Raw genomic sequence first — 230,686 nt, forward strand, 5'->3', positions numbered from 1 at the left:
GAACTTAATCCAAGGGTTACCAGCAACTTGAGACTGTGTTTCAGAGAACTTAATCCAAGGGTTACCAGCAACTTGAGACTGTGTATCAGAGAACTTAATCCAAGGGTTACCAGCAACTTGAGACTGTGTTTCAGAGAACTTAATCCAAGGGTTACCGGCAACTTGAGATTGTGTATCAGAGAACTTAATCCAAGGGTTACCAGCAACTTGAGACTGTGTTTCAGAGAACTTAATCCAAGGGTTACCAGCAACTTGAGACTGTGTATCAGAGAACTTAATCCAAGGGTTACCGGCAACTTGAGATTGTGTATCAGAGAACTTAATCCAAGGGTTACCAGCAACTTGAGATTGTGTTTCAGAGAACTTAATCCAAGGGTTACCAGCAGTTGTGTTTGATGATGTATTAACATTTACTTCCGTTGTAATATTAGCAGCAGAAGTTGAAGTTAGAAGTGCAGCTATGATAATTCCGTTAATCATTGTATTAATCTCTCAGTTCAGGGTTAATAAAAAAGTTTTTTATTTGACGTCTGAACTGCTAGCTGCACTTGTTGTGCCAATGTTAACTGCTGAGGCGTTTTTCCTCTTGTTTGTCGAAATTTATATTTAGTAGTTTAGTAAAATCATTTTCTGGAACTGGCTTACTGAAAATGTATCCTTGGATTTCTTCACATTTTAATGCTTTTAATATATTGAGTTGAGCATCATCCTCTACGCCTTCTCCAACCACAGACAAGCCCATGTTATGAGCGATAGTGATAATACTATCAACCATCTTAAGATCCCTATCTGACTTGCTGATATCGTCTACAAATGATTTATCTATTTTTAAACAGTGGATAGGGAATCGTTTTAAATAGGATAATGATGAGTAACCGGTACCAAAATCATCAAGCGCAAGGGTTACGCCCATCTTCGCAAGCTGGTTCATTACCTTGATAGCATTTTCTGGATTTTTAATAATGGTGCTTTCAGTTATTTCAAGCTCTAAATGACAAGCAGGTAACTTTGTAAGCTGTAAGACGCTGGAGATACGTTGTTGTAAATCTGGAAGGGCAAACTGTCTAGATGATAAGTTAATCGCAACACGACCGTTAAAGATGCCTTGTTCACGCCATTTCTGCGCAGCAAAGCAAGCCTTTCGTAAAACTAAATCGCCGATTTCAACAATAAGGCCATTTTCTTCTGCCAAAGGAATAAATTCATTTGGACCGATAATACCATGATCTGGATGGACTAATCTTACCAAAGCTTCCATGCCAACGAGGTTATCCTCTTTTAAATCCACTTTAGGTTGATAGTAAACTTCAAATAAATCTTCTTTTAAACCTTCTCGGATTAAATTTTCAATCTCAAGTTGGCGTAGTGCATTTTGATTTAAGGATTCTGAATAGAATTGATAGCGATTTCCGCCACCAGCCTTAGCGTGATACATAGCAATGTCAGCTTTACGCAGTAAGGCCTGTTCGTTTTGCTCATCTTCAGGATAAAGTACGATACCGATACTGAGGCCAACAACTAAAGATTCGTTGTCGATTTTAAATTCTTCTTTCAGTGCATCGATTATTCGTGAGGCAATTGCCGCACATGAACCGATATCAGGGTTTTGATCAACTAAAATAGCAAATTCATCACCACCTAAACGATATAGGCTGACATGTTTAGGGACATTGTTTTGAATGCGTTTGGCAACATCGACTAATAACTCATCGCCTATTTGATGACCTAGAGAGTCATTGATACGTTTAAAATTATCTAAATCTAAAACCATCAAAGTATGATGAATATCTTTTTTGACTAGATTATTAAGTGTTACTTGCAAACTTGAGCGGTTGGGTAAACCGGTTAAAATATCGCTGTTGGTGAGCTTTCTAAGCTCTTCTTCTTGTTGCTTACGACGTGTGATATCGGAGAATACTCCAACGTAATGGGTGGTTTCACCTTGTTGGTTATATATCGCATCAACTGTTAGCTCCATTAAGAAGTGACTGCCATCACCTTTGTTGGCTTCAAGTTCATTGCTCCAACACCCTTGTTGGGACAATGAAGCATGAATTTGATTTGAGTAGGATTCAGGGTATCGCCCAAAGGAAAATAATTGACCAATAAATTCTTCTCGTGACTGGCTGGTTAATTCACAGCAAGCATCATTCACTTCAACAAAGCGGTACTTTTCATCAAGAATAAACATACCTTCTGATATGTTTTCAATTGCGCGCTCAAATAAACGTAGCTGTTCTTCAGTTTGCTTGAGGTTATTAATATTTTTAATAGTACCTGTCATACGCACAGGGTTTTCTTTGTCATCCCTTTCTACAATTTTGGCTCTATCCAGGATCCACATCCAAAGGTCTTCACGACTCTTAACTCGGTAGGCGACTTCGAAATGATCTGTTAACCCCTTAAAGTGGTCATTAAGTGCAGTCTTGACTCGATTTTGATCTAAAGGGTGGATATTACTTTCTTCACCAGGTTTTCCTGAACGCTGACCATCTTGTGGAAATTCAAGGGTCCCCCAAATATTTGAACGGTATATTTCTCCAGTTTCAATATCCCAATCCCACATTTCATCGCCACTTCCCCAAAGTGATAACTTTAATCTCTCCTCACTTAGGGCAATTTGTTTTTGAGTAAGTCTACGACGCAGTAGAATTTTTATAATAATGAAAAGCAAAATGAAGGAAATTAATGTATATGTAAGCTTAGCTTCAAAAGAATAATACCAAGGAGGAGTAATAGTTATTTGAATTGACTTAGTTTCACCCTGTCTATTTGATAGATTATTTACTGCATATACTTGAAAGTTGTAAGTTCCAGATGATAAATTAGTGTATGTAGCAGAATTTATATCTTTTGAAGGTAGCCAGTTATCATCTAAACCATCCATTTTGTAGTAGAAAGTAAAGTCTTCAAGTGACTTTCCTGGAGAGATAAAAGAAAAAGTAAAAGGGTATTCAGAAAACTTCAAAGTAATATTATCTTGTATGTTTATTGGTTTTTGTAAAATACCATTTCCTACTTCTGCTGATACATTAAATAATTGAAAATCAACTAGTGCTACATTGCTTGATGCTATGCTAACTGTTTCTTGATATATTTCAGAAGGATTTATGATGCTAATTCCGTCAGCTCCACTGAATAATGTGTTCTCACCTACAATAATGGAGCCTTGGGAGTTGTAATCACTTTGTGCTCCATGTCTTGTAGTTATGGTAATGTTTTTTCCACTGACTTTATTGGTAATATTTACTTCATTCGCTGATGATGAAACAATAAAATTATTGAGATTTTCAATAGAATAAATAAGTTTATTGTTTTTAAATACCTCAGTTAAAGATAAGTCAGAAGTAGAGAGACTCAAGAGAGAATTTCGAGTTCCAAAAATTAAAGTATCACCATCCAAGTCAAGGCTTGTAACCATACTCTTATCATAAACTTTGATTGGGGTTTGTTTTCTAACTTTGAATAACCCACCTTGTGAGGCAATCCAAAAAGTCCCATTCTTTTCCGCTATATCAAAAATGGGATAGCGTTCACCAGTCTCAACTACTCTAGTTTGTATACCTTCCTTATTATAGATGTATATTTTCCCATCAATGGTTGAAGCAAATAATTCATTATTCTCTATACTACTAGTGATAAAAGTATATTGGTTTTCTGAAACTTTTACTTCTTCATTGTTTAACAGGTTTACTTTGTATAATCCATTAATACTTCCAATATATAAATCATTGTTTAATATGGTTATTGATTTTGGCCCTAAAGAATTGGACAAGTTTATAGAATTGATATGGTTTAACTTTTTGTCTAATACTTTTATTTCAGAGGAGTCGACGGCAATAAAAAAGTTTGAATCATTTTCAACTATTGACCAAATATTATCAGTTACTAGCTTTGAACTTTTTATTAGATTTCGGTTTCTATCAACTTTTATAAGGCCAAGGTTAACATCAGCAATAAAAGTAGTGGATTTTGTCTCCTTTATTAAGGGCCTTTTTATTGACCCTTCTATAGGTATGAATCCTATATTTATAATTTTTTTATTATGTGTGATTTTTACAATGTTTGAACCAACAATAGAAGTTATTTCATTTCCATTTTTAGACTTTTCTAAATATGTAAGCTGTAAATTAGAAAACATTTGCTTTTTATTATTTTTATAGCTGTATACACCTGTAGGAGTTGAGACCACTAATTCATCCATCAAATCAGTTATATCATTAGAGTTGACTTCTATAACAGATAATTCGCTGTTAATTAGTTTAAAAACATTCCCATCATAATTCCGTATGTAAATAGTGTTTTCTATTTCTACAACCCTTTTTACCTCTTGTAAAACTTCACTTTCAAATCCCCAAATAACTCTTGTTAATTCATCATTTAAAATTAAAATTTTATTATTAAAACCAACTACAACGCCTTGTGATATTCTTGATATATGCCAGATAGGAGAAGTTATTTGTTTTCCTTCTATAATTATTGGCTCAAAAACCTCAGAATTTTTGTCGAAAATAGCTAAACCTTTATCTGTGCCAACAACTAGTTGTTCGTGACTGTCAATAAATAATGTTTTGATAAATGAACTGGGTAAATTTGAAGTGCTATCTTCTGCATAAAAATGTCTAAAACTTTTTCCATCAAAACGGTTTAAGCCGTTAACAGTTCCTAACCATACATAGCCTTCACTATCTTCTACAATGCTAGTGATTGTCGACTGAGAAAGTCCATCGTCTACATTGTAATTTTCGGTATTAAGCAGTAATTCATAATTTTCAGCAGAATCAGCAAAAGCGAAACCCGTTAAAGCATGGGCTAGGAGAAATGTACAAATCAAGAACCGACTTATCATCTGCATAAAAAGTATACTTTTATCTTCTGTAATCTAGAATTATTCAAGGTAATACTCCACTTTTTCAGAAAGTTAATACTTTGTCAAAAATTGGTAAGAATAAAAATAATATAATTAAATTCTCTGTATTAATTTTAAACAAACAATAGCTTGCAATGATTAAAAATCGAACTTAATCATCTTTGATAGTCGAAATTAGTAGCTTTTTACACTGTAAAAATCGTTATCGATGATAGTTTTATAAAATCTGTAAATGTTTTTTAACGTCATCATTTTTTCTTAGAATTCAAATTTATCCGCATTTTGTTTAAAGCCTTTTAAGTCAGTAATGACATGCGCGGTAGGCATTGGCTCTAATTGGTTATGTTGCTCTCCAGCATTAAACATCACTAATCGGTCACTGTGTTTACTGCGCATATTGCTGACAATAAATTTAATAAGGTCGGCACGAGTAAATTGTTTGATTTCTTCAACGACTCTTTCACGCTGTTTGAAATCATAATCTCGGTTGCCAAGACAAACCCAATAGCGCTGGCTTCGGCTCTTAAGGTTGGCGTCTTTTTCTAAAATTTGATTTATTAAGCCAAGTTTGGTCGCTTCCCATTGTTCTTTAGTGATTTGCATGACGGCATAATTAAAGTCAGCAATAAACTCATCAATGGCTTCGAGTAACTTGCGAGGTCCGGTGGTTGGTGATTGTATGTAGAAAATCATCCCTGGGTGGCGATTGAGTGGCAGATATCCCGTTCCGACCATATAACCAAGCTGTTTTTCTGTCCTTAGCTCATGGAAAAAAGTAGACGACATTGTGTGGTTTAGCAAGCTAAATAGGCCAACAGTATGAGCTGTTGTTTGATTTGATTGATAATAAACGATGATTGCACTGTCTTGATGTTCAACTGATAGTTCACGCATTAGCGTGCCTCTGCTGGTGAGGTTAATCAACTCTCGGCTTGATTCTGCACTCGGTTTGGTGACAAGAGATAATACCAATTTTAATCGCTTCGCAAGCTGCTGAGTTTCACTGACAAGCCAATCACCGTACACTAATCCTTCTACATATATTTTCTCGTAAAAGGCGCTCACGTGATTATGTAGTTCATCTAAAGTGACATCCTCTAGCATTTCTGCCATTTTGGCTGGCTCATAAGAACGTTTTTGAAGTGTAACTGTTAAGCTGGTAAATAATTGTGCGATAGGTTTTGCTTGAGCGACGTTTGTCCAGCTTCTGAGTAATTGCTTTTTAATCAGTTTAAAGCGTTCTTGGGTAAAGTTTCTTTCACGCGCTTTTTCAATCACTAAAGCAAGTAAGGTTTCTTGGTTACCGGTAAATCCCGTTAAATGCAGAGTGATCCCACCTTGATGGGGATATATATTGTAATTAAGTCCAGCCACTTCCGCTTGATAAGTCGATTCAGTTAAGTAATCTAAAAGCATTTCGACATATAAACGAGTTAACGCTGCATGCTTCGGCGTTGGGCTGGCATTTTCAGAATCCAGTGACAGATATAAATGACCCTTTGGGACATTAAACTCATCATCTTTACGATGCCAAATGCGATAACCTTCATCTTCTGCAACCACAATCGGTACGTCGCTTTTACTTGGCTCTATTCGTGACTTAGGATTATTGACAATAAAAGGGTTTTTAGTGGGAAGCGCTAATTCCTTTCTCGGTTTCGCTTGTAACCAATGCTCAATTTTATCCGCTGGGATAGCTTCGGTTGAGTAAGGTGTAAAATACCATTTAGCTTGCTGGTTAGTACTGACTTCTCTTGAAACGAGCTGAGTACGCATATTAGTAGGTGATAACAAGTCTAATAAGCTTAATGATTCTTTAGCATCTAAGCCGTCCATTCGATAATCACCAAACACTATGTCTTCAACTTTATAGTGCTGCATATTAATACTGAGGTGACTGGCTAAATCGAGGATCTTGATTTGTTCTTGGAATTTAAATGCGGTGGTTAATAAGCTTGAACGCTCATCATAACGCCAAGACTCAATGCCTGATTCGCGGATCAATTGAATATATTCAAATGTACATTCAATAATCGTATCGAGTTGCTGCAGGCCTTTTTCAGTTAGCTGAATACTAATACTGTAGTCTTTAAAGTTGTAGCCGTTAACACCGCCTCCAGCTGACAGATTATTTGCAAAACCTTGCTCTTTTAAGTAGGACAGTAAACTGCCAGGGCTTTCATTGCCTAATAAATGACTAATAAAAGTCAGCGGTTTACGTTGATAAAAAGGCTCGATAGATGGAAGAGCAAAACTAATATTTAATCTTTTTTGGTCTTTTACTGGCGAAATATTAATGTGCTTAAGTTTCGCGTCTTCATTAAGGTAGGGGGTATCAGGGTAACTTGATTGTGCCTTTCTATTTTGTACTCCACTAAAAAAGTGCTGGGCTAATTTAGCTTGTTCATCCAAGGAAAGCGGTGACACTACACACAGAGTCATAATATTTGCGCTATATTTTGACTGATAAAACTCAACTAACTCTTGCCTAATATCCGCCTCATCACCTGCAAGCGTTTGTAAATTACCTACCGAAAATTTACTGAAAGGGTGCGCAGGGTTCACAGACTCTTTTTGGACTTGATATACCCGTCGTATATCATCTTTTAGCTTTAGGCTATATTCTGAATCAATAGCGTGCCTTTCTCTATCAACCAGCTCTAAATCGAACTTCGGTGCGATAAAAAATTGGCTGAACCTGTCTAAAGACTCTTCGAAATGTTCTGCATCAATACTGTAAAAAAAGTTTGTTTGTTCAGTGCCTGTCCATGCATTGTTTGAACCACCATGTTGATTGATGAATTGGTGATATTCGCCTGAATCAGGAAACTTTTCTGTGCCTAAAAACAGCATATGTTCTAAAAAGTGTGCCATACCTGGACGAGATGTTGGGTCGTCAAAATGGCCAACAGACACTGTCATTGACGCAGCCGCCTGAGTCGCTGTTTTATCTTTAACGAGTAAGACCCGTAATGCGTTATCAAGCACAATATGTCGGTATTGGCGATGGTCATTTGGGCTGGTAACAATAGTATTTTGTGTGTTTAGTGCTGTGTCTGGTTTTATGGTCAAGATAATGCTCCAGATAAGAAGGCTTGTTATATATTGTTCTCGTTGGCGACTTTTAGCAAATATCTAATGAAAATATCGACTAAAGACTAATTAATTTTAGTTGATTGTTACTTTGTAGATGGGATATTTAAGGCTACAATTGGAAAACAAACACAATAATAAATGAGTAGCGATAATGAGCAGCAATAGAAGTATGCAGCTATTTTTGATGCGACATGGTGAAGCAGGCTTTGATGCACCATCGGATAGAGAAAGAATGCTATCGCAATTAGGGCGCACTCAGTCTAACGCAATGGCGAACTGGCTGACAGAAAAGGTCAGTAGTGTCGACTTAGTGATTGTGAGCCCTTATTTAAGAGCACAACAAACGTGGCAAGAAGTGGCTAAACACCTGCCAGAGCCAAGTAAATGGTTAGTATTAGATGATATTACTCCGTCTGGAAGCCCGCAAATTGCAGTTGATGCCATTTTGGCATATGCCGAACATTATCAAGCACGTAAAGTGCTAGTGATTGCTCACATGCCAATTCTTGGTTATATGGTCAGTGAGTTAGTAGCAGGAATGGAGCCGCCTATTTTTGCGACATCAGCAATTGCATCCATTGAGCGAAATGAACATGGTGGGCATTTTGATTTAATGCAAACTCCAGCTCAAATGAGTGCTTAAATCTGATTTAGCACTTTTCATGACAACATGAGCTTTATTGGTTGATAACGTTATTAGTAGATGAGTTTATTAGATAGCGAAGTGCTTAGATGTTGAAACAACTAAGCACTCATTTGTGAGTCTCTACTAAAGTAAATTGCTGAGATTTCCTACTATGAGATCTCTTACTAGTAGCTAGTAGCGATTTGCTAAAGTTATCTAGTCAAAGTGCTGTCTTTAATTATCTGCGGTGAGCGTGTTCGCCAATATCAATGAGTATTAATAATGCAGCATCAGCGCCCCATTCTTTAGGAGCATGGTGAAACGCTTTAACCTTTGGGTGTTGAGCCAGCCACATGGGTAGTTGTTGCTTTAATATCCCAGAACCATAGCCATGCATTACACAACAGCAAAGAATATGTTGCTTAACGCATGCCTGCAGCAAAGCGGCTAATTCAAGTTTAGCTTCGGCTTGGCGCATACCATGTAAATCAAGCAATAAGTCAGGTTGATAATCTCCACGACGTAATCGCTTCAATTCAATTTTTTCTACGCCTTCGTTTAACCAGCGCATTGGCCCTTCAACAGGTAAAATTGGCTGATAGTTATCCGAAAAATAGCTATCAGCATAAACCTGCTGTTCTTTTACTTCGACTTGTTGTTTGGATTTGACCGACTGCTTAAAGTGGTGTTTATCTTGATTTAGTGGTTTAACGCCGCCAAATTGCTCTGAAAACAACGCAAAGTCAGGATTATTTTCTTTATTCATGGCGCTATTGTATTGAATTCTAGGTCATCTTAATAGACTTCAGTTACAATGGTCAGGAACAATTTTTCAGGAGTTATGTTTTGGATAAAATCTTTGTAGATGAAGCTGTCACCGAATTAAGAACCGTTGGCGATATGTTGCGTTGGGCTGTGAGCCGTTTTAACGATGCTAACATTTATTATGGGCACGGCACTGATAACGCTTGGGATGAAGCTATTTCTTTGGTTTTCCATGCTTTACATCTTCCTGAAGAAATCGGTCAGCAAGTAGTTAACTCTAATCTGACTAGCAGTGAAAAACACAAAATTGTTGAATTAATTATTCGCCGCGTACGTGAGCGTTTGCCGGTTCCTTATTTGACCAATAAAGCGCGATTTGCAGATTTAGAGTTTTATGTCGATGAACGTGTACTTGTGCCACGCTCACCTATTGCTGAAATGATCAATAATGGTTTCAGCCCGTGGTTGTATAACAAACCAGTCTCTCGTGTAATGGATTTATGTACAGGCAGTGGTTGTATTGCTATTGCATGTGCTTATGCCTTTGAAGATGCGGAAGTTGATGCTTTAGATATTAGCGAAGATGCTTTAGAAGTGGCGCAAATCAACATCGAGTCTTTGAATGTACTGGACCGTGTTTTCCCAATTCAATCAGATATTTTCTCAGCTATTGAGAAAGGACCACATTACGATTTGATCGTATCGAACCCGCCATACGTAGATGAAGAAGACATTGGCGATATGCCAGATGAATATCATCATGAACCAGCCATAGGTTTAGCATCTGGTCGCGACGGTTTAGATTTAACCAAGCGTATTCTTGCCAATGCTGCAGATTACCTGACTCCAGACGGCTTGTTAGTCGTGGAAGTGGGCAACTCTATGGTGCACTTAAACGAGCAGTTCCCAGATGTTCCGTTCACTTGGGTAGAGTTTGAACATGGCGGTGACGGTGTGTTTGTACTTACTTATGATCAGCTAGTTGAAAATGAATCACTTTTCGCCATCTATAAAGATAGTGAATAATAACGATTAGAAAATATATCACCTTGAGGTAATGAGATAGCATGTCGGGAAATAGCATAGGTCAGAATTTTGTCGTAACGACTTTCGGTGAAAGTCACGGTGTTGCATTAGGTTGTATTATTGATGGTTGCCCACCAGGTCTTGAGCTGACGGTTGAAGACATGCAACACGATTTAGACCGCCGCCGTCCAGGCACTTCTCGTTACACTACTGCGCGTCGTGAGCCTGATGAGGTGCGTATTTTATCGGGTGTTTTCGAAGATAAAACAACCGGTACATCCATTGGTTTATTAATTGAAAACACCGATCAACGCAGTCAAGATTATTCAAACATCAAAGACTTATTCCGCCCAGGTCATGCAGATTACACCTATCAGCAAAAATATGGTCTACGTGATTACCGTGGTGGTGGCCGCTCTTCAGCCCGTGAAACCGCGATGCGCGTAGCAGCTGGCGCGGTTGCTAAAAAATACCTAAAACAAGTTCATGGGATCGACATAAACGGTTACATGTCTCAACTTGGCCCTATCTGCGCCGAATCAGTTGACTTAAATGAAGTAGAGCAAAATGCTTTCTTCTTTCCTGATGCCTCTAAATTAGAGCAACTTGATGAGTACATGCGTGATTTAAAAAAATCAGGCGACTCTGTCGGGGCTAAAATTACTGTTGCTGCAACAGGGGTTCCTGTTGGCTTAGGTGAACCGGTATTTGACCGACTTGATGCAGATATTGCTCATGCCTTAATGGGTATCAATGCCGTTAAAGGTGTTGAAATCGGCGATGGATTTGGCGTTGTAACGCAAAAAGGCTCAGAAGGGCGCGATTTAATGTCTCCAGCTGGCTTTGAGTCAAATCATGCTGGCGGCGTTTTAGGTGGTATTTCTTCTGGTCAACCTATTGTTGCTCATATTGCGCTTAAACCGACATCAAGTATTTCAGTGCCAGGACAAAGCATGACGGCACAAGGCACGACTGCTGATGTGGTGACTAAAGGTCGTCATGACCCTTGTGTCGGCATTCGAGCAGTACCTATTGCTGAAGCGATGTTAGCGATTGTTCTTATGGATCACTTGCTTCGTCATCGCGCTCAAAATCAGGATGTGGTTTCCCAAACCCCTGTTATCGGTATGAAATAAATGCCTAATGCGTCATCTGCTGAGCCCAACGTTCGTTGGCTCAGCGCTTGTTACTTTTTCTTTTTTTCAATTCTTGGCTTAATGGTTCCATATCTCGGTGTCTTTTTTGATAACCGAGGCTTTAATGCACAAGAAATTGGTTTTCTCATGGCAATTCTCATGGGAACCCGCATTATCGCTCCCAATGTTTGGGCCATGGTCGCTGACAGAACAGGCATGCGTTCTGAGCTGGTTAAATTTGGCTCAGCTGCTGCAGCGATAACCTATATCAGCTTTTTCTTTGATGGCAACTTAACCTACCTTGCGTTAAGTCTGATGGTTTATACCTTTTTCTGGAATGCGATTCTTGCTCAGCTCGAAGTGATTACATTAGAAAGTTTAGGTGATGAGTCACATCGTTACGGTGCTATAAGAAGTTGGGGCAGTGTTGGTTATATCTGTTTAGTGATTGCAGCGGGTTTTGCTATTAGCGAGTACGGCGCTGAAATTGTTCCCTCTATTGGCATGGTGCTGTTTATTGGCATGTTCTTATGCGCATTAGCTTTACCTAATAATAGAGCCTCACTCGGTGATGCTAGTACTAGACCACCTTTAACCTTAACATCGCCTATTATTTGGTTTTTAATCTCAGCGATATTATTGCAAATGAGTGTTGGCCCTTTTTATGGCTTCTTCGTTTTATACCTAAAGCAAGCTGGCTATTCGGAAGGGGTCGCAGGTTTATTTGTGGCTTTTGGTGTGGTTGTTGAAATTTTAATGTTTATGCTAGCGCCAAAACTATTAGGTCGCTTTGGCGTAAAATTGTTACTGATAGTCAGCATTGCGTTCACAGTATTAAGGTGGGTGTTATTAGCTTATGGGGTCGATAATATCTTCCTATTATCTGTCAGTCAGGCGTTGCATGCATTCACGTTCGGACTCACACATGCTGCATCGATTCAGTTTATTCATCGTAACTTTGATATTGCCCATCGCAGCAAAGGCCAAGCATTATATGCCAGCTTAAGCTTTGGTTTGGGTGGCGCAATTGGTATATGGATAAGCGGAAACATCTGGGGGGATGGTTCAGGCTCTAGTCAGACTTGGTTATTTGCCTCCTTTTGTGCCTTATTATCATTATTAGCTGCAGTGGTGATAAAAGAGCCAAAAGCTCTTAGTAAGCGTGCTGGCTAATTTTTAGATTGAGATTTGAATATCAAAGTAGACAAATAGAGGATTGATAGCAGTGAAGCGTTTTCGATTAGGTTTGATCATTAATCCACTAGCTGGACTAGGCGGCAGTGTAGGACTCAAAGGCTCTGACAATGTGGCTCAAATGGCCATAGAAAAAGGCGCAGAGCCAAAAGCGGGCTTAAGAATGCAGCAAGCGTTAGCTGTAATTGAGCCGTTTAAAGATCAAATAGATATCATTACTGCATCTGGTGATATGGGGCAAAACCTCGCCACTGAAATGGGATTCAGCGTTACCTGTGTTCACTCTTATCAAGCGAACGACGCGACTCAGCATTCTACTGGCTCTACTGATTCCACTCATTCCAAGATTACAGAGCAATCATCCACAGCTCATGATACACAGCAGACTGTGAAAGCACTCATGAATGAATCTTTAGATTTATTATTATTTGCAGGCGGAGATGGTACTGCCCGTGATATTTACGCAGTGGTCGATGACTCATTACCTGCACAGTTGCCAGTGCTGGGTGTGCCAGCTGGAGTCAAAATTCATTCGGGAGTTTATGCAATAACTCCTCATGCTGCCGGCGTTGTGGTTAGTATGTTGCTCAAACGAGAGTTAGTGAGCTTAATGACAGCAGATGTCATGGACATTGACGAGCAAGCGTTCAGGCAAGGCACAGTCAGAGCAAAACGCTTTGGTGAAATGTTAGTGCCAGCTGAGCCGCGTTATATTCAAGCAGTTAAAATGGGCGGTAAAGAGGTTGATGAATTAGTGTTGACCGACATAGCTGCGGATGTCATCAATCAAATGGAAGATGAGTTATATATTATCGGCAGTGGTTCAACGGTTGCTGCTGTGATGGAAGAATTACACCTTGATAATACCTTACTCGGTGTCGATGTGATTAAAGACCAAGAGGTCATTGCAGCAGATGTGACAGCAAATCAATTGCTCACATTGACTGCAGATAAGCCAACAAAATTAGTGATTACCTTAATAGGCGGGCAGGGACATATTCTTGGTCGTGGAAATCAGCAGCTATCGCCAGAGCTGATTAAAAGAGTCGGAAAAGATAATATTATTATCCTAGCGACAAAAACAAAGCTAAAAGCACTTGAAGGCAGGCCATTAATTGTGGATAGTGGCGACCCTGAATTAGATAGTGCGCTTACTGGTTATTATAAAATTACCACTGGATACCACGATTACGTGATGTACCAAGTTGCCAACCCAGATTTATCGGAGAGTTAAACCATGTTAGAGAAGTATGATGCAGCGTTAGAAGGTTGGATTGAACATACTGTTGCCAATGGGGATGATGACGCGCTATTTGCTAGCGGTTACTTACAAGGCCATATTGCAGTGGTTTTTTCTCAGCTTGAGCAAGAACAACTTAGTGGTATTGACGCTTTAGATGAAAAAATGGTTGATTGTTTGGCGCTGGCTAATGATGAATTAGAGTCTGCTGACTTTGCTTTAGTACAATCCGCTTGGCAACAGCTACGTAAAATTATCAGTGAGATTCAATAAGCAAAGTTAATCATTGAACTGCTGCCAGTGTTTAAATAAGTGTTCAAATAGCGTTAGAAAGAAATGTAAAATGACTGAATTAAGTAATAACTCTTCTCAGCAAGCAACAAGTAACAGTGCATCGATAGGGCTTGTTAACCCTAAAACGCCGGTGAATGTAGGCGGTATCATGCGCGCCGCAGGTTGCTATCAAGCACAATCTGTATTTTATACGGGCAATCGATACGAGTTAGCTGCACGTTCTGGTGAAGCACAATATGATGTTGATACTAAAAATGCCGCTAAAACGATTCCGCTAACAAGGGTTGAATCACTGCTTGAGCAAGTACCTGAAGGCGCTAAAATTGTTTGTGTCGACTTAGTTGTGGGTGCTACGCCCTTGCCGTTATTTGAACACCCAGCAGATGCGTTTTATATCTTTGGTCCTGAAGATGGCACCATTCCGCAGCAAATCATTGATGCTGCAGACGAGGTGGTTTATGTGCCAACGGTGGGATGTATGAATTTAGCCGCTTCAGTCAATGTTTTGTTATATGACCGTTTATCGAAAAGTACTCAAATAGCGGCTGATGATGAATTAATCCGTGAAAGTCGAGACAATAATAATCGCACCAAAGTCAAAACTTGGCTTAAGTAAACGATTACTCACTTCTCATATTTAGTTAAAAATTGGTCAAGTAATACTTGGCCATTTTTTTGTGCTAACTCAGCTTGTAAGCATTGATATATTGCCGTTTCGTGGTCAGCGATTAAATCAAATATTACTTGGTTTTCTGTGCAGTCATCTGCCCATTGACGATATTCGATTTCATAAGGTTCAACCCATTTCACTAATGTTTGTAGTAATTCATGCCATTCAAGTTTCATCCACTTTTGCGCATCACCATTGCCTTTCTGGGTCATTTGTTCTACAGGATAACTAAAGCGTTCAGATTGTTTTAACAGGTGCGATAATAAGTGTTCTCCTGTTAAGGTTTCTACTTGTACTAGCTTTTGCCACAATGAATGACGCTGCTTATCCTCCTCAATATTCATTAGCAGAGTAAAAAAGGCGATGCCGTACAACTCGCCTAAATAAGCTTGGTGGATCCTTTGGTTCATAACGCTTCCTATAGCAACTTCAGAATATTGAGGTTAAAGGAGTCTTTATCGTTTACTGACTAAACCCCTCAAAACTCCTTAAAAAAACTGGAAAATTAAACCATCAAGGATTTACCTTTGAGTAATTTCCTTAACCACATACGGTTAGGGTTTAGCATCGCGAACATGTCGTAACTTATCGGTGATGTTTGCTCGCATAGTATTGAGGCCAGAGCTTCAGCAGCCAAAGGCCCTGAACTTAACCCTCTAGAACCTAGGCCGCCCAACACATATAAGCCCTGGTATGACGGGGCAGTTCTATGGCGCCAAAATTTTCTGCTCGCCACAGTCAGTTGGTGTTCGGCTAACGGCTCTGTATTGTACTGCTCAAAAATAGCATCGATATTTGGCGCTAATCCCATCATAGGACAGTGATCTCGAGTTACCATACGAACGCCAACTCTAGCGTTTGCATCAGAGACATCAACATCATTGACCCAATCTCTATCGGGAAAGCTATGATGCATTTTTTGCGCGTTCTCGAGTTGTTCATTTGGACAATACTCAAGACTATCTGGGGATTTGACATAACTTGCGCCGACACAGTGATGCTGTTGATTCTCAGGTGTCAGGTAACCGTGAGCGCAAATGACAGTATTCAAATCAGCCAACTTTCCTTTTGATGGGATATGACTTACTTGACCACGAAACCCAGTCACTTGCAGTGAGCTAGTTTGCGTAAATTCAGTTAATTGAGCACCGGATGCGACCACCACTGTTTGATGAGTAAATTGCTGCTTGGTTAATTCACCTTGCCCACTAGTGGTTAACTGCCAAAAAGAACTTGGCTGTTTTTTAGTGGGCTCCTCACCTTTGCTTAACTCAAGCTGAGTTAGTGCAGAAACTTGATGATTAAGCTTTACGATAACCTTGTTGCCTTTGCTTGTAGCAATTGTTTGGGCTTGTTTAATGGCGGCGTTGGCGAATTCATGGGGGCAGATCCAGCCAGCTAACGGATAGAAAAATGCGGCTTTATCAATCTGAATATTGGCTAATGTATTCGCTTCATCAGGTTTGACTGGGTAGGCGACTTCGCTGGGCCAATGTTGACCATGAATGATTTTATTTAATCTTGCGTCGCTGCGGTCATCAAAGCCAGTTTGCAAAACTCCACAAAACTGATGGCCAACATGGTGCCCCGCGTCGGTGAGCTCTTGTAAACGGCGACGACTATATAAAAATGCTTGCTGAAAATATTGGCTCATCAAGTTGTTATCTGGAGTCAGCAAAGGGTAAATTGCCCCTTGTTTATTACCTGAAGCGCCATCTGCTATGTGCTCATCTTTACAATAAATAGTGACACTTTTACCTTTCTCAGCAAGTGACAAGGCAAGGTGAGCAGCTGCAATACCGCCGCCAATAACTGCAACTGAGCTGGTGGGAGCATCATTGATATGAGTACTAGCACTAGCACTATCTCTCTCACTATGACTAGCATCGCCACTCATATCAGTTTTAATTTCAGTATTAGGTAAACAGTAGGCATATTCACTTAATAAAGATTGGCGCAGCGCATTACGTTCACACAAGGCAATGTCATCGGGGGCCTGATTTAAATCAATGAAGCTTGTGCTTAAATCGCCTTTAACTCCTTTAGCGCCTTGAGCTGATGTAAGTTTAAAACCAGTAAGCCTGGCAAAATTCGATAGCTTGGTGGGGTGTTCAAGTTCACTAAAAGCATAAATCGCAGCATTATCTTGGCTAATTCTGCCCATCTGCCAACAGAGTTTTTCTGTTAGGTGTTGATCTAAATACTCAGGATTTGTCGTATGAGGTAAGCAATGCCAAAAGTTGATTAGAGATTGCTGGCTAAAAGGGATACCTTGAACAGTTTTGAGCATATCACCAAAGTGAAGATCAATAATAAATTGACCTTGGCTGAAACTAAGTCGTTGGCAGCCTGCAATATTGGCAATACAAGATGCTTTTAATTGCTGAGCAAAAGTATACCAAGGATGCTTTGGGGCATTTATTTCACTATTAGCATTTTCAATTAATTGGAATAGTTCTTCAGCATTTAGACTATGGGCATCAAATACACTTAAATGAATCGATTGATTAAATCGTTGAGATAATTGCCACAGCAGCATGATTTCCATGCCAATCCCAAGACCGATTTGACCAATGCATAAGGTTTTGTGAGAGTTTGGCGTATCTAACAAGACAGTTTCATAATAATGCCTTATGCTTGCTGCATAATCAGGGGTTTGACAGTAACTACTTGGAAAATTAGTCGATATTGTTGCACAATCTCGGGTAACTATAGGGAAGTCAGTGGTTAATTTGGTCAAAGCTCATACTCAAAATTGGTTCTATTGAGATTATTTTACCTATGTTTGTTGAAAGCTGACCACTTTATTCGTCTAAAGCGGATATCATTGCGGCAGCAAAATTAGGTACTGACACGTACAAAATGGATAGCAAAAAATGAAAAGAGTCGTAATAACAGGTTTAGGTGTTGTTTCAAGCATCGGTAATAACAAGCAAGAAGTGACAGATTCACTCAAAGCTGGACGTAGTGGTATTACCCATTCTGACCAATTCGAAGAAATGAAATTACGCAGCCATGTGTGGGGCGAGATTAAATTAAATCCAGCAGATCACATTGATCGTAAAGCGCTACGTTTTATGGGCGATGCTGCCGCTTATGCATACATTGCTATGCAAGAAGCTATCAGCGATGCAAACTTAACTGAAGAGCAATATTCTCACCATCGTGTGGGTTTAGTTGTAGGCACAGGTGGTGCATCTTCTAAAAACCAAGTTGAAGCAGCTGATAAGCTACGTGAAAAAGGCGTTAAACGTGTAGGTCCATACATTGTACCTCGCATCATGGCCAGCACGGCAAGTGCATGTTTAGCTACGCCATTCAAAATTAAAGGTATGAACTATTCAATTAGTTCAGCTTGTGCAACCTCTGCTCACTGTATTGGCCATGCGGCTGAACTTATCCAAATGGGTAAGCAAGATATGGTATTTGCTGGTGGTGCTGAAGAATTAGATTGGACCCTCACCATGGGCTTTGATGCAATGGGCGCACTATCAACTAAGTACAATGAAACACCTGAAAAGGCTTCTCGTACTTATGATGCTGATCGTGATGGCTTTGTTATCTCTGGCGGCGGCGGAATCGTTGTAGTTGAAGAGTTAGAGCATGCATTAGCGCGTGGTGCAAAGATTTACGCCGAAATTATCGGTTACGGTGCATCTTCTGACGGTTACGATATGGTTGCTCCATCAGGAGAAGGTGCTGTGCGTTGTATGCAAATGGCGCTGGCTGACGTTGATACACCAATTGATTATGTTAACACTCACGGTACATCAACACCTGTGGGTGATGTTCGTGAACTGGAAGCGTTACATGAAGTATTCCAAGACAATATCCCGCCAGTGGCTTCTACTAAGTCAATGACAGGTCATGCTTTGGGCGCTGCCGGTGTTCATGAAGCGATTTACAGCATGATCATGATGGAAAGCAGCTTTATTGCGCCAAGTATCAATATCGATACGCCGGATGAAAAAGCGGCTGGTATTCCTCTAGTGACTGAATACCGTGATGCTGAATTGACCACAGTAATGAGTAACAGCTTTGGATTTGGTGGCACTAACGCAACGTTAGTGATGCGCAAATTTAAATAGTCATCATTTTTGAATGACAGCTTTTCTTAAAGCTAAAAGCTCAACTTGATTAAAGCCTTTAACGGAAACGTTGAAGGCTTTTTTGTTATTAAATGCACTGAATCGCAACTCAACAAACTGTCAGGTAAAAAAAGAATTCATTATTTCGTTTTTGTAGGTAACGACTGTTTCTCATTACTTGATAGAATAAGCTAATTGTGTCGTTTTATGATGGTAACCCCAAGTATGAAGATTGTTGCTGACGAGAATATGCCGTATGTCGAAGCCTTATTCGGCGAGTTAGGTGAAATTACCCGAGTAAATGGCCGCCAGTTAACGCCTGAGCAGTTAATTGATGTTGACGTTTTATTAGTGCGTTCAGTGACCAAGGTGAACCAAGCGTTATTAGCTCAAGCGAACAAACTTAAATTTGTTGGCAGTGCCACCATAGGCACTGACCATATCGACTTGGATTATTTACAGCAGCAAAGTATCCCTTTTACTAATGCGCCAGGTTGTAACGCAACCGCAGTGGGTGAATTTGCCTTTATAGCAATGCTTGAGTTAGCGAAACGATTTAAGCAGCCACTACAAAACAGAGTGGTTGGTATTGTTGGTGCTGGCAATACAGGTTCAGCTCTTGAACATTGCCTAAAAGCTTACGGCATGAAGGTACTGCTGTGCGACCCTGTATTGGCTAAACAAGACGGAAAAGCCAATGCATCTCGTGAGTTTGTTTCCCTTGATACCATCATTGAGCAAGCTGATATCATTAGTTTACATGTGCCGATTACCCGTACTGGTGAAGATAAAACTTGGTACATGTTTGATGAAGCCAAACTAAACCAACTTAAACCCAATACTTGGTTGCTGAATTGTTGTCGCGGCGAAGTGATCGATAATCGCGCGTTGATAAAAGTGAAGCAACAAAGAGATGATTTAAAGTTAGTGCTAGATGTTTGGGAAGGGGAACCGAATCCAATGCCTGAACTCGTGCCTTTAGTTGAATTCGCGACGCCACATATTGCTGGCTACAGCCTCGAAGGTAAAGCGCGTGGAACGCATATGTTGTTTCAAAAGCTGTGCGATATTTTGGAGGTTGAAGTCGATAAAAGTGTCACCAACTTGTTACCGGCTTTCAATATTACTCAGCTGAATATTAATAGTGAACTTTCAGAAGTTCAGCTTCTCAACATCGCTAGATTAGTCTACAACCTCAGTGATGATGACTATTTGTTTAGAAATAGCTTCCTTAATAACCATGGGTTTGACCATATGAGAAAAAATCACACTCATAGACGTGAATTTAGTGCATTGTCGCTAGTCAACACGGGGCAATCTGAGGTAGATTGGCTATATAAATTAGGTTTTTCAGGAGTCGAGCGTTAATTATGTCACAAGAATTTAATGTTGTTGTTTTAGGTGCGTCGGGCGCAGTGGGTCAAACTATGATTGAGATCCTCGAAGAGCGAAAATTCCCAGTCGCGAACTTATACCCATTAGCAAGTAGCCGCAGTGCCGGTGAAACCGTTAGCTTTAATGGAAAACAAGTAGAAATTCTTGACGTGGACACGTTCGATTGGAGCCAAGCTCAAATTGGCTTCTTCTCTGCTGGTGGCGATGTTTCAGCTAAGTGGGCTCCAATAGCTGCAGAACATGGTTGTGTTGTGATTGATAACACCTCTCACTTCCGCTACGACATTGATGTTCCACTTGTTGTACCTGAAGTTAATCCGCAAGCTATTGCAGATTTTCGTAACCGTAATATTATTGCGAACCCTAACTGTTCGACGATTCAAATGTTAGTGGCGCTAAAACCTATTTACGATGCATTTGGTATTTCACGTATTAACGTTGCTACTTACCAGTCTGTATCAGGTTCTGGTAAGCAAGCCATTGATGAACTTGCTGGCCAAACGTCAAAATTACTTCAAGGCTTACCTGCTGAAAACAAAGTTTATCCAAAACAAATCGCATTTAACGTTTTACCGCAAATCGATGTGTTTATGGAAAACGGCTACACCAAAGAAGAAATGAAAATGGTGTGGGAAACACAGAAGATTTTTGGCGATCACGATATTGTGGTTAACCCAACAGCTGTGCGTGTTCCAGTATTCTACGGTCATTCAGAAGCAGTACATTTAGAAACTCGTCAGCCTGTTGAAGCCGAAGAAGTAAAAGCGGTGTTACGTGACGCAGAAGGTATTGTGCTATTCGAAAGCGATGAAGATTATCCAACAGTGGTGACTGACTCAGCGGGTACTGACCCAGTGTTTGTTGGCCGCGTAAGAAAAGATATTTCTCACGATTACGGTATAAATTTATGGGTTACGGCCGATAACATCCGTAAAGGTGCTGCTTTAAACAGTGTTCAAATAGCTGAAGTTCTTGTTAGAGATTACTATTAATCTACTATGAATAGAGCTATTTAGACTAAAAAGCCTGCAGCCTGCAGGCTTTTTTCGTTTTACCGCTGTCAGCAGTAGCAGGGTGACTAAATCTGGTTTATAGTCTTAATTAATAAAAATAAATGACCTAAAGCCAGTTGTCATGAAGACAACTCGATCGCGCTCAAAGGGAAAGATTGATGATTTTTCGTACTTCTTATTTTGTTGGCATTATGGCCTGTGCAATGGCCGTTGTTTCTGCTTCTCATTTTATCGAGCCTGCTCATGCAGAAACGCTCAGAATTACTGGCCCAAATGGTGAAGTGAGCACTGCTGCAACTCGTCAATACGGCCCTACAACTTCTGCTGATACCTTTTGGAGCATTGCTCAGAAAGTCAGACCAAATCAAGACATCTCAGTTTATCAAGTTATGGCAGCGCTATTTGATGCCAACCCTCATGCCTTTAGTAGTGATAATTACAACTCCTTAGAACGTGGTATGACATTATTAGTGCCCACTGCAGATGTTATGGCTCAAATTAGTCGTAGTGAAGCAAAAACTCGCGCAGAAAATAACGACAAACGCCTTCCTAATGCTAACAAGCACACTGTAACAACTCCTGCCATTCCTAGTGATAATAATCAGCCTACGACTTCTCAACCTTCAGCTCAAAAGCCTTCAGCGCAGAAACCATTGCAAATCGTGGCTGATCCTAAGCAACCCACAATTGAAGAGCTTGCTAAACAAGCTGCAGAGCAAAGCAAACCTCAGATAGATGAATTAACGGTTAAGTTAGAAGAAGCTCAATCCAAAGCATTATCGCTGACAGATGAACTCGCGCGTTCAGAAGATATGTTGATGGTAAAAGATGCTGATAACGCCGCATTAAAAGCTAAGATTCAAGAGCTCACCTTGCAACTATCTGCTATGCAAGAAGACTTTCAGTTACTGACAGAAAAATATCAAGAATTAGAAACAGCACATCAACAGTTAGTTGAGCAAAATAACCAGCCTGAAGTAGTGGAAGAACCTACCGATTTCTGGCGTTCAATTTCCGACAATATGCTGGTGTTAGCATTAGTTGCAGCACTGCCATTAATCATTATTTTCTTACTTATATTTTGGCTAATGCGTCGTAAGAGTAAAGCTTCCGAAGCTAGCGAGGCAGAAGCCGCCACCGAAGACATTGCGCAACCACTGACTCAGCCAGAAGCAGAAGTTGATGATGTTGAAAACTTAGCCATACATTTAGATGAAGACGAAGCAGCATCAGAAAGCATTGATGATTTGATGGAATTAGAAACGGCTGCAACAGAAGAGCTAAGTCTAGATGATGCATCTGACGCTGATATGTACATCACCGAAGATGCTGAAACGGCTGAAGAAGCTGAAGGAACATCATTAGATGATCTTTGGGCTGAAGCGATGGAAGAGCAAGAAGAAGATCTTCAACCTCTTGAAGCCGATGAAGATGATCTTGATAGTCTGCTAGAAGGCTTAGATTCGCCAATTGAACCAGAATCAAGCGAAGACATTGCAGTAGAAGATTTTGCCGCAGAGGAAGTGACTAGTAATGATAGTGTCGCTGATGAAGATGATTTAGATAATCTATTAGCGGGCTTTGATGAGCCAGAATCAAGCAATGATTCAGCCGAGACTGTTCCAGATGCACAAGATGATATCGATAACTTGCTAGCGGGCTTTGATGAGCCAGAATCAAGCAATGATTCAACCGAGACTGTTCCAGATGCACAAGATGATATCGACAGCTTATTATCCGATTTTGATGCTCCTGAGAATGCTAATTCTGAATCACCTGAACCTAAACCTCAGGATGATATCGACAGCTTGTTAGCTGATTTTGATTTACCCGCTGAGACAGCAACTGAAGCAGAAGCTGAGTCAAACCAAGAGTCTTCAGAGCAAACGGAAGTTGCCGCTGAAGATGATTTAGATGCGCTATTAGCCTCTATTGATGCGCCAGCTGAAGAAGAGCATGACTTTACTGCAGAAATTGCAGCTGAATTAGAAAATGACGTATCACTTAGCCTCGATGAAACAGCGAATATTGATGAGTTGATTGCTGAGGTCGACCCTGAAAAAGAGTTTGCCCCTCTTTCAAATGAAGGACTTGATGTTGAACAAGCTTTAAATGCCGAGCTTGAAGAAATCGAATCGGAACTTTCAATAGAATCAGACAACGACGATATTGATTCACTTTTATCTGAGCTAGAATCTGAAGCGCAGCAAGAGCCTGAATTAGACTCTTTATCAGAGCCTATATCAGAACCTATATCAGAACCTATATCAGAGCCTAGCCAAGAAATTAATGACATTATTGCAGATATTGAAGCGACTGAACCTCAACACGCTGCAGAAAATAACATTGCGGCAGAGACAGAGGTAGAAGCTGAGACAGCTTTAGAAAAAGCAGAGCCGGATTTTGATGAATTATTAGCTGACTTAGATGTAAACAATCAGCAAGAAACTGCTATTGATTCATCAGCCAATCAAGAAGAAATTGAGGCTAACGATAACAGCACTGAGCTTAAATTCGCTCCCGGTGATGAGTCTGCATTAAATATCCAAGATGATTTACAGACAGCAACTGACACAAATGAAGACCCACTTGTTGCTGAGCTTATGGCTGCTGAGCAAGAAGATGAGTTATCGCAGCAAAGTCACAATGAGCAAGATTCGGATATTGACGAGTTAGATGCGCTTTTAGCTGATTTTGATGTCGATAAGATTGCAGACGAAGAAGTACCATTATTCTCAAATGATGATGCTAATTCAGAGCAAGAGTTAGAAACTGTTTCAGAGCAAGACTTTGATGCGATGTTATCTGAACTTTCAGTGACTGACAGTGAGCCTGAGGCTAGTGTAGCTGGAAACGAGCTTAATGTCGAAGAACAACCAGACACAGAAGTAGTTGCTAAAGAATCAGGTTTCTTTGATGATTTAAAATCCAAGAAAACAGAGTCACCAGGCTTAGACTGGGAAGCTGATTTATTCCAACAAGCATCAAATCATCCAGCCTCTGAGCAACCAGAAGATGTTAGTGATGACGATGATAGTTATCAATTAGTCGACGATAACTTAACGGTCGATGAAGCGTTAGCCGCGTTGGATGCACAAGAAAACCTTAAAGCAGAAACTACAGACTCAGCAAACAAAGCACAACCGGCTGAGCCTTCAGAAGCGATGCTTAATACCTTTGAGCAAGAAAATGGCTTTATTGATATCGACAAGTTACTTAATGATGCCGATGAAGATGTTGAGATAAGCGATCAATATAAAGATGTCGATGTCGATATGGGCGAGGTTAATGCGCTTATTGGTAATGCTGAAATGATTGACGTTGATGATGAAGAGAACTCAGTTAACGCCAAATTAGACTTAGCCCGTGCTTACATCGAAATTGAGGATGAAGATGCAGCTAAAGCGATTTTAAAAGAAGTTCAAATTGACGGTAATGAACGCCAGCAAACAGAAGCAGGAAAATTACTCAAAGATATGAGCTAGAAAACGCCAATATCGCTTGTTAACTAAGCAAGATAAATGAACAAACGGCGCAGCATGCATGCGCCGTTTTTTTTGTGCTAAAATGCGCGCTCTTTAAATTTGAGGGTTATTTCAATGCGAGTGGCGTTAGGTGTCGAATATGATGGTAGTCAGTACTTTGGTTGGCAACGACAGAAAGAAGTTGTTTCTGTGCAAGCCAGAATCGAAGCCGCTTTATCATCAATAGCCAATGAACCAATTGAGATAATTTGTGCTGGTAGAACCGACTCTGGCGTTCACGGCACAGGGCAAGTAGTGCATTTTGATACTCAATCTACACGCCAAATGTCAGCATGGACTTTAGGCGTTAACGCCAAACTTCCTGACGATATTGCAATACGCTGGGCTAAAGAAGTGGATGATACTTTCCATGCTCGATTCTCTGCTACAGCACGCCGATACCGTTATATCATCGATAACAGTGAGTTTAGACCTGGTATTCTGCGCAATGGTTTAAGCCATTATCACTACCAACTTGATCATCAATTAATGCATCAAGGTGCCCAGTTGTTTGTCGGTGAACACGACTTTACCAGTTTCAGGGCGTTGCAATGCCAAGCCCATAGTCCAGTGAGAACCATTGAGTTTGTGAATGTTACTCGTCAAGGGCGATTCATTATGATTGATATTAAAGCCAATGCTTTTTTACATCATATGGTGCGTAACATTGTTGGAACCTTGATTGAAATTGGTCAATCAAACCAAAAAGTTGAATGGGTTAACGAGCTGCTCGCGTTAAAAGACCGTAAGTATGCTGCGCCTACTTCAAAGCCTAATGGCCTTTATTTAGTCGATGTGACATACCCAGAGCATTATGAGCTACCCAAACCGCCAATGGGCCCATTGTTTATGTTGGATTAATTTAGCCAAGTGATTAAGGCTAAAGCAGAATATGACTTGTTGAGTTAAGGAAAAACATGAGTTCAGTAAGCGGCAGTGCAAATAATGATAGTCAGGCTATCAAGGATCCAGATAGCGATGCGAGCTTGTTACAGTGGCTGGATTATCTACTTTCTATTCATCCTACTGAAATTGAAATGGGCTTAACTCGTGTCACAGAAGTCGCAAAACGTTTAGAAGTATTAAATCCAGACTCAACGGTTGTTACCGTTGCAGGCACAAATGGTAAAGGCACCACCTGCGCCATGATTGAATCTGTATTACTACAAGCAGGTAAAACGGTTGGAGTATACAGCTCTCCGCATTTAGAGCACTTTAATGAGCGAGTCCGTTTAAATCATCAAGATGTCTCTGACCAGCAACTCATCTGTGCATTTCAAGCAATTGAACATGCAAGAACACAAAGTGGACTCGCAGAAATATCCTTGAGCTTTTTTGAGTATGCCACCCTGGCTGGTTTATATATTTTTAAGCAACAAAAGCCAGATGTTATTTTACTTGAAGTCGGCTTAGGTGGCCGTTTAGATGCCACCAATATCATTGATGCAGATGTTACTGTCATTACCTCAATTGATATTGACCATCAAGAATACCTTGGCGATACCCGAGAGCTTGTTGGACGTGAGAAAGCTGGAATATTTAGATCTAACCGCCTAGCAGTCATTGGCGAGCCTGATTTGCCAAGCACTGTCCTTGAATATGCTGCTGAAATTAATGCTAAGGTTTATCAAGTTAACCAAGACTTTAGCTACCATCTTAATGGCGATACATGGCAATTTAGTGGCCGTGATACTGCGTTTAACAAATTAGTGTTACCTAAGTTGCCCCTTGCCAATGCAGTTACAGCAATCGCAGTGATAGAGCAAACATGGCCATCAATTAGCGCTGAACAGATTACTAAAGGGATTGCTACGGCGAGCCTCTCAGGCCGATTAGAGCAAGTGCTTGATAAGCCTGTTGTGCTAGTTGATGTTGCTCATAATCCCCACGCTGCAAAATATTTAGCATCGCAATTACACCAGTACAAGCCTACTCGCATTATCGCGTTGTGTGGCATGTTAAAAGATAAAGATGCCTCAGCAGTGCTAGCACAGCTTACTGACACTGTTGATGAATGGTATTTTACTAGTCTAGATGTAGAGCGCGGTTTAGATGCACAAACATTAGCAAGTCAGCTTGCTAACAGTGGAACCAACAAAGCGAAGTCATCACAGTTTGATTCAATCGAACAAGCTTGGCAGGGCATTAACGCAAATATAAACCCAGATGATGTGGTAATTGTTTTTGGCTCATTTTACACTGTGGCTGGCTTTAGCAAAATTTTAGAAAGGGAATAAACAATTGTCTGCTCAATTTCAAAATAGATTAGTAGGAACAGTGGTTATCGTGGCACTTGGGGTGATTTTTTTACCTGATTTGCTGGATGGCAAAAAGCAACGAGAAATCGAAGAGTTTACTGAAATCCCTCTGCGACCTGTTATCAATGAGCAAACAAGCGATGTTATTGGCGAAGGCTATACACCTGAAACGTTTGAAGTAGAAGAAATCGCTAAAACTCAAGATTTAGGTGGTTCAGAAGAGGCCTCTAATAAAGAAGCTGACTCTGCAAATGAAAACAATGCAACTAAAGCTAAAGATACTAAAGCTAAAGAAACTGCTCCAAAACAAGTTGCTAAAACGACCCCTGTAGTTAAAAAAGTTGAACCTATTAAAGCGGGTTACACTTTGCAGCTTGGTGGCTTTAACAATGCCAAAAATGTAGAAGAGTTAGTTAAAAAGCTCAGACAAAATGGATTCACTGCTTATACCTTGCCAGCAAAACCTATTGATGGCTCATTAACTAAGGTGTTTGTCGGTCCAGAGCTTTCGGCTGACAAGCTCAAAACATACCAGGCAAAAATCAAAAAACTTAATGGTCTTCAAGGTAAGATTGTTCAATACAATCCACTAGAAAACTAACTATTCACTATTGTTTGGTACAGCGCAAAGTCAATTTATATAGCAGTTGATGAGAAAGTTTTCTGTCTCTGTTAGAATCGCGCCGTCTTAACATCTATACCGGATCCCCATCTCAATGGTTTGGATTGATTACGCTATTCTCATCGTCATCGGCTTATCAACTGTCATCAGTTTGATCCGCGGATTTGCCAAAGAAGCCATGTCTTTAGTGGTTTGGTTTGCCGCCTTCTTTATTGCCAGCCAATTTTATCAAGATTTAGCCGTACATTTAACGCAAATGAACGACGAAATGACCCGCAATGGTGTTGCCATCGCCGTGTTATTTATCGCCACGCTTATCTTGGGCGCATTAGTAAACTATTTATTAGGCCAACTGGTTTCAAAAACCGGTTTGTCAGGCACTGACCGAGTCTTAGGCTTGTGTTTTGGTGCGTTGCGCGGGGCATTAATTGTCAGCGCTATCTTATTTTTTCTGGATGCTTTTACCGGTTCGCCAAGTCAAGACTGGTGGAAAGAGTCAGAACTTGTACCCCAATTTGGAATTGTTATTCAGTGGTTTTTTGACTACTTGGAAAACACATCCAGCTTTGTACCCAAAATATAAATATAAAACATCTTACAATGAGGAAGCTTACCCATGTGTGGTATCGTCGGAATAGTTGGTCAGTCATCGGTTAATCAAACCATTTATGACGCATTGACCGTGCTTCAGCACCGTGGTCAAGATGCAGCAGGTATTGTGACTGTTGACAAGAACGCGTTTCGTTTACGTAAGGCAAATGGACTAGTTAAAGACGTTTTCGAAGTTAAACATATGCAGCGCCTGCAAGGTAAAGCAGGTATTGGACACGTGCGTTACCCAACAGCAGGTAGTTCAAGTGCTTCTGAAGCACAGCCATTTTATGTTAACTCACCATTCGGTATTTCATTAGCGCACAACGGCAACTTAACCAACACGGTTGAGCTTGCTGAAAGCCTAGTGAAAAAGCGCCGTCATGTTAATACCACCTCAGATTCTGAAGTGTTACTTAACTTGTTAGCTGATGAGCTTCAAGAAACTCGCAGCTTAACCTTAAGTGCTGATGAAGTGTTTGATGCAGTTGCTAAAGTACACGCCCAAACCCGTGGCGCTTACGCAGTAGCGGCTATGATCATCGGCCAAGGTTTAGTGGCATTTCGCGACCCATTCGGTATTCGTCCTTTAGTACTTGGTAAGCATGAAACACCAACAGGTACTGAGTACATGGTTGCATCAGAAAGTGTTGCACTTGATGCCGTAGGTTTTGAAGTGATGCGTGATGTAGCCCCAGGTGAAGCGATTTACATCTCATTAGACGGTCAGCTATTTACTCGCCAATGTGCGATTGAACCAAGCTATGCACCATGTATTTTCGAATTTGTTTATTTTGCGCGTCCAGATTCAGCGATGGACAAAATTTCGGTTTACGGCAGCCGCGTGAACATGGGCGCAAAACTAGGCGCAAAAATTCAAAAAGAATGGGAAGATCATGACATTGATGTGGTTATCCCAATTCCTGAAACATCATGTGATATCGCATTAGAAATTGCTCGCTGTATGGATCTTCCTTACCGCCAAGGTTTCGTGAAAAACCGTTACATTGGCCGTACTTTCATCATGCCAGGTCAGCAAGAGCGTAAGAAGTCAGTACGTCGTAAATTGAACGCGATTAATACTGAGTTCAAAGGTAAAAACGTATTGTTAGTTGATGATTCAATTGTTCGTGGTACCACGTCTGAGCAGATCATCGAAATGGCTCGTGAAGCAGGCGCAAAGAAAGTTTACTTTGCATCAGCAGCACCAGAAATTCGTTTCCCTAACGTTTACGGTATTGATATGCCAACGACTAATGAGCTAATCGCTCATGGCCGTGATGCAGATGAAATTGCAAAAATCATCGGTGCTGACGGTATTATCTTCCAAGACTTAACAGATTTGGTTGATGCAGTCGGTATGGAAAACCCTGAAATTAAGCGTTTTGAAACATCAGTATTCGATGGCCAATACATCACTAACGATGTTGACCAAGCTTACTTAGATCATTTAACGCAGTTACGTAATGATGACGCGAAAGCGAATAGCAAAGACATCGGTACTAACTTAGAAATGCACAACGTTTGTCATCCTTAATATAAGGTGATGTGTTAGTGTTTTAAAAAAGCCAGCGCAAGCTGGCTTTTTTGTGAGAGTAATCCAATCAACAGCTGATTATTCAATAGGTTTATAGATAATGCATATGTTTGTTATTTTGAAGTGATGTAAATCTGCAGTGTGGATAAGCTGAAAATGTCGTCAAACTAAGCCATCAAATGATCAACTTATATACACTTCCAGTCTTATATGCTCAACAGCGTTTATACTGTGTAGATATTAACAATAAATGAATAAACAGCGAATGAGTGAAACTAAAAGGATTTGAGACTCATCAATGGTGTTCTAATAAGGATTTATGATGACAATCAAAAAATATTCGCGCCTAGCATTGGCCGTCGCAATTAGTAGTGTATTAGTCGGTTGTGGTTCGGACTCTGACTCAAATCCAACACCAGAGCAAGGTGTGTTTAATTTAGGTGTTTCAGATAACCCCGCATCAGCCAATGTAGTTAACATTGCATTTAAGCAAGTCGTGTTAAAAAACAGCGATGGTTCAACCTCTTTTGATGTAAACACAGGAGACGATGGCTTACAACACGTCGATTTATTAAGTGTACAAGGCACTGAAGTAGAAACACTAGTCAGTGGGCAGTCAATTCCTGTTGGCGAATACCAGATGTGTATTTACATGCAAAACAATGAAGTCTCAACTGATGAGAGTTCATATGTGCTGTCTGGCGCAGAGCAAGATACTGACACCAATGAATGGGTCGGCGGTGTGGTTGAAGGGCTTGTTACTAATAGCAATGGCTCATGCGGTGGTGTCGGAGCAGAAGAGGAAGATACTGGCAGACTTTTCTTCAATAAATCATTCACTATCGCAGCTGGAACCAATAATTTTGTGGCTGAATTTAACCTGACTAAAGGCCTACAAGGGCCAAAAGGTAATAAAGATTACTGGACGTTAAAACCGACTTCTGTTCAGTTAGTTAATACCGCTGAAGTGGGCGCAATATCAGGTCAAATCAGCGAACAAACTATGGCTGATTGTGAGACTGCTGCTGGTGGATCTGAATTTAATTCTGCTGTGTACCTTTACCCTAATGACACCGCACTAGAGTCAATGGCTGACTTCAGAGACGCTGACTATGGCGAAGATGAAATTGCGCCAATAGCCTCAGCCAGAGTAAACCCAACTCTTGATGCCAACGGTGACGTTGAAAGCTATGGATATGAGTTTGGTTTCGTGTCTGCAGAAACCTACAGTTTAGGTTATACCTGTTTAGCACAAAATGATGATCCAGAAGATACCAACATTGCTGAGCCAGATGATGGTTCTTTACCATTCTTTTTAAATGCTGAAGAGCAGGGTGTTGTGGTTGTTGAAAATGAAACAACTGAAAGGGATTTCCCAATGGCGCTTTAGTCGCTAATGAGTTATTCATTACTCCCTAAAAGAGAAGCTTAGCTTCTCTTTTTTTATGCCATGAAAGCGTAAATTAGTTAGTTTTATTAATGGTAATTTAGTCATACTTAGCCGAATTTTAATTAATCAATTTTTAAATTGAATCAACCGTTCTATAAGGCTTAACTGTTTGCAATAAATGGAGGCTATTTAATGTCTAAAATTGAATTTACTGCACAGCAGCGTGAAATGATGGTGCAAAAAATTCAAACTTATTTTGAAGATGAACTAGACCAAGATTTAGGTCAGTTTGATGCCGAGTTTTTATTGGATTTCTTTGCCAGTAATATTGGTGCGCATTTTTATAACCGTGGCTTACATGATGCTCGAGCAATATTCGAAGCGCGTATTGAAACCATTGACGAAGATATATACGGTATTGAGAAAGATATAAAATAGCTTTTCAAATAAATCAGTCATTTACTATTTGTACGACAAACTGTTTACATTGTGCTTTTCCTCCCCTAGGTTAGTCAAAGGAACTCAATCTTAAAGATTCAAAATGGAGGAAATACAATGTCTCAGCCACAAAGAAATGATATTCCGCAAGAAGCATTTGATTGGTACGACGAATATGCCCACGGCGGTATGGACCGTCGAACCTTCATGAAGAAGCTCGGTACCTTAGTCGCTGTAGGTTACTCCATGAGTGTACTGACTTCTGCACTACTACCTAATTATGCATTAGCAGAGCAAGTATCCTTTAATGATGAAGATATCAAAGCCACCTATGAGACATTTGATTCACCACAAGGGTATGGCAAGGGCCAAGGCTACTTGGTGGTTCCTTCAAATCAAGCTGAAGGCAAAGTATCTCCTCTGCCAGTTGTACTGGTTATTCACGAAAATCGTGGCTTAAATCCTTATGTTAAAGATGTCGCTCGTCGTCTTGCAAAAGCTGGCTTTATTGCATTCGCACCTGATGCCTTGTATCCACTTGGTGGCTATCCTGGTAACGATGACGAAGGGCGCGCAATGCAACGCTCAATGGACCGCGATAAAATTCAGCAGGACTTTATTGCCGCAGCCAAATTTTTAAAATCCCATGAAAACAGTAATGGAAAGCTAGGTGCGGTAGGTTTTTGCTTTGGCGGCTATATCGTCAACTATCTTGCTGCAGTCGAATCTGACTTGCTTACTGCAGGGGTGCCTTTTTACGGGACCCCCGCTAAGAAAGAGCTGCGAGAAAATATTAAAGCGTCATTGATGGTACAACTTGGTGAAGAAGATGAACGGATTAATAAATCATGGCCTGATTATGAAGCAGATTTAAAACGTTTTAAAGTACCTTACCAAATGCACATGTATAAGGGCGCCAAGCATGGTTTTCATAATGACTCGACAGGTCGCTATGATGAAGCTAACGCTAAACTTGCATGGGAGCGGACGGTGAATTTTTTCAACGAAAAGCTCGTTTAGCTGATGGTATTTCGTTTGGTATAAATTTTTTGTAAAAACACGTTCCCTAAATGAGGCAAAGGTTTGCCTCATTACACAATTAGCCTAATGATAAGGCTTCATTCTTTAATGGAGATAAAGATGAGTAAGCGTCATATATAGGCAGTCAGTATTTTTGCAGCCCTAAGCCATACTTCAATAGCAGAGCCTGTTGATCATTTAGATTCATTTTTCTCAACCGATGGCGAGACCGTTACCAGCGCAACTTACCCCACCCAGGAAACATCACATCAGCTATTAAAAAATCAAGATATTGTTGGGGGTGAATAAATTATTGCATAAACGCAAGCTTACTCCGACAGATCAACAACCTGTAGTTCGTATGAATCGTGATACTTATTATTCATTGGCTGTGGTTGATGTATCTAAAGGGGCATCAATCACGATTCCTCGATTACCTGAAGGTAAATATGTTTCTGTTCAACCTGTAACCGAAGATCATCGTATTCAACCGATGTTTTCGGTGCTGGGACCTTCGATTTAACAACTCATGTTGGTAATTATGTGTATGTTGTTGTACGTCTTGATGCAAGTTTGCCTGAAGCTGAAGCCGCTAAATATCAAGATCAAATGGTTATCAATGCAAAAAGTAATGTGCCGTTTAGCGCAGAGCCTGTATCTGAAACATCTTTTAAAACCGTTGAGGATGCGTTAAAAGCCAAAATGCCAGCGATTACCAAGCGCGATGGTAAGGATGCATTAGTCGGGATGTTTACTGCCCCTAATGATGACTCGAACAAGCTGTTCACCCAAGAAAAATATGAAGTTGGCGCTGCTATCGGTTGGGGCGGGGCACAACAAATAGATAATATTTATGAAGTGTCGGGTAATTATCCTGCGGATAAATGTCATCAAGCAAGCTTTGAAGATCCGATGAATAAAGCCTTCTGGTCTATCACGGTTTATAACAAAGCGGGTTTTATGTTTAATGATCTCGCAAATTTAAGTTCAAACACCGCGACTCCAAATAAAGATGGCACCTTTACCATCAGCTTTGGCTGTGGTGAAGATGCGATTAACAACATCAAAACCACTAATGATTATGGCGTATTTAACCTAGGTATCCGCCACTATCAACCAAGCGACAAAGTAAGCAAAGAAGGCTATCGATTATTGCCATTTGTTAAAGCTGTCGACTAAATCATCGTTGTTTAATATTGAATTAAATAAGCCACCTTTAATAGGTGGCTTATTTTTGCTTTTAACTAAACTTTTGCTATTTAACAACAAACTCAACTAAGCAAATTAAATCAGAAAGTGCTGGTCAGCATATCGACTAACTCTGTTTCAGTGGTTGGCATTTTGGCAAGTTCAACCATTTCTGGTGAACCACCATTTAACATGTAAGCATTTGTGGTCAAATGATCATGATGAAACCATTTCCCGTTTACGCAGACGTCTGTGTAACACTTCTCACATTGTTTCAATTCCATAACGGGCTCCTGAGCTCAAAATTTGCGATAACTAAACCTATCCCAAGAATTCGTTAGCAATGATGATCTAGATCAAGTTTATTTCAGCTTTAATGATGCGTTATTAGATGAAACATTTGTTTTTGGTGCCATAAAAAGTCAATTGTATGGCAATAGGGGCGATTTTATATTGTTTGTTTTTCGGTTATGAAAATTAACTACAAAAAATAGCAGTAAATTTGCGGGTTTTATCTAGTTTACTTGCTTGAACGTAATATTTTGTCGTGCAGGCGTCATTTATTGCCATCGATTACCAAACAAAAATTATTTATGGCTAAAGTTAAAAAACTTTAAATAATTACTGTAATTGCTTACTGTAATTATATACAGTATCAGCATAATGTTAAAAAGCCTGCACTAAAGGCTTTACTGATTTAGACGGTTTGAATTGAATGATCTTGTATATTGCCGAGAAACCCAGCTTAGGTCGCGCTATTGCCGATGTATTGCCAAAACCTCATAAAAAAGGTGATGGTTTTATCATGGATGCTAATGGCAATTATGTTTCCTGGTGTGTGGGTCATTTACTTGAACAAGCCGAACCAGATGCATACGATCCCGCTTACAAATCTTGGCAACTGGCACATTTACCGATTGTGCCTGACAGCTGGAAGCTTAAGCCTAAATCAAAAACTCGCTCGCAGTTATCCACGTTGAAAAAACTCATCAAACAAGCTTCAAGCCTGGTGAATGCTGGCGATCCAGATCGGGAAGGACAACTACTGGTTGATGAAGTGATTGCACATGCGGGTGTTAAAGCCGACAAACTTGCCCGAACCCAACGTTTGCTTATTAGTGACTTAAACCCTAGTGCTGTAAAACGAGCATTAGGGCAAATGCGCAGCAATAAAGAGTTCGTTCCACTTTCTACATCTGCATTAGCTCGCAGCCGCGCTGATTGGCTTTACGGCATGAATATGACCCGAGCCTATACTATTCAAGGTAAAAAAGTCGGTTATCAAGGAGTATTGTCAGTTGGTCGAGTGCAAACACCGGTACTTGGATTAGTGGTCAGAAGAGATGAAGAAATAGCTAACTTTGTCAGTAAACCTTTTTATGAAGTGTTAGCGCATTTGTTGACGCAAGAGCCATCGCAACCTCAACAAGCATTTACCGCCAAATGGAAACCCAGTGAAGCGTGTCAGCCATATATGGATGAAGAAGGGCGGGTGCTGGCAAAAGGCCTAGCTGAAAATGTTGTGGGCCGTATTAGCAATCAAGCTGCCGAGGTCACTAAACTTGAATCTAAAAGTAAACGCCAAAATCCACCGCTGCCATATAGTTTATCGTCATTACAAATAGATGCAGCAAAACGATTTGGTATGAGCGCAAAAGAAGTATTAGATATTTGTCAGAGTTTATATGAGCGTCATAAGTTAATTACTTACCCTCGTTCAGACAGCCGATATTTACCAGTTGAGCAACACGGTTTAGCGCCGCAAGTGATAAATGCCATCACTAAAAACGACCCTTCATTAACGGCAAAAGCTGATGTGCCAAATACCAAGCTTAAATCTAAAGCCTGGGATGATAAAAAGGTCGATGCTCACCATGCGATTATCCCTACCGAAAAGGTCACTAATTTAACGAACCTCTCATCCAAAGAGGCCAAACTGTATTCTCATATTGCCAGACAGTATTTAGCGCAGTTTTATTCGGCTTACCTTTATGATGAAACCCAAGTTGACGTGACGATTGCTGGTGGATTATTTACCACTAAAGCGAAACAGGAAACATCATTAGGTTGGAAGCAGTTATTTGCTTCTGCTAATACCAGTTCTAACTCAGCTAATAGCTCAGCTACTTACCTAGCTAATGGCTCAGCTACTTACTTAGCAAATGGCTCAAGCTCAAATAGTAATGAAGATGAGTTAGTCACCTTGCCGCCACTGAAAAAAGGCCAGAAATTACACTGTGAACGTGGTCAGTTACTTGAGAAAAACACCCAGCCACCTAAGCACTTTACCGATGCGACATTGCTTGGAGCAATGACCGGGATTAATCGCTTTGTCAGCAATAGCGAAGTTAAAAAAATCCTTAAAGATACAGATGGGCTTGGCACTGAAGCAACCCGTGCTGGCATTATTGAGTTGCTATTTAAACGTGGCTACTTAGCACGCCAAGGTAAATCCATTATTGCGACTCAAGTTGGGGCTGGATTAGTGCATTCACTGCCTGAATCGGCAACGACGCCAGACATGACAGCTTTATGGGAAAGTAGTTTGGATGCGATTAGCCAAAAACAGATGCGTTATGACGCGTTTATGTCACCACTCATCGAACAGTTAAATGAGTTGATAACCCAAGCGAGTAATCAGTTACCAAATGCCTTATCTGGCGTAGCAGGCCCTGGTTATAAAAAGCGGCGTTCAGGTTCAAAGAACAGCGGTTATAAGCGTAAACCCTCACCAAATAGTACTCGCTCTTCAAGTAGCAAGGTAGCAAAAAGAAAAACTACCACCAAGTGAATATCGGATTGCTGAGTTCTATGTTGACGGATACCCAGGACACATTTTAGAGGACGAGTGTATTCAGTATTGTTAGCCACAGGTGAAGCTAGAGGCTGCAAGGTAGTCAGGAGCAAGGTAGTCAGGAGCAAGGTAGTCAGGAGCAAGGTAGTCAGGAGCAAGGGGGCGCAGCAACTTATCAATATTCAAATATATTAGCCGAACCGTGTTGATTGAGTTTACTGACCCAGAAGGCATTGAAATCCCAATTGGCGTTCCTGATTAAGCGTTGATATCGACAGAGAAACCATTTGTGTTATTAGGAGCAATTGACATGTTAGACGCAGCAAGGTTAAGACTCAAAGTAATGAAGAGTTACTTCGGTGCTTTTAATAAGTAACCTGAGCTCGGAATAACAACTTGCTTTTAAGAGGTTATTTTTACTGATAACGGCGTTAAATTTGTTTGCAATAGGCCAGCTATTGACGCACAAATTTGCCTTGTTCTAAGCAAAAATATCTCTCTAGAATAAGATTTAACGTAAAGCGTTATAATTCAACAGTTTAACTGGCTTCTTGTCCTGAGTTCAGGTTAAGTAAAAAAGGGGACTTGCTGTTGAATTAAATTCCACTATAGCGGCTTATTATGTTTGAATCTTGTTAATAAGTCGTTACTGTAGTTTGGTATAAAGCTCGCTTATAAACACAGATAAATTAGAGGCTTACCATGTCAGAAGAACAAACTACTCTTGCTAGACCATTGCATGGCTTTAATAGCCCATAACGCTATTTTGTCGGTTACACCTTAGCTGTTCTAGTTGATTTAACTGTGTTGAATTTACTTGCTGAGTTTTGGCAACACATTACCGTGTCATCCTTCTCGATAAGCCTGTTAGTGGCGATTTTACTGCAGCTATTACTCAAGTTAACTATTGCGTTCGAACATAAGCTTGCTGATTACTTTAAGAGTAAGCCTGGTACGGCGCCTAAAATTTATCAAGCGCTAAGTACTTGGGCAATTTTGTTCTTCTCCAAAATTATTATGCTCGAAGCGATTAACTTAGCCTTTGGAGACAGCATTACCTTTACTGGGCCATTTAACGGTATCGTGGCATTCTTTGCGCTAGTGTTTGGAATATTAATCGCCGAATTTATCGTCACTAAGATTTACTTTTCTCTGCGTGATAAACCAAATGATAATCAAAGTGATGAAGAGCCTGCTGCAACCACATAAGACTATTTAGCTTGCCCCTTGGGAGTATTAGGTATTTTTACTCCCTCAAGCTTAACTGCTGAGAATGACAATGCGGTTATAAGGGCTTATTAGGTAATGAGAGAACTTGGGCTGCTTGGGTTTTAGAAGTGAGATTGTCGAGCTTAGGTTTGCGAGTATAGGTTTTCGAACTTCATAGAATTTTGTTTAAAAAAAATGAGTAACCCAACAAAGAGTTACTCATAAAAATTCACTAGTTCACAACATAAAGGGCGGAACAGGCTAGATTATGACCGAGTAGGCTTAACTGAAAATTAATACAGCCTTTTACATTGTGATCTCACGCAACCTTTGTAACAAAAACAGTTATTTAAATAATTATTATGTTATCTAAGTTCTTTTTGACGGCTTAAAGCGATTAATTTGTCTAAAATATGCTCGCCATCAATTCGAATACCATTATGTTCATACTCTGAAGTCACCCAATACTTAATATTACCGACTAAAGCTGCTGTTTCTAAGCTGTAATTCATATCAACATACATATCTTCGCTGTAAATCGCTGCGGTAATCGGTACCGAGTTTTGCATTAATACGTCTACATCGTACAAGTTGCTCCAATCAGACTTTTTGGCAATTGCATCAGCTAACGCTTTAAGTGGTTTAAGCTGATTAAATTGCTCAAACATCCATGGATAAATCATTTCGCCAGTAAATAACAGGCGTTTACCTTGTTGATAATTAAACTGCGGGTATTGATCTCTTACGCGATGGGCTGCCCAATTAGCGCCTTGCTGATGAAACTGTTGGCAATAAATCGATTCATGCATTAAGGCAAAAATTGGATTGGTGTTGTAGTCCAAAAACTGACTGAACTGGTGTAAAAACAGCGGATTAATTTGTTTACCAGAAGCGGTCTCAATGAGCGCTTGCTCTAACAAGTAATATACGGCTTCAGGGCCTTGCTCCATGCCGATATTAACCCCAAGTAGTTGCAACATCTCAATCGTTAATTGCTCGCCAGTGGCTAGCATGACTTGGTTAGTATCTAAGAACTCAGCAAGCTCAGCTGTTAATTGTTCGGCATCTTTGAAACGGCGATAGAAGTCGTTGTTCTTTTTAATCACTCGTTGATACGTGGCTTTATAAACATCGTCAGCCCGACGAGTTAACGAGGGGATTCCACCAGTAATAAATGCTTCTTTGATTGAATCTGGCGCCGCTGACAGGTAACGCAGTACACAGAAGCCACCAAAGCTTTGGCCTAAAATACTCCACTGGGTGTTATTAGTCAGTTTAAGGCGAATAAATTCGGCATCACGAATGATATTATCGGCGCGAAATTGGCTGACATAGTCCACTTGTTCGTCGACAGATAAATGCTCAAGGGTTGAGTGATTGATGAGACTTGAAAGGCCGGTGCCGCGCTGGTCGAGTAAAATAACGCGGTACTCTTGTAGTGCACGCTTTATCCAGCCACTACTTTCAACAGGTCTGACGGCACCGAACCCCGGGCCACCTTGAAAATAAACTAAATAAGGCAGATCTTTATTTTGGTTTTCTGTACTGGCTATTTCACGGGCAAAAACAGTAATTTTTTCTCCTTCAGGTTGCTGATAGTCGAGTGGAACCGAGAAAAAATGTTTCTTTGAAACAATACCTGAAAGAATGCTGTCCATTTGCATGCCGTACCTGTGAATAGAGTCTAGAGAAAGGTAGTATTGTAGAAACCTTAACTATCAATCACAATCAAAACTTAAGCTGGTTTAGGTAAGTTTTGTTAGGGCCTGTTGATCTTTTAAGGTTATTTTTGCAGCGAATTGTTGGCGATTTATACAAGGCAGAGAGTTTGAAGTGTAGTATTCTACATAAAAAGTCGATAACGCAGTACAAATCGCCAATAAACGCTGCCCAAAGGGTTCGACTAAAAGCGTTTTACTTTTTGTTGAATGCACCTTTTTAAAAAGAAGTGCTTAGATGACTAGGCATCAATCCATCCGCCTTAATTAAAATGCTTTTATTTCGAACAAAACTTAACCAGCAAAGAACAACAGGCCCTATTGAAAGCTAATTAATGTTCGCTAAAGTTTACAATGCTCTAATTAAACGCGTACTAGTACAATTCTGTGCGGTAGTGACATGGCACTATAAATAACAAATAGTATTGTTTTTCCTTAATTTTTTTCATTTTTTAAACTGCTTGATTCTCAAGTCAGCGTTATACGTTCGCGTTAATCTAGATTTTTTATGAATATTTAAAAGATAGATCAAACTTTTTTACGCCACTTAAAGCATAATAAGCTCAAAGCAAACACCTGCTACTGTGAGGAAATAAGCAATGAAATACCAAATCATTCCCGTCACCCCGTTCCAACAAAATTGTAGTGTGATTTGGTGTGAAAAAACCAAACTAGCAGCAGTGGTTGATCCCGGTGGAGACATTGATCGCATTGTCACTGAAGTGAACAAGTTAGGGTTAACCTTAGATAAAATCTTATTAACTCACGGCCATATCGACCATGTTGGCGGCGCTAAAATGTTGGCCAACCAATTAGAGTTGCCTATTATTGGGCCTCATATCGCAGATAAATTTTGGTTAGATGGCTTAGCAAAACAGAGCCAAAACTTCGGTTTTCCTCATATTGATTCGTTTGAACCGACTCAGTATCTCAATGAAGGCGATGAAGTGACCATTGGCGAGCAAACTCTGTCTGTACTGCATTGCCCTGGGCATACTCCTGGACATATTGTGTTTCACTCGCCAGAGTCGCACCTTGCATGGGTTGGTGACGTGTTGTTTAGAAGCTCAATCGGCCGTACTGATTTTCCGCAATCAGATCATAATCAGCTGATTAAATCAATTACCCAAAAGCTTTGGCCATTAGGCGAAAAAGTCAGCTTTATTCCTGGTCATGGTCCAATGTCGACCTTTGAAGAAGAACGTCAGCATAATCCGTTCGTGGCCGACCAACTGTTAGCGTAAGCCGCTAAATCTATAATCCGTTACAATTTTTTACTCAATCAACGATGTGACGCAAACCAGCGAGTTGCCTGACTCGCTGGCAAGTTCCTTCGATTTTACAGGGTTTGTTAGTTCCTTTAGTTATCACTAATCTTTGCATTATTGACATCCTTTGTTAGCTTATAAGCTCCAACACAAGATTGTGCTGGCGGTGACTCGTATCTTAACTAGGCTATGAGTTAATTAAGGATTGATTGAGTAGGCAAGGATATATGGCGCATCATTTATTATCGTTACTAGATATTTGGGCTGAAAAACCACAACTGGAATGGGCGCTGGCGGTAATCACCTCCGTTGAAGGTTCATCCTACCGTAAACCTGGCGCAATCATGCTGTTTGACCCACTCGGGAAGACATTAGGCATGCTCAGTGGAGGCTGCCTAGAAGCTGACTTACGTAGGCACGCCCAGCAAGCTATCCAATCTCAGCAAGTATTACATTTAACCTATGATGCCACAGACGAAAACGACACTAGTTATCAGCTAGGTTGCGGTGGTTTGGTTAATATCATGATGGTGCCGTTACTGGCAGACAATCATTACCTTGGTTTACCAGAATTGCACCAACAGCTTACTCGTGGATATCAGGGCAGCTTTCAACTATCGCTTAATGACAATGGCAGCCATGCAGGCGAAATGTCGGGCAAATTCATTGCATCTGATGCTACTGAGTCAGATCAACGTCGTGACCTACCGAAGAAAACTCAGCAGGTAACAATATCAGATAAAGCGTTTTTATCGATTCCTGTCCGTGCGCCATTTCAATTAGGCATTTTTGGTGGAGGGTTAGATGCTCAGCCGTTAGCCGCAATGGCAGCCCAGCTTGATTGGAAGGTTACCGTATTCGATAGTCGCTCGGCTTATGCGCGCAGCTATGATTTCCCAGCGGCAAAAATCAATAAAACACCGCTTACTCAATTGAAAACGGATGAGCTTACTCACCTAGATGCAGCAGTGGTGATGAACCACAACTTAGACCTTGATAGCGACGCCCTTAAAGCACTGCAGCCTACCAATATTAATTACATAGCCTTGTTAGGCCCAGGCCATCGAAGGGATAAAGTATTCGACTTAGCCGAACTATCAGAACAAGACTTCAGTGGTTTCTTTTCAGCGCCAGCTGGGCTTGCACTTGGCGGCGAACTGCCAAGTTCGGTTGCGTTGAGTATCTTGTCCCAATGCCATGGTGTTTTACATCACCAAATAGATAAACAAGATGAGTTAAGCCGCTTAGATAAGGTGATGTCCTAGTGACGTTTTTATCTAAATCCCCAAAGGTGGTTAGCGTGATGTTGGCTGCGGGTCAAAGCGCACGATTTGATGGTGCAAAGCTTGCTGCCACAGTATCAGGCACAGAAGTGAATGACCCAGATCCACAAGCTGAAAACCACAGTTTACTGACTCACAGCCTATTGGAATTAACTCAAGCAGCTGAGCAAATAGATATTGGTAAACCTTGCGTAATCTTGGGCGGTCATATTGATGAGCTATCGCCATTGGTGCCAATTAATACGCCGATACTCATCAATCAAGACTGGCAATCGGGTATCGGCAGCTCGGTGGCCATGGCCGCCAAATATGCCCAAGCAGAAAAAGCGGATGCCTTGCTGTTAAGCCTTGCTGATCAAGTGGCTATTTCCCATTTACATTATTTAAGTCTATACCGTGTGTTTTGCCTTTTTGGCCAAACCACAGCGGCTTATTATCAACAAAATCCCGGTGTACCTGCGATATTTCTTGCTGAAGACTTTGATGCCCTTCAGCAACTCGAAGGTGACGCTGGGGCTAAAAAACTATTAAAACAACATTTAACTAATCAAACCTTGGCCGTATTTCCGTTAGAGCAAGCCGCCATTGATATTGATACCCAAGCCGATCTTAGCTGGTGGTTGGCCAACAAGGAGTAAGTGATGATGCAACAAAAGCAAACACTTGAAGTGAACGGTAAAAGCTTCACCTTAGATGCAGATCCAAATATGCCAATTCTATGGGCGCTGCGAGATATTTTAGGCTTAACGGGCACCAAATATGGCTGCGGTGCAGGCCTTTGCGGCGCGTGTACCGTACACATTGATGGTGCGCCAGTTCGCGGCTGCTTAACCAGCATCAAACAAGCTGCGGGTAAGTCAGTCACCACCATTGAAGGACTCGAAGCCGATAAGCTAAAAGCTGCATGGGAGAAACATAACGTGCCGCAATGTGGCTACTGCCAAGCTGGGCAACTTATGTCAGCGGCAGCGTTACTTAACACCACAGCCAAACCTTCTGAAGCGCAAATCGATGATGCCATGTCAGGTAATATTTGTCGCTGCGGCACCTATCCTCGCATTAAAGCTGCAATCAATACCGCTGCAGACAACAGTAAAGCGGAGGCATAACCATGACCACATTTACCGGAGTTGAAAATATTAGCCGTCGTAACGTGCTTAAACTGTTTGGCGCAGTGGGCGGAGGCTTAGCACTAGGCGCATCAGGTTTAGCGTGGAGCCCAATGTCTATGGCTCAAGGGGCTATGGCTCAAGAGGGTAGCGCTCAAGGCAAACAAGCGCAGCTGAATATCTTTATCGCCATTGGCGAAGACAACAAAGTGTATCTAACCTGTCACCGCTCTGAAATGGGACAGGGTATAAGAACTGGTGTGCCGCAAGTATTAGCTGATGAGCTAGAAGCTGAATGGGATCAAATAGTCGTGGTTCAAGGTTTGGCTGATGAGCAATATGGTAGTCAAAACACTGATGGTAGCCGCAGTATCCGTAAGCATTATCAAAAAATGCGTCAAATGGGCGCAACAGCAAGAAGCATGCTAGAGCAAGCGGCCGCTAATCAGTGGCAAGTGTCAACGGCAGATGTGTATGCCAAAGCAGGTAAAATTCATCATAAAACCAATGGTAAAAGCCTGTCATTTGGCGAGCTTGCTATTGCAGCCTCAGCACTTACTACACCCGCACTTGATAGCGTGGCATTAAAGCCTGCGTCAAAATTTACCCATATCGGAAAATCGCCCACCATAGTCGATATGGACGATATGCTTAGCGGCAAAGCTGAATACGGCTTTGATGTCAAAGTAGCAGGAATGGTGCACGCCTCAATCACTCGACCGCCAGTATTCGGTAGTGATGTGGCTACCTTAGATGATAGCGCCGCCCGTAAAGTCGCAGGCGTATTGGATGTGATTCAAATTCCTATCGTAAAAGGTGCGCCGTTGTTTCAGCCGCTTGGCGGAGTTGCCGTTATTGCAACCAATAGTTGGAGTGCGCTGCAAGGGCGTAAAGCGTTAAAAGTCACTTGGACAGACTCTGCTAACAGCCAATATAACTCGGATGCCGATTTAGCTGAGCTTGTGAAACGCGTTGGCGAGTCTGGTACGGTTATTCGTCAGCTGGGCGAATCAGTTAATGATTGGAGTGACGATAATAGTTTATCAGCAGTTTATACCGTGCCTTATTTGACCCATGCCATGATGGAGCCGCCAGCGGCTGCGGCATCAGTGACTAAAGATAGCTGTGAGATTTGGGCATCAACTCAAACACCGCAAAGCACTCAGAAAAATGTCGCTGGTGTTTTAGGTTTAAAAGACGAGCAAGTTAAAGTGAATGTCACCTTGCTTGGTGGCGGTTTCGGGCGTAAGTCAAAACCTGACTTTAGCGCCGAGGCGGCGTGGTTATCTCAAAAAATCACTAAACCCGTAAAGCTGTTATGGAGCCGTGAAGATGAAATTCAAAACGGCTATTACCATGCTATTAGTGCGCAGCATTACCAAGCAAAGTTAGATGGCAATAAAGCCCCAACGGCATTACTTGCCCGCACTGGCTTCCCATCGATTAGCTCAACCTTTGCCGAAGGCGTCGATATGCCATCAGCAGGGGAGTTAGACCTTGGTTTTTCTGATATGCCGTTTAACTTAAGCCAAATTCAGCTGGAATCAGTCAAAGCTACTGCGCATTCTCGTATCGGTTGGATGCGCTCAGTGTGTAATATTCAACATGGCTTTGGTGTCGGAAGTTTTGTCGATGAACTTGCCGTCAATGCTGGTAAACCCTGTATTAGTATGTGGCGTGAGTTGTTGGGCAAACCGCGACATGAAAAGCTTGAAAACCAAGTGGTGAAATACGGTAACTATGGCGAGACTTTAGCAGACTTCCCTATTGATATTGGCCGCTATTTAGGTGTGATTGATGCAGTTGAAAAGGCCATGGCAACACACCCTAAAATCCAAGCCAATCAAGGTTGGGGTTTTGCAGTACATCGCAGCTTTGTTAGCTATGTTGCAGTCGCCACATTAGTTGAAATGGATGGCGATAAGCTCACCGTATTAAAAAGCATTGCCGCCATTGATGCAGGCACTGTGGTGAACCCAGATAGAGTGCACTCGCAAACTGAAGGCGCGATCATATTCGGGTTAAGCCTCGCGATGATGGGCGAAATTAGTTACAAAGACGGAAAAGTCGAGCAATCTAATTTCCATAATTATCCGCTGCTACGCATCGGTCAGTCACCTGAAATCGAAACCATTATTGTCGAGTCAGATGCAAAACCTGCAGGTGTTGGTGAACCTGGCGTACCGCCAGTAGCACCAAGTTTAACCAATGCCATATTTGCAGCCTCAGGTAAACGCTATCGCGATTTACCACTGAGTAAAGTGCTGAAGATGTAGTATAAATCTTTGAGTCATAACAATGCCCAAGTTAGCAATAGCTTGGGCATTTTTTTGAATTTAAATAGGCAGGTATTAATCAAAAATATTTAGGCTTATTGGGCTTTGACCTGCTGCAATTAATCGCTAAAGGGCTGCAATTTCCTGAGCTGCAAACTCAGTTGCTGGCGCAATATACTCTTGATGAAACCAAGAATAACCTCAGTTTGTTTTCATCAGGTTTTGGCATACCTTACGTTGTGGTTAATATTAATGAACAAGAAGTGGGACTGATTTTAGATACTGGCTCACAATATTCGATAATCAATCGTAAGAATGCCGTCGACTTATCTATTGCTTCTGAAGTTATTCCTAATGCCTATGGCCAAGATATTAATGGCAAACAGATCCCAATTAGCATGAGTGATTCTGTCGTGGTGTCTAATGGTAAGGCTTCACTATTTGAAAACCGCTTTATTGTTACCGATCTTGATTCAGTCATTGTTAACGATAGCTTCAATCATCAAGTCATCGGGATTATCGGGCTCAATCAATTAAAATCATTAAATACCCAAATAGGTTTTGAATCTAATACGGTTACTTTTCAATAGGCTGATTTTTTACAAAACATCGGCTTTTGTAGGAAGGAGTAGCATGTGGTCAAGAGCTTTTAAGAATAGCCCTAAATGTGCTGATCACTTGGTTAGCTCAGAAACACCGCTATAGCTCCGCTCAGCCTTAAGCAATATATCTTGATATAAGTTGGTTTGTTTTAATTGCGAAATAGCCTCATTGACTAGCATGGCGGTATGGGGATCATGGCAAGCAATATAGCGAGGCGCTGGATCGAATAATTTGACCTTAGTGACTTCAAAAGGTGATTTAATTCGGCTGTCGATTTGGTTGCGGTAATAATCGAAAATCCGTTGTTCAAGAATGATAGCTTGAATCCGCTCACTGAATAGCATCAAGATTTGGTTTTTTTGACTGGCAATTTCATGATAACTTTTATGTGTTATTGATAGCTCCGAAAACTCTGCTCCTAAGTAGTGGTTCGCATTTTGAAATCCTACTAAAGAGTAGTTTTTAAGATCTTGAATAGTGTCTATTTTCAGTTTGTTTTTGGTCAGAAAAAACACGCTATTTTGATACTCGATTAAGCTTTGAGTTAAGAATAGTCCGTCGCTATTTGAGGGGGAGTTGATGATACAGTCGATTTTTTTTGTTTTGACTAATCGCAAAGCCCTAAGGTTGGTAGCAAAAGTAATGCCCCCCAATTGCAAGTTGCTCGCAGATAATGCTGCATCTAATAATTCATATTGCAGACCACTTTTCTTATTCACAAAAAAGTAGGGCTCAATGCTATTACTGGTTGTAAAATGAATGGATTTTTTTTCTGACGCGAGAACAATATCACTTGATAAGATGAGCGTAAAAAGGACAAATACGCTGAAAACCGTAGGCTTGTTATTTGAATGTTCAATATACTTCAAATTAGGTTGTCCTTTTAAAGTTGTTACTCAATTCAGAGCTAAAACACTTGCATAAGCATTCTCTAATTTAAGGCGAAACATTACAAATAATATTTGCGTAGTGTTAGAACATTTACATTATAAGAAAGTATAGAGTATGGAAATATACACTGAGAGGTATTTTGCCTCGCCTCAAAACAAAAAGCCTAACGTATTAACGTTAGGCTTTTGGGGTTTGCTGTTCGTATCGAGCAGTTACCCTTTACTAGTCACTCTTAACTAGTCAGAGAAGGTGCTCCAAATCGGCGCATGATCTGATGGCTTTTCAATGCCGCGTAAATCGTAATCTACGTCAGATTCAGTCAGGCGTGGTAGTAATGATTGAGTAACCATGACTACATCAATACGTAGGCCGCGGTTATCGACAAAGCCTTTACTGCGATAATCAAACCACGAGTAACGCTCGGTGCGCTCAGGGTGTAATTCACGGAAGCTATCGACTAAGCCCCAGTCTTTTAGACGCTGTAGCCATTCACGCTCTTCTGGCTGAAAGCTACATTTACCGGTTTTTAACCAGCGCTTGGCATTCACATCACCAATACCAATGTCTAAATCCATTGGTGAGATGTTGATGTCACCAATTATGGCGATGTCTTCATCTGGGGTGTGGTTGTCAGCAAGGTGCTGCATTAGGTCTTGATAGAACTTACGCTTAGCTGGGTATTTTGTTTCATGGCTGATGTTTTCACCTTGGGGGAAATAACCATTCATCACGGTAATGACGCGGCCATTTGCTTGGGTAAATTTACCCATGATCATTCGGCGCTGTGCATCTTCAGCATCATCTTTAAACCCTTTGATGATTTCGATTGGCTCAGCTTTTGATAGCATAGCAACGCCGTAATGGGCTTTGCCGCCATGGTAATGCACGTGATAACCCATAGCTTCAACGTCTGCTACTGGAAATGCTTCGTCGTGAACCTTAGTTTCTTGTAGGCCGATAACGTCAGGCTGGTGGCTGTCGATAAGTGCTTGCAGTTGATGTAAGCGCGCGCGAATACCATTGATGTTGAATGAGACAATTTTCATTAGACAAGTACTCGCTTAAATGGCTTAACAATCACACTAGCGTATACGCCAGCATCGATATATGGGTCTTGGTCTGCCCATGCTTGTGCGGCAACTAATGACTCAAACTCGGCAACTACCAGTGAACCGGTAAACCCTGCTTCTGCTGGGTTTTCGTTATCAATGGCTGGGTGTGGGCCTGCAACCAATAAGCGACCTTCAGCGGCTAAGGCTTCTAACCTTGCTAAGTGAGCAGGGCGGGCATTCATGCGCTTTTCTAGACTGTTTTCAACATCTTGTGACGAAATCATGTACCACATAGATAGGTTCCTTAATTATTTTAGCTGTTCTGATTCATCATGTTCCATATGTTTATACAGGTACATAACGGTAATAACAGTATTCACTAGGGTTAGGGCGGTTAAACCAAATACTTTAAAGTTTACCCAGGTTTCTAACGGCATGCTAAAGGCGATATAGATGTTGCCTAAACCACAAGCGACAAAGAAGGCGACCCAATACCAAGTGACATTTGCCCAAACTTTGTCAGGACATTTCATCTCTTTGCCCAGCATGCTTTTAAGGATTGGCTTGCCAATCAATTGGCTGACAAGCAGCGCGATAGCAAAGAAGGCATAAACAATGGTGACTTTCCATTTGATAAAGGCATCGTCATGGAAGATAAGCGTTAAGGTACCGAAAAATGTCACCATCGCAAAAGTGATGAGGTGCATTTTTTCAACTTGCTTGTACAGGATATAAGTGACGATTAATTGCACTGCAGTGGCGGCAATTAACGCTCCAGTTGCGGTGTAAATATCGTAAAACTTGTATATGGCAAAAAAGATGACCAATGGAAGAAAATCGAGCAATTGTTTCATATGATGCGACAGCCTAAATAAATAAGTCAATTTACTGATTAATATTCATTCTTGCCTTATTGAGCTTGGCTTGGGTATTAATCATGATGGAAATAGTAGGCTCTGAGTCTAGCATGGCAGCTAGGTTAATATGAAGGGCAGTGGAGGCTTGTTTATTGGATTTAGTCGTAATTTAGTCGTAATAGCGGTTAATAAAAATTCATAAAGGCGATAAAAAATGCCACTCGAATGAGTGGCATTAATAGTCTTAAATCAAGCTTAATAATGAGCGGAATAACCCACTATTTTATTCGCTTATTTTTAACTGCTCTTAAAAGCTGATACTTATAAACTGGTGCTTAAAAATCGTTACTTAGAAGCTGTTACTTAAAAGCTGTTATATAAGCGTCGCTGCTTTCATGTTGCGGGTAAACTCAGCTAGCGCGCTAAGTAAGGCTTTTTCATCGTCTTTGTTACGCTCGATGATTTTAACCACTGCAGAGCCTGAAATTGCGCCTGCTGCACCCGCTTTAATGGCTTCACTTACTTGCTTAGGCTCAGCAATACCAAAACCTAATAGCGGTGGTGGTGCATTAAATTCAGCAAGTTTGGCAAGCACTTCACCAATTGGCGCACCTGCTTTTGACTCTGTGCCAGTCACACCCGCACGCGATAACAAGTAGGTATAACCTTGGCCATGTTCACTGACCATTTTAATGGTGTCTGTATCGGCATTGGGCGGTGCGATAAAAATAGGGGCAATGCCATGCTTATGAGCCGCTTCGCTGAACGGGGCTGACTCTTCAACAGGCACATCAGCAATCAATACTGAATCCACGCCCGCTTGTTTAGCTTTAGCGTAAAATTCATCAGTGCCATTGGCGAATACGAGGTTAGCGTATAGCAATAGTCCAATTGGCATCTCAGGGTATAACTCGCGCACTTGTGTGAGTAGTGAGAAACAATCGGCAACTGTGGTGCCTGAATCTAACGCTCGTAAGTTAGCGCCTTGAATCACTGGGCCGTCAGCTAATGGATCAGAAAACGGGAAACCTAGCTCTAACGCATCAGCGCCATTATCCACTAAGGTTTTAATGATCTTTAACGAAATCCCAACGGTTGGGTCGCCAAGGGTCACGAACGGCACAAATGCGCCTTGTTGTTTTTGCGCTAATTGGTCAAAAGCTGCTTGATAACGATTTGTCATGATAAGTCCTTATTTCGCAGCTTCAGCTGACGCTTTTTGTTCTAAGATGTCAGATACCGTGAAGATATCTTTATCACCGCGGCCTGATAAGTTAACCACTAAAATGGTTTCCTTGGTGGCTTCTTTGGCCATACGGACTGCGTATGCAATCGCGTGAGCTGACTCAAGCGCTGGGATAATTCCTTCAGTGCGAGCAAGCAACTGGAAGCACTCTAGCGCTTCATCATCGGTTGCAGACTCGTAACGGGCGCGACCTGTGGCGTTAAGGTAAGCATGCTGTGGTCCAACAGATGGGAAATCAAGACCTGCAGATACTGAATATGACTCTTCAATTTGGCCATCACTGTCTTGCATCAGCGGCGCTTTCATACCAAAGAAAATACCGGTTTTACCGTGCTTAAGCGGTGCGCCGTGCATTGGCGTATCAATGCCTTTACCTGCAGGCTCAACGCCGATAAGTTCAACGTCTTTTTCATCGATAAAGTCTGCAAACATACCAATTGCGTTTGAACCACCGCCGACACAGGCGATAACAGCATCTGGTAAGCGACCTTCTTTTTCAAGGATTTGCTTTTTGGTTTCTTCACCAATCATGCGTTGGAATTCACGTACGATAGTTGGGAATGGATGCGGCCCCGCTGCAGTACCAAGTAGGTAATGCGCTTTTTCATAACTTGCTGACCAGTCGCGCATGGCTTCGTTACAGGCATCTTTCAGTGTTGATGAACCTGAAGTCACAGGAATAACCTCTGCGCCCATAAGCTTCATTCTAAATACGTTTGGTGATTGACGTTCAACGTCTTTCGCGCCCATGTAAACCTTACATTTAAGGTCTAACAACGCACAAGCTAAGGCTGTTGCAACGCCATGTTGGCCTGCACCGGTTTCAGCAATAATTTCTTTTTTACCCATACGTTTTGCTAATAGCGCCTGACCAAGTACTTGGTTAGTTTTGTGCGCGCCGCCATGGAGTAAATCTTCTCGTTTCAGATAGATTTTAACCATAGGGTTAGGGCTTAAGTTACGGGTTAAGGTTAATGCCGTTGGTCGACCTGCATAGTTCTTCAGTAAGTCAGTAAACTCTTTTTGAAAGTCTTCATCTTGCTGGGCTTCAACAAAAGCGGTTTCTAATTGCTTCAGTGCTGGCACAAGAATTTGCGGTACGTACATGCCGCCGTATTCGCCAAAATAAGGGTCAAGCTTAAGCTTCGTCATTGGGTCTTCCTTATCAATATTGTGTGAAATACCCATGCTGGCTATTTCGTAATGCTGTATTAAATTTGGTGCTAATTCTTTCTGATTGCTGCAAATGCTTGGGCAATCTTTTGCGCATCTTTAATTCCGGGCTCTGATTCAACACCTGAGTTGAGATCTAAACCGTAAAAACCTTGTTGGTTAGCATCGAGTGCGTTTTCAGGTGTTAGCCCACCTGCAAGCATGCTGTTTTCTCGCTCTGCATTGGTAATGGCAGAATTATCGAATAACGCTTGCCAGTTAAATGTCTCGCCCGTGCCGCCAAAGCCTGTGGTGTTTTTGCTATCGAATAAGTAACGATCGCAACCCTCTGGTTTATCGCCAACATTATTGTCGCTTACAGTATTAGTATCGGCTGCAGTATCAACACTGACTGCTTTCCAAATTTGGCAATCAAGTTCAGCTTCAGCCAATAACTGTTTTAGCTCGCTAATATCTTCACTGTTTTCGCTGCCATGAAGCTGCACTACAGCTAAACCAACAGCCTTAACGGTTGCTACGATTTCTGGGTTAGGCTTGTTGACGAATACACCAACAAAGTTCAAGCCCGTTTTCGCTTCTGATTCAGTTAGTGCTTGTCGGCTTTGCTCAACCAGTGAAGCTGCTTGCTCGACAGTCACGTTACGAGGTGATTTAGGGTGAAAGATTAATCCACCGAACACTGCGCCAGCTTGGGTGACTGCTTTGATATCTTCAAGGCGGGTTAAGCCGCACACTTTGTTATTGCCAAAAATCAGCTGACGACAAGCAAGGTCAATGTCCTCTTGTGCCATGATAGAACTGCCTACAAGGTAGCCGTCTACTAACGGATTTAAGCGCTTAACCTGTTGGTTATTATAGATGCCAGATTCACTGATAATGACTCTGTCAGTTGGAATTTGTGGCGCTAACGCTTCAGTTGTGGCTAAATCAGTGCTTAAGTCACGTAGGTTGCGGTTGTTAATACCCACAATGCGTGCGTTAAGATCAATTGCGCGTTCAAGTTCTTCTTGGTTACTGACTTCGGTTAGCGCATCTAAATTGTATTTCGCAGCTTCTTCGGCCAGTAATTTATATTGCTCATCATCCAGAACCGACAGCATTAACAATACGGCATCTGCGCCTTGGTGAGCGGCCAGTTTGATTTGGTATGGGTCAACAAAGAAGTCTTTACATAAGATTGGCTGACTGACACGTGCACGCACCAATGGAATGTAATCAATATCGCCATGGAAGAACTGCTCATCGGTTAACACCGAAATGCCAGCAGCGTATTTACCGTAAATATTAGCAATGGCTTCAACATCAAACACTGGGCGAATAAGCCCTTTTGACGGACTGGCCTTTTTACATTCAAAAATATAACCCGCATTTGGCGCTTTAAGGGCATCAAATAAACTGCGGTCAGATATTTTAGGTTGCAAGTTGGCTTCTGGGTAACGCAGTTTAAGCGAGGCAATATGAGCAACTTTGGTATCAACGATTTTAGTTAATACGTTAGATTCTTTATCCGTTTTATTCGCAACTGTAGGCATTAGTGTGCTTCCTCTTGCTGACTTGCTTCAGCCAGTTGATTTAAGACGTTAATCGCTTTGCCGCTATTAATGGTTTCAAGCGCAAGTTTAGTGCCTTGCTGCACTGTGTCACACACTCCGCTGACATAAAGCGCACAGCCTGCATTAATCGCAACAGCGTCACGGTGGGCAGGTTTACCTTCGCCTTTTAAAATTGCTTGAGTTATAAGGGCATTATCACTTGGCTCACCGCCTTCAAGGGCTGAAATTTCAGCAGGTTCAACTCCTAATTCTTGCGGGGTTAACGTATAAAAGCGAATGTTACCGTCATTTAACTCCGCCACTTGGGTTTCACCGTGAAGGGCGACTTCATCAAGGCCACTTCCATAAACTACCATGGCGCGTTTAACACCTAATGCGTTTAACACATTAACGATAGGTGCAATCAGCTTTGGAGAGTATACACCCAGTAGCATAGCTTCAGGTTTTGCTGGGTTAATCAGCGGGCCTAAGATATTAAAGATGGTGCGGGTTTTAAGTGCTTGCCTTACAGGAACTGCGTGACGCACACCAGCGTGATAATGAGGTGCAAATAAGAAACATAATCCAAAGTCTTCAATGCATTGGCTGGCCGCTTCTGGCGTCATCGTTAGGCCGATACCACAATGAGATAACACATCAGAGGCGCCTGATTTACTTGATACGCCGCGGTTGCCGTGTTTGGCCACTTTAGCGCCAGCAGCTGCTGCAACAAATGATGCTGTGGTGGAGATATTAATGGTGTTATGACCATCACCGCCAGTACCCACAATATCCACAACGCCTGTCGCTAATGATTGAGCGCTGCGCGGAAAAGGTTTAGCCGCTTTACGAAGTGCATCAGCTGCGCCAGTTATTTCTTCAATGGTTTCGCCGCGCATTTTAAGCGCCACTAACATACCGGCCATAGTAACTGGGTCCATTTCACCTTCAACAATGGCGGTGAATAACTCTGCGCTTTGGCTGCGCGTTAACGCATTGCCTTGATAAAGTGAGTCTAACAGAGGTTGAAGTTGAGACATTATAAGGCTCCCTTTTGGCTACTGGATTGGCTACTTTCATTAGCATGGGTCAGGTAAGTTAGCGTTTGGGTTAATAGCGTGCTACCTAAAGTGGTTAAAATCGACTCTGGATGAAACTGGAATCCTACCGCTTTATCTTGCGGGTGGATCACCGCCATTGGCATATCTTCAGTGGTGGCAATTACGTTTAAACAATCAGGCACCTTGGTGGCAACTAAGCTGTGATAACGGGCTACTGGAAGCGGAGAAGGTAAGTTAGCAAATACGCCTTCACCATTATGAATAGTTGGGCTGGCTTTACCGTGCACCACAAAAGGAGCACGTTCGACTTTACCGCCGTAGTACTCAATCATGGCTTGATGGCCTAAACAAATACCTAGCATAGGTACTTTGCCTGCCACTTTACCGATAAGCTCCATCATACAACCTGCTTCATGAGGTGCACCTGGACCTGGTGACAGGACTAATGCCGCATTACCTGATTCGGCGATAAGCTTTTCAGCTAAGTAGTCAGCGCTTACGTCATTACGGTAAATCAGCACTTCAAAACCTAAGCTGCGGAACTGATCCACTAGGTTGTAGGTGAATGAGTCAAAGTTATCTAATAAATACAGTTTCATGTTATTGGTGCTCTGAGAAGTCGTCATTATAATCCACCTCCCATTTTGATGGCAGAAATCACCGCTTGGGCTTTTTGACGGGTTTCGTCGGCTTCAGCTTGTGGGTCAGAATCAAACACCACCCCAGCGCCAGCTTGAATAAAGGCCACATCGTTTTTAACGAAGGCTGAGCGGATAACGATACAAGTATCCATATCACCTAAACCATTAACGTAACCAACTGCGCCGCCATAACTGCCACGGCGGGCTTGCTCGGCTTCTCGAACCAATTGTGATGCACGCACTTTAGGTGCGCCCACTAAGGTGCCCATATTCATACAGGCTTGATAAGCATGCAGTGCATCTAAGTCTTCACGTAATTGACCGGTTACGCGACTGACTAAATGCATCACGTGTGAGTAGCGGTCAACTTTTAGTAATTCTGCTACTTTACGGCTACCGCTTTGGCTAATACGGGCAATATCGTTACGGGCTAAATCAACCAGCATTAAATGCTCAGATAATTCTTTTTTATCAAGGCGTAGTTCAAGTTCAATACGGCTGTCTAAGTCAAAATCAATGCTGCCATCGGCAGCTTTACCGCGCTGACGTGTGCCAGCAATTGGGTACACTTCAACTTGGTTGCTTGCAGCATCATATTTGAGTGCGCTTTCAGGTGAGGCGCCAAATAACGTGAAGTCAGGGCCGCGAAAGTAAAACATATACGGGCTTGGATTCGTTAGGCGTAGTGCTCGATAAGCCCCTAAGGTATTTGGGCATGGCAGGCTAAAACTTCTTGAAGGCACAACTTGGAAAATATCACCTGCAACAATGTGCTCTTTTAAATCAACCACTGTTTGCTTAAAGGTTTCGTCGCTGATGTTAACTTGTGTGTCAGCATCGACAGTCACTAAAGGTTCAACAGGTGCTAATGTTTGGCATTGCTGTTTTACATCAGTGACTCGTTTAGCCAGTGTGTCAGCAAATAGTGCGTCATTAGAAAACTGGTGGGTGATAATTTCAGCTTGCTGCTGTTGGTGGTCAACAAGAATTAATGTTTCAGCGAGGTAGAATAAGTAATCAGGGCAATCGTTATCAGCATTAGGAACTTCTGGTAATGGCTCTACAGTATCAATTAAGTCATACGCTAGCACACCACCTAAAAACAAATCTTCGAAGGCATCTTTTTGGTCAGTTTGAATGTGCTGGACAAACATTCTTAAACCATCAAGCGGTGATGTGGATTTTAAACGCGCATCTTCATCTTGTAACTGCTTGGCTTTGGCAAGGTTAATGACTAATACATTATCTTGCTGTTGCTGCTCACTGGTTTCGAAGAAGTCGCTTATAGGCGAAAGTAGGCTAGCACCATTGTCGGTGAGGGCTGAGAAAGTCAGCTTATAACCATCACATCTCACCATCATTGCGGCGTGGGTCAGTACGATGCTTTTTAAATGGTCTTTACTTTCTATTTCAGCAGATTCAAGCAACATTGTATGTGGCGCATTTGCGGTGACATGCTGATAAAGGCTCAATGGATCAGCGTGGTACGCTAATGATTGTTTTTGCGTTATGACATGGGCGAACTGATGTTTCATAATACGTATTGCGCCTCTTTAAAATGTTGATTTTTCATACTTAGTACTCTATTTCTTGTTCGGTTTGCATTTGTTATATCGAAGAGTGCAAGCCGTAAATAGCAAGAAAGCCCACATCTCTGCGGGCTTTCTAGTAAAATCTTGTGTTATTTAAATAACTACAACGCTTCACACCACCCGTTAATTTGGGAAGTGCCACCACCAATTGATGTTAAGTGCGTTAAAGTTTGTCATTTAAATCGAATCTCTTGATTTTAGGTCGTATATCTAAAAGGTTAGCAAAATGCGTTTGGCTAACGTATGCCTTATAGAAGACCTTAGCTGGCCTTTAAAGTCAATTGAATATTTCTCAAATTTGGCATTTTTTTGTTCATGGCGGCTAAAGCGTCATCAATTTGCTGAATATGTAGCAAATAATCACCACAGGGTTAAGCTTTTCAACAAAGATTAAAGTACAATAACGTTATGATAACAGACACTCTATTGGCCGATCTCCATAGCCATACGACCGCATCTGACGGCGTACTTACTCCTGCTGAACTTGTTGAACGTGCCATTGAAAAGGGCGTTCAAATGTTAGCAATAACTGATCACGATACCGTTGCAGGACTTGCTGAAGCGCATCAATTTAATCAGCAACACGAAACACCGCTAAAATTAATTGATGGTGTTGAAATATCTACCCGTTGGAACAATTTTGATATCCACATTGTTGGTCTCAACATGGATAAACAAGCCCCTGTTTTACTCGATTTTTTGAGTCGTCAACGTGAATTACGTGAAGAACGCGCTCTGGAAATTGGTAACCGTTTAGCCAAAGCAGGTATTGAAGGCGCATACGAAGGTGCCAAACATTATGCCGCTGGTGCTGCGATTAGCCGAGGTCATTATGCCCGTTGGTTGGCAGAAAACGGCTATGCTAAAGATATGCCTAGTGTGTTTAAACGTTATTTAGCACGCGGAAAAACCGGTTATGTCCCTAATAACTGGAGTGACATGGCAACCGCTATCGACATTATTCATCAAACCGGTGGCGTGGCAGTATTAGCACATCCAAGCGGCTATAAACTATCAGCTAAGTGGCTTAAGCGTTTAGTACGTGAGTATAAAGAGGCAGGTGGCGATGCGATGGAAGTCGTACTAGGTCAACAAAGCATTGATGATCGCGCTAACTTGGTCGCTTTAAGCCATTTGAATAACTTAATGGGTTCTATAGGCAGTGACTTTCACTTCCCAAGTAATTGGATCGAGTTAGGCAAAAATTTATTCCAACCTGCTGGCATACAGTGGGTTTGGCAATCAGAATCTTGGACGGAGCGAACATGAGCCAATTCTTTTATATACATGACGAAAACCCGCAAGCAAGATTGATTAACCAAGCGGTTAATATTCTAAAGCAAGGTGGGGTGATTGTTTACCCAACTGATTCAGGCTATGCATTAGGCTGTATGATTGGCGAGAAAGATGCCATGACCCGCATGGCGCGAATTCGTAAAATAGACAACGATAATAACTTCTCGTTGATGTGTCGCGACTTATCTGAACTGGCAAACTTTGCCCGTGTTGATAACCAAGCGTACCGTTTACTAAAAAGCTGCACCCCTGGGCCTTACACTTTTATCTTTAAAGCCAGTAAGGAAGTTCCGCGCAGGTTACAGTGTGATAAAAAGAAAACCATTGGTATTCGTGTCCCTGATAACTTGATTGCGTTGGCTTTACTTGAAGCCCTTGAAGCGCCGATTATGTCGACCAGTTTAGTGATGCCAGACGAAGAGTTTGCCGAGTCTGATCCTGAACATATTCGCGATATTTTAGAGCACAGTGTCGATGCCATTATCCATGGTGGTTATTTAGCTGAAAACCAAACTACAGTGATTGATATGTCTGAAGGCGATATGCTGATCGTCCGTGAAGGTGCAGGTGATATTAGTCCGTTTGAATAAAAGATGATGGAGTGAATATTCCCGCCACTAACAGCGTGTAAAAGACGTTAAGCGACAAGCGGTTGTTTTTTACTCGACAAGTTTGCAGGATAGTTGTTTCAACCCTAGGCAATAGTGCGTATAATCGCGCGTTTGGTAATTTCTAGCTATAATTTTGACGTAATAGCCAGAGTTAAGGGTAATTCAGTTTGACGCTTTAATGGTGTTATTAATTGTTTTAACCATCTGATATTAAGTCATTAAATTAAGGAATGAACAAATGCAGGGTATACAAAAAAGTTTACCTTTAGCAGTTGTTCGCGGTGAAGCACTCGATGCAATGCCGACCGATTTGTTTATTCCACCTGAAGCGCTTGAAGTGTTTTTAGAGACATTTGAAGGGCCATTAGATTTATTATTATATTTAATTCGCAAGCAAAAACTGGATGTAGTTGACTTGCCGATTGAAAAAATTACCACTCAGTATTTAGTCTATATTGATATTTTAACTGAAGCGCGAATTGAGCTGGCTGCCGACTATTTAGTGATGGCAGCAACGCTTGCGGAAATTAAATCTCGTCTGTTGTTACCTAAAATAGTGACCGCAGATGAAGAGGAAGAAGATCCTCGTGTGGTGTTAATTCGCCAGTTAAAAGCCTATGAAGTGATCAAACAGGCCGCAGCTGACTTAGATGGCTTGCCACGATTGGAGCGGGATGTTTACTTAGCGCAAGCTAAAGCCGCACCCAATATTAAGCCGGTGATCATGCCTCCTGAAGTATCATTAGTTGATATCGCTCAGGCGTTTTCTGAGGTATTAAAACGAATTGATGCAAACGAACATCATCATGTAAAACGTGAGTTGCTTTCAACCCGCGAGCGGATGAGTCAGATTTTAGCCAAACTATCGACCGAAAATTTTATTCCTTTTACCGACTTATTTGATGTCAGTGAAGGCAAAGCGGGTGTGGTAGTGAGCTTTTTAGCTTTGATGGAACTCGTCAAAGAACTATTAGTCGACTTAGTGCAAAATGAGCCGTTAGCGCCAATTTACGTTAAAGCATTTTAAAGTGCGTGGCACTCGATACGAGAAAGGACATCATGCAAATAAATGACATTCAATTAAAACAGTTAATCGAAGCCAGTTTATTTGTAATGGGAAAACCACTCAGTATCAAAATGATAAAAGATACCGTACTGGTAAAGTTTGATGTGTCTCGAGCAAGGATTAAAACTTGCTTGGACGAATTACAACAAGATTATCAAGAGCGTGGGGTACAACTAGTTGAAGTGGCTAGTGGTTATCGCTTTCAAACCCAAGAGTTGTTGAGTGAATTCTTACAACCTTTGTGGCAAGAAAAATCCCCTAAATATTCACGTGCGACGTTAGAAACCTTAGCGGTGATTGCTTACCAGCAACCAGTAACCCGTGGTGATATTGAACATGTAAGAGGTGTGGCCGTCAGCAGCCACATAATAAAGAGTTTAGCTGATAGACATTGGGTAAAAACCGTAGGCCATAAAGAAGTTCCTGGGCGACCAGCACTCTATGCCACTACCACAGAGTTTTTATCCTATTTTGGCTTGAAAGCGTTAGCGGATTTACCTTCGCTGACGGATGAAGAGTCATTGCAGGCGCTATTTGAGAAAGTTTCAATGGCACCACAACAAACAGAAGAGTCGAACTAGATGAGCGAAAAATTGCAGAAAGTCTTGGCCCGTGCAGGCCATGGCTCCCGTCGTGAGATGGAGGCATGGATTGCTGCAGGCCGTATTAGTGTAGACGGAGAAATTGCCAGTTTAGGTGATCGCGTTGAAGCAGACGCTAAAATCCGCATCGATGGTCGTGCCATCGTGATCAAAACTGAAGAAGACATTATTTGTCGTGTATTGGCTTACCATAAGCCAGAAGGCGAGATTTGTAGTCGTAAAGATCCTGAAGGAAGAACCACGGTTTTCGAACGTTTACCTAAGATACGTGATTCACGTTGGGTAGCCGTTGGACGTTTGGATATTAATACTTCAGGTTTATTATTATTCACATCAGACGGTGAGCTTGCTAACCGTTTAATGCACCCATCAAACGAAGTTGATCGTGAATATGCGGTACGTACTTTTGGTGAAGTGCCAGAAGCTGCAGTACAGCGTTTACGCAAAGGCGTAACCCTTGAAGATGGCCCTGCAAGTTTTGATAGCATCAAACCTGCTGGTGGCGAAGGCTTAAACAAGTGGTGGCATGTGACACTTAAAGAAGGACGTAACCGTGAGGTTCGTCGTTTATGGGAGTCGCAAGAAGTACAAGTTAGCCGTCTAATCCGTGTTCGCTACGGTATGGTAGAGCTTCCAAAAGCATTGCCTCGTGGTGGTTGGACTGAGCTTGATATGGAACAAGTTAACTACTTGCGTCAACTAGCTGGGTTAGAGCCAGAAACCCGTACATTACTTGGCACCGATAAACACAGTGTTGCTCGTGCTCAAGTTAAAGGCGCTAAAATTCGCCGTGCTGTGCGTAAACACAAAACGGTTGCTGCGCGTCCTAAAACCACTCGTCAACGTACTTAAACCAGTACATTTGATGAATGCGGTATCGCGTAAAATTAAGGTCACCTAAGGTGGCCTTTTTTATTACCTGAAATTGAACCCGCGTAGGAAATTAACGCTAAAAACCTCAGCGACTTCCTTGAAACTGTGTATATCGCTAACTATATTTAGTTTGATGGTTTTTTCATCATTAACGTGTACTTACAGATAAGGGAGTATTTAATGAAAAAGTTAATCGTCATATTGGTTGCTTGTCTTTTATATGGCTGTGCATCAGCACCGACATGGAAAGGAATGTCAGAAAGAGAGATAGCAGATTGGAAAGCCATTGGGTTTGATGCAGCCAAAGCACAAACATGGAGTAAAAGTGGTTTTAATGCCGAGCAGTCTCAGCAATGGAGCAAAGCCAGCTTTAGTGTAGATTCAGCTTCAGCCTGGTCAAAAGAGAAATTTAATCCAGAAGAAGCGGGTACCTGGAAACAAGCAGGCTTTGAATTAGATGATGCAGTTGAAGATAGAGCAAAAGGTTTAACCCCAGTAAAAATGGATAAATAGTGTTAATTTTAGGCATTAAAGCCGAGATTGCTGCTCAAATAGCCAAATGAACAAATTATTTCAATTTCTACTTTACACCAGCGAGGGAGATAGCTATTATCTCGCTCGTTCGGAGAGATGGCAGAGTGGTCGAATGCACCGGTCTTGAAAACCGGCATGGGTTTGTAGCCCATCTAGGGTTCAAATCCCTATCTCTCCGCCATATTTATCGAAAGAGCCCGCTAGCAATAGCGGGCTTTTTTGTGTCTGGATTTTGAAGCTTTAATGAAAATGGTTTGTAGCTCATAATGTAGGGGATATAACCGTTTATGCTCCCAAATTTGTTTACTATTTACAAATCAAAGTCGTGGCGTTTCGCCAAAAGCAAAAGAAACATCGCAGGATTCCATCCTGCACAGGCCAAAAGGGTATCAACAGCAATACCCTCTTGGATCACCCTGCCGCCCCAGACTAAAAATGCTGAAAAGCGCATATTTTCGATGGGGATATATCCAACTTCTGACTTCGTTTGTCGACTGCATTAGACTTATTCGAAAATGCTAACGCTTCCGATGGGCCTTCCATGGCCCCGCGAAAGCTAGCCTGACGCCCTGTCAGGCTCACGCTATTTTCTTCAACGCTCTCAATTCAACTTGAGTCTTTTAGCTGATCAGATTCTTGGTTTTTGTAGCTTTTTTAATTGCGACGAATATAGTCAAATCGAAGAGACAATCATCCCAGTGTAGATGCGTTCAAGACCTTCGAAAACATGGATGTTTTCGCAGAGCCCACATGGATGTGTTTACGGCGAGTCTTGGATGCATCTGTACATAAGGTCACTCTTTCACATCTGAACCATAGGGATATGGTAAATGTCAGTATGATGTCTGGAACATCATTGACCATGTGATCGCGACATTCCGTTCATCCTGAACATTCCTGCGGCAGGCAATGGATTAGATTGAAGTAATGGTCTTCAATAATTGAGCAAGTATAAATGAATTACAGAGTTGCTGTTCGTAACTCACTTATGCCCCAAAACGAGTTTAGGATGAAATGAAATTCGTATTTTACTCGGTGTATTTAGTTGCCTTTGAGCTATAGGATAAAATGACGGATGTAATTCATTTTGGATGGGAGGAGATAATAGTGATTTCAGAACTTGAACTAGACAGAGCTTTTGCAGGTCAAATTGAAAACTCCATTAATTTTCAACAATGGTTTTTAGGAAAAACAAAGTTCTCAGAGCAATCAGATGACCTGCGTCTACTACACAAGGAACAGGCCAACCTAAAGCCGAAAAAGAAACAAGAAAATTGGTGGCGGCACTGGTGGTGCAAAATTGAAGATGGTAGTGAATCTGAAACGGATATATTTTTAGTTTTTGAGAATAAAGAAAGTCAGCAAAGAATCGCACTTCATATTGAGGATAAGCCTCCACATGGAAAATTCACGCCAAATCAATATTTAAACTATAAAAAGCGAGCCGAGTTTATGAAGGGTAAAGCAGAATTCATGGCTTATGATGATTTTGCAACGGTTTTGGTCTCGCCAAAGGTCTTTATAGAAAGGAATCAAGAGGAAGTAGCTAATTTCGATTCGATTGTCACCTATGAAGAAGTGTCTGAGTATATAGCGCTTTTTGGAGATTCTATAAATGAATCTAATACTAAATAAGGTTAAATGAAAAGCCTGTTTTAGTGCTGATAACTTTAAATGTGCTGTCGCGATAATATGGGCGCTTCCTTCGTACTAAATATAATTGTATAACCCCATACTTACCGGCCCTTGGGCTGATGGTTAAGCAAGGCTTTTCATTGATGGCAAAGAACTATTTTATGATGTTCATTTATTATACAATAGTTTTTTTCTTGCCCATTAAATGGATATTATGCGCTTCTTTCAAGAATTAAAAAGACGTAATGTTTTTAAAGTCGCTATAAGTTACTTAGTCTTGAGTTGGCTAATAATTCAGGTGGTATCACTTGCCGTGCCTGCTTTACATTTGCCTACATGGGTAAATTCATTAGTGTTTTTGTTTGTGATCATTGGCCTACCTTTTGCGCTGTTTTTTGCTTGGGCATTTGAGCTCACCCCTGAAGGTATTAAGCGTACTAGCGAAGTGACTGAAGAAGCCTCCATTGCCCCGCAAACCGGGCAGAAACTGAATATTCTATTAACCACTTTATTAGTAATAGCACTCGGTTATATTAGCTACAATCATTGGGTAACGAGCGACAACGTCTCGGGTGGTCGTGTACAAATAAAATCAACCAGCACACCCTCTGAAAGTAAACAAATCAGTAACCAATTAGAACAAAAAGCGGTTTTACCTTTGGCTGTCTTACCTTTTGTTAATTTAAGTAATGACCCTGATCAAGAATACTTTGTTGATGGTTTGACCGAAGAATTACTTAACAGCTTAACCCGAATTGATGGACTTAAAGTGACCGCCCGTACATCTAGCTTTGCCTATAAAAACAAAAGCATGGATATGCGCGATATCGCTGAAGAACTTAGTGTCGATTACCTCGTGGAAGGTAGTGTACGTAAAAGCGGAGAAGATATACGCATCACAGTTCAGTTAATCGAAGCTGCATCTGGCAGTCATATATTATCTGACACCTTTGATCGCAAACTAGTTAACGTATTCACTTTACAAGAAAACATTAGTAATCAAGTAGCAGCTGCGTTAAAGCTGTCGCTAATTGATAAAGACACCCGCTATACCACTGCCTTAACAAAACTGGATTATATTGCGGTTGAACAATTGGTCACCGCGCGTAGTCTACTCAGTGACCGAACCGAAGAGTCCAACCTAAAAGGTATTAAAATCCTCGAAGCCTTAGATGAAAAATACCCTAACACCCCAGAAATCATTGGCCTCGCTGCTTATACCTATATGGAGAAGTCAGCAATTGGTGACACAAGCGGCATTGAACATGCTGAAGGCATGGCGAAAAAAGCCTTGGCACTAGATAATAAAAATATCGATGCGTTAAATACGCTGGTACATTATTACGATGACTTTGCCGATACTCGACCTATTTCATTGGAAAAAGACCGCCAGCTCATCCGTTATTATCCCGCAGTTGCTGAACACTATAAAATTTTATTGGGTCATGCTGCTAATTTAATGCTGCCCTGTGAAGAAATTCAGGAAGAATTAGATAAAGTACCAAACGGGATTTTTAACAAATTAGAGCAACAACAATACCAATATTGGTTAAACCAATGCCTTTCCCCTAAACAAGCGGCGCAACAATTGTTGGAACACCCCGACGAAGGTATTGAAGACTATTGGGCAGAGCGCCATGTTCCTGATCATTATTTTTTATCTACACAACAAAAATTTGAGGCGAACCCCAATCTGGCAAATTCTTCCTTTTTTTATCTTAATTTACTGGATATAGGCGCTTATCAGCTGGCAAAGCGCGTGGCCCAAAAATTCGATTTCAACAAAACAGGGTATTGGGCATTATATGCGTCTATCTCAGCTTATATGTACGATATTCAATTAGAAAAATCCCCCATAGATTTACTTTACTTATTACAACGAGACTTTAGAAATACAGTAGATATCTGGATTATGGCAGCACTCATTAAGCAGACTAAAACGGAAGAAAAGTCAGCTTTGTTGATGGATTATTTAGACCAAGCCCCGTCCTTCGAGCTATCGGTTCAAAATGTATGGGAAGCTTTGGGGTTAGTCATGCTGCAATACCACACAGGGCAGATAGAACAAAGCCAACATAGCGCGCAAACAATCTTCAATGCGCTTGCTCAATATAAAACACAATATCCAGAGTCATTCCAATTCTGGCGGCTTAATAGCTTGTACCTGATTGCCAGTTTTTACAGTGACAATATGGCGCACAGCGAACAAATTCTGCAGCAGGGATTCAACGACGAGTACTCTTATTGGTGGGATTCAGCCGGCCTGAACAATTTTGTGTTATCACCGTGGAAAGACCATGCTGTGGTAGTAGAGTATATGAGTCGGATTGAGCTTGACCGACAGCGAATACGGGAAAAGTATGGGTTAAAGTAAGCCGATACGAAAAATGTTTCACAATTCATAACTAACTACTATTTGCAACTATCGGGGCAGGACAACGTGAAGTCGAAATTAGTATTGATTTTATCCACAATAGACTCTAGGTCGTTTTGCTCGTGATAGTTAGAATTCTATAATAATTTCTTAAGCCGAAAGCTCTCTTTTAGAGATAAGAGTATTTTGTCGGTCGACTATTGGCTAATTAAAGTCATAAGGTAATTATTGATGTTAATGCCTAGAATTTGGATTATTAGCTATTTTATAGCATTAAGTTTTCTTATGAATCGTCAGTTTATAACAAACTTTATTTTTAAGTTCATAAGACCGAATGCTGATTAATCCATCTAAACCACCTATACAAGCGCTTAAGGTATCAAGATACTTTTACTAATCTAAATCCAGTGTTCTAGATTAGAAACTCTAACTAGCTTTTGTCCAAGAAATAGTTAGAAATTCAATTCTAAACTTAACCCTCTTGGCATTGACTCTTTTTACGATTATCTTTAACCACTAGTCGTTTTGATGAATTAACTGAGTGAGTTAATAAAACTATTTATGACACAAATCCAATTAGTTTTAGCCCAAATTGAAGATGCTGCGCTATTAAAAGCACTGGCAGTTAAAGCGTTTCAAGCTGACTTTGAACAATACGGTAGTTTTCCGCCACATATTGAATCCACGCCTTGGCATCAGCAAAGCATTGAGTCTGGTCACTATTATATTATTAAGCATGATAGTCAGACTGCCGGTGGCATTTTATTAGTACCAAAAAGCCTGACAGAAATTGAAGTGAAGTACTTCTTTATTGCGCCAGCATTTCAAAATAAATGCATAGGCTTAGATACTATTTCTTTACTGGAAAAACGCTATCCTGATGTGCTTAATTGGTCGTTAGTGACTCCTTATAAAGCCTTTCGTAATCACCATTTTTATCAAAAATTAGGTTATAAAAAAGTCGGTGAAATTCAGCCTGAACCCAATGAAAATTTTTGGCTGTTTGAATACCAAAAAACGATTTGATTACACACCTTTCATCATTCTTCACTCCTCAGTTTAATTGCTCTGTTTATCCACCTTGATCTATCCCCTTCGTTTATAGCCTTGGTTTAAGATCTTAATTATGACCTCTGTGACGAGCTTAGCTAACAGCCGTTGCAGTTCAGTTTTTTATTCAGTAAGTTACAGACTTAAATTAGTAAAATTAGATGTAATGGATTATTAGCGTTAAGGAAAATATGATGAAATGGAATTTTTTAACTAATATGGCTCAATTACGTGTATCGCTGCAGATGTTGTTAGCCGTGTATTTACTTGCAATTGCACCGTTTAAAGCACTGGCTGAAGATAAACCGACTGCAATTGAGTTTGACTATCAAGCCTTTACTCAAGACTACTTTGAAGCATGGAAAGGTTCACAAAAACCTGATGCCACCAAAGAAGATTTAGAACATTATTTATCTTTTTTAACTGATGATGTGGGTTATCAACATTTACCTTGGAGTGATGATGATAGTCGTCAGCCAGATGGCAAAGCTGCACTGCGTAAAGGAATGACTTACTACTTAGCCTCACACGATGAGTATTCTGCCAAACTCACTAATCAAGCTTATGGACATAATGTAATTATGATTGAGTTTCATACCGTTGCCAAAGGGATACACCCAGATAATGGCCAAGTTACCCATCATGATAATGGTTCATTTGAAGTGCTTGAAATCGACAATGGCAAGGTGTCAGTGATTAGGCACTATTCTAAATAAAGAGCTAAGTAATTTGCTAAATAAACTAAGAGTAACCAAGGAATTAAGATGTCAGGAATAACGGATTTATCAAAGTTACTATCAAATATGTCGCCAGAACTACAAGCTGGTGAGTTTGTCTTTTGTAGTGTTAAAGGGTGCATAGCTGATTATGCTCATTTAAATCCATTATGTTTTTTTCATGAGCAAGAAGGGCTGACTTTAGTACTTGCAGTTGAATCTGCGATTCAAGCTTATTTGCCTTTTGAAGCGAGGTTTAAACAAATCACGTTAACAGTGCATTCCAGTTTAGAAGCGGTGGGGCTCACCGCTGCTATTTCTCAAAAGCTGACTGATAATGGCATCAGTGCCAATGTTATTGCTGCCTATTATCATGACCATATTTTTGTTCCTGTAGATAAAGCGGCAATTGCGATGTCATCTTTAAAGGAATTTTCAGCGGTATGAACTCAGGTTTTAATCTTTCAAAACATGCTTAAAGAATACTTTTAGGTGATTAAGCTATTCACTTTGTTGTTTATCCGCATAAGAACCTGTTCCCTTTAAATTAACGATATATCCGCTTCATCCAAGAACCATATTATAACTCGCTAATTTCATGGTTATATTTGAGTTCCATATCAAATTAACTCTATACTGCATTTATACTAACAAGTCTCTAATTTACTGTTAACAACCTTTCAAGTTAATAGTGCTATTTAGCTGCTGAATATTTGTCGATTCAAGGGAAGGTTATGACTGATAAGAATAATGAAGTGTCTTCAACTGAGGTAGCTATGCAAGCTGAAGAGGCTCAAGTTGATCAAGCTCCCACAGCTGATACCCCTGCAGATAAAGCAAAAAATCAAAAGATTCGTAAAGTGACTAATATCATTTTGCTTGTGGTGGGCTTTTTGTTTGTCTTTCATCTATTTGCCGACCGATATATCCCTTCTACAGATTTAGGCCGAATTCGAGGCTTTGTGGTGCCAATAACGCCGCAGGTTTCTGGTGAGGTGATTGAAATTATAGCCACGCCTAACACCTTAATACGTCAAGGTGAGGTATTGGCGCGCATTAACCCACGTGATTACGAAATAGCACTATTTACTGCGCAGCAGAATGTGACCCAAGCAGGTCAAAACATGGGGGCGTTAACAGCCAATGTCACTGCGGCACAAGCAAAAGTGGCGAATGCAGAAGCTAACTACACCAATGCTCAAGTTCAATCAAAGCGTATTTTTACCATGGTTGAGCAAAATGTTATGTCTCAAGCTGATGCAGATAATGCTCGTGCTGAATTAGCCAGCGCTGAAGCTGGTGTTGCAGCAGCCAATGCCGACTTAGCCAAGGCTGAAGAACGTTTAGGCTCAGAAGGTGAGAATAACACCGCTGTTAAATCTGCATTGTTAGCGCTAGAACAGGCGGAGCTAAATTTAGCGAGAACCGAAATCAAAGCGCCCACTGATGGTGTTGCTTCTAACTTTCGTTTAAAAGAAGGTTTTTATGCCAGCGCAGGTCAGCCTGTTATGACGTTTATTTCTTCTGAAGATGTGTGGATTGAAGCTAACTTCAGAGAAAACAGTATAGGTAATATGAACCCTGGCGACAAAGTTGAATTTGCGTTGGATTATGCACCAGGTGAAGTCTTTACAGGCAAAGTCGCTTACATCGATTACGGTGTGGATTGGGGCCAAAATGAACAAACCGGTAAACTTGCCCAAACCACAGGTCAAACTGGCTGGTTAAGACAATCACAGCGCTTTCCAGTCACCATAGTGTTTGAAAAGGAAGAGGCTAAAGGCTTAAGACGTGTTGGTGGCCAAGTTGATGTGATGGTGTATACCCAAGAAAGCTCTGTAATGAACCTGTTCGGTAAATTCTGGATCCGCTTAGTTAGCTGGTTCTCTTATGTCAGATAAGCCAACTGCAGTTATTGACCCTGAGCTAGAAGAAGCGATTTATACCCGCAGGGTATTGCGCTTCACGCTTGGGATTGGTTTAGCCGTAGCCATTTCTGCAGTGTTTGCATGGCAGCTAGCTTTTATTGTGCCTGTGTTTGTGGCTAAGTTTTTAGTCGATAGAACTGAGCCAACGATTCAAACTGTTTATGAACTATTAATATCGATGGTAGTAACGATTGCTATTGCTTGGTTAGTGAGTTTTGGTCCTGTGCAATATCCCATTGTGTTGTTACCTCTGCTTGCATTATTAATGCTGTGGGCTTACTACCTGTTCTCCGATCCTAAATGGAACTTCTTTGCCACCATTTTAATTGTCGCAACACTAGTCTTACCTTACTTAGGTATTCTTCACCCTGGTGCGGCTATTTTTGTCGGTGTTGGCCTAAGCTTTTCAGGTTTAGTAGCAGTGTTAATTTTCACTTTGCTTCATATTTTACTACCTGATTTATCTCCTAACCGCGAAACCCATGTCGCTGCTGGATTAACTACAGATGAGCGTTTATATGAGTCTGTTCGTGCGTTAATTATCGCTTTTCCTGTGATTACTTTTTTCTTTTTGTTTGAAATTACAGGTGCGCTGCTCACGATGATTTTTATTGCGATTTTGTCGTTGCAATCAGCAGGCAGTAAAAGCGTTAAAGTGAGCTTGTTTTTATTGATCACTAACGGCATTGGTGGTGTGTTAGCCATTGGTTTTTACAACCTACTGGTGATAGTGCCAGAGTTGGTATTTTACGTTGGCCTTGCGATGATTTGTGCATTGCTGTTTAGTCAAAAAATCTATGCTGATGCGGCTAAAGCGCCTATTTTTGCAGGGATATTTTCAGCTTTATTAGTGGTTGTGGGGTCTACTGCCTCGTCAACAGATGCGGATGTTGCTACCAACTTTTATATTCGTATTGCGCAGTTATTTATGGTGGGTGTATATATGGTGGTAGCGTCTTTCTTTTTAGAAACTCGAAATTGGGCTTTTTTACAAAAAAGAACTGCAAGCTAAATTAAGTTTATAACGTATGTATGATGAAAATTTGAGGGTAAATGTGCCGTCACAAAAGTCTGATGTCCCTAAGAAAGGTAACACTATCCACTCACACCATGTGGGGAGAGAAAGTGATGATGGACACATAAAAGATATAGGCAATCAAAATCTCTTTATTCCTCTACTCAGAGCTGAATATATAGCGCCATTTGTAGCACGCTTAAAAGACTTTGAAAACAACATATACCCCATCATTGAACAAGCGGGCTTACCTGAAAGCTTGTTAACCGACAAATATGATTACGTATCTGAACAAGCAGTATTGAATTTACTTAAGCTAATGGCTCACAAACTTGGAAAAGAGCGTTTTTCTGAATGGTTATTTCAGGTGGCGCGATCTATATTTGTTCCTCAGCACTTAGCCAAAATTTCTTTGAAAGGAACGGTGAGGCAAGCGTTAATCGACTTTACTCAAGTGGTTAATCTTGAATCTAAGCAAACCCATATTCAATTGAAAGCAGGATTAGGGAAAGTGTGGTTTGCCCGTTTTCGTCTAAAAGAAGACCCCATTGAAATCGACCTTTCAGAACAGTTTGCACTGACTATGATGGTGGAGTTAGTTCGATCTGTGACTCAAACAAACTGGCAACCAATCGATATTGGCCTGCAGTCATCTCGTGAAGCTGAATATTTAAATGTACTCAAGTTAGACAGATCTCAGGTTTACTATTCTCGCCGCGTTACAGCATTAAGTATTTCTGAGGAAGTGTTAGATTGCAAGGTGAAGCTAAAAGAAGGCTGGGAACCCACAATTAAGCCTGCGATAGAGAGCCCTAAAAGTTTTGTGGAGAGTTTACAATTTGCACTATTACCTTACATGTCTCTTGGTCGACTATCGATAACGACAGCTGCTGATTTATTAGGGTTAAGTGTACGTACATTGCAACGTCGGTTGTCCGAAGAAGGTATGAGTTACAGGCAAATGGTGGATGATATTTATTTTCAGCAAGCCAAAACAATGCTGACTGATAATCAAATCGCAGTTACCGAAGTATCTGCCACTTTAGGCTATGCCGATATCGCTCACTTTTCCCGTGCTTTTAAACGCATGTCAGGCATGTCACCTAGAGCGTTTCGCAATAACCTAGTCTCGAATTAAACTTATGCGCTTAAGTTGTCACTAATGAATATTTAAATATTACTGCGGTTTTTTGAGATGAGTTGATGAAAGTCTTTTTTAAAGCTTTCAGTGAAAACCATTAACATAGAAAAAGTGATGATTAACTAAATGTCAGTTTTATATCGAGAAACTGACCTATTTTAGTGAAAACCTCGTTTTATTGATTTTATGTGAGTTAATAAGTTGTTTTTGCTTTGCTATAGGTGTAATGCGACAGAACTTACGCTATATTTTTAAACTAATTGATATTGAAATTACCTTTATTTAAGCGAGTTAGCGACACATTCGTGACATCTTATGATGCTAACTTTATTTAATGGAATGCCACTAAACTAGGGATAGACAATTTATGAGTGACAAGAACATTTCAACACCTGCAGGATTTACCAGTGCTGCAGTAGATGCTGCGATTAAAATTGCACTGATTTTCATTATGGTGATTTGGTGCTTTAAGATTATTCAACCCTTCATTATGCCAATTCTATGGGGCGGTATTATTGCAATTGCCCTCTATCCTGTAGTGAAACTCGTTAGCAATCGATTAAAGTTATCAATGACTAAATCGAGTCTAGTCATCACGCTGCTTTCATTAGCCTTGTTATTGGTGCCGACATTTTTATTCTCAGAAGCCATCGTTTCAGGTACACAAGATTTTATTGCTGAAGTCCAGGACGGCACTTTAGTTATCCCAGCACCTAAAGAGTCTGTAGCAGACCTACCGTTAGTCGGTGATAAGCTTTATGTACTTTGGTCTGGAGCTTCATCTGATTTAGAACAATTAGTCAGATCTTACTCTGATGAAATTAAAGCATTTTCAACGACCGCTGCAGGTGCGTTTGGTAGCTTTGGTATGACTGTGCTGCAATTTTTAATCTCGATTATTATTGCTGGCGTATTTATGGGTAAAGCAGAAGGCTCAAACCAAATGTTCCATAAGGTTTCGGTTCGACTTGCAGGTAAACATGGGGAAGAGTTTTCTCACCTTGCTGTCGCTACTGTTCGTAGTGTGGTGCAAGGTGTCATCGGCGTAGCGTTCATTCAGTCAATTCTTGCAGGTATTGGACTTGGGCTTGTTGGGGTACCGGGTACTGGAATATGGATGTTATTAGTGCTTATCTTAGCCATTATTCAATTGCCACCAATCTTAATCCTAGGGCCAATCATTGCTTATGTGTTTTCGGTTGAATCATCGACTACAGCCATTATCTTTATGATTTGGAGCATCTTGGTGAGTGCCAGTGACGCATTCTTAAAACCAATGTTAATGGGTCGTGGTGTTGATATTCCAATGTTGGTTATCTTATTAGGCGCAATTGGCGGGATGATTTTATCTGGTATTGTAGGCTTATTTGTTGGTGCGGTTGTATTAGCGCTGAGTTTTAAACTCTTCTCTGCTTGGTTGGTGGTTGAAACCGCCGAAGTTGATACAGAAGCTGTTATGATTGAAGCAAAGAAGTCAGAAGGGTAAGTTTTAATGGGAATGTCGAAAGAAGACAACTTTAGTTATTTATTGGGGTCTTTAGTCTTGGTATTGTTAAGTGCTGCGTTGGTTGAGCAGTTTTTCGAATCTGGTCAAATGCTGATTGTAGCAACCACGGTAATGAGTTTATCTATTTCAGTGATCGGCTTAGGTCAAAATAAGCGTTGGATCCGTTCAAGTTTTGGTTTGATGTTCACCACACTTGTATTGGCCAGCATTGGGTCAGTTTTTGAACTACTAAATCTCGATATTATCGCCTTATTAACCATTATTTCTTTTCTTATTGTGGCGACCTCTCGAGCTTCAAAACAAGTGCTTTTTTCTGGTAAAATATCATCTAATCAAATTGTTGGCTCTATTTGTATTTTTTTACTTTTAGGGCTTATTTGGGCGTTTACCTATCTGTTATTAATTGAAATATTTGGTGCAGCTTTTAACGGAATTGAAGCGCAAAAGTGGACTGATAATTTTTCAACTGTGATTTACTACAGTTACATCACCCTCACAACAGTCGGTTATGGGGAAATATCTCCAAATATGCCGATTGCACGATTTTTTGCTTTTTCAGAGGCTATTTGTGGACAATTTTATATGGCTATTATTGTAGCCAGTTTAGTTGGTGCAAAAATGTCACAAAATGATAATTAGCCAAAAGGCTAATTAAACTTTACTTTTCAGTTAGGTAGAGTGATTGATTCTAATAGATGAGGTCGCATGGAGTTATCCAAGAAAAGTGTGCTAATTGTGGATGATATGGATGCCATCCGTAAAATTAGTGCAGACCAATTACGCCGTTTTGGTATCGGACAAGTATACCAAGCTGATAATGGCGCTAAAGCATTGACCATTCTGAAAAATGCATCTGTAGACTTGATCATTTCTGATTGGAATATGCCTGTGATGACAGGCATAGAATTACTATCTAAAGTTCGTCAATCGTCTAAATGGCAGCATCTGCCTTTTCTTATGATCACCGCAGAAGCCGCAAGAGAACGTGTGAGCACAGCGATTGCTGAAGGTGTCACTGACATCGTCATAAAACCTTTTAACGCAATCACATTACAGCAACGAGTGGTGCAGTGTTTAAGTGGTCATGTGAGTAATAGAAGTCATACTCTTCAGTCAGATATCCGCCAAGACGATGCAAATCAATTATCACCTGATGGCGAGTTTAATTCAGAATCCTCTCCAAAAGACAAAATTCCTCATAGGCCTTCAGTCCTGGTGGTGGATGATACCACCGTTAATTTAACTTTGATTGGCGAGCTTCTTAAAGACGATTACCAAGTTAAGCTCGCACTGCAAGGCAGTCAAGCGCTTGAAATAGCACAATCCGATTCTCCGCCAGATCTTATCTTATTGGATATTATGATGCCGGAAATGGATGGCTTTGAAGTGCTTAAACAATTAAGAGAACATCCACAATCAGCGCATATCCCAGTGATATTTGTCACAGCATTAACTGAAGATAAATACCAGCTGCAAGGGCTGGGCAGCGGCGCGGTTGATTACATTAGTAAACCCATCCAACCTGAGTTACTTAAACTACGAGTAAGAAACTTGATGGCTTATGTTCAAATGCATAAGCGTTTGCAGTCTGACTTTGACAATATAGTGACCACTGAAAAGCTTAAGCAAGAAGTACAACAAGTATTGCAACATGATCTTAAAGGCCCTATCGCTGGGTTGATGACTTTGCTTGAACAAATCAGCCAAGACCCACACATTTCAAAAAGTAACCTTGAAAATACCCAAATGGCTGAAGATATGTCATTGCAATTATTGAACATGATCAATATGTCCAGTGAGCTTTATAAAATCGAAACGGGTCGATTTCAATTACAAGCTAAGCCCTTTTCTTTAGCAGACTTACTGCAAAAAATAATCGAAGTGTTAAAGAAAACCTTCCAGAGTAAGTTATTACTCATTTATTTAGATTACGAAGAAGATGGCGACGAAGATTATCTTGCGTTAGGTGATAAAAGCTTAAGCTACTCAATGTTATTCAACCTCCTTAAAAATGCTTGTGAAGCAGCGCCAAGCAAAACAAGAGTGTCGATTTCACTCTTAAGAAGTGATGCAGATGACAGCCAACAACACTTACAAGTGAAGATACAAAATATCGGTGTCGTACCGGCTGAAATTCGCGAAACGTTTTGGCAAAAATATGTTTCAACAGGCAAAGAAAGTGGCACTGGAATTGGCACCTATTCAGCTAAGTTACTTGTCCAAGCCCAACATGGTGAAGTCGCATTAGCTGTGGATGACGATGCAAATACCACAACAGTCAATATTATTTTGCCATCAGCCTAAGCTGATTGACTTAACGGGTCTTTTTCACAGGCCTTTGTAATAAGCTTAATGTTAGGTTTTTGGATTAAATTTATAGACGCAAAGATGTGATATTTTGCTGCTTAGACAGGATGAGAAATGGAAATAAACACAATGTTGTTATTGGTGTCCGCAGGTTTGGTGGTTGCACTGTTTTGGCTGTTTTTCAAACTTCGAACTGAAGCTAACATAGATATTGGCCGCTTCTTTGAGAAACGGCACAGCCGTTTTTATTCAGCGCTAATTGTATGCTTTTTTCTAGCCTTAATGTCTACCATTTCTGCAATCGGATTAAATATCGCTTATAAGCATGATCTAGAACAAAGTGGGTCGGCCTTAGACTCTGTTGCTCTTACAACTGACGCAGCGCTTTCGTCTTGGGTTAAAGGTTGGGAAGACCGTGTCGGAGCTGTTGCTACCAACCCTTTGCTTTTAGGAAGAACCAGGTTATTAACTAAAATTGGCGCAGACAAAGAATCTTTACTGGCAAGTGAACACCTTCAGTGGTCAAGAGATGCCTATGATCGCTATAGTGAATCATTTGGATCTTTAGGTTTTTTTATTATTAGTCTAGATGGTAAAAATATTGCTTCCAGTAGAGACAGCAACCTTGCAGTGACTAATATTGTAAAGCGGATACATCCCGATATATTTCGAGAAGCGGTTAGAGGTAAAGTTGTCATCACTCCACCTATGCGCTCAGATATTCCTTTAAAAAACCCTTTAGGTATTGAACGTTCCGATACGCCTACCATGTTCGTGTTAAGCCCCATTGTTCAAGATGACGGCTCTATCAACGCAGTATTATCCCTTCGTATTGATCCCTATTTGGAGTTTGCCAAGCTGACAACAAGTGGTGCTGTTGGAGATACAGGAGAGTCATACTTTGTGGATGAAAAAGGAAGAATGTTATCACACAGTCGTCATGAGCAAAGTTTAGTCAGTTTAGGCCTGTTAAATGAAGGTCAAATGTCGGTGTTAAACTTGAAGGTTACCGATCCTAATCGTCTATTAACATCAGATACCCCCGCTGATCCTGAGCATAATGAATTTAAATTAACCCTCGCTGCACAGCAAGTTGTTGACAAAAATAATGGCCAGTCATACCAAGGTTATCGAAATTATTTAGGCAAAGAAGTCATTGGCGCTTGGAAATGGGATGAGCGTTACGGGTTTGGCATTATCACTGAAATGTCGCTAGAAGAAGCCAGTAGTAACTATCAATATTTTAAAACAATCGTGTTAATACTGATTGGAATTATTGCCTTCTTTTGTTTACTCATCACCCTTGGAAGTTTATGGCTGAGCAGCCACGTTCATCGCCGTTTACAGGTCAGTAATGAAAAGCTTGAAAAGACAATTTCTGTTCGGACTAAAGATTTGCAGGAGCGAGAGAATCGGTTGTGGGATTTATACGAGAACTCTGCAGTAGCTTATGCCACTCTCGACACTCAAGGCCATTTTACTAAGCACAATAAGCAGTTTGCCCACCTCACAGGGTACGACAGGCAAGCCTTTGCTTCACTTTCCTGGGAGGAGGTTATTGCAACAGACAATAGCGATGCCAAACAGATTTTTAGTGATGCATTAAATGGACGAGATACATCAGATGCACGAGTTCATTTAAATACCCACTCAGGTGAGTCAATTGCCGTGTCATTGACTGTGCGTATTGTTGGAAGTGAAATAGATGATGGTACTGAAATTAGATTGTCTTTGTTAGATATCAACGAGCAAGAGAAGGTTAGGGCAGAGATGCTCCAAAACCAGCAACAGTATCAAGCCTTAGTTGAAAACATACAAGGGGCGGTATTTCGTTGTAAATTTATAGATTTAAAGAATAATAAATTTAGGCTTGTCTATATAAGCCCCAATTTTGAACATATTACTGGCTACCCCGTTGAGGACTTTATAGGCCCTAACCCTTTAAGGCGTTTTATTCACCTTGCTGTAGGTAATGATGGTGACCAGTTTTTTGAGCAGGTGAAACAGGCTGCATTAGTCAACAATAAAGTGACCGTTGAAATGCGGATCCTGAACAAAAAAGGTGAGCTGCGTTATGTACAAATCATGGCGCAATTTGAATTAACTGAAAATCTCGAGGAAGGTTATTTCGATGGAACTGTTTTTGACATTACTGAACAAAAGTTAGCCGAAAACCGATTGTTGGATTCGGAAGAGAAACTTGAAGTTGCTGCCACGAGCGCACAAATGGGGATGTGGGATTTTTATCCTGATGAGAACCGTGTTGTGGTGAACCGAATGTACAGCAAAATGCTAGGTTACGAACGACTGGATATTTGTGCACATGATAGTAAGTGGGCGCCGCTGATAAATGGGTCTGATACCTTTATGTCATTGGTTCATCCTGATGACGAGTCAGAAATTATAGGATTAGACTCTGATGCTGATAATCATAAAAACCAAATTAATCGTCAAGAATTCAGAATGTTGCGTAAAGATGGAGGCTATGATTGGATCTTAAGTATCGGTCAAACCTATCAATCTCATGATGACGGTAGCCCAATGCGTATCAGTGGTGTGCATCTAAACGTTAATGCAGCGAAAGAATTGCAAAGTGAATTAGCGAAAGCTATTGCTGAAGCCGATAACGCAAACAAAGCAAAGGGGGATTTTTTGGCTAATATGAGCCATGAAATCCGCACGCCAATGAATGCCATTATCGGTATGTCTCATTTAGCGTTAGAAACAGATTTAAGCCGTCAGCAACGTAATTACATCGAGAAAACCAATGGGTCCGCGCAGTCATTATTAGGGATCATCAACGATATTCTTGATTTTTCCAAAATCGAAGCGGGTAAGCTAGATATAGAAAACATTGATTTAAGTATTGATGACTTGCTCAATAATGTCAGCAATTTAATTGGCATCAAAGTCGCAGAGAAGGGCTTAGAGCTGTTGTTTGATATTGATGACAATATTCCTAGAAACTTGCTAGGAGATCCACTGCGAGTAGGACAAGTACTGATAAATTTAGCCAATAATGCGGTTAAGTTTACCGAAAAAGGCAACATTATCATTTCTGTGAAATTAAATGAGCTGACAACAAGTCATGCCCAAATAACGTTTTCAGTTACTGATTCAGGCATTGGTATGACCCCTGAACAACAGTCAAGACTGTTTAATGCCTTTTCACAAGCAGACGCGTCAACCACCCGAAAATATGGCGGTACAGGTCTGGGGTTAGCGATTTGTAAAAACCTTGCTGAATTGATGAATGCAGAAATTACATTAAATAGTGCTCCTGATGTTGGCAGCACCTTTAACTTGAATATCCCGTTCGATTTAAGCCCTATTTCTTCAGTATCGATAAGGGAACTAGATACGTCATATCTTGATGGTAAATCAGTATTGTTAGTGGATGATAACCAAGTTGCTCGAGAGATATTATCTAATTTATTAATTAATATAGGTATGAAAGTTAAGGCGTTAGACAGCGGTAAGGCAGCAATGGCTTATTTAAATTCAGGCGGTCAAGCTGATGTTGCCATTGTTGACTGGCAGATGCCTGAAGTCAGTGGAGTCGATGTAGCGCGTTTTATTGGTGACTTACCTATAAAGGCCAGGCCTAAACTCATTATGATCACCGCATATGGTAAAGAAGATTTACTGATGAATGCAGTTGATGTTCATTTTGATAGCATTCTTACTAAGCCACAAACCCAATCAAGTCTTGTTAAGGCGCTGTCTTATGTTATTTCTGATGCAGAATTTCATTCAGGGCAGTTGGGGACTGATAGTGAGTTAACCAAGGCGTTAGTCAAGTTAGCAGGCGCGAATATTCTTATTGCTGAAGATAATGATTTGAACCAAGAATTGATTGAGGAATTACTCAACAGTAAACATATTCAAACCACGATCGCGGCTAACGGGCAGCAAGCACTTGAGTGCCTAGCTGAGCAGCGTTTTGATGGCGTATTGATGGATTGTCAAATGCCGATAATGGATGGCTATACAGCCACTAAAAAGCTACGAGGAATACCAGAACATAAATCACTTCCGGTGTTGGCTATGACAGCGAATGCAATGGCTGGTGATCGTGAAAAAGCCCTTGATGCAGGGATGAACGATCATATCCCTAAACCTATTGATGTTGAAGCCATGTTTATCACTATGGCGAAATGGATAACTCCTGCGCAGCCGGCGGATATAACACTTTCTGAAAACGCGACTTCGATACAAATCGAGCCATCGTTAGTTAACCTGAAATACATTAATTCAACTCAAGGGTTAATGCGCACACAAGGCGACGTCAATTTATACCTTAAGTTATTAGCCAAGTTTTTGATGGGACAAAAAGGATTTGTAGGGGCATTTTCAAAGGCGATTGCAGTTAAGGATGAACAACTAGCAGCACGTTTAGTTCACACTCTAAAAGGCGTGGCAGGGAGTATTGGTGCTGAAAAGCTTGCGCAGTTGGCAACTCAATTGGAGCTGGAGCTAGCTGAAAGTGACGTTAGTGCGATTGAGGATTTAGATATTGAACTGTCTAACGTATGCCAAGAAATTTCAACTTTAATACCAGAAGAACAAAGTGAAAAAGTTCAACTATCATTAGACAAGGCATTAGCAATCAAGACTTTAGAGGAGTTGATTACGATGTTAGAAAGCTTTGACATGGAAGCAACTGAATACCTTGAAAGCCATGGTGAATGTTTAAACGTTGAGCCACTCGTGCATAACTATAAATTACTTGAAAAGCAGCTGAGCGAATACGAACTTGATACAGCAGCGGAAATAGCCAAACAAATGATTGAGCAACTAACCTTACTAGACTGAACATTTGTCTAATTGAAGTGGTGAGATTAATACAAGCTATTTAAAACAGCTATTTGCAAGAGCGATTCGCAAGAACTATTTGAAACAACTAGTTGAAAAGCTATCTGTAAGAAAAATGGGCCATAAAGCGCAAATCGGTTAAGGAATTTGGATGGAAAAGCAGACTATTTTAGTAGTAGACGATACGCCAGAAAACATTGATGTTTTAACTGGAGTATTAAAATCTGAATATCAGATTAAGATTGCCAAAAATGGCGAGTTAGCGCTGAAAATCGCCCAAAGCATCAGCTTAGATTTAATCTTGCTGGATATTATGATGCCTGGAATAGATGGCTTTGAGGTATGCAGACAACTTAAGCACGATGAAAGAACCCGACATATTCCGGTAATATTTGTGACGGCTAAAATTTCTGCAGATGACGAACTAAAAGGTCTAGAGCTAGGTGCTGCTGACTATATTACCAAACCATTCAATCCTCCCATTGTTCAGCGACGCGTAACAACTCAACTTGCTTTATCCAATCAAAATAAATTACTTGCAACTAAGGTGCAGCAAAAAACCGCTGAAATTGCACAAAACCAGTTGAATGTGATCCGTCGTTTAGGGCGCGCTGCAGAATATAAAGATAACGAAACCGGTATGCATGTTATTCGGATGAGTTATTACACTCATGTGTTAGCGCTTGCAGCTGGCGTTAATGAAGCTGATGCAGAAGTTTTAATGAATGCTGCGCCGATGCATGACGTAGGTAAAATTGGCATTTCTGATGCTATTTTGAAAAAACCAGGCAAGCTCGATTTTGAAGAGTTTGAAGAAATGAAAAAACATTGCGAAATTGGCGCTGAAATTTTAGGTGACAAAGACTCTGAGCTAATGACCATTGCCCAAGAGGTGGCACTAACACATCATGAAAAGTGGGATGGTAGCGGTTATCCAAATGGTTTAAGCGGTGAAAATATTCCTTTGTACGGTCGTATAGTAGCAATAGCCGATGTATTTGATGCGTTAACCAGTGAACGCCCCTATAAAAAAGCGTGGACCGTTGAGGATGCGATAGCGCTAATAGAGCGTGAAGCAGGTAGCCACTTTGATCCTAAATTAGTGCCGTTATTTATTGATAAATTGGATGAAATTTTAGAAATAAAGGCTAAATTTAAAGACAAGGATTAACTTAATCGTTAAAGAAGTGAGCATCGAAATGAGTGTTGATATGACGAGTTTTGAATCAAAGTGAGCTTATCAATCGTTGCAAAGGAGAGATTAAGCTCAGTTATGGCGTGAAATGGTAACAAATGTTTCGTAGGTCAATTATAATAGTTTCATATCGAGTTAGCAGCGCTACTAACACTTAGAGCTAACACATAGAGCTAACACATAGAGCTAGCACTGAGAAATAAGACGTTAAGCATTAATCATCAATCATTATGCAAGACAAATTAAATAGCGATAATACGAAACGATATTAGCTTTCATCAATGGTAAATATTTAAGCGGTAATGATTTAGCTTATTCAGAAGCGGTTAAGTAACACAGTAGTCGTCTACGTGGATTATTTCTGAGAACAACACCTACACAAATGAGTGAATTTATATATCTGTGTAACTTGCCAATAAAGGCAACTTAATACCTAATTCGACAGAGGAAAATTACATGTCTAAGACTTTTATCAGTAAAAAATTACTTCTAGCTGCTGTTATGGTGCCTACTTTATTAACAGGTTGTGCCACGGGTGATAACCCTGAATCTAAAAAGGCTAACGCTCGCAAAGAAACACAATCTGCACTGCAAGAGATTTATGCAGAGCATAGTGGTGCAAAGACTGCTGTGGCTAACTCAGTGGGATACGTAGTTTGTACTGGTAGTAACAGCTATTTGTTCGCTTTATCTACAGGTGGCGGAGTCTGTGTTCTTACTTCTAATGGTCAAAACTCTTACTATCGCTTTGCGACTGGCGGAGTAGGTGCTGGAATTGGTTGGAAACAAATGGCATTCGTACAAGCTTTTATGGATAACGATGCGATGACTCGCTTTAAAGAGTCTGGTTATGAAGGTCAAGCGCAAGCTGAGGCGAGTGCTAAATACGAAGACAGTGGTGACCAAGCGTCAGCTAACCAATCTGTTGATGTCAGTGGTGTAAAAACTTATCAAGTTAACCTAATGGGCGCAGCAGCTCAGGCTACGGTTCAAGGTTATAAGTATTGGGAAACTGACTTCTCAGATGACTTCGTAGAAAATGAAGAATAATCACGGTTAATTTACATTGTTAGACGGTTAATTTACATTGTGAGAAGATTAGCTTGTTTTACTCGATAGTGAATAAACTGAGCTATCAAACAAACAAACAAACATTAAACCGCAATGACATACGTTATTGTGGTTTTTTATTGTGTTTTATTTATTGATAACTATGGCTTAACTAAATTGTTTAAATATTAACCAGGGTTAAATTGCAAAATAGTTCATAGGTCAATGATGTTGGCTAAACAACATGTTGATAAGTAAATTCTTACATCCTTAAGCGCTATTATCGCTTTCCGTTAGCCTCGCAATAAGCTAAATTACCTAAGTAAGGATAATAATAAAAAAATTCAGGACGAATACGTTTAGGGGTAGGTCGAAGTTGATTTCAGTATATTTAGTTGATGATCATGAGCTAGTGAGAACAGGCATCCGTCGTTTATTAGAAGATGAACGCGGAATTAAAGTCGTTGGCGAGGCGCCAGATGGCGAAACCGCAGTGCAGTGGTCCCGTCAAAGTGAAGCCGATGTGATTTTAATGGATATGAATATGCCTGGTATGGGCGGCTTAGAAGCGACCCGCAAAATACTACGCTATCAACCAGAAGCTAAAATTATTGTATTAACGGTACAAACTGAAGATCCGTTTCCTACCAAAGTCATGCAAGCGGGTGCGTCGGGCTATTTAACTAAAGGCTCAACTTCACCAGAAGTGTTACGCGCGATTCAGCAAGTTTCCCGTGGACAACGTTACCTTTCTCCAGAAATCGCTCAGCAAATGGCGTTAAGCCAATTTAGTCACTCAGATGAAAATCCATTTAGCAGTTTATCTGAACGTGAATTGCAGATTATGTTGATGATCACCAATGGCGAAAAGGTGAATGATATTTCAGCAAAACTGAACCTTAGCCCTAAAACCGTTAACAGTTACCGCTATCGTTTATTTGCCAAATTAGATATTGGTGGTGATGTTGAGTTGACCCGCCTAGCTATTCGCTACAAAATGCTCGATGCCAGTTCTTTTTAGCCATTAGGTGTTCATACAAAGGTATCGACGCCTATTTTAGGATAGTTGATGCCTTCAAGCTTTAATTCAAAATTATTTTTAAAAACCGTCTCTTCTTCACCCGGTGTTTATCGTATGTACGATGACAAAGGTGAAGTCATTTATGTGGGCAAAGCAAAAGATCTCAAAAAACGTCTCTCATCCTATTTTAGGGCGAACCTGCCCAACGTTAAAACTCAAGCCTTAGTCGCGCGCATTGCCAATGTCGATGTCACTCTGACACATAGCGAAACCGATGCTTTATTACTTGAGAATGATTACATCAAGCAATACATGCCTAAATACAATGTGTTGCTACGTGACGATAAATCTTATCCGTATATCCTATTAAGTGGTCATAAGCATCCTAGACTGGCATATCATCGCGGCCCGAAAAGAGAGAAAGGCCATTACTTTGGTCCCTATCCTAATGGCGGAGCAGTGCGTGAAAGTCTAAACCTGATGCAAAAGTTGTTTCCTATTCGTCAGTGTGATGACTTGTACTATAAGTCTCGCTCACGTCCTTGTTTACAGTATCAATTAGAGCGTTGCAGTGCGCCTTGTGTTGGACGTATCTCTGATGAGGACTATGCGGGCCAAGTTAAGCTTGCGAGTTTGTTCTTACGAGGCAAAGACCAGCAAGTGATCAGTGAGCTGGTGGCTAAAATGGACACCGCCGCGAATGAAATGGAATACGAATCTGCAGCGCAATATCGAGATCAAATCACAGCATTAAGACGTGTTGCTGAGCAGCAAGAAGTGTCGAATCACAAAGGTGATATGGACGTTATTGGCGTACATTACGCATCTGGCATTGTCTGTTTCCATTTATTGTTTATCCGAGATGGTAAAATCTTCGGCAGCCGAAGCTACTACCCAACGGTGCCGGCAGAAACTGAACTAGAAGAAGTTTTGGTGTCATTTATTGGTCAATTCTATTTAAACGCGGATATTCAAAGAACCATTCCAAAAGAAGTGATCATCAGTGAAAACTTTGATGAGAAAAAAGTGCTTGAAGAAACTATCTCCTCAGCATTAGAGCGTAAGTTTGAAATCAAAACCCATGTTCGTGGTGAGCGAGCTAATTTTTTACGATTAGCTGTCACCAATGCAAGTAATGCAGTCAACACACGTTTATCCCACAAAAATACTGTTGAGCAACGTTTTCAGTTATTAGAAGAAGCGCTGGAGTTTGGCCATCAAATTACCCGTATGGAATGTTTTGATATTAGCCATACAATGGGAGAGAGCACTGTGGCTTCTTGTGTGGTGTTTAACCGAGAAGGGCCTCATAAAGCGGATTATCGCCGTTATAACATTAATGGCATCACCGGCGGCGATGATTATGCCGCGATGGAGCAAGCCCTTAAGCGTCGATTCGATAAAATCGACAATAACGGTAAAGTACCCGATATTGTGTTTATTGATGGTGGCTTAGGTCAGCTACGCATTGCACAAACCATTGTTGATGAAAAATGTGTTCACTTAGACAGACCACCATTGCTCATCGGGGTGACTAAAGGAGAAGGCCGTAAAGCTGGGCTCGAAACCTTTGTTTTTGGCGGCACTGAACAGACGTTTGAGCTTGCCAGTGATTCACCAGCATTTCATCTGATATTACATATTCGCGACGAGTCACATCGATTTGCTATTACAGGACACCGTAACAAACGCCAGAAGACCCGAAATACTTCTACCTTAGAATCTATCCAAGGAGTGGGGCCTAAAAGGCGCAAACTATTGTTACAACACCTAGGTGGAATACAGGAGGTGAAGGGCGCGAGTGTGGCAGAATTAACAAAAGTGCCTGGAATTAGCCTAGAAATGGCACAAACAATCCATGATGCATTGCGAGGGGGATAAAATTAAGGCAAGATTGGCGCTGTTTCTGACTATTTGGTTTCTTCAATGCCTTTTAATTTACCTATAGCGCTAACATTATTCCGGCTTGTACTTTTGCCGGTTTTTGTCGTTGTCTTTTATCTCCCTTATTCTTGGGCGCCTTTTGCGTCCGCATTTATCTTCTGGTTGGCGGCGGTAACAGACGCGTTAGATGGTTATGCAGCAAGAAAGCTTAAGCAGTCCACCCGATTTGGTGCCTTTTTAGATCCGGTTGCGGATAAAATTATGGTTACTACCGCGTTGGTATTGCTGGTTCAGCAAAATGATAATATTTACCTGACGTTAGCTGCACTATTTATGATTGGCCGCGAAATTGTAATTTCAGCACTACGCGAGTGGATGGCTGAAATCGGTAAGCGCGGAGTCGTTGCTGTTTCTTGGATTGGTAAATATAAAACAGCAGCTCAAATGGTGGCTATTGTTGGTTTGATTTGGCAACCGAATGAATTTTTGACCAATGTGGCTTATGGACTATTCTATGTCGCTGCAGTGCTGACTTTCTGGTCGATGATGAGTTATATTTCAGCAGCTTGGAAAGACTTAACAGCTGAATAGCACAATAAAAGTTCAATAAGTTTATTTAGTGCGCATTCAGTCATTTTTGTTGAAAACAGCAATTGACACCGACACTGAAATCGGTAGAATGCAACCCCGTAGACAGCGATGCTTCAGCGGATAACCGAAAGGTTGCAGCTTGATGACATCGAGGCCTAATCTGCGAAGATAGGCAAATGATTGCGACATTAGCTCAGTTGGTAGAGCGATACCTTGCCAAGGTATAGGTCATCGGTTCGAACCCGATATGTCGCTCCAATCATTCTCTATACGGCGCGATGGCAGAATGGCTATGCTGCGGATTGCAAATCCGTCGACCTCGGTTCGACTCCGGGTCGCGCCTCCACAATTTTTGTTTAGTTGCTAACACTTGAGTTAGTGGTTAAAACAACACTTATGCCCGAGTGGTGGAATCGGTAGACACAAGGGATTTAAAATCCCTCGCTTAATAGGCGTGCCAGTTCAAGTCTGGCCTCGGGTACCATCATTTACATACGTAAGTATGGTGCAAAAAAGCCTCAACGAAAGTTGGGGCTTTTTTGTGTCTGAAATTTACCAAGCTAAAGTGAATTGAGCGATAGAAAATAGTTTGTAGATGTGAATAGTTGATAACGTTTGCTATCAACTATTCACCGACAGGGTTATTTTTGCTCGATCTTATAATCTAGCTGATAGAAATGAGCCTCACTTTTACCGTTCTCAAATTGGTTGTATACCCCAGCTTTGAAGTAATTGAGCATTTCTTTCCAATAAGTGATGTCATGGTCGACTTGATTCTCACCATCTCTATTAATCACTAATTTTGAATCGCCAACAATAATATCGAATTTAGTGGGAGCATTAGGATCGTATGCACCTAGGTCGAAGCGGATATATGCATTTTTACAATCAGATGTGTCACGGTTGCCGCTGTCTTTGCTGCAATTTACAGCGTTATTTTTAATGATAGCCCAGTAGTGATCTTTAACGCCCTTGCGGTCTGCTTCATACACTAAGCGCAGCAGCGGGTGAGGGATGTAGCCAACCCCATGTTTTCCGTCATCAAAGGTGCCCTTATTGTGGACTTGCAAGAATGTCATCGCATCATTCTTAGAGGGACTGTCTTTAACCGAATCTCTTGGATTGATTGGTATCAACTCCGCAGATAAGTGGTAAAAGGTATTTGGTAGATCAGACTTAAAATTTTCTAGTACGCGCAGCTCATTACGTAGTTTATAGCCTTCCATATTCATCACTAAAGCTTGTGAACCTTGGTCAACATAAAAGTGTTCGTTCACGATATCGCTAAAGTCACTATCTGTGGCAAGTTCATATTTGCTGCCAGGTCTTGAATTAGGAGTAGAAATTTGCAGTTTTGAAGCCGCCAAAATATTAGCAAATTGAGGGTGAATAGCAGGTGCTGTTCGCTCACCTGTTGCCGCAGGGTATGCATTGACGGATGGTTCAGTGGTTGAGGCGCAAGCTGTCAATAAGCCTGATACAAGGATGGTTAAAGGAATTACTGATAATTTTTTCATGGTAACTACATTCCTACTTCTTATTATCTTCGAGAGTTTCTGTGAATGGTGCCGGTATTTTCACCATGAGCGTCTGTGCACTTATATGAATAATACCTGTGATTATCGTTATTGCTTATGGACAATATAACGTTAAATACTCTATTTAACGTATAATAATACAAATTAATTTTGACTCAAATCACAACTTATTTACCCAGCCAACAAATACCACGCAAGTGTTCATTTTTTCAGGTGTAAAAATGACGATTCCAACCTGACTATTATTCAATTCAATATTTTAATCTGAGTGTTTTAAGCTTTTTGTTTTTAATCTTTGTATTTTTAATCTCTTTGGTAGTCCTAATGGTAATAGGTCATTGACTGGGTAGAGTACTTGCTCTACCATCTTAGGTAGAGTAAGTATTCTACCCAAGGTGAGTGTATGAAAAGTTCGCTTATTAATGATGAGTCTATTAGTGATGAGCTTATTAGCGACGGGCTTATAAATGATGCTCAGACTAAAAGTGAAGCAGCAAAGAGTTCAGATGCAACTTTCAATGCTGATAATTCGCAGCCATTGAAGGTACAGATTGCTGCGAGTTTAGAAATCGCATTTAGCCAGCTAGGTTTTGCGGAGCCAAGTGTGGCGCAACTAAAAACGGCATGTAATGTGAGCTTGCGAACCCTTTACAAATATTACCCTTCTAAAGAGGCGATGATTGTCGCAGCGCTTGAATATCGCCACCAAAGGTACCTGTCTTTTTTAACTGATGAGGCAGCTAATACAGGCACTGAGTCAGTGTTATTTATTTTTTCTCAATTAGAAAAGTGGATGCAGCAATTTGCGCCTAATGGGTGTATGTCGATGAATGCCATTAGTGCATTTCCTGATAATCAGGAGGTGATCAATGTGGTGGTGAGCCATAAGTTAGCTGTACGACAGCGATTAGCTGATTTCAGTCTTCGACCTGATCTCGCATCAGCATTATTTTTATTACATGAGGGTGTTTCAACCACTTGGCCTTTAATGGGCCCAGAGTCAGTGCTTTCAGCAAAACAAGTTATATCTATCATTATGGAATCACCAGCATGCAATCCTTAGAAGCATCAAGCCTAAACCAAGCGATCCCAGAAACAATGACAGGGGTTCAGTTAATTGGCCATGGTGGGCCAGAGATGTTGCAAGTCAATAACCAGATTAAAGTCCCTAAGCCTGCAGATGGTGAAGTGCTTATTCGTGTACTGGCAGCAGGTGTAAATAACACAGACATTAATACCCGCACGGCATGGTATGCCAAGTCAGATGCAGAAAGCGATGATGCCAGTTGGTCAGGTAATGCCTTTGTGTTTCCCCGTATTCAAGGCGCGGATGTATGTGGCGTGATTGTGGCTGTAGGGGCTAATGTTTCACAAAATCGTGTTGGTGAGAGGGTGTTAATTGAGCCATGTCTCAGTGAGTCAAAAGGAAAAGAGTTAGCGTCTCCTTGGTATTATGGCTCTGAGTGTGATGGCGGCTTTGCAGAGTTTACCGTTGTGGCATCTAGACATGCTTGTACAATCAATAGCTCACTCACTGATGTGGAATTAGCATCGTTTCCTTGCTCATACTCTACTGCTGAGAATATGCTAACTCGCGCTAAAGTTTGCTCAACTGATACTGTATTGATTACTGGTGCATCTGGTGGCGTTGGCTCTGCGGCAATTCAACTTGTAAAAGCCCGCGGCGCAAAAGTCATTGCGATTACCAGCCCAAGTAAAAATGCGCTTTTACTTGAATTAGGAGCAGATCAAGTATTACCAAGAGATGCAGACTTAGTTGAAACCTTGGGGGCAAATAGCGTTAACGTGGTGATTGATTTAGTAGCTGGTAAGCAATGGCCACAGTTAATTGATGTGTTAAAGCCTGGTGGCCGCTACGCCGTTTCAGGTGCCATTGGCGGCGCTATAGTTGAACTTGATGTCAGAACCCTTTATTTAAAGGATTTAAGCTTCTTTGGCTGTACGGTATTAGAACCTGAAGTGTTTGCTAATTTAGTTGCAACCATTGAGTCTGGGAAAATAAAACCAATTGTGGCAGACACATTCGCCTTAGCTGATATTGCCACTGCGCAGCAAGTGTTTCAGGAAAAGCACCATGTCGGCAAGATTGTACTGACAGTCGTCTAATATAACTGTTGGCAAATATAACCGTCACCCGGAATAATCGTTCAGATTAAGTTGACCGCTTAATCTGAACGATTATTTCTGAACGGTATTCGCAGGGGTGTGATTAGCTTTAGTTTTTGCATCAGTATCAGTATCTGTATTTAACTGAATTAATCTAGCAGCCATTTGTCCCCAGTGTTGATAAATTTCTGTACTGGGGTGAAATCCATCTTCCGCCATGGTTGCGTTAGACAATGATTCCCGCATATCTAATTGCTCACAAGGCAGTGAGCTATTGGAAATCCAATGAGTTAAAGCATGATTAAACTCATTGGCTCTGCTACCAAGAAACCACCTAAATGGCTGGGGTAAAGCGGGGAAGGCTGACATGGGCGGAACACTGGTGATTATAATTTGGCTGCAGCCTAATGATGTATAAAGCAACTCACATAATTGCTGTTGTTGACTAATCCAAGTTTTGGCTGAAATCGGGCTTAAAACATCATTCACACCTAAAGAAATAATCACAGTATCGGCGCTAATTTGATGAGCTTGGCTTAATATGTGGTTGAGTTTGTTTAAGCAATTCTGAGTGCTATATCCGCTTTTAGCAATAAGTCGCCATTTGAGTTTGTGATAGCGAGCTTGTGCTGTCGGACTTTCATTTTGACTCTCAATCGTGGCCTTTTGGCTCGTAATAGTGGCCTGTTGGTCCATTAACGCGGTAAGGGATTGAACCGTTTGGCCTGTTAGGGCTTGTTGCTGTGTTTCAACCCCAACCCCAGCGGCTGCAGAATCACCAATAACCAATATTGACAATGTATTGAAATCTGAACTCGAAACGACTTCAGTATCTATGCTTAATGGTGAATCATCGGCATGATTTAGCCTGACAATACCTTCACGTAATCCTTTAGGCTCAGGCAGTTTTAGTGTGGTTTTTTTTACCCAAATGGCTTGGAGTAAGTATATTGGCCATATAAAAATTAAGCTTAAATAATGCAATGTCGGCAATCCTTTCCGTTTAATTACTTTTCTTTTAATTACTTTCTCTTAATTACTGATAGTTATATCTTAATTGAGCAGTAGTTTCATCCGCAAATAAAACTAAACTCGTTGTTAAGTTAACTTAAGCTAAGATCAGTTCACCAGCTGGAACTTGATTTCAAATAACTCTTCGACACCAGGGTAAACTTCCTGAATCAATGATTTCAGAAACTCCAATGACATGTTTTCTTGTTCTGCATGGTCTTCAGTTAAGTGATGGAACGCGACTTTAGTGACTGACAACACCTTGATATTGCAGAACCATCGCTCATCTTCGAAGGTGGATACAGATAAGGTTTCACCTACTTTGAAATAAGACTCTGACTCATCCCGTAAGGTAATCGTTTTTGCACCAGATAAAATATCTTCTTCAAAACGACTGAAAAAGCTTATAGGTGTTAATTCATCCATCGGACTGCCTTGTTTTTATGAAGTGATGATAATTGGAATATTTTGCGTTAGTTCGGGGTTAAAAGACAAGGAATTGATTAATGCCATCAAAGTGAGTTTGTCCGTTAAAGTGGTAAGTGGCCTTAACTTGTCTGATCCAATCCCTTATTATGTGCGCAATTTAAATCAGATTGAAATTTAGGAAGGTCATTTGCACACGTTAGCTCAATTAACATCAGGTGAATTAAACGGTCAGAAACTACAACATATCCAAATTGCTGAGCAGTTAGTCGAATTCCCACGTGAAATTTTAGCGTTTGCAGACACTTTAGAGGTGCTGGATTTATCCAATAATCGTTTAAGCCAATTACCTGATGAATTTGCATGCTTAACTGAACTTAAAATCCTATTTTTGTCGTTTAACTGCTTTACTGAAGTACCTCAAATTATTGCTCAATGCCCTAAGCTTGAAATGATTGGCTTTAAAGCAAATCAAATATCTACAGTTGCTGAAAACTGCTTACCTGTTGATACTCGCTGGTTAATTTTAACGGACAACCAGATCACCCAATTGCCTCAATCAATAGGTCAGTTACATCGTTTAAAGAAATGCGCTTTAGCTGGCAATAAGATTAATTCGCTTCCAGATACCATGGGAAATTGTAAAGAACTCGAGCTATTAAGAGTATCAGCCAATAATTTAACTCAAGTACCTGACTGGTTGTTATCTATGCCCAAGCTGGCATGGCTTGCATTCAGCGGTAATCCGGTGACTGATAATCATGTTAGTCATGACGCATTTTTACATGCAGAAATGGCTGAGTTTGAGTTGGGCGACCAACTCGGCCAAGGGGCTTCAGGCGTTATCTATCAAGCTCACTGGAAACCCGCGCAGCAAGAGTTGCCTCATACTAAGCAGCTTAACGACGCTGAAACGAATAAGCACGATATTGTCGCGCTGAAGATGTTCAGAGGGGCCGTTACTTCAGATGGTTACCCAAAAGATGAACTGCATTGCTGTTTAAGTGCTGGCCATCACCCGAATTTGATTAAAGTGCTTGCTCAAATTTCAGAGCCAGAACATTTAGGTTTAGTGATGGAGTTGATCCCGTCGCGTTTTTACAATTTGGGTTTACCACCTTCACTCGTCACCTGCACTAGAGATACTTTTGCCGATGATATGGATATTTCAATTTCGCATATCGTTAAAGTGATGTTGAGTTTGGCTGGCGCCTTAGCTCATTTACATCAACACAAAGTCAGTCATGGTGATATATACGCCCATAATACGATGATTGATGATGAAGCGAACATGCTATTTGGTGATTTTGGTGCAGCGACAGATTTAAGTAAGCTATCGCAGCAGCAAGCTACGCTAATGCAAAGCATTGAGGTAAGAGCATTTGGTAATATGTTGGATGATTTATTAGCACAGCAAAAAGCATTGGGTAAACAATCTGACAGTCCACTTTTTAGTGTGCTAAGCGAATTATCACGTGACTGTTTGCAAGAGCAAACCAGTCTAAGACCGAATTTTGATGAGATTTGTCAGCGTTTAATTGAGCTTGAATCCTAATCAATTTAAACCCAAATCAATTTTAAACTCTAGTCTATTCTAGGTGTTGATTTGAATAAGTGATTTACAGCATGGGAGCGAAATGAGCCAAACAGAATTAAATGTTCTGATTGAACAGGTTAAACAGTGCCAACTGTGCAAGCCTAAGTTGGCTCATGGCGTGAATCCAGTAGTGCAACTTCATTCAAGTGCCAAAATACTGATTGCAGGTCAGGCACCAGGTTTAGCTGTGCATCAATCAGGTGTGCCATTCGATGACGCAAGTGGCGAACGATTACGTCATTGGCTGGGGATTGATAAAACGGTATTTTACGATCCTAAGCAAGTCGCTATTTTGCCCATGGGCTTTTGTTACCCAGGGAAAGGCAAGAGCGGTGATTTACCGCCATTAACAATTTGCGCAGAGACTTGGCGTGCATTATTGCTCGCCGAGCTTAAACAATTAAAGCTGACCGTTGTTATTGGCAAGTATGCGCAAGACTATCATTTGGGGACGTCGAAACAGTCTTTGACTCAAACGGTTAAAAATTGGTCTGAGTATGCTCGTTCTATTATGCCTTTACCTCACCCAAGCCCTCGAAATAATATTTGGTTAGCCAAGAATCCTTGGTTTGCTGAGCAACTATTACCAGAATTGAAACAGAGAGTAAGCGAAGCTTTAAAAGATTAGTTTCATCGGTTTGGCTGTATTTGATGCATTAACGCCGTGTTTTCGTGCTATTTGCTCGTTAAACGGCCACTTGAACAATAAGTTTCATTTTTTTATTGATCCTATCTGAAAAATCAGTAAAGTATGCACCACATCAGCGGCGGCAACCGATTACTTCGTTGAATATCAAATTTTGTAACGCGTTACGACGAGTTACCAGAGTTTGCCCGAGTGGTGGAATCGGTAGACACAAGGGATTTAAAATCCCTCGCTTAATAGGCGTGCCAGTTCAAGTCTGGCCTCGGGTACCATTATTCTTCCATGAAGAGCTTACATACGTAAGTATGGTGCGAAAAAGCCTCAACGAAAGTTGGGGCTTTTTTGTGTCTGTAATTTGAGTTGTTGAGACAAAAGCAAAATCCCTCGTCGTTTTAAAATAGGGCGTGTCAGTTCAAGTCTGTTCTCAAGAAAGTGATAAAAGCTCCTGTGATGAGGAGCTTTATATGTTGGGGGATTGCTGGAAATATTAACGTGATCTTAATTCAGTGCCTTATACAGCAGTCCAAAACAAAGGCCGTAGTTGAGAACTCTAGGCATCAACCACTATCACTTCGCCGTTAATAAACCCATCTACTGAGCGCTCAAAAGCTTTACCGACTAATCTTCCTGGTACGGGTTCAAATCCTGGCATCATTTCACCGTACACTTCCCATGCCTCAGTTAACACGGTTGGATTTACCACATTAATGCGGGTATTTCTTGGCATCTCATGGGCAACACATTTAACGAAGGTGTCTATGGCGCCGCTGGTGGTAGCATCTGCAATCGCAAAAGGAATTGGTTTCATATTTAATATGCCACTGATAAGCGTAAATGAGCCGCCATCAGCAATATATTTCTGTCCGATTCGGACTAAGTTAATTTGTCCCATCATTTTGCTCATTATGGTGGTTAACCATTGTGATTCAGTCATTGATTCAAAAGTTTCATATTCACAAAAGCCGACTGTATTCACTACAGCATCAAAGTGACCGACTTTTTCAAAAAGTGATTCTATGGATTTTTCATCTGTGATATCGACAAGATGATCGACATTGCCAGAACGCCCTGCGGTAATAACCTTGTGATTACCAAGCCCTGTTTGTGCTGCCTGACCCATTTTACCTAGTGCACCAATTAAAATTACTGTTTTCATATTTGATCCTTAACCTGAGTTTGTTTCGATGGATGTATCTTAGGGAGGAATCAAAACAAGCGGAAACAAATAGTATTTGTAGGTGTTACAATTTTTTCTTGTGTAGTGTTAGACTGCTACCATCATCAAACTCAGAAAGTGGTTAGCGTGAGTAAATTAGATCGTTTAGATATGAAGCAGCTAAGGGTGTTTCAGGCATTAATTCGTGAAGAGAACGCCTCTAAAGCTGCGAATCAGCTGGGGTTAACTCAGCAAGCCGTTAGCGAGCATTTGAAAAAGTTACGAGACGTGTTTGATGACAGATTATTTGTAAGAAAGACCAATGGCTTTGTGCCAACCCCATTTGCGGAGGAGCTGGCTATAGGCGTCGATAGACTGCTTATAGATTTTAACTCGTTATTGTCAGCTAAAGACTTTTCACCAAAGAAGGCCAAAGGCACGTTCGTTATTGCTGCCACTGATTATGCTCAACAAATTATCTTACCTAGTCTGATTGCCAAAATAAGACAACAAGCGCCAAATTTAAAGTTGATTATTCGAGACTTCGAATTAGATAAACTGCACGAGTTAATGGAAAGCGGCAAAGTTAACTTAGCGGTGGCATTTCCTGACTATATTCCAGAAAGCTATAAGATCGTTAAGCTATTCGAAGAGCATCATGTTTGTGTGACATCGACTCATTCATCGATAGCACAATTAACGCCGACATTAGCTGAAGTGGCTGAGTTTCCAACCATTATCGCATCTCCATCAAGACCTAACTTTAAAGGCTCAATCGATGAATGGTTCTCAACCTTTGGCTTAAAACGCAATGTTGTGGTGTCTGCTCCGTGCTTTTCCATTGTGCCTATGTATCTTGAAACCACAGACTCAATCGCGTTTTTACCGTCTAGAGCTATTAAAGGGTTAGACGTTGTCACTATAGACCTAGAAGAGTCACCAGATAGTTTTGATGTGATTGCAGCCTGGCACCCGAGATACAATGAAGACCCGTTGCAAAAGTGGCTTGTGAGCTTACTTGATTGTGTCTAACGTTTCCGTGAAAAGTGAAAAGTGAAAAGTGAAAAGTAAAACAAACAGAGCGCATATATTGGCTCTGTTTGTTATCTTGATGCGCTAACTATTCTTCATTACTGGCAATAAAGTTATTAATCGCAGTTAAAATCAAATCTGGTTTCATCTCGGTAGGAGTGACTTTTTGGTTAAACCAAAAGCTCATTGGCTGATCAAAACCAATGCCGTGCATATAGTTATAAATAGCCTTTCTAAGGCCTTCACCTAACATCTGATGATCGGTACCCGTTGGATCGGTAAAGTCCACGTCGTTTTCTGCAAACATGATATCAGGGCGCTCAGCAAGGGTAATGCCGAACTCATCTGGATTCATCCCAATTGGACTATGTACTGTAGCGACAAAGCGATGCCAGTAAGCTGATTGGAAACAGCCTTGTGCCATCATCTGGCGCACCATTTCAAGAGAATCAATGGTTTCTTGCTCTGTTTGCGTCGGGAAGCCATACATCAAGTAAGCATGAACCAATATACCTGCATCACTGAAAGCTTTGGTGACATGGGCGACACGTTCAACACTTACGCCTTTTTTCATGAGTTTAAGTAAACGGTCTGATGCAACCTCAAGGCCGCCACTGACCGCGATACAGCCTGAATCAGCGAGTAATTGGCAGCGTGCTTGGCTAAAGGTTCTTTCAAAACGAATGTTGCCCCACCAACTAATGACTACGTTACGCTCGATTAAGCGCTTTGCTAATGAAAATAGCACCTTTGGCGGCAATGCTTCATCAACAAAATGAAACCCTGTTTCACCAGTTTCTTCAATTAATTGCTCGATTCTATCCACTAACAGATCTGCGCCAGCGGTGTCGTAGCGGTCAATGTAATCTAAGCTGACATCGCAAAAGCTGCATTTGCGCCAGTAACAACCATGGGCAATGGTTAGCTTATTCCAGCGGCCATCACTCCAAATACGGTGCATTGGGTTAAGCATTTCGCATAACGACAAATATTCGCCTAACGGTAATCCGTCGTATATGGGTGCACCCACATCGGCTTGCGGAATATCATGCAGCTCAGAGTTTTCATTAAAGTGAACATATGGCTGACCGTCTTCATCCTCTGCAAGGAAGTAAGTACGGACTAAATCATCTATCTCACGTTCACCTTGGAAGTATTCAAGCAGGGTAATTAACGGGCGCTCTCCATCATCGAGGCAGATAAAATCAATGAACTCAAAAACCCGAGGATCTTTCAGTGCCCGAAGCTCAGTATTAATAAACCCCCCACCGATGACGATAGGCAGTTCTGGATTAATGTTTTTACAGGTTTGCGCGATACGTAATGCGCCGAGCATATTGCCAGGAAAAGGCACAGTAAGCGCAACTACGCTAGGCTGTGTTTCTTCTAGATAATGCTCGACTAACTGCTCCAAAATATCAGAGCTGAAGCTAGGCTCGCCCATTAAGGTATCGTAGAGATTATCAAAGCTTGGATTCGCCGCTGCTAATTGTTCGCCATAACGGCTGACTTCAAAATAAGGGTCAACGCCTTGGGTGATCACACTCGATAAATCATTGATAAACAGGGTGGCTAAATATTTGGCTTTGTCTTGCACACCCAGATTACCAAAGGCGGCTTGCAATACGTCACCCGAGACCGCTTCCATTTGCGATATAGCGTCAAATGCTGGGCCTTCAGGTAAAAAACGACGCGAGTTAATGCGCATAGCAAGGCTTGGATCTTTGCCTTGTAAAAACCGAATCGCAGTTTCGACGGTTAAGTGGTAACGGTCAAATTCGGCGAGGAAATTAAAAATGACATCAGGTAGCTCGTCATCTTCAAAGTGTTGATAGTTTTCTTCTACATGCTGGCGAATAATCTCAAGTGCAGGCGCTGTCATCATTTCTAAAAAAAGCTCAATTGCAGGATCTCGCTGCACCGCCTCATAACCTCTAGATCGCAAAAAACCAGTTAAATACGCAGTTGCCGGATAAGGCGTATTTAGCTGAGTCATAGGTGGAGTCATAAGAAGAACGGTCATAACGTGCCTTTAAATAGAAAAACAGAAAGTAAACTTGAGCTTTCAAGCAAAGCGGCAGGAATAAATCCACTTGGCTAAAGGTTCAGCAGCTAAATTGCGACTGAAAACATAAAAATGGATTCTATCAAATGAAGTCGATAAAAACCCGTAAATTAGCTTTTGAGAGGTACTTTGTAAGCGTTAGTCTCTTGGGGGCTTGATTTATTGAGTATTCCCACTGATGAGGATACTTCTTACAATTAAAATGCCAAATAAAATATCGAATGCTGTTATTCAAAAAACATTAAAATAGTTTTCGAGATTTTAGTTTGGGCTAATACAACTAAGTTATTGTAAATATATTTTAAAAATGATGTGAATTTGATGTGTGCTTTATGATAAATGGGCATATGTGTTCGCACCAATATGAGCGCATTCGAATTATACAAACTTTATGTATTTTAGCTTAGTGAGAGCAGTGATGAATCAAAAAAAGTATTTAGGCATGCGAGCAGGCGACCTTGATAATAAAGCCTATGCAAAATATTGGAATCCCTAACTGTGTACAGATTTACTTGACCACATCAGACCAAAGGGGTAAAACGCTTGCGCCCCTTTGGAAACTCTCAGTGCCCCTGACGAAAAATGCAGAAAGTATTGTGGCTTAATGAATCTGCACATAAGGTCGCTCTTTCACATCTGCTCCATAGGGGTATGGTAAATGTCAGTTTGATGTATGGAACATCATTGACCATGTGATCGCGACATTCCATTCATCCTGTACATTCCAGCGGCATGCAATGGATTAGATTGAAGTAATGCTCTTCAATAATTAAAAAAAGATAAATGAATTATAGAGTTGGTGCCAGTAAGTCATTTATACTCGATAAACTTCAATATTTTTGCTAACTTATTGAATTTGCATTGGTTGGAAGACAATTTTCGAGGCTTGCGCAACAAGGCGAGCTCTTTTTCAGGCTTGATATTCCAAAAATTGGTTTTCAATTTTCGTTACATTAATAAAACAGTAGGGTGGCTTGGTGTGGTTGCTAATAAGTTGGTCTTCAGCTGGAAGAATATCTAACAGCTTTATAATAAGCTGTTAGGCTGAAAATCAGCATAATTATAATAATAGGTATTTATGGATTTTCAGTTAATTCTTTATTTCATCGCTATTTGTGGTTTTGCTGCTCTTGTTCACGGAAGTGTTGGTTTTGGATTCCCAATGTTGGCAACCCCATTGCTTGCACTTTTGACTGATGTGCAAACAGCAATAATGTTAACTATTGTTCCAAATATTTTCATAAATCTAGTCAGCATAAAATCTGAAGGTGAAATTTCAAAAGCCATAAAGAAACACTACAAATTAGTCGCTTATACTGCTTTTGGTAGTTTATTTGGTACAGCTGCCTTAATTCAGTTTGAGACACCAGTATTCAAAGTTATCCTTGCCTTAGCGATTATGATTTACTTAATAACAGATACATTTAAGGTAAGGTTACATAGCATTAGAAAATACCCAGAGATTTCGAAAGTTATTTTTGGTCTAATATCAGGTTTTATTGGAGGCTTAACGAATGTAATGGCTCCAACACTAATTATGTATTCTCTTGAATCAGGTCAATCCAAAAGAGATATTATACAATCGACAAATCTTTGTTTCTTATTCGGAAAAATTGTTCAATTAGTTTTATTTGCGGTCAGCCTTAAATTTACTACCTACACCATTTACAGCTCAACACTTGTTTTAGCCATTGTCATCGTTTTTGTTCCATTAGGTATAAAACTTAAGACAGTCATAAGTGAACATCATTATAAAACAATATTAAAAACACTGTTGTCTTTCATTACAATAGCATTGATTAGCCAAACATTTACGTAAAACCCGACTAACTAAAAACTATGGTCAACCTCCTACTCGTATATATCTAGAGATAAGCTATACACTTTTCATTCTGTAACCCGAGTGGAGATTGATACTGGATTAAATGACTTTGTGATATTAAATCATGGTTTGCCTCCTCTTGATGATGAGAATGCCATGGTGGTTCAGTGCACTTAAACATGTAAACCTTAGGGCGAGGTTTTAAAACGGCGCATAACTATCAGCTGCTGCAGAAGGCACTGTCCAGCGCGTTTGAGCATCTTGATTGTTACTCGGTGCATTTCTCATTGGTATATATCCATTGTCGCCATATAGCCAAAGCACGATGTTAGAGCGTTCTCCGCTGATGATCGGTTGCGCTGCATGAGGAACATGGCCCCGATGGATAATTGCAGTGCCTGGCTCAAAACGCTGCTCAACCAATTTACCCGAGCTTTGATCGTAGAAGTTAACTCCTGAGCCTGAATAATCCTCACCTGGTAAGTTAAGATTAATATTGAGCGTTACCGACGATGCATCCGAATGCATACGCAGTGAAGTATCTTTATTTGCTTCATAGCGGATTGAGAACCCAAATGTTTGGGTATCGTAACCCGTTATTTCAGGAAATAGCATGCGTGCAATTGGGCGCATATATTTATCTAGCATTTCGCGATAAAAAACCTGAAAACTCGGTGCGGCTAAATATCCTTCAGAGCGAGGATCTAACATAGCTCCACCGTGGTTAAGTGCGATGCCATAAGGCGGACGCAGTGGTATTTCAGCGTTAGATACTTGATCTAAATAGTGACGCAACAGTGCTATTTTTTCCGCATCAAAGAACTTAAACTTAAACACATCTGGCGCTACTTCTTCAAGCAAATCTCGGATAACTAATTCTTTTTCAGGCTCTTGCCATGCATTATTCACTGCTTCACGTAGCTTGTTGTCCAGTAATGAATCATTGAGTGGTGAAAGGTTTTTGGCTTCTCCTTGTTCCCACTCTTTCCACGCATCATTAAATAATGCCCTGTTTACGTCCCAAAACTGTTGTACTGAAGATGTGCGTTGTAACATTGCTTCTCGAGAAGGTAAGTTTGTGGCGCGAGCGCGCTGTAATTGACTAGGGTTCATAATCTGTATTCCTTGTGTTACTTGTTTTGTTAAAGCAAATCTAATATAGAGACTTCTTAAGATAAACATCGTACACAATGAAATAGTATCAACAATTTCTATAATTTCTATATAGTCGAATGTTTGCTTATGAGTTTAGTAGGTAGTGTGAAGTGATTAACTATGAAACGGCTGGCTAAATATGAAGAGCTTAATTAAGTGAATATTGATAAGTAAGCGAACAAGATAATAAAACGAGGCATAAAGCCCCGTTAAACTGATTTGAATTAAGCGTTAATCTGCTTTTTAAATGCCGGCGCTGGCTTAAAGCTGGGTTGATTGAACCCAGGGATTTCGATGCTTTCACCTGTGTGAGGATTACGACCATTTTTAGCCAGATGGTAACGAAGTTCAAAGGTGCCGAATTGAGGTAAGTAAACCTTTTCGCCTTCTGCTAATGCTTTGTGAAGCTGAAAGAGGATCTGTTCTAATTGAGGCTTGGCTTGAGATTGTGTAATGCCAATGTCAGATGCCATGGTTTGTACAAGTTGCTTCTTATTCATAAAAATACTGCGATAAATAATTAAAATTTTTTTGCGGGGGACGTTTATATCAGTTCTGTTGCACCATTCCTAGTTTTCTTAAAGCCAATTAATCTCTTAGTGGTCATCAATGAGTTTAATTGGTCTAAATTTATCCATCTTTCGTAGTAACTTGTTAGTAGAAGTCACTGTCTGTAACACAAGGTTGCTAAATTTTTGCCATACTGAATTTATCTATTCTGAAAAAGGAGGGGACAAATGAAAACATTGTGTCGTGTGCGTATTTGTTTCGCTTTTACCTTTTTGTTGTCGGTTGTGTTGAGTTCGCCTGTCAAAGCCTCTCCTGAAAATAATGCTACCTACAAAACATTAGCCCAGCATGTGTTGTTGATTTCTTTGGCTGAGCCTTCGGTAAAATGGCAAGATTATCTCGCTATTTTACAAGGGGAAAGTGAAGCTGAAAAATTAGAATATATAGATAGTATTCAAGTTGACGTTGCCGATTTTTGGCATCAACGTCGAGTAGTATTACCCTATGATGGTTTGGCCGAAAATGCTTCAGTAAAACGTAAAACCTTTGCACTTGAGCCAAGCGTTGATGACTATTTAAGTGTGTTAAATCATATTAGGCGGTTAATGTGGCTAAACACTCGACACGAGTGGGAAAGCATTCAACCTGGTGGTTTTTTACGCCCCGGTGATAGCCATAAAACGATCAGCGCTATTTCACAACGATTGTGGTTGTTAGGTGACTTATCTTCTCGCTCAGAAACCCAATATATTTTTGATGACACCATTGCTTCGGCTGTTGCGCGTTTTCAGACTCGTCACGGCTTAAAAGCGGATTCGGTTATTGGACCTAAAACCTTACATTGGCTTAATCAAACACCCAAAGAACGGGCTGAGCTGCTTGCTTCAAATTTTGTCGATAAAACCAGTTATAAAAGTGATTTAGGTTCTCGATATTTATTAGTGAACATTCCTGCCTTTGAAATGGTGTTAGTCAATGATGATCAAATCGCGTTGACCTCGAAAGTGATTGTCGGCCGTTCATATCGAAGAACCCCAGTGATGAAAGGGCAGATATCAAATATTGTGATTAACCCGACTTGGACGGTTCCAAAGAAGTTAATGCGCCGAGACATATTGCCTAAAGTCGCTAAAGATGGCAGTTATATTAGCGAGCGTCAGTTCGATGTATTTGATTTGACTGGTAGTAAAGTCAGCAAAACACCGCAAGAGTGGCAAGATGTTGTCACCACAGGCCCTTTTCCTTACCGCTTAGTTCAGCGACCTGGGGAGATAAATGCATTAGGGCGTTATAAGTTTCATTTTAAAAATGATTTGAATATCTACTTACATGACACGCCAGATAAAGACTTGTTTGCTGAAGATAACCGTGCACTTTCATCTGGCTGCGTGCGTATTGAAAAAATCCAAGAACTTGCTGAGTGGTTTGCAAGTAATGTCGTTATCGATAAACGTACTTGGCAACGGATGCAAACAGAGGGTAGCAATACCCAGTGGTTTTCATTATCTGAAAAGGTTCCAATTCATTTTGTTTATTGGAATGCTTGGGTAGATGACACAAATTTAGCGCAGTACCGCAATGATATTTATCATTTGAATAACATTGATCAAACAATAGTGGCGAATAATTCTTCATCTTTGTGACGTTACGCTTTTCTATAAGTGATTGACCTGATTACAACTTGCTAAGATGTACAAAAATTAAGCTGGTTTTGTCGGCTTGATCGCTTGCTATTGCCTTTCTTTCCGTTTAAGTTCCCTTTCAGTTGTGTAAAAAACACACAGGTTTATATAATTAGAAAGTGGTGAGTTAATGTCTTTAGTTTGTCCTGCCCGTAGGCAAGTATTGTTAGGTTTAGGTGGTGTTGCAGTCGCATCAGTGTTTTCAAACCCCGCTCAAGCAAGTCGTTCAACCCAAGGTATTCGGGAGTTGAGTTTTTATAATCGTCACACTGGCGAGCGCGAGCAAGGACAGTTCTGGGCTGAAGGTGAGTACAATAAAGATACATTATCTTTATTCAGTCATGTTTTACGTGATCATAGGCAGAATCAAGCTGCACCTATGGATAACCGTCTTTATGAATTTGTTTATAATTTACAGCAAACATTAAGCAACACCGATGAAGTACATGTTATTTCTGGATATCGTTCGCCACATACCAATGATATGTTGGCAGCAAAAAGTAATGGTGTTGCTAAAAAAAGCTATCACATGAAAGGCATGGCGATGGATCTTGCTATACCGGGTGTTGAGCTTAAAACCTTACGTGATGCAGCTCGTTCGTTAGAACTTGGTGGCGTAGGCTATTATCCTCGTTCTGGCTTTATTCATGTAGATTGCGGCCCAGTAAGAAGTTGGTAAAATTTCATTTCTGTCATAAATCTTCATTGGTGGATCTGGAAGCTTAGCGACGAGTTTCACTGGTTTGAGTGAATTATAAAGATTGAATGACTTTGTGACGGTGAGCTTAGTGAGTGATTGGTATGAAATAACTGTCAATTGCTTGTTGAGGTTAATAAGCTGTGTTAGAATCCGCGCGCTTTGTTTAATTGACTTATCTATTAGCGTTTAATTATAGCGTTTAATTATAGCGTTTAATTATAGCGTTTAATTAAATTGTCTATTAAATAAGCACGAGTTGTTATTGGTCGAAAATAACAACATCAATTTATTTTTTTATTAAGTGAGAAACACATGTCTTACACTATTCAAGCTGAAATCCGTACTGAAATCGGGAAAGGTTCGAGCCGCCGCCTACGTCATGCGAATTTAGTTCCTGCTGTAATCTACGGTCCAGGTAAAGAGCCAATTTCTGTTAAATTCGCTCAAAAAGATATCGTAAACATTCAATTGAATGACGATTTCTACACTACAGATTTAACTCTAGTTATCGATGGTAAAGAAGTTAAAGTACGTGTTCAAGCTATCCAACGTCACGCTTACAAGACGTTAGTTGAACATATTGACTTCAAATTTGCTTAATCGTTAATTTGAATGAAAAAAGCGCCTTTCGGCGCTTTTTTTATGTCTGAAGCTTAGCCATTTGAATGCAAGCTTAAGTGGGAGCCTCGTTCTATAGCCAAATTTAAATTTGAACAACTTATTGATTCTAGTTCAAGTGGAAATACTGTAATCAAAAGTAGGTTTAATCGACGTTAAAGCTGTAATAGATATCTAAAGATTGATTTAATGTTCCTGATACGGTTTCTAAATAGAGTTGCGATAAGATGTAATAGCGCACTGTCATTTCATACCCAGGGTTAAACACCCCAATACCATACTTCACCATTAGATCTTCTCCAATGTAGCCACTAATTGCCACACGACCTTCATCGTTGGCATCCAGTTGTACATTTGAAAAGCCAATCTTTTCGATTAATCCCGTTGCAGTCGATCCAATATTATTCATTGCTCCGCCACCAAATTGTGAGCCTAAGCTGAGAGCCGCTCCCATCATCAAAGCACTGTTTTGTTCATTATCTGAGTTATTAAAACCTGCGCCTGTGACGATGTAAGATAATATTTCTGCTTGTTCTTTGGCTGGATTAGAAAATAGGGTCACAATGGGGCGCATAGCTGTGCCTGTAACTCTGACTCCAGCAGTAAGATCTTCATCTTTGATTTCTTTTACAGCCTCAATGTTTAAGTTTGGTACTTCTGCAGGGCCTGAGAACTGCACTTCACCGGTACTGATGGTAAGTGTTTGTCCCATGAACTTATAGGTACCTTGGCTCACTTTGATATCACCAAACAGCAGAGGAGGTTTAAATGCTTGTTGTTGCAGTAATAATGTCCCGTTGAGCTTACCGCTTAAACCCATTCCATCAACCGATACGTCTGGTCCTACTGTTATGCTCAAGTCCGACACGAGTGCATAAGGACTGACACGCTGCTCTTGCGCAGAAATGGAATCATTAAATACCACATCAGATGAGACGGCAACACCACCTTCAGCAAGTTGCACAACGGTGATTTCACCCGATGGAATATCCACATTTCCTTTAACCGCAAGTTGGTTTTTATTAAAGGTGAGATTGATATCTGGGGATACATTTAAAATCGCAATCGGTGGTTGGATAAAGGCTAACTTGTCGCCCTTTATATCAATATCGCCACTGAAATTACCTTGTGGCCAAAATAGAGTGCCATTAAGTTGTGCTTGGCCGTCACCCATAGTCACATTGCCATCTAGCAATCCTTTTTGCCCGCTGAGTGCCATGGTGACATTGATATCATTTATCAAGGTCGGGTTGTTGGTGGTAGCAATTGCGGCATCAGCTAATGAAATACTACCTTTAGCGATTGGGTTGCTAAGGTTTCCAACGAGATCTAAATCAGCAGTAAATAAGCCTTCAAGGGTCTCAATATTTGGGAAAAAACCGAGGAAGTGGCTAAGGTTTAATTCATCTACATTGATGTTGCCTGATATTTCTCGACTTGGATCGGTGCTGACACTTATTTGACTGCTAATATTGGCAATTTCTTTTGCATCAACCAATAGGTTGGTATTGAGCTTTTTTTCATCCAGTAGAATGTTTAACTTGAGCAAGTCGTAATTGAGTTGAATAGCGTCATTGCTGGTACGCCTTAACTCAAACTGTCCTTTATCAAAATTGATTTCAGCGTTTGCTTGTAGTTTTTCTGTTTCAGACCAGTTTGCAGTTGCGGTGATATTGGATTCACCTACCCACGAAAATTTAGTCGGTAATAGTGGCTTAAATAAAATCCCTGGTGTGCCTTGCGCTGCAATACTGATATCGCCAGTTTTGCCAAAGTTTGCAGGCTTTTCTATACACAAATGATTATTGGGGTGGTTAATACAAAAAGGATTAATGCTGCCGAGGGTATTTTTTTGATCCCACTGGACTTCAACGACTTTGTCAGTGGACCAAGTACCCAGTTTGTTAGTTAAGGTTAGGGCGCTTATCTCTGCATCGAAGATTTGATCTTTGTCATCAAACTTATTGTCAATTATCGTATGAATCGCGAGTTCGCCTGCGGTATTAAACTCGAGCTGTTGTTGGTTTAAGTCCCCTGAGGCATTAATAAATAATTGTGACAAGTCGAGATCTTGCCAAGTGAATTTATCATTACTGACATCAAGCTTAAATTGATGATTGCTTAATGGTAAATAGTTGGCGGTTAGGTCGAGTCGTTCGACTTCCATATCTGCATATTCAAAATCAGTGACTTTGGCTGTGACATCGACAATCGGCTGTTGCTCATTACCAGTGACATCAATTTTGGCATAAATTGCCCCTGTTGAATCAGGAAGCCATTGGCTAAGATCTGGCACGGTAAGCTCAGCATCGACATCCCAAAACTTATTAGCTTGACCATTGACGATCAGTTCAGCACCTAAAGCGGTAGCATGTAAATTATCAGCATTCACAGCAAGTTGTTCATTGAACTCGATATTGCCGCTCATTGTGAGAGGAAATTCGTTTAAACTGCCAATGAGGTTAGCATCTGCGATTTGAATGTCCCAAGTATCATCCCCTATTATGCCTTGGGTAGATAATTGGCCGCTGATGTTACTTGCAAGTTCAGTGAGTTCATATAAGTAGCTGATTTTTTCTAATTGAAGTGTTTCGGTTTTTAGCTCAGCTTGCCAGCTAAATTCATCAGCAAAATTCAGTAAGCCGTTGCCCTTGATATTACCCGCTTCAGATTGAATATCTATGTGCGAAATAGTCAGTTTTTGCTGTTCAAAATTGACACTGGTGTCAACATCTAGTTGTGGATGAAATGGACTTAATAGCTTGGCTGTAAAAATTACAGATTGATTATCAATGTCCCCCTTACTGGTGAGTTTATCGATTTTAGCTAAGTACTCTGGTTTATTAAATGGCCACTTAAGATCTGCCTTGGTGACTTCTAAATGATAAGTCATTTCAGGCTTACTGAGGGCTACCAGCGCTTCAAAGTCGATATTGATATCGCCCGTAGCTGAAGCTTTAACCGCTAAGTCATTAAAGCCATTTTCTGCCTGTATCGACAATGTTTGGTTGGATAATTGGGGGATTTCAGCAACATTATGCAGATCAAACTCTGCATTAATCGTCATAGGGTAATCATCATGTAAACTGATGTCACCAATAAGCTGTGCGTCACCATATTGATGAGTGACGTCTAATTGTTGAATATCAATAAAATAATCAACGTAACTGCCTTTTAACGCTATATGGTCAAACTTATCTTCACGATCGCCTAATCGCATAAGACTATCGGTAGTGATCAGTTCATCGACATAGATGGGAAAGGTCATGTAAACCGCTGGCAAGTTTGCCATTGCCCATTCATCGAGTTCTTTTGTGTCTGTATTATCTTGGGTATCAGATTCATCCTCTGAATTGCCAAGCGGAATATCAACAAGTAAGTCTTTACTATGCAGATAACTGACGCGTAATCCACCTTTATTCCACAAAGCCTTACCTTGCAGACGCGATGCGTTGTAACGCATTTCATTGACACTAACTTTAACGTTAATTAAATCCAGCTCATTTAGCGCTATTATTACAGGTAAAATGAGTGGTGATGGTGTTTCATCTATTGCTTCAAGTTCAGTCTCTGCGGCATCTTTTGTTCCACTCTCACTCATACTTCCAACTTCACTTTTAACTTCATTTTCATGAACAGTGGATTGAACATCAGTGTGAGCGATGAGTGTTTCATCTAATGATTCATTAATTGAGTCATCATCAAACTCATCTGTTGCAACGCGGACTTTTACATCGCTGGCAATAAGAGAGTCGACACAAATTTGTTTGTTGAATAAACAAGTTGGAACCCAAGACACTGATAAATTCTCTAATTCAACAGCTACGCCATTCATCGACCAGCTGGCATAATTGAATTCTAAGTTTTTATTAATCGTGCCTGAGCGTAAATCAAGCTCAAGATTAGGTACAAATTGGTTGGCAAATAGTACGCTAATTTGTGCACCAAAAGGCGTACCGATTAGGACAGCCACTAAGATTAAGATGAGCAAAGGAATATAGATTAATACTCTGGTGGTAAGCTTAAAAGCGCGCCAGCATTGCATTAAAATCGACTTTGGCAGATTCGCTGTAGGGATATGGTCGTTAGTCGAATGTGTATTGTTATCTTGTGGGGAAGATTGTTCAGTCATTACAACTCTGTCCCCATAGTTAAGTGAATACGCCAAGAACGATCAATGGTTTCGGTTTCTTTTAAGCCCACACCAACATCAAGTTTAATCGGGCCGATGGGGGAAATCCAATGGATACCACTACCTACAGACACTATCGGTTCAAACTTTTCGGTATCAAATGCATTACCTGCATCAACAAAGGTGGCGACACGCCAAGTATCATTTAAGTAATATTGATATTCAAAGCTGCCTACTATCAAGTATCGTCCACCGACAACCTGACGAGAAATCCCACCTTCGGAGTTAACATACTCAATGTAGGGGCCGAGTTCTTGATAACCGTAACCACGAATCGATTGATCACCACCGGTAAAGTAACGAAGTGAAGGTGAAATTTGATCAATTTGGTCGCTATCGGCAATGTTAGCGCCTAAGTCTAAGCGGCTAACAAAGCGATGACGGTCAAAGAAAGTATCAATCCATTTAAACTTGGCTTCAAACTTGGTCAAGCGGATCTCAGAACCTAAATTCGGGTCGCCATATTCAACGCTGTATATTTGCCTAAACCCTGATTTAGGATCAAGGCTGTTATCACCACGGGTTGTTTTACCTATGCTGAAACCTGCTAATACAAAGGTTGGATCGTAATCGGTATCAGATTGATTATAAAATTCTTGATTAAACTCCAGTGAGTAGCCAAACAGCCAGCCGCTGTCTAATCTTTGTTGTCTAATCACCCCTAATAAACGTTTTTCTGACTCAAGCTGTCCAGTGTAATCATAGTTTCGGTCCGCTTCGTTATAGTCTTGTGTCACCCCGTATTTATCACGCAATAATCCGATACGAAGTTTAAGTTGATCGTCTAAAGGGTGGGACAAAGGAATGGTGTAAGTGGTTAAGAATTTAGGCCTGTCAGTAGACCACTCCAAGGTGGTTTCTTGCGTGTGACCATAGCTATTAATTTGCGGCATACGCCAAGTGAGTCTCACTCGAGGCTCAACGGTATTTTCCGCATTAGTACCAATGTCTGCACCTAAACCGACTTCAAAAGAGTGAGTCGGACGAGGGGCCAAATCAACTTTAATTGGCACTTCAGTGTCCGACATCCCATCGACTTGAGGTAGTACTTTGATGCTGCTGAAATACCCTGTGTCGATTAAGTTGCGGTTAAGGCGATTTAATCGTGAAGTGGAATATTTTGCATTTGGCTCGAAGGGGATAAGCTCTTCTAGTAAGTCGTCATTCACTGTTTGCCCTGAAAACACAACATCGCCGATTAAGTAACGGTTACCTGACTCAAAATCGATATGAATTTTCGCCGTATTAAGATCGCGGTTAATTTCTATTTCCGAGCGAGCAAATGTAGCATCAAAGTAACCCCTAGCTAATGCCAAGGTCACCAGTTGAGATTTTAAGTCTGAATACACGCCATGATTCAAGGTGTCACCAGGCTTAATGGTCAATTGATTCAACCATCGATTAAAACTGTTGTCGTCTATCATTTCATCACTGAATTTAATGTCGACCCACTCAATTATGGTCGGCTCACCTTCATCTATGGTGACGTTTAGCGTCCAAGGTCCTTTTTCTGCCTCGGTGACCTTAATATCCACTTTGGCATGATAATGCCCCATGGATTCTAATGCCGCAATGATATTCTCTTCAACGGTAAATAAGAATGCGCGGCGCTGGACTGCAGAGTTAGGGCTTTCACCAAGGTGAGCACGAATATTTTTGGTGAGCCTTTCAGAAGCCCCTGTAAGCTGGATATTTAGCCAATCATCTTTTTTTGCCCAAGCGAAATTTGATGCCAACAAAACGAAGGCAACGCAAGATATAAGGCAAAATTTAAACGATTTGGATAACAATGAATGAATGCTTATCAACGGCCAATTACTTATAACCTATTGTCGCCAGAATCGTGTAAACAGGCAAGGTTATGATTGAAATTACCGCCTGAAATGGTTACAAAGATACAAACCGATCAAGGACTTGCTTAAAATGAAAACAATATCGCTCGCTTTTGCTGTTTCAATGACTCTATTCTCAGGTTTGTCTTTTGCCAATAACGACAAACCATTTGCTATCGCCATACATGGTGGTGCTGGCACAATCAAACCGTCCAGCTTTACCCCTGAACAAGAAAAAGCGTATCGCGCTAAGTTAAAAGAAGCGGTAGATGCTGGTTATGTCGTGCTTGAAAAAGGCGGTTCTAGCTTAAAAGCAGTGACAACTGCAATCAATGTACTTGAAAATTCACCTTACTTTAATGCCGGTAAAGGCGCGGTTTACACTCACAATGAAGAGCATGAAATGGATGCATCAATCATGGATGGTAATACCATGAATGCTGGTGCTGTTGCAGGCGTTAAGCACATTAAAAACCCGATTGATTTAGCACGACTTGTTATGGATGAGTCAGTTCATGTGATGCTTTACGGACAAGGCGCTGAAGAGTTTGCGTTGACTCAAGGTGTGCCATTGGTTGCCAATGAAACCTTTAACACTCAAAAACGTTATGAAGGACTGCAACGCGCCAAAGCTAAAATGGCTGACGCTAAAAATAGTGCAGATTATCAAGCAGCGCACCAACAATTAGATACAGAATATAAAGTGGGCACAGTAGGGGCTGTTGCGCTTGATAAAAAAGGTAATATCAGCGCAGGTACCTCGACAGGAGGTATGACTAATAAGCGTTATGGTCGTATTGGTGATGCTCCCGTTATTGGCGCAGGAACCTATGCTGAAAATGGCGTGTGTGCAGTATCTGCAACAGGTCATGGTGAATACTTTATTCGTTATCAAGTTGCTGGCGATATTTGCGCTAAAGTGAAATATCAACAGAAATCAATTATTCAAGCCGCTGATGAAGTCATTAACCAACGTCTAATTACCGCTGGTGGCACTGGTGGGGTTATTGCGATAGATCACAGAGGCAATATTGCCACACCATTTAATACAGAAGGCATGTACCGCGCTACACGTAAAAGTGGTGAACCTGCACAAGTCATGATTTGGCGAGATAAGTAACGCTTGTTTGAGCTAACTGATAGAACTTAATCAGCTAGCACTTAAGTATATGTTAAAGCATCAGTTTTCTGATGCTTTTTTATTGAATCAAATATCTGTCGGGATAATGAGGCAAATTATTGGCTAAGAATCAACAAAGCGAATATCACAATCTATTAATTCAATCATCGCTTTATTAGGATTTTGACTACACTGAATAAGAAGACTAAAAATAATACTTATTAGGGTCTGTTGATCTTTCAAGGCTATTTTTGCAGTGAATTGTTGGCCATTTATACAAGGCAGAGACTTTGTGGTGTAGTTATTCTACATAAAAAGTCGATAACGCAGTAAAAATGGCCAACAAACGCAGCCCAAAGGGGTCGACTAAAAGCGTTTTACTCTTTGTTGGATGAATCTTGCTTAGATGACTAGGCATCAATCCATCCGCCTCAATTAAAACGCTTTTATTTCGAACAAAACTTAACCAGTAAAGTTCAGCAGACCCTAGCGTAGATGAAGTTCTTAAGGGGTAAATTATGGATTCAATTAAAATATCTGAATATATGGATCGCCAACCAGTGTTATTAAAAGCCAATATGTCACTGGCAACAGCGGTTGAGCATCTATTAACTAAGAGCAAAGCTGGGGCAGCAGTGGTCGATAATGACGGCTCGCTGGTGGGTTTTTTATCTCAACAAGATTGTTTGTCAGTGATGCTCAAAAGTAGTTATCACTGTGATATGACTGAAACCGTTAAAGATTGTATGAAGACTGATGTACTGACAGCAACGCCCGATGGCAGTATTTTACAGTTAGCTGAACAAATGCTCGGGGCAAAACCGAAAATTTATCCTGTGGTACAAGGGACTAAAGTTATTGGCACGATTAATCGTACCGATGTGCTAAAAGCGATGAATATCTATATGCAGCAGTGCTATTTAACCCCAGCTTAAGTTTTTGGGTTTAAACATAAGCTTAAGTTTACGCCTTTGTTTACTTCAAACTAATACCATTCAGTCTAGTTCCTTGCTAGGATCGCAGTTTTTGAAATACTTGCTAGGAATTAGATTTGAATTCGGACCAACACCCGCTCTCTAAAGCATACCTAAACTCTTGTTACCAAACCGATGCGGCTAGAATCCGTCGACGTTTGTATCAGTTAAATAAAGAGCCTCAGTCTGAAAAGAAAGATCAAGTCTTAGCCAAGTTAACCGAGCAAGCGACTCAAGCTTACGATAAAGCGCAATACAGACTGAATAATATTCCTCAAGTTACCTATCCTGATTCATTGCCTGTATCGCAAAAGCGCAACGATATTGCCTCTGCGATTGCGACTAATCAAGTGGTGATTGTGGCGGGTGAAACAGGCTCAGGTAAAACCACCCAATTACCAAAAATTTGCTTAGAGCTAGGTCTTGGCACACGTGGTTTAATCGGCCATACCCAACCTAGACGACTTGCTGCACGAAGCGTGGCAAGCCGTGTTGCTGATGAGTTAAATACTCCATTGGGCGAAGTTGTGGGCTTTAAAGTCCGTTTTGCAGATTCTATCAGTCAAGACAGTTACATTAAGCTAATGACCGACGGTATTTTACTGGCAGAGCTGACTTCTGATAAATTCTTAAATCAGTACGATGCCATTATTATCGATGAAGCCCATGAACGTAGCTTAAACATCGACTTTATTTTAGGTTACCTTAAACAAGTTCTTAAAAAACGCCCTGATTTAAAAGTGATTATTACCTCAGCAACCATTGATGTTGAGCGCTTTTCAAAACACTTTAACAATGCGCCTGTTATCGAAGTTTCCGGTCGTACTTTCCCTGTTGAAACTCGCTACCGCCCGCTGGTGCGTGATACCGATGCTGACTTAGATGTCAGTGATGGGATTTTCTCCGCTGTTGACGAGCTAATGGCTGAAGGCCCTGGCGACATATTGATTTTCATGAATGGTGAGCGTGAAATTCGTGATACCGCTGAAATGCTACGAAAGCAGAAGTATCGTGATACTGAAATTTTGCCTTTGTATGCGCGTCTATCATATGGCGAGCAGTCAAAGGTGTTTAAAAGCCATATTGGCCGCAGAATCGTGCTGGCAACCAATGTTGCTGAAACCTCACTAACTGTGCCTGGTATTCGTTATGTTATTGACCCTGGTACCGCGCGTATCAGTCGTTATAGTTATCGTACCAAAGTACAACGTTTACCGATTGAGCCTATTTCACAAGCCAGTGCAAATCAGCGTCAGGGTCGTTGTGGTCGTGTTGCTGCAGGTATTTGTATTCGTTTATATGACGAAACTGACTTTATTCAGCGTCCAGAGTTTACCGACCCTGAAATTCTACGTACTAATTTAGCCTCTGTTATTTTGCAGATGTTGGCCATTGGTTTAGGCGATATTGCTGGTTTCCCGTTTATTCAGCCGCCAGAGCAAAAACATATCCGTGATGGTTTTTTGTTGCTTGAAGAGCTACAAGCGGTTAAACAAAAACGCAAAGACTTAGTCCTAACAAACCTAGGCCGAAACTTAGCCAAAATTCCGTTAGATCCGCGCCTAGCCCGTATGGTGCTTGAAGCAAAAGACATGAGCTGTTTACACGAAGTGATGGTGATAGCCTCTGGCTTATCTATTCAAGATCCTCGTGAAAGACCAATTGAAAAGAAACAAGCTGCTGACGAATGTCATCGCCGTTATGCCGATAAAGATTCGGACTTTGTCAGTTGGGTTAATCTTTGGAATTACTTAAAAGATCAGAAAAGCGAGCTATCAGCTAGCCAGTTCAGAAAACAATGCCGTGAAGAATATTTAGCCTATTTACGGGTACGAGAATGGCAGGATTTATATACTCAAATTAAGCAAGCTGTGCACGACTTAAAGTGGCGTTTAAATGATTCACCAGCAAGCTACGACAATTTACACAAAGCCTTGTTGGCTGGTCTGTTAAGCCATATTGGTTTTAAAGATGCAAATAACGAGTACTTAGGCGCACGAAACCGTAAATTCTTTGTGTTTCCTGGCTCACCATTGGCCAAGAAGGGCCCTAAATGGATTATGGCGGCGGAGCTGACAGAAACCTCGCGTTTGTTTGCACGTTGCTGCGCCAAAATACAACCTGAATGGTTAGAGCCATTAGCGGCGCATTTGATTAAAAAGAATCATTTAGAGCCGCATTTTGAAGCTAAACCTGCCAGTGTTATCGCATTTGAAAACCAAGTGCTGTATGGATTGACTGTGGTAAATCGCCGCCGTGTGCAATACGGGCCAATAGATCCAGTTGAATCACGTGAAATCTTTATTCGCAGTGCATTGGCAGAAGGGCAGTTACAAACTAAAGAACCTTTCTTTATTAAAAACCAGCAACTGCTGAATGACATTGAATCGTTAGAGCATAAGTCACGTCGCCGCGATATTTTAGTGGACGAACAAGTCTTAGTTGATTTTTACGAGCCGCTAGTACCGCAAGGTATCTATAACGCGCCACTGTTTTTCAAATGGTGGAAAGAAGCGCGTAAACAACAGCCTGAGTTATTGGACTTCAATCAAGAGCTGTTAATGCAGCGCAGTGCTGATCATATCTCAGCGCTAGATTTCCCTGAAGTATGGCATAAGGCTAATTTAGGGCTGCAAGTGAGTTATCACTTTGAGCCAGCAGCTGTTGATGACGGTGTATCTATACACATTCCAGTGGCTTTGATTAACCAAATAGATACTGAAGATTTTGATTGGTTAGTGCCAGGGCTTAGAGAAGAAAAAGTAGTGGCGTTAATTAAGTCATTACCAAAAAACTTACGCCGTAATTTTGTGCCAGCCCCTGATTATGCTCGCGCTTGTGTACAAGCGATGGAGCCATTTTCAATGCCGCTGCTTGATGCAATGTGTAAGCAGTTACTTCGTATGACAGGTACTCGTATCAGCGGTGATGATTTCGATTTAACTCAGTTAAGCGCTCACTTAGCGATTAACTTTAAAATTGAAGATGATAAACATCGTCTTGTGGATCAAGGGCGAGATTTAGATACCCTTAAAGATAAGTTACAAGGCGTGGTGGCTAAAGCTATTCGTAACGTGGCAGAAGATGGTATTGAGAAAAAAGAAATCACCACTTGGTCATTTGGCGATTTACCTAAGCAATACCAAAAGCGTAAAGGCAATTACGAAGTTAAAGCGTATCCAGCATTAATTGATGAAAAGGACCAAGTATCGATTAAGTTGTTTGATGATGAGTTTGAAGCCGAGCGCCAACATCGTATTGGTTTACGTCGATTATTACTGATTAATATCCCATCTCCGGTGAAGCACTTACAAAAAGCGCTGCCAAATAAAGCTAAGCTTGCGATGTACTTTAATCCATTTGGGCAAGTACAGCTGTTAATTGATGACATTATTTCGGCCTCTGTTCAGCAATTGCTGGATGAGAAAAAGTTAGATGTCCGCAATGAAGCGCAATTTGAGCAAGCTAAAGATTGGCTAAGACAAGAGCTTAATACTTATGCTGAACAAATCTCTTTGCAAGTAGAGCAAGTGTTGACGATTTATCAACGTATTAAAAAGCGTTTAAAAGGTAAAATCAGTTTAGATATCGCCTTTGCAATGAGTGATATCAATAACCAACTTGATAAATTGGTGTTTAAAGGTTTTGTTGAGCATTGTGGTTGGAACCGATTAGCTGATGTGGGTCGTTATTTGAAAGCGATTGAAAACCGTTTAGATAAATTACCTGTTGATCCAACCCGCGACAGATTGCATATGCAAAGCATTGCTAAAGTGAGCGACTTACTTGCTTCTCAACTCGCTAAGGTTCCCAAGATGCAGCCTATTCCAGAGTCATTAGTTGAAGCGCGCTGGATGATAGAAGAGTATCGCGTTTCTTGTTTTGCTCAAGTGTTAGGTACGGCATATCCCATCTCTGAAAAGCGGATTGTGATGCATATAAATCAAGTGTAATTGTTCATCTCGGTCTTTTTACTAAGGAATTGGCTAAATAAAATAGACTAATAAAATTATAGCGAGTGATATCTATGACGATATCACTCGCTTTTTATTATCTTAAACAAATTGACTTATTGTAAGTAGATTGTTTGGTGAGATGCTTGAATGTGACATAAATATGCTGCATTCGTGATCTATCCTGTAAGACTTTCAGTTTTACCCTGCTAAAAAGCACTATAAAACGAGTTATTTACAAATATCACATACATTTCTGAAAGTTTTTTGTAATTATTGGTGGGATTGAAACTATTTGCTTGGTATAATCTCAACCAAGAAGTAATGATGGCTACTGCTTCTCTGTAAAGGAAAATGTCACCCCCTATATAATAGACATTCCTTACCCCCTGCAAAACGACCTTAGGTTGATAGGAGTTACTATGGAAGTTCATGAATACGAAAATGCTTATTATCAAGTAAAAGATGACGTTCTAGAGTCACTACCTACTGAAGAAGAATAAGTAGATTGAACTAATACTATTAGCTCTTTCTCAAGCATAAAAAAAGCAGCCTTAGCTGCTTTTTTTATGCTTGAAATTCGGGGCTATAATGGTATAGGTACTTTTTACAGTGAGATGAAGCCTCGATAACTGCAAAGCTAGACCAGTTTGTCTAGGTGACCAATATGCTTAGCTGACTAATACCCTTAAGCGCCTTAAATTGAATTACAGTTGAAGGGTGAATAATCTTATAGGTCAATACGGCCTTTCTCAGTTAACACTTCAACAATCGTCCAACGTTTACCATTTTTAACCAGTTTAATCGTGCGATCGTCAACCCAAGGACTACCGCCTCGTAATCCTTCAACCTTGACCTTTACATCAACCTCATCGGTAAACTTACGAAAGAAATCAATATCGATATCATCAATACTCATATTAACGTCGGTCATCGATAAGCCCAACACATGACGCTGCACAGCAGAGGCAATATGGTAATGGGACATAATATCTTGCAATTCAGGGCTCACGAATACCTTGGCTTGCTCTACATCACGATCGACATAGATGGCCTTAAAAAAGCCTATGGAAACTTGTTCAGGACTTAACGCTTTTTCTAGTCGGCCTTGCTGACTTTCTTCCGCTGGGCTACAAGCAGTCATAAGTAACACACTAAAGATGGCAAAAATTTTATGCATAATAGTTAGATTTTTTATGGTGATAGGGCAGTATCTCTATTTCATTGCATAGACACAAGTTTAGTAGTGTTATTTGCAGTTTTTGTATAAAGATCTTGACTAGAAATCGGACTCGTGGCATATCTTAATATAGAGTCTACAATTAGTTTATTAGTAGTGTTATTTAATATTCCGAGCTTGCTCCTAAAGTTTGGTGGATAACTTTGGGTTATCCACAAATTCTGTGGACAACTTTGTTGAATACTATTGGCCTTATTTATAAGTTGATGATATTTAATGATTAATAGTGCTGGTTAAAAAGTGACACCCCACATTTGTCTTGTGTAAATTTCTATTTTTATCTCAATGTTTCTGCTTTTTTCTTGTGTTTATCCCTTGCAATTCACTCAAAACTACTTTCTTAAAATCGATTATTAACACAGTTTAATAAGGTGATCTTAGTCTTAGTTTGTGGGAATGACTTTTTGTCGAATGACTTCAACCAGCTTTGATATGTCGTGTATAAATTGAGTGTTAGATTGGATTATTTATTTTGTCATCTATTTAGCTATTTATTTAGTTATGCCAAACGATAAACATAAAAAAAGCACTTTCACCTGTAGGTGAAAGTGCTTTTTAATTTCCTAAACTTCAGGAAAATAAGCTTAATTAAGACTGTTCATTTTGAGCTGCTTGAATTGCTGTTAATGCAATCGTGTAAACGATATCATCGACTAACGCGCCGCGTGATAAATCATTTACTGGCTTACGCATACCTTGCAGCATTGGACCAATACTGATGAGATCTGCACTTCGTTGAACAGCTTTGTATGTAGTATTACCTGTATTTAAATCAGGGAATACAAATACAGTCGCTTTACCCGCTACAGGGCTGTCTGGTGCTTTAGAGCGAGCTACGTTTTCCATAACCGCAGCATCATACTGCAAAGGACCATCAATAACTAAGTCAGGACGTTTCTCTTTAGCAATACGTGTTGCTTCACGTACTTTATCAACATCAGAACCTGTACCAGAAGTACCCGTAGAGTAACTGATCATCGCAACACGTGGCTCAATACCAAATGCAGCAGCTGATTCAGCTGATTGAATCGCGATATCAGCAAGTTGATCAGGGTTAGGATCTGGGTTAATTGCACAATCTCCATATACCAGTACTTGATCAGGCATCAACATAAAGAAGATTGAAGAGACTAAGCTTGAACCCGGAGCCGTTTTAATTAACTGTAGCGGAGGACGAATCGTATTTGCTGTGGTGTTTACAGCGCCAGATACAATGCCGTCGACTTCGTCTTGGGCAAGCATCATGGTACCTAATACCATGTTGTCTTCGAGCTGCTCTTTTGCAACGACTTCAGTTAAGCCTTTATGACGACGTAAATCTAGCATGCCTTCAACATATCGACCACGCGCTTGCAGTGGGTCAATAATTTGAACGCCTTCACCTAAGATAACATCTTGTGATGCTGCGATACGTTGGATTTCTTCAACGTTACCCAGTAGCACACAACGAGCGATACCACGGTCAGCACAAATAGAAGCCGCTTTAATGGTTCTTGGCTCTTCACCTTCAGGTAATACAATGGTTTTCTTCGCTGCGCGAGCAAGCTCAGTCAGTTTGTATCTGAATGCTGGTGGCGATAAACGATGCTCACGAGGTGAGTTTTGGGTCACGCTTTCAATCCAGCTTTGGTCGATATGACTCGCTACATACTCTTGAACGCTATCAATACGAACTGAATCATCAACAGGAACTTCATGGTCAAAACGTTGGATATTTAACGAGGTTTGCCAAGTGTTACTGTCGATTAAGAATACAGGTAAGCCTGTTTCAAAAGCACGTTCACATAAAGCCATGATTTCAGGCTCAGGCTCGTAACCACCTGTTAGTAACAAGGCACCAATTTTTACACCGTTCATTGCAGCAAGACAGGCTGAAACAATCACGTCTGAGCGATCGCCAGAAGTCACTAGCAGAGAGTTAGTGCGAATATGAGTGACCATATTGGGAATACTGCGAGCACAGAAAGTCACTTTACGTAAACGACGAGTGTGCATTTCACCGGCATTAATGATTTTAGCGTTTAAGTGCTTAGCTAAATCAGATGCGCGAGGTGATACTAAATCTAGGTTATAAGGCACACTACCTAAAATACGCAGCGGGCTTTTGCCTGGAAGTTGGAACATCGCAGAGGTATCGTTGGTCGATGCTTCAGCATGATCAAATACTTCTGATAAATCAGGGCGAGCACGACCTTCATCGTCAACAGGTGCGCCAATCTTATTGATGATTGAACCAATAAGACGTTTGTTCTTATGACCACCCCAAGAGTTGTAAGCAATTTCTAAGCGGTTCATTAAACCGTTAGGAGTATCGTTACCTGGCGTTGCAATGAAAATCACATCAGCATCAAGTGCTTTAGCTATTTCAAAGTTGATGTCGTCAGAGAAAGGGTGATTACGAGTAGGCACTAAACCTTCAATAACGATGGTTTCAGTGTTAGCTGCACATTCGCTAGCACGAGCAATAATTTGCTCCATTAGCACGTCAATTTGCTCAGAACGAATCAAGTTTTCAGCATGTTCCATTGAAAATGGTTCAAGCGGATTAACCGTCGGCGAATGACTTAAAATTGTCGTTGAACGTTCAGGGCCGTTATCGCCATTGCGAATTTGTGCAATAGGTTTAAAGAATTGTACTTTAACGCCTTTGCGTTCAAGTGCGCGTACCATCCCAAGACTCAATGAGGTTAAACCTACACCGGTTCCAATTGGGATTAACATAATATTACGAGACATAAAGACCTCTATAAATAGCGTAAATAAAGCCCGCTGTGCAGGCTTTATATATGGGCAATGGTGATTAAGCTTTGATTAACTTAATTGCATCTTCAGCGATAACCCACTCTTCATTCGTTGGGATAACCATCGCCACAGTGCTGCCTTCTTCGGTGATCACGCCGTCTTTACCAAAACGTGCCGCTAGGTTTTTCTCTTCATTAACATTGAAGTTAAAGATAGCTAGCATTTCGAGTACTTTTGCGCGGATGATGTCAGAGTTCTCGCCGATACCGCCAGTGAATACCACGGCGTCTAAACGCCCTAACGGTACAGTGTAAGAGGCGATATATTTTGCCAAACGGTAGCAGAAGATTTCTAATGCTAATGTCGCGCCTTTATGGCCATCTTTATAACCGTCTTCAATACCACGGCAGTCATTGGTTAATTCAGAAATACCTAATAATCCGCTTTGCTTATTGAGTAGGTTATTTACCTCATCAATGGTGTAACCAAGTTGATTAACTAAGTGGTAGATGATTGAAGGGTCCATGTCGCCACAGCGAGTACCCATAACCAAACCTTCAAGTGGTGTTAAGCCCATTGAAGTGTCAACACTCTTACCACCTTTAACCGCAGTGACAGACGCGCCATTACCTAAATGAGCCACAATAACGTTTGTATCAGCGACTTCTTGGTTCAACACTTTTGCTGCTTCACGGCTTACAAATAAGTGACTTGTACCGTGCATTCCGTAGCGACGGATACCGTGCTCGCGGTATAGCTTGTAAGGTAAGGCGTATATGTAAGCATGCTCAGGCATTGTTTGGTGGAATGCTGTATCAAAAACAGCAACCTGTGGCAGAGAAGGGAATGATGCTATGGCCGCACGAATACCAATTAAATGCGCTGGGTTATGAAGTGGCGCTAGTGAAGCACAATCTTCAATACCACTGATCACGTCTTCATTAATGATCACTGAGCGAGAGTATTTCTCACCACCATGAACAATACGATGACCAATTGCTTGGATTTGCGCCGCTAATTCTGGCTGGTCAGCAAGAATATTGTTAACTATGTATTCAACAGCTTCACGGTGAGCGGTAAATGCGCCTAATTTGGCTTCATTTTTTGCGCCGTTAACTTTCCATTTGATGCGTGAATCTTCTAAACCGAAGCATTCAGCAAGTCCTGATATGTGATCATCACCTGAAACAGCATCAATTACAGCGAATTTTAAAGAAGAGCTACCGCAGTTGAGTACTAGTACGAGTTTTTCTGACATGTTGAGACCTTTTAGTCTGATCGAGCAAAATTTAAATTGACGTGAAATGTGTTATTTCAACTATCAATCATAGTTAATTAATTACTAAACAACCGATAAATTTACCGTAAATTTGGGGCTAATTATCGCTGTGTGCTATGGTGCATATATACTTCAAATCTTATAGGGCGTAACGTTGAGCGTAAAAGTCTTCAAAATCATAGGTGATGGTCGGCGTTATATGAAAGCTTGGCCTATGGTTCGACAACTTGGGTTTTATTTCCCTGAATACCGCGTTGTTAGGGCAACCCATTTAGGCATTTTGTTTATGCCGTTTTTCGCAATCTTGGCAGCAATTAGTCAAGTGTATGTCAATGGCTGGGCGTTTTTACCTCAGGCTATTGCGATACTACTATTCTTTATCAGCTTGCCTATTCAGGGTTTACTATGGCTGGGTATACGCGCTAAACACCCTTTACCAATAACTCTATTTGATTGGACTAATCAGCTCACCACTAAAATGAGTTCCATGGGCATAACCTGCCAACCTCTAGGGGCTAAAGCGTGTTATTTAGATATGGCACTTATATTAAAAATGGCGTTTGAACGTTTGGATAAAAGTTACTGGGAACAGCTTTAATAAGCTGTTTTTAATAGTCTGCTTTTATGCCACGTTCTGTGAATACCGCTTTAATGGCATCCATTGTGTCTTTGCTTGGTGGTTTAGTGTCGGTTAACGAGTATGTTTCGCCAAACGCTTCCCACTTGTGAGTGCCTAACTGGTGATAAGGTAGTAACTCTACCTTTTCAACATTCTTCATTGGTTCAATAAAGTCTGCTAATGCTTTGGCTGATGCAAGATCTTCAGTAAAACCGTCTACGACAACATATCTTACCCAAGTCTTTTGGTTTCGCTTTGCCAAGTACTCGGCAAATTGAAGCGTACGTTGATTACTGACCTTGGTTAAATCGATGTGCTTAGCATCATCCATTTGTTTAATGTCGAGTAACACTAAATCGGTATTGTCGAGTAATTCGTCAATGACTGGCGTGTATTTACGCACAAAACCATTAGTGTCTAGGCAAGTATGTAAATCATTTTCTTTGCAGGCTTTAAAAAGCTCTGAGACAAACTCAGCTTGAAGAATGGCTTCTCCACCGGTTGCTGTCACTCCACCGGACTTTAGGAAAGGTTTGTAACCGATGATTTGGCTCATGAGCTCATCGACTGTTACTTCTTTACCGCCGTCTAAATCCCAAGTATCACGGTTATGGCAATACTGGCATTTCATTAAACAACCCTGCATAAACGCGACATAGCGAATGCCAGGGCCGTCAACGGTTCCAAAGGATTCAATAGAGTGGATACGACCTGTGGTCATGGGCTCTCCAAACAAGCAAAAAAAAAAGGTTGTACTAAATATTAGTACAACCAATTTTAAGAATTATTACAAGCCTTTAGTGAAAGTACGTGTAATTACATCTTGTTGCTGTTCAGCTGTTAGTGCATTGAAACGTACAGCGTAACCTGATACTCGGATGGTTAATTGTGGGTACTTTTCAGGGTTCACAATTGCATCTTCAAGCATTTCACGGTTCATCACGTTCACGTTTAAGTGCTGACCACCTTCGCTATTAGCGTTACTCATGAAGTAACCGTCCATTAGCGATGCAAGGTTAGCACGGCGACCTGTCTCATCTTTACCTAGTGCGTTTGGCACGATAGAGAAAGTGTAAGAGATACCGTCTTGTGCGTGAGCAAAAGGCAGTTTTGCTACTGATGTCAATGATGCAATTGCACCGTTTTCATCACGACCATGCATTGGGTTAGCACCTGGAGCAAATGGCGCGCCAGCTGGACGACCATCAGGAGTTGTACCTGTTTTCTTACCGTATACAACGTTAGATGTAATGGTCAAGATTGACTGTGTTGGAATTGCATTGCGGTACATTTTCTTAGTACGGATCTTAGCCATGAAACGCTCAACTAAGTCACAAGCAATATCATCTACACGTGGGTCATTGTTACCAAATTTCGGGTAGTCACCTGAAATATCAAAGTCGATTGCAATACCGTCTTCATCACGGATAGGCTTAACTGTACCGAATTTAATTGCTGATAATGAATCAGCAGCAATTGAAAGACCCGCAATACCACATGCCATAGTACGACGAACATCACGGTCATGAAGTGCCATTAACGCAGCTTCATAAGAGTACTTATCGTGCATGTAATGGATAGAGTTAAGTGCAGTCACATATTGTGTTGCTAACCAATCCATTAAGCCGTCTAAACGACCCATTACATCATCAAAATCTAAAACGTCAGCAGTAATTTTGTCGGCTTTAGGGCCTACTTGGATTTTCAGTTTCTCGTCCACACCGCCATTGATAGCGTAAAGCATGGTTTTAGCTAAGTTAGCGCGAGCACCGAAGAACTGCATGTGTTTACCCACAATCATTGGGCTTACACAACAAGCAATGGCGTAATCGTCAGATTCGAAATCAGGACGCATTAAATCATCGTTTTCATACTGGATAGAACTAGTATCGATAGATACTTTGGCACAGAAGTTTTTGAAACCTTGTGGTAATTCGTTCGACCATAAAACAGTGATGTTTGGCTCAGGGCTAGGGCCCATGTTGTATAAAGTGTGTAAGAAACGGAAGCTGTTCTTAGTCACTAAAGTACGGCCATCTAAACCCATACCAGCAACAGATTCAGTTGCCCAGATTGGGTCGCCAGAGAATAACTCATCGTATTCTGGAGTACGTAGGAAACGAACCATACGTAGTTTCATCACGAAATGGTCAACCATTTCTTGTGCTTGTTCTTCAGTTAATACACCGTTAGCGATATCACGTTCGATGAAGATATCAAGGAATGATGAAGTACGACCTAATGACATTGCTGCGCCGTTTTGGCTTTTAACTGCAGCAAGGTAACCAAAGTATGTCCATTGAATCGCTTCTTTTGCATTCGTTGCTGGTAGAGAAATATCACAGCCGTATTTAGCTGCCATTTTCTTCATTTGACCTAAAGCGCGATGCTGCTCTGCAATTTCTTCACGAAGCTGCATTGTGCTTGATAAATCTTCACCTGCTTCAAAACCCGCTTGAAGTGAAGAGAACTGAGCGAACTTGTCTTTCATTAGGTAATCGACACCGTAAAGTGCGATACGACGGTAATCACCAATAATACGACCACGACCGTATGCATCAGGTAAGCCGGTTAAAATACCAGACTTACGACAAGCCATGATTTCAGGCGTGTAAATATCAAATACGCCTTGGTTATGGGTTTTACGTAATTCAGAGTAAGTGTATTTTACGTCTTCATCTAATACGCGGTCGTATGCTTTACAAGAACCTTCAACCATACGAATACCACCATTAGGTAGCATTGCACGTTTAAGTGGCGCATCAGTTTGTAAACCAACGATGGTTTCTAAATCTTTGTTGATATAGCCAGCATCGTGAGAAGTAATGGTAGAAACTATTTTTGTGTCGAAATCAACAGGAGCGTGAGTGCTGTTCTCTTGCTTGATACCGACCATCACTTTTTCCCAAAGTGTTTCAGTCGCTTGAGTTGCACCAGCTAGAAAAGATTCATCACCTTCATAAGGTGTGTAGTTCTTTTGAATAAAGTCACGAACATTAACTTCAGTTTTCCAATCGCCAGCTTCAAAACCTTGCCAAGCGTTTGCAAATAATTCTGTTTTATCGGTCATGGTAATTACCTTCTCGTTAATTGACTGTTGATGTGCCACACAATGGTAGTTGATAACTGTTACAACCAAGTTGGCATATCAAAAAATTGAGACCCTTAATAATGGATAATGACTAAGGCATCTAATCTGTGCGTTAACCCACTAATATTTTTACTGAGTTAACTAAAATTCTTATAAATCTAAATTGGTAAGACCAATTTACCCAAAGAATATTAGCATAGGTTTTATCCAACTTCACTTAATTAAATCAAAATCGAATAAGATATGGACAAAAATGTTATCTGGCTAACACTTTTTGAGCAAAAAGTTTTTTATTCAATCATTAGTGACTACTCTTGCGGCTTGTTGTTGGCTAGCTTTGTGTCGCTTTCTTATCACCAGCTAGCTTTGCTATACTGTTTTATAGCATCTTTTAGATAAGCCGATCATTTATTAGTGAAAGCTTTACTTTTAAAAGCAGCTTCATTACCAAACTCACATAAGTATTCTTGGTATTACCAATTTATTTGTATGATTAAATGGTGGCGTTAAATGCGGTTAAGTTTGCTATAACGAGTCACGCTGTTTATTCGCTTTGTTAGTTCTATTTAGTTTTAAAAGATTTGAGGTTTTTATGCAGAAATTAACCGGTGAAGAACGCCAAAAATCGGCAGATTCAACGACCGAGTTAACAAATAAGCCGTCAGAGCCGACGACTTATGAACAAGCAGAAAAGTTTGGTTTAGCTAAGGTGGCCAAAAGCCCTTGGCAATCTTTCATCTTATCGATATTTGCCGGTGCTTTTATTGCTATCGCATTTGTATTTTATGTCACGGTAACCACTGGCAGCACCAGCGGTTGGGGAATGACGCGCTTTATTGGCGGTATTGCATTCAGCTTAGGACTGATTTTAGTGGTAGTTTGTGGCGCTGAGTTATTTACTAGCACTGTACTAACTTCAATTCCTTGGGCGCAAAAACAGATAAAAACTGCAACGCAGCTACAATGCTGGGCAAGGGTTTATAGTGGTAACTTACTTGGTGCACTTATTATGGTGTTGCTGATTATGTCGTCACGTATGTTCGAGTTAAACAGCGGGCAGTGGGGGCTTAATGCACTTAATATTGCCCAGCACAAAATTCACCATACTTGGGGGCAGGCATTCACCTTGGGTATCTTATGTAATATGTTGGTTTGTCTTGCTGTGTGGATGACGTTTGCAACTAAAGATTTATTAACTAAATCTTTTTTAATGATATTACCTGTAGCGATGTTTGTGAGTAGTGGCTTTGAGCATAGTATTGCGAATATGTTTATGGTGCCTTTGGGAGTTGCGATACATTCTTTTGCGCCAGAAAGCTTTTATCTTGCGTTGAATATTAACCCTCAGCAATATGCCGACTTAACCTTAGTCAATTTTGTATTTAACAATCTCATTCCGGTGACATTAGGCAATATTGTCGGCGGCGGGGTGTTTGTCGGTTTAGGGTTCTGGCTTGTTGAGCAAGGTAAATTAACTATAGGTTCAGAAGGTGCCAGCAATGCATCACTAGTGACTAAAGCTGAGCAAAAAGATTGATTGTGAAGTAATTTTCTTAAGTGACTTAAATATATAAAAGCCCAGTAAATACTGGGCTTTGTGCTATCTAGAACAAGTCGAATGTTATTTAGTATGGTTTTTTAAATCAGTAAAGTACTCGTCCCAACTAATATGTGCTCTGCCTGCCGCTTGTACAAAGTGACTTGGGTTATTTGCTTTACCTTCTTGGATCCCTTGATAAATTCCCGCAATCACAGTACCGATAAAATCACCTAATTCAGCAGTTCTATCTTGCTGATATTCTTCAACCGTCATGGGTTTATAAGTCAATTCGGTATCAAAGGCTTGATTCATATAGTCAGCCAATTGATATTGAGTGAGTGCTTCGCCATGGAGGTTATAAGTTTGGCCGTTATGCTTATCATTGGTGAGCATGCACGCATAGGCGAAGCCCAGCTCACTTCTAGTGGTATAGCCGCATTTACCATCATTCGCACAATTAGTAATAAAGCCTAATTTTTTATAACTGTCGATGTATTCAATATCCGGCTCTATATAGATTCCATTACGGCCAATGACCCAATCTAAGCCACTATCTCTAACATCTTGCTCTGTTTGGCGGTTACTTTGAATAACAGGGGAGAAGGCGGTATTTTCCTCAGCGCCTTGAACACTGGTGTAAACAATTTTTCTCACACCGGCTTTTTTTGCCGCTTCAATGACATTGCGATGTTGACCTATTCGCTTATCTGGTGCATCCATGCCCGACACTAGTAACAAAACATCAATCGCTTGTAGAGATTGCTCTAAGTGTGATGGCTCATTGTAATCGCCAGGGCGAACCTCAACATTCAAGTGCTTTGCATTTTCAGGTGTGCGCGCTAAGGCAATGATGTTTTCTTTGGGCGTTATTTTTAATAGTGCTTTGACAATGGCGGTACCAAGTTGACCACTTGCTGCAGTAATAGCGATATTCATTCAATGACTCCTAAGGATCTACATATTGACTTAGATCTGACTTTCAAAGGGTGAATTACAAAAGGTGACTTACAAAAAGGTGTTTTATAAGTACCTATTTAACTTTACTTATTTAATGTACTTTTGACCGTGCTTTTAAGGTTTTGCATAAATGATTTAAAATGAGGCATAAACTCCACAAATAATGGGTGCTTACGATTCTCCATCATTACAGGCCCTAATAGCCTAAGCGCAACAGCAACTTTAGTCGCTAATGATGGTTCAAGCCCGCTTCCTTTTTGCAAATTGTCGACCACGTTAAATAGGTCTTCTCTATCTTGTAATTCAAAATCTAATGTTTTGCCAGTTTGTTGTTCTGGTAAGTTAATTTCTTCAACTGTTATGCGGTAGCTATGACCTTTACGGATAATTGTATTCATAATTAATACCTTAAATTTATTGGTTGAGTGATGTTTTATGAAAATGTTTTAAATACGAGGGGGTTAATATGCTGCTAACTCTTTAGCAAAGCTTCCACTTTTGGCTTAATGGTTAATGACACTGTTATCATCATGACTAAGGCGATAGGTAATGCAGCAATTAAGGTATTGAACCAAGCTAGAATAATCCCGTCGCTTGCAAGACCAATGTTATTAATAGTGGTTGAAAGTGCCATTCCAGATTCCATGATCAATGCCATACTGATGCCTACAAGTATGTTTCTCGTTTTCTCTGCTGAATTTGGCATTAGCTTTTCAGATAATTTGGTCAGTAAAGTCATCATCAGAAAGCCGATAGGCATAACAGTAATGATTGCTAGCAGGAAAGAGCTTATCCAGTCATTAAAAAAACTATCGGTATAACCGAGATTTATAAAAGTCATCACACCTGTTAATGTGCCGCCCATTAGCGTCACCATGCCTAGGACAGTGAGCACTTTAATATGTATTGGCGTTTTTGAAGTAACCGCTGCTGAGTCTGAGTCACTTTTTGAATTAATCATTTGTGGTTGAATTACCTGTGAACTCATGTGAACCTCCAGTGTTGAATTTAACTTTAATGTAGTTGATAATGTCAACTATAGTCTTTTGGTTGATAATATCAACTAGTTTGTGAGGTTTTTTATGCAAGAACGTAAATCTTTAGACAGTCTGTTTCAGCTTGTACACGCCCTGAAGCGTCAATTACATAATAGAATTGAGCAACTTAATTTAGATATCGCGCCAATGCATGTACGCGTATTAAAAATTATCAACAAGAAAGTACCGTGCACAGCAATAGATATTGCTAACTTTTTAAATCGCGATAAAGCTCAAGTTACTCGGCTGTTGAATACCTTAATCGCGCAAGAGCTAATCGTGAAGGAACCTAATCCTGAAGATAAGCGTAGCCAATGTTTACGCTTAACTGAGAAAAGTCAGATGATAATGGGTGAGATCTCGAAAATCGATAAGCAGATTTATGCGCAAATGACGCAAGGGTTAAATGAGCAAGATCTTGAGCATTTTGAAGTTGTCGCCGAGTTGATGGCAAAAAACTTGTCAACTTGAGGTTTCCACTTGCTGTTAAAGCAAGTGGGTTCTTTTGGTTTAGTTGGTTTAGTTAATTCGTTCAGCGAATGAGTTTAGTTACTTTTGATTAGATTATCCGTGACAAACGGTTTGTTTTTAATCAGTAACCATAAAATGACCCCAATTAGCCCCACGCAGAGCTGGATAACTCCAAGGTTTTTAATTAATGACTCAGGACTCATTGATACGAGTAACATTCCCAGCGCACCGCAAATCATGCTGCAAAACTGAATTAAAGCCACCGCAGAACCTGTGTCATGGTTTTGTTGATCAAGCATTAAGTTGGTGCCAGGTACTTTCATGGTAATAATGACAACAGTGGCAGGTGCTGCAATAAAGGCAAAGATAATTGGCGATAGATGTCCTATTGTCAGGGTTAAAATACCCGCTACAAACAACAGGGCAAAACATAAACTGATAATTCTTTTTACTGTGATGTAGCGTGACAAGCGTAAATAAATCATTGGCCCAAAGGCTGCGCACATGGCATTAAATGCAAATGCATAACTAAACTGTTGTTCGGTGAGTCCAAAATCGTTGATATATATGTAAGAGCCTGCCGCTAAAAATCCCATTAATGCCATCGGAGATAGTGAAAAAACAACCAGTAATAAGGCAAATCTTGGGTTCTGAATAATCACTACTAATCTTCCCCAAGAACGCAAGATCGAGCCAAGGTACTTTTTATCTAAAGTTTCTTGATAACAGATCGCTAATATTCCTGCGAAACAGCCAAATACAGCCAGTGCCACAAACATCATGCGCCAAGATGCGACTTGAAGTAAAAAAGCACCGATGACTGGAGCTACCATAGGGGCAATGATGACAAGAGACATAATTGTCGCCATGATTTTTTCACGTTCTCGGCCAGTATAAATGTCTTTCACTATTGCGGTAGAGACCACAGTGACAGCACTGGCAGAAAATGCTTGAAAAATTCGCGCGCAAATAAGTTGCTCAATATTGGCTGACATGGCGCAAAGAATACTCGCTAGCACATAGCCACTAATACCTATCAGTACAATAGGTTTACGGCCAAACTTTTCACTTAAAGGCCCCCAAAAAAGTAGGCCGAAAGCATAAGTGACAAAGTAGCTACTGAGGGTTAAGTTCACCATTGATTGATTGGTATTGAGCATTTCAACCATGGTTGGTAAAGCGGGTAAATACAAATCAATAGTTAATGGCGGGAAAGCGCTAATGATAACGAGAAAAAATAGCATACCGGTTTGGCCCAGTATCGGTTGTGGATTTTTCAATTTGATACTCTTAAGTTTAATTGCGCTGTTTGTTTAACGTTATTTATTGACCTGACATTGTTTTAATAACGCTGTAAAAAAATCAGCACCTTTGCGCTCTGCAAAGGCAATATTTCGCTCTGGAATTGTTTCAGGTTCATCATATTCTGCAAGCGCGGCTTCCATACTGGATTCTCGAATAATATGAATCGTCGGATAAGGTGAGCGGTTAGTATAATTGGCAGGGCTGTCTTGAGGCTCGCCTTCAAAACAATAGTCGGGGTGAAAGCTGGCTAGTTGATAAACCCCTTCATAATCATTATCAAATAACTTGTCATTGGCTAAATCGACGATATCAAGATAACTGTAAAACCCTTCAAAACCTCTTGGCATAATGAACAGGGTGGTTTCAACTTCAGGGTGATTGTCTAAAAACTCACACTCAGCGATGAAATCTTTCATCACTTGCTTAACTTTGGTGTTTTCACTGCAATAATAACGAATGCTGTTACGCTCAACTTCTCGGCGGGCAAAAGGACAAATGTTATATTTCATGATCACTTTATTGACCCAGTTTGCCGTCTCTAAATGGTATTCGTTTAACGCTGACATCTGTATTCCTACTGCTTATTTGACACGACTAGTTAGGTACTACCATGGGGATAATGGATAACACTAATAATAACGCCATTGAGATATTAAATATTTTCTGCTGACGTTCATTTTTAAGTAATTTTTTTAAGCCTACACCAAAGCTCAGCCATATTGAGGCGCAAGGTAATGCGATAAAGAAAAACACAACTGCTATGGTAATAACTTGTGGTGTTAAGGACTGGTCAATACTTGTAAAAGTCGCTATCGCACCAACGGCCATAATCCAACCTTTTGGATTAACCCATTGAAATGCCGCTGCTTGTATAAAGTTAAACGGTTTTGAAGTTTTTTTGCCTTCCAAATTACTTGAACTATTTGCTATCAACCAAGAAAGGTAAAGCAGATAGATAATGCCCGCCACTTTTATAACTTGGTGGGCGACGGGGTAGGCTTGAAACACCGCACTGAGGCCTAACCCAATGGCGAGTACCATACTAGGGAAGCCAACAATGATCCCCAATAAATGAGGAATACTGCGCTTTACACCAAAATTAACCCCAGATGTCATCAACATAATGTTATTAGGGCCAGGCGTAATACCTGCAGAAAAGGCAAATAATGCGATGGTAATAATGAGTTCCATAGACCTTGTCATTTTAGTGTAGAAATTGCTTTAAGAACGGTATTTTAGCGGTTATCGGTGCGTGAACAAATAAAAACTTGATATAAGTTAATATTACAAAGATACGTTTGTGACAAAGTGGTTGGAGCTGTTTTTGTTATTTGTTCTCAAGTGTTTCAAATATCATTAAAACATTCTCAAATCTTGTTATTAAATTTGAGTCAGGTTAGGTTAGGGTTCATATGTTAAATTACTATCGACGCTACAGCTCGTGCTTTTTTACAATAGTGCTTGATTATTGTGTTTAATTATAGCTTTTACTTTCACAGAGCTTGCCAGTTTCTAATTATAGGATTAACCAATAAATGATAAAAAAACAGTGGTGTTTATGGATGAGTTTAGTGTTGGCTTTAGTTAGCGGCTGCGCAACTAATGAACCCAGTGCAGATCCAGTACCAAGTCGAATTACTATGGTAACCTCTGGTGATTTAAGCTTAATTCCATCGAGCTCAAAGAGCTTTGGATGGCACCCTACAATGTTTACTATCCATAGCGCGAATAAGCTCGATGATGCTGAATTGGTTAGGCATATGCGTTTATCGATTACTAAAATTATGAAAGCAAAGGGCTATCATTATGTTGAGGCCAGTGAATCACCTAGTATGTTAGTGGGGTTCGGGATGGCACTAGAGTCAGAGATGAGCGATAAAGAAATCATGAAACGAGCGGGTTTAGTCGCTGGGTTATCAACCAAAGGGGTTGATGATGATTATGAAAAAGGCTCTGTGCTGGTGGCGTTATTTACTCCAATTCGTATCCAGCCTGTTTGGAAAGTACTTGCTCAAGGTTTTACTGACATTGATGAGCCCATTGAAAATCGTGAGCTGCGTTTTGATCATCTGACGACCATGATGCTTAATTCGGTGCCTAATCACCTTATGTAGTTTTTTGAAACTCCTCATATAAAATTTTGAAAAAATGAAAGGCCGCTGATATGCATCAGCGGCCTTTTTTATTGTTAGTTAATGCGCTTTAGCGATTAAACTGCCACATTCACTTCGTACGAACCAAACTTACGAATATTGATTACGCCAGTATCAAATATTAAGTACTGGCCTTTAATTCCTTGCAAAATACCCGTCACTTCAGGGGTTTTATCGAAGTTATGGGACTTTACTTTTTTAGGGAACTCAGTGATAGGGAACTTGATCCCTTGAATAGAATCATCTAAGCGCTCAATAACAAAATCAGGATTTTCTTGTTTGATTTCTTGTAAACGTTCTTCAATCACAGGGATCAGTTTATTGGCCATTTCGACCAAATCAACATCTTCAGCATTGCCCTTAAGCATCGCCTGCCAGTTTGTCTTATCGTTGATTAGCTTGGCTAATTCTACTTCGACTAAACCTGATAGTTGGCGAGTAGAAACTTTGAAAATAGGTAGCCCTTGTGTCGCGCCTTGATCAATCCAACGAGTCGGTATTTGAGTGTAACGAGTAATACCGACTTTGATACCTGAAGTATTTGATAGGTAGACATAATGCGGTACAAAGCAATGATTTTGGGCCCACTCAGGCTCACGACAGGTGCCTTTATCATAATGGCAGGTTTCAGGCTTCATGATGCATAAATCGCAGCTTGCAAGCTTTGACATACACACATAGCAGTGACCCTGAGAGTAACTCTTTTTGGTTTTTTTACCACAACTACTGCAGAAGATATTGCCCGTGTGAGTTAGGGTTAGTGTTTTACCGATTAATGGATTGAGGTCGATAGTTTCATCGCCCACAGGTAATTTGTATTGCACTTCATTTTGCTCATCAAGCTGAGTGCGCATTTTAGACAGCGTTCCTAACATCATTTACTCATTGTTTTTATCATTTGTGGTTAGTCTAACAGATGCTTGAAGGTAAATTTAAACGGTTTTTTAGATTGAATAAGCCGTTAAGTGCAGCTGAGGTTTATGACAATTATATGAAGCTTTAAATTTGTTGATAGATGGAGTTTTTTAGAAGGTTGTTTAGAAGCAACTAAAGGGTATTTGGGTTGATATCATGCTTATCGCATCAGCGAATCGATTACTGAGTTCGCCGATGTTATAAGTTTATGCTGAATGCCTGAACTGGATATTACTACCGCCATTTACACAGAATATAAGTGTTTGCGTATTACATACCGCAAGTTTTATGCACTTTTACTTAGTTTGTCTAATACAACATCGTCGCCCAATTCGTAAAGCGAATCTGTTAATTGCTCTTCTTGGCTTGGATCGGACAAACCTAAACCCATCGTGGCTCTAAAGAGTGCAATGCCACTGTGGCTGGCTGTTTCTTGTTGGCTACTAAATTGCTCAATGTTAATCCCAAGTGCATTAATCTTGTTTGATATTTCAAGCACTAAGCCTTCACGATCATAGGCAACCAAATTAAAGCTTAGTCGTTTAATTGGCTCTGCAATATGACCTGTTTTGCAGTAGGTACAATTTAGGCCGTCAATGCACTCTAAAGCATCTAACATTGCATCCCATTTTAATGCAGAGACTTCCAACTGTAATATAGCGGCAAAAACACCATCGATATGACGCATCTCAGAATCTAGCCAGTTACCATTGTGACGACTTATAACATTTGCTATTTGTTCAACTAGTCCTTTTCTATCAGGGGCTTGCAAGGTAATCAAGTAACGCAACATAATTGAAACTCCCAAATTCTTAACAAATAAATCTGCTGTAACACTACTGTCATATTTACGTCATATAATTCAGCCAATTAAAATTGGCATCCAAAAAGTGTCATATAAGCTCGCTAAACTACTGTTTTTTACACCAACTAATAACTTAGAAAGTGGAAACTGTCAGTTTAGGTAAATAAAACAGCTATTTATTTAGTAACACAGCGGATTAAACAATCATAGCGAAATTTCGCTGACGATTAATTATAGAGGTTCTGAATGGAAAGTCAGGTAAGTCAGCCTGGTTCTGAGACGAAGAGTTTGCTAGTCAGTAGACGAACGAATCGAAGAGCATTTACGGATAAGGCAGCTGAAGTCGGAGTTACTGTGGGTGGAACCATGGTTTTTGTCGCTTTGTTGTTGATTTTCTTTTACTTATTGTACGTCATAAAACCTATTTTTGATGGTGCTGATGTTGAACCTGTTTCAACGATTAGCTATCAGAATACTGATGTCGCCACATTAATGGTTGGCAGTGATGAGCAAAATGAAATCGCTTATCGGGTTACTATTGATGGTCAAGTTGATTTTTATTCAGTAGCAAGCAGACAGCTAATTAAAAGCTTTAACCCGCCGCTTCCAGCAGGCGCTACTGTCGTAAGTAGCGCTAAAGCTAAGCCAAATGAGCAACGCTTTGCGCTTGGCTTAAGTTCTGGTGAGGCATTAGTTGTTGGAATCGATTTTGGCGTAACGTATCCAGATAACGTACGTACCATTACGCCACGTTTACGTTACCCACTCGGTGAAACGCCGATTATGGTAGACCAAGGTCAGCCGTTAAATAACTTGGTGTTTGACTATATCGATAGCCGCATCGGTTTTGCTTACCAAGATAATGACGGTGCATGGAAACTGAATCGCCTTGAAGGCGAAGAAAACATGATGACTGAAGAAGTCGAGTGGTATTCAGACCTAACGGTTGTTGAAGATGCACCTAAGAATGCATTAACAGCACTGATGACACCAGATCATCGTCAATTAATCCTACCAACGCCAGATAAGATTTTTATCTACAATATCCGTGATACTGATCAGCCAACGTTACTGCAAGTGATAGATGTAAAAGACGGCAGTAATAAAGTATCAAACGTCAGTCTATTAGCGGGTGCAAGTTCAGTATTAGTGAATTACGAAGATGGCACTATTGACCAGTATTTTCAGGTGAGTAGCCGCAATGGTCGTTTGTATCAAAAAATTCGTGATTTCGAAATAGATTCTCCAGTGCAAACTATCGCTACTGAGTTTTACCGTAAGAGTTTTGCGGTTGTGAGCCCAGAAGGTGAGTTGTCACTGCTGTATACCACGAGTCAACGTAACTTATTCACTGACACGTTTAATATTGCTCAGCCTGGTGAAATGGCATTCAGCCCGCGTTCAAACGCATTGATTGTTGAAGCTAATAACAGCCTGAACATTTTTGCGGTTGATAATGACCATCCAGAAGTCTCTTGGAGCGCATTGTGGCAGAAGGTGTGGTACGAAGGTTACCCTGAGCCGCAATATGTTTGGCAGTCAACGTCTGGCTCAGATGACTTTGAAGCTAAATTAAGCTTAATGCCACTGGCTTTCGGTACCATGAAAGCAGCGTTTTACGCGATGTTATTTGCTGTGCCAATTGCTATTGCCGGTGCAATTTATACCGCTTACTTCATGGCGCCAAAAGTGCGTAGTGTGGTTAAACCGACTATTGAGATTATGGAAGCCTTGCCAACGGTTATTTTGGGTTTCTTAGCTGGTTTATGGTTAGCGCCGTTAATCGAAGAGCATCTGCCGGGTATTTTAGTGTTATTGACACTGCTACCAACCAGTATTTTGGTCAGCGCATACTCTTGGAGCAAGTTACCAGCTAAATGGAAGCAGCGTCTGCCTGAGACCTATCAAGAAATCATGCTCATTCCAGTGATTTTATTTGTCGGTTGGTTCTCATTTGAAATTAGCCCAGTGATTGAGATTGCATTCTTCGATGGTAATACGCGTCAATTTATCACTAACGAGCTAGGCATTACTTTCGACCAACGTAACGCGTTTGTTGTTGGTATCGCGATGGGCTTTGCGGTTATTCCAACTATCTTCTCGATTGCTGAAGATGCGATTTTCTCGGTACCTCGTCATTTATCAAACGGTTCGTTAGCACTAGGTGCAACAAACTGGCAGACATTAACCCGTGTGGTTTTGCTTACAGCAAGCCCAGGTATTTTCTCTGCAGTGATGATGGGCCTTGGCCGCGCTGTAGGTGAAACCATGATTGTATTGATGGCAACGGGTAACACGGCAATTCTTGAATGGAGTGTGTTTGAAGGTATGCGTACCTTGGCCGCTAACATTGCAGTTGAAATGCCAGAATCTGCCATTGGTAGTTCGCATTACCGTGTATTGTTCCTTGCAGCATTCGTCTTGTTTGTATTTACCTTTGTTTTTAACACCATTGCAGAAGTGGTACGTCAGCGTCTACGCGAACGTTACAGCTCACTTTAAGGAATGAAGATGAAAACAGTATTTAATATTTCGCCAATCGCCTTGAGAGGTTTGAGCAATGGGTAAGTGGGTTAAATCAGGTTCTCCATGGATATGGATGACTGGTGGTGCAGTAAGTATCAGCTTGATTGCAGTACTTGGTTTGTTGTTATTGATTGCTTGGCGCGGATTAAGTTACTTCTGGCCTGCTGATATTTATCAGTGGGAAATGGAAGATAACCAAGGTGTTAAGTCGACATTAATCGGTGAAATTTATGACCGTGAAGATGTGCCTACTGAGCGTTTGATTTCGGCAGGTCATACTTTTAAAGAACACCCTGGTGAGTTTGTCACTCGCTACCTTGTGAAAACAGGTAACCGTGAGTTTGTCGGGCTGGATTTCCGCTGGATATTGGCAACAGACATTGTTAGCCGTGAAAAGCCAGCTGATATCGCCATGTTTGAGCGTACTAAAAATGGTAATTTTTATGGTTATCCAGTTGCCGTTATCGAAAATGGCGAGCGTTTACCGCTTAAAGGCGGGCAAATTGAAACAGCGTTAGAAGATCATATTGACCGCGCTGTGGGCATTGGTGAGCAAGCGCTTCAATTGCAAAAGTCTGAAATTGGGTCAGTTAACTACGCACTTGAGCGTCTTCGATTAAAAGAACGTGGTTATGAGCTTGACGGTAAGTTAACTCCTGAGCTTAAAGCCGACCTTGATGCACAAGCTGAGCAATTAAACCTAGACTACCTTGTCATGGAAAAGGACTTGTTTGCACTGCGTGATGAAGCTGCGCGTGACTCAGTCATCATTCGTGATATGCGCGGTGAAGAAGTCATTCTTAGACTTGATTCAGTTTTAGATGTTAGCTACGTGAACCGCATGAACAGTTTTGATAAAGTGGTTCATTGGTTTGTTGGTTTAGGTCGATTTGTTAGCCATGACCCACGTGAAGCCAATACTGAGGGCGGGGTATTCCCAGCCATCTTCGGTACGGTATTCATGGTAATGTTAATGGCCGTAATTGTGACGCCGTTTGGGGTTGTTGCTGCGATTTACTTACATGAATATGCTAAGAAAGGCCCAATTACTAAGATGATCCGTATTGCGGTAATTAACTTAGCGGGTGTGCCGTCAATTGTTTACGGTGTATTTGGCTTAGGCTTCTTTGTATACATGTTAGGTGGCTCGTTAGACCAACTGTTTTACCCTGAAGCATTACCATCGCCAACGTTTGGATCGCCTGGTGTGATTTGGTCAGCACTAACATTAGCTATTTTGACATTGCCAGTTGTGATTGTATCGACTGAGGAAGGCTTAAGCCGTATCCCAAGTGCTGTACGTCAAGGTAGTTTAGCGCTAGGTGCGACAAAGTTTGAGACCTTATGGCGCATTATTATTCCAATGGCGAGCCCTGCAATTATGACAGGTCTTATTTTGGCTGTTGCTCGCGCGGCAGGTGAAGTCGCGCCATTGATGTTAGTGGGTGTTGTTAAACTCGCACCGACATTACCCATTGATATGAACTTCCCGTTTGTCCATTTAGAACGTAAGTTTATGCATTTGGGTTTCCATATTTACGACGTTGGCTTCCAAAGTCCTAACGTAGAAGCGGCTAGACCATTAGTTTATGCAACTTCATTCTTATTAGTATCTGTGATTGTGACACTTAACTTAACAGCTATTAGTGTACGTAATCACTTACGTGAAAAATTCCGTTCGCTAGAACATTAATTAGCGATATCCTGAGGAAAAAAGAAAAATGATTTCTATTGATCAAAGCGCTATTAAATCTGAAGTTGTCGATTTAGCTAACCTACCTGCACAGGATACTGCGCTAGAAATTCGTAACCTAGATTTACGTTATGGTGATAAGCAAGCTCTATTTGATGTGAGCATGAAAATCCCGAAAAACCAAGTGACAGCATTCATTGGCCCAAGTGGTTGTGGTAAATCAACGCTGTTACGTTGTATTAACCGCATGAATGACTTAGTTGAAACTTGTCATATTGACGGCGAAATTTTACTTCATGGTCAGAACATTTATGACAAACAAGTTGATGTAGCAGCACTTCGCCGTAACGTTGGAATGGTGTTCCAGCGTCCTAACCCATTCCCAAAATCAATTTATGAGAATGTGGTTTACGGTCTACGTCTTCAAGGGGTGAGTAATCGTCGTGAACTAGATGAAGCGGCTGAGCGTTCATTACGCGGCGCGGCAATCTGGGATGAAGTAAAAGACCGTTTACACGATAACGCCTTTGGTTTATCGGGTGGTCAGCAACAACGTCTTGTTATTGCTCGTGCGATTGCCATTGAGCCAGAAGTATTATTACTTGATGAACCAACATCAGCATTGGATCCAATCTCAACCTTAACGATTGAAGAGCTAATTACCGAGCTTAAATCAAAATATACTGTTGTTATCGTTACCCATAACATGCAACAGGCTGCGCGTGTATCAGACCAAACCGCCTTTATGTACATGGGCGAGCTAATTGAGTACGCTGATACTAATACTATCTTTACTACGCCGCAAAAACGTAAGACAGAAGATTACATTACAGGTCGTTACGGCTAATTGAACTGGCATGAATAGCCGATGGCTTCGGTCAATATTTTAAAGAATAAAGGTTGATACAGTAATGGAAAACAAAAATTTAAATAAGCATATTTCTGGTCAGTTTAATGCTGAATTAGAAGATATTCGTAACCGCGTTTTAGCGATGGGTGGCTTAGTCGAGCGTCAGCTTGAAGAGTCACTTGATGCATTAGCATCACTTGATGCTGAACTTGCACAGAAAGTGATTGATGGCGATCATCGAGTCAATGGTATGGAAGTGGCTATTGATGAAGAGTGTACCCGTATTATTGCTAAGCGTCAGCCTGCAGCAAGCGATCTACGTTTAATCATTACCATAGGCAAGACTATTACTGATTTAGAGCGTATTGGTGATGCTTGTGTGCGTATTGCTAAAGCGGCATTAGATAAGCGTTTAAACAACCAGCAGCCATTACTGGTCAGCATTGAAAACATGGGCCGTCATGCTACTCGTACGCTTCATGCGACCCTTGATGCATTTGCACGTATGGATGCAGAAAACGCACTTGAGTTGCATAAAGAAGATGCCAAGTTAGACAAAGAGTATGAAGGTATTATCCGCCAGCTTATGACTTATATGATGGAAGACCCTCGTTCAATTCCTGCGGTATTAGACGTACTATGGGCGGCTCGCGCTGTTGAGCGTGTTGGCGACCGTTGTAAAAACATCTGTGAATACATTATCTTCTTTGTGAAAGGTAAAGATGTTCGTCATACTTCTTATGAAGATATGGAAAAAGATTTAAACATGTAAATGACTCGCTGTCGTTTCAGTGATAATCCATTGACGATTTAATCATTCACGGATTAATCATTTACGGGTTAGTGTTTTACGGACTTAATGTTTACGAGAAGAGCCCCTTAGTTGGGGCTTTTTTATGCCTGCTTTCTAGCCTGTTTTTTATACCTGTTTTATATGCTTGTTCTTTATACCTGTTTTTATAATGCAGGCGATGATACTTAGTTCTCGTTTTATTCTCGCAGTATTTTGATTTCAAGCTGGAAACCACAATATGAATTTCAGTTGTTTGAATATATCTACTAACTTGGACAAAATGACCAATAAAAGAATGTTAAATTGAGTCATTTTGTCGTGGTATTTTATATAAGTTATTAAAATAACGATATTTTTATGAATTAGATCACAATTAATTTCTGGCACTTAAATTGCTATCTTTATATATCCAATCCTTACGGCAAGATATATGAGATGTAAGACTCCTCAACTAAATAATGTCAATAAACTATCTGGTGAATTAAGTGGCGCTTTTGCCGACTTAGGAACCTTCCTTCCGCTTGTATTAGGGCTTATCGCTCTTAATCAATTCTCACCCCAAGGCATATTCTTAGGCTTTGGATGCTTTGCACTGTTTACTGCTTTTTATTATCGCAGGCCAATTCCTATACAGCCTATGAAAGTCATCAGTGCTCTTGTGATTGCAGAAGGATTAACTCCAGGAATGCTTCAAGCATCGGCAATGTTAATGGGGCTAATCTTACTCATCTTAGCCTACAGCGGTATTATTCAGTGGATGGCTAAACAGTTATCACCTGCAATCAGTATTGGGATCCAATTAGCCATTGGTATTCAATTGATTTGGATGGGTGGCTTTATGATGAGCGAGACATGGGGGGTTGGTTTACTTGCTTTTGCTGCACTATTTTTAAGCCGCTTCATGCCAATGCAATATATTGTGATGCCATTAGTCATTTTAATGGGCATAACTTGGCAATATTTCAGCCAAAGTGCCCCCAGTTTTGATTTCGTTCAGGCTGCTCCTTGGCATTTAAGTTGGCCTGAAAACCATGAGTGGAGTTCGGCTGCTATTTTGTTAGTACTGCCGCAATTAGCGTTAACCTTAACGAATGCGGTTATTGCGATATCGGCGATGGCAAAGGATAAATTTCCTGAAGACAGCGATAAATTTACCTCGCAAGCTTTTGCGAAAAGTTCAGGCTGGGCGAATTTACTGATGGCACCATTTGGCGGCGGAGCTATGTGTCATGGTGCAGGCGGTCTTGCCGTTCAACATCACTTTGGTGCTCGCACTTGGATAGCTCCGGCTATTTTTGGTCTCAGCTGTTTATTGATTGCGGCATTTTGGGGGCAGGGAATTGCAGCCGTGCTATCACTTATTCCTCTTGCGGTATTAGGAAGTTTACTGGCTATTGCCGGAACTCAGCTTGCCTGGTCTAAGCGATTTATTGATGGAAAACCGTTTTGCATCTTTGTTATTTTTACCACAGCGTTAGCGTGCCTTATCGTTAACACTGCAGTTGGTCTGGCTGTTGGGGTGGTTTTAGAATTAGGGCGCCATCAATGGTTGTCTTTTTCGGCTTCAAAAAACTAACTTATTTACACTGATATTGTCTTTACTTTTAAATTGCGTGTGATGAAGTTCACAATGTTGTAGTTGCTCAATTAGCTATCCCGTATATGCGAAGTGACTAATGAGCAAACTGTGTTAACATTTTCTCCTGAATCTTCTTTCTCGTGAGCTAAATGAAAAATACCCTTTCCCGTGGACTAACTAACTTATTGCCAATGGTATTGAGTCTGTGGTTATTTTGGTCGTTATTTATATCCTTAGATGGTCTGGGTCACTTATTGCTGGATATTGTTGACCTTGAGAATACCTTTGTAGGTGCTGGTTTTATCTTAGTTGCTATATTGGTATTTATCTCTGGAATATTATTTTCATTTAGTCCATTTGCTTGGCTTTATGGCTGGATAGAACAACAACTAATGAAGTTTCCGTTGTTCAAGTCTGTTTATGGCAGTATTCGTGATATTGCAGGTTTAATGAAGCGAGATGGCAAGCCAAAGAATCAAAAAACCGTGTTAATTAAACAAGCTAATGGTGGCTATGTGGTTGGTTTTATAATGAATCAAACTGCGCCGCAACCGTTAACAGAAGCTCTGCCTGAAGGTGATTGGGTACCGGTGTTATTCCAGTTAAGCTATCAAATGGCGGGGGTGACAAGTTTAGTTAAACGAGAGGATCTAATAGAGGTAGATTGGTCTTTTGAAGATGCTATGCGTTTTAACCTAACTGCCGGCATTTCTATTGCTAATAGTTCACTCCCAGTAAAGTAGATTATTATCAGCAGCGTGACTATATTTATAGTCTTATATGTTAAAACAACCCTTTACGGTTGCTTGAAATCGAAAATATTTGTTAAGTTTGTTCTGAATGAGCATGCAACTTTTTACGAACATTTTTAGCAGCTTATCGTTACTTATCTTGGTTCTCTATCATGTCAAAGAAGTCGAGTATTAACCCGCCTGTCTTTTATTCTTCTGTAATACTAATTTTTATGATGGTTTTATTCTGTGCTTTATGGCCAGAAAGCGTTAGCCATTTTTTTAAATCAATTCAAACCTGGTTAGAGGTTAAAGCTGGTTGGCTTTATATCCTTGGGGTTGGCATCTTTTTGATATTTATTATCTATGTGATGCTGAGCCGCTACGGTGATATTAAGCTTGGTCCAGATCATTCTGTGCCTGATTACAGCAACAAAAGTTGGATATCAATGCTGTTTTCAGCAGGTATGGGTATTGGCTTAATGTTTTTTGGTGTCGCAGAGCCTGTGATGCACTTCTTAGCACCACCAGAGGCTGAAGCTGAAACGATTCAAGCGGCTAAAGATGCGCTAAAAATCACCTTTTACCACTATGGTCTGCATATTTGGGCAATTTATGCTGTGGTTGCACTGAGTCTTTCCTACTTTTCTTATCGGCACAAATTACCATTATTACCACGATCTGGTTTATATCCATTAATCGGTGAACGGATTTATGGACCTATTGGTCATGCGGTTGATACATTTGCAGTGCTCGGTACTATGTTTGGCGTTGCTACGTCATTGGGTTTTGGTGTGTTGCAAGTAAACTCAGGTTTGAGCTACTTAATCGACGGATTCCCTAACGATATTTCTACTCAAGTCTTTTTAACCCTTGGGATCACTGCCATAGCCACAATATCGGTTGTTGCTGGTTTAGATAAAGGGGTTAGACGCTTAAGTGAGTTGAACCTCTTTTTAGCATTAATTTTATTATTAGCGGTTCTGTTTCTCGGCCCAACGGTGATGCTGTTACAAGCATTTGTACAAAACACGGGTGGCTATCTTAGCGATATTGTAAATAAAACATTTAATCTTTATGCCTATGAGCAAAAAGAGGATTGGATTGGTGGTTGGACATTACTGTATTGGGGCTGGTGGATTTCTTGGTCTCCATTTGTAGGAACCTTTATTGCCCGAGTAAGTCGTGGGCGAACCATTCGAGAATTCTTAATGGGTATGCTATTTGTGCCGACAGGGATCACCTTCCTATGGATGACGGTTTTTGGCAATACTGCAATTGATGCGATTATGAATCATGGTGCAACTTATTTGTCGGAAGCAGTGAGCAATGATGTTTCGGTGGCATTATTCAAGTTCTTTGAATATCTTCCATTCACCACTATTTTATCCATGATAGCGTTATTTTTAGTGGTCACTTTCTTTGTCACTTCTTCAGATTCTGGTTCATTAGTTATTGATAACCTAACATCTGGTGGTGACAGGACTTCACCGGTATGGCAGAGATTGTTTTGGGCCGTTTTACAAGGCGTCGTTGCTTCTGTTTTACTGGTTGCAGGTGGTTTACATGCCCTTCAAACGGCGGCGATAGCAAGTGCAATGCCATTTTTGATGGTCATGTTTTTGATGTGTATTGGCTTAAATAAAGCCCTTAAAGATGATCGTTTGAAGCTTGAAAGTGTTCAACAACACAATACCAGTGTTCAGTTTGCACAAGCACACATGAGCTGGAAAGATCGAATCGATATTTTAGTCTCACAGCCTAGTCAAAGTGATGCGCAACGGTTTTTAGATATTATTGCAAAACCTGCTCTGGAAGAAGTTAAACACACCTTCCTAAATAAAAATGTACCAGCGGTCATTACAGAGGTCAACGAACGTGTCTGGTTGCTCATAGGAAATTCAGATAATGACACTTCACCGTTTGCTTATGGGTTGCGTATACGCACATTTACGATGAATGGTACAGAAGTTGAAACGTTTGATAGTCACCAAGATTACTATAGAGTTGAAGTGTTCTTAGAGCATGGTGGTCAGCATTATGATGTGATGGGGTATACTCAAGAGCAAATTATTGCTGATATTGTTAATCAGTATGAGCGCTACTTGCATTATCAACACCTTTCTAATTCTGAGTTAGTGATGTATTGATGATATTGAGTTGTAGCACTTATACCGATGTAGAAAACATTGCTCCAGGTGGCAACTGAGATTATCCTTAGGGTAATATTTTGGACTAATCATAATTAGTCGCTAGGGCCTGTTGATCTTTTTAGGTTAATTTTTGTTCGAAATAAAAGTGTTTTAATTGAGGCGGATGGATTGATGCCTAGTCATCTAAGCAAAATTCATCCAACAAAGAGTAAAACGCTTTTAGTCGAACCCTTTGGGCAGCATTTGTTGGCCATTTTTACTGCGTTATCGACTTTTTATGTAGAATAACTACACCACAAAGTCTCTGCCTTGTATAAATGGCCAACAATTCGCTGCAAAAACAACCTTGAAAGATCAACAGGCCCTAATAATCAATAAACTAAAATTGGAAAGTCGATGTCAGGCACTCAAAGTAAACTAGATAAAGTATTAGCGGAAGCGAGAGAATACAAAGCCAGCCGTGAGAAAGGCTACAGGGAACAAGCGTTAAAACTTTACCCTTGGGTATGTGGCCGTTGTACTCGTGAGTTCACTCATAAAAATTTATCTGAGCTGACAGTACATCATATGGACCATAATCATGACAATAACCCATCTGATGGCTCCAACTGGGAGCTATTATGTCTGTATTGCCATGATAATGAACATTCTCGTTTTGAAGAATTGATCCGTTATGGCAGTACCACTGAAGTAAAACAAGAAGCGGCGACTTACAATCCGTTTGCTGATTTGAAGTCGATGATGAAAAAGTAATGCCGTTTACTAATAATTAAACAAAAAAGCCCATATTTATGGGCTTTTTTGCATTCTATTGAAAGCTCAACTTGATTATCTATTAACTGGGCTGTGATTGAAGTGGATATATTATAACGTTTTATATAGTTGTAATTTTTTACTGCTAATATGACGTTTTTAACCTGAACACTACAAATATTGTTACAGACTTGCTTTGAAGGCTCTATTCTCCCTTGAACAAAAGGGATGATCCAATGACTTATGCGTGAATCTTTCGAGACGGATTTAAATAACGTCAGGTAGACACAGGAGACTTAGGACTGTTGTTAAAAATTTGTCTATATTAATAATGTATAGCGCAGTATTTTGATTTAACAGGTATCTCGTTAATTTTTGCAGCAATTTACTCATCCATACAAGCAATCAGAAAATAAGGGCTTAACAACTTAACTTATAAGGAAATATGCATGTTTAGTTACACTAAAGGTTTTATTGGAATTGTTTCTGCAATGGCATTTTTCACAGGTGTTTCAGTGTGCGAAGCTAGTGAACAAGATTTTTCCTCTATGCAGATGAAAAATGTGGAAAAAGTCGAAGTTAACGTGGATCTTGAAGGCGCAGTAAAACGTTTATCCAAGGCAGTCACTTTTAAAACTATCTCTAATCAAGATCGTAATGATTTTGATGTCAAAGCATTTACCGACTATCACACATACCTTGAGAAAAGTTATCCCAAGGTACATTCAACATTGAAAAAAGAAGTGTTAGGTGATCCTCGACCATACAGTTTGCTCTATACATGGGAAGGCACGGATCCAACATTACAACCGGCACTTTTTTATGCTCATCAAGATGTAGTTCCTGTACCTGAAGATTCGAGAGACCAATGGAAAGCAGACCCTTTTGCTGGCACCGTTAAAGATGGCTACATTTGGGGAAGGGGTTCGTTAGATGATAAAAACCAGATCCATGCCATTTTAGAAGCGGCCGAAATGAAGATAACGGAAGGTTGGCAGCCATCACGTACGTTATATTTTGTATTTGGACAAGATGAAGAAGTAGGCGGGCCCGAAGGTGCTAGGTACATAGCAGATGTTTTAGAAAAACGCGGTATTGAAAGGTTTGCATTCGTAATGGATGAATCTGCGCCTATTACACCGGGTATTTTCCCAGGAATTAAAGAAAATACCGCACTTATCGGCATTGCACAGAAAGGATTTATCAGCCTAGAGTTGTCGATTAATGGTGTTGGTGGACATTCGTCTATGCCACCAGAGGAATCAAATATTGGTATTGTAGCTGAAGCTATCACCAAATTAGAAAAAGCCCAATTCCCTTACCGAATTCATCCAGCTGTGCGTGCTCAGTATCGCTACATGGGGCCTGAATTGGATAAAGTCAATCAGCCTTTATACTCGGCTGTAGCATTTGGTAAAGATGGCGAAGTTACCCCGTTGGAGCAAGAGTTCATTGACCTAATGTCAAAGAATGAATTAACGAGAGCCATGCTTCACACCACCATTGCAGTTACTATGTTTAATGCAGGTATTAAGGATAATGTATTACCACCAACAGCTGCAGCTGTCGTCAATTTCAGACCAATGCCTGGTGATACTCCAGAAGTTATTATTGCTCATGTGAAAAAAGCAGTAGCTGACGAACGCATTGAAATTAAAGATATTTCAGCGTCAACACCTGCTACCAATGTGGCTAATGCAGGTGGTCCTGGTTACAAAATGCTGGAAAAAACCATTCGCCAAACATGGGGTAATGACTTAATCGTGTCACCATTTTTTGTAGTCGGTGGATCTGACTCTAAACATTTCCAAGCCAGAAGTTTTGCCCCTGACGTATATACCATGACAGCGATTCAATTAGAAAATACTGAAGAGTTTAAAGGTTTTCATGGCGTTAATGAGCGTATTCTAGTTAAAGAGTACGGTCGTTCAATTGGATTTTTCTATACGTTATTTAATAACTTAGAGCAGTTGGAAAATAAATAGCATTTAAAAGAGTATGAGCAATTAATTTTGACTCATACTCTTTTTACATATCTAAAGTTTGTTTATTAATTAAAGATAAACATGACAAAAATTTTAATTAATCTTAAAACTATAGTTTACTGTTCGCCATATAAACCTATTATTTATCCACACCTTTAAGTTTGTTCAATTTCCGCTTGGGCTTTTAACCATTTCTCGCGACTGATAACCTGGCTATTATTGTTGCCTTTCATTTGTTCCTTTCGCAGTGGTAGCTTTTGCCATATTGCTTGTTTTTTATCCTCACTCGCTTTTCCCCAACCTACAATTTCATTGATATGCCTAAAACAGCCCATACAAAAATCATCATCGTTGAGCCCGCATTTGGCAACGCAAGGTGAGTGCATATTTAGATCCTATAATTAAACGTTAAGGGAGCAATTGGCTTTATATATTATTAATAACACTAGACACAAAAGGTGATAAAAATTAGTCTTTGATGAAATTAAATTATTATATATCAACTAGTTAATCTTACTGGTTAACTGTCGCGATCTTGTGTTTATTGTAACTTGTGCGACAGGTTAATGTTGGGTGAGCTTGGCTAAATTGCTACAGGTTTGTGGAGAATACCATGAAAACATGGCTATGTTCAGCAGTAAAGCGCTTGTCATTTGTGACTATGATGGGCTTAAGTTTAGTGGTAATGACGGGTTGTTCGTTACTTGAAGTAAAACTTGAAAGCGGTGTAGAACCATTACCAAAAGAGCAAGTGAACATGCGGATGTTTAGCCGTGAGTTTAGCTACTCTTTTTACACACAAGTAGAAGCCAGTGCCGACCTTATCGCTAACAGCACCGATGATGTCAGCATTATTTCAAATACCTTGATGTGGAAGATTTATTCTGAGCAAAATTTGCAGCGTGCTATTTTTCAGGCGTCACCTGTTGCAGCAATGATAGATACATGGGTGTTTACAGAGCAGATGAATCAGTACTTTTTAAATGGTGCAGGTAGTGAGGTTTTTGGCGAGCATCAAGCTATTGCTATTGAGGCAAGCGAGATTTTGTCTAGTCAATTTGCAAAAACAGTCAAAGGGTTTGTGGACTCAAGCAGTTACAAAAAGCATCAAGATTTTGTGAACCAGTATGTGGCAGATAACCCAATCCAAGATATTAGTTTTAGTCGAACCTCTGCTTTTCAAGATTGGCTTGCCTATAGCGAAATCTCAGAATTTGAAGCAATCACTACATTTGGCTCAATGCCAGAAGTGATGAGTGACATGTCTGATAGAATGGCGATGACAACCCAACAAATGCCGAAAATACTAGGTTGGAAAGCTGAGTTATATGCACTACACGCCGATGTGAATGCAGCAGACGTTGAGCAAGCCTTGAAGAACATCAGTGAGACCACAGTAAAGTTTCAGGCATTGATGGAGCAAACACCAGAAATGATGACGCTGCTTGCGTCTGATCTGCGAACGGAGCTAAGTCCGCTCATTCAGCAGTTAAGTGAAGTTACAGATGATAAGTTGCATCAGTTATCTAAGGAGCGTGCTTCACTTGCACTAATCATCACTCATGAACGTGAAGCATTAGTGCAGATGATTGCCGATGAAAGAGAGGCTGCAGTGCAAGACTTAGACTCTTTGACTCAACGAACCGTAGAGTTGGTGTTTAAACAAGTTACCGACATGCTTAAGAGCATGATTGTGTATTTCATTTTATTCTTAATTGCGGTATTTTTTGCGCCACTAGGGTTCGGTGTCTGGTTAGGCAAACGAATGGCAATAAAACAACAAGCGTAAAAGGTTTCAGCATTGGCTATTAATACACCTAACACTCAAAAGCTTTCGCAAATAAGTGCATGTTTAATGTCACTACAACCTTTATGGCAAGTGCAAGCATTTGAATGTCAGTCTTTACCTTGGGAACAGAAGTTTCCAACCTTGGCAAAGCAGGTATGGCAAATAGACGATGCTGATATTGATGCGTTAGATATTGATCAGCAAAAGTTAGTCTCATTTTTGTTGCCAAGTTTACTGGAAGATTTAGCTGCTAATGCTGACAGCGGCATAAAAGTAGATGACTTAGTAGCAATGCTAATGGATGGGGGGCATGCTCGCCATCAAACCAGTATTGATAGTCAGCTTACATTGTCAGAAACAGAGTTAGGCCATTTTAGTGCTCATATAAAAGGCCGAAAATGGCAACAAATCACTCAGTTTGCAGATAATGTCCCTATGGATGGCTTACCTATTTTAGAGTGGTGCGCAGGAAAAGGGCATTTAGGGAGATACTTAGCTAAAACCCATGATACCAATGTCACAAGCCTTGAGTGGCAACAAAGCTTGTGCGAGCAAGGTCAAGACTTTGCTAATCGCTGGCAGCTTCAGCAGCAGTTTCACTGCACAGATGTGTTTAAGTTAACTGATAATCCTCTAAAAGCTAAGCAACATGCAGTGGCTTTGCATGCATGCGGTGATTTACACGTTAAGTTAATTGACCTAGCCACTCAATCAGACACACAGTCTATTTCGTTTTCACCTTGTTGTTATCACTTAATTGAAGCTAAGCAATACCAGCCATTATCCGATATTGCTAAGCAAGCCGGTTTCAGGTTATCACGCCATGATTTGCAGTTGCCATTACAGCAAAGCGTGATAGCCAACGAAAAACAGTTAAGCCTAAGACATCAAGAGATTTGCTGGCGGTTAGCTTTTGATAGTTTGCAGCGTGATGCCACTGGTTCAAATGGTTACTTGCCCATTCCCAGCATTAAACGAAGTCAACTTTCTGCAGGTTTTACTGAATTTTGTCATTGGGCTGCTGGGCAAAAGCAAGTGGATATTACTGCTATTGAAGATATGGAAAAATATCTACATATTGGTCTCCAAAGACAACGCCTAACACGACGGATTGATTTAGTAGCTCACTTGTTTAGACGGATTTTGGAGCACTGGTTAATATTAGATAGAGTGTGTTTTTTAGAGCAGCATAATTACCAAGTTGAAGTGTTTGAATTTTGTTCAAACAGTATTACTCCAAGAAATAGTTTAATTCAGGCACAAAAAAGATAATGACTATTATCTATGTTCGAATTGTTATCTAACTCGCTGTTATATATTCCTATATTTATGTGTGGCAGATTAAACCTAATTGACTATAAAAGAATTTTTGTCATTCAAAGTGTGGCTTAGATAGATTTATCTGCGACTAAAAGTGGTTTTATATTGAATATTTGGGTTTTTCTTGCTCAAATGGCGGGTTAATAACAAATACCAATAAATACGGTTGCTGAAAGTGACCTTAAAGTGAGCGATTGATACGGTTTCATGAAATATTCCCGCGTTTTTATTAATAGTATGGCTTATGAGTTAGCACCCCAAGTGGTGTCTAGCCTAGACCTAGAATCTCGCCTTGCGCCGCTTTATCAAAAGTTTCGTATTCCGATGGGGCAATTAGCCGCATTAACCGGTATCAAAGAACGTCGTTGGTGGCCAAAAGGCTATCGTTTATCTGACGGTGCTTTATGTGCAGCGCGCAAAGCTGTGGATGAAACAGGCATTAGTGTCAGTGATTTAGGCGCTGTGGTTTATACCGGCGTTTGTCGCGATCAGCATGAGCCAGCTACGGCATGTCGTGTTGCTGCTGAGTTAGGTGTGTCTAAAGATACTGCTATTTACGATATCAGTAATGCCTGTTTAGGTGTGTTGTCGGGTATTTTAGATATTGCTAACCGCATTGAGTTAGGCCAAATCAAAGCGGGCATGGTGGTTTCCTGTGAATCTGCTCGTGATATCGTTGAAGTAACCATTGATAACATGTTGTCAGAACCGACGATGCAAAACTTTGCTCAGTCTTTAGCGACCCTTACAGGAGGCTCTGGAGCAGTTGCGGTTATTTTAACAGATGGCAGTTTGCCACTTAGAAATAACAGACAGCACCAGTTGTTAGGTGCGAGCCATTTATCGGCACCTGAGCACCATGAGTTATGCCAATGGGGCCTGCAAGAAACCAGCCCGAACTTCTATCGTGAGTTTATGCGCACTGACGCTGTTACCTTGTTAAAAGAAGGTGTTGATTTAGCTAAACACACTTGGGAGCACTTCTTAACCCAACGTGATTGGTTAGTTGAGCAAGTGGATAAAGTGATTTGTCACCAAGTTGGCGCATCAAACCGTAAGCAAGTATTAAACGCGTTAGATATTCCTCATGAGAAAGAATTCCCAACTTATGAAACGCTTGGCAACATGGGCACAGTCTCGCTTCCCGTTACGGCAGCGATTGCACATGACCAAGGTTTTTTAAAGCTAGGCGATCAAGTGAGCTTTCTAGGAATAGGCAGTGGATTGAACTGTATGATGCTTGGCATTAAGTGGTAGTCATCCAACTGGTTATTTAACAGTATTATAAAAATTATTAGGAAGCATCATGTTAGAGAATCTGTTGCCTTTTGACAGTCATTACTTAGATCGTAATGGCAATAAATTACATTACGTCAACGAAGGTCAAGGCGAGCCAGTAGTGATGGTTCACGGTAACCCAAGTTGGAGTTATTACTATCGTAATCTGGTGAGTGCGTTAAGCCCAACTCATCAATGTATCGTACCAGATCACATTGGTTGTGGATTATCGGATAAACCTGATGATCCTCAGTACGATTACACATTAAAAAATCGTATTGATGATTTAGAGGCTTTGCTTGATCATCTTGATGTTAAAGAAAACATTACCCTAGTAGTACACGACTGGGGTGGAATGATCGGCATGGGTTATGCTGCTCGCTACCCAGAGCGCATCAAACGTTTAGTCTTTTTAAATACTGCGGCATTCCATTTACCTGAGACTAAATCATTCCCGTGGGCATTATGGGTTTGTCGTGAAACGATTTTAGGGACGTTTTTAGTGAGAGGCTTTAATGCATTCTCTTCTATTGCATCGTATGTAGGTGTTAAACGTAAACCTATGGATAAGGAAGTGCGTGAAGCGTATGTGGCTCCATTTAATAACTGGAAAAACCGCATTTCAACGTTACGCTTTGTGCAGGACATTCCATTAAAGCCTGAAGATCGTAATTACGATTTAGTATCAGAAATTGGCGATAGTTTAGCTAAGTTTCAAGATGTACCAACATTGATTTGTTGGGGCTTACAGGACTTTGTGTTCGACAAACACTTTTTAGCAAAGTGGCGTCAACATATGCCACACGCACAAGTGCGTGAGTTTGATGACTGTGGTCATTACATTCTTGAAGATGCCAGCGAAGATGTGATTGGTCTCATTCAACACTTTATGGCTGAACAACCTAAAAGCTAATTGTGTTAATGAAGAACAAGATTAAGGGCATTATTTTAATGCCCTTTTTATTTTCTCAGTTTTTATTAGATTGATTCAATTTAAGTAAAGCTTAAAGGCATTCAAAGCTTCATTAACACTAGCGCTCAATTACTACTAACGCTCATTAAAAGCGATGACATTACTATTATGACTAAACCATCAGCTAACATTTGTCGTCATCTACAACACGCTGCAACGCATACTCCAAATGAAATCGCCGTAGCGGTGCAAACGGCAAAGTCATCTTCACTTTCTTATCAAGAAATTAATTTTGCGGATCTGCATTTTCAATCCGATGACATAGCTTACCGCTTAAATGACTATGGCATTAAAGCGGGAATGAAAGCGGTGTTAATGGTCACCCCAAGCATAGATTTCTTTGTGCTCACATTTGCTTTGTTTAAAGCTGGCGTTATTCCCATTTTGGTTGATCCAGGTATGGGGGTTAACAACCTCAAACAGTGTTTTGAAGAAGCTAAACCAGATGTGTTTATTGGTATACCCAAAGCGCATATTGCCCGCAGAGTATTAGGTTGGGGAAAGTCATCTGTTACTCATTACTTAAATGTCGGTGGTAGTCGCATACAGCGCTGGTTGTCTGGTGCAAAGAGCATTGATCAGCTACCCAAGGACAGTGTTGCCTCTTCGTATCCAATGCAATTACTTGAAACGGATGAGATAGCGGCAATTTTGTTTACCAGTGGTAGTACAGGTACACCAAAAGGTGTGGTGTATAGCCATGGAATGTTTGAAGCGCAAATTCAGGCGTTAAAGCATGATTACGGTATTACACCGGGCGAGCGTGACTTAGCCACATTCCCGTTGTTTTCATTATTTGGCCCAGCACTTGGGATGGCTTCTATTGTGCCCGCTATGGATGCCAGTAAACCTATCACGGCCAATCCTGATTACTTATTTGCCGCGATAGAAAAGTATCAATGCTCGAATATGTTCGTTAACCCAGCTTTACTTGAGCGACTAGGTCAAGCTGGTGAGCAAACAAGCCATAAATTAACCAGTGTCAAACGTGTTATCTCAGCAGGCGCGCCAGCCACCATTTCGTCAATTAAGCTTTTTAGTCAAATGCTTTCTCCTGGTGTTGAAGTGTTAAACTCATACGGTGCAACTGAGTCTTTACCAATAAGCATGATGCCAAGTTCAGCTTTATTTGACACCACCCAAGCCACAGATAACGGCAAAGGCATTTGTGTTGGGCACCCAATTGAAGGGGTTGATATCGCAATCATTGATATCACTGAAGAGGTGATTAATCAGTGGGATGATTCATTAAGCTTAAACCATGGTGAAATTGGCGAAATAGTTGTTAAAGGTCCTATGGTAAGTCGTAGTTATTACCATCGTGACAGCGCAACAGCTGCTGCTAAAATTTCTGAAAGAAAACATTCTGTGCGTCATAGAATGGGCGATGTTGGCTATCTTGATAGTGAAGGTAAGCTATGGATGTGTGGCCGTAAAGCACACCGAGTAGATAGTGATAAACGTTACTTTTCTATCCCATGTGAGCGGGTATTTAACACTCATCCACAGGTAAAACGTTCAGCGCTTGTTGCAATTGAAGTGAACGGTAAAACTGTGCCGTTATTATGTGTTGAGCTTAAAAAAGGAGTTGTTTGCTCAACCAGTAAAATTTTATATCAAGAGCTACTGGACATTGCTGACAATCACGAGCATACCAAAGGAATACATCGTTTTTTAATCCATCCAGATTTTCCTGTTGATGTACGCCATAACGCTAAAATATTCCGTGAAAAGCTCAGTGTATGGGCCCAAAAGCAGTGGAAAGAATAAATTGTGTTTGCAACAAACAATACCAATTTGCTAAATGCCAATTAGAAGAGTCAATTAATGTTTGAAGATTTATTAGTACAAGAACAACAAGCGCTAATCGCGCTTAAACCTGTGGTGAATAAAGTTTTTGTTACAGGTGCAGGCGGCTTCTTAGGTAAAACGATATGCAAAAGACTCCGCGCAGCGAATATCGAAGTCGTGGGCTTTGCACGTGGCAGTTATCCTGATTTATCTGACATGGGGGTGACCATGTTTCAAGGGGATATTGCTGATTACGATAGCTTATTCAATGCGATGCAAGAATGTGATTTAGTTTTTCATGTTGCCTCTAAAGCGGGGGTTTGGGGCAGTAGAGACAGTTACTTTGAACCCAATGTTAATGGTACAGCCAATATCATTAGAGCTTGTAAACAGCTGAACATCGAACGTTTAGTCTACACCAGTACCCCAAGTGTGACTTTTGCAGGTGAAGATGAAGCTGGGATTGATGAGTCTGCGCCGTATGCGGATAAGTTTCTGAATTATTATGGTCATTCAAAAGCAATTGCTGAAAAAATGGTGTTAGATGCCAATAGTGAAGCGCTTAAAACGACGGCGTTAAGACCGCATTTAATTTGGGGCCCTGAAGATCCTCATCTAGTCCCTCGCGTGATTGAGCGAGCTAAAATAGGTAAGTTAAAGTTAGTCGGCAAGCAAGATAAATTAGTCGATACCATTTATGTGGATAACGCAGCTTATGCGCACATATTAGCAGCAGTAGATTTATCGAAGACTGCCAATGCTGCCGGTAAAGCGTATTTTTTGAGTAATGATGAACCCATCACCATGGCGTCGATGCTAAATAAAATCCTCGCTTGTGTTGATATCGCGCCTGTCACTAAACGAGTACCTGCTGGGGTTGCTTATACTGCAGGGGTTATTTTAGAGTCAGTTTATGGACTATTGAAAAAACAACAAGAACCTATCATGACGCGCTTTGTCGCCCGTCAGCTATCTACCTGTCATTATTTTGATATTAGCGCTGCAAAACAAGATTTTGGCTATCAAGCCTTGATCAACATAGATGAAGGGATGCAGCGATTAAAACAATCTCTCTAAAACTTTAGTGAGTCGTTAAAGTGAATAAGTAAAACAACAGGTTTTATTTATCGATAGACTTAATAAATCTACAAGGATTGCCGGCATACACTCCATTGCCGGCAATATCTTTTGTCACCACACTACCAGCACCAATTACCGCTTTATCACCGATTGAAATCCCTGGCAGTATTGAAACATTCCCACCTAACCAGACATCATCGCCAATAGTAATGGGTTTACCAAATTCAGTAGAGCGCCTTTCAATTGCATCAATAGGATGAGTTGCAGTTGATATCATCACATTGGGACCAAACATAACATTGTTACCAATTTTTACTTAGCAAACATCGAGTATCACTAGGTTATGATTTGCATAAAAGTTATCACCAATGTCGGTGTTAACACCGTAATCGCAGAAAAAATTAGCTTCGATATGACACTTGCCTTTAGGTGATATTAGTTTTTCTAAGATCTGGTTGCGTCTATCTGATTCTGATGGACAAAGCTGATTAAACTTATGACACAACTTTTTAGCCTTGGCTCGTAACTCAAGCAACTCTGGCTCCCAAGCATCATAAGCGAGGCCAGCTAACATCTTTTCTTTTTCAGTCATATCAGATCCAATTTTTCATTATGAGATGGTCATTAATTTTTCTATATTAGTTTTCTTGGTCATTTTATACATTTGCTTTCTAGATTAGCTTTGTACTTTTATAGTTTAGCTGCTCATGAAGTGTATAAAAGAAAGCTTATTTCCAGTAGACCAAAGTCGGCTATATCTTGCCAATATACACTAGCTAAATAAGCAATAACTTGATGCCTAACAATATTGAATATTTGGCTGTTTTTAATACAGGGAACACAAATGACAAAGCGACTGACATTACTATTACCGATGAAACTTTACTTAATCATATTTACAATTTCTGTGAGTAGTTTTGTCACTGCAGTTGAGGATGAAAGCCAAGTCGGACAATTGCAAAGTTCATTGAAAAATCCATTGATAGGTAGTTGGGAGCTGATTTCTGGAGAATATTTGAATGATAAAAATCAGTGGGTCGATTATCAAGGGTTAAACCTTGAAGCCATTAAAGTCATATCAAACAAGCACTTTAGCTTCACGACAATCAAGAATAACTCAGGGGTAAAAGAGTTTTGGGCTGCTGGAACAGGGAGTTATCAATTAACAGAACAGCATTATATCGAGTTTCCAACATTGAACTCATTTAATGTAAAAGAGGGCGGAAGCTTTACGTTTTCATATCAAATCATAGGTAATGAATGGCATACCAAGCGATATGAAGGCGGAGAGTTAGCAGAAAAAGAAATCTGGAAAAGGCTGCGCTGATACTAATAAAAGTTAAACCCGCCCAGTTCCCTAAGCGGATGTAACTTTGAATTTATGCAGCATCTGATATGAGTACAACTTCTTTAGGGAAAAGTTGATTGATCATAAAAGTTGATGAACAGCAATCACAACTATATTTATCGAAGTCTTTAAACTTGAAGTGTTTTTCAAGGAATGTTCTATGTAATTTATTGATGCCAGTTGCTTTCTTACAATGAGGGCACGTCTTAATGTGAGTCATGTTAACCCTTTGATAGTCTCGGATAACCATAATAAAACTAATATTAATTTATTTTTTTGGTCACACAAACATTTGGTTCAGTATTTTGACCTACTTCAAATTGATGTTATTTAAAGCTTGAATTTACATTTTTTAATTAACTTGGTTGATGAGTTTTTGTTGTAATACTGCGTAATTAATGTTCTTGCATAGGGTGGAAGTTTTAAGTTTTCATATCAAATCATAGGTAATGAATTACACACCAAGCGAAATGAAGGCGGAGAGTTAGCAGAAAAAGAAATCTGGAAAAGGTTGGAATGACGTACCCTACAGCTCAATTGTAACACTTGATTTACGTTATGTTTGTATATAAAAACAGCGCCAAGTGTTGGCTAAATGATTAAGCTCTGTATCTTAAATTCGTACTCGCTAATTAAATATTACTCTAACGAATAGTGAGCAGGGAGAGCAGATGCAACAACAATGGAATTTAGCCACTCTAGCGATTCATGGTGGACATAAAAAGGAAGAATTTGGGGCGTTAGTAACGCCACTGTATCAAAGTGCCACTTTTGTCTTTGATAATGCAGAGCAGGGAGGCAGGAGGTTTGCAGGTGACGAGCCGGGGTATATGTATACCCGACTCGGTAATCCAACGACCGATGAGCTAGAGCGAAAAATGGCAATGCTTGAAGGCGCGGAAGCTGCAGCAGCTTGTGCATCCGGAATGGCTGCAGTGTCTTCGGCATTAATGACACACCTAGAAGCGGGCGATCACCTCATTGCGTCTAACGCTCTTTACGGTTGTACTTTTGCTTTATTAGGTACGCAACTAAAACGCTTTGGTATAGACACTACATTTGTCGATTTTAGCGACACGTTAGCAATAGAAGCGGCAGTTCAGCCAAATACCAAATTGATTTTTTGTGAAACGCCAGTTAACCCACATTTACAGGTTTTTGATTTAGCGGCTATTGTCGATATTTCAAAGCGCAATGGTTTGATTAGTATTGTCGATAACACCTTTATGACTCCACTTCTTCAACAGCCATTGTTAATGGGTATTGATATGGTGATCCACAGTGCGACTAAGTACCTCAATGGTCATGGGGATGTTATCGCTGGGATCGTATGTGGCCGTGAAGAACATATTACTAGAGTTAAATTCGAGATTTTAAAAGACTTTGGTGGCGTGATTTCTCCTCATGATGCATGGCTAATTCTTAGAGGTTTAAAAACATTAGATGTTAGGTTAACTCGCCATTGTGATAATGCAGAATTGATAGCCCGTTATCTTGAAAAACATCCAAAAATTAAACAAGTATTTTATCCAGGTCTAGAATCTCACCAGGGTTATTCTTACATAGGTAAACAAATGAAGCGCGCTGGTGGGGTGATGGCATTTGAGCTAAATGCTGATAAACAAGCCGCTATAAAATTCGTCAACAGTTTAACGCTGTTTACAATCGCTGTGAGCCTTGGGGATGCAGAATCGCTAGTACAACATCCGGCCTCAATGACACATTCTCCATATACACCAGAGGCAAGAGCAGAAGCTGGTATCACTGATAACTTGTTAAGAATATCTGTCGGACTTGAAAGTGTTGAAGATTTAATTGCGGATATTGAACAGGCGTTAAATAGGAACGTTTAGTCATTAAAAAAGCCCACAATTGTGGGCTTAATGCGTGTTGACTATGACATTTTCAAATAAAATTAATTACCCGAGATAGTGCCGTCGCCACCACCAGAGCCACCACCAAAACCAATTACACCAGGCGCTGGCGCTGAACCGAATGCACCACCACCTGCAGTTTGAGTTTCTTCAACGGCTTGTGCCACGATCGAAGGGTCAACACCGTTAGCCAATGCAATCGCTAAAATGTCATCTGCATCCATTCCTGAAGCAGCAGCGGCTGCCAGTACTTGCCTTTGCATTTCTTCATTACCATCAGTTGCCTGAATAGCTAAAGCTAAAATATCAGCAGCATCTTCAGGAGACGCATTGAACTGATTTAAGGCGAAATTTGCTAAAGAGATACCTTCATTATTTGCTTGTGTAAGACCGTCAATGAAATCTGTTTCACTCATTGCTGCAATTCCATTACTCGATACCATGGCTGATAACAGTAGGAAAGTAACCTTAATGTTACGCATCATTTTTCCTTAATTTGTGGCGAAGGATTAAACTTATTAATTAAAAGTATAGTGTGTAAAGCATCATTTTTGGAAGAGATAATAGTATTAAAGTTAGCCACAGGGTAGAGCCCGTTGCCTTGCAAACCATCAATATTCATTTGTAAACAGTGAGTTGAAATCGATAAATTCTCTACATGCGGTGCTATTATCTTAATTCCTATACCATGACAAATTTGGGTAATTGTCTGCACGAAAAAGCGAGTATCAGCTTGATTAAGATCTCTGATATAACTTCCATCAAGCTTAATGTAATCAATATCTAAATTACGGATATATGAAAACGTGCTTAAATTTGCCCCAAATCTTTCAAGGGTAATTTCTAAACCTGCAGCTTTGGCTGCGGTAATAAATCGTTTTGTAGACGTAATGGCTGCGATAGCAGCAGACTCATTTATTTCTAATATAATTTCTGGCAATTCAGATCTTTGTTGTTGGTAATTTTCCATTAACCATGCTGTAAAGCTCTCATCATGTATCACATTGTTGCTTATATTAATGGCAACTTTGGTTTGCTTCACTTTTAATAACTTGTTGAATATAAAACTGACAACGGCTTTTTCCAATTCGACAGAAAGACCTAACCTTTCAGCCATGGCAAAAACATCAGGGGTTGAAAACAACTCGTCACCTAATTTAAATCGAACAAAGGTTTCGACATACAACAATTGTTGTTCATTATCGATTATTGGCTGCAGCATTAGGTCGAAAATATTATCTAATTCATTAAAGTGACTCGTCGCACTTTTCTCTAGACCACCTTCATTATGCTCAATAAATTGCTTCAGTATGGCTAACCACTGAAGTCTTGAGTGACTTTGCTGTGATGATTCACAAATTGGGTTATTAGGCTTAAGGAAGTATTCTTGGGTTGCTATATTGGTATCACAGCGCTGAATAGTTTCCGGAAAGGTTTCGTCCAGCTGGACCATAGTCATAATTTGCTTGGCAAAATCTTGGGGATAATGGTCATTACTTGCAACACTAATAGCTTCATTAAGAAGATTATCTAACTTGCTTGCTTGCTCACTAGATAATAAAGATAGAATCACAAATTCAGAACCTGAAATGCGATATAAGGTACTTTCATCAAAAGGAGTAACTTGAGTTTTGAACAAATTGGCAGCCCAGAGTATGTAGCTATCGCCAGCACTATAACCTTGAGTATCGTTTATTTCCTGTAAGGAGCTCATTGATATCAAGTTTAAATATAAATATGTACCAGTTTCAGCCGCCTCTACTTTTAAAGAATCAAACTTTTGTAAAAGTGCTCTTCTGTTAGGTAATTCAGTATGAGAGTCGATATACACCTGTTTAGATAGTGATTCGGCATGCTTAGTTTGTTCATCAAAACTTTGTTTTATGTTTGATACCATCTTATTTAATGCATTCACAACAGCACGTAACTCTGTTGTGAATGGAACGTCTGGGTTGATGTTATATTGCTTACTAGCTACAGCATTAGCTTGTGTTTCTATTTTTCGAAGTGGAGTTAAAACCGCTTTGAGAATGAGATAGCCTAGGAGAAGCGCGCCAATAAGTTGAAATAAACTTAGCCACAATACTTTTTGGCTGTGTTGCCACAGTGTAAAGTTTGCTGCACCGACATTGGACTGCACTGCAAGTTTACCTGCAATAACCCATCCATTAGATACCTCACTGATCATTTCTGGTGGCGTTAAGGTGAACAATTGAGTAAACCAGTTTGGTACGTTTATTGTGCTGGTTTGGTTTTGCCGAGAAAATTTTAATTCACCATTAAGATCGGTGAACTTGATGTATTGATAATAGCCTGAATCAAATATGGCGTTGGTCATTGTTTTAGCAATAACAAGGTTTTCTTCATCCATATAGGGGGAAATAGATAAACCTAAATTGTGAGCAGCATCTTGAGCGTGAGACGCCAACTGTTCATCAAGGTACACTTGCATATTATTTATATTAATAATAGTTGAGGCGAAAAAACTGAAAGTGACTAAACACGTAATTAGTAAATATAATTGCGCTTTCAGTGAAAAGCCTTTTGTTAATTTCACAATACCACTCCTGTTATTGTCCTTGCTCAATTCGTTCCATTAATTGGGTCCAATCTTTTGAGCCAGAACCACTTTTTACTTTATTGCCCAACCCTTGAGCTTTAGATAACCATAATCCTTGGCCATTGAAAGAATAGATAGGCTTGAGATCAGCTCGTTTATTGGCAGGGAAAATGCGACTTTTCAAGTTATCTAATACTAAAGGTATAGAGTTAGGTTCTTCTGAGTAGATTAATACCATATGGGGCTCATCTATCGTTAAGGCTCTGACATACATTAAGCGTAATTTAGATTCTTCAATTCCAGACGCAATCAAACTCACATATTTAAATATTGCGTAATCTTCGCAATCACCGTATCCAGTTCCTAAGGACTCAATAGGGGTCGCCCAATAATCATCCTTTCCCCAATGCTCAATGTCTGTTTTAAATTGTATGTTTCGATTAGTAAATTGATTAACTCGATTTAATTGCTCATAAGCATCTCGTTGAGTGTTATTGATGATCAATTTCTGCCACTCATGAAATACATGTGTTTTGTCTTCACCATACTTATTTGAAATTTTGCTAAAAAAAGTCTCACTGAACATATTTTCGGGCGAAAAAGAGAAGCTGTAACAGCTCAATAATACAAGCAGAAGTAATAGCTTATAGGAAGGTCTTGTAAGCGCAGTTTTGACGCTTTGAAAATCGTTAACCTGAAAAGTACCCGATAAGGTTTTCATTAATTTTTCATCATTTTAATTGTCGAGTCATTAATGCTGAGTTCTACCAAGAAACTGAACATTAATCTTACCACTCATTTAAAGATTAACAGAATGTTAAATTAGGGGGTGTTTTTCTTGTAATTAAATTTCATTCACTAGCTTAAGGTCGTTTTTTATTTGTAGGAGTATATGTTTGTTTTACTAAACAATATTATGAATACAACTATAGGATGATAGTCATAAGTATGACACTTTAGTTTATGTTTGTTGTTTTTCATATACTTTTAGGGGGTTGTTCGTGTTTTTTGTGGCGTCATAATATTGACGTGTCTTTATTTTATTATCTAGTTAGTTTGGCTTGAAAATTGCCTTTTTTTAGTTGTACAACAATGAAAAATAATTTTGTAATTAAGTTACAGTGATGGTGAGGTTTTTAGTTGTTTTAAATCATGCGCTTAATGCTTTTATTGTTGAGTTTGAGGCTGTTTAATCGACTTTTATACAGCCTGTAAACAAATGTACATCTATATTGGTTAAGCTCATGCTTCAAGTTGGTGCGACATGTTGAGTGAGTTAGGTGTTAATTGTTAACTACGGCCATTGTTTGTGCTGTTTATTTAGCAACATACTTGAGCTTTGCTATCTCTTTACAGGTATAAATCGGAAAGTTCTACAGCAATCTGGAAGCTGAGATTCAGGGGCGGTAGCGTGATTTTTTTCAAATAGTTTATAAAGTTTGAGGTTGATAAATGAAAGTTACAGTCTTCGGTATCGGTTATGTTGGTCTTGTGCAGGGGGCTATTCTTGCAGATGCAGGTCATGAGGTGTGTTGTGTCGATGTAGACCAAGAAAAAATTGATAATTTGAGGAAAGGGATTATTCCTATTTATGAGCCTGGTTTGGCTTCAATAGTTGAAAAGAATTATGCAGAAGGGCGCCTTTTATTTACTACCAATGCTTCAGAAGGGGTAAACTTCGGTGAATTACAGTTTATTGCTGTAGGCACTCCACCAGATGAGGATGGCTCTGCAGATTTAAAGTATGTTCTCGCTGTAGCTGAAACAATTGCTTCATATATGTCATCTTCAAAAGTGATTATTGATAAGTCGACAGTCCCCGTAGGCACTGCAGATAAAGTCACAGCCTGTATTGATCAAGTATTGAATTCACGTTTCTGTGAAGACAATGACAAACCTGAGTTCTCTGTTGTTTCGAATCCTGAATTTTTAAAAGAAGGCTCAGCTGTTACTGATTGTAAAAGGCCAGATAGAATCGTTATTGGTACAAATTCTGATTACGCAGAAGAATTAATGCGTGAGCTATATGAGCCTTTTAATCGTAATCACGAGAAAATCATTGTGATGGATGTAAAAAGTGCAGAATTAACCAAGTATGCCGCAAATTGTATGCTGGCAACAAAAATTAGTTTTATGAATGAAATGGCTAATATCGCTGAACGAGTTGGTGCCGATATTGAAAACGTAAGACAAGGAATTGGTTCTGATTCAAGAATTGGCTTTCAGTTTATTTACCCTGGTTGTGGCTATGGAGGTTCTTGTTTCCCTAAAGATGTTCAAGCTTTGGTAAAAACCTCTGACAGTATAGGTTATGAATCGCAAATTTTGAAAGCGGTTGAGTCAGTTAACTATTCTCAGAAAAATAAATTATTTGAGTATATTTGCCAGCATTACCTTCCTGAATTAAACCTCTCTGCCGTTATAGAGAATAAAGGGTTAACTGGGAAAACTATCGCGATCTGGGGGCTCGCTTTTAAACCTAATACAGATGATATGCGTGAAGCGCCTAGTCGCGTTTTAATGGATGCTTTATGGCTAGCTGGAGCTAAAGTTCAAGCTTATGATCCTGAGTCTATGGAAGAGGCACAGCGCATATATGGCAATAGGGATGATTTAATTTTAATGGGCACTAAGGAAGCAGCATTAAACGGTGCAGATTTATTGGTAATTTGTACTGAATGGCAAAGCTTTAAAGCACCCGATTTTGAAACTATTAAAGGCTTATTATCTGAAGCGGTAATTGTTGATGGTCGTAATCTTTTCAACGTAAAACGTATGAAGCAAAAGCAGTTCAAGTATTACAGTATTGGTAGAACACCAACTGATACATCATTACTAAAATAACAAAGAATGCGTTGCTTGCACTGTGTTACTACACAGGTGATTTCTGGCTAAGTTGATGTGTTATTTATTAATAAATTAAACCCGTTTTTTCTAAAGTGACTTACTTATTAACCCCTTTGAAGTGGACTAAAGTTAGAGGCTTACATGGATAGTATTGTATTTTTTAGACCAATTACCCAATACGAGAATCTTGGTGATTTGGTGATTAATCAAGAGTTATTAAAACTGCTACCTGAAAACTGCTCTATTATTATTGAAGCAAAAGGGGTACCTGAGTGGTTTGTAAAGGCTTTAGTTGCTGACGTAAAAATTGAGTCAATTATTACTGAGAAAAAGCGCTTTTATAAGCGAGTTTTACAGTCAATATTTGGGAAAACTAAAACATATTTCTTAGATGTGCCAGGTCATGTTTTCTATAAAGATGCAGACAAAAGTGCTTGGTTTCGATACTTAAAAATGCGTGTTTTTAGCCTAATTGGTATCAGGTATGTCCGTCTAGGAGTGTCATTAGGGCCATATGGAAAGTCTGCTTTAACTTTAGAAAAGAAGAAAAGCAAAGTTTATGCTTTTACTGGTGTTAGAGAGACATACAGTCATCAGTATTTACGTAGTGTCAATATAACTAAATTTACTTACTTTCCAGATTTTGGCTTGTGTTTACCATTCGTGGCAAATACATCTTTAAAAACAAATTCAGTTGGCTATTCTTTTAGAGCTGGAGTGGTTTCTGCTGACGCTAATTCCGCTGAAAATACTAAGCCAATTATTGATGCGATGTTAAACCTTAAAACTCATTATGAGTTAACTCCAGTAGTGCAGGTTAATCTTGATGATGATTATATGTCATTAATCGCTGAATCAATTAAGCCCCAGAATGAAGCTGTTACGTTTCTAGAGCATGATCAAACAGCAATATTTGACGTTTATTCAAAGGTTAAATTTGTTGTTTCAAATCGCCTTCATGTTTTGATTTTTGCCTTGTCTAGAGGTGCCATAGCAGTGCCTTATATTGATCGTGAAAAACACACAAAAGTTACTGGCGTGTTTGAAGATATCGGCTTAGGCGATGCCATTTTTGATATTAGGCATGATAAAGATATTGAGCAGCATTTAATCAGCACTGAAGCTTTGTATCACACCCTTGATGTTGGCGGTATTTTTAAAACTAAAAAAGCTGAAATTGAATCTTTACTCTCTCAGCAAGTTTTTGTTGATCATATTGATACATTAAAAATGGTGGACAATTCAGCATGTTGATTAGTGTTTATATCACGACTAAAGATAGACTTAGTCTATTAAAACGTGCGGTAGAGTCGGTTTTAGCTCAAACATATACTTCAGTCGAAATTATCGTTGCTGATGATGGTTCTACTGATGGCAGTCATGAATATTTATTGGCGATGCAAGCACAAGGGAAATTAACAGCAATACTCAATACTGAAGCCTCGAAAGGGGCATGCTATGGCCGTAATCGGGCTATTGAATTAGCAAAAGGAGAATTCATTACTGGCCTAGATGATGATGATTATTTTGAGCCATGGAGATTAGCTGCTTTCGTTGATTACTGGTTGAAGCATAAAGTCGATGAGAAAAATATTGCAGGTTTATTTGATAGCGTAATCGAACTTAGAGAAGATGGTAAACACAAATACAATGAAACGCCTTCAGCCTCATATACTCAGTTAAGAAAAAGCAACCTTGTTGGAAATCAAATTTTTACGCGAGTAGAGTATTTAAAATCTGTCTCTGGCTTCGATGAAGCAATGCCTGCACTACAAGATTGGGATACTTGGATTCGATTAACTAAGGAGTTTGGCACCTTAGTAAATATAGGGCAGTACTCATACATCATCGATCAAATTCATGGTGAAGTTAGAATTTCAGAGAAAAAAAGTGCCAGAATTAGAGTGGCATTTTCTCGGTTACAGCAAAAGTTACAACCTCTTAGTTTTGATGAAAAAGTGAATTTAACAGATGCCTTATATCGTTATAAGCAAATAGAAGTTAAATCGTCAGAGCTGGTTACTTTATTTTTGGGACTTAAATTTAGAAAAATAGCACAAATTATTAAGTGGAAATTAACCAATGGTTAATTCATTTTATATATTTTCTCCTTTACTTTTTTATGTGGTTTTTTTAAGAGCCTCGCTTGATCCTGTGCTTAATTTAACGAAAATCGCTGGCATTGGCATGGGAGCTGTTTTAAATTTAGTGGTTGTTTGCTTTTTTATTGTTGTTTGTTTTATTAAAAAATTCGAACTACCCAAAAGTTTTTTTAAAGTTTGGGGGGTATTTGTTGTAGTCGGACTTGTGTCAATTTTAATTTCGCCAGATAAATTAACTTCTGCTCGTTCATTTTTTTCAGTTTTAACTTACTTTGCAATATTTTGCCTTACTTATTATTTTGTTAAAACAAAAAATGATTTTTCAAATATTGTTAAGTTGGTTGTGTATTCATCAGTAATACCATTTTGTTTTGTTTTTAAAGAGTTCATATTTCCAGAGGCTAGTATCACTAAAGATGGGTTCAGATTGTTTGCTTCCTTTTCTCATCCAAATATTTTTGCTTTTTATTTAGTTTTAGTCATTTCAATGTGCTTTTATTCATTTAAATCTAAAGTTGTTTTGTTTGATTATAGATTTATTTATCACGCTAAACTAATTTTGAGCTTTTCTATCTTGTGTTTACTTTTTACAAAAACCAGAAGCGCATGGGCTGCTCTAATATTTGTGTTTGTCGTTTTTGGTGTCTTGTCCGACAGAAAATATTTACTGTATTTAATTATACTAGGAATGGCAGCAATGCTTATTCCTTCCATTCAAGATCGTGTTCTAGATATTTTTAATAATCAATCTACTGTTGATGATCTAGAGTACGGAGAGTCTTTAAATTCATTAGTTTGGCGAAAAATAGTCTGGGCTGCCGCATGGGATTATATTATCGAGAAGCCTTTACTAGGACATGGCTATGATACTTTTTCCTATTACTTTCTCGAGTTTTTCCCTTTGGAGGGAAATACAAAATTTGATGCTCATAATGCGTATGTACAAATAGCATTCGATATGGGATTTATTGGAGTTATAGGTTTTTTAATTATTTTTGCTTTTATGTTTGTAAAAATGGCGCATTTTTACCGTATAGATAGCCCTGGAACATCAGTTATTTTGGGATTGGTTCTATCTTATTTGTTAGTTTGTTATTCAGACAATATGTGTTTCTACTTATCTTATAACTGGTATTTTTGGTTAATTATGGGAGCGTATTTTTATATGCCTTTAGATGAAGAACAGAAATACTCAGAGAAAAATGAAAGGAATTTTTAAGTGAGAATTACTTACTTCATTAACCAGTACCCTCAAGTGAGCCATACATTCATTAGAAGAGAAATTTTAGCACTCGAATCTCAAGGATTTGATATTCAACGAGTGGCTTTGAGAGGGTGGGATGCTGATATTGCCGATGATACTGATCAAGTTGAAATGCAGAAAACACAATACATTTTAAAAACAGGTTTAAAGTCATTAATACCTTTATTTTTTAAACGTTTGATTAAGCAGCCTTCTGCGATAATCAAAGCGCTAGGTATGGGTTTTCAGTTATCAAAAATGTCAGAAAGAAGTTTACCTTATCACTTGGTTTACCTTTTAGAAGCTTGTCAATTAGCCAACCTAATGGAGTCGGAAAAGAGTCTTCATGTACATGCTCATTTTGGTACCAATTCCACAGAAGTCGTTATGTTAGCTAAGTACTTAACCGGTATTCCATATAGTTTTACGGTTCATGGCCCTGAAGAGTTCGATAAACCGTTAAGTTTGCATTTAAACGAAAAAATTTCAGATGCAAAGTTTGTCTCTGCAATAACAAGTTATTGCCGTTCTCAGCTTTATCGTTGGGCAAACCATGAAGATTGGTCGAAAATTAAAATAGTACATTGCGGTTTAGACCAGAGTTTTTTACAAGGTGGTGTACCACAAGTTTCTAAACCTGAATCTTATCAGTTTCTTTGCATTGGAAGACTATGTGAGCAAAAAGGTCAGCTATTATTATTGGAATCGTTTCTTCAGCTTGTACAAGCGAATGATGCAGTGAAGTTAATTTTAGCGGGTGATGGTGATATGCGTCCTGAAATTGAACACTTCATTAGACAACACCAATTAGAGCAGCATGTGGAAATCACTGGATGGATTAGCTCAAATGAAGTTAAAAGGTTATTGACCGAATCCGATGCGATGGTGTTACCGAGCTTTGCTGAGGGCTTACCTGTAGCGATTATGGAAGCCATGGCAATTGGAACTCCAGTGCTGACAACGTATATTGCCGGGATCCCTGAGCTGCTTTCAGATAAAGATAATGCCATTTTGTTCCCTGCGGGAGACGTTGAGGCAACCAGTATTGCGATGAAAAACTTTACAGAGTTAAGTACAGATTCTTTAAATCAATTAATTCAAAACGCTTATACGAGCGTTAGTACCCGCCACAATATTGATATCGAAGCTGCGAAAATAGCTGAACATATCAGGCAAGGATAACGTATGGCTTATCTTGATTATATTAGTGCTGCCTTACTGTTTATCATAGTGGGTGTGCCTACAATGATGATCAGTATTGAATTGCTTCTTGGGCAAAGAAAGAAAGCTGTACTTGCCTCTAAAACTCCTCGTCAGCCTTGTGTCATTTTAATGCCTGCTCATAATGAAGCATTAGTTATCACAGATACCCTATCGAAATTATCTGAAGTTGTAAGTTCAGAAGATAAAGTGATTGTTATTGCAGATAATTGTAGCGATGAAACAGTTAATCTTTGCCTGCAGTTTAACGTCAAGGTGTTAGAACGGCACAATACTGAATTAGCGGGTAAAGGTTATGCGTTAGATTATGGCGTTCAGTATTTAAAATCATTATCCGTAGTGCCGCAAACCCTCGTAGTGTTAGATGCCGATTGTGAGTTTGAAGCCAATAGTCTAGATGTACTTGTTCATCAAAGCCAAACTCAAGATTCTGTGGTTCAATCCCTTTATTTAATGAAGTCTCCGATAGGCGCATCGATTAAAACTCGAGTGGCTGAATTTGCTTGGTTAGTTAAAAACAAGATACGACCTAATGGATTAGCAAACCTAGGAATAGGTTGTCATTTGCAAGGCTCTGGGATGGCATTTCCGTGGCGTTTATTTAATAAAATTTCATTTGCCAGCGGCAGTATTGTTGAAGATTTAGAGCTGGGTTTGAAACTTGCAAATATCGATGAACAAGCGAAATTTGGCCCTTCTGCGATCGTAAATAGCTATTTTCCTGAATCAAACGCCGGAACGGAGTCTCAAAGAACACGATGGGAGCACGGACATCTAAGTGCCATATCTCTTTTACCAAAAATGATGTTAACCGCGTTATTAAAGGGCAGGGTTAGCGTTTTTTTACTTGCTTTAGACGCAGCTATCCCTCCAACAATTTTATGGCTGATGTTAGTGCTTTTCACAACATTACTGAGTGGGGTAATGACCTTGCTAGGGTTAACGAGCGCATTTTACATTAGCTGCACATTATTAGGCTTACTGGTTTTTTCACTTGCCTTATCCTGGCTGTGTAATGGCCGAGAGATTATCAAGTTAAGTGATGTGTTTGGAATTCTTGCTTATATATTTAGTAAATTTTCAATCTATAAAAAATTCTTCACCGCGAGACAAAAAGAATGGGTTCGAACGGAGCGCGACGATAAGTATGAATAATGAAACTATATTAAAAAAAGTCAGTTATTTAGAGACTTTTCAAGTTGACGACTTTATTAATCAACTATTGTCTACTTCGGATGCTATTTCTGTCGGTTTTTTAAATCAACATGGATACAACTTAGTAGTAAATTCTCCATCAATTAAAGCAGATTTTTTAAGCTTAGATTATATTTTACGTGATGGCATTGGAATTAAATTAGCGTGCAAATTAAGCAAAATAAATCCTGGGGCGAACTTAAACGGTACTGATTTAATTCCACGGATTATTGAGCAAAGCCAAGCTTATAGCCAGCCTGTTAATTATCTATGCTACGGCACAATCGAGCCTTGGTTATCAAGGGGGGCATCGAAGCTTTTTAAGCAGTCCCCCTTTAATTGTTTAGATGGTTTTCAAAACGATGATGACTATCTCGAACATTTTAGAGCACATTTAGATAAGTCCGCTTTAAATATTGTTGTACTTGCAATGGGGATGCCTAAGCAAGAGCGTATTGCAAAAATGCTGACTCAAACAATTGGCGCAAGAGTGCTAGTGATTTGTGGTGGTGCGATTCTGGATTTTCAAGCTCAGCGAGTATCAAGAGCGCCAGAATTTTATCAAAAAAATGGTTTGGAATGGGTTTATCGTCTTTTAAAAGAACCCAAAAGAATGTTCTCTCGATACGTTATCGGAATTCCCATTTTTTTTGCCAATGTGGCAATGAAAAAATAACTCAATTTTGATAGTGATTTCTGTCTAGTTCTAATGTCTAGAACACCTCCGAATTAGTCAATCTAAAGTTCGAATTCGAGCAGACTTTATATTTAAAGTTTGTCATCAATTTTATTATTGCAGTTCTATATTCACTTTAAAGGAGTATATCGTGGATAAGCCTTCCAATTTTCATGTCGCTCGAAACGGACTTGCTTTCGTATTTCGTCTTGTCGATGTGAGCGTGTTAATTTTTGCTTTTTTTACCATGCTAAATTTTCACGATGTTTTATTCGATAGAGAATATTTTCTGCTATTGATGGCGGAGTTATTCTTTTACCTTTATTTAGCAGAGTCCATTTCACTATATCGTTCATGGAGGCTGAGTAGTTTTCTTTACGTTTTAGGTTTAATGGCAACCGTGTTAGTGGTGTCATTCTTCATTTTACTTACGGCTATTTTCCTGTTTAAACAAGGCGAATATTACTCGCGTGTGGTTATCTTTGGCTGGTTTAGTCTTTCTATAGTCACATTAGTGAGCTGGCGAGTAATAGTTAGAGTTGTAAAGCGTACCATGAGAAGAAATGGCTACAGTTTGCAAAAGGTCGCGATTATTGGCATGACCGAATCAGGTAATAATTTATACCGAGAATTAAATGACAATATCGAGCTAGGCCTACAATGTGTTGGTTTTTATGACGATAGAGAGCCAGACCGCGTAGACTGTGATCATTTACATTTGCTAAATGGATCCATTGATAAAGCGGTTGAAATGGCTAAAAAGAGCGAAGTTAAAAAACTGTATATTTGTTTACCCATGCTTGCTGAAAAACGAATTTCTAGCATTATTCAGCAACTTGGTGACTCGACCGTTGATGTTCTCATTTTACCTGATTTCCTACTCAAAAATCTTATGCATGCACGAGTTGGTAACGTTGGAGATTTAGATACCATTAGTGTGTTTGAGTCACCAGTCCATGGAATGAAAAACTTCTATAAACGCACTTTTGATATTTTATTTAGTTCATTAGCCATTATCGCTATTTCACCTGTACTTATTATTATAGCCGTTGCGATTAAGCTAACCTCACCTGGTGCAGTGCTGTTTAAACAAGATCGCTATGGTCTAGGAGGGGAACGGATTAAAGTGTTGAAGTTCCGTTCCATGACGGTCACAGAAAATGCCGATAAAGTCACTCAAGCTAAGAAAAACGACAGTCGCTTGACCTCCATTGGCGGTTTTTTGCGCAGAACCTCATTAGATGAATTACCACAGTTTTTTAATGTTCTATTGGGCACTATGTCTGTTGTTGGTCCAAGGCCTCATGCCGTTGCTCATAATGAGGAGTACCGCCAAATTGTGGCTTATTACATGCTCCGTCATAAGGTAAGACCCGGCATAACCGGGTGGGCACAAATTAATGGCTGGCGTGGAGAAACTGACACTCTCGATAAAATGGAAAAGCGAGTGGAGTATGATCTTGCATATATCCGTCATTGGACTTTATGGTGGGATATTAAAATTATTTTCATGACAATTTTCAAAGGTTTTACTGGCAATAATGCCTACTAACAGGGAGAAAAGAATGAAAACGTTATTAGGCAGAAGAAGCATTATTGCTGTTGTTGTAAGCTCGATGATAGGTCCCGTTGCGCTGGCTCAAAATAAAGAAAATGCAGCAGTCATTAAAACTGAGTCGGGCATTGATCTTACACCTGGTTTAAACACTAGCTTGAAATATGACGACAATATCGCAAGTGCAAACACTGATACTGAAGACAGTATGATTTTAGTGGTTAACCCTGCATTGAAAGCTGAATTATTAAGTGGTAACAGTGTTTATTCTGCAGAGGCGGGAATCGAGTACGGTGATTATTTTAGCAGTAGTGATGATAATTACTTAGATGGTTTACTGAGATTAAAAGCTGATGTAGAAGTCAATCAATCAAATCGATTTAATATAATAGGTACCTATATAGCCGGCCATGAGGATAGAGGTACCGGAATATTTGAAGGTGTAGGTAACCTTCAAGATGAGCCTAATACTTATGATGTATATGCTATTGGTGGTTATTATGAATATGGGGCTAAAAGTACTGCTGCGAGATTAAGGCTCAATGGTAAATATCTTGAAAAAGAGTACAAGCGGTTTGAAGAATTAACTCAATATAAAAACTATTCAGAAACAACCTATGGCGGGACGTTTTTCTTTGATGTGAGCCCTACCGCAAGTTTAGTGGCTGATATTCAACGCATTGATACTGAGTACCAAAAAGAGCCAGAACAATTAGAACTTCAAAATCGAGACAGTATTACAACCAACTACTTATTAGGGGCGGATTGGGAAGCGACAGCTTCAACCGAAGGTAAGGTTCGAGTCGGTTATCAACAAAAAAGTTTTGATAATAGTAACCGTGAAGATTTTAGTGGTTTAACTTGGGACGTAGACATGACTTGGCGCCCATTAACCTATAGTGCATTTACATTCACAACGGGGCAAAGTAGTAAAGATCCCAACTTATTGGGCGATTACGTAAGAGAGACCAATTATGGCGTAGCTTGGAAGCATGAATGGACCGAACTATTTTCAAGTAATCTTGGTTATGAACGTGTAGAAGAAGACTTTACCGGCATTATTCGAGAAGATCGTACGTCAAGCTACCAAGCTTCTGTCAGCTATTCTTTTGCTCGTTGGTTACTGATGAGAGTAGGGGTGGATATCAATGAAAGTACATCGACTAATGACATTTATAAGTTTGATCGAAACATTTATTACATCAATGCTGAAATGACTCTGTAATCTAAGGACGGTTATGAAATTTGTTTTACTGATTTTTATAGTTATTGTTTTCAGTGGCAATGCTATTGCTGTATCCGAAGGAAATCATCGTTTAGCAGCGGGTGATACGATTGTGATTAAAGTTTATGGAGAAGATGATTTAACTCTTGAAACGAGATTAACGAATAGCAGTACTGTTAATTATCCTTTTTTAGGTACGTTGGCATTAAGAGGTTTAACGGTAAAAGAAGTTGAGTCCCTGATTTATAATGGTTTAAAAGGGGATTATTTCGTTGAACCAAGTGTTTATGTTGGAATCGTGCATTACCGCCCGTTTTATATCCATGGTGAAGTTAAGAAACCTGGTGGATATCCATATCAACCCGGTATGACGATTAATCAGGCGGTGGCGCTAGCAGGCGGATTAACTGAAAGAGCTTCAACAGATAAAATTTATATTTCTCGTGAAGGCACTAAAACCACTTCTGAAAGTGCGGAGATAAAAACCAAAATTCATGCAGGTGATACCATAACAATAGAGCAGAGATTCTTTTAATGATGTCCAATAACCCTCAAGTTAAAACAACGCCTATTATCCCTGAGCAGTTGGTTGACTTTAAGAAACTATTCAAGCCAATTCTATTTTTTAAGTGGCGTATTTTAGCATTCTCTATTTTAGTGACAGCGTTAACTGTATTTGTTGTGATGAGTATGAAACCGATTTATAGCGCGACTTCAACGTTACTAATCGAGTCTGAGCAGGCAAGTGCAATTAAAATAGATGAAGTATATGGGATTAACTCTGGTCAAAGAGAGTATTATCTTACTCAGTTTGAAATTTTAAAATCTCGCTCAATTGCCGAAAGAGTTTTCAATGAACTAGACTTAGTCAATCACCCTCAGTTTTTACCTCAGCCTTCGTTATTCAAACAGTTAAAAAACAGTATCGACTTTCTGCCTAAAGAAGAAGTTGTGCCAGTTGATGAAAATAAGATTTTTCAACAAATGATAAATGGTTTTGCTAGTAATATTATTATTTCGCCCATAAGAAAAACTCAACTTGTTAATATCAGCTATGAAACTCCATACCCAGAGCTTGCTTCGCTGGTATCAAATGCCGTGGGTGATGCTTATATTTTAAGTCAGCTTGAAGCGAAAGCAGGAATGACTCAAAAAGCGAATATTTGGTTGGGTGGTCGGTTAGAGGATTTACGAGTAAATTTAGATGCGTCAGAACATCGTTTAGAGCAATTTAGAATTGATAACGGTTTAGTTGATGTTGAAGGTGTAACGGCGCTAGATGCTAAAGAGCTGCAAAGATTAAGTGATGACATAACACTGGCTCGGTCTCGTAAAGCGCAAGCTGACAGCTTTATGGCCGTGGTAAAAAAATATGGCGCAAGTGATATTGGTCGTTTGGAAAGTTTGCCAGAAGTGACATCACATTTATCGATACAAAACGTAAAACGTGAAGTCAGTATTGTTGAGCGTAAAGTCTCAGAGTTACAACAGGTCTATGGACCAAAGCACCCTAAATTGATCTCTGCTAAAGCTGAACTTGCAACTGTTCAAAACAATCTACGCGTTCAAATCGGTCGTTTAGTGCAAGGTATTGAAGATGAAGCTCAAACCGCTTCGCAAAACTTACGTTCTTTAGAAGCTCAATTCAACAGCTCTAAAGGCGAGTTCCAAGATTTAAGTACCATCGATACTACGTATAAGCGCTTGCTACGAGAAGTGAATACCAACCAACAACTATTCGAAAGCTTTTTATCTCGCCAGAAAGAAACCGAAGTCACTGGTGACTTTGATTCTCCCGTTGCGAGGTTTACCGATAGAGCTGTCACACCATATAACCCTATCAAACCAAACAAGAAGCTTATTGTTGTTGCTGCGTTCTTAGCGAGCTTTATTTTTGCGATGGTAATTGTATTAGTATTAGATGCTTTAAACGATACGATTAAAACCACAGATGATGTTGAGAAAATTTTATCTCAACGTGCACTTGGTTATATTCCAAAAGCAGATAAGAAAGCGACCTATGATGAAGTGAACTTTGCCTTTTATGATAGCAACGCTAAGATGCATGCGGAATCAGTTAGGACAATAAGGACTTCTTTATCGTTAATGGCTCTCGGACAGGATTTAACGACAATTGAAATCACATCTTCGTTCCCTAATGAAGGAAAAACATCAGTCGCGATGAACTTGGCATTTGCTTTTTCTGGTATGGAAAAAGTGTTGATTATTGATGCCGATATGCGAAAACCCAATGTCGGTAGTCGCTTTGGACTACCCAATTATCAACCGGGTTTATCAAATGTGTTAGCAGGTTCGGAATCTGTCAGTGATTGTATTGCCCATGATGTTAAACCCAATGTCGATGTGCTCGCAGCTGGCGCTATTCCTCTTAATCCGCAAGAGCTGTTATCAACGCCAATTTTAGCGAAGGTGTTACAAGAGCTCAAACAGCACTATACCAAAATTATTATTGATACGCCGCCGGTACAAGCGGTAAGCGATGCATTAGTTATTGCGCCACACAGCGATGCCATCGTAACTGTAGTCAAAGCCGCTACAACGCGTTCGGAGGCAGTAAGACTGACGCTTGCGAAATTATATCAGGCTAGAGGTAAAGTCTTCGGGGTAGTATTGAATCAATTAAATATTAAAGATGCACAACAATACCATGGTCAGTATGGGTATTATCAACCCTATGAAAGCAACAGTGTCGAAGAACCAGAGACACATGCTAAAGCATCATGATAGATATTCACTGTCATGTTCTACCTGAAATAGATGATGGAGCCAAGTCTCTTGATGAGTCAATGGCACTTATCCATCAAGCAATAGAGCAGGGTATTACTCGGATTGTGGCAACACCACATATTCATGTTGGTATTTATGATAATAATCAACAAACCATCCTTGGGGCTTATTCTCGTGTTCAACAAGAAATTAAAGCCCAAGGACTGCCTATTGAGCTTAGGGTTGCCGCGGAAGTGAGAATTTGCCCTGAAATTATAATGTTAGCTAAACAAAATCAGCTGCCATTCGTCGGGGATTTTGATGAAAAAAAAGTGCTGCTGTTAGAGTTACCAAGCAGTCATTTACCTGCAGGCGTAGAGAAATTAATTGATTGGTTAATCAACTCGAATATTCTTCCTATGATTGCGCACCCTGAGCGAAATCGAGAGCTGCAACGTTATCCTGATAGGATTAAGCCTTTTCAGCAACGAGGCTGTTTGTTTCAATTAACTGCAGCATCGTTGATCGGCGATTTAGGTGATTCGCCTAAAGCTTTAAGCCAGCTGTGGATCAAGAAAAAGCTCTATACCATTATTGGCTCTGACTGCCACTCGATAAAGCGTCGCCCACCAAAGTTACATCAAGCTTATTCCATTACTAAAGAGCTAACTGACGATACTTACGCCACTCAGCTTGTTGTTGATAACCCATATTTGATTTCAAAAAGGCTATTTTCCTAAACTGCCATGTTAATAATGCCAACCTCTCGTAAGTTAGTTTATGCCGCGCTGATTATTATTCTGTTAGCCTTTCTGCCTTTACTTGTACAAAAAGGTGTAGCCAACGCTTACCATTTTAAGTCGCTTTATTATTTGAAGCTTTGGGAGAGAAACTCTAAAGCAGACGAAGAACAGTATTTTCAGGCGAAAGTAGCTGCAACTCACGCTTATTCATTGGATAGCGCAAACCCACATTACTTACTTACGTTAGCCAAAGTGTTGGAATGGGGCGGCTATGCTAAGTTTGAAGCTATAAATATGGGGTTCTTAACCTACCTATATGAAACAGCGATAAATCAAAGGCCTTTGTGGCCAAATGCTTATGCTGATTATGGTGCAATGATAGCTTTCAATGACGGTGAATTGGACAAAGCATGGACTTTATTGCTGCAGGGGCGTGATAAGGGGCCCTATACCCCTGAAGTTATTCGTCAAATATTAGCCGTTGGCTTTGCATTCTGGGGCGAATTAACGATTGAGCAGAAACAACAAGTAATAGATATAGCATCTATTGCTGTAGAGTCAAAATGGGATGTAAAGCTGACATTGCAATCACTTGCAAAACAATATGACAGAACCCAAATATTGTGCACTTTTTATAAATATTCCGATAATAATTTGTCCGAATCAGCAGCGCATTGGATTATTCAATCCTTATGTCATCAAAATTATAAATAGGATGTAACGTTTAGATGCTCACTTCTTCTCGGCTTGCTAAATATATTATTTTCTCTTTGTGTACGTTAATCGTTTTTTCACCTATACCGTTAGGAAGCAATAGGATTTGGGCCTGGTCAATATTGGAGTTTGTGATATTAAGCTTAGGTTGTATTCATATTGCTTATTGCGCTAAGCATGACAAAGCTTTTCTAAGTCATGAATGGCAAAAAATCTTATTGATCCCTTTGGCAATATTCTTAGGCTTTTTACTGCTTCAAGTGATTAATTTGATACCTGGCATTGGCACAGTAGATAGTTATCAGACTACACAACAGTTATTAAAAACCTTAAGTTATCTTATTTTTGCCTTGCTGTTGAGTGAGTACTGTATTAACACCAGAATGCTTAAGTGGATTGTATTTTCGATACTTTTATCTGGGTGTTTCCAAGCATTTTATGGTTCCACTATCCATCTTATGAATTTAGATGTTTCGCCAGTATTTCATTATGCAGATGGCGATAAAGCAAGAGGTACTTTTGCTTATCAAAATCATTATGCAAATTATCTTGCCCTGTGTCTTTCGATTGCTATTGGATGGCTGATTTCAGAGTTGAAAACGCAAAATACTGATTTTGAGCTTAGGCAGTTTTTGGTAACCAGCTTATCTACTTTGTTTAGCCGAAAATTATTAATACGTTTAGCCATAGTGCTCATGATTATCGGTCTCATTTTAAGTCGTTCAAGAATGGGAAATGCTGGCTTTTTTACTGCACTTATTATTGTATCTGTCATAGCGATTTTTATTTATCGTCGACCGCCCATACTGCTTAAACCACTAGTTATTAGCATTTTTATTTTAGATTTAATCATTGTAGGTTCAATTTTTGGTGTTGAAAAAGTTAAGCAACGCATTGAAGATACAAGCTTCGCATCAGAAAGCAGAGATTTAGTCGTCATTGATAGCTTACCCATTATTGAACAGAATTGGTTAACGGGTACTGGTGGAGGCAGTTTCTATACTGTTTTCCCAGGCTTCCAACCTAGACCCTATAGTGGGTTTTATGATCACGCTCATAATGAGTACATCCAATTTTCGATTGAATACGGTGTTGTTATTTCAGCAATGTTGGCGCTATGGATGTTATATGCTTTGTTATTAGCATGTAAAACTATGAAAAATAGGAATAATAAATTTTATAAAGGTGTGGCTTTTGGGTCGGCAATGGCTATTATTCATATGTGCGTTCACAACTTTGTAGATTTTAACCTTCAATCTCCGGCTAATACCTTATTATTCATCACCATTTTATGCCTATGTTGGATTTCTTATAATCTACCCTCAGAATTAAAAAAGAAGCCTCGCAGACACCGTGGGGATTAGATAATAAAAATACAGACATCAATTATTAAGAACGTGACAATTTATTTTAACTTTACTCAAAAAGGACTCTTATGAAAGTTGTTATTCCTGTTGCCGGTTTAGGAACCCGGATGTTGCCAGCAACAAAAGCCATTCCGAAAGAAATGCTGCCTTTGGTTGATAAACCGCTGATTCAATATATTGTTGATGAATGTGTTAAGGCTGGTGTAAAAGAGATTGTTTTAGTAACACATGCCAGTAAAAATGCAATCGAAAACCATTTCGATAAATCCTATGAGCTCGAGTCGACTTTGGAGAAGCGTGTAAAGCGTCAATTGCTCAAGGAAGTCCAAGGTATTTGCCCTAAAGACGTTACCATTATGCAAGTGCGTCAGGGAGAAGCTAAGGGGCTTGGTCATGCTGTACTTTGTGCTAAGCCTTGTATTGGTAATAACCCTTTTGCTGTTGTACTTCCGGATGTCATCTTAGATGAGTACACTGCAAATCAAAGTTCAGAGAACTTAGCGGCAATGATTTCTCGTTTCGAAGAAACATCGTCAAGCCAAATCATGGTAGCTCCTGTTGCCCAAGAAGAAGTGCAGAAATACGGTATTGCTGACTGTAATGGCGTAGATGTCCAACCTGGTGAGTCAACCACAATTGTCAAGATGGTAGAGAAACCAGCGGTGAACGAAGCGCCTTCAAATTTAGCTGTTGTGGGCCGATATGTTTTATCTGAAAAAATCTGGGATTTATTAGCCAAAACACCAGCAGGAGCAGGTGATGAAATCCAATTGACAGATGCTATTGATATGCTGATTGAATCGGACAAAGTTGAAGCGTTCAATATGACTGGTAAATCACATGATTGTGGTGACAAACTAAGTTATATGGCAGCATTTGTTGAATATGGTTTAAATGACAAAAAGCTTGGTGCAGATTTTAAGAAAATTCTTGCTGGACTGGTTAAGTAATTGAATTAAAAATTGTAATTTGTTTTAAAAGCCTGCTTTATAGCAGGTTTTTTTATATCTAAGTTTTGAACTATGGCAGCAGATGCTAACTAGTTATAAGTCTTCGTTTAATTGTTCAAATAGAATAATTAATTAAATAGTGGGAAATACGAGGTAAGATATTTTGGTGAAAGTTTTGATAAATTGGTTGCGGGAGCTGGATTTGAACCAACGACCTTCGGGTTATGAGCCCGACGAGCTACCAAACTGCTCCATCCCGCGTCCGTATTTATTTAAAGCTTTATTGAAATGTATTGATTCCGAAGTAAAACAGTATCTGTACAACTTATAAAGAGGCCTTTATAAGAAATTGGTTGCGGGAGCTGGATTTGAACCAACGACCTTCGGGTTATGAGCCCGACGAGCTACCAAGCTGCTCCATCCCGCGTCCGATTTTTTCAATATTATTAAGTAAGTGGTTGCGGGAGCTGGATTTGAACCAACGACCTTCGGGTTATGAGCCCGACGAGCTACCAAACTGCTCCATCCCGCGTCCGAACTTAATAGTGATAGTTGTTATATTGGTTGCGGGAGCTGGATTTGAACCAACGACCTTCGGGTTATGAGCCCGACGAGCTACCAAACTGCTCCATCCCGCGTCCGAATATAAACTATCTTGCTTAAACAGATTGCTAATAAATAAATTTAAAAGCATTTGCAGTTTTATAAAACTAGTCAAATAATTGATTAACTTTACAAAATTGGTTGCGGGAGCTGGATTTGAACCAACGACCTTCGGGTTATGAGCCCGACGAGCTACCAAACTGCTCCATCCCGCGTCCGTTTAAGCGGGGCGAACTATAACGACCTATACCGTGCTTGGCAAGTCGAAATGACATTTTTATGATCGTTTGTTGGGTTAATGAGCATAAATCGCTATTTTGGGGATTTATTGTCTGGCTTTTGAGCGTTATCACTATTCCTATATTTCCAAAATTGGAATTTTGAGATCAAAAATAGCTTGGCTAGTGAGCTAAATGCCGACTTCTCAAAGTGAGCTTTAAATAAAAAGAGCCTAAAAAGCGAGATTTTGTGCTTTTAAGTGACATTTTCACACTTGAGATTTGGTTTAGGTATATAATGCCGACTTAATTATACCTGTGAGATGATGACTGCGATTCCATGTTAAATTTTTTTGCTGCTGCCCCTAAGGGTTTTGAATATAGCTTATCTAATGAGCTTAAAGAGTTTGGTGCTACTGATGTTAAGGAAAGCGTCGCTGGTGTGTATTTTTCTGCACCAATAGAACTTGCCTATCGAATTACATTGTGGTCTCGACTCGCTAGCCGCATCGTCGTGGTTATCTATAAAGGTGCTTGTGAATCTGCCGAGCAACTTTATAACGCAGCTTACGCTGTTGATTGGCCATCTCAGTTTTCTAATAACAGCACTTTTGGTATCGATTTTCATGGTACTGGCGGCTTTATTAATAATACCCAGTTTGGTGCTTTGAAAATCAAAGATGCGGTAGTTGACCGTTTTCGTGATGATGGTAAAGACCGACCAGACGTAGAGCGTATTAATTCAGATTTTAGAATCGATGCTCATTATCGAAATAATCAACTGACCATGTCGATTAACTTCTCTGGTCCATCATTACACCAACGCGGATACCGTTCTACAACGGGTGAAGCGCCACTAAAAGAAAATCTTGCAGCAAACATGCTAGCTCGAAGTGGCTGGCAAGCAAATCCTATTACGTTATTAGATCCGTTCTGTGGTAGTGGTACCGTGGTGATTGAAGCTGCATTAATGGCAGCGGACATTGCTCCTGGCCTACAACGTGCAAGATTTGGCTTTGAGCATTGGCTTGAGCACGATGAAACCATTTGGCACCAAATTTTAGATGAAGCACATGCAAGAGCATCATTAGGTAAAACTCGCTGCGCGATTAAATTCTTTGCATCAGATATTGATTCACGTTTAGTCGCTTTAGCTAAAAAGAATGCTGAAAATGCTGGCGTTGCGGATTTAATTGAGTTCTCAGTCTCTGATGCGTTAAATGTAACTCCGCCTGTTGCAGACGGTTTCCTTATTTCTAACCCGCCATATGGTGAGCGTTTAGGCAGCATTACCGAATTACTGCAGTTGTATTACCAACTCGGTGACAAGTTTAAGAAAGACTTCGGTGGCTGGAAAATTGCCATGCTATGTAGTGACATTGAATTATTGTCTGCATTAAAGCTTAAAGCTGACAAACAAATGAAGATGTTTAACGGCGCACTTGAGTGTGGTTTTAACCTTTATACACTGCACGCTAAAAGTACTCGCCGCGAAGCGCCAGTATTGCCAGAAGGTGTCGATATAGCCGACATTTCACCAGCTTTTGCTAACCGCATTAAAAAGAATATGAAGCAGCTGACTAAGTGGGCGAAAAAAGAGGGTATTGATAGCTACCGAATTTATGATGCTGACTTGCCTGAATATAACGTTGCTGTTGATAAATATGTTGATCATGTTGTTATTCAAGAATATTCAGCGCCATCAACAATCCCTGAAGCGGTAACAAAGCGTCGCCTGACTGATGTGTTGTTATCACTGCCAAATGCGTTAGGTATTGATCCTGAGCTGGTTACATTAAAAACCCGTGAGCGTCAAAAGGGAACTAATCAATATCAAAAAATTGATGAGCAAAAGCTTGAGATCATTACTCAAGAATATAATGCCCGCTTTAAACTAAACCTTACTGGGTATTTAGATACTGGCTTATTTTTAGATCATCGCTTAACGCGTAAATTGGTTGGCGAAAAGTCATCAGGTAAACGTGTATTAAACTTATTCTCATATACAGGTAGTGCGTCAGTTCATGCTGCACTTGGCGGTGCTAAGTCTGTAACGACTGTCGATATGTCAAATACCTATCTTACTTGGGCAAAAGAGAACTTTGAATTAAACAATCTCAATGTCAGACAGTATCAGTTTGAACAAGCTAACTGTATTCAATGGATTAAAGATTGCAATGAACAATTTGATTTGATTTTCGTTGACCCACCAACTTTCTCTAACTCAAAACGAATGGAGGATAGTTGGGATGTTGAGCGCGATCACGCTGCATTATTAGTTGATTTGATAAAACTGTTGAGCCCGAATGGTGAAATAATTTTCTCTAATAACAAACGTAAATTTAAAATGGATATCAACCTTTTAACTCAGTACAAAATGGATATTAAAAATATTGATAACCAAACCTTACCACTGGATTTTAAGCGTAATCCACACATCCATAATACATGGTTAATCACTCATGCTAAGTCGCCTTACAGCAGCTAAACCATGAAAAGTAGTAATATGTTAACTAACACCATGAATAAAAATTCTAGCCTCATTTTATATCACACAGATGGTTGCCATCTGTGTGAGTTAGCTCAGTCATTAGTTGAACAATTAGACATGAGCTATGAGCATATTGATATTTGCGATGACGACGTTTTAGCTGAGCGTTATGGTATTTCAATTCCAGTGTTAGTTATGGGTGAAAAAGAGCTGTTTTGGCCATTTGATGGCGAGCAGTTAACTGATTTTATTAGGAGCGTCGTTTGAGTCTAGTTCGTATTAATAATGGATCGTTAGCCTATGGTTATACGCCATTATTGAAAAATTCTGATTTCACTATTTTACCTGGTGAGCGTGTTTGTATTGTAGGCCGAAATGGCGCAGGTAAATCAAGTTTGATGAAAGTGTTATCAGGTGATGTGTTACTTGATGATGGTGAATTTAACATTGCCTCCGATGTGACAGTAAGCCGCTTACAACAAGATCCCCCTAAAGCTGAAACAGGAACTGTATATAAGTATATTTCAGCTGGCCTTCAAGAAATTGGTGAACAGTTAGAACGATACCATCAGCTTTCCCATGATGTTGCAACAGCAGAGCCTGATGCAATGGAGAAAATGCTCAATCAAATGACTCGCTTGCAAGAGTCACTTGACCATAATAACGGTTGGCAACTTGATTCACGGATCATTCAGAACTGTGAACTATTAGGACTCGACCCTGATAAGCCACTCAATGAGTTATCGGGCGGTTGGCAACGTAAAGTGGCATTAGCGCGTGCGTTAGTCAGCGAGCCAGACTTATTACTACTTGATGAACCGACTAACCACCTCGACATTGATACGATTGAATGGTTAGAGCAATTTTTGCTTAACTTCAAAGGCGCGATAGTCTTTGTCAGTCATGACCGTGGCTTTATTCATCGTATGGCAACTCGTATTGTTGACCTAGACCGCGGCGTTGTAACGTCATGGCCTGGTAACTACAAAATGTACTTAGAAGGTAAGCAAGAGTGGCTTCGCGTTGAAGCTGAGCAAAATGCGCACTTCGATAAGAAGCTTGCCGAAGAAGAAGCTTGGATCCGTCAAGGGGTTAAAGCGCGCCGTACTCGTAACGAAGGCCGCGTTCGAGCCTTAAAAGCCTTAAGAACGGAACGCAGCGAACGTCTGAATCGTCAAGGCAATGCGAAGATGAACGTCAGTGATACTGAGCGTTCAGGTAAATTGGTATTCGATATTAAAAATATCAATTACAATCTGCCTGAAAAAGACTTGGTTAAAAACTTTAGTTCAACCGTGATGCGCGGCGATAGAATCGCGTTAATCGGACCGAATGGCTGTGGTAAGTCAACGTTAATCAAGCTATTGATTGAGCAGTTAACGCCGCAATCTGGTGAAGTAAAAGTCGGTACTAAGCTTGAAGTGGCTTACTTTGACCAATATCGTGAAGCACTCGACCCTGAAAAAACGGTTGAAGAGAACGTTGGTGATGGTAAAAGTACTGTGACGATTAACGGTCAAGACCGCCATATATTGAGCTACTTACAAGACTTTTTATTCTCGCCTGCTAGAGCAAGAACCCCAGTTAAAGCATTATCAGGTGGAGAGAAAAACCGTCTGTTACTTGCACGTTTGCTTTTAAGACCTGCAAACTTGATTATTCTTGATGAACCCACCAATGACCTTGATGTTGAGACCTTAGAATTGTTAGAGTCTTTACTGACTGACTTCGAAGGGACTTTACTGATTGTGAGTCATGACCGTGAATTTATCGATAATACCGTCACCAGTAGCTGGTGGTTTGCTGGTAATGGTGGCTGGCATGAGTATGTTGGTGGCTATAATGATGCAGTATCTCAGGGCGCTAAATTTTATTCTGAGGAACCTGAAGCCGCATCTGTTGTCATAGCATCAGCGCCTGTTGAAACTAAGACTGAAAAGCCTAAGCAAGCAACAACTAATGCGCCAAAAAAATTATCGTTCAAACTTCAACGTGAACTCGACCAATTGCCGAGTAAAATGGAGAAGTTGGAACTAGAAGTTGAAGAATTACAAAATACAGTGGCTTCGGCTGATTTTTATAGCCAACCACAAGATGCTGTCAATTCAGTGCTGCAAGCATTGGCGACAAAAGAACAAGAATTGGACACTTGCTTTGAACGTTGGGAAGAACTCGAGTCATTGAAGTAAGCGCATAATAAAAATAGGAATTAAAATGAAGTCGAAGTTTGATAAGGCATTATCAGTCGTTGCTTTGAGTGTGCTTGGCGCTATCGGAAGTGTTCAGGCAGCACCAGTATATGAAATTGTAAATATCGAAGATGTTGATCTTAAAGGTAATGTCGATGGCACGAGCCGCGGCTATGCTCTTGGCGTTAATGCCAACGATGAAATGGTCGGTGTATCTAAAGGTAAGAAAAAATTATCAGTAGATGACGAAGATGACGATGGTGTTATCGACGTTGAAGATGGTATCGCGCCTGAAGAAGCTATTGTTTATTCGGTATTTCTGCCCATTATTGCCAACAACTACACCTTTACAGCTGAAGAGAATGATGCTGAATCTCCATGGAATCCTAACTTCTTTAGTGTCAATGGTACGACAGCACCAACCGATGTTGATGATGAAGGTGATTTGATTATCAATTCAGTTGATACCTTTTTCTATGGTATAAATGATAGCGGCGTAAAAGTTGGCGCTTATACAGCACCAGAAAAAACCATGGAATATGAAGGTGAGCAACCTGATGATGAAGAGGACTTTATAGACTTTTGGTATTACCGTGACTTTGAATTGCGTGGAGTGGCTGTTACCGCTGATGGAACAGAGATTGATTTAATTCCTTCTTATCAAACGTATGTTCGTGAAGAAGATGATTTTGTTGTCGAGCTTGGTGGCTGGTCTGCAGCAGCAGCGGTTAATAACAATAATCTAGTTGCAGGTTATGCAAGTACTGACATTATTGAGTTTAGTTCAGATCGTATTGATAGCTGTATTGATACTAGCTTAGAAGAAGACAGAGAGTATCCAGCACCAGTGGAAATTTGTGTCCAAGCAGATCAGTATCCTTCAAATGGACGCCGCAATATTTCCTATCAAACTCGTGCGCATGTTTGGCAAATAGAAGCTGATAATACTATTCCTGAAGACAATATCGTTGAATTACCTCTTGGTTTGACGCCGGACGAAGATTCAACGTTAAATTATATTGCTCAGGGATTAGGGATTAATAATGATGGTGTAGTCGTAGGACGTTCACATACTTACCGCAATGGTAAAGAAGACGACTTATATCAAGATGCAGCATATTGGCAGAAAAATACCACAACGGGTGAATACGAATATAACTGGATTGATCCTGATATCTTCAGTGACACTGTATACAGTTCAATAGCCTATGATATTAATGATAACGGTATTGTTATTGGTAGCCTAGAGAAGTACATCAGTGGCTATGTAAGAGAAAAATTCTTTTACTATGACATCAATGACCCAGCGGCTGAAATTGTTGTCCCTGATGATTTTCAAGATGGTTTATCTGATTTAACCAGTAAACCAAAATCAATCAATAATGCAGGGCAAGTTGTGGGTAATATTGAGGTTACTTTTGACAAAGATAAACCTCGTCCAAAAGCGGGCTTCTTGTATAACTTACATGATAACGAGTTTATTAATATCAATAATAATTTAACTTGTGAATCGAAAGGTTATGAGCAAGATGAAGATGGTAATTGGACTCGTCATCAAGTCGATGTGATTGATGGTGATGGCTCAATATTAACTTACGGTGCTGAATTTTATGTTGTTGAAGCTAACAGCATTAATGAAGATGGCACCATTGTCGGTACTGCATTCGTTCGCAAACCAATATATCAATATGATAGCGATGGTAATTTGATTGTAGATGAAGAAAGTGGTTTACCTCTTTTTGAAATTAATGGTTTTGGAGAGCCTGTTACTTCATTCTTAACAAGAATGGTGGTACTTAAACCTGTATCAGGTAATCAAGAAGCGTGTACTGAATCAGATTTGATTGAAGATGAGCCTTATGAAAGACAAGGCGCAGCTTCATTTGCATGGTTATTAAGCTTGCCATTGCTTTGGTTACGTCGTCGTAAAATGAAATAGCGCGATCATTTTTTGAGCGAAAAGTCGAGGTTTTTTCCTCGATTTTTTTTTGCCTTTTTTCTCAATATCTTAATTAAAAATGCATAATTTTGTCATAAATCGACATTGATCTTGTATGAATTTTCGCCTATTTCTTATGTTGAAGCCATTAGTGAGGTACAGGTTAATTTGGCTTAATTAACAAAATGAGGATGTGTTAATGAAAAGACAAAAAAGAGATCGACTAGATAGAGCTTTTTCTAAAGGTTTCCAAGCGGGAATTGCAGGGCGTTCAAAAGAACTTTGTCCATATGGAACTTTAGATTCTAAATCACAATGGCTAGGCGGGTGGCGTGAAGGTGTTGATGGCCGTTTAAGCGGTTTATTTAACAAATAGATATTAATTGATTTGAAAATATAATAAGCCCTCATAGGAAATATGAGGGCTTTTAAGAAAAACGGTGAGTGTTTTAAGGCGTTCGAATCTTGGGTTAGATTAGGTTTTACTTTTAGATTTCTTTAATCGAATTATCGTCACAAAACTTCGCTATAAAATTTAGCCATAAAATTGAGCTTTTTAGAATGAAGAAGTATCAGTAAAAATACCCACTTTTAGATCGGTTGCTGAGTATATCTCGCGGCCATCGACTTCCATGACTGCATCAGCAATTCCCATTACGAGTTTACGATGGATCTTACGTTTCAGGGTTAGCTTATAAGTGACTTTTTTAGCTTCAGGCAAAACCTGGCCAGTGAACTTAACTTCGCCAACTCCTAAAGCACGGCCTTTACCTTCTGCGCCTTCCCAACCAAGATAAAAACCGACGAGTTGCCACATCGCATCTAAGCCTAAACAGCCAGGCATAACAGGGTCGCCATTAAAGTGGCAATCGAAAAACCATAAGTCAGGAGTAATATCTAGTTCAGCTACGATTTCACCTTTACCGAACTCACCACCGTCTTCATTAATCTTAGTAATACGGTCGATCATCAACATATTATCGACAGGTAAGCGAGGTGAATTAGGCGCAAAAAGGTTACCATTACCACATGCTATTAACTCTTCTTTAGTGAAACTGTTAGCTTTTACCATTTAAAATATTACCACTTAATATTGAGTAGGGGGACAAGATAGCGAACACGTGTAAGCTAAACAACTCCGATCACTAAATAATCCGTAATTTTATTAATATTTTTTGCAAAAAAGATGGCTCAATGTCGTCATCATCTTGACCTGCCATTTTCTCTAGACGCTGTTGTACTAATCCATATAAAGATTTCTCAGGGAAATCATTGTCTTCATTTCGCTCGCCTGCTGGGAGCTGCATCAGCAAAGCAATGGCTTCGTCCATATGTTCAATGGCGTGAACATGGAACAAACCTTTGTCGATAGCATCTATAATTTCCGGTTCTAGGTTTAGTTGCAGCACATTCGATTTTGGAATAATGACACAGTGTTCACCATTTAATCCACGTGCTTTACATAAATTAAAGAAACCTTCGATTTTTTCATTCACGCCGCCAATCGCTTGTACATTTCCAAATTGGTCGAGTGCACCTGTCACAGCAAAAGCCTGATTGATTGGTTGCTCGGCAATTGATGACATCAGGCAGCAATATTCAGCTAGGGAAGCGCTGTCGCCATCAATTTCTTGATATGACTGTTCGAAAACGATGTTGGCATTAAGATGCAATGGTGCGTCACGACCAAATATACGATATAACGAAGCAGATAAAATCATCATGCCTTTCGTATGTATATTGCCACCTAACTCCGATTTACGTTCAATATCGATGACCTCACCATCACCATAATGCACTGTGGTGGTAATTCTGGCAGGCTCACCATAGCTAGCATCTTGAGTATCAACAACAGTTAGACCATTTATTTGGCCAATCATCTCACCTGTTGTTTGCAGATTAATGAAATTATCATTAAAGCTTTGTGCTGCGTAAAGCTCTGAACTGTCATGACGTTTTTTAGCGTTTATAATGGCTTTTGATATAGATGAAGCGGTCAGTGCTTTATTCGCGTTGAGTGCATTAGCCTGCGTAATGACCTGCGCTATTTGGAGCATTGATAAACTTAAGCGTTGCTGGTGCTCAGTGAGTTTAGTGCTATACCAAAATAACGGCATGATTGAAGATAAATCTAATTCAACTTTATATTCATTGGCTAAACTCACTAACCATTGTAGATACTGGTTTTCTGAGTATTTAGTCAAATCTAATTCTGAATTAACTTCAGCAAGTAATGGGAAATATTTAAAAAATACTCTGTCATCGCTGCGTAAATGCGTAAATAAATTAACTGAACCGACAAAAATAATTTTGCAATTAAGTGGAATAGGGGCAAGTTCGCTATTAATGCGATAATGACCTTGTTCAAGAATTTGCATCACAAATTCCCACAAGCCTTCGCGTTTCCATAATGACTCTACATCAATAAACACATAATGATTGGAAGCGAATATCCCCGGCTTGTATTGACTCGATTTATCGGTCTTCTGCATTTTACCAATCAGGTCTGCACGACGAATTTGACCGCTAACATAGCTATACAACTGGTTTTGATTTGCAATGGTACCGACATTGGCTGATGGAAGCTCAGTTTGCCAACGAAAGTTAAAGTCTTGATTTTCATTTTGACTTTTAGTGGCGACCAGATATGAATCAGAGGGAGTATCAGCTTGCCCAACCAAGGCCTTAATGAAAAGCTCACGATCGATGCTGGCAAAATCGGCGAGATATAGATGTTGATTTTTGACTTTTGTCATCAGATTAAATGCATCTACACAGCGCTCTTGACCAAGTAATAGGTGGCTTAAGTATGCGGTACTTGGTAAAGATTGAGGCAAGGTGAACTGCGGCGCAAGTTGTGAGGTTGGGATTAAAGTTGTGGTCATAGCAACAAATGTTAGAAATAATTAAATCGATTTTAGCACACAATATCGTCATATCATTGAAATGATTCACCCATTATTGCGCTAGAATTGGGTCGTTTAAATTGGGTTTGATTGCTTTAATAATTTATTTAGGCTTGGTTTGGTTAAAAAAACACTAAAAAGACTATTTGATGACCATTTGAATAAGTTTTTAAAAAATCATGTTTACAAGTGAGTCTGATACTTATATTATTCTCGGCGTTCGGAGAGATGGCAGAGTGGTCGAATGCACCGGTCTTGAAAACCGGCATGGGTTTGTAGCCCATCTAGGGTTCAAATCCCTATCTCTCCGCCATATTCAGAAAAGCCCGCTATAAATAGCGGGCTTTTTGCTTAATTAAATTAGAGTTAGTTCGGCCAGAGAGTTAAAAGGTTTGTAGCTCATCAATGTAGGGTTAAAATCCCTATCTCTCCACCATATTTAGAAAAGCCCGCTATTATATAGCGGGCTTTTTGCTTACTGAAATTTGAGTTAGTTCGGCCACAGAGTTAAATGGTTTGTAGCGCAATCAATGTAGGGTTCAAATCCCTATCTCTCCGCCATATTTAGAAAAGCCTGCTATTTTATAGCGGGCTTTTTGCTTTCTGAAATTTGAATTAGTTAAGCCAGAGAGTTAAATGGTTTGTAGCGCAATCAATGTAGGGTTAAAATCTCTATCTCTCCGCCATATTTAGAAAAGCCCGCTATTTTATAGTGGGCTTTTTGCTTTCTGAAATTTGAGTTAGTTCTGCCAGAGAGTTAAATGGTTTGTAGCGCAATCAATGTAGGGTTTAAATCTCTATTTCTCCAGCATATTTAGATAAAACCGTTACTGCAAAGTAACGGTTTCTTTGCTTTCTAAATTATTGAATATTGCCAACAGGTTTGTAGCGAGCTAAAGCCAAGTTCAATTCACTATCCTTGCGCCATATTTAGAAAGCCCGGAACTATAAAAGTTACGGACTTTCTAGGCTAGCAATCAGCTATTAATACATTCATCTAGTGTGCTAATTGGCATTTATTTGTTGTGGTCAATTTATATTGAACACGATTTTAGGATTTACTTTTAATGATGTGTATTCATGAACAATGTATTGCTAATATAAATCATTGACTGGTTTGTCTATTTATTTTACCAATAAAAAAACACAGTCCGAAGACTGTGTTTTAAACTTTAGAAACAAGTGGGTTGAAGGGGTGTTCTAATTTTTCGCCTCAAAAATGTTACCTCCCATTACAGTTCCCCAAACAGGAACATCTTTTATTTTATTAGGAGAGACTTTGTAAGGGTCCGACTCAAGAACCGTAAAATCGGCATGTTTACCAGGTTCAAGGCTACCGATTTTGTCTTCAACACCCAGTGTATAAGCCGCGTCTATCGTAATTGCTCGCATTGCTCGCTCGACACTAATTGCTTCACCAGGGGCTACGACTGTTTTGCCATCTTCTGCGATACGGTTAACCACAGTCCAAACTGCGGTTAATGGCAGCATGGGCACTACAACTTGTGGGTAGTCAGAATGGAGCGCAAAAATCACACCTTCACGAGCAAGAGAGCCATATCGACCAAATGCTTCAGAGCGGTCAGGCCCATAAGCGTGTTCAGAGTGTAATAGACTTCGGTAGCTAGTGAAATACGGATTACCGCTAACTAATGCGCCTAATGCTTTAATACGACGAGGTTGCATAGAGTTACTGATACTAAAGTGCTCAATGGTATAACGGTGATCGAATCGAGGCTTCGCATGCTGTAACTCTTCCAAGCTATCAAGTGCTTGATCTAATGCCATATCACCATTTGCATGAATGTGGATCTGAATGCCTTTATTCCAGTAAGGTGCCATAGTCTTGGTTAAATCAGCCCAAGGAATAGCATTTTCTGAACCATTTTTGCCATCTAAATAACCAGGGTAATTTACTTTAGAGGACATTAATGGCAGCGAACCGTCGGTAAAGAATTTAATCCCTTTTACATAGGCTTTGTCAGTATTTCTAGGTAAAAAATCGGCGTAAGTAGCGAGTGATTTATCTTTAAACTTATGTGACATGGTTTGACCGTCAGCAATAAGTTGGATACGAATAGGAAAATCAGGGTTATTGGTTGCGGTGAGAGTATCATTCCACTCCGCATCAAAATCGAAAGCGCCATATAGCATTTCAGCAACGGTTGTGACACCCGCTTTATTAGCAATATTAGCCATGAATTGCAGGCCACCAACCCCGCCCATTGCCATAATATCTTTAAATACTGGCCCTAGAGCAGCCTGTACGGCTAAGTTCTCATTAAATACTCCACTTAAAGTGCCATCTGAATTTTTGTACACCCCATGAATTTTAGTATCAGAGGTAACCCCTGTTGCTTTTATAGCGGGTGAATTCAAATATACAAAGTGTGGTGCAAAGCCTATAACATAAATGGGACGCTCGGTTGAAATAGCATCTAGCTCTTCACGATTCAATCCACCACCATGATTAGCAGGGTCAAAGCCCCATGCTATCAATGGCTTAGTTTTATCAGTTTCATTTGCATGAGTTTGTTTAAGGGTTTCTATAACATCTGCGTGAGTCGGAGACGCTTTTTGCATTCCATCTCGACCTGGCCAATCTAGAGGGCCAATATAGGTGGCAGACATGAATCCTGCAGACATCCACATATGTGAATGTGGCTCAATGAACCCGGGAGTAATGACCTTGTCTTTTAGCGTGTCATTAATGGTGTAGTCATAACGTGATAACCAAGGTTGCATTGACTCTATGCTGCCAGTAGATAGTACTTTACCATCTAATACTGCAACTGCTGTGGCTTCAGGACGGCCTGGATCCATTGTGTATATTTGCTTAGCTGTAAATACTGTTATGGGTTTACCATCTTTATTTAAGGCTTCTAACCATTCAGGGCTGCTTTGAGCTCCTTGCGCACAAGCAAGGTTACTCGCTAAAGTCAACGCACTGAAAATTACCGTTCGTTTAAATCGAAGAAAGTATCTATTCTTTACACCAGTCATTTTTGCTCCTTTGCTCTATTTAAAATAGATTTTAAATCTATTTTAAATACATCCGTTTTGTTGATAATGCGGTTTTACTATATCTCCTTGAAAGGCGATGGTCATGCTATTTGTTGTGATGTTGTAAATATAGTTAAATATTTACAGGGTGTCCGCCCCATTCTAACTAATTGACAAAATATCCTTTGTTTAATTAAAGTCTTTCTCTTGAGCTGTAAGCCTTTGAGCAAATATTAAAAAACCAGCCGCGTGGCTGGTTTTTTTAATAAGCAATTTGAGTGCCTAACTGCACATGGCCATTAACTGCGGCAGATATTTATTGTCTAATTTCGCTATCTCAATTTGTTCCTGCAATACATTAATGAGTATTTCATGGGTGGTTAATGGGTTTGCTAATACCACTCTGAAGACCGTTGTTGTCTGTCGTTGATATTTTGCTGGCTTTATACGCGTACGAGAAACAAAAGATTTACCTTGTTCACGCTGATGTTTCTGAATAAACCGCGTTAACCCATCAAGTAATTTATGACACTGATTAAGCGTGACTGTGTCATTTCGGGTGATAGCATTATTTATTAAAACTTGAACTTGCTGAGGGACAAATCGGTAGGTCAAGATGCACAGCTCAGGCTCAGTGATGAGTTCAAAATCTTGGTGATTGTTAATCTTTTTTGCAAAGTATCGTGCTTTTTCGAGGCTATTATTGATTAAAATCTCATAACCTTCACTGCCAATGATTTGTAAGCAAGCATGCACTAACATCGCCATGCCCGGTCTTGAGCCTTCTAAGGTTTGGCTGCCTAAATCTTTAGAGCCGACACGAAGAATATACTCAGCATGGTGTGCAATCGCATGGGCCAATTCAGGATCTTTAAATAACACCATTCCAGCGCCCATTGGCACATACATTTGTTTATGTGCATCTATGGTGACAGAGTCAGCAAGTTCAATACCTTTAAGTAAATAACGATACTTATTAGATAATAAGCTTGCGCCGCCCCAAGCCGCATCAACGTGGAAGTGACATTGTAATTCTGAGGCTAATTGAGCGAGTTCAGATAATGGGTCAATGTTGCCAGTTTCAGTGGTGCCTGCAACGCCAACAATTGCCATCACTTTAATATTGTCTTTTTCCAGCCTTGCGGCTGTTTGACGCATCTCATTTACATTGACTTTGTTGTCAGCGTTAGTCGGAATACTAATGATATTGTCACGGCCAATGCCAAGTAAATCTGCCGTTTTACCTATTGAGTAATGACCACGTTCAGAAACTAAAATGGCTAAATCGTCATAACCATAATGCTTTAATGCGCGTGGCAAGCCCTCTCGATTAATCCCTTTAAAACTGCCGTCAGCTTTGAGTAACTGATTTCGTGCAATCCATAAAGCGGTAATGTTGGCAACCGTTCCACCAGAGCAAAATGCGCCAAGGGAGTAATTAGCGCTGTGCATCCACTGGTCATAAAAGTCATTAGATTGATCAAAAATCAAGTGGTGCATCATGCCGAGCACTTGACGTTCAAGCGGGGTAAATGCTTTCGATGTTTCAATTTTGACTAGGTTTTGATTTAAGCCCACCATCATTTTTGACAGTGGCAAAACAAAGTAGGGTAGAGCTGAGGTCATGTGGCCGATGAAACTAGGCGCAGAGGTATGTACTGAGTGCGCCACTAAGTTTTTCATTATTTCATCAGTGTAATCTGATACAAATCTTGGTGATTCAGGAATTTGATAGGCGCAAAAATCTTGTTCGATAAGCGTTAAAGGTTTTTCAAGCGCTGCAATACTGTTACCTAAAAAGCCCGCTAAGTCTTCAGAAAGCTTTTGCTCAATAATACTTAGTGTGGATTCCGCATCTTCAGGAATAGTAAAAATACGTAGAAGGCTCGCTTCTGATGCTTGGGCTTGTCGGTAGTTCTTTGCGGTCATGTAATCGTGCCATCATTTTTATTTTTCAGCCAAGAAGCGTTAAATCATTAACGTGCTTCTTGGCAATTATGAGGGCTAACTTTACTTCATGGATTATGGGTCAGCAAGTTTTTGCTAAAATCGAGCTGATTTATAACGAAAGTTTTAAGGTCGCGGCGATATTTTGAGCGGTATGAACTAAATTATTATGGGCATCAGCTAAAATATTATCCAAAGGCGCGAGTGCTGGAATGATAGGGAAAATGGCTGTCATGCCTTTCTCTAGTATCAGTTCAGCACCTTGACCTAAACAACCTGCAATACCAATTACAGGGATCTGCTGGCTTAGTGCTTGCTGCATCACTCCCATAGGTGTTTTCCCGCTTAGGGTTTGGCTATCCATTCTACCTTCGCCAGTGATGACGATATTCGCCCCTTGCATTAACTCTGCTAGCTTGACTGTTTTAATGACAATATCGACCCCAGGCTGTAGCTCAGCGTTCAGTAAAGTCATGACTCCAAAACCCATTCCGCCAGCGGCGCCAGCACCTGGGTATTGTGCTATATCATTAGTGAGTTTTAATATTGGGGTGTTATTAACGATATCTGCAAAGTGATTAAGCGTGTTATCTAACTCAGTAACCATTTCTGGTGTAGCGCCTTTTTGCGGGCCGAAAATAGCAGAAGCGCCATTGTTGCCGCATAAAGGGTTATCGACATCGCAAGCCACCTCGATTTTGCAGTTAGCAATCAGTGGATGTGCTGTCGAATTGTCAATATAAGCTAATTGACTTAAGCCAGCAGCGCCGTAGCCGATTGAAGTGCCTTGAGCCGTATTCAATTTAAAGCCTAATGCTTGCGCCATACCAGCGCCGCCATCATTGGTTGCACTGCCACCTAAGCCCAAAATAATGTGATTAATTCCCTTATCAAGCGCATCACGGATAAGCTCTCCAGTACCATAGCTAGTTGTTAGCATCGGATTGCGTCTATCTCGTTCAATGTGATGTAAGCCAGAAGCTTCAGCCATTTCAATCACAGCGGTAACACCGTGTGTATCCTTGCCTTGAGATCCTAATATGCCGTATTGCGCTTTAACAGGTTGCCCATCAGGACCTGTCACTTGCAAGGTTTCCAGTCTGCCACCCGTGGCATCAACCATGGCTTGTACTGTACCTTCTCCGCCATCAGCCATGGGGACTTTACAAAATTCAGCGTCAGGAAAAACTCGCTTAAAACCTTCCTCTATGGCATTAGCAACACCTAATGCACTAAGGCTTTCTTTAAATGAATCAGGGGCAATGACAATTTTCATAACAGATCTCTTGGGCTAAGTTAAACGAGTAAAAGTGCCACCTTGTATAGGGTGGTACGGTAAAACTAAAGTAGAGCTAAATTCAGAATATAATAAAAGCCATGGCTGTTGCACCTCGGATTAGTGTTGCCATTGTTTGTGCTCGATAAGCTTGTTGAACAGTCATGCGGCTGAATTCGACTGTATTGGACTCTATTAGGCAACGAATTAACCGGAAAGGCTATCCTTTGATGAGATCCCCTCATGACGCAAGAAGCAATAGCTGTGACTACAAGTCCTGCATCGCTTATCAGTCTAATATCTACCAGTTATGGTGAAACGATAAAGCCTGCCGTTGTTACAACAATAAAAATTATGCTCACAATAATAACTCTGAGCAGAGTATGAAAAGGTGTTGTTTCTGTAGAGGTATTATTGAAAACTTACTTACTATAGTCTTTGTGCAATGTTATCAATAATTAGCGTTAAATTGATTTAAATATGTGCAATTGCACAATATTGTTTTGGTTTAACTTTAGTGAGTTTGATTGTTCTTACAACGAAAGTAGCTTGATAGCATCAGGTTTGATGCATTATTTGACCTAGGTATAGATTGAGCAAATGGTGAAATTCTTGCAAATTCGTGCCGGTAATTTGCTGAATTTTGTCTAAACGATATCGGAGTGTATTACGATGAATAAACAGCACTTCTGCACATCGCTTATGATCGCCTATATGTTGAATATAAGTCGATAAGGTCTTTTGTAGTACGCCATTTTTATCCGCTTCAACCAACTTTAAATAAGGTGCTGAAAGGGCGTCACCACGCCAATGCTGTTTAAGGCCTGTGAAAATAACTTGTAAGGAATAGTCTTCATAGAGATATTTATTGCGATCTGGATGTAAACTTTTACCAATTGCTAGGGTTTCTTTCGCGGTGCGGTAAGATTTAGCGATCCCATCAATCCCGAGAAAGAAGTGACCTAAGGCAATCTTGAGGGTTAATTCCATATTGGCTGGAATGCGTTTCAACAGTTTATCTATGCGCTGGCTTTCAAGTTCAGGATCCCACTGTTTTCCATCAAGGTAAGCAGGTTTTAAGATGACTAGCTGGTTAAGCGAAGTCATGGCAATGAGGCTATTAAGGTCTGGGGATTGTAACAAATTGACTATTTGCTTTAGGGCTTGGTTATTATGGATTTGTTGCTGATTAACAGATTCTATTTCGATAATAGCGACGACACGCTTTACTGTTAAATCAACTCCGAGCTGGTGGCCCCAATGTGTCAGTTGGTCGATATCTTTGTCTTCAGCTCTAATAAGCTGCAGAATAAACTCTTCCTTTTGTCTATTTTGCCACTGTAATTGGTCTTGCAAGTTGGCTTGTTCGACAATCATTTCAGCGGTCATTTTTAGTAGCTCACCATATTGTGCAAGCTCACTGGGTTTGCCTGTTATGCCAATCACGCCAACAATTTGCCCTTGGTAGTGCAAGGGTAAGTTAAGCCCTGATTTAACGCCTTGAAGGCTTGGCGCTATATCTTGGTTAATTTCCACTTTTCGGTTTTGACTAATAGCCAGTAAAGCGCCTTCATGGATTGAGCCTATTCGCTCGTTAGAACCAGAACCTAAAATGACCCCTTGGGCATTCATCACATTGATGTTGTGCCCAATGATTTTCATGGTTCTGTCTACAATCCTATTGGCGATTGCACTGTCAATTACATACATATGTCACTCAAAATAGGCTGTGTTTTAGCCCGCTACTTGGTTCATTAATTGATAAAGCCAGTAAAACAATAGACCGTAACTGGTTAATAAAGTCAATACTGTTGCGAACTTAGCAAATGGTGGCACTTGTGTTTGTTTAAGCCCAATGTGGCATAAGGCAATTGAGAATAAGCTTATCGGAGCGACGATAATACTGAGAGGTAAAATCACTATAGCACCTGTCAGTAAAATCAGCGCTGAAAGACGAGAAGGGGGTTTCTTATTGGTTAACGGCATTGGGATTAATGCCATACCCACTGATAGCACCACTGCGCCGAGGTAAAGTACAAACTGGGCAAAGAATTCATATTGAGTGATAAAACCAACCAGTGCAGCGACAGGTATTAACAATGAAATAGTCACATGCTTTTGGCTAAATGATGCTTGTACGTATTGCCCTGAAAAATAGCAGCAAGCTTGTACAATCGCGTTAATAAATGAAAATGCCATTAACCCAATTAAAATGAGTATGCTGTCATTCGTTATTGTTGTGGTTGATGCGTAGGCAGGCATAGCTATAAATAAGCTAGCTAAACCAGTTAGAAAAAGAGGTGTTTTTGGCATGGTATGTTGAGTCTAATAGTATACTTTGCATCAAATTTTAATCGACATCGTTTAGAATAGCTTTTGTTAATTTAGCAATTTCGAGTGTTTTGTTTATAAATGCGAATATCGGCACAAAAAATGGCAAATTCCCTCAGTGCTAGATATAAAACTGATACAAAAAAGCCTGCATAAATGCAGGCTTTTTATCTATTAACTCAAGCTTATAACTTGTAATTAACGCTTAACATAACCATATGTGCAGTGTAGTCATGGCTGTTACTGCCAAAACTCATCACATTCCAGATATCATCAGGTGCGATATCATTTGCAGCATCATTATCTAAGTACTTTTCAATTTTATAATCTAGACGGAAAGCCATTTTCTCAGTGGCTTGGTATTGACCATATAAATTGATGTTATGCACTTTGGCGAAGTAGTCACCATAGTCACCCGTTATACCTTGGCGAACTTGAGTGTTACTGTCAGACTCTGAGTAAGTGTAATCTAAGCCTAAACGTAAGCGGCTATCCATTAAGTTGTTGTAACTTAAGTTTGCACCGACCACATCAACAGTATCTTCGATATCTGCTTGCCAAGTAGGACCTGAGAAGGTGCTGCTACCTGATTGCTGAGATTCAATAACCTGATAGTTATAGAAGGCATTCAGCATTACATCTTTATTGAACATGTAATTGAAGTTGATATCGTAACTGCTGTCTTTCGACTCAGTTAAGCCAATTTCAGTATCAGTGTAGTCATCTAATGCATAGCGTAAACCTAAATCAACAGTCAAGGCTTCAAGTGGCGTATAGCTAACGCGTGCTTCAACCATAGTGCGATCACGATCTGCTAGGTAGTATTTACGCAACAGGTCGTTATTTTCAGAAGATGTCCACTCAGATGCTTGGTAATCAGAACCGTCACGGTTACCGAAACTACCTTTCACCCACATGTCCCAGTTATCAAAACTGTTTAAGCGGTATCGAGCCCAAACGGTACTTTCTTCAGTGACTTCACGTTCAGAGTAACTGCGCTCATCACGCTTGTAATCAACACCACCATCAAGTTTCATACCGCGGTTAATGCGGTAGTCAGCTGCAATTTTTGCGCGATGTGTCGTTTGGTCATATGGCGTATTATATGCCACTTGTCCGTTCACATCGTTAATGCTGATTTGAGTCCACTCTTCAATGTTTGTGTTGTTTTCACGGTCTGAGTAATCGTAGCTACCAGACACACGCACACTGCGATTAACACGAGATGCTGCTTTTAATGTCATACCTGTTAGGTCAACTTTTGCATCTACAGACTCTGTTGGTACGCTGTACCCGTAACCTGAAGTCACTAGGTCTTGATCTTGACTCATTTGGCCAAACATTAAGCGCGCACTAGCTGCGGTACCATTTTCTGTATATTGACCAAGAAGCGAAACAATGTGTGATTCGTTATCAGGGTCGAGCGCCATATACCCACGAGTTTGCGCACCAAATGTTGGGTTAAATGCATTGTCATAGCCTAATTGGGCATTATCATTTTTAAAGATTGAGCCGTCATAGTTTAAGCTTGTGAACCAGTTTGAACCACTAAACTTAATACCAGCATTGATGCTATCAGTCGTGTAATCAACAGGCTCTGCAATCATCATTGACTGATTGAAGAAGCTACCTGAAGCGGTTTTAGTGCCGGTTTTTTCTTCTCGAAGATAATTCACATAAGTTGTGAACAATGACTCTGTTTGATATTCAAAACCAAGGCCCGCACGTTCACGTTTAAGTGAAAGCTCAAACGGGTTAAGGCTACTGTATAACTCAGTCATACCATCAGTTGAACCAGCAGTTTGCCAGTTATCAGGTAACGTTAAGTCTGAACCGCCAATACCTTGATATGGAGAAACGACACTGTTTGAATCATAAGTCGCGATTGAACGGTAGTTTAGGTTCAAATTGTATTGACCTAATTTACCGACGTTCACATCCAATCGGCCGTTGTCTAAACCTAGGTCAGTCGCTTCAACTTTTGCGCGGTAACCAGACTCACCGATGTAGTTAACATCAGCGTCTAGCTTAGGCGCAAATTCGTTATCGCTACCAAATGCGTTAGCTGAGTGAATGTCATCTTCACTGTTGTAACCCACACCAACGCCAACACTGCCAGTTACGCCAGTTTCTACCGCACAACCTTTACAAACCCATTTGTCGAATTTGACTTTGTCAACATTGGCACTGCCTACACCGTACCCATCTGCTGCCATTGCAAATCCTGCATTGGCAACTAACGCTAAGGTGATTATATTCAGTTTAAATTTCATAGTCGTACATCCTTAACGCTGAAGTAATTTGCCAGAAGGGTGGTTAGAACCATGTACTTGGCTATGACAATTTAGACAACTGCGGCCACCAGTAAAGGCATTATCACCAACATTAGAACCCATACCTGTGTTCCCTAAGTAAGCATTACTTGCATGGCCATCGCTGGCGTGACATTGCTGACAAAGTTGTGGAGCACGAGTTTTAAGCATTCCTTCATTCACTGAACCATGAGGGTTATGACACGTTACACAGTTTTCAGTTACAGGCGCGTGTTCCCAAAGTTTAGGGCCACGTTTTTCAGCGTGACATGAATAACACGTCTCGTTCACACTTGGTTTAACCAGGTCTGAATCAGCCATGCTTCCATGAGGATTATGACAATCACTACACGTCATTTGATTCCATTTCATAGGATGACTTGAGCGCTTGTTCATATCAGTTTTTTGTTTTGTATGACAGCTAGTACACACTTCCATTTCAGTCTTTTTAGACAGAATAGGATCGTTGGCTGTATGTACACTATGACAAGAAGCACAAGCAACATCAGCATTATCGTGATGGCTAGTATTCCAAGACATACGTTCGTCATCTAAGTGACAGCCCATACAAACACTATTTTGCTTTTCTGGTGCTAACGTTGAGTTAGGGCCAAAAGCAATCATTGGCTCGTTACCACCACGGTTATGTTTACCCATTGGGCCATGACATGCTTCACATTGAAGGCCTGCCATAGGGCTTTTAGATGATTCAATCGCGCCGTGAACACCTTTAAAGAGATCCATGACTTTTTCAGAACGTTTGTGACACATTAGGCACGAGTCTGCGCCTTTAGGTGAGTAGCTGCCTTCTTCAAACTTTTTATCAAGAACAGCTTCCACTTCGTCAGGGGTCATTTTTGCATCCCACTTCGACGCGTAAGCCGAGTGAGACATCCCAACAGATAGCAATACCATTGCTACAAATGTCGGGATGATAGAATTTAATTTCATTTTGATTTTCATAGTTAGGCTTCCCAATCTAGCTCATGATGTAAATGCGATTTTTGTAAAGTAAGGGAGAAGCAAGCTCCTCCCTTATTTGAAATTACATGTTCACCTGAGTGTGATCGAAAATCGTAGGCTTATGACAAGCCATACAGAACTCAACTTGAGCAGAGGCATTGGCATCTTCATAAGAACCATTTACAACAGCGCCTTGACCTTCGGCATGTGCTTTGATGCCTTTAACAAACTCACCATCTTCGTTGGTGTAGTCTTCAAGGCTATGACATGAACCACAAGTTGCGGTGATAGGTGTGGTATATACATCTGATACAGAATTACTGGTAGCAAGTGCGCCTTTTAGTTTAAACGCATCAAGGTTGAAATCATTATGACACTGTGCACAGTCTCCAACTATTCCTTCTTCATTATGTCTTGCATGTAATTTAATTTCAAAAACACCTTGCGTACTGTATGGAGTACCATCTGGAGTATGACAAGCTACACAGCCGTCAACACCGACAACCACTTCACCATCAGCATTTTCACGACCTAATTGCTCAGTCATAACGAAACCTGCATGATTGCCTTTGTGAATTTCAAAGGTGTCACCGTGACAGTTTTCACAAGTATTGAATGCGACAGAGTTTGTATGACGCATACTTGGTGCTTCACCTGAAAGGGTACCGAATACAAGATCTGCTTTCATCCCCGTGGTAGCAACACCTTCAGCACAATCAACAGCTTCAATGCCATTGTTACACATCTCTAGGCCAATGAAGCTAAATGCCGTATCTGTGTCTTGTATACCTGCTGGTGAGTACTCACCAAATGGTAATGAAGGAATAGTATATTCAACATTCCCACCAACAATTGTAACGTCAGCAGCAAGTTCACCACCGCTAACAAAATCGTAAGCAACTTTCGCTAAGCCGCTACCTGGGCTTGCATTGTAACCCATGATAGGGAAGTTAGGGCCAACGTTAGTAATCGTTTCTAAACGTTGGATTTTGCTAACCAACGTTGAAGCATCAACAGCTGTGCCAGCTGCATCAGTAATTGATACTGATAAAGTTGCTGATGTATCAGCATTAACTGTCAGAGTAGAAGACATGCCGTACATATCGATAAAGGCTTTCTTCTCAACGAAACCACCAGTGTGAATTTCTTCAGTCCAGCTTGCGTTGTGACATGCAATACAGTTTGAATTATCTGATTGTTGTGAGTGACCTTCGCCAGCAACAAAGTCGATGCCAGTGTGACAACTCGTACAAGTTTCCATGGTTGGAATACGTGTCCAGTTACCCCATTCTGTTAATTCTTCAGATTCAACGTGACAAGTTTGACAGTTGTCTTGAACGATTGCATGTGCAGTTTCAGCTGTGTAATCGTTACGGCCCCATACTTTGTTAGAGTTATGAACGTTATGAACTAAGTGAGCGAAAGCAACTTCAGGCTTACCGCGCCCATCAGCCCACTCTTGAGTGTGACATGTGATACAAGTTTCAACTGTCGTTGCTTTGTGATAAATCTTTTCACCTTCAGCGTGACAACTTGCACATACTTCATGAGATACGATGTTTTTGGTGTATTGAGCTTGGTAGCCTTCACCATCAAAGTCAGCAACAATTTCACTAACAGGAACAGCAGTAACACCGTCTAATAAAGTCGAAGCTTCAGCAACTACGTTAAAGCGTTGGGTTAGTTCAGTATTGAAGGTTTCAGTATCAAAGGTTTCGAAAGTAAATTCGTAGCTACCGTTCTTATTATCAACAAAAGTTGAAGTAGAACCTAGCTTCTGCCAGTTTGCACTGTTACCAGCACCGCTAGCTCCTGCAGGGATAAGTTGAGCTGCATTTTCAATTGAGAAGTCTTTAAGGCCGACTACTGCTTCATCATCTTCATTAGTCGCGTAAACTTTTACAGTTGGTATGTTGTCAGCATAAGTTACTGACAGCACTTCTAAGTTTAACTGTTCAATGGCTTCAGCTGGCTCGCCACCAGGTAGGCCTGGGTTACCGTCTTTACCATCATCTCCGTCACTGCCACAGCCTGTTAAGGCTAGGCTGACTGCACTTGCTACTAGCATCAGTGCTATTTTAGAATTTTTCTTGTTCATCATTTTGTCCCTGCATAATAAGACATTGCTGAAATTTGACTTGGCTATTTATTTTGCCTAGATACGTAGTCTATTGAGTCAATTTAGCTTTTGGGTTTTAAATTCATCAATTATAAGATTAATCTACAATTAAAGAAAAATCTTTAAACCTCGACTGATACTGTGAAGCAGATCAGTCTATTAATAAAGAGGTATATATTTTCTCGTAAAAACCTTATTTTTATTGACTAAAAGCAAAAAAGAGTCGCACGTTGGCGACTCTTTGTTTTGCTATCTAGCCTTTATTGTCCGCCCCAATCAGAGTGAGCTTCGAGAAGTTGATTATCGTTGTGACAAGTAGAACAAGTCTCTATCACATTTAACGCTTCATAATCTGCTTCTGGTACACCTAATGAGTCAATTCTACCGACAACACCACCATTTGTTTCAATGTGCTGAATCGTTGATTCATTTAATCCGTAAGGTGGTACGTGACAACTAACACAAGCTGCGGTTTGAGGAGAAACAACTAACAAGCCTAAGTCATCACTACCAAATGCTACAGGAGTTGACTCCGATGTGATCCCTTGAATTGAGAAACCATCATCACCATGACACGCTTGACACTCTGTTTTCTTAAAGAATAGAGAACCACTTGAGTCATAAACATAATGTTTAGAGTGAACTTTAGTCGCTAAGTTTGACGCATCGCCACCAGAAGTTGCACGCGTGCCGTTATGACAAGAAGCACAACCATCGATATCATTTGTGTAACGATGTGTAATTTGCGTTGTATGACACTGCTGACAATCTGCCATTTCAGCATGTTGCATACGTGGAGATTCAGCAATTGAAGTGCCATCTAAATTAAAGTAGAAGGTGTCAGAGGTAACATATGGAGCATCTTGGTCTCCAGCATCTAACTCATCAGTGTTACAGATTTCAATAACACCTTTGCCTGAACAAACATGCAGTTGACTGCTAAGAGCAATGGTTGAACCTGCTTCAATCAAAGTAGCGATTTCGAAATCAGTTGCTTTGATAATTGAAGTGATAGAGCCATCAGCGTTTTCAGTAAACGTGTCGTAGCCAACTTTTTGGTAATTAACTAAGAAGTCATCAGTCAATACACCATTGATTACGATTGCACTGTTGTAACCACCGTATTTATAAGGGCGAGGGTCGATTTGATTTATCGCTACCGTCTCTTCACCATTTTTAACGGTAAAGTTAACTTCGATTTCTGACCCATCAGCTGCAACTTCCATAGAATTAAACTCTACTTTTAGTGTTGTCGCTAAAAAGTCGCTGTTTAACCCATAATGAGCGTCATTAGCACCACGTCCGTTACCGTTGTCACCGTGACAGTCAAAGCAATTTCTCTCTGCAAAGTTGCCTCCATGAGGAGCAGGTACACCGGCTGCTTCTGCAGCAGGGCTTGGGCTATGACAGCTCCAACATGCAGTGGTATCAACATCAGCCTTCCAGCTATCAGTGAGGTTAAACTCTTCATTTGGATTGTGACAAGTTAAACAGTTTGATGTCATCTGCGGGTAAACACCGTCTTCTGAGTAGTTCGATGTTGTATGGATGCTGTGAACCATACCTTTTATCGAACCATCATACTCGTATGCTTCACCAATTGGGTTACCGTCAGCATCTTCATCTTGCTTACTGTAACTGTTATAATCAGCGTGACAGAATGAACAGGCTTCTTCAGTGTTATGTTTACCGCCATGCATTGACAGTTCACCAGCTTGTCCTGCACGGTGACATGTTTGACAATCTGAGTTGGCAAGGATTTGAAGTGGCTTTTCTACTTGAACATCAGTAGCGGGTACCCAGTAAAAGAAACTGTTGTTAACCATAGTTTCTGAGCTGTTATTAGTCGCTTTGATTGACATGTAAACGCCATTTGTTGCGTCAGCCATGTAATCGTACTTGTCTAATGTATCAATAGCTTGATCAATGGTAATTGTGTAGCTGCCATCTTGATTATCTACGAAGCAGTCTTCACACTCACTTTTATCTCCAGCAAAATAACTAGAACCAGTAAAGTAACCGTCACCCTTATCTTTATTGAAATAACTTAACCAAATTTGTCTGTCGACACTTGGGTTAACAATTTCATCTTCGCCTGGTTCGTCAGCAGAACCAATACGCCCAAAAGAAATAGCAGCTACATCAGCTTGTGTTAACCCAACAACGGCTACGCCATTAGCATCGCTTAGTTTAAAATTAACCGTTAGAAATTGGTTTTCATCAACACTAGCCGTAGTAATAGTACTAGTTAATGCTGAAACAGAGCCTATTGGTTTACCGACGATGCCATCTTCACCATCTTCACCATCTTTACCGTCACTACCACAACCGGTCAATGCGAAGGCTAATAGGCCTGCACTGAATACCGCTTTGGCAGTAGTGTTAAAATTGAATTTTTTCATCATTGTTCCCTGCAAGAGATTTATTTTAACTTAATTCTTCATCACTAAATTAAGCGTTTGGATCATTTAATACCTAGTAATAAACTCTCTTATTTTATTGAGTTAGCTCTGCAATCACTGTGATTGAGATCTTACTATTCCGAAAGAGGTATTACTTAATTTAACAATTTGAACATTAAAATGTTGAAATTGTTAAATTAAAAAGGGTGTTTGGCTTGCTTTTGTTGTATTCAAGTGTTCATTCCGATCTGTGCTTAAGCATTTGGAATGCTCAATTCGAGCAAGCTTAATTTAAAAATCATTAACTAACGAACCATCGAGTACATTGCTTTTAGCTAAAATTATCATTACTAATAATAAGTGTTTTATGTGACTTATGTGTTTAAAATCTGATTTTTTGGCTCTTTTTAGAAGATGTGATAGTGGTTTTTGCTGGAAGTGTGACGCAGCTCACGGTGGCTATGGTTAAGGCCGTGTTTGCTAAAAAAGATAGATTGTTTCGAGTTTATATAAATTAGATATTTTTTGATGAAAAATAGCATTGTTATTCATTTTTAGCGGTTAGTTGAACAAATAACGACAGAATTGAATGTTCTTCGCTCAAACAGACACAAAGATGGTAAAAGAGAGCGGATTTAACTTGATCATGCTAATGGCTTAGGGGATAATCCTGCCGTTCACATAAAATCACTTTATGTGAAATCTATGGTGACCTTAGGGTCCCCCCGCAATGATAACTTGTGAACTCGGCCAGGCCTGGAAGGGAGCAACCGCAGCAAGTGACTCGTGTGCCGGGGTGTGGCTCTAGGGGAACCTCCAAATTCCTCTTTTTCTCTATATATAGATTTACTTCTTAAATTTATTTTTATATACAAAATCAGATTTAAATTATTGTTTAGAAGTCACTCTACTTGCGCTAAGTATTTTTGCTAACTATTTTCAATAATCGGCAAAGCTTCAAGTTTTACTTTTGCTTCAGCTTCTTCTTCGGCAATCCGCTTTTTCAGATTTGTTTTCAAAAACTCTCTAGATTTCTCTAGTGCAGCTTGAATTTCATTTTTCATGTTTTGTAGTTCGTTATAATCTTCAAAGAAGTAGGTATCAACTAAGTGCCTAATATAGCGAACGGGCAATTGATTTAGGGTTACACAGCATAAATCTGCCAAATACTCTTCAGGAAGTTCTTCCATTAAGCCTTCATCCCTCAGTATTTCCATTAGTAAAACTTCATAATAATTACGGATATCAACTTGCATATTTTACTCCAAGAGAATGACTTTTATATCAGTTTGCTACCAGATTGAGTTGGCTGCAATAAAAAGTTGGCTATGACGTTGAGTTAATTCATCTTCATTTCGGCTATAGCCTCCACCTATCACGGCGGCAATAGGGATTTCAGCTTGTTTAGCTTGACTAAAGATAAACTTATCACGGCTTAAAATACCACCTGTTGAAATATTGAGGTAGCCTAAGTCATCATCTGAATGGATATCAACACCTGCATCATAAAGGATCAAGTCTGGTTGATAGATTTGAATCAGGTAAGGAACGACTTGTTGTAAAGTTTTGATGAAGTCATCATCATTTGTGCCCTTGTCAAATTCAATGTCATGGTCAGAATGAGGTTTCCGTGAAGGAAAGTTTTTAGCACAATGAAAAGAGCAACTGATTATGTTTTCTAAGTGCGATGATAGTGTCGCAGTGCCATCACCTTGATGTACATCGCAATCAATAATAAGCACTTTAGTCGCTTTACCCATATTAATCATATTATTCGCAGCAATCATTAAATCATTAAAAATGCAAAATCCACTGCCATAATCGTAATGGGCGTGGTGATATCCTCCACTTAAATGTAAAGATACGCCGTGTTTAATTGCTAGCTCTGCACACAGTGTAGTGCCATTTACTGCATGTAAGGTTCGATTAAGTAACGCTTCACTCCAAGGAAAACCAATACGACGCATCACTTTGTATTCAAGTTTATTCGATATAAAATCGTTCACATATTGGGGCTGGTGCACTTGTTTTATTAATTCAATATCGATTTTATCTGGAGAGTGAAAGTCGGCAGGAGTGGTCAAATTGTGGTTGAGTAAATATTGCTGTAGTAGCTGGTATTTAGATGTCGGGAATCGATGCGTAGCAGGTAACGCCAGCTGAGAGTAGCTGGCGTGATATACAAGAGGAATATTCAATTAATAGTTATAAGCAAAATTAAAGCGTACTAAATACGATTAGTATTAAAGTTGCTGAATTGCCCAGCTCATAAATTCCTTTCTTGTTTCTTCATCTGCTTGTAACCACCAATATTGAAGCATTTGCTCTGGGTGAGTTGCAGATTGATCGCCTGCTGGTTCGCCTGTAGTTGCTGGCGCTGCTGCTTTTGATGACACTGGCGCTGTTGCTGCTACTGTGGCACTCGTTGCTACTGCTGCAACAGGTATGGTTTTTGCGTTACTGTCAGTTGCAGAAGCAGCTAGTGTATCAATATCTTCACCTTTATTACCGCCAAATAAATTACTGATAAAGCTACTCTCTTTGTAGTCCGTTTGGGTGACTTTATAGTTGACCGAACCATTATCTTTACGAGAGATAACCACTTGCGGGTCCTTTGCAAACGATTTAGGTTTTTTGACAAACTCACCATCAATGGGTTTAAGTTGGTATTCGTGATCGCCATCTACGGTGATATCAATAATAAACGGTGAAGACTTAATGAAGCTCTGACTGTCACTGAAATCATCATCCACCATGTCGTGATACCGAATTGCAATTTTGTGGTTACCATTTTCAAGTGCTAAATTGGTTTTATGAGTAAACATGTTGGTATCTATTTCTTTACCGTCAAGCGCTAGGTATTCAAAAGACATAGGAATGGTCAGATTAGCAGCTATAGCCGATGTTGAAGTGACGAAAGCTAATAACGCAGCACTTAGCGGAAGAGTAAATTTCATTGTTGCTCCTTAACGATTGTTATTTCGATATGGCCGTTCAAACATTTGAATGCGCTCTTCAATATAGCTAATTGCTTGACGACATTTCCCTAATCTTCGATGTAGAGAAAGAATTTCATTTTGTATCGTGATTTTGTCAGTACTGTGACAGTTTGCAAGCTTAGTTTCCATTTCGGCAATTTTTTGTTCAAAAGTTGTAGCCCAATTCAAATGTTTATTTAATTCCTGATAAATTTGATGGCTATTCTTCATTACATTGCTAGCTATCCAAGCAAAACCACTGTCTGAATGCTGTTGTTGCTGCTTTTTAGCGTATCTAGCGCGACTATTAGCACGCTTTTGTTCAGCTGTATTCACATTTAAGTTGGTGGTCACTAGTGCACGTCTTAATGCGGTAAACCTGTCTTGAATACGCTGACAGCTCAATTCGATAATTTTGACATCAAGTTTGAGCGAAAGTTGCTTTTCTAATTGCTGGATATCTTTTTTTAGTTGCTGAATGCATGGGCTTAACTGAGCGCCTTGCTGAATAAATAGTTGCGAGTTAAACCGTTCGATGTCCTGCAACATTTTCTTTTGTTGTGCGGGCAAGTGTTGATCATGATGCAGAGCGTCTTGTTCAAGTGCACTAAGTTGCTGCTTTAACTGGTAGATAAGCTGATTGGTATTTCTCATAGCCATGCCGTCCAAGCTAGGTGTGCAGCAATAGATAATACAGTAATAATAAACAGTGGCTTAACAAACGGGATCCCAAATCTAATTGCTGATTTAGCGCCGATATATGAACCTGCCATCATGCAAACGCCAATCCATAGCCCTAATATCCAGTCAACTTCACCCAATAATGCAAAAATGACCAGCGCAGTGACGTTACTCACCGATGTCATGACTCGCGCTAAAGCACAGCTGTTAAGCAAAGGGAGTTTGTGTAGTCTAATACTTGATACAGTCCAAAAAGCCCCAATTCCCGGGCCTGCAAATCCATCATAACCACCCAGTAACACTCCTTGCGCTGCTTGTTTTTGCTTACAAGGGGATGTCATGGGGGGCTCTTTTAAGTTCTCGCCCATGGCTTTTGGACTGAATAAGGTATAAATCGCAATGCTGATGATGACTAGGGGGAGTATCTTTTCGAGCCAAGCGGCATCGATTAAGTAAACAAAGATACTACCTAATATCGCGCCAATGAATGTGGCTATAAAAGCTGTACGCCAAAACTTTAATCTGATGAGTTGTTGCTTATAGTAAGTGTAACCTGCAGTGATAGAACCAAAACAAGCTGCCAGCTTATTAGTGCCTAGTGCTAAATGAGGTGGGATCCCCATGGTTAATAGGGCTGGAATAGACAATAATCCACCACCACCGACAACGGCATCAATAAAGCCTGCAACAAGACCTATGACGGCTAATATGATCCAATGGCTTGGATCTAACAAAAATTCCAAATAAATACCTATTCAATAACTTTACGAAATGGCGGTAGGGCATCGAGTAGTGATTTGCCATAACGCTTAGTAATAAGACGTCGGTCTAAAATGGTTACCCGACCATAGTCATCTTCTTTACGGAGTAATCTACCACAACTCTGGATTAATTTGCGTGAAGCATCAGGAATAGTTAGCTGTAAAAATGGATTACCACCTTTACTCTTGATGTATTCTGCATGGGCTTGTTCAACAGGCGAGGTTGGCACTGCAAAAGGGAGTTTCGTGACAATCAAATTAGTTAAATAATCACCTGGTAAATCTAAACCTTCAGAAAAACTACCAGTACCAAAAATAATACTGGCTTTCCCTTCATCACAACGTTTTTTGTGCTGCTGTAATATTTGTTGCCTTGGCATAGTGCCTTGAACAAAAAGTTGGTCTTTTGGAATTTTGCTGATGACTTGATCGGTCACTTTTTCCATTTGCCAGTATGAGGCAAACAAAACCAAAGTCGCCATTTCATCTTCTACTAGCGCGATGATTTGTTCTGCTAGCTCATCAGTAAAGGCATCTTCAGTTGGCTCGTTATTCATTTGAGGAATAAATAAGGTGGCATTATTTTCATAATCAAATGGTGACAACAATGCTAAGAAACGACTTCCGTCATTGAGTGATAAGCCGACTTGATGAGCAAAATGGTTAAAATTATTTAAGGCTCTAAGTGTGGCGCTGCATAACACGACGCCAGCTGCTTTTTGCCATAACATATGCTCAAGCATAAACCCGACTTCAATAGGCGATGCGCAAAACAAGTAATCTTGCTGTTTACCTGTAATAAGCTCAGCCCACCTCGCCATAGGTGCGCCTTTTTTAGAGTCTTCTTTTGCAAGCATCTTCCACAGTTTGCTTAAATTCTCGAGTCTTTGCAGGATAAACCCAGCCTCAGACAGGGTGGCTTCAGCCTGATGCTTAGGCAACTCACCATCTTTAATGGCTTCACTGAGCACGGATTGAATTTTGTTAAACTGTTTAACCGCTAAATTTGAAGTGGTGGCTAAATTTTCTGCCATAATTAAGAGCGATTCAGGTAACTTACCATTTTCGAAACGTAATCTCGTTTCTGGGTTGGCAAATAGTTTTGGCTGAGTATCGCAAAAATGCGCCACTTGATTTAGTTGCGTAACTAAGTCGCCAATATGGTCCAACATGGCTTGGACTGGCGCAATAATATGGGTAGTTTTAAGTTGGTTTTGTAGTTTTGAACAGGTTTTAGAGGCTTTTTCTAACCAATCACTTGCGCCGCGAAGCGTCGCTTGTGCGCTAGAGAAATCTCTGGCTACTGTCGGTAGGTGATGGGCTTCATCAATGACATAAAACATGTCTTCTGGCTCAGGTAAAATGACACCGCCACCGAGCTCTAAATCTGCAAATAATAAACTATGGTTAACGATTAATACGTCCCAAGTTTCGACATCTTCACGTGCTTTATGAAATGGGCAATTGTGGTGGCTCGACATTTGGCGGTGACAACTGTGTTTATCGCAGCAGATTTGTTGCCATAAAAAGTCGGGTAATGGCTGTTTCAACGTATCAATCTCGCCGTTCCATTTACCTTCTTGAAAGTCTTGATGTAGGGCTTTTAATAAATCAATTTGGCTCTGATCTGGTTTAGTTTGCCACATGGCCATTTGCGAAGTGTCTTCCGGACCAATCATGGCTGCAAGTTTTGCTAGGCAAACATATCTTTGTCTGCCTTTAACTAGCCCAAATTTAAAGTCGACACCTGATTGTTGCAAAAAGAAGGGGAGATCTTTGTGAAGTAACTGCTCTTGAAGTGCCACTGTTGCCGTTGCAATACAGACCTTTTTTTTGCTAGCAAGAGCCAGAGGAATTGTGCCTAGAATATAAGATAAAGATTTACCAATGCCGGTTCCAGCTTCGCATACCATGATACGACGCTGCTTATCGTAATCACCTGCTAACGTTTTAGATATTTCTGCCACCATATAGTTTTGTTCTCTGCGAGAACGAAAATTTGGCATCGCAGTCGCAATATCTTTATAGATAGTGCGGATCTGAGTTTTAATATGATCCGTTAACATGTATGACCCATTAGCAATCTTTACTTACTAATTCTTTATTTGCTGGTATATGCTGTACATAATAACAGTGATTTTGATTGTTCGGAATAAATAATCGAATGTTAAAACAACTCTTGTCATTTAAAGGCGATGAATAAAGGTGATGAATTTGCTACTTAAGAAAGTGTTTAAAAAATCACATCTAGCCTGTTTACCAGTAATGGCCGCTTCAAACTCTTATCGGGAGTCTCTTTATGGGTTGTGTGATTAATGACTTCAAAATCTTTACAGGACACGGTTTTGCAATCGGATAATAACTTTTTATCAATTAAAGGAAGAGTACTAACGCGCCATGCAAGGTACCTAAACGGTAAGTTGCTAGTGCAATATTTTTTGAAAACAGAATCTGGACCTTGTTTAGTTGAAATTGAGCAAGCTGAAGTCATATGTTTTTGTAAACAACAAGATACTGCACTTATATTAAGCCACTTTAATTCTGGCATTCGTATCGAACCCATTAAGCTCAAGAATTTTAATCACCAACAAGTGTCATGCATATACCTTAAGTCAACAACGCTGCAAAAACAGTTATTAAGAATTGCCAATGATGCGGGAATTGAGATTTATGAAGCAGATATAAGAGTAGAACAGCGTTATTTAATAGAACGCTTTATTGCATTAGATGCTGAATTTATTGTAAATGGTGCATTACCTAGAGATATAAATAAACTGCAGAATGAGTATCAACAAGCTTCTTCACTGAACGTAGCTAAAGCTCTTCCTAAATATTCTGCAATAAAAGCACGTAAAGCTGATGTTGAGGTTGCGCTGTCAATGATCTCATTGGATTTTGAATGTAGCCCTACAGGAGAGCTGTATTCTGTCGGCTTATATGGTGCTGAGTCAGCACTGGATGATACGAGTGTGTTATATCAAAAGGTGATAATGGTTGGTCAGCCTCAACTTGATGACCCTGTAAACCAAGAAGGTAAAGCTGAAGGTGCAAGTAAATATATTCAATGGGTAGAAAACGAAATTGAATTAATTCATGAACTGATAGCTTGGTTCAATGATTATGATCCGGATGTCATCATAGGTTGGGCAGTTGTCACTTTCGATTTGGCGTTATTATATCGACGTTGTCAGTTGCATAAAATTGCTTTACTTATTGGCCGTGCAGGAACTGAACTATCATGGAAAGTTGAAGATAAATTTAGGCCCGAAACATTATCACTTCCCGGTCGGGTCGTTCTTGATGGCATTGATTGGATTAAAGCGGCTTTTTATCAATTTGAACGTTACTCCCTCGAACACGTATCTCAACATTTATTGAATGAAGGTAAAGCGATAGATCATGTTGAAAATCGAGGCCAAGAGATTTGTCATCTATTTGCCCACAATAAACCAGCATTAGCAATATATAATCTGACAGACTGCAGGCTTGTTTGGGATATTTTCAAGAAAACCCAACTTCTTTCTTTCGCATTAGAAAGAGCAACGTTAACCGGATTAGAGTTCGGTCGCGTCGGGGCATCTGTTGCAGCATTCAATAATTTATATCTCCCCCATTTACATCGAAGTGGTTATGTAGCACCTGCAAGGGCAGCAAGCAACGGATTAGAGTCACCCGGTGGATATGTGATGGACTCAATTCCAGGTTTTTATAAAGATGTACTGGTACTTGATTTTAAGAGCTTGTACCCATCAATCATTCGAACGTTTTTAATTGACCCTAAAGGTCTTGTTGAAGCAAAGCTACAAGCTGAAGATACAACAGTGCCAGGCTTTTTAGAGGCAAGATTTAGCCGTGTTAATCCGATATTACCTAGCTTGATTGCCAAATTAGCAGAGCAAAGAGAGCTCGCTAAATTGCATCAAGATAAACCGCTTTCTCAAGCTATCAAAATAATAATGAATTCTTTATATGGTGTATTAGGTTCAAAAGGGTGCGTATTTCATGACGCCAAGCTCGCAAGTTCTATTACGATGCGTGGTCACCAAATAATGAAACAAACTAAAACTTGGATAGAAGAAGCAGGCTATAAAGTTATTTATGGTGATACCGATTCAACCTTTGTATGGCTAGGCGAAAATCACCAAATTGAAGATATCAATAGCCTAGGAAGTGAACTGGCTACTTTAGTCACCAAGAAATGGCGACAGACTTGTATTGAACAATATCAAATTGACAGCTTTTTAGAATTAGAGTTTGAAAGCCATTTCAATCAATTTGTCATGCCAACGCTAAGGGGTTCTGATGCCGGTAGTAAAAAACGCTATGTTGGTGCTTCTAAAGATAGCGAAGGGCAGCTTGAGCTGACGTTTAAAGGAATGGAGCAAGTGAGAAGTGATTGGAGCCCTGTAGCTAGAAGGGTTCAATACCATTTGTATTTCTTATTGTTTACTCAGGGTGATGTGAAGGCATATATACAGCAAGAATTAGAAAAGCTTGAAAATGGCGACTTAGATGATGAGTTAGTATTTCGAAAGCGCTTAAAAAGGCATGTTGAAGAATATATGGCTAAATCTTCTCCACATGTTAAAGCCGCTATCAGATTAGTTCAAATAACTGGTGACACTAAAGCCGGCAAACGGGGAAAAATGATTGAATATAGAATGACGCTAAATGGTGCCCAGCCAATTGAAGCTTTAAATGAATCTATAGATTATCAATATTATGTAGAAAAGCAGATTAAACCCATTGCAGAACCCGTATTAGCTCTGTTAGGTGAGGGGTTTGACAGCCTCAACAGTAACCAGATGATGTTAATTTAGTGTTGCTTGATATTGCATTTGTGGTCATTCGTTACTATTTTTGTATGGTTTAGTAGTTGATTGTACTGTTTGATGTGTTCTTTTAGTTTATTACAGTGAGAAAAGCATGCATTTCTTTGTTTCGACATATTTCCGCGTGCTAGCCTTTAATCAAAGGATAATACAAACAAAATGGACTGTTATCAGAAATATGATGAAAATAAAATGGGAAGGTTTAGCTCGATGAAAAAAACTTTAATTGCTTCAGCACTTACAACCGTAATGTTCGTACCAGCAGCTTCGGCTATTGAGATTTACAAAGATGATAAGAACTCAGTAGAGATTGGTGGTTTTGTTGATGCTCGTGTTTATCATGGTCAGGATACGACAGAAGTTGTAAATGGTGCTTCACGTATTAACTTTGGCTTTGATCGTCAAATGGGTGATGGCTGGAATGCATTTGCTAAATTAGAGTGGGGCGTAAACCCATTTGGTAACAGTAAAATCCAATATAACAATGACCAATTATCTTACGATAATGACGAATTTTTAGCTAACCGCCTTGGTTATGTTGGTGTTAACCACGACACATACGGTACGCTAACTGTTGGTAAGCAATGGGGCGCTTGGTACGACGTGGTTTACAACACAAACTACGGTTTTGTATGGGATGGTGATGCCTCTGGTACATATACGTTTAATAAAGGCGACGGTTCAGTAAACGGTACTGGTCGTGGTGACAAAACAATTCAATACCGTAATGCTTTCGGTGACTTCAGTTTCGCAGTTCAAGCGCAATTAAAACAAGATGAATTTGAAGTATTTGATGATGGTTCAGTTGGTAACGAGCCTTCTCTTCCTATGATTAATGCACAAGAATCAATTGCAACTATTGAATACAATAACACCTATGGTTTAGCATTAACTTACCAAGCTACGGATAAGTTTGTTGTAACAGCCGGTTTTAACACAGGTGAATTCAGCGGTGAAACTGTTGATAATGAAAAAATCGAAGAAACTGATTTAATCTATGGTATTGGTCTTACTTATGGTGCAGGTTGGGATGCTGAAGGTTTATACGTAGCAGCCAACTACAGCAAACAAGAATTTCACGATACAGATAACATAGGTCGTTTATTGTCTGATGCTTATGGTGTTGAAACATTATTATCTTACCGTTTCAACAACAACATTCGTGCATTCGCTTCTTATAATATCATTGATGGTGGAGATGCTTATCAAGCAGACTACAACGGTGATACATTTAAACGTCAGTTCACAGCAGTAGGTGTTCATTACATTTGGGATGCCAATACTGTTATTTACATTGAAGGTCGTATCGACAGCAGTGATTTCAGTGGTAGCGAAGAAGCTGCAATGAAGTTATCTGATGATGACGGAATTGGTTTTGGTATTCGTTACACTCTTTAGTATTGAGCTTCACACTAAAGAAAAAACACCCTTTTAAGGGTGTTTTTTTTTTGCCTGAAGAAAAGCTAACCACTTACGTTTGTTAATGGGATGTGTATTGCACCTTTGGTCGTCTACATTTATTAGTTTAAAAAAGCACCACTTGAAAACAAAGTGTTAAATCTAAGCGTGTGTTGCGGTACATGATTAAATCGTTAAAAAACAGTGACTTGGTTTGAGCTGGCAGATGATTAGTCTGTTTGTGTTCAGATATGTGAACAGATCCACTACGAAAAAGGTACTTTCTCTCGTTATGTTAATGAAACATATGTTGAATAAATGTTTTATTTGTGATTTTATTGCTCTTGAAATGTAGTAGCGGTGTAATTCGCTCACATTCACCAATTTGATTTAATCAAATTGAAAATAAGAAAGATATAAGTCCAGGGAGATTGACAATGCATAAGAATTTATTAGCTAAATCAGTGCGTCTAGCAATGATTAGCGGTGCAGCTGCGGCAGCACTTAGTACACCGATAGCTTTCGCTGCTGAAGATGATGGCGCTTCAGTTGAACGTATATCTGTAACAGGTTCACGTATCAAGCGTACTGATTTAGAGACTTCTAGCCCAGTAACTGTTATGGATGCAACTGAAATCAAAGCATCAGGTTATGACCGTATAGAAGACGTCTTAAATCAGTTACCACAAGTTGAAGCTGCTGAAACAGCATTTTTGGCTAACGGAGCGACAGGCACAGCAACAGTAGATTTACGTGGCCTTGGCTCAAACAGAACTCTTGTTTTGATCAATGGTCGTCGTATGCAAGCTGGTAGTATTACTTCGCAAGTTGCTGATATTAACCAAATACCTGCATCTTTAATTAAGCGAGTTGAAGTTCTAACTGGTGGCGCTGGAGCTGTTTATGGTGCAGATGCCGTTGCTGGTGTTGTTAACTTTGTCATGAATGATGACTTTGAAGGCTTTGCTATTAATGCTGGAGCTTCAGGCTATCAGCACGATAATAACAATAAGTATATTCAAGGTTTAATGGATGATAAAAATTTCGATTATGAAACTGGAAATACGGGTGTAGACGGAAAAACTTACACTATTGATGTTACTTTGGGTAGTGATTTCGATGATGGAAAAGGGCACGCTGTAGCTTACGCTGTTTGGCGCCGCAATGATGAGTTGTTGCAAGGTTCTCGCGATTATGCATCTTGTGCTTTAAATGGTGCAGGCGATACTTGTGGTGGCTCTGCTACTACGCCTAACCCTCACTTTGACATGTTCCCTGTTGTAAATGGTGAAGTTGATTATACTCAGGAATATTGGGGCTATTTAAACCCTAATGGTGAAGGTTTCATGGAAGATGACGGCTACCGTTATAACTATGCTCCTGTAAATCACTTTATGCGCCCGAATGAACGTTTTACAACTGGTGCATTTATTAATTATGAGATTAACGAACATTTCCGTCCTTACATGGAATTGTCATTTATGCATAACAGAACAGCAGGTCAAATTGCTGAATCTGGTACTTTCTTTAACCAAGAAATTTTATTCGATTACGATAACCCACTTTTAAGTGAACTACAAAAAGAACAGTTACAAGACTATTTTGGGCAAACTCCTGATGATCAATTCGTAGCATATATTGGGAAGCGTAATGTTGAAGGTGGTGCTCGTTCTAATAACCTAGAGCATTCTTCTTACCGTATTTTAACTGGTATGGAAGGTGAGTTAAATGACTCGTGGGCTTATGATGTAAGCTTCGCTTATTCTGCTACCTCATCTAGCTCAGTTTACCAAAATGACTTGCTAGCTCCTAAAATACCTTCACGAGTAGGTGCTGTAGATACTGAGTGTAATGAAGAGGACGGTTGCCTGTATTATAACGTTTTCACTCTGGATGGTGTTACTGCAGAACAAGCTGCTCAACTTGCAGGCGTTGGTACACAAACTGGTTTAGTTACTCAGATGATTTATAACGGTTATGTTACTGGTGAATTTGACTTAGCTTTACCTACAGCATCATCAAATATTGGAGCTGTGTTTGGTTTAGAACGCCGTGAACAATCTTACGAACGAATTTCTGATACTGTTTATGAAGAAGGTCAATTACTTGGTCAAGGTGGCCCTAATCCAAGTTTATACGGTGAGATTACTGTTAATGAAGCTTTTGCTGAAATCGCAATACCAGTATTCGATGAATGGAATGTTAACTTAGCTGCTCGAGCTTCAGATTATTCGACTTCTGGAACCGATTACACTTACTCGTTAGGTACTGATTACACTTTGGTAGAAGCATATAAATTCCGTTTTAGCTATGCCAAAGCAATGCGCGCACCTAACATCGGCGAACTATTTGACTCTCAAAATATTGGCTTATGGAGTGGTGATGACCCTTGTGCAGGCACTGTAGCGGAAATTACAGCAGCTGGGTTTACACAAGAAATGTGTGCCAATACTGGTGTTACCGCTGCTCAATTCGGCAATATCACCAAATCTCCAGCTGGACAGTATAACCAGTTTTCAGGCGGTAATCCTGAATTAAAGCCTGAAGAAGCTGATACATTTACTTTAGGTTTAGTTGCTAATCCGTTAGAAAATTTCAATTTTTCTGTGGATTACTTCAATATTGAAATGGAAGAAGTGATCGGAACTATTGGTGCAGAGCGTATCCTTACAAACTGTGCTACAACAGGGGATTCATTATTTTGTGATAGCATTGAACGAAGTTCTTCTGGAAGCCTATGGCTAGGTCAGGAGGGTTATGTATCAAACCTCGGTTCTAACATCGGTGGCCGTAAATGGGAAGGGGTAGATGCAACAGCTAGTTATAGTCTCGACTTAGGAAATGGAACACTAGATTTCAACCTTAATGGATATTACAGCATTAAGAAAGAAGTTGAGCCAATTTTAGGAGATGACTCGCTTTCATATGATTGTTCTGGAGTTGTAAGTACGTCATGTTTTGCTTCGCCTAAATGGCGTCATAATTTAACAACTACTTACGGTGCTGATGATTATAGTGTTTCGCTGAAGTGGCGTTATTTTGATAGTGTAGACTATGAAGGCACAGCTGATACATCACTGATTGATAATGGTGGTATTGATGCTGTTAGCTATTTTGACTTGTCAGGCCTTTATGCAGTAACTGATTATTTAACGCTCTCAGCTGGTGTTAATAATATTTTTGATGAAGAGCCTCCAATGGTAGGTAACACTATATCAAGCAATGCAAACACAGTTTCTGGTTTCTATGACACATTAGGGCGTTTCGTATTCCTTAATGCGGGCTTGAAGTTTTAATCTCTTAAATTGAAGAGTATTTACAAACTATTAAGTTATTTATTTTGAATAGTTACAACATTATTTTATATATCTAACGTTTATAAAGCACTGAACATTAAAATGTTCGGTGCTTTTTTATATTTAAGTTACTATTAAAATAAGTTGAACAATAAACGATCAGTAGACTTTGAAAATATAATTGTTTTTTACTTGACAGCTTTAATACCACTTATGATTAAAGTCTTTCCTGATTCTTCGGGAAATCTCATTGGCACGGTGATTTGGCTCTAGCTTTACACTCTATGAACGTATTCCATCCGCGGCAGCATCTATCAATAATATCTTTATAATCTTTAAAGCAGTGATTGATCAAACCAAGTAATGCCGACGTAACAATTTCCACACTTGCTTTATAGGGTTTAATTCAGGCGAATAAGGTGGGAATTTCAATATCCAAAGACTTTCTAAAGCCGCGGTTGTAACTTCTGTATGCCAACCTGCACCGTTAACAAGTGAGTAGCGAGCTTTTACCGTTACTGCAGATATTTGTTTTAAATGTTGTTTCATCGCATCTTGATTAACAAAAGGTGTGACCAAAGCTTCTGTCGCACTGGTTGCAAGATAAACCAAATAGGGAAGCATATTCAGATTTTGGTTTCCTTACTGCTCTTGCTCTTCAGCCTTTCGGTGCCCATAATTACGTGGTCGTATTCTGTTGTCTAACACTCTCCTCGTTTTGGAACCAAATAACAACCTGATCAAATGGAACATAAACCGGAAGCACTGCGATTACTTTATTTTGTAGTAAAGGTTTCTTGTGCTTCTTTAGATTGTTTACGGGGTTGAAAAGGCTAGTTATCTAGCTAAATCCGAGTTTATGTAATAACCAATATATAGGTGAGTGACAATAGGATACACCGAATTCATTAAGTATAAATTTTTGAACATCCTCTGCAGTTAAACCACCACCTCTTTTAGGAGTCGCAGCACAATCTATAAATTAACACAGCTCTTTTCTGCTTTAGTGTTATTCAACTCAACTAACCTAACTGAGGCGTGGAGTCCAGACCGGTCATACAGTAGTTCATGTAGTTCGATACTGCGGCGAATGGTATTTAAGTGGCTAGCAACCTATGAGTGATTATTTGCAGAAAAGTCGCAATAGTAAGTAGCTGAAATTTCTTATTAGCATTTTCTTTTGCTTGTATAAATGAAGAACGTCTTTGTAGGTAATGGATGTCATAAAAATTAAGTAATAAAAAACCACCCCATAATTAGGTCATACTTTAATCACAATAGGTATAACAGATAAATTGGATATTTTAGTAAGAATGTTTACTATTTGAACTTTTGAAACATATCTAATGCCCAACACTTCATTTTCCCTAGTTTTGATGTCCTCAATTGTTGACACAGGTCAACAATTTGTGAAATGATGCGAGCGGGTCTATGCCTTAGCAGGTATAGAATAGGGAAGAAAAAACTAACAATCACAAGAGAAAGATAGACTTAGTTGCAGCAACAAAGATTAACAAATTAATCTTGGTTGTTACATACTGGTTAAGCTTTCTAATTCACTATAAATTGGTTGGGAACTATGTCCAAGGTAAGCAATAGAACTAAAATCGCTACTGCACTGGTTGGCGCGCTTGCATTAGCTAGCAGCAACTTCGTGATTGCAGATCCTCTAAGCGATGTACAAAAAGCAGATACTAAGATCCATACAGATGCCGCTGCGTCGCAAAATAAAGTTGATAAATATTTCGATCAAGCACAAGACATGCTTTTTGAGTATGGTTCAGTTGCTGACGAGCGTGAATCTTTAAAATCATACAATGATTATGTTGCAGGCCTAGTTGCTGACCAACAAGCAACGATGAAGCTGATTCAAGATGATATCGATGGTGTTGATGCTCTTAGACAAGGTGTTGTTCCTTTAATGTTTAAAATGGTTGATGCATTAGAGCAATTTATTGCTTTAGATCTACCGTTTAATCTAGAAGCTCGTGAAACTCGTGTTCAACGCTTAAAAGATACATTAAACAGTGCTGAAGTTACTTTAGCTGAAAAATACCGTCTAATCCTTGATGCTTATAACATCGAGCGTGAGTACGGTTCAAAGCTAATTGCTGAAACAGGCCAATTAGAGCTTGACGGTAAAGAAATCTTAGTTGACTTCTTAAACTTTGGCCGTGTGAGTTTATATGCTCAAAGCCAAGACCAAAAGTCAGCTTGGATGTATAACGAAAGCACAAAAAGCTGGGATAAGTTAGAAGCTGGTTATCTTCGTAACTTAAGTAAAGCTATCAAACAGGCTCGTGGTCAAGGTGCTCCTGATCTATTCGCCTTACCAATCCCTGCTGCGGAGGCTGCGCAATAATGAAAAAGTTTATTACTACAGCAATCGTTGCTGCTAGCTTGTCTCTAACTTCTGGAATGGTTAGTGCTGCTGATGCACCAAAAACGATTGAACAATTATTACAACAAGTACAAACAGATCGTGCTAACGCAAATAAAACAAATAAACAGCGTGAAGCAGAATTCTTAAATGAGCGTGGCGATAAAGCTGCACTTTTGAAGCGTGAGAAAGCGGCATTAGCTGCAGAAGTACAACGTGGTAAAGACTTAGCTCAAGCATTTACTGACAACGAACGTAAAATCGCTCAGTTAGAAGAAGATCGTAAGATTGCTTCTGGTGACTTAGGCGAAATGTTTGGTGTTGTTAAAGGTGAAGCAGGTGATTTTGCTGGTAAGTTAGTTAGTTCTAACATTACTGCTCAATTTCCAGGCCGTGATGCATTTATTGCTGAACTTGGTGCTCGTAAAGAATTACCAAAAATTAATGAGTTAGAACAATTCTGGGAAGCACAGCTTTTCGAAATGGTTGAATCAGGTAAAGTTGTTAAGTTTGACGCTGAAGTAACTGGCTTAGACGGTAACGTTGAAGCGACTACTGTAACGCGTGTTGGTGCTTATAACTTACTAGCTGATGGTGAATATGTTGTTTATAACGCTGACTTAGGTTTGATTCAAAAGCTTTCTCAGCAACCTGGAAGCGCACAAGTATCAAGTGTTAAATCGTTTACTAGTGCAACATCAGGTTACGAGAAGTTATTCGTGGATCCAGCTCGTGGTGTTCTATTAAGCGTATTTACTCAGAAAGCAACGATTGAAGAGCGTATCGAAGCTGGTGGCCCAATTGGTTACATCATTATCGGTATTCTTGTTCTTGGTGCGTTGATTTCGATTGAGCGTCTAGTCACTCTTTACATTGTTGGCTCTAAAGTTAAAGCTCAACGTAAGAATATTGATAACCCAGGTAACAACGCATTAGGTCGTGTACTTAAGGTTTATCATGAGAACAAAGATGTTGATGTTGAAACTCTAGAGTTAAAACTTGACGAAGCTATCCTTAAAGAAACCCCTGCTTTAGAAGCACGTATTTCAATCATTAAGGTTCTAGCTGCTATTGCTCCTATGATGGGTCTGTTAGGTACTGTTACAGGTATGATTGCAACCTTCCAAACAATTCAATTGTTCGGTACAGGTGACCCTAGACTAATGGCTGGCGGTATTTCAATGGCATTGATGACGACTGTACAAGGTCTAGTTGCTGCTCTACCGTTAATGTTAATGCACGCAATCGTAATCGCGCGTAGTAAAACAGTTGTTCAAGTTCTTGAAGAGCAAAGTGCTGGTATTATTGCAGACCATGCTGAGAAGAGGGCTGACTAATGATGCTAATCCTGATGGACGTTTGGGACTCTGTCAGGGGCTTCATGGCCACCGGAGGAGATATCCTCTGGCTGGTAGCGGCTGTACTATTCCTAATGTGGGTTTTGATGCTAGAGCGCTTTTGGTATGTCAGTTGGGTAGCACCAAAAGAGCATAAAGGTATTATAGACCTATGGAATAATCGAGAGGATTCAACCTCTTGGTATGCGCACCGTATCCGTGAAGCTTGGATGTCCCAAGCAAAACAAGATATGAATGCTCGTATGCTGATGATCAAAACCTTAGTGGCAATCTGTCCTATGATTGGTCTACTAGGTACCGTAACCGGAATGATCGCAGTGTTCGATGTGATGGCAGTTCATGGTACGAGTAATGCTCGTATGATGGCGGCTGGTATTTCAATGGCAACCATGCCAACAATGGCAGGAATGGTTGCTGCACTATCGGGTGTATTTTTTAGTACACGATTAGATGCAAAAATGAAAATCAGTCTTGAAAAGCTTAAAGATAGCTTGCCGCACCACTAGAGAGAGTATTTAAAATGGCACGTAAAAAGCATTTAAATGTAGAAGAAGAAGCACAAGTAGATATGACACCGATGCTAGATATCGTGTTTATCATGCTTATCTTCTTTATTGTGACGACTTCGTTCATTAAGCCTTCAGGCCTTGATTACAAGAAACCGGAAGCTTCTACTGCAACACAACAAAAATCTGCGAACATCTTTATTGGTGTGAGTAATACAGGCGTAATTAAGATGGAAAACCGTCAGGTTGACATCGAGCGTGTAACAGCAAACGTTGAACGTATGTTGGCTGAAGCACCAGAAGCGGCTGTATTGATTGAAGCAGATCAAGAAGCCGAACATGGCCTTGTTGTTAAAGTAATGGACAACGTTAAGAAAGCGGGTATCGATAAGATTTCGATTTCAGCGGGGAAAGACTAATATGCTGAGAGCAATAGTATCACTCATTTTAGGTGCTGCTGTTACTTTCGCCTTGTTTATCTTCATGGCCTTCTTGGTCGGTGGCGGCGCAAAGCGCGCCGACACCTCATCTGATTCTCCTATCATTGAGATCAGTATGGAGAAGCAGGATACGAAAGTTCAGGATAAGCCAAGGGTTAAACCGAAGCCGCCAGCACCACCTGAGCAACCACCAAAGCCGGAAACTACTCCGCCAGATACGTCGTCAGATATTGATACGAATATGGCATTTAACATGAGTGGTGTTGTGGCTGGCGGTGCTAGCACAGGCTTTAAGCTTGGTAACATGATGACGCGTGATGGTGATGCAACACCGATTGTACGTATTGATCCTCAATACCCAATTGCTGCAGCACGTGATGGTAAAGAAGGTTATGTACAACTTTCATTTACGATTAATGAATTAGGCGGAATCGAAGACGTTCAAGTTATCAAAGCAGAACCCAAACGTATCTTTAACCGCGAAGCTGTTCGTGCGTTAAAAAAATGGAAATACAAGCCTAAAATCATTGATGGCAAGGCGATGAAAGTTCCTGGTATGACTGTTCAGCTTGATTTCACACTGGATAAGGGGTAATTAATGCATAAGATAACTACTCTAGCTAGTGCGTTATTACTGACTTTTTCTTGTACTTCGCTACTTGCTGTTTCTACGGCTCAAGCTGCTGAAAAGTGTCCGATTGACGACCGTCAATCAAGAGCTGTTGGTGCAAGTGCTGGTAAGAAAGTTCAAAGAGCATTTGAAAGATACACAGAAGGTCAATTAGATGAAGCAATCGAAATTTTACTTGAAGTAAATACAAGTAATGACTTTGATAAAGCTTATATTGATCGAATGATTGGTTCATTTTACGCTGAGAAAGGTCAAATGAGCACTTCTGTTAAGTACTTAAAATCTGCTGTTGATGCCGACATTCTTGGTGGAACAGATCATGCTGCAACATTGCGTTTGTATGCTGACTTGTTACTACAAGAAAAGAAGTTCAAAGAAGCAATTCCTTACTACTACAAGTGGATGGACTTCACTTGTAAAGTTGACCCAGTTGTATACCGCCGTGTCGGTATTGCATACAGTGAACTTAAAGAGTGGGATAAAGTACTTGAAGTAGCCGATAAAGGTCTTTCTTTAGTAGAAAAGCCTGATAAAGGCTTATATCAAATGAAATTGACTGCATATTTCAATCAAAAGAAATATAAAGAAGCAGTAAAAGTACTAGAAATTATGGTGCCTTTATTCCAAGACGATAAACGTCTTTGGGTTCAGCTTGCTCAGTTTTATTTGATGACTGAAGATTATACTAAGTCTTTAGCTACATATGATCTTGCATATAAAAATGGTTTTCTAGAGTCTGATGGGAATATTACCCGTCTCGCTCAACTTATGTCGCAGAATGGTGCTCCTTACAATGCTGCTAAGTTATATGAAAAACATATGAAATCAGGGCTAATAAAAGAGAATGAAAAAACCATAAAAATTCTCGCTGGTTTCTACCATAATGCAAAGAACTTTAATGAAGCTGCTAAACTTTATGGTCAAGCTGCTGAGATGTCAGGTGATGCTGAGCTATACCTCAAACAAGGTAAAATTCTAGCAATTTCTGAGCAACCTAAGTCTGCAATTCCGGTGTTTGAAAAAGCATTATCTTTAGGTCTTGATGAACCAGGTGAAGCGGAACTTGAGCTAACACTTGCCCATTTAAGTTTGAAGCAATATAAATCTGCGTACAAACGCGCTAATCGAGCTGCTAAACACAGTAAGACCAAGCGTAGTGCGAACAGTTATATTTCTTACATCAAAGAAAAAGCACGTATCAACAATATTACTCTTTAGTATTGTTATTAAAAAAAGCCCCTTTAGGGGCTTTTTTTTTATCTCTAATTTGTTTAACTATTTTTTGATATGCTCAGTTACAATTTATTACTTTCTGATAGCATGAAAAGATAGTTAAATGACCAACAATAATTATAAATAAGACATTTGAATTTTCGAAATTACTTTTGTCGAACGTAGGGATATTATTATGCAAAAAACGCTAATCGCGATGACCGTTTCATCTCTCTTGCTGCTACAAGCATGCAGTGAACCTCAAACATCAGCTCCAGTTAGCCAACACGCTTCTTCTGACAAAATAGAACAAACAGAGCAAAAGACTGCGGCAGATATTTATAATGAAATGGCTGATAACTATTTCAAAGATGTACTGGCTTTGGAACCTATTTACGCAACGTATGTAGGTGTAAATGATTATAACGACCAATTTGGTGGTTCTTTAACTGAAGAGTATCTCAAACAGCGCCACGAACTTAATTCACGTTATTTAAAACAAGCTAAATCACTTGATGTTGAATCATTACCAGAAAATTTAAAGCTCAGTTTCGATATGTTTATTTATGATCGGCATATGGACTTAGTGGCTGAATCATATCCAGAACATTTTATTCCGATGAACCAGTTCTATAGTACTGTGATCAGTATGATCCAACTAGGTAGTGGTGAAAGCGCCCAACCTTTTAAAACCGTTGAAGATTATCAAAATTGGTTAGGTCGTTTGAAAGGGTTTATTCAGTGGACTGCTTTAGCGCAAGCTCGAATGGATGAAGGAATTCAAAGTAAAGTCGTTTTACCAAAGATATTGGTTGAAAGAATCATTCCGCAGCTAGATGCTCAACTTGTCACCTCTGCAAATGAAAGCTTATTTTACGCACCTATCAATTCATTCCCTGAGAACTTTAGTGCAGAAGAAAGAGCTGCATTAACAAGTGATTATACTGAGTTAATTAATGCTGATTTATTACCGGCACTGACTCAACTTAGAAACTACTTTAAGGAAACTTATTTACCATATGCTAGGGCATCTGATGGTTGGTGGGGGTTACCTAATGGCAAAGAATGGTATCAGTCTTTAGCAAATAGTCACACGACAACGACGATGCCAGTAGATGAAATTCATCAGATTGGTCTGTCAGAAGTTAAGCGTATTTTGACTGAAATGGATTCTGTGCGTGAACAAGTTAAATTTGAGGGTGATTTAACGGCATTTTTTGCTTCTTTAGGAAGCGAACCTCAATACTTCTTTACCGAAAGACAAGGCCTCATTGATGGTTATATGTCTTTAAAAGATGATATTAATAAAGAGCTGCCAAAGTACTTTAATATCATGCCTAAAGCAGACTATGTTGTTAAACCAGTTGAAAGCTTTAGAGAAAAGTCAGCAGCAGGGGCCTCTTATCAGTCTCCTGCCGTAGATGGTTCTCGTCCGGGCGTGTTTTACATCAATACTTTTAACCTTAAAGCCCAGCCGAAGTGGGGCATGACGACGCTATCTTTACATGAGGCTGCACCTGGTCATCACTTCCAGATTGCGATCAAGCAAGAGCTTACAGGTATTCCTGAATTTCAACGCTTTCAAGGCTATACAGCATTTGAAGAAGGTTGGGCGTTATATGCCGAGTATTTAGGCATTGAAATGGGGTTATTTAAAGACCCATATCAATATTTTGGTAAGTTATCTGATGAAATGCTTCGCGCTATGCGTTTAGTTGTAGATACTGGCCTGCATGCAAAAGGTTGGAGCCGCGAGCAAGCAATTCAATATATGAAAGATAACTCGCCGATGGCTGAATCTGACATTGTTGCTGAAGTCGAGCGTTACATGGCCATTCCTGGGCAGGCTTTATCGTATAAAATTGGCCAACTAACCATTTTAAAGCTAAGAGCTGATGCTGAAGCCAAACTTGGTGAAAAGTTCGACTTAAAAGCATTCCATGACCAAATCCTCACCACTGGTTCATTGCCTATGGCAGTTATGGAGAAAAAAATAGCGCGTTGGATTGAATCTGAATTGGCAAAGTAGTTAATAGCTGTTAGCTTACCTTTGTGAACCACATATAGGGAGCTTACGCTCCCTATAATTTTTGAAGCTTTTAAATCTACATAAGTAGGAGTACATCATGGTACAGGCAACTGCAAGACACCTTTTAGTTAGCTCAGAAGAGCAATGTGAGCAATTAAAGCAACAAATTGTTGCTGGTGCAGATTTCGCTGAAATCGCCAAAGCGAACTCATCTTGTCCTTCTGGTGCACAGGGTGGTGAACTTGGTTCTTTTGGTCCGGGTATGATGGTTCGTGAGTTTGACGAAGTCGTGTTTAGCGCGCCGTTAAATGAAGTGCAAGGTCCAGTTAAAACTCAATTTGGTTATCATCTTCTTGAGGTGACAAGCCGCGGTTAATTTATATTTAATCGTTGAAGGCAGCTTCGGCTGCCTTTTTTCGTTTTAGGGACATGGAAAAATAAAGTTGTCTGATTGACAAGGGATTCGTTAATGATTGAGTTATACACAGACAGGCTGACTATACGAAGTATGCAAGAATCAGATTGGCCTGACGTGCTTGCTTTAAATACCAATCAATCAGTATTAAAGCACATACGAAAAGTCACTTCCGTTGCTGATATTAAAGAGACATTTAGTCAAAGGCTCGCGCCTTGGGATTACGCATCGGGGAAATGGCTAACATTGGTTATTGAAACAGTGAATACGAATGAGTTTGTTGGCTTGACCGGGTTTTATTGTGAAAGTGAAGTGATGAACCGTGCTGAAGTCGGTTATCTTATAGCACCAAACCATCAAGGTTTAGGTTATGGAACCGAAAGCCTTAAGGCTGTAATTGATTGGGGAATTCATCAGTTTAATATACAAAAGTTTATTGGTTATTGCGCGGTTGAAAATCTTGGTTCAGCTAACGTTATGCTCAAATGTGGCTTTTTACAAGAGGGCTTGCTAAGAGATAACCATTGTATTGGCGACCATAAAATTGATGAATACATCTTTGGATTATTGCAATCAGATATCCGAACTCAATGATCAATACTCGAGCGCTTCTTTAGTAACCATTTAACAAATATAAAGTGTAAAATCACTACTTTCTTTCGGGCTTTTATCACATAATCATCAATACAATTGAAAACTATTCTCGTTTCCACTTGCAAAACATGATCTAGGTAAAGGTATTGCAAGAATGGCTAATATAAAATTACTCAATATTAAATATTTTGAACGCAAGGTGGGTATCCAATGAAGCTCAGTGAACTTAATCCCGGAGACACGGCGAAGATTGCTGAAATCGGTCAACTTTCTTTACCTCAAACAGTAAAGAGAAAGTTGCTATCTATGGGGATAACACCTCATACAGCGTTTAGAATGTTACGCCGTGCCCCAATGGGTTCTGGAGTAGAATTAGAATTACGTGGCAGTCGTTTGTGTATGCGTCGCGATTTAGCAGATATCATTGAGGTAGTAGTAACACATGACTAAAGAATTCCACTGCGTCACAGTTGGTAATCCAAACGCAGGCAAGTCTACATTATTCAATGCGCTTACAGGTTCAAACCAGCAAGTTGGTAACTGGTCTGGTGTTACTGTCGAGAAAAAAACGGGCTATTTCGCTTTAGATAATACCAATGTTCATTTAACTGACCTACCTGGCATCTACGATTTATTGCCTGCGGGAAACAGTTGTGACTGTTCTCTTGATGAGCAAATTGCACAGCAGTACCTTGCAGAGCAACGTGTTGACGGTATTATTAATTTAGTCGATGCGACTAATATAGAAAGACATCTTTATTTAACGGTACAACTTAGAGAGCTCGGCATACCTATGGTTGTCGTACTCAATAAAATAGATGCTGCGAAAAAGCTTGGTATCACAACTGATTTAGAATCGATGAGCAAAGAGCTTGGTTGCCCGGTTATTGCTGTTTGTTCTAGAGAAGAAGCTGATGTTAAACGAGTTCAAGATCAGGTCTTAAGATTATTAAATGGTGAAATCACAGAGTCACCATTAAAGCTTGATTACGATGAAAGCATCGAGTCAGGTGTAAAAAAACTGCAGCAT

The 230,686-nt window shown here is 40.1% G+C and carries 183 protein-coding genes, 11 tRNA genes, 1 other RNA gene and 1 pseudogene (1 of these 196 cut by a window edge); 126 read left to right on the forward strand and 70 right to left on the reverse strand.

Translation table 11 applies throughout. The features are described 5' to 3' along the window. The 3 genes from L2735_RS00005 to L2735_RS00015 form a co-directional block, all read right to left on the reverse strand. The coding region (locus L2735_RS00005) for a hypothetical protein (RefSeq protein ID WP_248982766.1) at positions 1-480 on the reverse strand (480 nt) is incomplete at its 3' end. Positions 481-562: 82 nt separating this feature from the next. Continuing rightward, positions 563-4,855, reverse strand: coding sequence for an EAL domain-containing protein (locus L2735_RS00010; protein WP_248982767.1), 4,293 nt, complete (start codon positions 4,853-4,855; stop codon positions 563-565). Between the two features lie 273 nt (positions 4,856-5,128). Then, the gene (locus tag L2735_RS00015) at positions 5,129-7,936 is read right to left on the reverse strand and encodes an insulinase family protein (RefSeq protein WP_428848278.1); all 2,808 of its coding nucleotides are present in this window, start codon (positions 7,934-7,936) and stop codon (positions 5,129-5,131) included. Between the two features lie 199 nt (positions 7,937-8,135). Here L2735_RS00015 and sixA point away from each other — a divergent pair, with 199 nt between their 5' ends. Further along, entirely contained in the window at positions 8,136-8,609 is a 474-nt protein-coding gene (gene sixA / locus L2735_RS00020; protein ID WP_248983023.1) for a phosphohistidine phosphatase SixA, read from the forward strand. Between the two features lie 220 nt (positions 8,610-8,829). Here the strand turns inward: sixA and smrB are convergent, their stop codons facing one another. Beyond that, complete coding sequence (gene smrB / locus L2735_RS00025; RefSeq protein WP_248982769.1) at positions 8,830-9,357, reverse strand: endonuclease SmrB; 528 nt, start codon at positions 9,355-9,357, stop codon at positions 8,830-8,832. Between the two features lie 80 nt (positions 9,358-9,437). On the opposite strand from smrB, the gene prmB reads away from it, so the two are divergent. The 6 genes from prmB to L2735_RS00055 all read left to right on the forward strand — a co-directional run bounded on the left by prmB (position 9,438) and on the right by L2735_RS00055 (position 14,862). After that, positions 9,438-10,382, forward strand: coding sequence for a 50S ribosomal protein L3 N(5)-glutamine methyltransferase (gene prmB, locus L2735_RS00030; RefSeq protein WP_248982770.1), 945 nt, complete (start codon positions 9,438-9,440; stop codon positions 10,380-10,382). Between the two features lie 41 nt (positions 10,383-10,423). Next, positions 10,424-11,518 (forward strand): chorismate synthase, encoded by a 1,095-nt coding sequence (gene aroC / locus L2735_RS00035; RefSeq protein WP_248982771.1) that lies wholly within the window; start codon positions 10,424-10,426, stop codon positions 11,516-11,518. Beyond that, positions 11,519-12,691 (forward strand): MFS transporter, encoded by a 1,173-nt coding sequence (locus L2735_RS00040; protein WP_248982772.1) that lies wholly within the window; start codon positions 11,519-11,521, stop codon positions 12,689-12,691. Between the two features lie 52 nt (positions 12,692-12,743). Continuing rightward, complete coding sequence (locus L2735_RS00045) at positions 12,744-13,946, forward strand: ATP-NAD kinase family protein (protein ID WP_248982773.1); 1,203 nt, start codon at positions 12,744-12,746, stop codon at positions 13,944-13,946. A 3-nt stretch (positions 13,947-13,949) separates the two neighbouring features. Continuing rightward, a complete protein-coding gene (locus L2735_RS00050) occupies positions 13,950-14,225 on the forward strand; it encodes a YfcL family protein (protein ID WP_248982774.1) in 276 nt (91 codons plus the stop codon). A 70-nt stretch (positions 14,226-14,295) separates the two neighbouring features. Continuing rightward, positions 14,296-14,862 carry an RNA methyltransferase gene (locus L2735_RS00055; RefSeq protein WP_248982775.1) on the forward strand — a complete coding sequence of 189 codons (567 nt, stop codon included), beginning with the start codon at positions 14,296-14,298 and terminating at the stop codon, positions 14,860-14,862. Between the two features lie 8 nt (positions 14,863-14,870). On the opposite strand, the gene L2735_RS00060 is transcribed toward L2735_RS00055, so the two are convergent. Both L2735_RS00060 and mnmC1 read right to left on the reverse strand, forming a co-directional pair. Further along, entirely contained in the window at positions 14,871-15,326 is a 456-nt protein-coding gene (locus tag L2735_RS00060; protein ID WP_248982776.1) for a hypothetical protein, read from the reverse strand. 95 nt (positions 15,327-15,421) lie between these two features. Next, entirely contained in the window at positions 15,422-17,656 is a 2,235-nt protein-coding gene (gene mnmC1 / locus L2735_RS00065; RefSeq protein ID WP_248982777.1) for an FAD-dependent 5-carboxymethylaminomethyl-2-thiouridine(34) oxidoreductase MnmC1, read from the reverse strand. A 136-nt stretch (positions 17,657-17,792) separates the two neighbouring features. Here mnmC1 and fabB point away from each other — a divergent pair, with 136 nt between their 5' ends. The 14 genes from fabB (at position 17,793) to L2735_RS20075 (ending at position 33,971) form a co-directional block, all read left to right on the forward strand. Then, a complete protein-coding gene (gene fabB, locus L2735_RS00070; RefSeq protein WP_248982778.1) occupies positions 17,793-19,004 on the forward strand; it encodes a beta-ketoacyl-ACP synthase I in 1,212 nt (403 codons plus the stop codon). Positions 19,005-19,229: 225 nt separating this feature from the next. Then, complete coding sequence (locus tag L2735_RS00075; RefSeq protein ID WP_248983024.1) at positions 19,230-20,372, forward strand: 4-phosphoerythronate dehydrogenase; 1,143 nt, start codon at positions 19,230-19,232, stop codon at positions 20,370-20,372. Positions 20,373-20,374: 2 nt separating this feature from the next. Further along, positions 20,375-21,391: an aspartate-semialdehyde dehydrogenase gene (locus L2735_RS00080; protein ID WP_248982779.1), complete on the forward strand. Its 1,017-nt coding sequence runs from the start codon at positions 20,375-20,377 to the stop codon at positions 21,389-21,391. Between the two features lie 179 nt (positions 21,392-21,570). After that, positions 21,571-24,897: a FimV/HubP family polar landmark protein gene (locus L2735_RS00085; protein ID WP_248982780.1), complete on the forward strand. Its 3,327-nt coding sequence runs from the start codon at positions 21,571-21,573 to the stop codon at positions 24,895-24,897. Between the two features lie 114 nt (positions 24,898-25,011). Beyond that, the gene (gene truA, locus L2735_RS00090) at positions 25,012-25,797 is read left to right on the forward strand and encodes a tRNA pseudouridine(38-40) synthase TruA (protein ID WP_248982781.1); all 786 of its coding nucleotides are present in this window, start codon (positions 25,012-25,014) and stop codon (positions 25,795-25,797) included. Between the two features lie 56 nt (positions 25,798-25,853). Then, entirely contained in the window at positions 25,854-27,173 is a 1,320-nt protein-coding gene (gene folC / locus L2735_RS00095; protein ID WP_248982782.1) for a bifunctional tetrahydrofolate synthase/dihydrofolate synthase, read from the forward strand. A gap of 4 nt (positions 27,174-27,177) precedes the next feature. Next, on the forward strand, positions 27,178-27,795 hold the full coding sequence (locus tag L2735_RS00100; protein ID WP_248982783.1) for an SPOR domain-containing protein: 618 nt from the start codon (positions 27,178-27,180) through the stop codon (positions 27,793-27,795). A gap of 115 nt (positions 27,796-27,910) precedes the next feature. Continuing rightward, on the forward strand, positions 27,911-28,399 hold the full coding sequence (locus L2735_RS00105; protein ID WP_248982784.1) for a CvpA family protein: 489 nt from the start codon (positions 27,911-27,913) through the stop codon (positions 28,397-28,399). Between the two features lie 33 nt (positions 28,400-28,432). Continuing rightward, entirely contained in the window at positions 28,433-29,944 is a 1,512-nt protein-coding gene (purF, locus tag L2735_RS00110; protein WP_153913110.1) for an amidophosphoribosyltransferase, read from the forward strand. Positions 29,945-30,266: 322 nt separating this feature from the next. Further along, entirely contained in the window at positions 30,267-31,334 is a 1,068-nt protein-coding gene (locus L2735_RS00115) for a DUF4382 domain-containing protein (protein WP_248982785.1), read from the forward strand. A gap of 192 nt (positions 31,335-31,526) precedes the next feature. Then, entirely contained in the window at positions 31,527-31,772 is a 246-nt protein-coding gene (locus L2735_RS00120) for a DUF2164 domain-containing protein (protein WP_248982786.1), read from the forward strand. Positions 31,773-31,889: 117 nt separating this feature from the next. Next, positions 31,890-32,792, forward strand: a complete 903-nt coding sequence (locus tag L2735_RS00125) for a dienelactone hydrolase family protein (RefSeq protein ID WP_248982787.1) — start codon at positions 31,890-31,892, stop codon at positions 32,790-32,792. A 301-nt stretch (positions 32,793-33,093) separates the two neighbouring features. Next, on the forward strand, positions 33,094-33,315 hold the full coding sequence (locus L2735_RS00130) for a DUF1254 domain-containing protein (RefSeq protein WP_248982788.1): 222 nt from the start codon (positions 33,094-33,096) through the stop codon (positions 33,313-33,315). A gap of 20 nt (positions 33,316-33,335) precedes the next feature. Further along, positions 33,336-33,971: a DUF1214 domain-containing protein gene (locus L2735_RS20075; protein ID WP_248982789.1), complete on the forward strand. Its 636-nt coding sequence runs from the start codon at positions 33,336-33,338 to the stop codon at positions 33,969-33,971. 110 nt (positions 33,972-34,081) lie between these two features. Here L2735_RS20075 and L2735_RS00140 read toward each other — a convergent pair whose 3' ends face one another. Beyond that, a complete protein-coding gene (locus L2735_RS00140; RefSeq protein WP_248982790.1) occupies positions 34,082-34,264 on the reverse strand; it encodes a hypothetical protein in 183 nt (60 codons plus the stop codon). Positions 34,265-34,695: 431 nt separating this feature from the next. Between L2735_RS00140 and L2735_RS00145 the strand changes: the two genes are divergently transcribed. Continuing rightward, entirely contained in the window at positions 34,696-36,771 is a 2,076-nt protein-coding gene (locus L2735_RS00145; protein ID WP_248982791.1) for a DNA topoisomerase III, read from the forward strand. Between the two features lie 72 nt (positions 36,772-36,843). Here L2735_RS00145 and L2735_RS00150 read toward each other — a convergent pair whose 3' ends face one another. After that, complete coding sequence (locus L2735_RS00150; protein WP_248982792.1) at positions 36,844-37,008, reverse strand: hypothetical protein; 165 nt, start codon at positions 37,006-37,008, stop codon at positions 36,844-36,846. A 570-nt stretch (positions 37,009-37,578) separates the two neighbouring features. On the opposite strand from L2735_RS00150, the gene L2735_RS00155 reads away from it, so the two are divergent. Continuing rightward, positions 37,579-37,983, forward strand: coding sequence for a hypothetical protein (locus tag L2735_RS00155; RefSeq protein WP_248982793.1), 405 nt, complete (start codon positions 37,579-37,581; stop codon positions 37,981-37,983). A 365-nt stretch (positions 37,984-38,348) separates the two neighbouring features. On the opposite strand, the gene L2735_RS00160 is transcribed toward L2735_RS00155, so the two are convergent. Further along, the gene (locus tag L2735_RS00160; protein ID WP_248982794.1) at positions 38,349-39,647 is read right to left on the reverse strand and encodes an alpha/beta fold hydrolase; all 1,299 of its coding nucleotides are present in this window, start codon (positions 39,645-39,647) and stop codon (positions 38,349-38,351) included. 653 nt (positions 39,648-40,300) lie between these two features. Here L2735_RS00160 and L2735_RS00170 point away from each other — a divergent pair. The 6 genes from L2735_RS00170 (at position 40,301) to L2735_RS00195 (ending at position 46,227) form a co-directional block, all read left to right on the forward strand. Further along, entirely contained in the window at positions 40,301-40,945 is a 645-nt protein-coding gene (locus L2735_RS00170) for an MBL fold metallo-hydrolase (RefSeq protein ID WP_248982795.1), read from the forward strand. Between the two features lie 251 nt (positions 40,946-41,196). After that, positions 41,197-42,234, forward strand: a complete 1,038-nt coding sequence (locus L2735_RS00175; protein ID WP_248982796.1) for an XdhC family protein — start codon at positions 41,197-41,199, stop codon at positions 42,232-42,234. Next, entirely contained in the window at positions 42,234-42,890 is a 657-nt protein-coding gene (locus L2735_RS00180; protein ID WP_248982797.1) for a nucleotidyltransferase family protein, read from the forward strand. The genes L2735_RS00175 and L2735_RS00180 overlap by 1 nt, the downstream gene beginning before the upstream one ends. A gap of 3 nt (positions 42,891-42,893) precedes the next feature. Further along, positions 42,894-43,361: a (2Fe-2S)-binding protein gene (locus L2735_RS00185; protein ID WP_248982798.1), complete on the forward strand. Its 468-nt coding sequence runs from the start codon at positions 42,894-42,896 to the stop codon at positions 43,359-43,361. A 2-nt stretch (positions 43,362-43,363) separates the two neighbouring features. Further along, the gene (locus L2735_RS00190; RefSeq protein ID WP_248982799.1) at positions 43,364-45,637 is read left to right on the forward strand and encodes a xanthine dehydrogenase family protein molybdopterin-binding subunit; all 2,274 of its coding nucleotides are present in this window, start codon (positions 43,364-43,366) and stop codon (positions 45,635-45,637) included. A gap of 98 nt (positions 45,638-45,735) precedes the next feature. Further along, a complete protein-coding gene (locus L2735_RS00195; protein ID WP_248982800.1) occupies positions 45,736-46,227 on the forward strand; it encodes an aspartyl protease family protein in 492 nt (163 codons plus the stop codon). Positions 46,228-46,311: 84 nt separating this feature from the next. On the opposite strand, the gene L2735_RS00200 is transcribed toward L2735_RS00195, so the two are convergent. The 10 genes from L2735_RS00200 to L2735_RS00245 form a co-directional block, all read right to left on the reverse strand. Next, positions 46,312-47,109 carry a substrate-binding periplasmic protein gene (locus L2735_RS00200; protein WP_248982801.1) on the reverse strand — a complete coding sequence of 266 codons (798 nt, stop codon included), beginning with the start codon at positions 47,107-47,109 and terminating at the stop codon, positions 46,312-46,314. Positions 47,110-47,367: 258 nt separating this feature from the next. Beyond that, the gene (gene xthA, locus L2735_RS00205) at positions 47,368-48,177 is read right to left on the reverse strand and encodes an exodeoxyribonuclease III (protein WP_248982802.1); all 810 of its coding nucleotides are present in this window, start codon (positions 48,175-48,177) and stop codon (positions 47,368-47,370) included. Further along, positions 48,177-48,476, reverse strand: a complete 300-nt coding sequence (locus L2735_RS00210) for a YciI family protein (protein WP_248982803.1) — start codon at positions 48,474-48,476, stop codon at positions 48,177-48,179. Before L2735_RS00210 ends, xthA begins: the two co-directional genes overlap by 1 nt. A gap of 15 nt (positions 48,477-48,491) precedes the next feature. Then, positions 48,492-49,037 (reverse strand): septation protein A, encoded by a 546-nt coding sequence (locus tag L2735_RS00215; RefSeq protein WP_248982804.1) that lies wholly within the window; start codon positions 49,035-49,037, stop codon positions 48,492-48,494. Between the two features lie 376 nt (positions 49,038-49,413). Further along, positions 49,414-50,223 carry a tryptophan synthase subunit alpha gene (trpA, locus tag L2735_RS00220; RefSeq protein WP_248982805.1) on the reverse strand — a complete coding sequence of 270 codons (810 nt, stop codon included), beginning with the start codon at positions 50,221-50,223 and terminating at the stop codon, positions 49,414-49,416. A gap of 9 nt (positions 50,224-50,232) precedes the next feature. Beyond that, positions 50,233-51,438, reverse strand: coding sequence for a tryptophan synthase subunit beta (gene trpB / locus L2735_RS00225; RefSeq protein WP_248982806.1), 1,206 nt, complete (start codon positions 51,436-51,438; stop codon positions 50,233-50,235). A gap of 71 nt (positions 51,439-51,509) precedes the next feature. Continuing rightward, a complete protein-coding gene (trpCF, locus tag L2735_RS00230) occupies positions 51,510-52,991 on the reverse strand; it encodes a bifunctional indole-3-glycerol-phosphate synthase TrpC/phosphoribosylanthranilate isomerase TrpF (RefSeq protein WP_248982807.1) in 1,482 nt (493 codons plus the stop codon). After that, complete coding sequence (gene trpD, locus L2735_RS00235) at positions 52,991-54,031, reverse strand: anthranilate phosphoribosyltransferase (protein WP_248982808.1); 1,041 nt, start codon at positions 54,029-54,031, stop codon at positions 52,991-52,993. The genes trpCF and trpD overlap by 1 nt, the downstream gene beginning before the upstream one ends. Then, positions 54,031-54,651, reverse strand: a complete 621-nt coding sequence (locus L2735_RS00240) for an aminodeoxychorismate/anthranilate synthase component II (RefSeq protein ID WP_248983025.1) — start codon at positions 54,649-54,651, stop codon at positions 54,031-54,033. The genes trpD and L2735_RS00240 overlap by 1 nt, the downstream gene beginning before the upstream one ends. A 26-nt stretch (positions 54,652-54,677) precedes the next feature. After that, positions 54,678-56,231, reverse strand: coding sequence for an anthranilate synthase component 1 (locus L2735_RS00245; RefSeq protein WP_428848279.1), 1,554 nt, complete (start codon positions 56,229-56,231; stop codon positions 54,678-54,680). 462 nt (positions 56,232-56,693) lie between these two features. Here L2735_RS00245 and rnm point away from each other — a divergent pair, with 462 nt between their 5' ends. The 27 genes from rnm (at position 56,694) to L2735_RS00380 (ending at position 85,980) form a co-directional block, all read left to right on the forward strand. Then, on the forward strand, positions 56,694-57,554 hold the full coding sequence (gene rnm, locus L2735_RS00250) for an RNase RNM (protein WP_248982810.1): 861 nt from the start codon (positions 56,694-56,696) through the stop codon (positions 57,552-57,554). Further along, positions 57,551-58,171, forward strand: coding sequence for an L-threonylcarbamoyladenylate synthase (locus tag L2735_RS00255; RefSeq protein WP_248982811.1), 621 nt, complete (start codon positions 57,551-57,553; stop codon positions 58,169-58,171). The genes rnm and L2735_RS00255 overlap by 4 nt, the downstream gene beginning before the upstream one ends. 259 nt (positions 58,172-58,430) lie before the next feature. Further along, positions 58,431-59,219: a segregation and condensation protein A gene (locus L2735_RS00260; RefSeq protein WP_248982812.1), complete on the forward strand. Its 789-nt coding sequence runs from the start codon at positions 58,431-58,433 to the stop codon at positions 59,217-59,219. A gap of 32 nt (positions 59,220-59,251) precedes the next feature. Then, positions 59,252-59,839 (forward strand): SMC-Scp complex subunit ScpB, encoded by a 588-nt coding sequence (gene scpB, locus L2735_RS00265; RefSeq protein WP_248982813.1) that lies wholly within the window; start codon positions 59,252-59,254, stop codon positions 59,837-59,839. Beyond that, a complete protein-coding gene (gene rluB / locus L2735_RS00270; protein ID WP_248982814.1) occupies positions 59,840-60,712 on the forward strand; it encodes a 23S rRNA pseudouridine(2605) synthase RluB in 873 nt (290 codons plus the stop codon). Between the two features lie 201 nt (positions 60,713-60,913). After that, positions 60,914-61,246 (forward strand): hypothetical protein, encoded by a 333-nt coding sequence (locus L2735_RS00275; protein ID WP_248982815.1) that lies wholly within the window; start codon positions 60,914-60,916, stop codon positions 61,244-61,246. 111 nt (positions 61,247-61,357) lie between these two features. Further along, positions 61,358-61,448, forward strand: a tRNA-Ser gene (locus tag L2735_RS00280). Between the two features lie 926 nt (positions 61,449-62,374). Further along, positions 62,375-62,902, forward strand: a complete 528-nt coding sequence (locus tag L2735_RS00285; protein ID WP_248982816.1) for a hypothetical protein — start codon at positions 62,375-62,377, stop codon at positions 62,900-62,902. A 277-nt stretch (positions 62,903-63,179) separates the two neighbouring features. After that, a complete protein-coding gene (locus tag L2735_RS00290; RefSeq protein WP_248982817.1) occupies positions 63,180-65,276 on the forward strand; it encodes a hypothetical protein in 2,097 nt (698 codons plus the stop codon). Between the two features lie 561 nt (positions 65,277-65,837). Then, on the forward strand, positions 65,838-66,302 hold the full coding sequence (locus tag L2735_RS00295) for a GNAT family N-acetyltransferase (RefSeq protein ID WP_248982818.1): 465 nt from the start codon (positions 65,838-65,840) through the stop codon (positions 66,300-66,302). Between the two features lie 215 nt (positions 66,303-66,517). Continuing rightward, complete coding sequence (locus L2735_RS00300; protein WP_248982819.1) at positions 66,518-67,042, forward strand: nuclear transport factor 2-like protein; 525 nt, start codon at positions 66,518-66,520, stop codon at positions 67,040-67,042. Between the two features lie 48 nt (positions 67,043-67,090). Continuing rightward, positions 67,091-67,489, forward strand: a complete 399-nt coding sequence (locus L2735_RS00305) for an ACT domain-containing protein (protein WP_248982820.1) — start codon at positions 67,091-67,093, stop codon at positions 67,487-67,489. Between the two features lie 287 nt (positions 67,490-67,776). After that, positions 67,777-68,943: an HlyD family secretion protein gene (locus tag L2735_RS00310; protein WP_248982821.1), complete on the forward strand. Its 1,167-nt coding sequence runs from the start codon at positions 67,777-67,779 to the stop codon at positions 68,941-68,943. Continuing rightward, the gene (locus L2735_RS00315; RefSeq protein WP_248982822.1) at positions 68,933-69,982 is read left to right on the forward strand and encodes a DUF2955 domain-containing protein; all 1,050 of its coding nucleotides are present in this window, start codon (positions 68,933-68,935) and stop codon (positions 69,980-69,982) included. The genes L2735_RS00310 and L2735_RS00315 overlap by 11 nt, the downstream gene beginning before the upstream one ends. Before the next feature lie 43 nt (positions 69,983-70,025). After that, positions 70,026-71,123 (forward strand): helix-turn-helix domain-containing protein, encoded by a 1,098-nt coding sequence (locus L2735_RS00320; RefSeq protein WP_248982823.1) that lies wholly within the window; start codon positions 70,026-70,028, stop codon positions 71,121-71,123. Between the two features lie 370 nt (positions 71,124-71,493). Beyond that, positions 71,494-72,612 (forward strand): AI-2E family transporter, encoded by a 1,119-nt coding sequence (locus tag L2735_RS00325; RefSeq protein WP_248982824.1) that lies wholly within the window; start codon positions 71,494-71,496, stop codon positions 72,610-72,612. Between the two features lie 6 nt (positions 72,613-72,618). Further along, entirely contained in the window at positions 72,619-73,272 is a 654-nt protein-coding gene (locus L2735_RS00330) for a potassium channel family protein (protein WP_248982825.1), read from the forward strand. A 66-nt stretch (positions 73,273-73,338) separates the two neighbouring features. Beyond that, positions 73,339-74,937, forward strand: coding sequence for an ATP-binding response regulator (locus L2735_RS00335; protein ID WP_248982826.1), 1,599 nt, complete (start codon positions 73,339-73,341; stop codon positions 74,935-74,937). 117 nt (positions 74,938-75,054) lie between these two features. Beyond that, a complete protein-coding gene (locus L2735_RS00340) occupies positions 75,055-79,755 on the forward strand; it encodes a response regulator (protein WP_248982827.1) in 4,701 nt (1,566 codons plus the stop codon). Positions 79,756-79,906: 151 nt separating this feature from the next. Further along, a complete protein-coding gene (locus L2735_RS00345) occupies positions 79,907-80,926 on the forward strand; it encodes an HD-GYP domain-containing protein (protein WP_248982828.1) in 1,020 nt (339 codons plus the stop codon). Between the two features lie 480 nt (positions 80,927-81,406). Beyond that, positions 81,407-82,000, forward strand: a complete 594-nt coding sequence (locus L2735_RS00350; protein WP_248982829.1) for a lipid-binding SYLF domain-containing protein — start codon at positions 81,407-81,409, stop codon at positions 81,998-82,000. A 376-nt stretch (positions 82,001-82,376) separates the two neighbouring features. Then, complete coding sequence (gene uvrY / locus L2735_RS00355) at positions 82,377-83,021, forward strand: UvrY/SirA/GacA family response regulator transcription factor (RefSeq protein ID WP_248982830.1); 645 nt, start codon at positions 82,377-82,379, stop codon at positions 83,019-83,021. A 48-nt stretch (positions 83,022-83,069) separates the two neighbouring features. After that, a complete protein-coding gene (uvrC, locus tag L2735_RS00360; protein WP_248982831.1) occupies positions 83,070-84,902 on the forward strand; it encodes an excinuclease ABC subunit UvrC in 1,833 nt (610 codons plus the stop codon). 45 nt (positions 84,903-84,947) lie between these two features. Beyond that, positions 84,948-85,496 (forward strand): CDP-diacylglycerol--glycerol-3-phosphate 3-phosphatidyltransferase, encoded by a 549-nt coding sequence (gene pgsA / locus L2735_RS00365; protein ID WP_248982832.1) that lies wholly within the window; start codon positions 84,948-84,950, stop codon positions 85,494-85,496. A gap of 182 nt (positions 85,497-85,678) precedes the next feature. After that, positions 85,679-85,754 (forward strand) — tRNA-Gly (locus L2735_RS00370). A 14-nt stretch (positions 85,755-85,768) separates the two neighbouring features. Beyond that, positions 85,769-85,842: transfer RNA gene (locus L2735_RS00375), tRNA-Cys, on the forward strand. Positions 85,843-85,894: 52 nt separating this feature from the next. Then, positions 85,895-85,980 (forward strand) — tRNA-Leu (locus L2735_RS00380). Between the two features lie 157 nt (positions 85,981-86,137). Here L2735_RS00380 and L2735_RS00385 read toward each other — a convergent pair. Next, complete coding sequence (locus L2735_RS00385; RefSeq protein ID WP_248982833.1) at positions 86,138-87,013, reverse strand: polysaccharide lyase family 7 protein; 876 nt, start codon at positions 87,011-87,013, stop codon at positions 86,138-86,140. Between the two features lie 424 nt (positions 87,014-87,437). Between L2735_RS00385 and L2735_RS00390 the strand changes: the two genes are divergently transcribed. Continuing rightward, positions 87,438-88,097 carry a TetR/AcrR family transcriptional regulator gene (locus L2735_RS00390; RefSeq protein WP_346348113.1) on the forward strand — a complete coding sequence of 220 codons (660 nt, stop codon included), beginning with the start codon at positions 87,438-87,440 and terminating at the stop codon, positions 88,095-88,097. Beyond that, a complete protein-coding gene (locus L2735_RS00395) occupies positions 88,085-89,161 on the forward strand; it encodes an alcohol dehydrogenase family protein (protein ID WP_248982834.1) in 1,077 nt (358 codons plus the stop codon). Before L2735_RS00390 ends, L2735_RS00395 begins: the two co-directional genes overlap by 13 nt. A 72-nt stretch (positions 89,162-89,233) precedes the next feature. Here L2735_RS00395 and L2735_RS00400 read toward each other — a convergent pair whose 3' ends face one another. Together L2735_RS00400 and yqfB are read right to left on the reverse strand one after the other, a co-directional pair. Next, the gene (locus L2735_RS00400) at positions 89,234-90,154 is read right to left on the reverse strand and encodes an SGNH/GDSL hydrolase family protein (RefSeq protein ID WP_248982835.1); all 921 of its coding nucleotides are present in this window, start codon (positions 90,152-90,154) and stop codon (positions 89,234-89,236) included. Positions 90,155-90,280: 126 nt separating this feature from the next. After that, positions 90,281-90,598 carry a N(4)-acetylcytidine aminohydrolase gene (gene yqfB, locus L2735_RS00405; protein WP_248982836.1) on the reverse strand — a complete coding sequence of 106 codons (318 nt, stop codon included), beginning with the start codon at positions 90,596-90,598 and terminating at the stop codon, positions 90,281-90,283. A 190-nt stretch (positions 90,599-90,788) separates the two neighbouring features. Here yqfB and L2735_RS00410 point away from each other — a divergent pair, with 190 nt between their 5' ends. The 3 genes from L2735_RS00410 (at position 90,789) to L2735_RS00420 (ending at position 93,113) form a co-directional block, all read left to right on the forward strand. Next, positions 90,789-92,153 (forward strand): leucine-rich repeat-containing protein kinase family protein, encoded by a 1,365-nt coding sequence (locus L2735_RS00410; protein ID WP_248982837.1) that lies wholly within the window; start codon positions 90,789-90,791, stop codon positions 92,151-92,153. 82 nt (positions 92,154-92,235) lie between these two features. Then, a complete protein-coding gene (locus L2735_RS00415) occupies positions 92,236-92,823 on the forward strand; it encodes a uracil-DNA glycosylase family protein (RefSeq protein WP_248982838.1) in 588 nt (195 codons plus the stop codon). A gap of 204 nt (positions 92,824-93,027) precedes the next feature. Further along, a tRNA-Leu gene (locus tag L2735_RS00420) sits at positions 93,028-93,113 on the forward strand. 278 nt (positions 93,114-93,391) lie between these two features. Here the strand turns inward: L2735_RS00420 and L2735_RS00425 are convergent. Continuing rightward, complete coding sequence (locus L2735_RS00425) at positions 93,392-93,997, reverse strand: short chain dehydrogenase (protein WP_248982839.1); 606 nt, start codon at positions 93,995-93,997, stop codon at positions 93,392-93,394. 147 nt (positions 93,998-94,144) lie between these two features. Here L2735_RS00425 and L2735_RS00430 point away from each other — a divergent pair, with 147 nt between their 5' ends. After that, positions 94,145-95,029 carry a LysR family transcriptional regulator gene (locus L2735_RS00430; RefSeq protein ID WP_248982840.1) on the forward strand — a complete coding sequence of 295 codons (885 nt, stop codon included), beginning with the start codon at positions 94,145-94,147 and terminating at the stop codon, positions 95,027-95,029. Positions 95,030-95,117: 88 nt separating this feature from the next. Here the strand turns inward: L2735_RS00430 and L2735_RS00435 are convergent, their stop codons facing one another. Then, complete coding sequence (locus tag L2735_RS00435) at positions 95,118-97,052, reverse strand: B12-binding domain-containing radical SAM protein (RefSeq protein ID WP_248982841.1); 1,935 nt, start codon at positions 97,050-97,052, stop codon at positions 95,118-95,120. A 1,120-nt stretch (positions 97,053-98,172) separates the two neighbouring features. Here L2735_RS00435 and L2735_RS00440 point away from each other — a divergent pair. Further along, the gene (locus L2735_RS00440; RefSeq protein WP_248982842.1) at positions 98,173-98,913 is read left to right on the forward strand and encodes a sulfite exporter TauE/SafE family protein; all 741 of its coding nucleotides are present in this window, start codon (positions 98,173-98,175) and stop codon (positions 98,911-98,913) included. Between the two features lie 204 nt (positions 98,914-99,117). Here L2735_RS00440 and L2735_RS00445 read toward each other — a convergent pair whose 3' ends face one another. Both L2735_RS00445 and L2735_RS00450 read right to left on the reverse strand, forming a co-directional pair. Then, the gene (locus L2735_RS00445) at positions 99,118-100,029 is read right to left on the reverse strand and encodes a 2OG-Fe(II) oxygenase family protein (protein WP_248982843.1); all 912 of its coding nucleotides are present in this window, start codon (positions 100,027-100,029) and stop codon (positions 99,118-99,120) included. A gap of 266 nt (positions 100,030-100,295) precedes the next feature. Continuing rightward, positions 100,296-100,571 carry an HU family DNA-binding protein gene (locus tag L2735_RS00450; protein WP_248982844.1) on the reverse strand — a complete coding sequence of 92 codons (276 nt, stop codon included), beginning with the start codon at positions 100,569-100,571 and terminating at the stop codon, positions 100,296-100,298. A gap of 237 nt (positions 100,572-100,808) precedes the next feature. Between L2735_RS00450 and L2735_RS00455 the strand changes: the two genes are divergently transcribed. The 3 genes from L2735_RS00455 to rplY all read left to right on the forward strand — a co-directional run bounded on the left by L2735_RS00455 (position 100,809) and on the right by rplY (position 103,563). Further along, entirely contained in the window at positions 100,809-102,224 is a 1,416-nt protein-coding gene (locus tag L2735_RS00455; RefSeq protein ID WP_248982845.1) for a L,D-transpeptidase family protein, read from the forward strand. Between the two features lie 169 nt (positions 102,225-102,393). Continuing rightward, positions 102,394-102,942 (forward strand): peptidoglycan L,D-endopeptidase MepK, encoded by a 549-nt coding sequence (gene mepK / locus L2735_RS00460; RefSeq protein ID WP_248982846.1) that lies wholly within the window; start codon positions 102,394-102,396, stop codon positions 102,940-102,942. Between the two features lie 333 nt (positions 102,943-103,275). After that, positions 103,276-103,563 carry a 50S ribosomal protein L25 gene (gene rplY / locus L2735_RS00465; protein ID WP_248982847.1) on the forward strand — a complete coding sequence of 96 codons (288 nt, stop codon included), beginning with the start codon at positions 103,276-103,278 and terminating at the stop codon, positions 103,561-103,563. Positions 103,564-103,726: 163 nt separating this feature from the next. Here rplY and L2735_RS00470 read toward each other — a convergent pair whose 3' ends face one another. After that, a complete protein-coding gene (locus L2735_RS00470) occupies positions 103,727-107,713 on the reverse strand; it encodes a translocation/assembly module TamB domain-containing protein (RefSeq protein WP_248982848.1) in 3,987 nt (1,328 codons plus the stop codon). Then, positions 107,713-109,512, reverse strand: coding sequence for an autotransporter assembly complex protein TamA (locus L2735_RS00475; RefSeq protein WP_248982849.1), 1,800 nt, complete (start codon positions 109,510-109,512; stop codon positions 107,713-107,715). Before L2735_RS00475 ends, L2735_RS00470 begins: the two co-directional genes overlap by 1 nt. Positions 109,513-109,729: 217 nt before the next feature. Here L2735_RS00475 and L2735_RS00480 point away from each other — a divergent pair, with 217 nt between their 5' ends. The 3 genes from L2735_RS00480 (at position 109,730) to hrpA (ending at position 115,652) form a co-directional block, all read left to right on the forward strand. Continuing rightward, positions 109,730-110,725, forward strand: a complete 996-nt coding sequence (locus L2735_RS00480) for an isoaspartyl peptidase/L-asparaginase family protein (protein ID WP_248983027.1) — start codon at positions 109,730-109,732, stop codon at positions 110,723-110,725. Positions 110,726-111,243: 518 nt separating this feature from the next. Further along, complete coding sequence (locus tag L2735_RS00490; RefSeq protein WP_248982850.1) at positions 111,244-111,660, forward strand: CBS domain-containing protein; 417 nt, start codon at positions 111,244-111,246, stop codon at positions 111,658-111,660. 116 nt (positions 111,661-111,776) lie between these two features. After that, positions 111,777-115,652 carry an ATP-dependent RNA helicase HrpA gene (gene hrpA, locus L2735_RS00495; RefSeq protein WP_248982851.1) on the forward strand — a complete coding sequence of 1,292 codons (3,876 nt, stop codon included), beginning with the start codon at positions 111,777-111,779 and terminating at the stop codon, positions 115,650-115,652. Between the two features lie 730 nt (positions 115,653-116,382). Here the strand turns inward: hrpA and L2735_RS00500 are convergent. The 3 genes from L2735_RS00500 to ackA form a co-directional block, all read right to left on the reverse strand. Then, positions 116,383-116,832, reverse strand: a complete 450-nt coding sequence (locus L2735_RS00500) for a hypothetical protein (RefSeq protein WP_428848277.1) — start codon at positions 116,830-116,832, stop codon at positions 116,383-116,385. Positions 116,833-117,480: 648 nt separating this feature from the next. Next, the gene (pta, locus tag L2735_RS00505) at positions 117,481-119,628 is read right to left on the reverse strand and encodes a phosphate acetyltransferase (protein ID WP_248982853.1); all 2,148 of its coding nucleotides are present in this window, start codon (positions 119,626-119,628) and stop codon (positions 117,481-117,483) included. 64 nt (positions 119,629-119,692) lie between these two features. Beyond that, positions 119,693-120,892 (reverse strand): acetate kinase, encoded by a 1,200-nt coding sequence (gene ackA, locus L2735_RS00510; protein WP_248982854.1) that lies wholly within the window; start codon positions 120,890-120,892, stop codon positions 119,693-119,695. Positions 120,893-121,067: 175 nt separating this feature from the next. On the opposite strand from ackA, the gene yfbV reads away from it, so the two are divergent. Then, entirely contained in the window at positions 121,068-121,511 is a 444-nt protein-coding gene (gene yfbV / locus L2735_RS00515) for a terminus macrodomain insulation protein YfbV (RefSeq protein WP_248982855.1), read from the forward strand. 10 nt (positions 121,512-121,521) lie between these two features. On the opposite strand, the gene pflA is transcribed toward yfbV, so the two are convergent. Both pflA and pflB read right to left on the reverse strand, forming a co-directional pair. Then, positions 121,522-122,253 carry a pyruvate formate lyase 1-activating protein gene (gene pflA, locus L2735_RS00520; protein ID WP_248982856.1) on the reverse strand — a complete coding sequence of 244 codons (732 nt, stop codon included), beginning with the start codon at positions 122,251-122,253 and terminating at the stop codon, positions 121,522-121,524. Positions 122,254-122,319: 66 nt separating this feature from the next. Continuing rightward, entirely contained in the window at positions 122,320-124,602 is a 2,283-nt protein-coding gene (pflB, locus tag L2735_RS00525) for a formate C-acetyltransferase (RefSeq protein ID WP_248982857.1), read from the reverse strand. Positions 124,603-125,215: 613 nt separating this feature from the next. On the opposite strand from pflB, the gene focA reads away from it, so the two are divergent. Next, positions 125,216-126,160, forward strand: a complete 945-nt coding sequence (gene focA / locus L2735_RS00530) for a formate transporter FocA (protein WP_248982858.1) — start codon at positions 125,216-125,218, stop codon at positions 126,158-126,160. An 84-nt stretch (positions 126,161-126,244) separates the two neighbouring features. Here focA and L2735_RS00535 read toward each other — a convergent pair whose 3' ends face one another. The 3 genes from L2735_RS00535 to L2735_RS00545 all read right to left on the reverse strand — a co-directional run bounded on the left by L2735_RS00535 (position 126,245) and on the right by L2735_RS00545 (position 128,108). After that, positions 126,245-127,099: an SDR family oxidoreductase gene (locus L2735_RS00535; RefSeq protein ID WP_248982859.1), complete on the reverse strand. Its 855-nt coding sequence runs from the start codon at positions 127,097-127,099 to the stop codon at positions 126,245-126,247. A 104-nt stretch (positions 127,100-127,203) separates the two neighbouring features. After that, entirely contained in the window at positions 127,204-127,518 is a 315-nt protein-coding gene (locus L2735_RS00540) for a DUF3861 domain-containing protein (protein WP_248982860.1), read from the reverse strand. A gap of 74 nt (positions 127,519-127,592) precedes the next feature. Beyond that, positions 127,593-128,108: a DUF2798 domain-containing protein gene (locus L2735_RS00545; protein WP_248982861.1), complete on the reverse strand. Its 516-nt coding sequence runs from the start codon at positions 128,106-128,108 to the stop codon at positions 127,593-127,595. A 94-nt stretch (positions 128,109-128,202) separates the two neighbouring features. On the opposite strand from L2735_RS00545, the gene L2735_RS00550 reads away from it, so the two are divergent. Beyond that, positions 128,203-128,628, forward strand: coding sequence for a MarR family winged helix-turn-helix transcriptional regulator (locus tag L2735_RS00550; RefSeq protein ID WP_248982862.1), 426 nt, complete (start codon positions 128,203-128,205; stop codon positions 128,626-128,628). Positions 128,629-128,702: 74 nt separating this feature from the next. On the opposite strand, the gene L2735_RS00555 is transcribed toward L2735_RS00550, so the two are convergent. Genes L2735_RS00555 through L2735_RS00565 form a run of 3 tightly spaced genes read right to left on the reverse strand, consistent with a single transcriptional unit; the run spans position 128,703 to position 131,124 of the window. Continuing rightward, entirely contained in the window at positions 128,703-129,908 is a 1,206-nt protein-coding gene (locus L2735_RS00555) for a multidrug effflux MFS transporter (RefSeq protein WP_248982863.1), read from the reverse strand. A 39-nt stretch (positions 129,909-129,947) separates the two neighbouring features. Then, entirely contained in the window at positions 129,948-130,499 is a 552-nt protein-coding gene (locus L2735_RS00560) for a DUF1415 domain-containing protein (RefSeq protein WP_248982864.1), read from the reverse strand. Between the two features lie 28 nt (positions 130,500-130,527). After that, on the reverse strand, positions 130,528-131,124 hold the full coding sequence (locus L2735_RS00565; protein ID WP_248982865.1) for a LysE family translocator: 597 nt from the start codon (positions 131,122-131,124) through the stop codon (positions 130,528-130,530). Positions 131,125-131,468: 344 nt separating this feature from the next. On the opposite strand from L2735_RS00565, the gene L2735_RS00570 reads away from it, so the two are divergent. Next, on the forward strand, positions 131,469-132,047 hold the full coding sequence (locus L2735_RS00570) for a DUF4136 domain-containing protein (RefSeq protein WP_248982866.1): 579 nt from the start codon (positions 131,469-131,471) through the stop codon (positions 132,045-132,047). A 95-nt stretch (positions 132,048-132,142) separates the two neighbouring features. On the opposite strand, the gene L2735_RS00575 is transcribed toward L2735_RS00570, so the two are convergent. Beyond that, positions 132,143-132,961, reverse strand: coding sequence for a DUF2797 domain-containing protein (locus L2735_RS00575; protein WP_248983028.1), 819 nt, complete (start codon positions 132,959-132,961; stop codon positions 132,143-132,145). Positions 132,962-133,287: 326 nt separating this feature from the next. After that, positions 133,288-133,794, reverse strand: coding sequence for a glycine cleavage system transcriptional repressor (locus L2735_RS00580; RefSeq protein WP_248982867.1), 507 nt, complete (start codon positions 133,792-133,794; stop codon positions 133,288-133,290). 258 nt (positions 133,795-134,052) lie between these two features. Between L2735_RS00580 and L2735_RS00585 the strand changes: the two genes are divergently transcribed. The 9 genes from L2735_RS00585 (at position 134,053) to L2735_RS00630 (ending at position 146,869) form a co-directional block, all read left to right on the forward strand. After that, positions 134,053-136,308 carry an ABC transporter permease subunit gene (locus L2735_RS00585; RefSeq protein ID WP_248982868.1) on the forward strand — a complete coding sequence of 752 codons (2,256 nt, stop codon included), beginning with the start codon at positions 134,053-134,055 and terminating at the stop codon, positions 136,306-136,308. Positions 136,309-136,366: 58 nt separating this feature from the next. After that, the gene (pstA, locus tag L2735_RS00590) at positions 136,367-138,025 is read left to right on the forward strand and encodes a phosphate ABC transporter permease PstA (protein WP_248982869.1); all 1,659 of its coding nucleotides are present in this window, start codon (positions 136,367-136,369) and stop codon (positions 138,023-138,025) included. 28 nt (positions 138,026-138,053) lie between these two features. Then, complete coding sequence (gene pstB / locus L2735_RS00595) at positions 138,054-138,872, forward strand: phosphate ABC transporter ATP-binding protein PstB (RefSeq protein WP_248982870.1); 819 nt, start codon at positions 138,054-138,056, stop codon at positions 138,870-138,872. A 64-nt stretch (positions 138,873-138,936) separates the two neighbouring features. Beyond that, complete coding sequence (gene phoU, locus L2735_RS00600; protein ID WP_248982871.1) at positions 138,937-139,647, forward strand: phosphate signaling complex protein PhoU; 711 nt, start codon at positions 138,937-138,939, stop codon at positions 139,645-139,647. A gap of 451 nt (positions 139,648-140,098) precedes the next feature. Next, on the forward strand, positions 140,099-141,244 hold the full coding sequence (locus L2735_RS00605) for a putative sulfate/molybdate transporter (RefSeq protein WP_248982872.1): 1,146 nt from the start codon (positions 140,099-140,101) through the stop codon (positions 141,242-141,244). A gap of 152 nt (positions 141,245-141,396) precedes the next feature. Further along, positions 141,397-141,990, forward strand: coding sequence for a DUF502 domain-containing protein (locus tag L2735_RS00610; protein WP_248982873.1), 594 nt, complete (start codon positions 141,397-141,399; stop codon positions 141,988-141,990). Positions 141,991-142,151: 161 nt separating this feature from the next. After that, positions 142,152-144,128 carry a BCCT family transporter gene (locus L2735_RS00615; protein ID WP_248982874.1) on the forward strand — a complete coding sequence of 659 codons (1,977 nt, stop codon included), beginning with the start codon at positions 142,152-142,154 and terminating at the stop codon, positions 144,126-144,128. A 399-nt stretch (positions 144,129-144,527) separates the two neighbouring features. Beyond that, positions 144,528-144,884 (forward strand): YajD family HNH nuclease, encoded by a 357-nt coding sequence (locus tag L2735_RS00625; protein ID WP_248982875.1) that lies wholly within the window; start codon positions 144,528-144,530, stop codon positions 144,882-144,884. A gap of 449 nt (positions 144,885-145,333) precedes the next feature. Next, positions 145,334-146,869, forward strand: coding sequence for a M20 family peptidase (locus L2735_RS00630; RefSeq protein ID WP_248982876.1), 1,536 nt, complete (start codon positions 145,334-145,336; stop codon positions 146,867-146,869). A gap of 155 nt (positions 146,870-147,024) precedes the next feature. On the opposite strand, the gene L2735_RS00635 is transcribed toward L2735_RS00630, so the two are convergent. After that, on the reverse strand, positions 147,025-147,255 hold the full coding sequence (locus L2735_RS00635) for a DUF1289 domain-containing protein (RefSeq protein ID WP_248982877.1): 231 nt from the start codon (positions 147,253-147,255) through the stop codon (positions 147,025-147,027). Positions 147,256-147,482: 227 nt separating this feature from the next. Between L2735_RS00635 and L2735_RS00640 the strand changes: the two genes are divergently transcribed. The 6 genes from L2735_RS00640 to oleD all read left to right on the forward strand — a co-directional run bounded on the left by L2735_RS00640 (position 147,483) and on the right by oleD (position 155,097). Next, positions 147,483-148,658, forward strand: coding sequence for a chemotaxis protein (locus L2735_RS00640; protein ID WP_248982878.1), 1,176 nt, complete (start codon positions 147,483-147,485; stop codon positions 148,656-148,658). 12 nt (positions 148,659-148,670) lie between these two features. Further along, entirely contained in the window at positions 148,671-149,930 is a 1,260-nt protein-coding gene (locus L2735_RS00645; RefSeq protein WP_346348114.1) for a methyltransferase, read from the forward strand. Positions 149,931-150,185: 255 nt separating this feature from the next. Continuing rightward, entirely contained in the window at positions 150,186-151,235 is a 1,050-nt protein-coding gene (locus tag L2735_RS00650) for a 3-oxoacyl-ACP synthase III (protein WP_248982879.1), read from the forward strand. Positions 151,236-151,284: 49 nt separating this feature from the next. Then, positions 151,285-152,169, forward strand: coding sequence for an alpha/beta fold hydrolase (locus tag L2735_RS00655; protein WP_248982880.1), 885 nt, complete (start codon positions 151,285-151,287; stop codon positions 152,167-152,169). 168 nt (positions 152,170-152,337) lie between these two features. Continuing rightward, on the forward strand, positions 152,338-153,999 hold the full coding sequence (gene oleC, locus L2735_RS00660) for an olefin beta-lactone synthetase (protein ID WP_248982881.1): 1,662 nt from the start codon (positions 152,338-152,340) through the stop codon (positions 153,997-153,999). A gap of 57 nt (positions 154,000-154,056) precedes the next feature. Next, positions 154,057-155,097, forward strand: a complete 1,041-nt coding sequence (gene oleD, locus L2735_RS00665) for a 2-alkyl-3-oxoalkanoate reductase (protein ID WP_248982882.1) — start codon at positions 154,057-154,059, stop codon at positions 155,095-155,097. A gap of 43 nt (positions 155,098-155,140) precedes the next feature. Here oleD and L2735_RS00670 read toward each other — a convergent pair. Next, a pseudogene (locus L2735_RS00670) lies at positions 155,141-155,692 on the reverse strand (sugar O-acetyltransferase). Positions 155,693-155,944: 252 nt separating this feature from the next. On the opposite strand from L2735_RS00670, the gene L2735_RS00675 reads away from it, so the two are divergent. After that, positions 155,945-156,427 (forward strand): hypothetical protein, encoded by a 483-nt coding sequence (locus L2735_RS00675; RefSeq protein WP_248982883.1) that lies wholly within the window; start codon positions 155,945-155,947, stop codon positions 156,425-156,427. A gap of 692 nt (positions 156,428-157,119) precedes the next feature. Further along, positions 157,120-158,301: a methionine gamma-lyase gene (gene megL, locus L2735_RS00680; RefSeq protein ID WP_248982884.1), complete on the forward strand. Its 1,182-nt coding sequence runs from the start codon at positions 157,120-157,122 to the stop codon at positions 158,299-158,301. Positions 158,302-158,363: 62 nt separating this feature from the next. Here megL and L2735_RS00685 read toward each other — a convergent pair whose 3' ends face one another. Genes L2735_RS00685 through L2735_RS00695 form a run of 3 tightly spaced genes read right to left on the reverse strand, consistent with a single transcriptional unit; the run spans position 158,364 to position 161,603 of the window. Further along, a complete protein-coding gene (locus L2735_RS00685) occupies positions 158,364-158,804 on the reverse strand; it encodes a hypothetical protein (RefSeq protein WP_248982885.1) in 441 nt (146 codons plus the stop codon). Then, positions 158,804-160,879: a bifunctional diguanylate cyclase/phosphodiesterase gene (locus tag L2735_RS00690; protein WP_248982886.1), complete on the reverse strand. Its 2,076-nt coding sequence runs from the start codon at positions 160,877-160,879 to the stop codon at positions 158,804-158,806. The genes L2735_RS00685 and L2735_RS00690 overlap by 1 nt, the downstream gene beginning before the upstream one ends. Positions 160,880-160,892: 13 nt before the next feature. Beyond that, positions 160,893-161,603, reverse strand: a complete 711-nt coding sequence (locus tag L2735_RS00695; protein WP_248982887.1) for a transglutaminase-like cysteine peptidase — start codon at positions 161,601-161,603, stop codon at positions 160,893-160,895. 731 nt (positions 161,604-162,334) lie between these two features. Here L2735_RS00695 and L2735_RS00700 point away from each other — a divergent pair. The 15 genes from L2735_RS00700 to galU all read left to right on the forward strand — a co-directional run bounded on the left by L2735_RS00700 (position 162,335) and on the right by galU (position 179,446). Then, positions 162,335-163,726, forward strand: a complete 1,392-nt coding sequence (locus L2735_RS00700) for a UDP-glucose dehydrogenase family protein (protein ID WP_248982888.1) — start codon at positions 162,335-162,337, stop codon at positions 163,724-163,726. Between the two features lie 144 nt (positions 163,727-163,870). Then, a complete protein-coding gene (locus L2735_RS00705; protein WP_248982889.1) occupies positions 163,871-164,983 on the forward strand; it encodes a polysaccharide pyruvyl transferase family protein in 1,113 nt (370 codons plus the stop codon). After that, positions 164,977-165,819 (forward strand): glycosyltransferase, encoded by an 843-nt coding sequence (locus tag L2735_RS00710; protein ID WP_248982890.1) that lies wholly within the window; start codon positions 164,977-164,979, stop codon positions 165,817-165,819. The genes L2735_RS00705 and L2735_RS00710 overlap by 7 nt, the downstream gene beginning before the upstream one ends. Continuing rightward, complete coding sequence (locus L2735_RS00715) at positions 165,812-167,050, forward strand: O-antigen ligase family protein (protein WP_248982891.1); 1,239 nt, start codon at positions 165,812-165,814, stop codon at positions 167,048-167,050. Before L2735_RS00710 ends, L2735_RS00715 begins: the two co-directional genes overlap by 8 nt. After that, the gene (locus L2735_RS00720; protein WP_248982892.1) at positions 167,051-168,256 is read left to right on the forward strand and encodes a glycosyltransferase family 4 protein; all 1,206 of its coding nucleotides are present in this window, start codon (positions 167,051-167,053) and stop codon (positions 168,254-168,256) included. Between the two features lie 3 nt (positions 168,257-168,259). Beyond that, the gene (locus tag L2735_RS00725) at positions 168,260-169,450 is read left to right on the forward strand and encodes a glycosyltransferase family 2 protein (protein ID WP_248982893.1); all 1,191 of its coding nucleotides are present in this window, start codon (positions 168,260-168,262) and stop codon (positions 169,448-169,450) included. Then, complete coding sequence (locus L2735_RS00730; RefSeq protein ID WP_248982894.1) at positions 169,443-170,165, forward strand: WecB/TagA/CpsF family glycosyltransferase; 723 nt, start codon at positions 169,443-169,445, stop codon at positions 170,163-170,165. The genes L2735_RS00725 and L2735_RS00730 overlap by 8 nt, the downstream gene beginning before the upstream one ends. Before the next feature lie 151 nt (positions 170,166-170,316). Beyond that, entirely contained in the window at positions 170,317-171,717 is a 1,401-nt protein-coding gene (locus L2735_RS00735; RefSeq protein ID WP_248982895.1) for an undecaprenyl-phosphate glucose phosphotransferase, read from the forward strand. A gap of 13 nt (positions 171,718-171,730) precedes the next feature. Then, complete coding sequence (locus tag L2735_RS00740) at positions 171,731-172,945, forward strand: outer membrane beta-barrel protein (protein ID WP_248982896.1); 1,215 nt, start codon at positions 171,731-171,733, stop codon at positions 172,943-172,945. 13 nt (positions 172,946-172,958) lie between these two features. Next, positions 172,959-173,480, forward strand: coding sequence for a polysaccharide biosynthesis/export family protein (locus L2735_RS00745; protein ID WP_248982897.1), 522 nt, complete (start codon positions 172,959-172,961; stop codon positions 173,478-173,480). Next, positions 173,480-175,690 carry a GumC family protein gene (locus tag L2735_RS00750; RefSeq protein WP_248982898.1) on the forward strand — a complete coding sequence of 737 codons (2,211 nt, stop codon included), beginning with the start codon at positions 173,480-173,482 and terminating at the stop codon, positions 175,688-175,690. The genes L2735_RS00745 and L2735_RS00750 overlap by 1 nt, the downstream gene beginning before the upstream one ends. Continuing rightward, complete coding sequence (locus L2735_RS00755) at positions 175,687-176,412, forward strand: tyrosine-protein phosphatase (RefSeq protein WP_248982899.1); 726 nt, start codon at positions 175,687-175,689, stop codon at positions 176,410-176,412. The genes L2735_RS00750 and L2735_RS00755 overlap by 4 nt, the downstream gene beginning before the upstream one ends. A 15-nt stretch (positions 176,413-176,427) precedes the next feature. After that, positions 176,428-177,129 (forward strand): hypothetical protein, encoded by a 702-nt coding sequence (locus L2735_RS00760; RefSeq protein WP_248982900.1) that lies wholly within the window; start codon positions 176,428-176,430, stop codon positions 177,127-177,129. A 269-nt stretch (positions 177,130-177,398) separates the two neighbouring features. Then, entirely contained in the window at positions 177,399-178,493 is a 1,095-nt protein-coding gene (locus L2735_RS00765) for an O-antigen ligase family protein (RefSeq protein ID WP_283104500.1), read from the forward strand. Positions 178,494-178,564: 71 nt separating this feature from the next. Next, positions 178,565-179,446, forward strand: a complete 882-nt coding sequence (gene galU / locus L2735_RS00770) for a UTP--glucose-1-phosphate uridylyltransferase GalU (protein WP_248982902.1) — start codon at positions 178,565-178,567, stop codon at positions 179,444-179,446. A gap of 184 nt (positions 179,447-179,630) precedes the next feature. Here the strand turns inward: galU and L2735_RS00775 are convergent. The 5 genes from L2735_RS00775 to L2735_RS00795 form a co-directional block, all read right to left on the reverse strand. Beyond that, positions 179,631-179,707, reverse strand: a tRNA-Met gene (locus L2735_RS00775). Positions 179,708-179,796: 89 nt separating this feature from the next. After that, positions 179,797-179,873 (reverse strand) — tRNA-Met (locus L2735_RS00780). Between the two features lie 28 nt (positions 179,874-179,901). Next, positions 179,902-179,978: transfer RNA gene (locus L2735_RS00785), tRNA-Met, on the reverse strand. 29 nt (positions 179,979-180,007) lie between these two features. Beyond that, a tRNA-Met gene (locus tag L2735_RS00790) sits at positions 180,008-180,084 on the reverse strand. A gap of 103 nt (positions 180,085-180,187) precedes the next feature. Then, positions 180,188-180,264: transfer RNA gene (locus tag L2735_RS00795), tRNA-Met, on the reverse strand. Positions 180,265-180,607: 343 nt separating this feature from the next. On the opposite strand from L2735_RS00795, the gene rlmKL reads away from it, so the two are divergent. The 5 genes from rlmKL (at position 180,608) to rmf (ending at position 187,262) form a co-directional block, all read left to right on the forward strand. Further along, a complete protein-coding gene (gene rlmKL / locus L2735_RS00800) occupies positions 180,608-182,755 on the forward strand; it encodes a bifunctional 23S rRNA (guanine(2069)-N(7))-methyltransferase RlmK/23S rRNA (guanine(2445)-N(2))-methyltransferase RlmL (RefSeq protein ID WP_248982903.1) in 2,148 nt (715 codons plus the stop codon). Between the two features lie 3 nt (positions 182,756-182,758). Next, positions 182,759-183,025, forward strand: coding sequence for a glutaredoxin family protein (locus tag L2735_RS00805; RefSeq protein WP_248982904.1), 267 nt, complete (start codon positions 182,759-182,761; stop codon positions 183,023-183,025). Further along, on the forward strand, positions 183,022-184,947 hold the full coding sequence (locus tag L2735_RS00810) for an ABC transporter ATP-binding protein (RefSeq protein ID WP_248982905.1): 1,926 nt from the start codon (positions 183,022-183,024) through the stop codon (positions 184,945-184,947). Before L2735_RS00805 ends, L2735_RS00810 begins: the two co-directional genes overlap by 4 nt. Before the next feature lie 25 nt (positions 184,948-184,972). Continuing rightward, complete coding sequence (locus L2735_RS00815) at positions 184,973-186,886, forward strand: DUF3466 family protein (RefSeq protein WP_248982906.1); 1,914 nt, start codon at positions 184,973-184,975, stop codon at positions 186,884-186,886. Between the two features lie 199 nt (positions 186,887-187,085). After that, positions 187,086-187,262, forward strand: a complete 177-nt coding sequence (gene rmf / locus L2735_RS00820) for a ribosome modulation factor (RefSeq protein ID WP_102528615.1) — start codon at positions 187,086-187,088, stop codon at positions 187,260-187,262. 180 nt (positions 187,263-187,442) lie between these two features. Here rmf and fabA read toward each other — a convergent pair whose 3' ends face one another. Both fabA and L2735_RS00830 read right to left on the reverse strand, forming a co-directional pair. Next, a complete protein-coding gene (gene fabA, locus L2735_RS00825) occupies positions 187,443-187,958 on the reverse strand; it encodes a bifunctional 3-hydroxydecanoyl-ACP dehydratase/trans-2-decenoyl-ACP isomerase (protein ID WP_153914792.1) in 516 nt (171 codons plus the stop codon). Between the two features lie 73 nt (positions 187,959-188,031). Further along, the gene (locus L2735_RS00830) at positions 188,032-189,771 is read right to left on the reverse strand and encodes a S16 family serine protease (RefSeq protein WP_248982907.1); all 1,740 of its coding nucleotides are present in this window, start codon (positions 189,769-189,771) and stop codon (positions 188,032-188,034) included. A 243-nt stretch (positions 189,772-190,014) separates the two neighbouring features. Between L2735_RS00830 and L2735_RS00835 the strand changes: the two genes are divergently transcribed. Next, positions 190,015-190,105: transfer RNA gene (locus L2735_RS00835), tRNA-Ser, on the forward strand. A gap of 887 nt (positions 190,106-190,992) precedes the next feature. On the opposite strand, the gene L2735_RS00840 is transcribed toward L2735_RS00835, so the two are convergent. From L2735_RS00840 to L2735_RS00880, 9 genes are all read right to left on the reverse strand, one after another. Next, positions 190,993-192,795, reverse strand: coding sequence for an amidohydrolase (locus L2735_RS00840; protein WP_248982908.1), 1,803 nt, complete (start codon positions 192,793-192,795; stop codon positions 190,993-190,995). 282 nt (positions 192,796-193,077) lie between these two features. Then, positions 193,078-194,724 (reverse strand): pyridoxal-dependent aspartate 1-decarboxylase PanP, encoded by a 1,647-nt coding sequence (gene panP / locus L2735_RS00845; protein WP_248982909.1) that lies wholly within the window; start codon positions 194,722-194,724, stop codon positions 193,078-193,080. Positions 194,725-194,854: 130 nt separating this feature from the next. Beyond that, entirely contained in the window at positions 194,855-196,018 is a 1,164-nt protein-coding gene (locus L2735_RS00850; protein WP_248982910.1) for a glycerate kinase, read from the reverse strand. A 558-nt stretch (positions 196,019-196,576) separates the two neighbouring features. Further along, positions 196,577-197,728 carry a sugar diacid recognition domain-containing protein gene (locus L2735_RS00855; RefSeq protein ID WP_248982911.1) on the reverse strand — a complete coding sequence of 384 codons (1,152 nt, stop codon included), beginning with the start codon at positions 197,726-197,728 and terminating at the stop codon, positions 196,577-196,579. A 24-nt stretch (positions 197,729-197,752) separates the two neighbouring features. Further along, positions 197,753-198,217, reverse strand: a complete 465-nt coding sequence (locus L2735_RS00860) for a hypothetical protein (protein ID WP_248982912.1) — start codon at positions 198,215-198,217, stop codon at positions 197,753-197,755. A gap of 317 nt (positions 198,218-198,534) precedes the next feature. Then, positions 198,535-200,622: an MtrB/PioB family decaheme-associated outer membrane protein gene (locus L2735_RS00865; RefSeq protein WP_248982913.1), complete on the reverse strand. Its 2,088-nt coding sequence runs from the start codon at positions 200,620-200,622 to the stop codon at positions 198,535-198,537. A 12-nt stretch (positions 200,623-200,634) separates the two neighbouring features. Beyond that, positions 200,635-201,624: a DmsE family decaheme c-type cytochrome gene (locus L2735_RS00870; RefSeq protein WP_248982914.1), complete on the reverse strand. Its 990-nt coding sequence runs from the start codon at positions 201,622-201,624 to the stop codon at positions 200,635-200,637. A gap of 82 nt (positions 201,625-201,706) precedes the next feature. Next, positions 201,707-203,725: an OmcA/MtrC family decaheme c-type cytochrome gene (locus L2735_RS00875; RefSeq protein ID WP_248982915.1), complete on the reverse strand. Its 2,019-nt coding sequence runs from the start codon at positions 203,723-203,725 to the stop codon at positions 201,707-201,709. A 278-nt stretch (positions 203,726-204,003) separates the two neighbouring features. Continuing rightward, on the reverse strand, positions 204,004-206,145 hold the full coding sequence (locus tag L2735_RS00880; protein WP_248982916.1) for an OmcA/MtrC family decaheme c-type cytochrome: 2,142 nt from the start codon (positions 206,143-206,145) through the stop codon (positions 204,004-204,006). Positions 206,146-206,859: 714 nt separating this feature from the next. Between L2735_RS00880 and ffs the strand changes: the two genes are divergently transcribed. After that, positions 206,860-206,956: signal recognition particle sRNA small type (gene ffs, locus L2735_RS00885), an RNA gene on the forward strand. Between the two features lie 118 nt (positions 206,957-207,074). Here ffs and L2735_RS00890 read toward each other — a convergent pair. From L2735_RS00890 to dinG, 6 genes are read right to left on the reverse strand one after another with little or no spacing between them, the layout of a single operon-like run. Then, positions 207,075-207,401, reverse strand: coding sequence for a late competence development ComFB family protein (locus L2735_RS00890; RefSeq protein ID WP_248982917.1), 327 nt, complete (start codon positions 207,399-207,401; stop codon positions 207,075-207,077). Between the two features lie 36 nt (positions 207,402-207,437). Beyond that, positions 207,438-208,343: a histone deacetylase family protein gene (locus L2735_RS00895; protein ID WP_248982918.1), complete on the reverse strand. Its 906-nt coding sequence runs from the start codon at positions 208,341-208,343 to the stop codon at positions 207,438-207,440. Positions 208,344-208,388: 45 nt separating this feature from the next. Then, entirely contained in the window at positions 208,389-209,102 is a 714-nt protein-coding gene (locus L2735_RS00900; protein ID WP_248982919.1) for a DUF2057 domain-containing protein, read from the reverse strand. Positions 209,103-209,111: 9 nt separating this feature from the next. Then, positions 209,112-209,777 (reverse strand): primosomal replication protein, encoded by a 666-nt coding sequence (locus L2735_RS00905; protein ID WP_228768503.1) that lies wholly within the window; start codon positions 209,775-209,777, stop codon positions 209,112-209,114. Continuing rightward, on the reverse strand, positions 209,774-210,547 hold the full coding sequence (locus L2735_RS00910; protein ID WP_248982920.1) for a sulfite exporter TauE/SafE family protein: 774 nt from the start codon (positions 210,545-210,547) through the stop codon (positions 209,774-209,776). Before L2735_RS00910 ends, L2735_RS00905 begins: the two co-directional genes overlap by 4 nt. 8 nt (positions 210,548-210,555) lie before the next feature. After that, on the reverse strand, positions 210,556-212,631 hold the full coding sequence (dinG, locus tag L2735_RS00915; protein ID WP_248982921.1) for an ATP-dependent DNA helicase DinG: 2,076 nt from the start codon (positions 212,629-212,631) through the stop codon (positions 210,556-210,558). 249 nt (positions 212,632-212,880) lie between these two features. Between dinG and L2735_RS00920 the strand changes: the two genes are divergently transcribed. From L2735_RS00920 to L2735_RS00930, 3 genes are all read left to right on the forward strand, one after another. Next, positions 212,881-215,385: a DNA polymerase II gene (locus L2735_RS00920; RefSeq protein ID WP_248982922.1), complete on the forward strand. Its 2,505-nt coding sequence runs from the start codon at positions 212,881-212,883 to the stop codon at positions 215,383-215,385. A 222-nt stretch (positions 215,386-215,607) separates the two neighbouring features. Then, on the forward strand, positions 215,608-216,795 hold the full coding sequence (locus tag L2735_RS00925) for a porin (protein ID WP_248982923.1): 1,188 nt from the start codon (positions 215,608-215,610) through the stop codon (positions 216,793-216,795). Positions 216,796-217,232: 437 nt separating this feature from the next. Further along, the gene (locus L2735_RS00930; protein ID WP_248982924.1) at positions 217,233-220,091 is read left to right on the forward strand and encodes a TonB-dependent receptor domain-containing protein; all 2,859 of its coding nucleotides are present in this window, start codon (positions 217,233-217,235) and stop codon (positions 220,089-220,091) included. A 351-nt stretch (positions 220,092-220,442) separates the two neighbouring features. On the opposite strand, the gene L2735_RS00935 is transcribed toward L2735_RS00930, so the two are convergent. Both L2735_RS00935 and L2735_RS20130 read right to left on the reverse strand, forming a co-directional pair. After that, positions 220,443-220,715 (reverse strand): transposase, encoded by a 273-nt coding sequence (locus L2735_RS00935; RefSeq protein ID WP_248982925.1) that lies wholly within the window; start codon positions 220,713-220,715, stop codon positions 220,443-220,445. A gap of 217 nt (positions 220,716-220,932) precedes the next feature. Beyond that, entirely contained in the window at positions 220,933-221,070 is a 138-nt protein-coding gene (locus tag L2735_RS20130) for a winged helix-turn-helix domain-containing protein (RefSeq protein WP_428848280.1), read from the reverse strand. A 600-nt stretch (positions 221,071-221,670) separates the two neighbouring features. Between L2735_RS20130 and L2735_RS00940 the strand changes: the two genes are divergently transcribed. The 11 genes from L2735_RS00940 to feoB form a co-directional block, all read left to right on the forward strand. Further along, on the forward strand, positions 221,671-222,453 hold the full coding sequence (locus L2735_RS00940) for a DUF3450 domain-containing protein (protein WP_248982926.1): 783 nt from the start codon (positions 221,671-221,673) through the stop codon (positions 222,451-222,453). Further along, positions 222,453-223,808 carry a MotA/TolQ/ExbB proton channel family protein gene (locus tag L2735_RS00945; protein WP_248982927.1) on the forward strand — a complete coding sequence of 452 codons (1,356 nt, stop codon included), beginning with the start codon at positions 222,453-222,455 and terminating at the stop codon, positions 223,806-223,808. The genes L2735_RS00940 and L2735_RS00945 overlap by 1 nt, the downstream gene beginning before the upstream one ends. After that, positions 223,808-224,335 (forward strand): MotA/TolQ/ExbB proton channel family protein, encoded by a 528-nt coding sequence (locus L2735_RS00950; protein ID WP_220755538.1) that lies wholly within the window; start codon positions 223,808-223,810, stop codon positions 224,333-224,335. The genes L2735_RS00945 and L2735_RS00950 overlap by 1 nt, the downstream gene beginning before the upstream one ends. A 14-nt stretch (positions 224,336-224,349) precedes the next feature. Then, on the forward strand, positions 224,350-224,754 hold the full coding sequence (locus L2735_RS00955; protein ID WP_248982928.1) for an ExbD/TolR family protein: 405 nt from the start codon (positions 224,350-224,352) through the stop codon (positions 224,752-224,754). Between the two features lies 1 nt (position 224,755). After that, a complete protein-coding gene (locus tag L2735_RS00960) occupies positions 224,756-225,370 on the forward strand; it encodes an energy transducer TonB (protein WP_248982929.1) in 615 nt (204 codons plus the stop codon). A gap of 3 nt (positions 225,371-225,373) precedes the next feature. Beyond that, on the forward strand, positions 225,374-226,624 hold the full coding sequence (locus L2735_RS00965; protein ID WP_248982930.1) for a tetratricopeptide repeat protein: 1,251 nt from the start codon (positions 225,374-225,376) through the stop codon (positions 226,622-226,624). Between the two features lie 190 nt (positions 226,625-226,814). Beyond that, on the forward strand, positions 226,815-228,647 hold the full coding sequence (locus tag L2735_RS00970; protein WP_248982931.1) for a DUF885 domain-containing protein: 1,833 nt from the start codon (positions 226,815-226,817) through the stop codon (positions 228,645-228,647). 97 nt (positions 228,648-228,744) lie between these two features. Beyond that, positions 228,745-229,023 (forward strand): peptidylprolyl isomerase, encoded by a 279-nt coding sequence (locus L2735_RS00975; RefSeq protein WP_102528584.1) that lies wholly within the window; start codon positions 228,745-228,747, stop codon positions 229,021-229,023. A gap of 93 nt (positions 229,024-229,116) precedes the next feature. Then, positions 229,117-229,656 (forward strand): GNAT family N-acetyltransferase, encoded by a 540-nt coding sequence (locus tag L2735_RS00980; protein WP_248982932.1) that lies wholly within the window; start codon positions 229,117-229,119, stop codon positions 229,654-229,656. A gap of 210 nt (positions 229,657-229,866) precedes the next feature. Next, positions 229,867-230,106 (forward strand): FeoA family protein, encoded by a 240-nt coding sequence (locus L2735_RS00985; protein WP_248982933.1) that lies wholly within the window; start codon positions 229,867-229,869, stop codon positions 230,104-230,106. Next, positions 230,099-230,686 carry the 5' end (the start) of a Fe(2+) transporter permease subunit FeoB gene (gene feoB, locus L2735_RS00990; RefSeq protein ID WP_248982934.1) on the forward strand. Its footprint extends 1,707 nt past the window's final position, so the window shows 588 of its 2,295 coding nt (coding positions 1-588); it begins with the start codon at positions 230,099-230,101; the stop codon falls past the right edge of the window. Before L2735_RS00985 ends, feoB begins: the two co-directional genes overlap by 8 nt.

Origin of the sequence: Shewanella olleyana (assembly GCF_023283825.1) — a bacterium.
Taxonomy (GTDB): domain Bacteria; phylum Pseudomonadota; class Gammaproteobacteria; order Enterobacterales; family Shewanellaceae; genus Shewanella; species Shewanella olleyana.

Coding starts and splice junctions, on each gene's coding strand:
- L2735_RS00745 (WP_248982897.1), top strand. CDS start 172,959: ATGAAATTTGTTTTACTGATTTTTATAGTTATTGTTTTCAGTGGCAAT.
- rlmKL (WP_248982903.1), top strand. CDS start 180,608: ATGTTAAATTTTTTTGCTGCTGCCCCTAAGGGTTTTGAATATAGCTTA.
- phoU (WP_248982871.1), top strand. CDS start 138,937: ATGGAAAACAAAAATTTAAATAAGCATATTTCTGGTCAGTTTAATGCT.
- L2735_RS00610 (WP_248982873.1), top strand. CDS start 141,397: ATGAAAAATACCCTTTCCCGTGGACTAACTAACTTATTGCCAATGGTA.
- smrB (WP_248982769.1), bottom strand. CDS start 9,357: ATGAATAAAGAAAATAATCCTGACTTTGCGTTGTTTTCAGAGCAATTT.
- L2735_RS00860 (WP_248982912.1), bottom strand. CDS start 198,217: ATGGCATTTTCATTTATTAACGCGATTGTACAAGCTTGCTGCTATTTT.
- L2735_RS00170 (WP_248982795.1), top strand. CDS start 40,301: ATGAAATACCAAATCATTCCCGTCACCCCGTTCCAACAAAATTGTAGT.
- uvrC (WP_248982831.1), top strand. CDS start 83,070: ATGCCTTCAAGCTTTAATTCAAAATTATTTTTAAAAACCGTCTCTTCT.
- L2735_RS00710 (WP_248982890.1), top strand. CDS start 164,977: ATGTTGATTAGTGTTTATATCACGACTAAAGATAGACTTAGTCTATTA.
- folC (WP_248982782.1), top strand. CDS start 25,854: ATGAGTTCAGTAAGCGGCAGTGCAAATAATGATAGTCAGGCTATCAAG.
- L2735_RS00715 (WP_248982891.1), top strand. CDS start 165,812: ATGGTTAATTCATTTTATATATTTTCTCCTTTACTTTTTTATGTGGTT.
- L2735_RS00570 (WP_248982866.1), top strand. CDS start 131,469: ATGATAAAAAAACAGTGGTGTTTATGGATGAGTTTAGTGTTGGCTTTA.
- pstB (WP_248982870.1), top strand. CDS start 138,054: ATGATTTCTATTGATCAAAGCGCTATTAAATCTGAAGTTGTCGATTTA.
- L2735_RS00145 (WP_248982791.1), top strand. CDS start 34,696: ATGATCTTGTATATTGCCGAGAAACCCAGCTTAGGTCGCGCTATTGCC.
- L2735_RS00350 (WP_248982829.1), top strand. CDS start 81,407: ATGTCTAAGACTTTTATCAGTAAAAAATTACTTCTAGCTGCTGTTATG.
- L2735_RS00870 (WP_248982914.1), bottom strand. CDS start 201,624: ATGAAAATCAAAATGAAATTAAATTCTATCATCCCGACATTTGTAGCA.
- L2735_RS00560 (WP_248982864.1), bottom strand. CDS start 130,499: ATGTCAGCGTTAAACGAATACCATTTAGAGACGGCAAACTGGGTCAAT.
- oleC (WP_248982881.1), top strand. CDS start 152,338: ATGACTAAACCATCAGCTAACATTTGTCGTCATCTACAACACGCTGCA.
- pflA (WP_248982856.1), bottom strand. CDS start 122,253: ATGACCACAGGTCGTATCCACTCTATTGAATCCTTTGGAACCGTTGAC.
- purF (WP_153913110.1), top strand. CDS start 28,433: ATGTGTGGTATCGTCGGAATAGTTGGTCAGTCATCGGTTAATCAAACC.
- L2735_RS00700 (WP_248982888.1), top strand. CDS start 162,335: ATGAAAGTTACAGTCTTCGGTATCGGTTATGTTGGTCTTGTGCAGGGG.
- L2735_RS00935 (WP_248982925.1), bottom strand. CDS start 220,715: ATGCTTCCCTATTTGGTTTATCTTGCAACCAGTGCGACAGAAGCTTTG.
- L2735_RS00980 (WP_248982932.1), top strand. CDS start 229,117: ATGATTGAGTTATACACAGACAGGCTGACTATACGAAGTATGCAAGAA.
- trpCF (WP_248982807.1), bottom strand. CDS start 52,991: ATGCCTACAGTTGCGAATAAAACGGATAAAGAATCTAACGTATTAACT.
- L2735_RS00150 (WP_248982792.1), bottom strand. CDS start 37,008: ATGCCTTCTGGGTCAGTAAACTCAATCAACACGGTTCGGCTAATATAT.
- L2735_RS00805 (WP_248982904.1), top strand. CDS start 182,759: ATGAAAAGTAGTAATATGTTAACTAACACCATGAATAAAAATTCTAGC.
- L2735_RS00125 (WP_248982787.1), top strand. CDS start 31,890: ATGTCTCAGCCACAAAGAAATGATATTCCGCAAGAAGCATTTGATTGG.
- trpB (WP_248982806.1), bottom strand. CDS start 51,438: ATGACGAAGCTTAAGCTTGACCCTTATTTTGGCGAATACGGCGGCATG.
- rmf (WP_102528615.1), top strand. CDS start 187,086: ATGAAAAGACAAAAAAGAGATCGACTAGATAGAGCTTTTTCTAAAGGT.
- L2735_RS00550 (WP_248982862.1), top strand. CDS start 128,203: ATGCAAGAACGTAAATCTTTAGACAGTCTGTTTCAGCTTGTACACGCC.
- L2735_RS00160 (WP_248982794.1), bottom strand. CDS start 39,647: ATGCAAATGGACAGCATTCTTTCAGGTATTGTTTCAAAGAAACATTTT.
- L2735_RS00115 (WP_248982785.1), top strand. CDS start 30,267: ATGACAATCAAAAAATATTCGCGCCTAGCATTGGCCGTCGCAATTAGT.
- L2735_RS00975 (WP_102528584.1), top strand. CDS start 228,745: ATGGTACAGGCAACTGCAAGACACCTTTTAGTTAGCTCAGAAGAGCAA.
- rluB (WP_248982814.1), top strand. CDS start 59,840: ATGAGCGAAAAATTGCAGAAAGTCTTGGCCCGTGCAGGCCATGGCTCC.
- L2735_RS00190 (WP_248982799.1), top strand. CDS start 43,364: ATGACCACATTTACCGGAGTTGAAAATATTAGCCGTCGTAACGTGCTT.
- L2735_RS00260 (WP_248982812.1), top strand. CDS start 58,431: ATGCAGGGTATACAAAAAAGTTTACCTTTAGCAGTTGTTCGCGGTGAA.
- L2735_RS00385 (WP_248982833.1), bottom strand. CDS start 87,013: ATGAAAAAATTATCAGTAATTCCTTTAACCATCCTTGTATCAGGCTTA.
- L2735_RS00615 (WP_248982874.1), top strand. CDS start 142,152: ATGTCAAAGAAGTCGAGTATTAACCCGCCTGTCTTTTATTCTTCTGTA.
- panP (WP_248982909.1), bottom strand. CDS start 194,724: ATGACCGCAAAGAACTACCGACAAGCCCAAGCATCAGAAGCGAGCCTT.
- L2735_RS00315 (WP_248982822.1), top strand. CDS start 68,933: ATGTCAGATAAGCCAACTGCAGTTATTGACCCTGAGCTAGAAGAAGCG.
- L2735_RS00830 (WP_248982907.1), bottom strand. CDS start 189,771: ATGACCACAACTTTAATCCCAACCTCACAACTTGCGCCGCAGTTCACC.
- ackA (WP_248982854.1), bottom strand. CDS start 120,892: ATGTCAGAAAAACTCGTACTAGTACTCAACTGCGGTAGCTCTTCTTTA.
- L2735_RS00445 (WP_248982843.1), bottom strand. CDS start 100,029: ATGAACCCTAGTCAATTACAGCGCGCTCGCGCCACAAACTTACCTTCT.
- sixA (WP_248983023.1), top strand. CDS start 8,136: ATGCAGCTATTTTTGATGCGACATGGTGAAGCAGGCTTTGATGCACCA.
- L2735_RS00240 (WP_248983025.1), bottom strand. CDS start 54,651: ATGAAACTGTATTTATTAGATAACTTTGACTCATTCACCTACAACCTA.
- L2735_RS00075 (WP_248983024.1), top strand. CDS start 19,230: ATGAAGATTGTTGCTGACGAGAATATGCCGTATGTCGAAGCCTTATTC.
- L2735_RS00585 (WP_248982868.1), top strand. CDS start 134,053: ATGGAAAGTCAGGTAAGTCAGCCTGGTTCTGAGACGAAGAGTTTGCTA.
- L2735_RS00105 (WP_248982784.1), top strand. CDS start 27,911: ATGGTTTGGATTGATTACGCTATTCTCATCGTCATCGGCTTATCAACT.
- focA (WP_248982858.1), top strand. CDS start 125,216: ATGCAGAAATTAACCGGTGAAGAACGCCAAAAATCGGCAGATTCAACG.
- L2735_RS00945 (WP_248982927.1), top strand. CDS start 222,453: ATGAAAAAGTTTATTACTACAGCAATCGTTGCTGCTAGCTTGTCTCTA.
- L2735_RS00335 (WP_248982826.1), top strand. CDS start 73,339: ATGGAGTTATCCAAGAAAAGTGTGCTAATTGTGGATGATATGGATGCC.
- L2735_RS00500 (WP_428848277.1), bottom strand. CDS start 116,832: ATGCATAAAATTTTTGCCATCTTTAGTGTGTTACTTATGACTGCTTGT.
- L2735_RS00480 (WP_248983027.1), top strand. CDS start 109,730: ATGACTCTATTCTCAGGTTTGTCTTTTGCCAATAACGACAAACCATTT.
- L2735_RS00300 (WP_248982819.1), top strand. CDS start 66,518: ATGATGAAATGGAATTTTTTAACTAATATGGCTCAATTACGTGTATCG.
- L2735_RS00580 (WP_248982867.1), bottom strand. CDS start 133,794: ATGTTGCGTTACTTGATTACCTTGCAAGCCCCTGATAGAAAAGGACTA.
- L2735_RS00575 (WP_248983028.1), bottom strand. CDS start 132,961: ATGTTAGGAACGCTGTCTAAAATGCGCACTCAGCTTGATGAGCAAAAT.
- mepK (WP_248982846.1), top strand. CDS start 102,394: ATGTCTTTAGTTTGTCCTGCCCGTAGGCAAGTATTGTTAGGTTTAGGT.
- L2735_RS00750 (WP_248982898.1), top strand. CDS start 173,480: ATGATGTCCAATAACCCTCAAGTTAAAACAACGCCTATTATCCCTGAG.
- L2735_RS00840 (WP_248982908.1), bottom strand. CDS start 192,795: ATGACTGGTGTAAAGAATAGATACTTTCTTCGATTTAAACGAACGGTA.
- fabB (WP_248982778.1), top strand. CDS start 17,793: ATGAAAAGAGTCGTAATAACAGGTTTAGGTGTTGTTTCAAGCATCGGT.
- L2735_RS00740 (WP_248982896.1), top strand. CDS start 171,731: ATGAAAACGTTATTAGGCAGAAGAAGCATTATTGCTGTTGTTGTAAGC.
- L2735_RS00470 (WP_248982848.1), bottom strand. CDS start 107,713: ATGACTGAACAATCTTCCCCACAAGATAACAATACACATTCGACTAAC.
- L2735_RS00390 (WP_346348113.1), top strand. CDS start 87,438: ATGAAAAGTTCGCTTATTAATGATGAGTCTATTAGTGATGAGCTTATT.
- L2735_RS00695 (WP_248982887.1), bottom strand. CDS start 161,603: ATGAAAACCTTATCGGGTACTTTTCAGGTTAACGATTTTCAAAGCGTC.
- dinG (WP_248982921.1), bottom strand. CDS start 212,631: ATGTTAACGGATCATATTAAAACTCAGATCCGCACTATCTATAAAGAT.
- L2735_RS00425 (WP_248982839.1), bottom strand. CDS start 93,997: ATGAAAACAGTAATTTTAATTGGTGCACTAGGTAAAATGGGTCAGGCA.
- L2735_RS00140 (WP_248982790.1), bottom strand. CDS start 34,264: ATGGAATTGAAACAATGTGAGAAGTGTTACACAGACGTCTGCGTAAAC.
- L2735_RS00940 (WP_248982926.1), top strand. CDS start 221,671: ATGTCCAAGGTAAGCAATAGAACTAAAATCGCTACTGCACTGGTTGGC.
- L2735_RS00060 (WP_248982776.1), bottom strand. CDS start 15,326: ATGAACCAAAGGATCCACCAAGCTTATTTAGGCGAGTTGTACGGCATC.
- L2735_RS00905 (WP_228768503.1), bottom strand. CDS start 209,777: ATGAGAAATACCAATCAGCTTATCTACCAGTTAAAGCAGCAACTTAGT.
- rplY (WP_248982847.1), top strand. CDS start 103,276: ATGTCTTACACTATTCAAGCTGAAATCCGTACTGAAATCGGGAAAGGT.
- L2735_RS00310 (WP_248982821.1), top strand. CDS start 67,777: ATGACTGATAAGAATAATGAAGTGTCTTCAACTGAGGTAGCTATGCAA.
- L2735_RS00435 (WP_248982841.1), bottom strand. CDS start 97,052: ATGACCGTTCTTCTTATGACTCCACCTATGACTCAGCTAAATACGCCT.
- oleD (WP_248982882.1), top strand. CDS start 154,057: ATGTTTGAAGATTTATTAGTACAAGAACAACAAGCGCTAATCGCGCTT.
- L2735_RS00920 (WP_248982922.1), top strand. CDS start 212,881: ATGACTTCAAAATCTTTACAGGACACGGTTTTGCAATCGGATAATAAC.
- yqfB (WP_248982836.1), bottom strand. CDS start 90,598: ATGGATGAATTAACACCTATAAGCTTTTTCAGTCGTTTTGAAGAAGAT.
- L2735_RS00565 (WP_248982865.1), bottom strand. CDS start 131,124: ATGGAACTCATTATTACCATCGCATTATTTGCCTTTTCTGCAGGTATT.
- L2735_RS00255 (WP_248982811.1), top strand. CDS start 57,551: ATGAGCCAATTCTTTTATATACATGACGAAAACCCGCAAGCAAGATTG.
- rnm (WP_248982810.1), top strand. CDS start 56,694: ATGATAACAGACACTCTATTGGCCGATCTCCATAGCCATACGACCGCA.
- L2735_RS00080 (WP_248982779.1), top strand. CDS start 20,375: ATGTCACAAGAATTTAATGTTGTTGTTTTAGGTGCGTCGGGCGCAGTG.
- L2735_RS00705 (WP_248982889.1), top strand. CDS start 163,871: ATGGATAGTATTGTATTTTTTAGACCAATTACCCAATACGAGAATCTT.
- L2735_RS00175 (WP_248982796.1), top strand. CDS start 41,197: ATGGCGCATCATTTATTATCGTTACTAGATATTTGGGCTGAAAAACCA.
- aroC (WP_248982771.1), top strand. CDS start 10,424: ATGTCGGGAAATAGCATAGGTCAGAATTTTGTCGTAACGACTTTCGGT.
- L2735_RS00850 (WP_248982910.1), bottom strand. CDS start 196,018: ATGAAAATTGTCATTGCCCCTGATTCATTTAAAGAAAGCCTTAGTGCA.
- L2735_RS00010 (WP_248982767.1), bottom strand. CDS start 4,855: ATGCAGATGATAAGTCGGTTCTTGATTTGTACATTTCTCCTAGCCCAT.
- L2735_RS00625 (WP_248982875.1), top strand. CDS start 144,528: ATGTCAGGCACTCAAAGTAAACTAGATAAAGTATTAGCGGAAGCGAGA.
- trpA (WP_248982805.1), bottom strand. CDS start 50,223: ATGACAAATCGTTATCAAGCAGCTTTTGACCAATTAGCGCAAAAACAA.
- galU (WP_248982902.1), top strand. CDS start 178,565: ATGAAAGTTGTTATTCCTGTTGCCGGTTTAGGAACCCGGATGTTGCCA.
- truA (WP_248982781.1), top strand. CDS start 25,012: ATGCGAGTGGCGTTAGGTGTCGAATATGATGGTAGTCAGTACTTTGGT.
- L2735_RS00085 (WP_248982780.1), top strand. CDS start 21,571: ATGATTTTTCGTACTTCTTATTTTGTTGGCATTATGGCCTGTGCAATG.
- L2735_RS00210 (WP_248982803.1), bottom strand. CDS start 48,476: ATGTGGTACATGATTTCGTCACAAGATGTTGAAAACAGTCTAGAAAAG.
- L2735_RS00455 (WP_248982845.1), top strand. CDS start 100,809: ATGAAAACATTGTGTCGTGTGCGTATTTGTTTCGCTTTTACCTTTTTG.
- L2735_RS00640 (WP_248982878.1), top strand. CDS start 147,483: ATGAAAACATGGCTATGTTCAGCAGTAAAGCGCTTGTCATTTGTGACT.
- L2735_RS00305 (WP_248982820.1), top strand. CDS start 67,091: ATGTCAGGAATAACGGATTTATCAAAGTTACTATCAAATATGTCGCCA.
- L2735_RS00630 (WP_248982876.1), top strand. CDS start 145,334: ATGTTTAGTTACACTAAAGGTTTTATTGGAATTGTTTCTGCAATGGCA.
- scpB (WP_248982813.1), top strand. CDS start 59,252: ATGCAAATAAATGACATTCAATTAAAACAGTTAATCGAAGCCAGTTTA.
- fabA (WP_153914792.1), bottom strand. CDS start 187,958: ATGGTAAAAGCTAACAGTTTCACTAAAGAAGAGTTAATAGCATGTGGT.
- L2735_RS00755 (WP_248982899.1), top strand. CDS start 175,687: ATGATAGATATTCACTGTCATGTTCTACCTGAAATAGATGATGGAGCC.
- L2735_RS00655 (WP_248982880.1), top strand. CDS start 151,285: ATGTTAGAGAATCTGTTGCCTTTTGACAGTCATTACTTAGATCGTAAT.
- L2735_RS00955 (WP_248982928.1), top strand. CDS start 224,350: ATGGCACGTAAAAAGCATTTAAATGTAGAAGAAGAAGCACAAGTAGAT.
- L2735_RS00970 (WP_248982931.1), top strand. CDS start 226,815: ATGCAAAAAACGCTAATCGCGATGACCGTTTCATCTCTCTTGCTGCTA.
- L2735_RS00545 (WP_248982861.1), bottom strand. CDS start 128,108: ATGAGTTCACAGGTAATTCAACCACAAATGATTAATTCAAAAAGTGAC.
- L2735_RS00330 (WP_248982825.1), top strand. CDS start 72,619: ATGGGAATGTCGAAAGAAGACAACTTTAGTTATTTATTGGGGTCTTTA.
- L2735_RS00730 (WP_248982894.1), top strand. CDS start 169,443: ATGAATAATGAAACTATATTAAAAAAAGTCAGTTATTTAGAGACTTTT.
- L2735_RS00855 (WP_248982911.1), bottom strand. CDS start 197,728: ATGTATGTAATTGACAGTGCAATCGCCAATAGGATTGTAGACAGAACC.
- L2735_RS00535 (WP_248982859.1), bottom strand. CDS start 127,099: ATGAATATCGCTATTACTGCAGCAAGTGGTCAACTTGGTACCGCCATT.
- pstA (WP_248982869.1), top strand. CDS start 136,367: ATGGGTAAGTGGGTTAAATCAGGTTCTCCATGGATATGGATGACTGGT.
- L2735_RS00440 (WP_248982842.1), top strand. CDS start 98,173: ATGGATTTTCAGTTAATTCTTTATTTCATCGCTATTTGTGGTTTTGCT.
- L2735_RS00345 (WP_248982828.1), top strand. CDS start 79,907: ATGGAAAAGCAGACTATTTTAGTAGTAGACGATACGCCAGAAAACATT.
- L2735_RS00325 (WP_248982824.1), top strand. CDS start 71,494: ATGAGTGACAAGAACATTTCAACACCTGCAGGATTTACCAGTGCTGCA.
- trpD (WP_248982808.1), bottom strand. CDS start 54,031: ATGTCTCAACTTCAACCTCTGTTAGACTCACTTTATCAAGGCAATGCG.
- L2735_RS00965 (WP_248982930.1), top strand. CDS start 225,374: ATGCATAAGATAACTACTCTAGCTAGTGCGTTATTACTGACTTTTTCT.
- L2735_RS00890 (WP_248982917.1), bottom strand. CDS start 207,401: ATGCAAGTTGATATCCGTAATTATTATGAAGTTTTACTAATGGAAATA.
- L2735_RS00050 (WP_248982774.1), top strand. CDS start 13,950: ATGTTAGAGAAGTATGATGCAGCGTTAGAAGGTTGGATTGAACATACT.
- megL (WP_248982884.1), top strand. CDS start 157,120: ATGCAACAACAATGGAATTTAGCCACTCTAGCGATTCATGGTGGACAT.
- L2735_RS00950 (WP_220755538.1), top strand. CDS start 223,808: ATGATGCTAATCCTGATGGACGTTTGGGACTCTGTCAGGGGCTTCATG.
- L2735_RS00760 (WP_248982900.1), top strand. CDS start 176,428: ATGCCAACCTCTCGTAAGTTAGTTTATGCCGCGCTGATTATTATTCTG.
- xthA (WP_248982802.1), bottom strand. CDS start 48,177: ATGAAAATTGTCTCATTCAACATCAATGGTATTCGCGCGCGCTTACAT.
- L2735_RS00815 (WP_248982906.1), top strand. CDS start 184,973: ATGAAGTCGAAGTTTGATAAGGCATTATCAGTCGTTGCTTTGAGTGTG.
- L2735_RS00395 (WP_248982834.1), top strand. CDS start 88,085: ATGCAATCCTTAGAAGCATCAAGCCTAAACCAAGCGATCCCAGAAACA.
- L2735_RS00490 (WP_248982850.1), top strand. CDS start 111,244: ATGGATTCAATTAAAATATCTGAATATATGGATCGCCAACCAGTGTTA.
- L2735_RS00540 (WP_248982860.1), bottom strand. CDS start 127,518: ATGAATACAATTATCCGTAAAGGTCATAGCTACCGCATAACAGTTGAA.
- L2735_RS00450 (WP_248982844.1), bottom strand. CDS start 100,571: ATGAATAAGAAGCAACTTGTACAAACCATGGCATCTGACATTGGCATT.
- L2735_RS00185 (WP_248982798.1), top strand. CDS start 42,894: ATGATGCAACAAAAGCAAACACTTGAAGTGAACGGTAAAAGCTTCACC.
- pgsA (WP_248982832.1), top strand. CDS start 84,948: ATGCCTTTTAATTTACCTATAGCGCTAACATTATTCCGGCTTGTACTT.
- L2735_RS00040 (WP_248982772.1), top strand. CDS start 11,519: ATGCCTAATGCGTCATCTGCTGAGCCCAACGTTCGTTGGCTCAGCGCT.
- pflB (WP_248982857.1), bottom strand. CDS start 124,602: ATGACCGATAAAACAGAATTATTTGCAAACGCTTGGCAAGGTTTTGAA.
- L2735_RS00340 (WP_248982827.1), top strand. CDS start 75,055: ATGGAAATAAACACAATGTTGTTATTGGTGTCCGCAGGTTTGGTGGTT.
- L2735_RS00900 (WP_248982919.1), bottom strand. CDS start 209,102: ATGAAATTTACTCTTCCGCTAAGTGCTGCGTTATTAGCTTTCGTCACT.
- L2735_RS00675 (WP_248982883.1), top strand. CDS start 155,945: ATGACAAAGCGACTGACATTACTATTACCGATGAAACTTTACTTAATC.
- L2735_RS00865 (WP_248982913.1), bottom strand. CDS start 200,622: ATGAAATTTAAACTGAATATAATCACCTTAGCGTTAGTTGCCAATGCA.
- L2735_RS00415 (WP_248982838.1), top strand. CDS start 92,236: ATGAGCCAAACAGAATTAAATGTTCTGATTGAACAGGTTAAACAGTGC.
- L2735_RS00295 (WP_248982818.1), top strand. CDS start 65,838: ATGACACAAATCCAATTAGTTTTAGCCCAAATTGAAGATGCTGCGCTA.
- L2735_RS00930 (WP_248982924.1), top strand. CDS start 217,233: ATGCATAAGAATTTATTAGCTAAATCAGTGCGTCTAGCAATGATTAGC.
- L2735_RS00685 (WP_248982885.1), bottom strand. CDS start 158,804: ATGCGTAACATTAAGGTTACTTTCCTACTGTTATCAGCCATGGTATCG.
- L2735_RS00120 (WP_248982786.1), top strand. CDS start 31,527: ATGTCTAAAATTGAATTTACTGCACAGCAGCGTGAAATGATGGTGCAA.
- pta (WP_248982853.1), bottom strand. CDS start 119,628: ATGTCTCGTAATATTATGTTAATCCCAATTGGAACCGGTGTAGGTTTA.
- L2735_RS00880 (WP_248982916.1), bottom strand. CDS start 206,145: ATGAAAAAATTCAATTTTAACACTACTGCCAAAGCGGTATTCAGTGCA.
- L2735_RS00635 (WP_248982877.1), bottom strand. CDS start 147,255: ATGCACTCACCTTGCGTTGCCAAATGCGGGCTCAACGATGATGATTTT.
- L2735_RS00985 (WP_248982933.1), top strand. CDS start 229,867: ATGAAGCTCAGTGAACTTAATCCCGGAGACACGGCGAAGATTGCTGAA.
- L2735_RS00055 (WP_248982775.1), top strand. CDS start 14,296: ATGACTGAATTAAGTAATAACTCTTCTCAGCAAGCAACAAGTAACAGT.
- L2735_RS00605 (WP_248982872.1), top strand. CDS start 140,099: ATGAGATGTAAGACTCCTCAACTAAATAATGTCAATAAACTATCTGGT.
- L2735_RS00215 (WP_248982804.1), bottom strand. CDS start 49,037: ATGAAACAATTGCTCGATTTTCTTCCATTGGTCATCTTTTTTGCCATA.
- L2735_RS00960 (WP_248982929.1), top strand. CDS start 224,756: ATGCTGAGAGCAATAGTATCACTCATTTTAGGTGCTGCTGTTACTTTC.
- L2735_RS00725 (WP_248982893.1), top strand. CDS start 168,260: ATGGCTTATCTTGATTATATTAGTGCTGCCTTACTGTTTATCATAGTG.
- L2735_RS00650 (WP_248982879.1), top strand. CDS start 150,186: ATGAAATATTCCCGCGTTTTTATTAATAGTATGGCTTATGAGTTAGCA.
- L2735_RS00275 (WP_248982815.1), top strand. CDS start 60,914: ATGAAAAAGTTAATCGTCATATTGGTTGCTTGTCTTTTATATGGCTGT.
- L2735_RS00875 (WP_248982915.1), bottom strand. CDS start 203,725: ATGATGAACAAGAAAAATTCTAAAATAGCACTGATGCTAGTAGCAAGT.
- L2735_RS00925 (WP_248982923.1), top strand. CDS start 215,608: ATGAAAAAAACTTTAATTGCTTCAGCACTTACAACCGTAATGTTCGTA.